181 protein-coding genes, 4 tRNA genes, 4 pseudogenes, 1 CRISPR repeat array and 4 riboswitches (2 of these 194 running past the window's edge) are annotated in these 230,686 nt (G+C 60.0%); of the genes and pseudogenes, 93 read left to right on the top strand and 96 right to left on the bottom strand.

Annotated features, from left to right (window positions below):
- From SFUM_RS15180 to SFUM_RS15150, 7 genes are all read left to right on the top strand, one after another.
- Positions 1 to 589 carry the 3' portion of a nucleotidyltransferase family protein gene (locus tag SFUM_RS15180; protein ID WP_011699766.1) on the top strand. Its footprint begins 119 nt before the window's first position, so only the last 589 of its 708 coding nucleotides appear in the window; its start codon lies beyond the left edge, outside the window; it ends in the stop codon at positions 587 to 589.
- Entirely contained in the window at positions 586 to 1,398 is an 813-nt protein-coding gene (locus SFUM_RS15175; RefSeq protein WP_011699765.1) for an ATP-grasp domain-containing protein, read from the top strand. Before SFUM_RS15180 ends, SFUM_RS15175 begins: the two co-directional genes overlap by 4 nt.
- 352 nt (positions 1,399 to 1,750) lie before the next feature.
- Positions 1,751 to 3,091: an aspartate aminotransferase family protein gene (locus SFUM_RS15170; RefSeq protein ID WP_150109531.1), complete on the top strand. Its 1,341-nt coding sequence runs from the start codon at positions 1,751 to 1,753 to the stop codon at positions 3,089 to 3,091.
- Positions 3,092 to 3,102: 11 nt separating this feature from the next.
- Positions 3,103 to 4,167, top strand: coding sequence for a Gfo/Idh/MocA family protein (locus tag SFUM_RS21945; RefSeq protein WP_011699763.1), 1,065 nt, complete (start codon positions 3,103 to 3,105; stop codon positions 4,165 to 4,167).
- A complete protein-coding gene (locus SFUM_RS15160) occupies positions 4,164 to 5,453 on the top strand; it encodes a CDP-alcohol phosphatidyltransferase family protein (RefSeq protein ID WP_011699762.1) in 1,290 nt (429 codons plus the stop codon). Before SFUM_RS21945 ends, SFUM_RS15160 begins: the two co-directional genes overlap by 4 nt.
- Positions 5,454 to 5,561: 108 nt before the next feature.
- Complete coding sequence (locus SFUM_RS15155) at positions 5,562 to 6,578, top strand: lysylphosphatidylglycerol synthase domain-containing protein (protein WP_011699761.1); 1,017 nt, start codon at positions 5,562 to 5,564, stop codon at positions 6,576 to 6,578.
- 388 nt (positions 6,579 to 6,966) lie between these two features.
- Complete coding sequence (locus SFUM_RS15150) at positions 6,967 to 7,941, top strand: radical SAM protein (protein ID WP_011699760.1); 975 nt, start codon at positions 6,967 to 6,969, stop codon at positions 7,939 to 7,941.
- 179 nt (positions 7,942 to 8,120) lie between these two features.
- Here SFUM_RS15150 and SFUM_RS15145 read toward each other — a convergent pair whose 3' ends face one another.
- Together SFUM_RS15145 and SFUM_RS23975 are read right to left on the bottom strand one after the other, a co-directional pair.
- Positions 8,121 to 9,353: a CDP-alcohol phosphatidyltransferase family protein gene (locus SFUM_RS15145; RefSeq protein WP_011699759.1), complete on the bottom strand. Its 1,233-nt coding sequence runs from the start codon at positions 9,351 to 9,353 to the stop codon at positions 8,121 to 8,123.
- Between the two features lie 711 nt (positions 9,354 to 10,064).
- Positions 10,065 to 10,196 (bottom strand): hypothetical protein, encoded by a 132-nt coding sequence (locus SFUM_RS23975; protein WP_279614587.1) that lies wholly within the window; start codon positions 10,194 to 10,196, stop codon positions 10,065 to 10,067.
- A gap of 137 nt (positions 10,197 to 10,333) precedes the next feature.
- Between SFUM_RS23975 and SFUM_RS23385 the strand changes: the two genes are divergently transcribed.
- From SFUM_RS23385 to SFUM_RS24220, 5 genes are all read left to right on the top strand, one after another.
- A complete protein-coding gene (locus SFUM_RS23385; protein WP_167321361.1) occupies positions 10,334 to 10,579 on the top strand; it encodes a hypothetical protein in 246 nt (81 codons plus the stop codon).
- 550 nt (positions 10,580 to 11,129) lie between these two features.
- The gene (locus SFUM_RS21940) at positions 11,130 to 16,244 is read left to right on the top strand and encodes a S8 family serine peptidase (protein ID WP_167321360.1); all 5,115 of its coding nucleotides are present in this window, start codon (positions 11,130 to 11,132) and stop codon (positions 16,242 to 16,244) included.
- A 40-nt stretch (positions 16,245 to 16,284) separates the two neighbouring features.
- Positions 16,285 to 18,906, top strand: a complete 2,622-nt coding sequence (locus SFUM_RS15135; protein WP_011699757.1) for a cohesin domain-containing protein — start codon at positions 16,285 to 16,287, stop codon at positions 18,904 to 18,906.
- 774 nt (positions 18,907 to 19,680) lie between these two features.
- The gene (locus SFUM_RS22970) at positions 19,681 to 20,211 is read left to right on the top strand and encodes a DUF8758 domain-containing protein (RefSeq protein WP_150109530.1); all 531 of its coding nucleotides are present in this window, start codon (positions 19,681 to 19,683) and stop codon (positions 20,209 to 20,211) included.
- Entirely contained in the window at positions 20,153 to 20,485 is a 333-nt protein-coding gene (locus tag SFUM_RS24220; protein ID WP_492226201.1) for a DUF8757 domain-containing protein, read from the top strand. The genes SFUM_RS22970 and SFUM_RS24220 overlap by 59 nt, the downstream gene beginning before the upstream one ends.
- On the opposite strand, the gene SFUM_RS22605 is transcribed toward SFUM_RS24220, so the two are convergent.
- Positions 20,482 to 20,916 (bottom strand): DUF488 domain-containing protein, encoded by a 435-nt coding sequence (locus SFUM_RS22605; protein WP_167321359.1) that lies wholly within the window; start codon positions 20,914 to 20,916, stop codon positions 20,482 to 20,484. The two genes, SFUM_RS24220 and SFUM_RS22605, sit on opposite strands and share 4 nt — an antisense overlap.
- A gap of 356 nt (positions 20,917 to 21,272) precedes the next feature.
- Between SFUM_RS22605 and SFUM_RS23970 the strand changes: the two genes are divergently transcribed.
- The 6 genes from SFUM_RS23970 to SFUM_RS15110 all read left to right on the top strand — a co-directional run bounded on the left by SFUM_RS23970 (position 21,273) and on the right by SFUM_RS15110 (position 28,804).
- Complete coding sequence (locus tag SFUM_RS23970; RefSeq protein WP_279614586.1) at positions 21,273 to 21,398, top strand: hypothetical protein; 126 nt, start codon at positions 21,273 to 21,275, stop codon at positions 21,396 to 21,398.
- A 587-nt stretch (positions 21,399 to 21,985) separates the two neighbouring features.
- On the top strand, positions 21,986 to 23,233 hold the full coding sequence (locus tag SFUM_RS15130; RefSeq protein WP_011699755.1) for a UDP-N-acetylglucosamine pyrophosphorylase: 1,248 nt from the start codon (positions 21,986 to 21,988) through the stop codon (positions 23,231 to 23,233).
- 43 nt (positions 23,234 to 23,276) lie between these two features.
- Positions 23,277 to 24,626, top strand: coding sequence for a phosphoglucosamine mutase (glmM, locus tag SFUM_RS15125; RefSeq protein WP_011699754.1), 1,350 nt, complete (start codon positions 23,277 to 23,279; stop codon positions 24,624 to 24,626).
- A gap of 94 nt (positions 24,627 to 24,720) precedes the next feature.
- The gene (locus SFUM_RS15120; protein WP_011699753.1) at positions 24,721 to 25,743 is read left to right on the top strand and encodes a sugar phosphate isomerase family; all 1,023 of its coding nucleotides are present in this window, start codon (positions 24,721 to 24,723) and stop codon (positions 25,741 to 25,743) included.
- Positions 25,744 to 25,853: 110 nt separating this feature from the next.
- Positions 25,854 to 26,759 carry a hypothetical protein gene (locus SFUM_RS15115; RefSeq protein WP_011699752.1) on the top strand — a complete coding sequence of 302 codons (906 nt, stop codon included), beginning with the start codon at positions 25,854 to 25,856 and terminating at the stop codon, positions 26,757 to 26,759.
- A gap of 85 nt (positions 26,760 to 26,844) precedes the next feature.
- A riboswitch (Fluoride riboswitch) is annotated at positions 26,845 to 26,911 on the top strand.
- Positions 26,912 to 26,986: 75 nt separating this feature from the next.
- Positions 26,987 to 28,804, top strand: a complete 1,818-nt coding sequence (locus SFUM_RS15110) for a dynamin family protein (protein WP_011699751.1) — start codon at positions 26,987 to 26,989, stop codon at positions 28,802 to 28,804.
- A 545-nt stretch (positions 28,805 to 29,349) separates the two neighbouring features.
- On the opposite strand, the gene SFUM_RS15105 is transcribed toward SFUM_RS15110, so the two are convergent.
- Positions 29,350 to 29,595, bottom strand: coding sequence for a hypothetical protein (locus SFUM_RS15105; RefSeq protein WP_011699750.1), 246 nt, complete (start codon positions 29,593 to 29,595; stop codon positions 29,350 to 29,352).
- Positions 29,596 to 30,120: 525 nt separating this feature from the next.
- Here SFUM_RS15105 and SFUM_RS15100 point away from each other — a divergent pair.
- From SFUM_RS15100 to phoU (SFUM_RS15075), 5 genes are all read left to right on the top strand, one after another.
- The gene (locus SFUM_RS15100; protein WP_011699749.1) at positions 30,121 to 31,152 is read left to right on the top strand and encodes a DctP family TRAP transporter solute-binding subunit; all 1,032 of its coding nucleotides are present in this window, start codon (positions 30,121 to 30,123) and stop codon (positions 31,150 to 31,152) included.
- A 267-nt stretch (positions 31,153 to 31,419) separates the two neighbouring features.
- Entirely contained in the window at positions 31,420 to 31,920 is a 501-nt protein-coding gene (locus SFUM_RS15090; RefSeq protein WP_011699748.1) for a TRAP transporter small permease, read from the top strand.
- On the top strand, positions 31,920 to 33,209 hold the full coding sequence (locus tag SFUM_RS15085) for a TRAP transporter large permease (protein WP_011699747.1): 1,290 nt from the start codon (positions 31,920 to 31,922) through the stop codon (positions 33,207 to 33,209). The genes SFUM_RS15090 and SFUM_RS15085 overlap by 1 nt, the downstream gene beginning before the upstream one ends.
- A 290-nt stretch (positions 33,210 to 33,499) precedes the next feature.
- A complete protein-coding gene (locus SFUM_RS15080; protein ID WP_011699746.1) occupies positions 33,500 to 33,973 on the top strand; it encodes an SRPBCC family protein in 474 nt (157 codons plus the stop codon).
- A 362-nt stretch (positions 33,974 to 34,335) separates the two neighbouring features.
- The gene (phoU, locus tag SFUM_RS15075; protein WP_011699731.1) at positions 34,336 to 34,992 is read left to right on the top strand and encodes a phosphate signaling complex protein PhoU; all 657 of its coding nucleotides are present in this window, start codon (positions 34,336 to 34,338) and stop codon (positions 34,990 to 34,992) included.
- Between the two features lie 138 nt (positions 34,993 to 35,130).
- Here the strand turns inward: phoU (SFUM_RS15075) and SFUM_RS15070 are convergent, their stop codons facing one another.
- The 4 genes from SFUM_RS15070 to SFUM_RS15055 form a co-directional block, all read right to left on the bottom strand.
- Positions 35,131 to 37,614 carry a glycosyltransferase gene (locus SFUM_RS15070; protein ID WP_011699745.1) on the bottom strand — a complete coding sequence of 828 codons (2,484 nt, stop codon included), beginning with the start codon at positions 37,612 to 37,614 and terminating at the stop codon, positions 35,131 to 35,133.
- 213 nt (positions 37,615 to 37,827) lie between these two features.
- Positions 37,828 to 38,511 (bottom strand): phosphatidylserine decarboxylase, encoded by a 684-nt coding sequence (locus tag SFUM_RS15065; protein WP_011699744.1) that lies wholly within the window; start codon positions 38,509 to 38,511, stop codon positions 37,828 to 37,830.
- Positions 38,508 to 39,194 carry a class I SAM-dependent methyltransferase gene (locus SFUM_RS15060; RefSeq protein ID WP_011699743.1) on the bottom strand — a complete coding sequence of 229 codons (687 nt, stop codon included), beginning with the start codon at positions 39,192 to 39,194 and terminating at the stop codon, positions 38,508 to 38,510. Before SFUM_RS15060 ends, SFUM_RS15065 begins: the two co-directional genes overlap by 4 nt.
- Positions 39,195 to 39,485: 291 nt before the next feature.
- Positions 39,486 to 39,812 carry a zinc ribbon domain-containing protein gene (locus SFUM_RS15055; RefSeq protein WP_011699742.1) on the bottom strand — a complete coding sequence of 109 codons (327 nt, stop codon included), beginning with the start codon at positions 39,810 to 39,812 and terminating at the stop codon, positions 39,486 to 39,488.
- A 546-nt stretch (positions 39,813 to 40,358) separates the two neighbouring features.
- Between SFUM_RS15055 and SFUM_RS15050 the strand changes: the two genes are divergently transcribed.
- The 5 genes from SFUM_RS15050 to phnW all read left to right on the top strand — a co-directional run bounded on the left by SFUM_RS15050 (position 40,359) and on the right by phnW (position 46,462).
- Positions 40,359 to 41,396, top strand: coding sequence for a putative 2-aminoethylphosphonate ABC transporter substrate-binding protein (locus SFUM_RS15050; RefSeq protein WP_011699741.1), 1,038 nt, complete (start codon positions 40,359 to 40,361; stop codon positions 41,394 to 41,396).
- A gap of 64 nt (positions 41,397 to 41,460) precedes the next feature.
- Positions 41,461 to 42,561 carry a putative 2-aminoethylphosphonate ABC transporter ATP-binding protein gene (locus SFUM_RS15045; RefSeq protein WP_011699740.1) on the top strand — a complete coding sequence of 367 codons (1,101 nt, stop codon included), beginning with the start codon at positions 41,461 to 41,463 and terminating at the stop codon, positions 42,559 to 42,561.
- Between the two features lie 47 nt (positions 42,562 to 42,608).
- Positions 42,609 to 44,369 (top strand): putative 2-aminoethylphosphonate ABC transporter permease subunit, encoded by a 1,761-nt coding sequence (locus SFUM_RS15040; RefSeq protein ID WP_011699739.1) that lies wholly within the window; start codon positions 42,609 to 42,611, stop codon positions 44,367 to 44,369.
- 29 nt (positions 44,370 to 44,398) lie between these two features.
- Entirely contained in the window at positions 44,399 to 45,232 is an 834-nt protein-coding gene (phnX, locus tag SFUM_RS15035) for a phosphonoacetaldehyde hydrolase (protein ID WP_011699738.1), read from the top strand.
- A gap of 114 nt (positions 45,233 to 45,346) precedes the next feature.
- On the top strand, positions 45,347 to 46,462 hold the full coding sequence (gene phnW, locus SFUM_RS15030; protein WP_011699737.1) for a 2-aminoethylphosphonate--pyruvate transaminase: 1,116 nt from the start codon (positions 45,347 to 45,349) through the stop codon (positions 46,460 to 46,462).
- A gap of 126 nt (positions 46,463 to 46,588) precedes the next feature.
- Here phnW and SFUM_RS15025 read toward each other — a convergent pair whose 3' ends face one another.
- Positions 46,589 to 47,077, bottom strand: coding sequence for a methylglyoxal synthase (locus SFUM_RS15025; protein WP_011699736.1), 489 nt, complete (start codon positions 47,075 to 47,077; stop codon positions 46,589 to 46,591).
- Positions 47,078 to 47,199: 122 nt separating this feature from the next.
- The gene (locus SFUM_RS21935; RefSeq protein WP_011699735.1) at positions 47,200 to 47,568 is read right to left on the bottom strand and encodes a TraR/DksA family transcriptional regulator; all 369 of its coding nucleotides are present in this window, start codon (positions 47,566 to 47,568) and stop codon (positions 47,200 to 47,202) included.
- A gap of 428 nt (positions 47,569 to 47,996) precedes the next feature.
- On the opposite strand from SFUM_RS21935, the gene SFUM_RS15015 reads away from it, so the two are divergent.
- The 4 genes from SFUM_RS15015 to phoU (SFUM_RS15000) all read left to right on the top strand — a co-directional run bounded on the left by SFUM_RS15015 (position 47,997) and on the right by phoU (SFUM_RS15000) (position 52,054).
- On the top strand, positions 47,997 to 48,680 hold the full coding sequence (locus SFUM_RS15015; protein WP_011699734.1) for a response regulator: 684 nt from the start codon (positions 47,997 to 47,999) through the stop codon (positions 48,678 to 48,680).
- 4 nt (positions 48,681 to 48,684) lie between these two features.
- Positions 48,685 to 50,532 (top strand): HAMP domain-containing sensor histidine kinase, encoded by a 1,848-nt coding sequence (locus SFUM_RS15010; RefSeq protein ID WP_011699733.1) that lies wholly within the window; start codon positions 48,685 to 48,687, stop codon positions 50,530 to 50,532.
- A 24-nt stretch (positions 50,533 to 50,556) separates the two neighbouring features.
- A complete protein-coding gene (gene pstB / locus SFUM_RS15005; protein ID WP_011699732.1) occupies positions 50,557 to 51,315 on the top strand; it encodes a phosphate ABC transporter ATP-binding protein PstB in 759 nt (252 codons plus the stop codon).
- Positions 51,316 to 51,397: 82 nt separating this feature from the next.
- Positions 51,398 to 52,054: a phosphate signaling complex protein PhoU gene (phoU, locus tag SFUM_RS15000; protein ID WP_011699731.1), complete on the top strand. Its 657-nt coding sequence runs from the start codon at positions 51,398 to 51,400 to the stop codon at positions 52,052 to 52,054.
- 41 nt (positions 52,055 to 52,095) lie between these two features.
- On the opposite strand, the gene pstA is transcribed toward phoU (SFUM_RS15000), so the two are convergent.
- From pstA to tsoR, 5 genes are all read right to left on the bottom strand, one after another.
- Positions 52,096 to 52,950 (bottom strand): phosphate ABC transporter permease PstA, encoded by an 855-nt coding sequence (pstA, locus tag SFUM_RS14995; protein WP_041442813.1) that lies wholly within the window; start codon positions 52,948 to 52,950, stop codon positions 52,096 to 52,098.
- A 157-nt stretch (positions 52,951 to 53,107) separates the two neighbouring features.
- Positions 53,108 to 54,001 (bottom strand): phosphate ABC transporter permease subunit PstC, encoded by an 894-nt coding sequence (pstC, locus tag SFUM_RS14990; RefSeq protein ID WP_011699729.1) that lies wholly within the window; start codon positions 53,999 to 54,001, stop codon positions 53,108 to 53,110.
- Between the two features lie 71 nt (positions 54,002 to 54,072).
- Positions 54,073 to 54,888, bottom strand: coding sequence for a phosphate ABC transporter substrate-binding protein (locus SFUM_RS14985; RefSeq protein WP_011699728.1), 816 nt, complete (start codon positions 54,886 to 54,888; stop codon positions 54,073 to 54,075).
- A gap of 284 nt (positions 54,889 to 55,172) precedes the next feature.
- Entirely contained in the window at positions 55,173 to 56,522 is a 1,350-nt protein-coding gene (locus tag SFUM_RS14980) for a protein-disulfide reductase DsbD family protein (RefSeq protein ID WP_011699727.1), read from the bottom strand.
- 191 nt (positions 56,523 to 56,713) lie between these two features.
- Entirely contained in the window at positions 56,714 to 57,019 is a 306-nt protein-coding gene (tsoR, locus tag SFUM_RS14975) for an ArsR/SmtB-type metalloregulator TsoR (RefSeq protein ID WP_041440685.1), read from the bottom strand.
- 650 nt (positions 57,020 to 57,669) lie between these two features.
- Between tsoR and SFUM_RS14965 the strand changes: the two genes are divergently transcribed.
- Positions 57,670 to 58,572 carry a pseudouridine synthase gene (locus tag SFUM_RS14965; protein ID WP_011699724.1) on the top strand — a complete coding sequence of 301 codons (903 nt, stop codon included), beginning with the start codon at positions 57,670 to 57,672 and terminating at the stop codon, positions 58,570 to 58,572.
- Between the two features lie 58 nt (positions 58,573 to 58,630).
- On the opposite strand, the gene SFUM_RS14960 is transcribed toward SFUM_RS14965, so the two are convergent.
- From SFUM_RS14960 to SFUM_RS14940, 5 genes are all read right to left on the bottom strand, one after another.
- Positions 58,631 to 58,978, bottom strand: coding sequence for a YajD family HNH nuclease (locus tag SFUM_RS14960; protein ID WP_011699723.1), 348 nt, complete (start codon positions 58,976 to 58,978; stop codon positions 58,631 to 58,633).
- A 97-nt stretch (positions 58,979 to 59,075) separates the two neighbouring features.
- Entirely contained in the window at positions 59,076 to 60,560 is a 1,485-nt protein-coding gene (locus SFUM_RS14955) for a spermine/spermidine synthase domain-containing protein (RefSeq protein WP_011699722.1), read from the bottom strand.
- 468 nt (positions 60,561 to 61,028) lie between these two features.
- A complete protein-coding gene (locus tag SFUM_RS14950) occupies positions 61,029 to 62,528 on the bottom strand; it encodes an L-lactate permease (protein ID WP_011699721.1) in 1,500 nt (499 codons plus the stop codon).
- 64 nt (positions 62,529 to 62,592) lie between these two features.
- Positions 62,593 to 63,189: a tetratricopeptide repeat protein gene (locus tag SFUM_RS14945; protein WP_244148066.1), complete on the bottom strand. Its 597-nt coding sequence runs from the start codon at positions 63,187 to 63,189 to the stop codon at positions 62,593 to 62,595.
- A 594-nt stretch (positions 63,190 to 63,783) separates the two neighbouring features.
- Positions 63,784 to 64,032 carry a hypothetical protein gene (locus SFUM_RS14940; RefSeq protein WP_011699719.1) on the bottom strand — a complete coding sequence of 83 codons (249 nt, stop codon included), beginning with the start codon at positions 64,030 to 64,032 and terminating at the stop codon, positions 63,784 to 63,786.
- Between the two features lie 631 nt (positions 64,033 to 64,663).
- On the opposite strand from SFUM_RS14940, the gene SFUM_RS14935 reads away from it, so the two are divergent.
- Positions 64,664 to 66,181, top strand: coding sequence for a right-handed parallel beta-helix repeat-containing protein (locus SFUM_RS14935; protein WP_167321357.1), 1,518 nt, complete (start codon positions 64,664 to 64,666; stop codon positions 66,179 to 66,181).
- 26 nt (positions 66,182 to 66,207) lie between these two features.
- Here SFUM_RS14935 and cooS read toward each other — a convergent pair whose 3' ends face one another.
- The 4 genes from cooS to SFUM_RS21930 form a co-directional block, all read right to left on the bottom strand.
- Positions 66,208 to 68,088 (bottom strand): anaerobic carbon-monoxide dehydrogenase catalytic subunit, encoded by a 1,881-nt coding sequence (cooS, locus tag SFUM_RS14930; protein WP_011699717.1) that lies wholly within the window; start codon positions 68,086 to 68,088, stop codon positions 66,208 to 66,210.
- A gap of 95 nt (positions 68,089 to 68,183) precedes the next feature.
- Positions 68,184 to 68,792, bottom strand: a complete 609-nt coding sequence (locus SFUM_RS14925; RefSeq protein WP_041440678.1) for a 4Fe-4S dicluster domain-containing protein — start codon at positions 68,790 to 68,792, stop codon at positions 68,184 to 68,186.
- Between the two features lie 70 nt (positions 68,793 to 68,862).
- Positions 68,863 to 70,092, bottom strand: a complete 1,230-nt coding sequence (locus SFUM_RS14920) for an NAD(P)/FAD-dependent oxidoreductase (protein ID WP_041440676.1) — start codon at positions 70,090 to 70,092, stop codon at positions 68,863 to 68,865.
- A gap of 221 nt (positions 70,093 to 70,313) precedes the next feature.
- The gene (locus SFUM_RS21930; RefSeq protein ID WP_150109528.1) at positions 70,314 to 71,594 is read right to left on the bottom strand and encodes a hypothetical protein; all 1,281 of its coding nucleotides are present in this window, start codon (positions 71,592 to 71,594) and stop codon (positions 70,314 to 70,316) included.
- A 390-nt stretch (positions 71,595 to 71,984) separates the two neighbouring features.
- Between SFUM_RS21930 and SFUM_RS14900 the strand changes: the two genes are divergently transcribed.
- Entirely contained in the window at positions 71,985 to 72,539 is a 555-nt protein-coding gene (locus SFUM_RS14900) for an isochorismatase family protein (RefSeq protein WP_011699713.1), read from the top strand.
- 96 nt (positions 72,540 to 72,635) lie between these two features.
- Here SFUM_RS14900 and SFUM_RS14895 read toward each other — a convergent pair whose 3' ends face one another.
- The gene (locus SFUM_RS14895; RefSeq protein ID WP_011699712.1) at positions 72,636 to 73,502 is read right to left on the bottom strand and encodes a universal stress protein; all 867 of its coding nucleotides are present in this window, start codon (positions 73,500 to 73,502) and stop codon (positions 72,636 to 72,638) included.
- A gap of 91 nt (positions 73,503 to 73,593) precedes the next feature.
- A complete protein-coding gene (locus SFUM_RS14890; RefSeq protein ID WP_041440669.1) occupies positions 73,594 to 74,214 on the bottom strand; it encodes a hypothetical protein in 621 nt (206 codons plus the stop codon).
- A gap of 434 nt (positions 74,215 to 74,648) precedes the next feature.
- Between SFUM_RS14890 and SFUM_RS23380 the strand changes: the two genes are divergently transcribed.
- The 4 genes from SFUM_RS23380 (at position 74,649) to SFUM_RS14870 (ending at position 81,298) form a co-directional block, all read left to right on the top strand.
- Positions 74,649 to 75,599 (top strand): YcbK family protein, encoded by a 951-nt coding sequence (locus SFUM_RS23380; protein WP_167321356.1) that lies wholly within the window; start codon positions 74,649 to 74,651, stop codon positions 75,597 to 75,599.
- Between the two features lie 160 nt (positions 75,600 to 75,759).
- A complete protein-coding gene (gene typA / locus SFUM_RS14880) occupies positions 75,760 to 77,544 on the top strand; it encodes a translational GTPase TypA (protein ID WP_011699710.1) in 1,785 nt (594 codons plus the stop codon).
- Positions 77,545 to 77,749: 205 nt separating this feature from the next.
- Positions 77,750 to 79,489 (top strand): hypothetical protein, encoded by a 1,740-nt coding sequence (locus tag SFUM_RS14875; RefSeq protein WP_011699709.1) that lies wholly within the window; start codon positions 77,750 to 77,752, stop codon positions 79,487 to 79,489.
- A 315-nt stretch (positions 79,490 to 79,804) separates the two neighbouring features.
- Positions 79,805 to 81,298, top strand: coding sequence for a sigma 54-interacting transcriptional regulator (locus SFUM_RS14870; RefSeq protein ID WP_041440667.1), 1,494 nt, complete (start codon positions 79,805 to 79,807; stop codon positions 81,296 to 81,298).
- Between the two features lie 181 nt (positions 81,299 to 81,479).
- On the opposite strand, the gene SFUM_RS14865 is transcribed toward SFUM_RS14870, so the two are convergent.
- Together SFUM_RS14865 and SFUM_RS14860 are read right to left on the bottom strand one after the other, a co-directional pair.
- Positions 81,480 to 83,939 carry a spermine/spermidine synthase domain-containing protein gene (locus tag SFUM_RS14865; protein WP_011699707.1) on the bottom strand — a complete coding sequence of 820 codons (2,460 nt, stop codon included), beginning with the start codon at positions 83,937 to 83,939 and terminating at the stop codon, positions 81,480 to 81,482.
- 1 nt (position 83,940) lies between these two features.
- A complete protein-coding gene (locus tag SFUM_RS14860) occupies positions 83,941 to 84,684 on the bottom strand; it encodes a protein-L-isoaspartate(D-aspartate) O-methyltransferase (protein WP_011699706.1) in 744 nt (247 codons plus the stop codon).
- A 688-nt stretch (positions 84,685 to 85,372) separates the two neighbouring features.
- Here SFUM_RS14860 and SFUM_RS14855 point away from each other — a divergent pair.
- Entirely contained in the window at positions 85,373 to 85,759 is a 387-nt protein-coding gene (locus SFUM_RS14855) for a polysaccharide biosynthesis C-terminal domain-containing protein (RefSeq protein WP_150109527.1), read from the top strand.
- A gap of 128 nt (positions 85,760 to 85,887) precedes the next feature.
- Here SFUM_RS14855 and SFUM_RS14850 read toward each other — a convergent pair whose 3' ends face one another.
- Positions 85,888 to 87,222, bottom strand: coding sequence for a putative sensor domain DACNV-containing protein (locus tag SFUM_RS14850; RefSeq protein ID WP_011699704.1), 1,335 nt, complete (start codon positions 87,220 to 87,222; stop codon positions 85,888 to 85,890).
- Positions 87,223 to 87,761: 539 nt separating this feature from the next.
- Between SFUM_RS14850 and SFUM_RS22600 the strand changes: the two are divergent.
- From SFUM_RS22600 to SFUM_RS14840, 3 genes and pseudogenes are all read left to right on the top strand, one after another.
- Positions 87,762 to 87,873, top strand: a pseudogene (locus SFUM_RS22600) (co-chaperone GroES); the annotation flags it as partial.
- 164 nt (positions 87,874 to 88,037) lie between these two features.
- A complete protein-coding gene (locus SFUM_RS14845; RefSeq protein WP_011699702.1) occupies positions 88,038 to 88,592 on the top strand; it encodes an Hsp20/alpha crystallin family protein in 555 nt (184 codons plus the stop codon).
- Positions 88,593 to 88,640: 48 nt separating this feature from the next.
- On the top strand, positions 88,641 to 88,832 hold the full coding sequence (locus SFUM_RS14840) for a hypothetical protein (RefSeq protein WP_041440665.1): 192 nt from the start codon (positions 88,641 to 88,643) through the stop codon (positions 88,830 to 88,832).
- A gap of 218 nt (positions 88,833 to 89,050) precedes the next feature.
- On the opposite strand, the gene SFUM_RS14835 is transcribed toward SFUM_RS14840, so the two are convergent.
- The 5 genes from SFUM_RS14835 to SFUM_RS14815 all read right to left on the bottom strand — a co-directional run bounded on the left by SFUM_RS14835 (position 89,051) and on the right by SFUM_RS14815 (position 100,733).
- Positions 89,051 to 91,123 carry a UvrD-helicase domain-containing protein gene (locus tag SFUM_RS14835; RefSeq protein ID WP_011699701.1) on the bottom strand — a complete coding sequence of 691 codons (2,073 nt, stop codon included), beginning with the start codon at positions 91,121 to 91,123 and terminating at the stop codon, positions 89,051 to 89,053.
- A 1-nt stretch (position 91,124) separates the two neighbouring features.
- Positions 91,125 to 93,632, bottom strand: coding sequence for a S8 family peptidase (locus SFUM_RS14830; protein WP_011699700.1), 2,508 nt, complete (start codon positions 93,630 to 93,632; stop codon positions 91,125 to 91,127).
- Positions 93,633 to 93,653: 21 nt separating this feature from the next.
- Positions 93,654 to 94,640: an AAA family ATPase gene (locus SFUM_RS14825; RefSeq protein WP_011699699.1), complete on the bottom strand. Its 987-nt coding sequence runs from the start codon at positions 94,638 to 94,640 to the stop codon at positions 93,654 to 93,656.
- 30 nt (positions 94,641 to 94,670) lie between these two features.
- Positions 94,671 to 97,487, bottom strand: a complete 2,817-nt coding sequence (locus SFUM_RS14820) for a site-specific DNA-methyltransferase (RefSeq protein WP_011699698.1) — start codon at positions 97,485 to 97,487, stop codon at positions 94,671 to 94,673.
- A gap of 189 nt (positions 97,488 to 97,676) precedes the next feature.
- Entirely contained in the window at positions 97,677 to 100,733 is a 3,057-nt protein-coding gene (locus tag SFUM_RS14815) for a BPTD_3080 family restriction endonuclease (RefSeq protein ID WP_011699697.1), read from the bottom strand.
- A gap of 212 nt (positions 100,734 to 100,945) precedes the next feature.
- Between SFUM_RS14815 and SFUM_RS24145 the strand changes: the two are divergent.
- A pseudogene (locus SFUM_RS24145) lies at positions 100,946 to 101,360 on the top strand (methyltransferase-A70 family protein); the annotation flags it as partial.
- A 140-nt stretch (positions 101,361 to 101,500) separates the two neighbouring features.
- On the opposite strand, the gene SFUM_RS14810 reads toward SFUM_RS24145, so the two are convergent.
- Positions 101,501 to 101,576, bottom strand: a tRNA-Arg gene (locus tag SFUM_RS14810).
- Between the two features lie 343 nt (positions 101,577 to 101,919).
- On the bottom strand, positions 101,920 to 102,384 hold the full coding sequence (locus SFUM_RS14805; protein ID WP_011699696.1) for an FKBP-type peptidyl-prolyl cis-trans isomerase: 465 nt from the start codon (positions 102,382 to 102,384) through the stop codon (positions 101,920 to 101,922).
- Positions 102,385 to 103,930: 1,546 nt separating this feature from the next.
- On the opposite strand from SFUM_RS14805, the gene SFUM_RS14795 reads away from it, so the two are divergent.
- Genes SFUM_RS14795 through SFUM_RS14785 form a run of 3 tightly spaced genes read left to right on the top strand, consistent with a single transcriptional unit; the run spans position 103,931 to position 106,695 of the window.
- A complete protein-coding gene (locus SFUM_RS14795; protein ID WP_011699695.1) occupies positions 103,931 to 104,878 on the top strand; it encodes a purine nucleoside phosphorylase YfiH/LACC1 family protein in 948 nt (315 codons plus the stop codon).
- Positions 104,879 to 104,884: 6 nt separating this feature from the next.
- Positions 104,885 to 105,757: a dihydroorotate dehydrogenase electron transfer subunit gene (locus SFUM_RS14790; protein ID WP_011699694.1), complete on the top strand. Its 873-nt coding sequence runs from the start codon at positions 104,885 to 104,887 to the stop codon at positions 105,755 to 105,757.
- Positions 105,703 to 106,695: a dihydroorotate dehydrogenase gene (locus SFUM_RS14785; protein ID WP_049766383.1), complete on the top strand. Its 993-nt coding sequence runs from the start codon at positions 105,703 to 105,705 to the stop codon at positions 106,693 to 106,695. Before SFUM_RS14790 ends, SFUM_RS14785 begins: the two co-directional genes overlap by 55 nt.
- A gap of 96 nt (positions 106,696 to 106,791) precedes the next feature.
- On the opposite strand, the gene SFUM_RS14780 is transcribed toward SFUM_RS14785, so the two are convergent.
- The gene (locus tag SFUM_RS14780; protein WP_011699692.1) at positions 106,792 to 107,370 is read right to left on the bottom strand and encodes a flavodoxin family protein; all 579 of its coding nucleotides are present in this window, start codon (positions 107,368 to 107,370) and stop codon (positions 106,792 to 106,794) included.
- A gap of 302 nt (positions 107,371 to 107,672) precedes the next feature.
- Between SFUM_RS14780 and SFUM_RS14775 the strand changes: the two genes are divergently transcribed.
- Positions 107,673 to 108,083 (top strand): HIT family protein, encoded by a 411-nt coding sequence (locus SFUM_RS14775; protein WP_011699691.1) that lies wholly within the window; start codon positions 107,673 to 107,675, stop codon positions 108,081 to 108,083.
- Between the two features lie 41 nt (positions 108,084 to 108,124).
- Positions 108,125 to 108,652: a CAP domain-containing protein gene (locus tag SFUM_RS14770; RefSeq protein ID WP_011699690.1), complete on the top strand. Its 528-nt coding sequence runs from the start codon at positions 108,125 to 108,127 to the stop codon at positions 108,650 to 108,652.
- 84 nt (positions 108,653 to 108,736) lie between these two features.
- Here SFUM_RS14770 and SFUM_RS14765 read toward each other — a convergent pair whose 3' ends face one another.
- The 4 genes from SFUM_RS14765 to SFUM_RS14750 all read right to left on the bottom strand — a co-directional run bounded on the left by SFUM_RS14765 (position 108,737) and on the right by SFUM_RS14750 (position 112,169).
- Entirely contained in the window at positions 108,737 to 109,378 is a 642-nt protein-coding gene (locus tag SFUM_RS14765) for a GntR family transcriptional regulator (protein WP_167321355.1), read from the bottom strand.
- 268 nt (positions 109,379 to 109,646) lie between these two features.
- A complete protein-coding gene (locus SFUM_RS14760) occupies positions 109,647 to 110,450 on the bottom strand; it encodes an alpha/beta hydrolase (protein WP_011699688.1) in 804 nt (267 codons plus the stop codon).
- 113 nt (positions 110,451 to 110,563) lie between these two features.
- Positions 110,564 to 111,508: a YbgA family protein gene (locus SFUM_RS14755; protein WP_011699687.1), complete on the bottom strand. Its 945-nt coding sequence runs from the start codon at positions 111,506 to 111,508 to the stop codon at positions 110,564 to 110,566.
- A 13-nt stretch (positions 111,509 to 111,521) separates the two neighbouring features.
- Positions 111,522 to 112,169, bottom strand: coding sequence for a DUF2284 domain-containing protein (locus SFUM_RS14750; RefSeq protein WP_011699686.1), 648 nt, complete (start codon positions 112,167 to 112,169; stop codon positions 111,522 to 111,524).
- Positions 112,170 to 112,510: 341 nt separating this feature from the next.
- Between SFUM_RS14750 and SFUM_RS14745 the strand changes: the two genes are divergently transcribed.
- Together SFUM_RS14745 and SFUM_RS14740 are read left to right on the top strand one after the other, a co-directional pair.
- The gene (locus SFUM_RS14745; protein WP_011699685.1) at positions 112,511 to 113,413 is read left to right on the top strand and encodes a hypothetical protein; all 903 of its coding nucleotides are present in this window, start codon (positions 112,511 to 112,513) and stop codon (positions 113,411 to 113,413) included.
- On the top strand, positions 113,410 to 113,784 hold the full coding sequence (locus tag SFUM_RS14740) for a hypothetical protein (protein WP_011699684.1): 375 nt from the start codon (positions 113,410 to 113,412) through the stop codon (positions 113,782 to 113,784). Before SFUM_RS14745 ends, SFUM_RS14740 begins: the two co-directional genes overlap by 4 nt.
- Before the next feature lie 13 nt (positions 113,785 to 113,797).
- On the opposite strand, the gene SFUM_RS14735 is transcribed toward SFUM_RS14740, so the two are convergent.
- The 4 genes from SFUM_RS14735 to SFUM_RS21920 form a co-directional block, all read right to left on the bottom strand.
- Positions 113,798 to 114,349, bottom strand: coding sequence for a hypothetical protein (locus SFUM_RS14735; RefSeq protein ID WP_011699683.1), 552 nt, complete (start codon positions 114,347 to 114,349; stop codon positions 113,798 to 113,800).
- Positions 114,350 to 115,051: 702 nt separating this feature from the next.
- A complete protein-coding gene (locus SFUM_RS14730) occupies positions 115,052 to 116,314 on the bottom strand; it encodes a TMEM43 family protein (RefSeq protein ID WP_011699682.1) in 1,263 nt (420 codons plus the stop codon).
- Between the two features lie 399 nt (positions 116,315 to 116,713).
- The gene (locus SFUM_RS14725) at positions 116,714 to 117,010 is read right to left on the bottom strand and encodes a hypothetical protein (RefSeq protein WP_011699681.1); all 297 of its coding nucleotides are present in this window, start codon (positions 117,008 to 117,010) and stop codon (positions 116,714 to 116,716) included.
- A 241-nt stretch (positions 117,011 to 117,251) separates the two neighbouring features.
- Positions 117,252 to 119,285, bottom strand: coding sequence for an MASE3 domain-containing protein (locus SFUM_RS21920; protein WP_167321354.1), 2,034 nt, complete (start codon positions 119,283 to 119,285; stop codon positions 117,252 to 117,254).
- Between the two features lie 311 nt (positions 119,286 to 119,596).
- On the opposite strand from SFUM_RS21920, the gene SFUM_RS14705 reads away from it, so the two are divergent.
- The 5 genes from SFUM_RS14705 to istB all read left to right on the top strand — a co-directional run bounded on the left by SFUM_RS14705 (position 119,597) and on the right by istB (position 124,053).
- The gene (locus SFUM_RS14705; protein ID WP_011699679.1) at positions 119,597 to 120,037 is read left to right on the top strand and encodes an acyl-CoA thioesterase; all 441 of its coding nucleotides are present in this window, start codon (positions 119,597 to 119,599) and stop codon (positions 120,035 to 120,037) included.
- A 322-nt stretch (positions 120,038 to 120,359) separates the two neighbouring features.
- Positions 120,360 to 120,581, top strand: coding sequence for a hypothetical protein (locus tag SFUM_RS14695; protein ID WP_041440652.1), 222 nt, complete (start codon positions 120,360 to 120,362; stop codon positions 120,579 to 120,581).
- A 94-nt stretch (positions 120,582 to 120,675) separates the two neighbouring features.
- Positions 120,676 to 121,440: an SAM-dependent methyltransferase gene (locus SFUM_RS14690; protein WP_011699677.1), complete on the top strand. Its 765-nt coding sequence runs from the start codon at positions 120,676 to 120,678 to the stop codon at positions 121,438 to 121,440.
- A 586-nt stretch (positions 121,441 to 122,026) separates the two neighbouring features.
- Entirely contained in the window at positions 122,027 to 123,277 is a 1,251-nt protein-coding gene (gene istA / locus SFUM_RS14685; RefSeq protein WP_041439521.1) for an IS21 family transposase, read from the top strand.
- The gene (gene istB, locus SFUM_RS14680; RefSeq protein WP_011697013.1) at positions 123,274 to 124,053 is read left to right on the top strand and encodes an IS21-like element helper ATPase IstB; all 780 of its coding nucleotides are present in this window, start codon (positions 123,274 to 123,276) and stop codon (positions 124,051 to 124,053) included. Before istA ends, istB begins: the two co-directional genes overlap by 4 nt.
- 306 nt (positions 124,054 to 124,359) lie before the next feature.
- Positions 124,360 to 129,211: a CRISPR direct-repeat array (repeat unit 29 nt; unit sequence CGGTTCATCCCCACCCGCGTGGGGAACAC).
- Positions 129,212 to 129,260: 49 nt separating this feature from the next.
- Here istB and cas2e read toward each other — a convergent pair.
- The 19 genes and pseudogenes from cas2e to SFUM_RS14585 form a co-directional block, all read right to left on the bottom strand.
- On the bottom strand, positions 129,261 to 129,623 hold the full coding sequence (gene cas2e / locus SFUM_RS14675) for a type I-E CRISPR-associated endoribonuclease Cas2e (RefSeq protein WP_011699676.1): 363 nt from the start codon (positions 129,621 to 129,623) through the stop codon (positions 129,261 to 129,263).
- On the bottom strand, positions 129,604 to 130,524 hold the full coding sequence (cas1e, locus tag SFUM_RS14670; protein ID WP_011699675.1) for a type I-E CRISPR-associated endonuclease Cas1e: 921 nt from the start codon (positions 130,522 to 130,524) through the stop codon (positions 129,604 to 129,606). The genes cas2e and cas1e overlap by 20 nt, the downstream gene beginning before the upstream one ends.
- A 2-nt stretch (positions 130,525 to 130,526) precedes the next feature.
- Positions 130,527 to 131,135, bottom strand: a complete 609-nt coding sequence (cas6e, locus tag SFUM_RS21915) for a type I-E CRISPR-associated protein Cas6/Cse3/CasE (protein ID WP_011699674.1) — start codon at positions 131,133 to 131,135, stop codon at positions 130,527 to 130,529.
- Positions 131,135 to 131,775, bottom strand: a pseudogene (cas5e, locus tag SFUM_RS14660) (type I-E CRISPR-associated protein Cas5/CasD). Before cas5e ends, cas6e begins: the two are co-directional and overlap by 1 nt.
- Before the next feature lie 35 nt (positions 131,776 to 131,810).
- Positions 131,811 to 132,965: a type I-E CRISPR-associated protein Cas7/Cse4/CasC gene (cas7e, locus tag SFUM_RS14655; protein ID WP_011699672.1), complete on the bottom strand. Its 1,155-nt coding sequence runs from the start codon at positions 132,963 to 132,965 to the stop codon at positions 131,811 to 131,813.
- Positions 132,966 to 132,999: 34 nt separating this feature from the next.
- Positions 133,000 to 133,479 carry a type I-E CRISPR-associated protein Cse2/CasB gene (gene casB, locus SFUM_RS14650; RefSeq protein ID WP_011699671.1) on the bottom strand — a complete coding sequence of 160 codons (480 nt, stop codon included), beginning with the start codon at positions 133,477 to 133,479 and terminating at the stop codon, positions 133,000 to 133,002.
- 3 nt (positions 133,480 to 133,482) lie between these two features.
- Positions 133,483 to 135,036, bottom strand: coding sequence for a type I-E CRISPR-associated protein Cse1/CasA (casA, locus tag SFUM_RS14645; RefSeq protein WP_011699670.1), 1,554 nt, complete (start codon positions 135,034 to 135,036; stop codon positions 133,483 to 133,485).
- Between the two features lie 17 nt (positions 135,037 to 135,053).
- On the bottom strand, positions 135,054 to 137,618 hold the full coding sequence (locus SFUM_RS14640; RefSeq protein WP_011699669.1) for a CRISPR-associated helicase/endonuclease Cas3: 2,565 nt from the start codon (positions 137,616 to 137,618) through the stop codon (positions 135,054 to 135,056).
- A 181-nt stretch (positions 137,619 to 137,799) separates the two neighbouring features.
- Positions 137,800 to 138,804: a helix-turn-helix transcriptional regulator gene (locus SFUM_RS14635; RefSeq protein ID WP_011699668.1), complete on the bottom strand. Its 1,005-nt coding sequence runs from the start codon at positions 138,802 to 138,804 to the stop codon at positions 137,800 to 137,802.
- A gap of 974 nt (positions 138,805 to 139,778) precedes the next feature.
- Positions 139,779 to 142,841: an AAA family ATPase gene (locus SFUM_RS14630; protein ID WP_011699667.1), complete on the bottom strand. Its 3,063-nt coding sequence runs from the start codon at positions 142,839 to 142,841 to the stop codon at positions 139,779 to 139,781.
- Positions 142,841 to 143,992, bottom strand: coding sequence for an exonuclease SbcCD subunit D (locus SFUM_RS14625; protein WP_011699666.1), 1,152 nt, complete (start codon positions 143,990 to 143,992; stop codon positions 142,841 to 142,843). The genes SFUM_RS14630 and SFUM_RS14625 overlap by 1 nt, the downstream gene beginning before the upstream one ends.
- Positions 143,993 to 144,029: 37 nt before the next feature.
- Positions 144,030 to 144,407: a NifB/NifX family molybdenum-iron cluster-binding protein gene (locus tag SFUM_RS14620; protein WP_011699665.1), complete on the bottom strand. Its 378-nt coding sequence runs from the start codon at positions 144,405 to 144,407 to the stop codon at positions 144,030 to 144,032.
- A gap of 298 nt (positions 144,408 to 144,705) precedes the next feature.
- A complete protein-coding gene (locus tag SFUM_RS14615) occupies positions 144,706 to 145,176 on the bottom strand; it encodes a DUF134 domain-containing protein (RefSeq protein WP_011699664.1) in 471 nt (156 codons plus the stop codon).
- A gap of 108 nt (positions 145,177 to 145,284) precedes the next feature.
- Positions 145,285 to 146,274 (bottom strand): hypothetical protein, encoded by a 990-nt coding sequence (locus SFUM_RS14610; RefSeq protein WP_011699663.1) that lies wholly within the window; start codon positions 146,272 to 146,274, stop codon positions 145,285 to 145,287.
- Positions 146,271 to 146,945, bottom strand: a complete 675-nt coding sequence (locus SFUM_RS14605) for an ABC transporter ATP-binding protein (protein ID WP_041440647.1) — start codon at positions 146,943 to 146,945, stop codon at positions 146,271 to 146,273. The genes SFUM_RS14610 and SFUM_RS14605 overlap by 4 nt, the downstream gene beginning before the upstream one ends.
- Positions 146,946 to 147,049: 104 nt before the next feature.
- Positions 147,050 to 147,514, bottom strand: coding sequence for a nitrous oxide reductase accessory protein NosL (locus tag SFUM_RS14600; protein WP_041440645.1), 465 nt, complete (start codon positions 147,512 to 147,514; stop codon positions 147,050 to 147,052).
- Between the two features lie 15 nt (positions 147,515 to 147,529).
- Positions 147,530 to 148,054, bottom strand: a complete 525-nt coding sequence (locus SFUM_RS14595; protein ID WP_011699660.1) for a nitrous oxide reductase accessory protein NosL — start codon at positions 148,052 to 148,054, stop codon at positions 147,530 to 147,532.
- A 42-nt stretch (positions 148,055 to 148,096) separates the two neighbouring features.
- Positions 148,097 to 149,230 (bottom strand): ABC transporter permease, encoded by a 1,134-nt coding sequence (locus SFUM_RS14590; protein WP_011699659.1) that lies wholly within the window; start codon positions 149,228 to 149,230, stop codon positions 148,097 to 148,099.
- Positions 149,214 to 149,525: a hypothetical protein gene (locus tag SFUM_RS14585; protein WP_041440642.1), complete on the bottom strand. Its 312-nt coding sequence runs from the start codon at positions 149,523 to 149,525 to the stop codon at positions 149,214 to 149,216. The genes SFUM_RS14590 and SFUM_RS14585 overlap by 17 nt, the downstream gene beginning before the upstream one ends.
- 961 nt (positions 149,526 to 150,486) lie before the next feature.
- On the opposite strand from SFUM_RS14585, the gene SFUM_RS14580 reads away from it, so the two are divergent.
- The 3 genes from SFUM_RS14580 to SFUM_RS14570 all read left to right on the top strand — a co-directional run bounded on the left by SFUM_RS14580 (position 150,487) and on the right by SFUM_RS14570 (position 155,886).
- Complete coding sequence (locus SFUM_RS14580; protein WP_011699656.1) at positions 150,487 to 151,821, top strand: efflux RND transporter periplasmic adaptor subunit; 1,335 nt, start codon at positions 150,487 to 150,489, stop codon at positions 151,819 to 151,821.
- Positions 151,822 to 151,966: 145 nt separating this feature from the next.
- On the top strand, positions 151,967 to 154,114 hold the full coding sequence (locus SFUM_RS14575; protein ID WP_011699655.1) for an ABC transporter permease: 2,148 nt from the start codon (positions 151,967 to 151,969) through the stop codon (positions 154,112 to 154,114).
- Positions 154,115 to 154,392: 278 nt separating this feature from the next.
- Entirely contained in the window at positions 154,393 to 155,886 is a 1,494-nt protein-coding gene (locus SFUM_RS14570; RefSeq protein ID WP_011699654.1) for an efflux transporter outer membrane subunit, read from the top strand.
- A gap of 156 nt (positions 155,887 to 156,042) precedes the next feature.
- On the opposite strand, the gene SFUM_RS14565 is transcribed toward SFUM_RS14570, so the two are convergent.
- The 3 genes from SFUM_RS14565 to SFUM_RS14555 all read right to left on the bottom strand — a co-directional run bounded on the left by SFUM_RS14565 (position 156,043) and on the right by SFUM_RS14555 (position 160,549).
- A complete protein-coding gene (locus SFUM_RS14565) occupies positions 156,043 to 157,182 on the bottom strand; it encodes a cysteine desulfurase family protein (RefSeq protein ID WP_011699653.1) in 1,140 nt (379 codons plus the stop codon).
- 344 nt (positions 157,183 to 157,526) lie between these two features.
- Positions 157,527 to 159,044 carry a PAS domain S-box protein gene (locus tag SFUM_RS14560; protein ID WP_011699652.1) on the bottom strand — a complete coding sequence of 506 codons (1,518 nt, stop codon included), beginning with the start codon at positions 159,042 to 159,044 and terminating at the stop codon, positions 157,527 to 157,529.
- 152 nt (positions 159,045 to 159,196) lie between these two features.
- Positions 159,197 to 160,549, bottom strand: a complete 1,353-nt coding sequence (locus SFUM_RS14555; RefSeq protein WP_011699651.1) for a sigma-54-dependent transcriptional regulator — start codon at positions 160,547 to 160,549, stop codon at positions 159,197 to 159,199.
- A gap of 677 nt (positions 160,550 to 161,226) precedes the next feature.
- On the opposite strand from SFUM_RS14555, the gene SFUM_RS14550 reads away from it, so the two are divergent.
- Entirely contained in the window at positions 161,227 to 162,129 is a 903-nt protein-coding gene (locus SFUM_RS14550) for a glycine cleavage system protein H (protein ID WP_011699650.1), read from the top strand.
- A 111-nt stretch (positions 162,130 to 162,240) separates the two neighbouring features.
- Here the strand turns inward: SFUM_RS14550 and SFUM_RS14545 are convergent, their stop codons facing one another.
- Positions 162,241 to 162,909 (bottom strand): archaemetzincin, encoded by a 669-nt coding sequence (locus tag SFUM_RS14545; RefSeq protein ID WP_011699649.1) that lies wholly within the window; start codon positions 162,907 to 162,909, stop codon positions 162,241 to 162,243.
- 320 nt (positions 162,910 to 163,229) lie between these two features.
- Here SFUM_RS14545 and SFUM_RS14540 point away from each other — a divergent pair, with 320 nt between their 5' ends.
- Positions 163,230 to 163,853 (top strand): UpxY family transcription antiterminator, encoded by a 624-nt coding sequence (locus tag SFUM_RS14540; RefSeq protein WP_011699648.1) that lies wholly within the window; start codon positions 163,230 to 163,232, stop codon positions 163,851 to 163,853.
- A gap of 299 nt (positions 163,854 to 164,152) precedes the next feature.
- The gene (locus SFUM_RS14535) at positions 164,153 to 166,261 is read left to right on the top strand and encodes an adenylate/guanylate cyclase domain-containing protein (RefSeq protein WP_011699647.1); all 2,109 of its coding nucleotides are present in this window, start codon (positions 164,153 to 164,155) and stop codon (positions 166,259 to 166,261) included.
- Between the two features lie 308 nt (positions 166,262 to 166,569).
- Here SFUM_RS14535 and SFUM_RS23375 read toward each other — a convergent pair whose 3' ends face one another.
- Positions 166,570 to 166,911: a hypothetical protein gene (locus tag SFUM_RS23375; RefSeq protein WP_167321294.1), complete on the bottom strand. Its 342-nt coding sequence runs from the start codon at positions 166,909 to 166,911 to the stop codon at positions 166,570 to 166,572.
- A 350-nt stretch (positions 166,912 to 167,261) separates the two neighbouring features.
- On the opposite strand from SFUM_RS23375, the gene SFUM_RS14530 reads away from it, so the two are divergent.
- Positions 167,262 to 168,125, top strand: coding sequence for a hypothetical protein (locus SFUM_RS14530; RefSeq protein WP_150109525.1), 864 nt, complete (start codon positions 167,262 to 167,264; stop codon positions 168,123 to 168,125).
- A 111-nt stretch (positions 168,126 to 168,236) separates the two neighbouring features.
- Here the strand turns inward: SFUM_RS14530 and SFUM_RS14525 are convergent, their stop codons facing one another.
- The 3 genes from SFUM_RS14525 to SFUM_RS14515 are packed head-to-tail and all read right to left on the bottom strand — an operon-like array spanning position 168,237 to position 170,729.
- Positions 168,237 to 169,166: an HNH endonuclease gene (locus SFUM_RS14525; protein ID WP_011699644.1), complete on the bottom strand. Its 930-nt coding sequence runs from the start codon at positions 169,164 to 169,166 to the stop codon at positions 168,237 to 168,239.
- Complete coding sequence (locus SFUM_RS14520; protein WP_041440637.1) at positions 169,141 to 169,569, bottom strand: very short patch repair endonuclease; 429 nt, start codon at positions 169,567 to 169,569, stop codon at positions 169,141 to 169,143. The genes SFUM_RS14525 and SFUM_RS14520 overlap by 26 nt, the downstream gene beginning before the upstream one ends.
- Positions 169,530 to 170,729, bottom strand: a complete 1,200-nt coding sequence (locus SFUM_RS14515; protein ID WP_011699642.1) for a DNA cytosine methyltransferase — start codon at positions 170,727 to 170,729, stop codon at positions 169,530 to 169,532. Before SFUM_RS14515 ends, SFUM_RS14520 begins: the two co-directional genes overlap by 40 nt.
- 713 nt (positions 170,730 to 171,442) lie before the next feature.
- Between SFUM_RS14515 and SFUM_RS14510 the strand changes: the two genes are divergently transcribed.
- Positions 171,443 to 172,756 carry an ATP-binding protein gene (locus SFUM_RS14510; RefSeq protein WP_011699641.1) on the top strand — a complete coding sequence of 438 codons (1,314 nt, stop codon included), beginning with the start codon at positions 171,443 to 171,445 and terminating at the stop codon, positions 172,754 to 172,756.
- 126 nt (positions 172,757 to 172,882) lie between these two features.
- On the opposite strand, the gene SFUM_RS14505 is transcribed toward SFUM_RS14510, so the two are convergent.
- From SFUM_RS14505 to tadA, 11 genes are all read right to left on the bottom strand, one after another.
- Positions 172,883 to 172,958: transfer RNA gene (locus SFUM_RS14505), tRNA-Asn, on the bottom strand.
- Between the two features lie 113 nt (positions 172,959 to 173,071).
- Positions 173,072 to 174,043, bottom strand: coding sequence for a pyruvate synthase subunit PorB (gene porB / locus SFUM_RS14500; RefSeq protein ID WP_011699640.1), 972 nt, complete (start codon positions 174,041 to 174,043; stop codon positions 173,072 to 173,074).
- Positions 174,044 to 175,225, bottom strand: coding sequence for a 2-ketoisovalerate ferredoxin oxidoreductase subunit alpha (gene porA, locus SFUM_RS14495; RefSeq protein WP_011699639.1), 1,182 nt, complete (start codon positions 175,223 to 175,225; stop codon positions 174,044 to 174,046).
- A gap of 1 nt (position 175,226) precedes the next feature.
- The gene (locus tag SFUM_RS14490) at positions 175,227 to 175,520 is read right to left on the bottom strand and encodes a 4Fe-4S binding protein (protein ID WP_011699638.1); all 294 of its coding nucleotides are present in this window, start codon (positions 175,518 to 175,520) and stop codon (positions 175,227 to 175,229) included.
- 3 nt (positions 175,521 to 175,523) lie between these two features.
- Entirely contained in the window at positions 175,524 to 176,075 is a 552-nt protein-coding gene (locus SFUM_RS14485; protein WP_011699637.1) for a 2-oxoacid:acceptor oxidoreductase family protein, read from the bottom strand.
- A gap of 379 nt (positions 176,076 to 176,454) precedes the next feature.
- Positions 176,455 to 177,060, bottom strand: coding sequence for a recombination mediator RecR (recR, locus tag SFUM_RS14480; protein ID WP_011699636.1), 606 nt, complete (start codon positions 177,058 to 177,060; stop codon positions 176,455 to 176,457).
- A gap of 385 nt (positions 177,061 to 177,445) precedes the next feature.
- Complete coding sequence (locus SFUM_RS14475) at positions 177,446 to 177,778, bottom strand: YbaB/EbfC family nucleoid-associated protein (RefSeq protein ID WP_011699635.1); 333 nt, start codon at positions 177,776 to 177,778, stop codon at positions 177,446 to 177,448.
- Between the two features lie 132 nt (positions 177,779 to 177,910).
- Positions 177,911 to 179,719, bottom strand: a complete 1,809-nt coding sequence (gene dnaX, locus SFUM_RS14470) for a DNA polymerase III subunit gamma/tau (RefSeq protein WP_011699634.1) — start codon at positions 179,717 to 179,719, stop codon at positions 177,911 to 177,913.
- 116 nt (positions 179,720 to 179,835) lie between these two features.
- Positions 179,836 to 179,928: transfer RNA gene (locus tag SFUM_RS14465), tRNA-Ser, on the bottom strand.
- 115 nt (positions 179,929 to 180,043) lie between these two features.
- Positions 180,044 to 180,139: transfer RNA gene (locus tag SFUM_RS14460), tRNA-Ser, on the bottom strand.
- Positions 180,140 to 180,145: 6 nt separating this feature from the next.
- Positions 180,146 to 180,622, bottom strand: a complete 477-nt coding sequence (tadA, locus tag SFUM_RS14455) for a tRNA adenosine(34) deaminase TadA (protein WP_011699633.1) — start codon at positions 180,620 to 180,622, stop codon at positions 180,146 to 180,148.
- 717 nt (positions 180,623 to 181,339) lie between these two features.
- On the opposite strand from tadA, the gene SFUM_RS14445 reads away from it, so the two are divergent.
- The 10 genes from SFUM_RS14445 (at position 181,340) to thiC (ending at position 196,425) form a co-directional block, all read left to right on the top strand.
- Positions 181,340 to 183,103, top strand: coding sequence for a L,D-transpeptidase family protein (locus SFUM_RS14445; RefSeq protein WP_011699631.1), 1,764 nt, complete (start codon positions 181,340 to 181,342; stop codon positions 183,101 to 183,103).
- Positions 183,104 to 183,630: 527 nt separating this feature from the next.
- On the top strand, positions 183,631 to 185,574 hold the full coding sequence (locus tag SFUM_RS21910; protein ID WP_011699630.1) for a penicillin-insensitive murein endopeptidase: 1,944 nt from the start codon (positions 183,631 to 183,633) through the stop codon (positions 185,572 to 185,574).
- Positions 185,575 to 185,867: 293 nt separating this feature from the next.
- Positions 185,868 to 187,958 carry an elongation factor G gene (gene fusA / locus SFUM_RS14435; protein ID WP_011699629.1) on the top strand — a complete coding sequence of 697 codons (2,091 nt, stop codon included), beginning with the start codon at positions 185,868 to 185,870 and terminating at the stop codon, positions 187,956 to 187,958.
- A gap of 141 nt (positions 187,959 to 188,099) precedes the next feature.
- Positions 188,100 to 188,804, top strand: coding sequence for an AAA family ATPase (locus tag SFUM_RS14430; RefSeq protein ID WP_041440630.1), 705 nt, complete (start codon positions 188,100 to 188,102; stop codon positions 188,802 to 188,804).
- A gap of 36 nt (positions 188,805 to 188,840) precedes the next feature.
- Complete coding sequence (locus SFUM_RS14425; protein ID WP_011699627.1) at positions 188,841 to 189,554, top strand: hypothetical protein; 714 nt, start codon at positions 188,841 to 188,843, stop codon at positions 189,552 to 189,554.
- Positions 189,555 to 189,654: 100 nt separating this feature from the next.
- The gene (locus SFUM_RS14420; RefSeq protein WP_011699626.1) at positions 189,655 to 190,101 is read left to right on the top strand and encodes a C-GCAxxG-C-C family protein; all 447 of its coding nucleotides are present in this window, start codon (positions 189,655 to 189,657) and stop codon (positions 190,099 to 190,101) included.
- A 481-nt stretch (positions 190,102 to 190,582) separates the two neighbouring features.
- Positions 190,583 to 190,807 (top strand): hypothetical protein, encoded by a 225-nt coding sequence (locus SFUM_RS14415; RefSeq protein ID WP_011699625.1) that lies wholly within the window; start codon positions 190,583 to 190,585, stop codon positions 190,805 to 190,807.
- Between the two features lie 499 nt (positions 190,808 to 191,306).
- The gene (locus tag SFUM_RS14410) at positions 191,307 to 191,636 is read left to right on the top strand and encodes a hypothetical protein (RefSeq protein ID WP_041440628.1); all 330 of its coding nucleotides are present in this window, start codon (positions 191,307 to 191,309) and stop codon (positions 191,634 to 191,636) included.
- A gap of 961 nt (positions 191,637 to 192,597) precedes the next feature.
- Positions 192,598 to 194,871, top strand: coding sequence for an NADP-dependent malic enzyme (locus SFUM_RS23960; RefSeq protein WP_011699622.1), 2,274 nt, complete (start codon positions 192,598 to 192,600; stop codon positions 194,869 to 194,871).
- Positions 194,872 to 194,947: 76 nt separating this feature from the next.
- Positions 194,948 to 195,045: riboswitch (TPP riboswitch) on the top strand.
- A gap of 90 nt (positions 195,046 to 195,135) precedes the next feature.
- Entirely contained in the window at positions 195,136 to 196,425 is a 1,290-nt protein-coding gene (gene thiC / locus SFUM_RS14395; protein WP_011699621.1) for a phosphomethylpyrimidine synthase ThiC, read from the top strand.
- A 172-nt stretch (positions 196,426 to 196,597) separates the two neighbouring features.
- Here thiC and SFUM_RS14390 read toward each other — a convergent pair whose 3' ends face one another.
- The 3 genes from SFUM_RS14390 to SFUM_RS14380 all read right to left on the bottom strand — a co-directional run bounded on the left by SFUM_RS14390 (position 196,598) and on the right by SFUM_RS14380 (position 198,721).
- A complete protein-coding gene (locus tag SFUM_RS14390) occupies positions 196,598 to 196,849 on the bottom strand; it encodes a hypothetical protein (protein WP_011699620.1) in 252 nt (83 codons plus the stop codon).
- Between the two features lie 120 nt (positions 196,850 to 196,969).
- The gene (locus SFUM_RS14385) at positions 196,970 to 197,542 is read right to left on the bottom strand and encodes a hypothetical protein (RefSeq protein ID WP_011699619.1); all 573 of its coding nucleotides are present in this window, start codon (positions 197,540 to 197,542) and stop codon (positions 196,970 to 196,972) included.
- 942 nt (positions 197,543 to 198,484) lie between these two features.
- A complete protein-coding gene (locus SFUM_RS14380; RefSeq protein WP_150109523.1) occupies positions 198,485 to 198,721 on the bottom strand; it encodes a DUF6812 domain-containing protein in 237 nt (78 codons plus the stop codon).
- A 415-nt stretch (positions 198,722 to 199,136) separates the two neighbouring features.
- Here SFUM_RS14380 and SFUM_RS14370 point away from each other — a divergent pair, with 415 nt between their 5' ends.
- From SFUM_RS14370 to SFUM_RS14360, 3 genes are read left to right on the top strand one after another with little or no spacing between them, the layout of a single operon-like run.
- Positions 199,137 to 200,687, top strand: a complete 1,551-nt coding sequence (locus SFUM_RS14370; protein WP_011699617.1) for a sigma-54-dependent Fis family transcriptional regulator — start codon at positions 199,137 to 199,139, stop codon at positions 200,685 to 200,687.
- Positions 200,688 to 200,742: 55 nt separating this feature from the next.
- Positions 200,743 to 201,255, top strand: a complete 513-nt coding sequence (locus tag SFUM_RS14365; RefSeq protein ID WP_011699616.1) for a hypothetical protein — start codon at positions 200,743 to 200,745, stop codon at positions 201,253 to 201,255.
- A gap of 3 nt (positions 201,256 to 201,258) precedes the next feature.
- Complete coding sequence (locus SFUM_RS14360; RefSeq protein ID WP_011699615.1) at positions 201,259 to 201,876, top strand: hypothetical protein; 618 nt, start codon at positions 201,259 to 201,261, stop codon at positions 201,874 to 201,876.
- Between the two features lie 57 nt (positions 201,877 to 201,933).
- On the opposite strand, the gene SFUM_RS14355 is transcribed toward SFUM_RS14360, so the two are convergent.
- On the bottom strand, positions 201,934 to 202,434 hold the full coding sequence (locus SFUM_RS14355; protein WP_041442772.1) for a cupin domain-containing protein: 501 nt from the start codon (positions 202,432 to 202,434) through the stop codon (positions 201,934 to 201,936).
- A gap of 270 nt (positions 202,435 to 202,704) precedes the next feature.
- Between SFUM_RS14355 and corA the strand changes: the two genes are divergently transcribed.
- Entirely contained in the window at positions 202,705 to 203,769 is a 1,065-nt protein-coding gene (corA, locus tag SFUM_RS14350; protein ID WP_011699613.1) for a magnesium/cobalt transporter CorA, read from the top strand.
- 124 nt (positions 203,770 to 203,893) lie between these two features.
- On the opposite strand, the gene SFUM_RS14345 is transcribed toward corA, so the two are convergent.
- From SFUM_RS14345 to SFUM_RS14320, 6 genes are all read right to left on the bottom strand, one after another.
- Entirely contained in the window at positions 203,894 to 204,313 is a 420-nt protein-coding gene (locus tag SFUM_RS14345; RefSeq protein WP_041440620.1) for a hypothetical protein, read from the bottom strand.
- Between the two features lie 170 nt (positions 204,314 to 204,483).
- Positions 204,484 to 205,059, bottom strand: a complete 576-nt coding sequence (gene pyrE / locus SFUM_RS14340) for an orotate phosphoribosyltransferase (protein ID WP_011699611.1) — start codon at positions 205,057 to 205,059, stop codon at positions 204,484 to 204,486.
- Between the two features lie 159 nt (positions 205,060 to 205,218).
- Positions 205,219 to 205,680 (bottom strand): hypothetical protein, encoded by a 462-nt coding sequence (locus tag SFUM_RS14335; RefSeq protein ID WP_011699610.1) that lies wholly within the window; start codon positions 205,678 to 205,680, stop codon positions 205,219 to 205,221.
- A 264-nt stretch (positions 205,681 to 205,944) separates the two neighbouring features.
- Entirely contained in the window at positions 205,945 to 207,345 is a 1,401-nt protein-coding gene (locus SFUM_RS14330) for a sigma-54-dependent transcriptional regulator (RefSeq protein WP_011699609.1), read from the bottom strand.
- The gene (locus SFUM_RS14325) at positions 207,342 to 208,865 is read right to left on the bottom strand and encodes a two-component system sensor histidine kinase NtrB (protein ID WP_011699608.1); all 1,524 of its coding nucleotides are present in this window, start codon (positions 208,863 to 208,865) and stop codon (positions 207,342 to 207,344) included. Before SFUM_RS14325 ends, SFUM_RS14330 begins: the two co-directional genes overlap by 4 nt.
- Positions 208,862 to 209,359 carry a hypothetical protein gene (locus tag SFUM_RS14320; RefSeq protein WP_011699607.1) on the bottom strand — a complete coding sequence of 166 codons (498 nt, stop codon included), beginning with the start codon at positions 209,357 to 209,359 and terminating at the stop codon, positions 208,862 to 208,864. Before SFUM_RS14320 ends, SFUM_RS14325 begins: the two co-directional genes overlap by 4 nt.
- 710 nt (positions 209,360 to 210,069) lie before the next feature.
- Here SFUM_RS14320 and SFUM_RS14310 point away from each other — a divergent pair.
- The 11 genes and pseudogenes from SFUM_RS14310 (at position 210,070) to SFUM_RS14255 (ending at position 222,611) form a co-directional block, all read left to right on the top strand.
- Positions 210,070 to 210,822 (top strand): ATP-binding protein, encoded by a 753-nt coding sequence (locus tag SFUM_RS14310; protein WP_011699606.1) that lies wholly within the window; start codon positions 210,070 to 210,072, stop codon positions 210,820 to 210,822.
- A gap of 195 nt (positions 210,823 to 211,017) precedes the next feature.
- Positions 211,018 to 211,596: pseudogene (locus SFUM_RS14305) on the top strand (IMP cyclohydrolase); the annotation flags it as partial.
- A 57-nt stretch (positions 211,597 to 211,653) separates the two neighbouring features.
- The gene (gene purD, locus SFUM_RS14300) at positions 211,654 to 212,949 is read left to right on the top strand and encodes a phosphoribosylamine--glycine ligase (protein WP_011699604.1); all 1,296 of its coding nucleotides are present in this window, start codon (positions 211,654 to 211,656) and stop codon (positions 212,947 to 212,949) included.
- Positions 212,950 to 212,976: 27 nt separating this feature from the next.
- Complete coding sequence (gene purE / locus SFUM_RS23575) at positions 212,977 to 213,519, top strand: 5-(carboxyamino)imidazole ribonucleotide mutase (RefSeq protein ID WP_011699603.1); 543 nt, start codon at positions 212,977 to 212,979, stop codon at positions 213,517 to 213,519.
- A gap of 31 nt (positions 213,520 to 213,550) precedes the next feature.
- Positions 213,551 to 214,210: an L-threonylcarbamoyladenylate synthase gene (locus SFUM_RS14290; protein ID WP_049766377.1), complete on the top strand. Its 660-nt coding sequence runs from the start codon at positions 213,551 to 213,553 to the stop codon at positions 214,208 to 214,210.
- A 40-nt stretch (positions 214,211 to 214,250) separates the two neighbouring features.
- Positions 214,251 to 216,416, top strand: a complete 2,166-nt coding sequence (locus SFUM_RS14285; protein WP_041440614.1) for a glycosyltransferase — start codon at positions 214,251 to 214,253, stop codon at positions 216,414 to 216,416.
- The gene (gene mraY / locus SFUM_RS14280; RefSeq protein ID WP_011699600.1) at positions 216,413 to 217,522 is read left to right on the top strand and encodes a phospho-N-acetylmuramoyl-pentapeptide-transferase; all 1,110 of its coding nucleotides are present in this window, start codon (positions 216,413 to 216,415) and stop codon (positions 217,520 to 217,522) included. Before SFUM_RS14285 ends, mraY begins: the two co-directional genes overlap by 4 nt.
- Before the next feature lie 229 nt (positions 217,523 to 217,751).
- Positions 217,752 to 218,252, top strand: coding sequence for a YidH family protein (locus tag SFUM_RS14270; protein WP_049766376.1), 501 nt, complete (start codon positions 217,752 to 217,754; stop codon positions 218,250 to 218,252).
- A 54-nt stretch (positions 218,253 to 218,306) separates the two neighbouring features.
- Positions 218,307 to 219,236: a ketopantoate reductase family protein gene (locus SFUM_RS14265; RefSeq protein WP_011699598.1), complete on the top strand. Its 930-nt coding sequence runs from the start codon at positions 218,307 to 218,309 to the stop codon at positions 219,234 to 219,236.
- A gap of 504 nt (positions 219,237 to 219,740) precedes the next feature.
- On the top strand, positions 219,741 to 220,805 hold the full coding sequence (locus SFUM_RS14260) for an energy-coupling factor ABC transporter permease (RefSeq protein WP_011699597.1): 1,065 nt from the start codon (positions 219,741 to 219,743) through the stop codon (positions 220,803 to 220,805).
- A 465-nt stretch (positions 220,806 to 221,270) separates the two neighbouring features.
- On the top strand, positions 221,271 to 222,611 hold the full coding sequence (locus SFUM_RS14255) for a carbohydrate porin (RefSeq protein ID WP_011699596.1): 1,341 nt from the start codon (positions 221,271 to 221,273) through the stop codon (positions 222,609 to 222,611).
- A 297-nt stretch (positions 222,612 to 222,908) separates the two neighbouring features.
- On the opposite strand, the gene SFUM_RS22780 is transcribed toward SFUM_RS14255, so the two are convergent.
- Positions 222,909 to 223,169 carry a hypothetical protein gene (locus tag SFUM_RS22780; RefSeq protein WP_086014331.1) on the bottom strand — a complete coding sequence of 87 codons (261 nt, stop codon included), beginning with the start codon at positions 223,167 to 223,169 and terminating at the stop codon, positions 222,909 to 222,911.
- Positions 223,170 to 223,706: 537 nt separating this feature from the next.
- Between SFUM_RS22780 and SFUM_RS14245 the strand changes: the two genes are divergently transcribed.
- Positions 223,707 to 224,012 carry a DUF8180 domain-containing protein gene (locus tag SFUM_RS14245; RefSeq protein ID WP_011699594.1) on the top strand — a complete coding sequence of 102 codons (306 nt, stop codon included), beginning with the start codon at positions 223,707 to 223,709 and terminating at the stop codon, positions 224,010 to 224,012.
- Here the strand turns inward: SFUM_RS14245 and rfaD are convergent.
- Both rfaD and SFUM_RS14235 read right to left on the bottom strand, forming a co-directional pair.
- A complete protein-coding gene (rfaD, locus tag SFUM_RS14240; RefSeq protein ID WP_011699593.1) occupies positions 223,981 to 225,039 on the bottom strand; it encodes an ADP-glyceromanno-heptose 6-epimerase in 1,059 nt (352 codons plus the stop codon). The two genes, SFUM_RS14245 and rfaD, sit on opposite strands and share 32 nt — an antisense overlap.
- A 273-nt stretch (positions 225,040 to 225,312) precedes the next feature.
- Positions 225,313 to 226,434, bottom strand: coding sequence for a helix-turn-helix domain-containing protein (locus SFUM_RS14235; protein ID WP_011699592.1), 1,122 nt, complete (start codon positions 226,432 to 226,434; stop codon positions 225,313 to 225,315).
- A gap of 578 nt (positions 226,435 to 227,012) precedes the next feature.
- A riboswitch (cobalamin riboswitch) is annotated at positions 227,013 to 227,210 on the top strand.
- Between the two features lie 212 nt (positions 227,211 to 227,422).
- On the opposite strand from SFUM_RS14235, the gene SFUM_RS14225 reads away from it, so the two are divergent.
- The 3 genes from SFUM_RS14225 to SFUM_RS14210 all read left to right on the top strand — a co-directional run.
- Complete coding sequence (locus SFUM_RS14225) at positions 227,423 to 227,761, top strand: hypothetical protein (protein ID WP_041440602.1); 339 nt, start codon at positions 227,423 to 227,425, stop codon at positions 227,759 to 227,761.
- 32 nt (positions 227,762 to 227,793) lie between these two features.
- Positions 227,794 to 228,675 carry a sirohydrochlorin cobaltochelatase gene (locus SFUM_RS14220; protein ID WP_041440599.1) on the top strand — a complete coding sequence of 294 codons (882 nt, stop codon included), beginning with the start codon at positions 227,794 to 227,796 and terminating at the stop codon, positions 228,673 to 228,675.
- A 156-nt stretch (positions 228,676 to 228,831) separates the two neighbouring features.
- Positions 228,832 to 229,003, top strand: a riboswitch (cobalamin riboswitch).
- Between the two features lie 34 nt (positions 229,004 to 229,037).
- Positions 229,038 to 230,686: the 5' portion of a TonB-dependent receptor plug domain-containing protein gene (locus tag SFUM_RS14210; RefSeq protein WP_011699589.1), read on the top strand. Its footprint extends 457 nt past the window's final position; the window shows 1,649 of its 2,106 coding nt (coding positions 1-1,649); it begins with the start codon at positions 229,038 to 229,040; its stop codon lies beyond the right edge, outside the window.

Raw genomic sequence — 230,686 nt, 5'->3', positions numbered from 1 at the left:
TGGCGCGCATATCCCCGTCAGTTCCATCGCCGTCATCGTCAACGACCTGGACCCCGCCGTGGCCGGCTACCTGCGTTCGATCCGCTCACCAGCCCCATTGGACCTCGTCGTCAAGACCACTCCCAGCTCCATGGAAAGTCTCTTTTGCCTGGCCCCTTTCCTGGACGATGAACCCTTTGTCCTGTTCACCGTGGACGTCGTGTTCGCGCAACAGACTCTGAAGGATTTCCTTCAGGCTGCCGAATCCATAAAAAGCTCCAGCGGGGTTTTGGCGCTCACGCGCTTCGTCGACGACGAAAAACCCCTGTGGGTGGCCGTCGACGGTTCCAACAGAATAACGGCCATGGGCGATGCCGCCAGGGGCAGTCCTTTTGTGACCGCGGGGTTCTATTATTTCACCCCCGAAATCTTCAATGAGATCGAAGCGGCGCGGAGGAGGAACTTGAATGCGCTGCGCGGCTTTCTCGGTCATCTGATCGACAGCGGATACCTGATGAGCGGCGTCCCGGTCTCCAAGACCGTCGATGTCGATTATCCCGAGGACATCGAAAAGGCCGAGGCCTTCTTGAAGGAAATCAACGAGGCATGAAACCTCCGTCGGTGCTTGGGATCTGCCGCGAGCGGGTCTTTTCACCCGGCAAGGTGGAAGATGACGCGGCCATCATGGAGTCGACCCTGGCGGAGTTGTCCCGCGCCGGATGGGAAGTCCGGGTGTTGCGGGCGGAGACGGTCGGCGATTCCACCCCGAGGCCTCAAAACGTGCTGAGCATGGCCCAGTCGGACCGGGTCCTGAATGTTCTGGCGGAGTGGAGCGGAAAGGGAACTCGTTTGGTCAACACGGTCTCTTCGGTGCGGAACTGTTACCGCAAACCGCTGACGCGCATCCTGTCGGAATCCGGGATTTGCATTCCGCCCAGCCGGATGGTCGCGTTGCGGGAAGCGAGAGAGCGGATCTCGCTACGGCCTTCGAACAGGCTCTGGCTGAAGCGCGGAGACGTTCATGCCGTCGAGGACGGCGACGTCGTTTCGGTGACGTGCCGGGAAGAGTTGGACCAGGCCCTGGAGCACTTTCAGCGCCGAGGCATCGCGGACATCCTGGTCCAGGACCACGTGCCGGGTCCCGTGGTCAAGTTCTACGGGGTGGGGCGCGCTGAATACTTCAGGGCATACCTGGCCTCGGGGGGTGAAGAGGTCACGGCCCGGGTGGCGGCGTTGCGAGCCGTTGCCGTGCGGGCAGCCGAGGCCGCCGGGTTGGAAGTGTACGGGGGAGATGCCGTTCTGGCGGAGGTTAACGGACCGGTTTTGATCGATCTGAACGATTGGCCGAGTTTTTCGCGCTGCCGTCAATCCGCGGCGGAAAGCATCGCCGCCTATGTCAAGAGGCCGTTGAAGGAATGAGCGAGGTGCTTTCCCGTCGTTTTCGGGAAAGGAGACAGGACCGGAACGCTCAAAACGATACATGAACGGCGTCATCGTTGTCCAGACGGGGGCGGAGGCCATGAAGAACCGGCCGGTTCCCGCCTTTCGCCGCGGTGACGCCCGGATTTTCCCGTGGAATCGCGAGCGGCGGCAATGAGGCGGATCGGTCAGGCCGAACACTGAGAGGTTTCCGGGAAGTAACCACGAGCATCGTGAAGTGAAGGGTGCCCTGGACGATCGGGGACCATTGCACAGGCGCGTATCGACCCGTGAATCGTGTATTCCCGTGCGACGAATTTCAAACTCCCATCATGAGGAAGCGAGAACTGCCATGCACTATCAAGGCGTAACGGAAAACAAAGGCCAGACGATTTCCTCGAAGCTCTGCGAGGAAGAACGGCGGTATATGGCTCCCGGACTGCAGGAGGTGAGCCAGCTTTCCAACCTGGCCGTCAGGAGGGCCAAAGGGTGCCGCCTGGAGGACATGGAGGGGAAATCCTACCTCGATTTCATGGCCGGTGTGGCGGTGTGCAGCCTCGGCCACTCGCACCCTTCCTACATTGCCGCCATCAAGGATCAACTGGAACGGGTTGCGGTCGGGAGCTTCACCACGGAAAACCGGGTGGCCCTGCTGAGCCTGATCGCTTCGTTGACCCCCGGTGAATTGAACAGAACCCAGTTGTACAGCGGTGGGGCGGAAGCGGTGGAGGCCGCGGTCCGGCTGGCGAAATCCTACACGAAGAAATTCGAAATCCTCAGTTTCTGGGGAGGGTTCCACGGGAAAACAGGAGGCGTCCTGGGGCTGATCGGGGATCCGTTCAAAAAGAATTGGGGGATTCTCCACCCCGGGCTTCACCTGGCCCCCTACGCCGACTGCTACCGCTGCCCGTTCAAGATGGAATATCCGGGTTGCGGGGTATTTTGCCTCGAATACGTGCGAAAGGTCATCGAGAACAATACGGCGGGCAGCCTTGCCGCCATCATCGTGGAGACCATCCAGGGTACCGCGGGAAACGTGATCCCGCCCCCGGAATTCCTGCCGGGCCTGCTCGAAATCGCTCATGAAAACGATGCCCTGCTCATCGCAGACGAAATGATCACCGGCTTCGGTCGCACCGGCGTGATGTTCGGTTCGAACCACACGAACATCATTCCCGACATCATGACCATCGGGAAGGGCATGGGGTGCGGGTTTCCGGTTTCAGGGCTGGTGTCCACGGACGAAATCACCGCGAGCACCCCGTTCTCCAAACCGAGTTCCTCCTCGAGCAGCTACGGAGGGAATCCGCTTGCCAGCACCGCGGCCCTGGCGACGATCCGGACCATACTGGACGAATCGCTGGTCGATAATTCCCGGGAGGTGGGAGAGCATCTGCTCCGCGGGCTTCAGGAATTGAGCGAGAAGTACGAATTCATCGGGGACGTTCGGGGGCGCGGTCTTTTGATCGGCGTGGAGCTGGTCAAGGATCGGAAGACCAAAGAGCCGCTCGAAAAGGTCGTCACGAAACGAATCTTTCTCGAAACCCTCAAGAGAGGGCTGGTTTGCATGAACTACAAACCGAATTTCCGTATCAATCCGCCCCTGGTGCTCAGCCGCGAGGAGGCTGACGAGGGCCTGGCGATCCTCGACGAGATCTTTGCTCATGTGGTCAAACACATTCCCTACAAGTAGGACCGAGAGGCATGAATGAGAGCGTCTGTGGTGTTCGCACCCCGCTTCGGGGGGCCATCATCGGTCTGGGCAACGTGGCGGTCCACGCGCATCTTCCCGTGTGGCTGAGGAACGGGAATTTCAACATCGAGGCGTTCGTGGAACCTTCTTCCGAGCGCATCGAGGTGGGGCGGACATTGCTTCCGGGAGCGCGTGCCTACCCCACAATGGATGCGCTGCTGGCGGACGGAGGGGTGGATTTCGTGGATATCTGCACCCCTCCCTGTTATCATGCCGAGCTCGCTTTGGCGGCATGCAGCGCGGGAATGCACGTGTTTTGCGAGAAACCCCTGACCATCTCTCCGGAACGGCTGGATGACATTCAAAAGGCGGCCGAACGCACGCAGCGGGTCGTTTTCACCGTCAACAACTGGAAATACGCACCCATCTGGGTCAAGCTGTGCGAGCTGATCGAGCACGGCCGGATCGGCACCGTGCGGTCCGTTGCTTTGGAAGTGCTCCGATTGCCCAATTCCGGGGGAGGCCTTTCGGACTGGCGTAAATGCGCGGAGGTGGCTCAGGGCGGAATCCTGATCGACCACGGCTGGCACAATCTCTACCTCATCTTCTCCCTGCTCAAGGAGTTTCCCCTGTCCATGGAGGTTTCCATGAAGTCCCCGGCGGAAAGCGGCTCCGGACTCGAAGAAACCGTGGATCTCACGATGCGGTTTCGCGAGGCGGAGGCCAGGCTGCATCTCACCTGGCAGGCATCCTGCCGCCGTAACCACGGGGTGGTCGTGGGTGAGCGGGGAAAGATTCTTGTCAATGACGACCATCTCGTGCTGCATTCCGCCGAATCCCCTCCCGTTCGCTTCGACTTTCCGGAAGCTCTTTCCAACGGCTCTCATCATGCGGCCTGGATGGGGCCCGTGGTGGAGAACTTCGGCCATGAAATCATGGAACACCGTCACCGGGGCACCAACCTCACTGAAGCCCGGTGGTGCGCCCGCCTCATCGACCTGGCATACCGTTCCAGCCGCGACGCTTCCGGCTTTACCACCGTCTGCAACGTTCCGCCGGACATTCGCACCCAATGAAGCCCGCTGAATTGACCGCTTTCGCGACAGCCCGCGTGGAAAGCCGCGCCCATCCCACTCGCGGCGGGAGTGTGCCGCGCCAGTGTGTCCTCGATGCCTCCGGAAGCGGCGCCTGGGAGAAAGTCGGCGGCATTTCGACGATCGCCAGAATGCTTTATCACCTGGATAAGCTGGGCATCGAGGAAGTCGTCGTCCTGCTGAGCTCCGAGCACGGGCTCAAGGGGCTCGAAAGATGGACGGGCGGGTTGAGGCTGCGACAAGCGGGCAAAGACGCTCATCTGAGCCTGGCGGGCAATCTCCTTTCCATGGCCCGGCTCGACCGGCGTTTTCTTTACCTTGACGCGGCTCACCTGGTGGACCCTCGTCTCATCAAAGCCCTGGCGGCCGCTTCGAAAACCACCCTCACCTTCATGGACCCACGGGACGCAAGAAACGGGACCGTTCGCGCCGGGTTGCTCCACGTCGACGATCTGCCGGCCTGGGCCGAGGAGGGGGATGCGGCGCTTGCCCGACGCTCCAAACCGCTTTTTCCTTCGAGTATCGATCCGTATTCGCCCGAGATCAGAGGCCCCCTGACACCCTATTTCCTGGAGGTGCGATCGAGGGAAGAGGCTCTCGAGGCGACCCGGCTGCTGATTCGATCCCAGCAGAAGCACGTTATGGACCTGCCCGCCGAGTTCATCGATCCGCCGTTTGAAAACGCGTTGACCTTCTGGCTGTGCAGGACTTCAATTTCGCCCGACATGGTCACGCTCATAGGAGGCGCGGTCGCTTTCTTCGTTGCCTGGTTGTTCTGGCACGGCTATTTTGTGGCTGGTGCCCTGCTCACCTTCGTCGTTGAAATCCTGGATGGAGTCGATGGAAAGCTCGCGCGAACCAAGCTTCAATTCTCGAGATTCGGGCGTCACGAGGATGTCTTCGACTATTTATGCGAAAACAGCTGGTACGTTGCACTGGGCGTGGGATTGAGCGCTTCGACCCCGGGCAATTGGCCTTTTTTTGCCGCCGCCCTGTTGATTTTCTCGGATACCGTCGATAACGTCCTCTACACCCTGGCCGGCAAGTGGCACGGGAAAAGCATCGACCTGTACCGGCCGTTCGACGCGGCTTTCCGGCGGATCGCCGGACGTCGGAACATCTACGGTTTTATGTTCATCGTCGGGTTCCTGGCGGGATTTCCGCTGCAAACCTTTATCCTGGCAGCGGTTTGGGCCGCCGTTACGGCGGCGATTCACCTGGTTCGATTGATCCAATTCGGCAGAGCCGTCGCGCGGGGTTGCGGATGAGAGCGACGGTCTTCTTCTCTCGCGGCCCCCGCGGCCTTCTCCGGAAACGCAAGAGACGTTTCCGGCTCGAGTTGCCGGCACTGCAACCCATTGCGGGAACCTGACCTGATGAAGCACTTTCACACGGGCAGCATCATCCTGGGGATTATCCTCCTGTGCGTTCTCACCTGGCAGATCGGGATCGGCGAGCTGTGGCACGAAATGGCCCTGCTCGGATGGGGACTGGTGCCGCTCATCGCCATCGAGGGGGTGGCCGATCTCTTCCACACCCTGGGCTGGCGCCATTGCCTGAAGGACGTCCACCGGTCCTTTCCCTTTTTCCGACTGTTCCGGATTCGACTGGCCGGCTATTCCATCAACTACCTCACACCGACCGCAAGCCTGGGCGGAGAGCTGACCAAAGGGACGCTCCTGACCGAGAACGGAAGCGGCGCAACGGCGGCCAGCGGCGTGATCATCGGCAAACTGGCGTACACCCTCGCGCAGCTCCTGTTCGTTGGAGTGGGCTCCATCGTCACGCTCTGGAATGTCGCTCTGCCCGCCGGCGTCTGGCCCGCGATGCTCGCCGGCAGCGCGTTGCTGGCGGTTGGGGTGATCGGGTTTCTGCTGGTCCAGAAATACGGAGCACTGGGTTATCTCGTGCAATGGGTCGCCAGGCGCAACTTTGGCGGAACTGTCCTGCACAAGGCCGCGGATCACGTTTCCGACGTGGACGTTGAGCTGCGGCGCTTCTACCGGGACCGTCCGTGGGAATTGCCGCTCGCCATGTTTTGGCATGCCGCGGGTTTCGCGTGCGGTATCGCGCAAAGCTGGTATTTCCTTTACCTGTTGACCGGTCATACTTCCCTGGCGGTGGCCGCGGGCATCTGGTTTTTGAGCAGCTGGTTCGATTTCCTGACCTTTGCCATTCCGCTGGGCATCGGGATTCAAGAGGCAACCAGGGTCATCGCCCTGAAGGCGCTCGGCTACGACCTGGTCATGGGACTTGCCTACGGGGTGACGCTTCGCCTGGAGCAAATCTTCTGGGCAGGATGCGGGTTGCTCTGCTACGCCACTCTACTCTCGAAAAAGCCGAAAAGCGAACCGGCGCACGCCAAGGCCGACGTTCAGTGCGACGTTTCGTGAATACCTCGACGGCGAAAATCGACTGATCGCGCCTCCGACAGAACCCCGCTCGCCGTTGCGGTGGCCCCGGCACCGGCGGCGCTGTCGGTCTTCCGCATTCCTCTCCCCAGAGCATCGATCGGACAGGTCCCGCCGAGGGAAATCGAGTTTGACAATTCCATGCCGGTTTATTATCAATAATTGAAAAAGCGAGAGCGAACCGGCTTCAGCGGTCCCAAGTTCGACAGTCTTGTCCGGACACCCTCAAATATCGCCCGTCAGAACCGGGTATCCTGTCAATTCTTCTCAAGGTCGATCGTTCAGCGCGGCGGCAGCCGGATGCGTTCCTTTCGAGACGATCGCGCATTCATGCCTTGAAACGGAGAATTGAAACCACGCAAGGAAAAATATGTCCCGCAAAATGAGTCGTTCGGAAATGCTCATCGGGGGTTGCAAGTACTTCAAGTACTTGACGAAAGGCGGCCTTTTCAATATCAACCTGGAGGTCACCAAGAGGTGCAATGCGCGCTGCAACTTCTGCGATTACTGGAAGGAAAAGCCGACCGGGGAGCTCGGGGATTATGTGGAGGTGGTGAGAAAGCTGGCTCCCCTCTCGGTCAGCCTCACCGGTGGGGAACCGCTCCTGAGAGCGGACCTTCCGGAGTTGATCGCATCGTTGCGCCGCAGTTTCGGATTCCTCTTCATATCCCTCATCACCAACGGCTCGCTGCTGACCAGGGAGAATGGCGTCGCGCTCTGGGAGGCCGGGCTCGACGAAATGTCCATTTCGTTGGACTATCTCGACGAGAGGCATGACGAAGGCCGCGGCATTCACGGCCTTGCCGGGCATATCCTGGCCCTGGCCCCCCGGCTCGGTTCCGCCGGCGTCAATCTCTGCTTCAACGTGGTCCTCAAGAGGGGAAACTACAGGGAGGTGCCGCGCCTGGTGCGCGAATGCGCCCGGATGGGGATCAAGGTTTCCTTGAGCACCTATAACTGCTGGCGCACCGACAACCTTGACCATATGATCGAACAGGCGGAGCTTCGCCGGCTGGAACAGGTCATCGGGGAGCTGAAAGTCCTCAAGAGGACCCTCGGCAACCTCACGACCAGTATCTTTTACCTGGACAGGATTCCGGAGTTTTTCGAGAAAAGGAGGATCCCGGGCTGTACCGCCGGCGTGAACTGGGTCCAGGTCACCCCCGACGGGATGATCAAGCGGTGCTCGGACCACCCTGCCGCCGCCCATTACACCGAATGGCACGGCAGGACGTTCGAACCGACCGACTGTGGCCGCTGCTGGTATTCCTGCCGCGGGGCGGCCCAGGAACCATGGTCCCTGCGGCATTTTGTGGAGATGTCCAGGGATGCGCTCACGGCATGAAGGCAATCCGGCGCGGCTTTCTTCCGCGGTCACGCCGCAATATGAAATGCCCGGTACCGTGACGAACGCCGGACTATGACAAGGAACGGCAATCCGTTGCCGTGTCCCTGGAGCCTTCCGTCATCCTGCCGCGCGCGGCCGGTGCCGGGGCCGTCCTTGCGGCGAACCGCCGACGCGGGTCACTGGGAGGAAGCCGGGTGCTTGATCGCGGCGGCGCGCGTGCGTCGCTCGCGAGAGCCGACGAAACACAAGACGATCGCGAACGCGTAGGACCCTAGCGCCGCGCCCAGCAGGAACCAGCTCAGCCGGCCGATCACGGCGAGGGCAAACACGAGATAGGCAAAGTCGCGATTGGTCACCAGGGCCATGATGCGCAACGTCTTGGGCGAACGGCTCAGGGTGTCGGCATCGAGCCGCAGGATGAACACGTAGACGGCGACCAGGCAGACGCAAAACCCTCCCAGGAGCACCCACAGATAACCGAGATATCCCGCATCGCCGGTGTCGTGGTACAGGCCGAAGGCGATCCCCACGAATATGGCCGCGTGCACGATGTTGTCGGTCACGATGTCCAGGTAATGCCCGAAGGTGCTCTCTTTCATTTTCAGGCGCGCAACCTCGCCGTCGACTCCATCCACGATCACACAGACCACGAACAGAAACGAACCGACGACCTTGACCCAGTAGCCCTGCAGGGAAAGGAGCAGTGCGCCGATCAGCCCCAGGGTCATGCCGATCAGCGTGATGTGGTTGGGCATTATGCCGGTATGGGCAAGCCTCCTGCTCACGAACTGGGAGATGTGCCGGTCAAAATACCGTGCCATCAGGCCGTCGTCGGCCTCGGTCTGGGCGCCCAGGGCCTTCACCAGCCGATCCTCCGACTTCCCTGCGTCGGTTTCCCGATCTTCGATGATGGAGGGGAGCCCGCCGAGGGCCGGAATCTCTTTAATGTCCTTCAGGACCGCGGGATCGAGGTCGCTGTTCGACCACAGAGAATCGACGATGGATACAAGATTGGCCTGGTCGGCGAGGTAGAGCCCGTCGTTTCTTCCGCGGGCCCCGGCGACTTCCATGCGGCAGGCGGTCGCTTCGCCGCAGGAGGCCAGGAAACGGGCGAGGGCGCTTCGGTCGGCGACAAGATTCGCCTTGAGCACCAACACCCTTTCTTCCGCGGGGATTCCGAGCTCTCGGACAACCCGCTCCAGGGACTCCCCATTCATAACCGGGTGGAAGCAGCGCTCGGGCACGAGGTCGGAGAGGACGGGGACAAAAGAGTTTACCCGGCCAACCATGTGAATGTGGGTGAATCCAATCCGAACCAGGTGTAGAGCCAGCCGCCGGGCCGCCGGGATGCCGAAAACCGGCGCCATGCCCTTGTCATCCGAAGCAAGAATAACTGCCGTTCTGACCATTTTTCGTTCCTTAAGTCGTGAGCTTACGTGACTGAGGCGCAAGCTGAGCGATTCCCGGGCTCGGAGCGCGGATTCGGCGGGCTTTGTCCCCGCCCTTTTCGAGCTCCCGGGCAACGACTTCGCCACGGGGCGGCCAGGAGTGCCCCACGCGAGCACGGGGACCGTTCACCCCTGATCGTCACACATGCCCAGGAAGCCGAGCACCCCACGCGGGCACGGGGATCGTCGGCATGAAGCCTGCCGATCGAGACAGCCCCTGCGAATCGTCGCCGGAAGACGAAACACCGGGGAGCCGTTGCATTGTGCCGCGCGACGACCGGGACTGCTTTGCCGGAGTCGCCGCATCGCCCCGGGAAGAACGAATGCACCGAGCCTCGACGGCGGATCTCCCCCCCCGGGCCGGTTGCCGGCCGCCTGATTTGAATCGCACCATACGTTTCGAACGGGGACTTGTCAATCACAAGAAGGCGCCCCTGCGGCTCCGCCGCCCCCCGGGAACGGGGCCGCGCCGCCCGGACCGTTTCCGAATTGCGGGCGGGCACCGCCCGGCGGTCCGGCCGATTCGCTCTGAGGTGCGTCCGACTGACAGGCACGACAGGATCGACTGTGCAACGCCAGATTTAATTTGCATTTGTATCCGGAACGACATAAGGAAAAAGGTGGAGACGATGAAAATGATCCTATCCATTCGATGATATCACGGCAGGAAGCTCATATCGGGCTGCTTTTCAGCCTGTGCCGCATCTCATGCGTTCTTTGAAGTGATTCAACCAGCGGCTTGCCGATCCAGGTCCGGTAGAACGGCGCGGCCTTGGCTCCACTGCAGTGTTGTATGTGGTGCATGATCCGCTTCGTCATCCGCTGCCGATTCTTCCGGATATCCCCCCCAAAAGTCGCGAATGTAAATACTGAGCCTAGTTTTGTTTTAATGGTGCCATGGGGTGGAGAGATCTATGTGAATAGAGGTCTTGGCCCGCCTTATGGCATTGAAGCAGGGCTTTGCGCCATTTCCGGAAGTTTTCGACCCCGCGCCGATTTTTGTGTTTCCATGGCATGAAGAGGCTGTGCCTGTCAAGGTACACGGGGCGATTCGTCTGTTTCTGACCAGCCGTCGTTCTTTCATGCCGGCGGCAACCCGTATGATCAAGGTAAAACGATTTCCATCAGTCGAATCAATGCCCGATGAGCTGCCGGCGGTGGCCCGCTCTCGGGCACAAACGGTATGACGTATCAGTGAAACGTAAGATCAGGAGGGTGTGGATGTCACGCGGATATCGCTCGACGCTGGGTACCCTGGTTGTGTTTTGTGCGATCTTGGCAATTGCCGCAACCATCCCGTCTGCCTGGGCGGGGAAGCAGAAGGCCGGCCGGGAGAAGAGTCCGAACGCGGAGTCTAAACAGGGTTCATCACCTGTCGGGGGGAGCGCGGTGTCCTCTCCCGCCGCAGCTTCCCCGGTTGCCTCCGGGCTGCGGGATGCCGTTCGGAAAGGCAAGCATCCCGCCCAGTTGGCCGGTCACACGGGCAATATCAAGCCGACCCGGAACGGGCCGCACAGGAACGACCCGGCGGAAGGCGTTCCGAAACACGCCTACTCGCCCTTCGATGAAAAGAACAAGCGCGAGCATCCGTGTCCGGCAGGCGGATGCGATTCGGCGCCCGATCATGTGCTGATCAAGATGGCCGCGAGTGCCAAACCGCCAAGGGACAACGTCAAGGGGGGGCTGAGCGAAAATGCGGCGTTGAACAGGACCCTCTCCGCGCACGGAGTCGAGAGAATGGAGCCGGTCTTCCGTAATGCGAGGGCGCCGAAGGCTGGAGAGAGGATACTGTCGTCCCTGGGGAAGAGTGTCCCCAAACCAGATCTCACAAAATGGTATCGCGCGCGGATATCGAAATCGAAAAAGAAAAAAGACATCCATGCGCTGGTGGACGCGCTGAGTGGGCAGCCGGGTGTCGAATATGTCGAGCCGGACTACTATCGACGTCCTGTCGGCGCCCCGATTAAGACTCCCGGCACGGGACACTCGAATCGCCTGTCCAGCCCGCCCGACGGTTCCACCGATCCGCTGTACGGCCAACAATGGCACCTGGATGCCGCGAACATTCCCCTGGCGTGGCAGTGGCTGGAAGATCAGGGGTTCAGCCCCGGCGGCAGCCGGGATATCGTCGTCGCGGTGATCGACACCGGTGTGGATTACAATCATCCCGACCTGGCGGCCAACATGTGGGTGAACAGCCGTGAGATCCCGGGGAACGGCATAGACGACGACGCAAACGGTTTCATTGACGATGTGCACGGTGTGAACGTCGTGAGCAACAGCTGGAATGAATCGGGCAATCCCCTGGACGATCACGGCCACGGCACCCACGTTGCCGGGATCATTGCCGCCCAGGGGAAAAACGGCCTGGGGGGCGTGGGGGTCGCCTATAACGTCCAGGTCATGGCTATCAAGGCGGCACAGTACTCTGGGGTGCTGGCCACGTCCGACATCGCCGAAGCCATTTATTACGCCGTTTCCCAGGGGGCGGACATCATCAACATGTCTTTCGGCGGGTACGCCCGTTCACAGGTCGAGGAAGATGCCCTGGCGGTGGCTTTTGAACAAGCGGTGCTGGTCGCCGCGGCGGGCAACGATGGAGCTATCAATCTGCCTTGCATTGGGGGGCGCGACATGTATCCGGCGGCCTACAACTGGGTGCTGGGGGTGATGGCTTCGACGCCGAGCGGACTAATCGCGAGCTTTTCCAACACGGATTGCGTTCCCCATGACTCGCACGAATACGAGCTCATGGCTCCCGGCGTCGACATATGGAGCACATTCCCCAACGAGCAGTATGCAGCCTGGGACGGCACATCCATGGCGGCCCCCGTGGTCTCGGGAATCGCGGCGCTCCTTCGCACCAAGTGGACGGACAAGGAACTCTACACCTCGCGTTTCATCATGGGCCAGATTGCGGCGAATGCCGGTCCCGTCGCCGACGCCCTCGCTTCGCTCACAGTCGCGCCGAAACCCGAGCTTTCCTACCTGGAGCACTGGCTCTTCGACACAACGTCGCAAAGCGCCGTCAATGACAACGATGGAATCGTGGATGCCGGGGAAACGGTCGACCTGGCCATCGTTATCCGCAACCACTGGGGAAAGGCCGACCCGGTGACCGTCAAGCTGGAAGCCTGGGCAGAGGGCGCGTTCCAGGCAGATCCCTACGTCACCATTCCCATAGACACGGTGGACTACGGGGCCGTCGGATCGTTCAACTGGGACGACAACGGACTCATATACGACGAGCAGGGAGTCATTGTGGGGGTCGCTCACCCTTTTCAATTCATCGTCTCGCAGGACTGCCCCAACGATCACGTCATCCCGTTCCGCCTCACCATTACGGCGCGCAACGGACTGGATCCGATGGACACGACCGTTTACACGACTGAATCGAGATTCTACCAGGTTGTCCAGCGCGGGCGGGAATTACCTCGGTACATCACCGAAGATACTGTCCTGACAAAAGACTATTTTTGGATCCTACCCGGTCAGACACGGGTCAACTCCGGTATTACGCTGACCATATCGGAGGGCGCCCAGATCCAGTGGGGCTCTCCGGCGCCTCAGGATCCATATGCTGAGCCAACCGGAGCCGACATAAGCGTCTATGGCAATCTGTTGATCAACGGCACTTATCATGAACCTGTTGAGCTCTTTCCACTCCGGATCAACCAATACAATCGTAAGGTGTCCATCAACACATTCGATCCCGGAACATTTAATGTCAAATACACAAGAGTGGATACACCTGAGTGGGGAATGAGTGGGGCAAAAAATGGGCCAAATTCAATTGATCACTGTATAATCTTTCAAGATGTAACAGCCCTTGGAGGTACAGGAATCACAATGCAAGGCCCTCCACGTTCTATAACTAATAGTATTATATACAGCTGGCCAGATCATAATTCGCTCATCCCAGGTACAGCAAATACTTGTCTTTTTGAGGCAAAAGGTGATAGCTGGGCATATCATATGTCTTATGGAAATGCACGATTATTGATTAATTCCACATTTATTCAAAATAATACTGAAAATCGTGTATGGGGTTTATATTGGTATGGATGCAATGAAGATTGTTATCAAACAGAATTGGAGGCAAGTGTTAATTCTAGACACATAAATAATGCATTCTTAAGTAAATATTGGGATCCTAATATAAATCATTGGATGAGAACTTCGTTTCAATTGGTTTCAGAAGACAAATTTGTGGCTATGGCCAACAACTACTGGGGCACTACATCAACAACACTTATTGATGCTGCAATTAAAGATCTTAACGATGTTTTTGGCATCGGGACTTTGGTTTATCAGCCTATCCTTACAACTCCTGCAACCACCACATATCCATTCGTCGTTGATATTACACTATCCACTGCCGGTAATCCCGATGCATCGGTAGTCGGTGCGGAGGCGGTTACCTTCAACGTCACGTTCAACCGTGATATGGACACTTCAGCCCAACCGCAGGTGTCATTCGGGCCCGATACGCCGTTGACCGACTATACCGTGCACCCTGTCAGCGGGGGCTGGACCGATCCGCGGACATGGGTCGGCACGTTCAATGTCACTCCGATCACGGGCGACGGCTACCAGCTCATACGCGTGGCCGGAGCCCGCGCCGCGGACGATCCGTGGCTGGTCACGGGCAACGACGCAGGCCGGTTCCGCTTCGAGATCATCACGTCCGGGATCGAATCGATGAACCTCCAGGCGACCGGCGGCGAGGGATACATCGACCTGGCGTGGACGCAGAACGACTTCGAGCTGCTCGCGGGATTCAACCTCTATAAATCCACCGCCGCGGACGGTTCCTACACGCGGCTGAACTCAATCATGCTCCCCTCCGGGCAGCGGGCCTTTCGCGACACCAATGTACAGCCCGGCCAGCCCGCTTTCTACAAGTTCACCGTGGTCAAGACGGACATGTCGGAGTCGAAATTCTCCAACGTGGCGACGGCAACCCCCATCGACACCATTCCACCGGTGATCAGCCACAGCCCGATCACCTCGGCCGAGCCCGGCCTGCCGGTCAGCCTTTTCGCCGACGTCACCGACAACGTCGGCGTGAGCGCGGTGACCTTGCACTTCCGCCCCATGGCCGGTTCGAGCTATTCCGCCAGGGCGATGATCAAGACCACCGGAAACCGTTACTCGGCGACGCTTGAAGGGACCCTTTTGACCCCGCCGGGGATCGAGTACTACATCTCGGCGACCGACGGCATCAGCACCGTGTATTCCGGGCGACCCGAATACCCTTACCAGGTCGGCGTGGTTGACCGTCCCGTGGTGACCGCGGTCAGCCCCGGCAACGGTCCGGATGCAGGCGGGACCCCGGTGACCGTCGCCGGCAGCAATTTCAAAGCGGGGTCGACGGTGACGTTCGGGGGCGCCGCGGCCGGGAATATCAGCGTGGTCAGCGGAAACCAGATCACCTGCGAAACGCCGCCTCACTTCCCGGAGCTCGTTGACGTGGCGGTGAGCAATCCGGATGGTCAGAGCGGCGTGCTTCTCCGCGGCTATACATACGCAAGCGAAGCCGCTTCGCTCAGCCTCCCGAACGTTGGCGGGGGGCAATATGCAATCGTCCAGGTTCCAATCAACGCCAGTGTCCAGGGGCTCGCCGCCGCCGACCTGAAGGTCACTTTCAACAACGGTGTGCTCCACGCACGAGGGGTGAGCAACGGCAGCCTGACACCCGGGTGGAGCGTCGCGGCCCACACGGGTACGCCGGGTGAAGTCCGGATTTCCATGGCGTCCCCGGGTGGAACCGTGGCCGGGTCCGGTGTATTGGTGAACATCGAATTCGAGGTAGTGGGTACGCCCGGCGGCGGTTCCGCTTTGCACCCGGTCGACGTCTCTCTCAACGATGGGGCCATTCCGGTTCAAACGGCGGACGGTTCGTTCACGGTGGATGCGGTCTACGGCATTTCCGGCACCGTGGTTTACTGGAAAGACGGGACCGGCATTCCGGGGACCTTGCTTACGGCGACGGGGGAGCGCGCCCATGAGGCGCTCAGCGGGTCCGGAGGCGAGTACGGCCTGTCGGGTCTGCCTGCGGGCGACTATTCGGTGAGCCCCGCCAAGTCGGACGACACGGACGGCATTTCCGCCTACGATGCGTCGCTGGTGCTGCAGCACGCCGTCGGCCTGATCAGCCTGACGGGTCACCAGTCGGTTGCCGCCGATGTGAACAAGACCGGTGCCATAACGGCAATGGATGCAACCTATATTTTGCAGAAGGCCGTGGGGCTGATTGCGCTGCCGTTTCCCGGGGCGGGTGTTGTCTGGGAGTTCAGTCCCCAGAGTCGAACGTATTCCAATCTCGGCGCCAATCTCACGGGGCAGAATTACACGGGCATTCTTATCGGCGACGTCAGCGGGAACTGGTCTTCCGGCGCCCAGGGGCAGTCGGTCGAAAGCGGTTCGGCTCCGGCTTTGACCCCAATGACCGCGCGGGCTCCTGTCCGGCCCGGTCTGGCTCTTTCAGGAAAAGCCCGCCTTTGGGTGGGCAGGGCGCTGTCGGATCCCTCGGGCGTGTTCGCGATTCCCTTGAAGGTGAAGGTCCAGAAAGGAGAAGTATTCTCCGGAATGCTCACGCTCCACTATTCGACGGACCGGTACGAGGCGGTTTCGGTGGGGGCGGGATCCGTTGCGCAAGGAGCGATGCTGGTATCCAATCTCTCCCGTCCGGGTCGGATCAGGATTGCCCTGGCCGCTCCCGCCGGGTTTGAGCAATCGGGAGATCTGGTCTGGATCAAATTGAAGAAGAAGCGAAAGGAAGTTGGGCCTCCCAAGGTCGTGATCAAGAGAGCCGTTTTGAACGACAATCATTTCGAAACGCTGTTCTAACGGAGCGGACGTGCCGCCTGAGTCACGAGGGGGGAGACCGATGAAATCCATTGGTGTTATTCTCGTCATGCTCTGCTGCTGGGGAGGCGTGCTGAGCGCACCGATCCCGGCCGAGGCAGGTGAGGGCATGTGCTTCAGCTTCCCCGATCTTCGGGACAGGCCCGGCGCCAGGCTGAGCATGTGGCTTCAGGCATCGAACATGGATGCCGCTCTGGCCGTTGAGGCAACCGTGACCTACCCTGCGGACAAGCTCACCGCCGTTTCGGTTGCGAAAACCGGCTTTTCCGGCGACATGACCCTGGTTTCGAACCTGAATACTCCCGGTGAAATTCGTATCGCGATGGCGGGCGCCGGCGGGATTTCCGGAAACGGAGAGCTGTTCGAGATCACGTTCGATGCGACGTCCGAAGCCGGAGCTCACGCCGCCGTGCAACTTCAGGGCATCATTGTGAATGAGGTTGCTCACCCTGACTGCATCACTCACGGTTCCATCACCACCACCACGCCCGCGGTGTCCATCGGGGCTCCTTCGGCATCTATGACCAGAGCTGGGCCGGTAAGCTTCACGATCAGCTATGCGGATGTCGATACGATCAGCTTGAACGCGGCCGATGTCACCCTCAACAGGACCGGCACCGCCGACGGCGCCGTCCAGGTTGCGGGAGAGGGCATGGAAAACCGGACGATCACGATTGCGAGCATCACCGGCGACGGCACCCTGGGAATCAGCCTCGAGGCGGGCACGGCAAGCGATTCCGCCGGGAACGCGGTGGCGGCTGCGGGACCGAGCGCGACCTTTGATGTCCACGATCTCATCTTCACGATTACGGCCAGTGCCGGAACGGGAGGGTCCATCTCGCCGTCGGGAGCCGTGAGCGTCGACTACGGGGCGGACAAGACATTTCAAATCACACCCGCGGCAAACTATGAAATCGCCGACGTGCTGGTGGACGGGGTGTCCGTGGGGGCCGTTTCGAGCTACGCCTTTCACGCTGTCGCGGCGGATCACACGATCGAGGCCGCATTTGCGCGGATCAGGTACACCATCGCCGCAAGCGCCGGCGCCCACGGAACGATCGCTCCATCGGGGTTCGTGACCGTGAACCAGGGTGCCGACAAGACGTTCTCCCTGAAGGCCGAGACCGGCTATCACGTGAAGGACGTCCTGGTGGATGGGGTTTCCAAGGGGGCCGTGGCGTCCTATACCTTCACCAACGTCATGTGCAACCACACGATCGAGGGCAGTTTCGAGTCGAATGTGGCCATAGTGGTCGACAGGACGACGATCGCGGTTCGCGAAGGAGAGTCGGCGCAATTTCAGGTGAAGCTCAGCGAGCGGCCGCTCTCGGACGTGGTGGTCTTCGTTGCATGGACCGGCGGCGACACCGACGTCAATGTTCTGAGTGGAAGCCGCCTCACCTTCACCCCCGTCAACTGGAACAGCTATCAGCCCGTGCGGCTCACGGCGGTCCCGGATGAGGACATGCTCGGCGGGTCGGCGGTGATTTGCCTGAGCGCCGATTATGTCGCCCCGATCAAGGTGAGGGTCAAGGAAGTCGACCTTTGCCAGTGCCCATCGCTGCTTGCGCTGTCAGACCTCAACGGCAACGGATACCCGGAAATCGCTGTGTTGAAGAGGAATCCCGTGGCAGGAACCAGCCGTGTTTACATCAAGGATTCGGGGACGGGAGCGCTGGTCCGAACGGTCACCTTCACTTCAGGTTATGCGCCAAGAGGGTTGGCTTTGATTGACGATCCTGCCGGGCGTGCGCTGGCCATGCTCCAGGTCAATCCCGAGACGGGCGTTGTTCGGGTTGAGGTGAGAGATGCTTACACCGGGAAGCGGATCAGAAACGTGCCGTTCGATAAGACCTATTCTCCGAAAGCACTGGCGGTGCTCCCCGATTTCAACGGCGACGGCGCCTCGGAATTGGCGGTTTTGTGCGTCAGTCCGGCTACCGGCGGCGTCAAGGCACAGGTAAGAGCTTGTCAAACCGGCTTGCTTTTAAAGGATGTCGCGTTCGCCAGGGGCTATACGCCAAAAGGATTCGTGCCGATGCCGGACCTCAACAAGAATACCGCTCCGGAACTGGTGTTCCTGGGAGCGAGCCAAGCCGGCGGGAATATCCTGGCGCAGGTGAAAGACTCCCGAACCGGTTCGTTGATCAAGTCGGTTTCTTTCAACAAGGCGTACGTGCCGCAGGCGCTCTCCTCGGTGCCGGATGTCAATTCGAACGGCGTTCCCGAGCTTGCCGTCATCGGAAGATCGAGTGCCGGGGCCGTTGTTGCCCAGCTCAAAGACCCCGTGACGGGAGCTCTCGTCAAGACGGTGAAGTTCAGCAAGTCGGGTTCGGCCATGGGCGTTGCGGTGGTCCCGGATGCGGGGCAGCCGGGCGGTTCGAGGCTCGCAACGCTGCGTTTCAACGGCCTCCCGGGAAAGATGACGGTTGAGGAACGCGATCCGCTGACGGGTGCTTTGATCCGGAACATCCCCTTTACCCATCCCACTTTTCCCCTGGCGGTGGCAGCGTTGCCCGAGGCCGACGGCAGCGACGGTCCGGGCATTGCGGTATTGGGCATCCACAAAGCTTCCGGCCGGATGAGGGTGGAGATACGGGATGCATTGACCGGTATTTCGCTCAGGAGGTTCCTCGTTCCCTAATCGTGCCGGGATTGAGCGGGCGGACGCCCGGTCCTTCATGTGAGAGAAAGCCGGCCTCAGCGCCCGCGAGAGGAAACCGGCTGCGGGCAGGGGATTTCCGCGGCGTGAAGGGTCGTCCCTGAACCGTTTCCGGTGCGGCGGCCGCCAGCAAGAGATCGAATCCCCCGCGCAAGACGGCTCAGTCGCCGTTCCCGCACCCCGAGTCTCACGAGGGGTGTTTCCATGTCCTTGTAGGACAACAGATCGGGCGGGAACGGGGGAACATGCCCATGCCGGGTTTGCTCCGTAATGAGTTGGCGACGGCGGATCAGGTTGAAAGAAGAGGGTTTGGAGCGTTTCTCCAGGCCCTTTTCCATTATGCGAGGCCAGTCCGGCCGAAAAAGCAAAGGGCGGTGCGGCCCGTCGGCCTCTGCCTCCGGAGCGCGTGAGTCCTGACGGGAAGCGCTTCTCTTTTATCCTGCCTTATACGAGATGTTTTCGAAGATGGAAAATGTCTATGTAGAAATCCTCAAGAGGCACCTCAAATGAGTGGCCTGAAGAACGGCTCTGGATGATTCTGAATTTTTAATTTGAAATTCACGATTTTGCGATTATTATTTATGCTATCTTAAGCCCGAATTCTTCATGTGTTCCTGAATCTGATGCCTCTTATGGCTTGGACAGAGTTGGATACAGGCATAATGGACAAAACTATACCATAAAAGTAATTGAATTAATCTCCTAGTTTGATGGAAGAATAGCAAATGTTTTACATAGACATGGGATGATTATGGAATGTGGAAAGATCGTGAATTTCTTATTTGTGCAAAAACTTATCCAGAATATAGTTCGAAACACCTTGAAACTGTCTGCACAGCAGCAATCTTAAAAGATACTAAAGAGTTTATTAGACTTTATCCACTTCCTTACCGGTACTTGGTTGGAGATCAACAGTTTACAAAGTATCAGTGGGTTAAGGCTACTATCAAGAAAAATATGCAAGATAATCGACCAGAAAGTTATAAGATTAAAGCAAGTTCAATTAGAGTAGGAAACATATTGCCTCCAGGTAGAGACTGGACGTCGCGCAACCTTTGGATCTTGGCAAATCCCAAACATGTTTTCTCCTCACTTGAAGCTCTTCAAAGCAGACAGATAGAAGATGGAACTTCTATTGGATTGATCAAGCCTAGAAACATAGATGATTTTCATATCGAACCAAAGACTAAAGCAGAAATAAAAGAGGAGGAAGAAAAAAAAGAAAAACATTCTGGCTCAGCGCTCGTTCCTGATTGTCAAGAAAGAGCTCGATCTTATACCATATAGATTCCTATTATCATTCAAGTGTCAATCAAATGATTGCGCAGGACACAATATAAGTATTTTGGATTGGGAAATTGGACAATTATATAGGAATTTAATTAATAAGGGGATGGATTGGAAACAGAAAATCGAATCCAAAGTCTATCAAATATGTGAAGCACATCGAGATTTATATCTATTTATGGGAAATATGGCAGCAAGGCGGAAAACATTTTGTATTCTTGGATTCTACTATCCACCAAATATATCGGGCCTACAACTTAACATGTACAATTAGATAGAAAAAACAGTTAAGCAGTTACCACTAATAATTTGTATTTCTTCAGCTAAAAGTGTTCGATGGCACTTTTCAGGATCTTTTTCGAAACACATTAGAGCAACTGTGGAAGTTTTCACTAATTCACATAAATAAAAAAGCAATTGTTGTTTAGCTTCCAAGATTCGTTTGTATTTTCTTGAAAAAATTTTCTCATCATTTGTTTGCTTAAACTTATCACGGACATCCTTCGGTGTTCCAAGCTCTTTAAAATGTATATACCCTATCCCTTTTTTTGCAAGCTCTTCACACAAAATCCTTTTCGAAAACCCTTGTTTCCTACTGATTGGATTGAATCGAATATCCGCAACAATTGAGATATTGTTTTTGCTTAGATTATTAATAAACTCTCGAATTGTCAACCCCTCATACCCTATAGTGTAAAGGTCCATATGTTCCCCAGCACTTCGTTTGACGTATGCCGAATTATACATTTTCGTTACTCGAATTTTCTAGTCCACTCATTCCAGCCTGTCAATTCAATTTTGCTCGATATAGGTCCTGCAGAGTTCCTCAGTCTTGATTCCCCTGCCCACCCCCTGTCCGCCGCATGGTACGGGACGGTATCGTGTTGCTTCAGATGTTGCCCCCCACGGAATTCCATTCCGACAGGGATTCCACCTTCAGGCGGAAACGACCGAGCGAACGGAGCGGAAATAGCAGAGAAGTTTGTGGGCCACGCAAATCGAGTTGGCTTCGATCGGTCAATTATGATATGTCACATGCTCGAATGGGTGCGCGATATAAGATGGAATCGCCAACGATCGGCGAAGGCTCCGGCGACGCCCGCGAGCAGGGTGAGCCGGGATGCCGGGGCAGTCCCGGCGACTGCATCGAGCGGGACGGCAACCGGTCCCAGGTCCCCATGACCTGAAGACGTACCGAACGACACTCAACGCCCATGAGGGGTCTCTTCCCTCCGGCCGTCTTTTCGGGTCGCTGTTGGCCCGGTATCTCAACAACGCTTACGGTCCAAATCATGGAACCCGGGATGCCGCTAGTCCGTCGGCGACTTCATGAGCGGAGTTGTCGCGGGCTTGCGAAATGAAGGGGCGGAAAGCCTCCCCCTGGAATTTTCCGCAACGTGGTGTTTGAGCGTGTGATACGGATTTACCTAGAAAATAGATTCCCGGGTGAGTCTGTTTTCATGCTTCGCGGGTGTCGCAGAGGGCATGGATAATTGCGTTCAAAATGATACTCTAAAAGCGTGGGGGACGTATCCCCCACACCCTCTCGCCGCTTCGCGGCTCCGTGTGGCGCTGCGGCGGCGGCCTTCGGCCAGTCGCCGACAGCGCCGAGCACTCGGCCTCACGCGCTTGCGCGTGTGGCTGAAACTTGGGGGGTGCGGGGGAATCATTCCCCCGCTCTTTTGTGCTTGAAAGATCCCTCTTGAACGCAACTTCGTGTGAATCGTCGCGCCGCGATTCATGCCATGGACCGGTCGTGTGAATGGAGGTGGTGATGGAGCTCAGGCCTGCGAGTCATCGGAAGATTTCGGACCTTATCGGTAAAGGAGTCGATATTCCCAATCCGCTGACACTCGATATCGGGGATGAAGTCCCGGTGGAGAACATTTCCGGCAAAGGCGTCAAGATCTACCCCGGATGCCGCATCTACGGCAAGTCCACTGTCATTGCGGAGGGAGCCCGGATCGGAGCGGAAGGTCCGGTGACCATCGACAATTGCCAGATCGGCCCCCAGGTCGAGCTCAAGGGCGGTTATTTCAAGGGGTCCGTCTTCCTTGAAAAAGCCAATATGGCTTTGGGAGCGCATGTCCGCGAGGGCTGCATTCTCGAGGAGGAGGCGAACGGCGCTCATTGCGTGGGCCTCAAACAGACCATCCTCTTTCCCTTCGTGACCCTCGGAAGCCTGATCAATTTCTGCGACTGCCTCATGGCGGGAGGGACGAGCCGCAAAGACCACAGCGAAGTCGGAAGCTCATACATTCACTTCAACTACACGCCGGATGGAAACAAAACGACCCCTTCGCTCATCGGGGACGTGCCGAGAGGGGTCATGTTGAATCAGCCCGCCATCTTTCTCGGGGGCCAGGGCGGGATGGTGGGGCCCCTGCGGTTGGGCTTCGGGAATGTGGCCGTGGCGGGGACGGTATTGCGCAAAGACACCCCGGAGGACCGAAAGATCATTACCGGCGAGACTTACGGAGCGGCCGTCCGGGACTACGAACCTCACGCCTACCGCCAACTCCCGCGTATCCTCAGAAACAACCTGATCTACCTGGCAAACCTCGCGGCGCTCGAATCCTGGTACGAGCACGCGCGCAAGCCGTTCTTCTCGACCATGGAGTTTGGCGACCTCCTCTACCGGGGTGTGCTCGACAAATTGGCGCTTGCCAGGAAGGAGCGCACCGGCAGGCTCATCGCGCTGGCCGAAAAAGTCCCCGGCACCCATGAGAAGTGCGGGTGCGGGGCGGGTCCGGCAAAGCAAGCCTGTGAATTGCACGACAACATCGGCAGAGTGTGCGGGCTTTTCAGCGAGAACCTCCGGGACGGCAAAGAAGCGGAGTTCCGGGACCGTTTTCTGGGCGCCTTCGAGAAATGTCGCCGGGACCTCGACGGGAACTATATCCAACACATAAAGGCCTTGCCCGCGGAGGTTTCGCAGGATGGAATCAGGTGGCTTCAGCGGATAGTCGACGACTTGTGCCGGAAGGCGGGGGCACTCCTTCCATCTTTCGGTCTTTTTTAAGAAATTCTAAGGGATTGCACCATTGACGAGCGGAGGATAAAGCATGGGTACTTTGTTCGGCACGGACGGCATCAGGGGGGTGGCAAACCGGTATCCGATGGATGCCCCGATGGCTTTCGCGGTCGGCCAGGCCGTCACCTACGTCCTGAAAAAGGAGAAACACCGTACGCGAATCATCATCGGAAAGGACACGCGCATATCGGGCTACATGCTCGAGAGCGCGCTCCTGGCAGGGATCACCTCCATGGGCGGGAACCCTTATCTCGTCGGCGTTCTGCCCACTCCGGGCATTGCGTTCATCACGGAGAGCATGCGCGCGGACGCCGGGATCGTCATCTCCGCCTCGCACAATCCCTATCAGGACAACGGCATCAAGATATTCGGCGGAAACGGGTTCAAGCTGTCCGATGAGCAGGAAGAGGTGATCGAAAACCTCGTCCTCGACGGAAAACTTGCCGACAAGGTTCCTCCCGTCGACCGCATGGGACAGGCGCATCGCATCGACGACGTGCTCGGCCGCTATATCGTGTTTCTGAAGAACACCTTTCCACGGGAGCTGTCCATGGAAGGGATGAAAATCGTCATGGATACCGCCAACGGCGCGACCTACAGGGTGGCTCCCGAGAGCTTCACGGAGCTCGGGGCCGATCTGGACGTGATCCACAACGCGCCCAACGGGATCAATATCAACGCCGCGTGCGGCTCGCAGCACACCGAGGATCTCAGGAAACGCGTGGTCGAGAAGGGGGCCGCCATAGGGCTCGCCTTCGACGGCGACGGCGACCGCCTGATCGCCGTGGATGAACAGGGCCGTGAAATCACCGGCGACCAGATACTGATCATCTGTGGAAAAATGCTCAAGGGAAAAGGCCGTCTCAAAAACGACCTGCTGGTGAGCACCGTCATGAGCAACCTCGGGCTGACCGTGGCCTGCAAGAAGTACGGGTTCAGGCAGCACGCCGCCAAGGTGGGAGATCGTTACGTGCTGGAAGACATGCAGCGGCTGGGCAGCGTTCTGGGAGGCGAGGAATCGGGCCACGTGATCTTCCTCGATCACCACACGACCGGTGACGGCATCCTGACGGCCATACAGCTCATCGCGGCCATGCTGGAATCCGGAAAACCCCTCTCGGAGCTCGCTCGGTTGATGGATGTTTTCCCGCAGAAGCTGATCAACATCGATGTGAAGAGTAAACCGGACATCTCGACGCTGCCGCAGGTGGTCCAGGCCGTCAAGGACGTGGAGTCGGCGCTGGGCGATCAGGGTCGCGTGCTGGTGCGCTATTCCGGCACCCAGAACATGTGCCGGGTGATGGTCGAGGGGCCGAGCGACGAAATCACCCTGAAGTATTGCCGGCAGATCGCCGATGTGGTGAAAGCCGCAATAGGGTAGGCAGGGGGGCGCATCCCCGGGGTTCGACCCCTTTATCGTGGATAAAACAGGAGCATCGCTCACCAGGAATTCATCCGACGCAGAGGAATCGCACATGGCGTTGAAAATATACGTGACAAGCGACTGGGACCAAATGAGCCAGGTGGCCGCCGATCTGATCGAAGCCGATATCAGGCGCAAGCAGGCCGTCAAGGATGAATACGTGCTCGGCCTCGCCACGGGGAATTCTCCCACCGGCGTTTACAAGCACCTCGCCAAGGCGTTCAATGCGGGACGGATCGGCTCCCGCGGAATTCGAACCTTCAACCTGGACGAATACGTGGGGCTCCCCGGCGAGAACGCGCAGCAGCGGGCCATGCACTGCGAGTCCTATTCCTATTTCATGATTGCGGAGTTTTTCGGTCTCCTCCAGGAGAAATTCAGCGAAACCAATGTGCCGTGGGGAACCCTGGTCGATCAGGAAAAGCTGGTCAAGGCCCTCGAGGAGCACCCGGACTGCTACGAATTGCAGGGTGCGGACAAGGGCAAGGCCGTTGTCATCCGGGATCGCGCTCAAGGGTATCTCAAAACGATCCGCGAAGAAATCCTCGATGCCTACTGGAAGAAGATCGACGCCTGCGGGGGGATCGACCTCCAGGTCATCGGGGTGGGTGGACGGGGCCATGTGGCGTTCCATGAAAGCGGCATTCCCTTCGACGGCAACAAGGTCATGCTGGTGAAGCTGGACGAGAACACCGTTTCCAACGCGGTGGAAGACGGACACTTCGACACCAGGGAGGAAAGCCCCTGGTATGCGGTTTCCATGGGCGCCGAACAGGTTTACAAGGCTCGAACGGTGGTGCTCGTGGCCAATGGAGCCCGGAAGACCGGCCCGGTGACCGAGGCGATCCTGGGAACGGCGACTTCGGACGTCCCCATCAGCTACGGGCAGAAGTACGCGGCTGAGGGCGGAAACATGGTCTACGTTCTCGACGAGATTGCCGCCGCTCAATTGCTCAAGGCGAAACCGGAACTGCAGGCGAAGGGATATGAGTTGGTCGATATGCGCGGCACTCCATACGAGACGGTCCAGTCTTTGACTTTCGCGCGCAATCCCGAGACCGGGCGCCTCGGATGATTTTCGACCCAATCCAACTGACGCGGGCGGCTTCGAGCCGCTCGTTTCTTTTGAGACCTTGTCCCCGGCGGGAATGAGCGACTTCCTCCGGCGTTCGATCGGATCAGGATATGGAAGATAAGCTTCTCCGACTCATCGAAGAAAAAGGCCCTCTCACGGGATCGGAAATACTCGAAACGCTGCGCGGGACGTCTCTTGCGCTCTGGAAGACCTGCTGCCTTTCGGCGCGGTTGCAGGTCCGTGTTCTGGGCTCCCGGTACCTGCGACTGGACAGGAGGGTCGAGGGCTTCGCAAGACTCTCGCCCTCGATTCTCAGGGAGTTCATGACCTACACCGTGGTGGGGCTTGCGGGGAACGCAGAGGCCCTGGATCGCAGGGCGGACGCGATCATCGGGCACATTCGGGAGGTGAGCCGCGCAAAGCTCGCCCTGGCCCAAAGAATTGTCGGCGATCTGCAAAACAGGCTCGCGGAACGTTGGCCGCGTGAGGGCCGGGTATGTTTCATCATCGCCGGAGACATCGTCTACGACATGGCTCATGATGTTCCACGTCCCGAGCAGAGCATCGGTGAAATGGTCAACGGCTCCGACATCGACCTGGTCGTGGTGTCGGACGACGGCATATCGGAGGGGTTTCTCAAGGAGCTCGACGCCGCGATTTACAAGGAGAAATATTACACCCTCATTGCACCCAGCGTCAGGGAGGAGATCGACTACGTCGTGAAGAACATGGAACGGGTCAGGGAGCAGATGCTCTTCGATACGTTCAAGAGGATGGTTGCCTGCAAAATACTCCAGGAGGGCATGCTGCTTGCGGGAAGCCGGCCCCTGTTTGATGAGATCAAAGGCATGCTGACCGCCCGGGGAGTCACGGCAAAGCTGAAGGAAATGGAGGCCGAGGCCGGGACGTTCAGGCGGAACGCGCGGGAATATCTCCTGAATACCGATTCATCCCGCATTTCGAGAGACGACCTGAATCTTTTCTACACCACCGAGGAGTCCGAGGAATTCGAATGAACCTCCGGGCAGCGCTTACCGCCGCCCGGGTCAAACCGCCGGTCGCCAGGCTTGACGTATGGTGTGCCCGCTGGTATTTATAACCTTGAATTGCGGCGATGAAGTTCGCCCTGAACCGCCCCGGGCCAGGGGATGATGACTTCTACTTCGAATCATGGAGTGGAAGTCTTTTTTTTTAACTTGCCGCCGGTTCCCGAGATTTCAGCTCAACACAGGGGAGGCACACGATGTTCGACTATGCCCGGATGCGCGATGATCTTTGTGAAGTGGCCGAACGCCTGGACAGCGCGGTGCGTGAAGAGACGGTGCGGCACCTCGACGCCCTGAGAGCGAAGCTCCGGGAGGAGGCGTTCAACCTGGTAGTCCTCGGCCAGTTCAAGCGAGGGAAATCCACGTTCATCAACGCGCTGCTCGGCGCGAACATCCTTCCCACCGCCATTGTGCCCCTCACTTCCGTCGTGACCATCCTACGATTCGGCCCGGAGCTCAAGGTGGAAGTCCGTTTTCTCAATGAGAGCCGGGTGGAAATCAATCTATCGGAGCTTCCCGCCCACATTACCGAACGCGAAGACCCGGAAAACCGCAAAGGCGTGAAAGAGGTCACCGTTTACTATCCCTCCGAGTACCTGAGAGGAGGAGTCCGCATCATCGACACTCCGGGAGCGGGTTCGGTCTACGCCCACAACACCGACGTGGCCTACAATTTCCTGCCCCAGGTGGATGCGGGAGTCTTTGTCGTATCCGCCGACCCGCCCCTGTCCGGCAGTGAACACCGGTTTCTCAAAGACGTGCGCGGCTATGTCGACAAGCTTTTCTTCGTGTTGAACAAGATCGACCAGGTGAGCGAGGATGAGCGCAAGGAGGCTTTGGACTTCACCGTCCGTATCCTCGAGGACGATATCGGAGAAGGGAAAGTGAAGATCTACCCGGTCTCGGCCCGCTGGGCGCTGGAAGGCAAGAAAACGGGCGACGGCGGCCTGCTTGAAAGGAGCCTTCTCCCCTATTTCGAGAAACAGTTGCAGGAGTTTCTGGTTCATGAAAAGGGGCGGGTCCTTTTGCAGTCCGCGGTCAACACCCTGATGAAGCTGATGTCCGATGAAACCATCTCGTTTCAGCTCGAACAGGAAGCCATCAAGCTGCCCCTGCAGCAGCTCACGGGGAAGATCAATCAGTTCGAAACCGAAATGCGAACGATCGAGAAAGACCGGGAAAACAACCGCTACCTCTTGAAAGGCGGCCTCGGCAGGATTGTCTCCGGTCTGGACGAAAGAATCGCCGAGTTCAGGAAAGAACAGGTTCCCGCGCTGCAGACCAGGATGGAGAAGGAATATGAACGGCTCGCGAACGGCCGGACCGGCGGTTTGCGCGACAACCTCGAGAAGGCCGTTTTTGAAGATATCCGTGCGACCTTCAACGGCTGGCGCGGGCAACTCACCGAGAATCTTTCCCTGCAGCTGGAGGCGGCGCACCGGGAATTCGCCTCCCGCGTCAACGAGCTTATCGAACGCATTCTGACGCTCACGAGCAGCATCTTTGAGCTGAAGCTGCAACCGTTCACTTCCGTCGAGGGCCTGAGCAGGAAGAGCGATTTCTACTTTCTTCTGAAAGACGATCCGGTGGGGCTCGAGCTGATACAGATCGCCGTGACCTCGGCATTGCCCGGGTTCGTCGCAAAAAAGCTGATCTTCAAGAACATGAGGACGGCGGTGGCGGAACTCGTGGACAGGCATTGCGGGAGAGTGCGCTACGACCTGGTCAACCGGATGACTCAAGCCGTCAAGGATTTCGAGAATGCCTTGAATTCAAAGCTCGACTCCACGCTCGAAGGAATCCGCATCTCGTTTCAAAAGGCCCTGGCACTGCACGAGAGCGGCAAAACCAACGCGGACAAGAGCCTTGGCGATCTTTCCAGGAAGCTGGACTCGCTTTCGGGGATTCAGGATGCGCTTCGGTCCTATTCGATGGTGTTGGACGGAGGGGACAAGGCTGATGTGTTTTCGTCTCGCCGGGAATCATCGGGAAGGGGCATGTCAAACCCGGGTTGAGCGACTCAGAGGCTCAAAGCGCTGATTCGGGCGGGTCCAAAGCCCGTTCCTCGCCCGAAAGGCCGACCAACCTGTCGGTCGGCCGGGGTGTGTCCACACCTGCGGTGAATCGTGTGCCTCCCGCCCTGTGCACCGGATCGCTCCATTCATACGAAGTTGCGTGCAAGATGGATCTTTCAAGCACAAAAGCGCGGGGGAATGACTCCCCCGCACCCCCCAAGTTTCGGCCACACGCGCAAGCGCGTGAGGCCGAGTGCTCGGCGCTGGCGGCGACTGGCCGAAGGCCGCCGCCGCAGCGCCACACGGAGCCGCGAAGCGGCGAGGGGGTGTGGGGGATACGTCCCCCACGCTTTTAGAGTATCATTTTGAACGCAATTATCCATGCCCCCTGCGACACCCGCGAAGCATGAAAACAGACTCCCGAGGGAGTCTATTTTCTAGGTAAATCCGTATCAGGTAAAGGCCGGTCGGCTTGATGCCGGACGGCCGCTTGCCAAAGCGCGACGGGGTAACCCGCATGCAAGCACCGGCAGACGCTTCGTCGACTATATGGTCGGCAGCTTTCCGCTGCGCTCGTACGTTTTCCAGTCTTTCCTGCTGATCAGCCGAACCTTCCCTTCGCGGCACTGCGGACACCCCTGGTACTGGCCGTCCCTGGATTGCCGCCACATGGTGTAGAGCATGCCCGGCAGGATGAAACAGCACCAGAGGGTGATTTCGAGCTTTCGGGAACCCTTGGCGATGGCCGCGCTCTCTCCGACGTAATTGCATGACGGGCAGACAATCTTCATGTTGCTCCTTTTATCGTTAAGAGAAATCGACCGCTCCCTATAAATCTTTTTCCCCGCGTTGGCAACTTTTTTGTGTGTTTTTTTTGTGTGCTTCTCCTGGGCGCTCCGCCCATGAAGAACGGCCGGCGCGCATCTTTGGAGCCGACCCGTTCGGGGAACCCCCCGGCGCGGGTTCGGTGCGGCGCGTAGGGAAGAAACGGGCCGGCGGAAAACAAACGGATGGAAAACGCCGCCGGTCGCGAGTCCCGGGGAGAAGCCGGAGCCTTGACGAAGGCAGGGGGAGACGCCGGGCATCGCTCGCGCAATGCCGCTCCTCCCGGGAATGCGGGAGTTGTTGAGCGCCCGGGACCGGGCGGCGTCTCTGCCGCGCGAGGAGCAATGCCCCGCCGGATTTCCCCGTCCACAAAACGCTTGACAGTGTCGGACCCCTCTAATATCGTTTTTCGTTGTCTGATCACAATATTGTTTAATTCCCTTTTCTTAGGCGAACTTCACATAAACCGGCGTTGATTGGAGGAGACAGTTATGAAAAGAGTGTTGGGGGTACTTTTCGTTCTCGTGGCCATCGTGGCCTTCGGCTTTGCCCAGGCGGTTCAGGCGGCGGATTACAAGGCGGAATACAAGCTTTCCACGGTCCTGGGCAAGCCTTTTCCGTGGGGGGTGGCCGGCGAGCGCTGGGTCGAGCTGATCAAGGAAAAGACGAACGGCCGGATCAACGTCAAGTTGTATCCGGGCACCAGCCTGGTGGGCGGGGACCAGACCAAGGAGTTCACCGCCATCCGGCAGGGAGCCATCGACCTGGCCATCGGTTCCACCATCAACTGGTCGCCCCAGGTGCAACAGCTGAATATCTTTGCCATGCCGTTCCTGATGCCGGACTACAAGGCCATCGACGCCCTCACCGGAGGGGAGGTCGGCAAGGAGTTGTTCAAGATCCTGGAAGGCAAGGACGTGGTTCCGCTGGCGTGGGGTGAGAACGGATTCCGGGAGCTCAGCAACTCCAAGGTTTCCATCCGCAAGCCTTCGGACCTCAAGGGCCTGAAGATCAGGGTGGTCGGCTCGCCGCTCTTCCTGGAAACGTTTACCGCCCTCGGCGCCAACCCCACGCAGATGAGCTGGGCCGATGCGGTGCCCGCCCTTTCCAGCGGCGCCGTGGACGGGCAGGAAAACCCCCTGACGGTTTACATGGCGGCGAAGCTTCACAGTGCCGCGAACCAGAAAAACCTCACCCTTTGGGGGTACGTGGCCGATCCGCTGATTTTCGTCGTGAACAAGGAAGTGTGGAACAGTTGGACGCCGGAGGACCGGAAGGCCGTGAGTGAGGCCGCGCTGCAGGCGGGCAGGGAAAACATCGAGCTGGCGCGCAAGGGGCTGGTGGCCCCCGACGAGAGCCTGACCAGGGAGATCGAGGGGCTCGGCGTCACGGTGGTCAAGCTGACGGAGGCCGAAAAGGCGGAATTCAGGAAGGCCACCCGGGACGTTTACGACAAATGGGCCAAGCAGATCGGTGCGGAATTGGTCAAGAAAGCCGAGGCGGCCATAGCGGGCCGCAAGTAGTCGTGCGTCGTTGTCCATGCGCGCGCGTCCGGGCGGGCATGGACGTCGTGTTGTCGCGTGATTGTCACGAAGGACGCGTGCAAGAAGAGATGGAGCGCCGCTCTTCCTCCGGGCCCTTCGCAGTGCATTTTGCTGCACGGGATGAATTCAGGCCGCTTTCTGATCGGCTCGAAGGCGTGCATCCGCCGCAAGCTCCGGTGCACGCCTTTCCCGTTCGTTGATGCGCTCCTGTTTCCCCACCCCTGATGCCGGAGAGAGAGAAGAACCATGGAATGCAACCCTCCCGGGGACATGAACCGGCCCCGCACAAAAATCCCACTCAAAATTGAAGAAAACGTCGCGGGAATCATCCTGGGGCTCCTGGCGTTCATTACGTTCGCGAACGTCGTGGTGCGCTACCTGACCAACTTCTCGTTCGCTTTCACGGAGGAGTTTTCCATCTTCCTCATGGTGGCCATGGCCCTGCTGGGGAGCTCCAGCCTGATGGCCAAGAGCGGGCACCTCAACATCACGTACTTCGTGGACTTCCTGTCTCCCGGCAAGCGCAGGGCGGTCGTCATGGGCGCCACTGCCGTGACGGCTTTCACCTTCTTGCTTCTGGCGATCCTGGGGGGGCGAATGGCCTGGGATGAATACCGGTTCGAAGTGACGTCGCCGGGGTTGGGGATTCCCACATGGGTCTACACCATGTGGCTTCCGATACTTTCCGCGGCGATCACCGGGCGCGCCATAGGCGTGATCATTCGTCTCCGGAGGGAGAAAAGCTGATGTCGGCGTTCATTCTCTTCGGGGCTTTCCTGTTTCTGTTGTTTTGCAGCGTGCCCATCGCCGCTTCACTGGGGCTTGCGGGGATCTTTGCCATCGCGGAGGCGAAGCTCGGAATCATGGCGGTTCCGACCAACGTGTACACGGGAATCGCCAAGTACCCGCTCCTGGCGGTGCCCATGTTCGTGCTGGCGGGAGCGATTTTCGACCGGTCGGGCGTCGCGGAGAGGCTCCTGCGCTTCGCGAGGTCCATCATCGGCCATGGCCGGGGGTCGCTTGCGGTCATCACGATCTTTGTCGCCATGATCATCGGCGGCATTTCGGGTTCCGGGCCGGCCTGCACGGCCGCGGTGGGAGGCGTGATGCTCGCCGCCATGATGCGCGAGGGGTACCCTCCGGCATTCGCCGCCTCCGTTACTGCAGCCGCGGGCTCCACGGACATCCTCATTCCGCCGTCCGTGGCTTTCATCATTTACAGCGTGCTGGTCCCCTCCGCCACCGTACCCGCACTGTTCGTGGGCGGGGTCGTGCCGGGAGTGCTCGCCTGCGTCATGCTCGTTATCCCGGCGCTCTTTCTCAGCATTCGCCATGATTTCGGAGGCCGGGAGACGGACGAGGCAAGGCCCGAGGTCTGGAAGTCCCTCAAGGAGGCCTTCTGGGCGCTCATGGCTCCGATCGTCATCCTGGGCGGCATGCGGACGGGATGGTTCACTCCGACGGAGGCGGCCGTGGTGGCCGTGGTCTACGGGTTGGTCATCGGCGCCTTCGTTTATCGCACCCTGACGCTGCGCGACATCCATGAGCTCCTCATCGAATCCGCCGAAACGTCGGCGGTGATCCTGATCGTCGTCGGCCTGGCCGGTGTTTTCGCCTGGGCCGCGAGCACCATCGGCATCGTCGACCCCATTTCGAAGTGGCTGGTCAATCTTGGGGGAGGCAGCGAGACCGCCGTCATCGTGATTCTCATGGTGTTCCTGACGATTGTGGGGATGTTCCTGGACGGGATTTCCATCTTTCTTATCTTCTGTCCCATCCTGGTTCCCGTCGCTCAGGGCTTCCACTGGGACCTGGTGTGGTTCGGCGTGCTGATGACTTACGTCATCGCGATAGGACAATTCACTCCACCCATGGCCGTCAACCTCATGGTGAGCTGCAAATTGACCGGCGCCCGCATGGAGGATACCGTGCCGTGGGTCGTCTGGCTTCTGCTGTTCATGTTCGCGGGGCTGCTGCTCCTGATCGTCTTCCCCCAGACGGTGCTCTGGCTGCCCAACGTCCTTGGTTTTTCATGAATCCGGAGGAGCCCCGGCGGGGCCGACGCATCCAGCGGCCAAATCGGCGGAGCGCATCGAGAATGGTGCGTCTGCCGGAGGCGGACGGCCTGGCATGTCGCGGACCGGTCGAAGCGCCGGCCACGCGCTTTCCTCCCTGCGTCTCGCCGACCGGTGCCCGGTTTTGCGTGGGCTCATGGTGCCGCGTTGCCTCGCGAAGGTGCATGACCTGTTGAATTCGATACACCGGCATACTATACTGCGGCGTGTTGTCCTCGACCCGTCACGGGAAAAAGCGGATAGGAGACGCCATGAAAGGATTTGCGGGCAAGCGGACGGTAAGAAGCTACACCATGCACATCGAGGCACCGCCGGATGCCGTGTTTCCTCTTCTTTGTCCGACGAAGGAATACGAGTGGATCGACCGTTGGGAATGCAAAATGGTTTACTCGGATTCCGGTTTTGCGGACCTGGATTGCATCTTCGAAACGAATTTCCCGGGCGAAGGTCCTGATATCTGGGTGATCAGCCGATACGAACCGCCGGCGGAAATTCAGTTCATCCGGGTCAATGATTCGAGGGCGATGCGGTTTTCCATCAGCCTCGACGACGGCGGGGCCGGGACAACCAGGGCGATCTGGAAACAGGTCCTCACCGGCCTGACCCCGGAGGGAAACAAGCTGGTGGAGGCGCTGTCCGATGAACAGTACGCCACCGAAATGAAGACGCTCGAACTTAAGTTGAACCACTTCCTGAGGACGGGGAACATGCTGCCCTGGGGCTGATCGCTTCCGGAGCGTTGCGGCCCGCGGGTCGACCGGTCTGCAGGCCCGTTTGGCTTCGAAGCGGGGACGATCGGTTCCCGTTTCGGCGGGCCGGTCTGCCGAAGACCATGCCGGGGGGCGGCGGCGAAGCGGAGATCTCTTCGCCCGCCTGTCGTCCGAAACTTCGCCGGTTCCTTCTCGCCGCGCCTTACGATTGCTCTCTTTCTCGCCATCCCATTTCCCGCAGCGTATCGATTGCCGTTTCACCTTTTTAAAGACAGGCCGAGGCATATCCGCGATTTCGCCGAACGGGTGAGCGGCGGCATTCGGCATCCGGACCCGGCGGGGTCCGGGAGATACATTCCACCGGGAGAGTGAAGGATATGGAAAGTCGATTCCTCAAGGAACTGGACCGGCTCCGGATGATCATCCTGGAGATGGCCGCGCGGACCGAAACGGCATTGGAGAAGTCCGCAAAGGCTTTTTTCGAGCGGGATGTGGAACTGGCCGAGGAGGTGATCCGCGGCGACGACGCGATCAACCGGCTGGAAGTCGACGTGGACCGGCTCAGCCTTCGCCTGCTCGCCCTGGAGCAGCCCATGGCGCGGGATCTTCGCTTCATCGTGGGTTGCATGCGGATTGCCGTCGAACTGGAGCGCATCGCGGACCTGGCCGTCAACGTGGCGCGCAGGGGGGTGTTCATGAGCCGCCGGCCGCCGCTGCCTCCCAACGCGTCCCTGGAGCAGTTGGCCACCACGGCGCTGGACATGCTGCGCACGGTCATCGACTCGTTCGTCAGGCAGAACGCGGATGAAGCCCGCGAAGTCTGCCAGATGGACGATACGGCCGACGATCTGAACGTGAAGGTCCTCAAGAGCCTGCTGGACCACATGGTAAAGGAGGCCCCGGCGGTGGAGCGCTCGGTTCAGACCATCATCGTTTCGAGGTGCCTCGAGCGGGTGGCCGATCAGACCACCAACATCGCCGAGAGCGTCATTTTCATGGTCCTGGGAGTGAACATCAAGCATCACTGCGAATAGAGCGCCCGCCGGAAAGCTATACCGCCCGGGCTTCGGCCGCTGCCATCCCTTCTTCTCCGGAGCGTTGCCCGGAGGGCCCGGGCGCCGGCGTCGTCTCGATCATTCTTCGAAAGGCCTTCGCACGGGCCCCCCGTCCCTTCATATCGCCCGGTCCAGGGCGGTCTCTGTCCCCTTCGGCCGATTTTGATACATCTGCCAGCCCGCGTGGAACGCTTCCTCGGATGATCGCCCTTCCACATAGAGCCGGGCATTCTTCCCCATTTCCTTCAGGCGGCGAGGGTCCTGGACGAGGTCCCGGAGCGTTTCGAACAGGTGCAACGCACTGTTTCCCCTGACGACGACACCCGTCTTGCCCGGAAGCAGGTTCTCCTGTGGTCCGCCCGAATCCGTCACCACAACCGGCAGACCGGAGGCCTGGGCTTCGAGAACGACGTTGCCGAAGGTATCCGTCCTACTGGGGAAGACGAAGAGGTCGGAGGACGCGTACACCGTGGCCAGATCCTCGCCTTCCAGGGTGCCGGTGAAGGTGCAGGGCAGGTCCTTCAGGCGCTCGCGCATCTCCCCCAAGTAGGGCCCGTCGCCCGTGAGGATAAGATGGACCCGCGCCCCCGCCGTCTTGACCAGAAAACGGTATGCGTCCTCGAGGACCGGAAGGTCTTTTTCCTTGGAGATTCTTCCCACATAGAGCAGCCGAACTGCACGACCGTCGATACGATAGCGTTCCTCGAGGAATCGGCTGCGCTTGGAGGGATGGAATCGCCGTGTGTCGATTCCGCGTGCGGAAACACGGATTTTTCCCGGGGCGATGCCCTTCTGCGCCAGTTCGTCCGCGGTGCTGCGCGAAGGCACGAAAATTTCGTCCATCTGGTCGTAGTACCAGAGCGTGTAGCGCCAAGTCAGCTCTTCTATGGCGGGGTCGTTTGTCAAATACTGAGCGTATTGGGGCAGGGCCGTATGGTAAGTGCCGTAGATGGGAAGAGCGAGGATGCGGGCGATGGCCAGTGCGGCAAGGCCGATGGGGCCGGGAGTCGCGGCGTGGATGTGCGTGAATTCATTTTCGTAGCAATAGCTCAGCATTTCCAGGAATGGAGGGTAACAGAGCTTCTGTTCGGGGTATTCGGGCAGTTCATGGAATCCGACCGGTCTGAAGTTCCGGACACCCGGCAGTCCGGATTGGTCCCTCATGTCACAGGTGATGATGACCAGTTCCTTCCCGTTCTTGATCGCCATGCTGATTTGCTGCCGCAGGGTGGACGCGACGCCGTTGATTTCATAGAAGGTGTCGGTGAAATGCGCGATCTTCAACCTGCCGGGTTCGGCACGGAGTTGCCCCTTGCTCCCGAACCATTCGCCCGCCTCGAGACTGAACGCCTTCTGCCTGCTGAACATCGAATACGCCAGGAAGTAAGGAGCCATCAGCGTATACAGCCCACCGGCCGAACCGAGCGAGTGAAAGACGTTGAAGACGTTGGCTCCGGCCAGATGATCCAGGAGATGGTCGGCAGAGTGCAACAGCACCTTGTTGGAAACTCGGTTCACGAATTCAAACCATTTCTGCTCGAGGCCCGGCTGTTCCGAATCCCCGCTTTCCGCGGCGCGCAGCAACTCCGGGCTGTCTCGAAGAGACGTCAAGGCCTCGTGGCGAAGGAGCTCACGGATGCCGGCCGACGCTCCGTTCCCACTCCGATGATGTCTGCGGCTGTTCCAGAACGCGTGCAATCTCGACAGCACGCCCGGCTCCTCGACCTTGCCGGGCTTGAGAAACCGGTCGAGAACCCGCAGCAGCTCGTCGCGGTCGGCGTACTTTTCGAGTCCGAGCTTCTGCTTGTAAAATTGGTAGGCGATTGCATAGATGTTGCGGGCGAAGGACTTGGGATCGGAGCCTTCCCCCACCACTCGGGGACTTTCGCGCAGCTCCCGCAGAAAGGTTGCGACACTGTGAGTCCCCTGAACTTCCGTGTAGGTGCTCGCTATGTTGAGCGAGCTGTGGTCGTCCGAGCCCCCGACGAGTATCTTCTTCCACGGATCGGGGAAATGCGGCTCGATGCCGTGCTTTTCCACGAGTCCTTCGATCGTCCCGGGCTCGAGGCTGGACAGAATCAGCCGCAGGCATTGATTTTGCGTCAGGCTCCTGCTTCCGTTCAACTCGAAATTCCGGAAAAGCAGAAGCGCCTTTTCGAAGTGGGCCTTCGTCAGCTTGTCGTTGAGTGCAAACAACGGATGGGCCAGGACGTGGTAAATGCCTTTGCCGTTCAGGTACGCGACGAGATCGTACACACTCTCCCTCGCTTTCCGGATCTCCGCGTGGTTCTGTTCGTCGATTCCGTAAACGAGCACGTGAACCTTGCACCCGTCTTCCGGAAAGTAGGAGGTTACTTCCTCGCTGACGAAGGTACCGGGCAGGTGGGCGATTTCAAGGCACCCGGCAATGGTGTTGTGGTCGGTTATGGTGACCAGCGACATGCCCTTGCGCCTGGCGAGGCCGTAGAGCTCCGCCGGGTCGGCAAAGCTCTCGGGACAGCCGATCTTCTGCAATACCCATTGAGACGGCCGTATGGAGAATTTGGAGTGAAGATGAAGATCAACCCTCGTGGTTTCGGACTCCGTGCTTTCCATGGTCATATCTGCTCCTGTTGTTTGATTCACTCTGTGTGCCGACGGTTCCGCACACGGACGAAGAGGTCGTCCAGGCGGGATCCCCGGCCGGTGAGGATGGGTCATGAAGTGTGTGAGAGGTACGAGGACACGGGCGTGAGGCAGTGCCAACGCCCGAGGTCCGAAACAGCGGTTTTCGAGGTTTTGGACGAGGCATCGGAAGGAGGGTCATGACTTCCTTCATTCCACGAGGACCGTCCGCCCGGCGCGGACCTTGTCTCCAATCCGGACGGACGGCCGCATGCCGTCGAGGCAGGGCACCACGACGTCCACCTGGGAGCCTACTCGAATCATTCCGAAAATATCCCCCTTTTTCACGCTCATCCCCTCCCGGTAATAGCTTTCGATGCAATGGACCGTTCTCCCCGCGATCTGGACGACGTAGCAGGAGATGGTGACTCCTTTGTATTTTCCATCGATCCTGGTCACCGTCCGTTCGTTTTGGATGATGTGCCGGCTGTCCCGGTAGTAAGGAGCGATTCGGAACAGCGTGCGCCAGTGCATGGCGCGCATGTTTAGATTCCCGCCGCTCGATGGGTACCGGCTGATGCTCTCGACGGTTCCCGACAGGGGGGCCCGATTGTAATGCACGTTGAACGGGCTCATGAAAATGCCGATGAGAATCCTGTTCCTGCCGAGATCCTCCCGCGTGATGTCCGCAAGCCTGGCGACCAGGCCGTGTTTGATGCTGAACACCTCCCGGCCTTCTTTCACCTTCTCGACGTAGACCACCGTTCCGTCGGCCGGGCTCACAAGGTTGTCACCGGGGGGGACGGATCGGGGCGGGTTCCTGAAAAACCAGATGAACCGCCAGTACAGGAAGGCGAGGACGGCCAGCAGGGCTATTGCTGGGACGGCAATCATTCCATGTACTTCCATGCATTGTCCTGAGCGACCCGAACGAGCGCCACTCCGGAATCAAAAGGAAAATCGATCAGATCGAATAATTCCTTGTTGTTCCTCAACACGTTGAGCCATCGTTTGACGCCGGCGTGGCGGATCATCTCGCGCACATAGATGTTGGAGTCGTGCAGAAAGACGTAGGAGTTCTTCTTCGAATGCTTGAGAACGTTTATAAAATCGTTCCGGGCATCCCGAAAGGAATGATTGCCGTCGATGAACGCGACGTCGATGGGCGGCAGATCGAAATGCTTGAACCGCGCAAAGAAAACTTCACTGATCATTCTGTGGTGCGAGACAATGGTCTCGAGACCGAAACCGGCAAAATGTTCCTCAACCTTGCGGGGATCGTTCCATTTGGCCATGCCGCCCACGGTTTTGAACGGGCCGTTGCGCAGGAGGGAATACGAAGGGTCCACGAAACTCAGCCGGCCCGTCTTGTTGTCCTTCAGCCCCAGCCCCAGGCAGACGACGCTGAAACCGAACCCCGAGCCGATCACGACGATGTGTTTCGGCCTCAAGGCTCTCACCAGGCCGTAATAGATGAATCCGAAACCGAGATTCAGCTCCATCGCGTCTTCGTGGTGACCGAAGGGCCTGGCATTGCGAAGGATGTTGTCCAGCATGCATTCATTCAGAGTGAACATTTGCTTCGGTTGCCTCCGTGATTCGTAACATGGATACCCGGTGAATTTGACGATTTGATTGCGTTCTCTTGTCAATCATATGGAATTTGAATGGATTCGCGTTCATTGCGGTCTGATTAGCGGGGCGCGCGTGTTCCGGCGCTGAAAAGCGGAAAGACGACGCAGCTGACGGATCGCTCTCTCCTTCGCTTCTCACGGGGCAACTTTCGATTCCGCGGGAAGGGAGCGCTCCGTATTCAAGTGGGTGGGCACAGACGTGGCGGCTCCCCGGAAGCGCGTGAAGACGAGCGGCTATTGGACCCATTTCCCCAACTTCAGGTAGCTGTGGCAGGACGGGTATCTCGAACACCTGAACCGGATCCCCTTCGGATATCCGTGGTGCGGCTGCATTGGACTGCCGCACTCCGGGCATTGAGGTTCCGGCGACTTCAGTTGCGCCACCGTCCAAACGACGAATTGCACTCCGCAGACGACGCACAGGAACCTCTGCCGAGCTTCCCCGGAGAGGCAGAACGGGTACAGTGAATGGGAATAGCAGACGGGACAGGTGTTCCGAAATCCCTGCCGCTCTTCGACAGTGCCTGCCGGCGAATCGGTGTCTTCGATAACAGCGTTCATGGAACGGCGTGCCTCTTCTGATGGTTGTTCGGTTCAATGGCGGACCGTTGTTGATATCCACCCGCAAGGTCGGCGGCCCGCGGGGAATCCCCCTGTTCCCTTCCGGTGGGAGGGGGCTGAGAGCGCCCGCATTTCCCACGGGACCGGGGGGAGGAGGATGCGGCGTTGGGTTCCCCGGATCACGTAAGGGAGCGGGAGACAGCGGGCTTCTCCTTTGGCGGAAGGGTCGAGGGATTTGCGGCCTGCCCCGCGACGCCGACCTGCGCACACGATCGTATAGGCGGTTCGTTACGGAGAGGTTGCCGCCATGTAACCATTGGGTGAATTTTGTGGGGCGGGGTGAAAATGCGCGGGATTATTGGCAGGACTCGACGCATGACGAAACGGACGTCGGAGATGTGGAAGCGCGGGTGAATTTCCCGGTCGATTGCAAACTGTCACGTGAGGGTCATGAAACCGTAACGGGCAAAGTCTACCCTGCCATCGAAGCCTTAAGACGATTGGAGATCGAATTTCCGGAAAAGCCAGAATCCCAAGGAGGAAACCATGCCCGGCTATGGAAAACACGTCAGACTCATCGCTGCAACGCTTGCGGTATTTGCCGCCGCGCTCGTCGCTCCATTTGCGCACGCCGAAGACCTCGTCGTCTACACGGCCCTTGAAGACGACGAATACCCTGCATACCTGGAACTCTTCAAGAAGGCGCATCCGGATGTTAACGTGAAAATCGTCAGGGATTCCACCGGTATTGTCACAGCCAAACTGATGGCCGAAAAAGACAATCCTCAGGCGGACGTGATCTGGGGCGTGGCGGCCACGAGCCTCCTGGTCTGCGATGCGGCGGGGATGCTGCAAGGATACGCCCCCGGGGATGTCGATAAAGTGAATCCGAGTATGAAAGACTCATCCGCACCTCCCCGCTGGGTTGGGATAAAGGCATGGGAAACGGGCTTTTGCGTGAATACCGTGGAAGCGAAATCGCAGAATCTGCCGATTCCGAAATCCCTCGCCGACCTGGCAAAGCCCTTGTACAAAGGTAAAATCGTCATGCCCAACCCGGCGTCTTCCGGCACGGGTTTCCTTACCGTCTCGGCGATTCTGCAGATGATGGGCGAGAGGCAGGGCTGGGAATACCTGGACAAATTGCACGAGAACATCGCGCAATACACGCATTCCGGTTCCAAGCCCTGCAAGATGGCCGGGGCGGGTGAGTACCCCATCGGTATTTCGTTCGGCTACCGCGGCATCATCCAAAAGAAAAAGGGTGAACCTGTTGAAACGGTCTTCCCGAGCGAAGGCTGCGGCTGGGACGTCGAAGCCAACGCTCTCGTGAAAAAGACTCCGGTCAAGGAATCCGCGAAGAAATTCCTGGATTGGGCTCTGAGCCCTGAAGTGATGAAGATGTACGCCAGGGTCTATCCCGTTACGGCATATCCGACCGGGGAGCCGGTTCCCGAGGGATATCCGTCCGATCCGTTCAAGCAGCTTGTGAAAAACGACCTTGCGTGGGCGGCGAAAAATCGAGACGCCATACTGACGGAATGGACCAGGCGATACGACGGCAAAAGCGAAGCCCGAAAGTAACGTCGTCTCGGCGACGGATGGGATCGGTCCGGAGAGTGTCCTCGGACCGGCCGGAGGTGAGCAGATGATCATGAATGAGCCGGTGGCGGGAAGCCGCTACCTTGAGCTGCGAAATGTGACGATGAGCTTCAACCGTTTCACGGCGCTCGAGGACGTCTCGTTCGACGCCGAAGCCGGTGAGTTCCTGTCGATTCTCGGACCCAGCGGCTGCGGCAAAACCACTTTGCTGAGGGTGGCGGCCGGGCTGGAAAAGCCGGATCGGGGCACCGTCGTCATTGCGGGCAGGGACGTTTCCGGACTCCCGGTCTCGAAGCGCAACGTGGGCATCGTATTTCAATCCTACGCGCTTTTCCCGAACCTGACCGCGGAGCAGAACATCGCGTACGGTTTGACTCCGCGGTTTTGCGACAGGGATCGCGTGAGAAGGCGAGTGACGGAGCTGCTCGACATGGTAGGTCTCGTCGGCTCGGGGCACAAGTACCCCGCGCAGCTTTCCGGGGGCCAGCAGCAGAGGGTTGCGCTGGCGCGGGCCATCGCCGGAGCCCCCGCGCTGCTGCTCCTGGACGAACCGCTGTCGGCGCTCGATGCGAAGGTGCGTTCCCGGCTTCGCGCGGAGATCAGGCAGCTGCAGAAGCACCTGGGCATCACAACGCTCATGGTCACCCACGACCAGGAGGAAGCGCTGGCCATGGCGGACAGAATCCTGGTGATGGACCAGGGGCGCCTTCTGCAGACCGGAACTCCCGACGAGGTGTACGACCTGCCGGCCAGCCCTTTCGTGGCCTCGTTCATCGGGTCGATGAACTTTATCCGCGACCTCGTCAAGGAGGCGCCGGGGATCTTCCGGAAAGGAGATCTCAGCCTGGCGGCCGACGATTCGGGATTGGTTCCTCAAGGGACACGGGCCATCCTCGCAGTAAGGCCGGAAGACATCGTCCTCAACGGGAGCGGCGGTTCCCGGGAAAACGCTCTGCCGGCGCTTGTCCGGGGAATGGAATATCGTGGGGCCAGCTACCGGGTCACTTTGAGCCTCGGGGTCGAGGGAGGATGTTCCACCCTGGAAGCGGATGTCCCCACCCGGAAAATCAGGCGCCTGGGGATCCATGAAAACATGCCCGTCAACATCGGTATTCCGGTGGATCGGCTGATCGCTTACGTGGCTTGAAGATGCTGCGGGAATGCTCTGCTTGTCCGACTTCCGAGGACCCGTGTATGCCGGAGACAGACGCCAGAGCCGGCGTGGCCGGAGGAAAGACCGGCGTGCTACGGTTTGCGGACGGTCCTGCCCTGCTTCGAGGAATGCTCGTCCTGGCCGTCTGCGCCTGGCTCACCCTGGCGGTTGTCTGGCCGGTGTTTCTCCTGCTCGGAAGGAGTCTGTACGACCATGCGGGCAACTTCGCTGGCCTGAGGAATTTCGTTCACTACTTCGGCACGCCGGCGCTTGCCGCTTCGCTTTACAACAGCCTCTTCGTATCCGTCGCGACTACGCTCATATCGGGGGGCCTCGGCCTGGCCTACGCCTTCGCCCTGACGAGAACCCGCATGCCCGCAAAAGGCTTTTTCCTGGGCATGGCCATGACGCCGCTCTTTTCGCCCACGCTGCTCAACGGCATCGCCCTGGTCTACCTGTTCGGAAAGAAGGGGATCGTGACGGGGGGATTCTTCGGGCTCCTCCCCGGCATCGACATCGACCTCTACGGTCCCGTGGGGATCGTCATCGCGGAAGTGCTCTATACTTTTCCCCAGGCAGTGCTCATCCTGTCCGTCGCGCTTCGCCTGGCGGATGCGCGCCTCTACGAAGCCTCCGCCTGCCTGGGAGCCTCGAGGGTCAAGACCTTTCTGACGATCACCATCCCCGGGATACGCTATGGGTGCATCAGCACCCTCTTCGTTTCCTTTATCCTCGCGTTTACCGATTTCGGCGCCCCCAAGGTCATCGGCGGACAATACAACGTCCTTGCAACGGACATCTACAAGCAGGTCATCGGCCGGCACGATTTCACCATGGGCGCCGTGGTGGGTTCGGTTCTGCTGATACCGACCGTATTGGCGTTCATTGCCGACCGCCTGTGCCGGCACAAACAGTGTTCCGCGATCACTTCGCGCTCCGTGCCCCTCACGCCCGATCCAAACCCTCTTGTGGATACCCTCTCCACGCTGTTCTGCGGTTCCATCGCGCTTTTCATTGCCGGGTTCTACCTCACGGCGCTGCTTGCTTCGCTCGTGAAAGCCTGGCCGTATCAGCTCACGCTCGGGCTCTGGAACTACGACTTCGACCGGGTGGCGGGGGGCGGATACGCGGCGCTCGGGAACAGCATACGCATGAGCCTTTATTCCGCCGCGGCCGGAGCGGCGGTCACCTTCGGATCGGCATATCTCATCGAAAAAACCAACGGGATGCGATTTGTCAGACACGTCGCCTACCTGTTCTGCATGCTGCCGCTCGCTTTGCCCGGCATGGTGATCGGGTTGGGCTACATCCTGTTTTTCAACTCCCCCACCCTCGGTTTCTTCGGAGTAGGCATACCCAATCCGTTCAATTTCCTGTACGGGACGATGGCGCTACCGGTTCTCAGCAATATCGTCCACTTTCACACGGTGAGCTTTCTGACCGCCACTGCGGCGCTCAAACAACTGGACAAGGAATTCGAAACGGTGTCGGAGTCGCTGGGCGTTCCCTTTTACCGGACATTCCTGAGGGTGACCGTGCCGGTGTGCCTCCCCGCCCTTCTCGAGATCGTCATCTACACCTTCGTCAATTCCATGGCCACCGTGTCGGCGGTGATTTTTCTCTACACACCCGATGTTCCCCTGGCTTCAGTGGCCGTCGCAAACATGGATGACGCAGGCGACACGGCCTCCGCCGCGGCAATGTCGATGCTCATCGTGGGCATAAGCATTCTCGCCCGGGGCGGGCACAAACTCCTTGAGACGGCCGTGGAACGGAAGACTCAAGCGTGGATCGCGCACTGACGCATATCCTGGAGCAAAGGAGAGAAACGATGGAGATCTTTGTCAGGAACAAACCTTACACGGGCCCGGTCAAGGCCGTGGTCCTGGATTGGGCCGGAACGACGGTGGATTTCGGCTGCATGGCGCCGGTGACGGCGTTCATCGAGGCTTTTGCCCTGCGCGGCGTGGAGATCTCCGCCTCCGAGGTGCGGGGCCCCATGGGGCTGATGAAAATGGACCATGTGCGTGCTCTGTGCGGCCTTCCTTCGGTGTCGGAACGGTGGCGGGAGTTGTTCGGGCGCATTCCGAACGAAGACGACGTTCGCCTGGTATACGGGGACACGGTCCCGTTGATGGTGTTGAGCGTTGCCGACCACGCGGAGCTCATCCCCGGGCTTCTGCCGGCCATCGGGTATTTCAGGGGGAACGGCATCAAGATCGGCACCTCAACCGGTTACACCACGCCGATGATGGAGGTTCTCCTTCCCCGCGCCGAGAAGAGGGGATATCGGCCCGATTCGGTGGTGTGCTCCTCGGATGTTCCCAGGGGCCGGCCGTTTCCCTTCATGTGCTACCGGAATGCGATCGATCTCGAGGTTTATCCCCTGGAGGCCGTGGTCAAGATCGGGGATACGGTGAGCGACATCCGGGAAGGTCTGAACGCCGGCATGTGGACCATCGGGGTCTCCAAGTCGGGAAGCGACCTGGGGCTTACCGAAGCCGAGTTGGACGCGCTCCCGGCCGACGACCTGAGAAACAGGCTGGCCCTTGTCGAGTCGCGTTTCCTGGAGGCCGGGGCTCATTTCGTTGTGGAGCACATCGGACGCTGCCCGGAAATTATCGAGGAAATCAACGATTTATTGTCTCAGGGCGAAGTTCCCTGAGGCCGTTGGATGCCCGCGAGTCGCTCATCGGGCACGAAATCCGGAACCTGTACCGGTTCGGCGCAGTCCGAAGAACGCCTCGCATAACCGGTCTGAACTCGAGGGAGAGAATTCATGGCTCCACGGTCTTTTCCCGAAAACCCGTACATCCTTCTCACCCCCGGCCCGCTGTCGACATCTCCGACGGTCAAGGCCGTGATGATGAGGGATTGGTGCACCTGGGACCGGGATTACAACGCTATTGTGCAGGACATTCGAGAGCGCCTTGTTGCCCTGGCGACGGCCGGAGCCGGCTACACATCCGTTCTCATGCAGGGCAGCGGCACTTTTGCGGTTGAAGCCGCCCTCGGTACGGCGCTCCCGCATGACGGCAAGCTGCTGGTGATCTCAAACGGGCATTACGGGGATCGCATGGCTTTGATTGCCGGATACCTCGGGATGCGCTCCGCGAAGCTCGACTTCGGCGAAACAGGTCGTCCGGATCCGGACAGGGTGAGGGACACCATCGAATCCGATCCCGCGATCACTCATGTTGCCGTGGTGCACTGTGAAACCACGACGGGGATGCTCAACCCCGTCGAGGAAATCGGCCGGGCGGTCAAGTCCCTCGGCAGGGTCTTCATCGTGGACGCGATGAGCAGCTTCGGGGGGATACCCATGGATATCGCGACTCTGGGCGCCGACTTTCTCATTTCCAGCGCCAACAAGTGCATCCAGGGGGTTCCCGGGTTCGGCTTCGTGATCGCGCGCCGCTCGGAACTCGAACAATGCGCGGGGCGCTCACGCTCTTTGAGCCTGGACCTCTTCCAGCAATGGAAGGAAATGGAAACGAAGGGGGGAAAATGGCGTTTCACCTCGCCCACGCACGTCGTGAGAGCCTTCGCACAGGCACTGAACGAACTGGACGACGAGGGGGGCGTGGCGTGCCGCAACGCACGCTACCGGGAGAACCGGCGTATACTGACCGCGGGCATGCGGGCTCTGGGATTTGAGTGTCTGCTGCCCGAAGCCCTGCAGTCTCCGATCATCACCTCCTTCCTCACCCCGGGCCGCCCCGGCTTCAACTTCAACAGCCTGTATCAAGAGCTGAAGTCCAGGGGATTCGTGATCTATCCGGGCAAGGTGTCGGAGGCGGACACCTTCCGCATCGGGACAATAGGGCACGTTTTTCCCGAGGACATGCACCGCCTGGTCAAAGCGGCTAAGGACGCCATGCACCGTTTCGGATGACGCCTCAGCGGGACATTGGCGAAGTGTTCCTCTCCCCCGACGGTGAAGGAATTGGCCCCGACTGTCTTCAAAAGCGGCGCGGATGCCCCCGTTGCTCTCCCGGGGCGCGGGCCGGTCATCGACGTCTCAGCGCCATCCGCATCCGCCGGGCTCCCGGTGGTGTTCCGCGTAATCGATCGAAACGGCGCAATACGCTTCCCTCATCAACGGCGAAGAGATCAGGAAGTCGGCGGTGGAGCGGTTGCAGGCGATGGGAATATTGTAGACGACCGCAATCCTCAGCAGCGCCTTCACATCGACGTCATGGGGGTGCGGCTGCATCGGGTCCCAGAAGAAGATCATGAAATCGATGCGTCCCTCGGCGATCAACGCTCCCAACTGCTGATCTCCACCCAGCGGGCCGGACTTCAGCTTGACGACCTCGAAGCGCTCGGGGTCACCGCCCTGTTCCTCCAATTTGATTCGGATGGCGTTTTCAACCATCCTTCCGGTGGTCCCCGTGGCGATGATCCGGTGTTCGATCAGGGTTCCCCAGTTCCATTGCACCCACTCGATCAGGTCTCCCTTGCGATTGTCGTGAGCCACCAGAGCTACGTTTTTGAAGCGTTGCACCATATTCCTCCTCGTATGGGTTGACGTCTTCCGGATCATTCCCACGGCGGCGCAACCCGCTCCGGGAATCCCGGCCATTCCGATTTCCCCCGGCTTTCCTCCTGAGTGAACGGGGCGGCCCGCATTCAGGCGGCTTTGAATCGAGCCTTCCGCTCCGCCGCCTTCTTGCACTTGATGCACTGAGTGGCCGACGGATGTGCCTTCAGCCGGTTCAGTTCGATGTCCTTGCCGCATTCTTCGCAAACGCCGAAATCACCCGTCCTGATGCGTTGCAGACCGTTGAGAATTTCCTGGACCAGCCGCTCGTTGCGGCAATGCATGTGCAGCAGGAATTCCTGCTCGGTTCTTATGGAGGTTCGGTCCACCTCGTCCATGGGGTCGTGAACGGTTCCCATGCCGGCCATCTTGAGCAACCTTCCGCGCATGGCCGGGAAAACCTCCATCAGGCGCTTGATCAGAATATCGTGGAAGTACACCGACAACTCTTTGTCCATGATCCTCGCTCCCTCCTGAATCGGTGTCGATTCAAGGAATTTCCGTAAGCTGTTTCTCCGGTTGCCGCTCCAGGGACTACCATCGGAGAAGGCGCGGAGAATCCCGCCTTCCGCCAGGCCATGCTTCGGGAGATTGTTCTTCCCGAAAGTCACGACCCCGCGCGCCCGCTTCCGGCGGAAGGGAATTTGGGCGGGCAACCGTCTTTGTGGTGAGATTGTAGAATCCCATTGTTACGCCGTCGTGTCGGACGTGCGGAAAATGAGTGAACCGGGCGGGCGGAACCGGGAGGAGGATCGGGCATGAGGCGATTGCCGCTGCGAAGGCCGCGCCGGTGTAATGGCGAATGTCACACGGTTGTAACAAAAGGGTCATCTTGACGTCATAAATGCATGATTAATTTGAGTCGACTCGAACGTGGAGGGTCCCGATGCCCAAGGCACGCATCCTTATCGTGGAGGACGATTCGGACATCCTTCATCTGCTGGCATACAACATCGAGGCTGCAGGCTTCGACGTGGTGAAGGCGATGGACGGGAATACCGCCCTGGAAATGGTGAGGCGGCATCCGCCCGATCTCGTCGTTCTGGACCTGATGATTCCCGGCATCGACGGATTCGAGGTCTGCAAGGAACTGAAGCGGGGCGCGGAAACCAGGGGCATCCCCGTGATCATGCTCACGGCGCGGGGCGAGGAAGTGGACCGCATTGTCGGGCTGGAGCTCGGAGCGGACGATTACGTGGTGAAGCCCTTCAGCCCCCGCGAATTGATCCTGCGGATTCGGGCGATTCTGCGCCGGTCTGCGACGGACGCCACAGAGGAAAGAATCTGGCGCTCCGAAGGCCTGAGCGTGGATTTCGAAGGCCACAAGCTCACCGTGGACGGTGCGGAAACACCGCTCACGGCCACGGAATTCAAGCTTCTGGCCGAATTCGTCCGCACTCCCGGGAAGGTATTGACAAGAGACCAACTGCTTGACCGGGTATGGGCATATCAGTTCGAGGGCTATGCCCGGACGGTCGATACTCATGTGCGGCGCTTGCGCCGGAAACTCGGCCCCCATGCGGACCGGGTGGAAACCGTGCGCGGCGTCGGATACCGTTTTCGAGGCTGAACCGATGCAACGCAATTATACCTGGAGAACCCGCGTCCTGCTCTCCTTCTGGATGGTGCTGCTGTTGGCGCTGCTGCTGCCGCCCTGGTACTACTTTCGCATTCTGACCCGGGAGACGATGGACGAGACCACGAAGGCGGCCATTCAACAGCTCGGCCTCGCCCGGTGGTTCCTGGACCGAGAAAAGGAAATCCGGACCGTGGAGGACCTGCAGGACCGGATCGTCGAAATCGGCGGACAGCTTGGACTGCGGCTCACCTACGTTGCCGAGGGGGGCAGAGTCATCGCGGATTCGGTGGTGCCCCGCGCGGACATTCCCAATATGGACAACCATGCCGGCCGCCCGGAGATCATCGAGGCCCGCGACCGGGAGGTGGCGGTCGTCACGCGGTTCAGCCGGACGACTCAAACCGAGCTGCTGCATGTCGCAAGGACCGTCGAGGGAAGGGGAACGATTCCCCCCGGAGTCCTGCGCCTGGCCACCCCACTGTCCAAAATCAGAGAACCTTTGGACCGGCTGAAAAACAGCCTCCTCCTGTTCCTTGCTCTGGTTTCCATCGCGACCGCCGGGTTGAGTTACTTCCTGGTCCGTCGATTGAACGAGCCGCTCAGGGCCATGATCCATACCGCGGAAGCCATCGCCACTAAGGATTACAGAACGCGCATTCATTCCAGTCCGGGCCAGGAATTCTATCCCCTCACCCAGTCCATCAACCGGATGGCGGAAAGTATCGAGAATCACGTAAGAACCATCACGGAGCAAAAGCAGCAGCTGGAAGCGGTATTCGACGCAATGCAGGAAGGGGTGATGGTGCTCGATACGCGGGGAAGGATCCGAACCACCAACCGGAGCTTTTCCGGGCTGGTGCCCGGCGATTCCGCCGTTGCGGGTCGCCGTCCCCTGGAAGTCATCGTCAACGTGGAGTTGCAGGAATCATGCGATCGTATCATGGCCTCGACGTCGGATTCGGAGGGTGCGCCCTTCAGCCTGCAGATCACCCTCGGACAGGAGCGCACCTATGACGTGAACATCGTCGGGATAGCGGACAGCCAGACGGGTGCCGGAGCGGTCGTCGTGTTCCACGATATCAGCGAGCTGAAACGGCTGGAAAAGGTCCGGCAGGATTTCGTGGCGAACGTCTCCCACGAACTGAGAACTCCGCTGACTTCCATCAAGGGCTACACGGAAACCCTCCTCGCCGAAGACCGGGTCGATCCGCACATGCTTTCCTCCTTTCTGCAGATCGTTTTGAAAAACACGAACCACGTGGTCAAGATAGTGGAGGACCTGCTCCAGCTTGCCCGGCTCGAGGCACAGCAAAAGCCCCCCAACGCGGTTCCCGTAAATGCGGCGAACGCATTGACGGCCGCATGGAAGGCGTGTGCGCACCAGGCCGAAAGCAAACGAGTGCGACTCGAAAGCACCCTGCCGGAAGGCGGGGTCTGGGTGTGTGCCGATTTCGACCAACTGGTGCAGGTCTTTCGCAACCTGTTGGAGAATGCCATTCGGTACAGCCCCGAAGGGGAGGCTGTCACGGTTTCGCATGAAGCCCGCCGGGAGAAGGTGACCCTCATGGTTCGAGATGAAGGACCGGGGATTCCCGGAGCGCATCAGCAGCGGATTTTCGAACGCTTCTACCGGGTCGAAAAGCACCGGAGCGACAACTGGGGAAGCACGGGATTGGGATTGGCCATCTGCCGGCACATCCTTCGCAACCTCGGAGGCCGAATCCGCGTGCAGAGCCCCAATACCGGCGGCACCACGGGAACCGCTTTTCTTTTCACGCTTCCCGCAGTGCCGCTCGGAGCCGAGGAACCGGGAACGCAAAACGATCCAGCCGTCACGACATGACCGTGACAATAGAGAGCAAGGCACATGAGCATGCTGAAGATGGCCTCAACGAAACTGAATTTCTTTTACGGCGGTTTTCAGGCGCTGAGCGACATCTCGCTCGAGTTCGAGCGGAACCGGGTCACCGCCCTCATCGGGCCTTCCGGGTGCGGCAAGAGCACTTTTCTTCGGTGTCTCAACCGCATGAACGACCTGATCCCCGGGACCCGTGTCGAGGGAACGATCCTTCTTGACGGTGAAGACATCTACGCATCGGAAATGGATGTGGTGACGCTGCGTCGTCGCGTGGGAATGGTGTTCCAGAAACCCAACCCGTTCCCCAAGACCGTTTTCGAAAACGTCGCCTATGGTCTGCGGGTGAACGCCGTCAGGGATGAAACGTTCATCGCGGAACGGGTGGAGAAGAGCCTTCGCCGGGCCGCCCTGTGGGAGGAGGTCAAGGAGCGGCTGCACCAATCCGCGCTCGGCCTGTCCGGCGGACAGCAGCAGCGGCTGTGCATCGCCCGGGCATTGGCCGTGGAACCCGAGGTCCTGCTCATGGACGAACCCGCTTCCGCCCTCGATCCCATTGCCACTCAAAAGATAGAGGAATTGATCCAGGAACTGAAGAAGAACTACACGATCATCATCGTGACGCACAACATGCAGCAGGCGGCGCGGGTTTCGGACGTAACGGCCTTCTTCTACATGGGGGCGCTGATCGAGGTGAACACCACAGAAACGTTGTTCACCCGGCCCAAATATCGCCAGACGGAAGACTACGTCACGGGCCGCTTCGGTTGAGATTGTTTCCCGAAGGCTCCGTCACGGCAGGACCGGACCCGGCGGGGTCCGGGAGGGACATTTCACCGGGAGAGTGAAGGATATGGAAAGTCGATTCCTCAAGGAATTGGACCGGCTCCGGATGATCATCCTGGAGATGGCCGCGCGGACCGAAACGGCATTGGAGAAGTCCGCAAAGGCTTTTTTCGAGCGGGATGTGGAACTGGCCGAGGAGGTGATCCGCGGCGACGACGCGATCAACCGGCTGGAAGTCGACGTGGACCGGCTCAGCCTTCGCCTGCTCGCCCTGGAGCAGCCCATGGCGCGGGATCTTCGCTTCATCGTGGGTTGCATGCGGATTGCCGTCGAACTGGAGCGCATCGCGGACCTGGCCGTCAACGTGGCGCGCAGGGGGGTGTTCATGAGCCGCCGGCCGCCGCTGCCTCCCAACGCGTCCCTGGAGCAGTTGGCCACCACGGCGCTGGACATGCTGCGCACGGTCATCGACTCGTTCGTCAGGCAGAACGCGGATGAAGCCCGCGAAGTCTGCCAGATGGACGATACGGCCGACGACCTGAACGTGAAGGTCCTCAAGAGCCTGCTGGACCACATGGTGAAGGAGGCCCCGGCGGTGGAGCGCTCGGTTCAGACCATCATCGTTTCGAGGTGCCTCGAGCGGGTGGCCGATCAGACCACCAACATCGCCGAGAGCGTCATCTTCATGGTCCTGGGAGTGAACATCAAGCATCACTGCGAATAGAGCGCCCGCCACGCAGCAGTCCCGAGTAACCTTGCCCGTTCTTATCCTTTTCTTTGCAGCCTTGCCCGGCAGACGATGGCGACCAGGTTCATTCCGAAAACCAGCGCGATGAGGACCAGTGCCGTGCCGTATTGAAGGGGCCGCGTGACCTCGATCTGGGTTCCCGCGGTGGCCAGGACATATATGTGGTAGGGCAGAGCCATTACCGGGTCGAACAGGGAAGCGGGCAGATGCGGCGTGAAGAACACGGCGGCGGTGAACATGATGGCGGCGGTCTCGCCGGCGGCCCGGCTGATGCCGAGGATCGAACCGGTCAGCATGCCGGGGAACGCGGCGGGAAGCACTACGCGCAGGATGGTCTGCCACTTGGTCGCGCCGAGAGCCAGGGACGCTTCCCGGTAAGTTGCGGGCACCGATCGCAGCGCTTCCTCCGCCGTCCCGATGATGACCGGCAGAATCAGAACCCCAAGGGTCAGCACTCCCGACAGGATGCTCACACCCAGCTTGCACCAGGTGACAAAAAAGGCCAGACCGAACAACCCGAACACGACGGATGGAACTCCGGCCAGGTTGTTGATGCCCAGGCGGATGACGCGCAACGCCGGACCCGGACGCGCGTATTCGTGCAGGAAGATGGCCGATGCAACCCCCCAGGGAAAGGCCACCAGCATGGACCCGAAACCCAGCAGAAAGGTGCCGGCGATACAGGGGAAAATACCGCCCCTGGTCATGGAATCCAGCGGCGGCTGACTCAGGAACGTCCAGTCGACGGCACGCCACCCGTTGTAAACCAGAAAGGAAATGATAATGAAAAGGGCCAGTCCGTTGATCAGGGCCGCACCGCGCAAAACGCCGAAGACCGCCTTCTGAAGCAGGTGCCGGGTCCGTATGGACATGCGGGAGCGCACTTCGATGGAGGGGCCGGTGGCGCCGGGCGATCCCCGGGCATCGGACGGCCGGGGGGGCGAAGGGACGACGGGCCGGGCCGAGGAGCTCCGGTTTGCGCCCGGAAGCCGGGCAGTGATCGATTCCATGCAGGATTTCCTTTCCCTTCTACAACGTGGCGGCACCCACCTGTTTGTGCTTTTGCGCGATAGCGTCCGCCACGAGGTTGAAGAGCATCGTGAAGATGAAGAGAGCGATGCCGATGGCGAAAAGAGCGTGGTAATGGTCGCTCCCGAAAGGGGCTTCGGCCATTTCCGCGGCGATGCTCGCAGGCATCGGCCTCACCGGGTTGAATATGGAACCGGGGATCATGGCCGCTCCACCCGCAACCATGAGCACCACCATGGTTTCCCCGATGGCCCGGGACATTCCGAGGATGACGGCGGTGCTGATGCCCGAAAGCGAGGCGGGCACAATGACCCTGAGGATGGTTTCCATGTGAGTTGCACCCAGCGCCAGGGACGCCTCCTTGAGGTCCTTGGGCACGCTGTGGACGGCGTCTTCCGAGATGCTGCAGATCGTGGGGACCGACATGAAGGCGAGCATCAGGGATGCGTTGAAGAGATTCAAGCCGGTGGCGATATCGAAAGTGTCCTGCAGGAACGGGGCGACGACCACCATCCCGAAAAAGCCGATCACTACCGACGGCAGAGCCGCCAGGAGCTCGAAAACGGGTTTGGCGATTTCCCGGACCCGCGCCGAAGCGATTTCAGCCAGGTAGACGGCGGTCATGACCCCGAGCGGGATGGCGATGAGCGCCGAAAGGCTCGTCACCGCCAAAGACGCGACCAGCAGGGGTAAGATACCGAAGTCGGGCGGAGAGGACGTCGGATACCATTCCCGTCCGAAAAGAAACCCCGTCAGGGACACCTTTCCCAGGATGGGGGCGCCTTCCACGAAGAGGAAGAGCACTATCGTGGAAAGCACCAGGATGGAAATCGATGCGGTGAGAAGAAAGATCAGGCGGATCAACCGCTCTCTGGTTTGACGCTTTGCGATCATCGGTACAGTCCCTCAAACCTTCTCCCGCCTGTCGCGGTGAAAGGCTGCCGTGCGCCGGACCATGCCCTCGGCTAATACAGGGGGACGAAACCGGCTTCTTTCACGATTTTCTGCCCCTTGAGCGGGTGCAGCACGTAGTTGATCAGCTTGAGGGCGTCGCCGGTCGGCCAGCCGCGGGTGAACATGTACAGCGCGCGCGAAATGGGGAACCTGCCGTTCAGCGTGGTCTCCTCGTTGCCCGGAACGCCGTTCACCGTGAGTCCCTTGACGCTCTTGTCCAGGTACCCGATCCCCACATAGCCGATGGCGTTCTTGTTCTTCGATACGGCCTGAACGATGGCGCCGTTGGAAGCCTGAAGGAGAGCGCCGGGGAAAACACGCTCCTTTTTCATGACCTTCTCTTCCCATACTTCATAGGTGCCGGACGATGTGTCGCGGGAGATGACCACGATTTCGCCGGCCGCTCCGCCCAACTCCTTCCAGTTCCTGATCTTGCCCATGTAAATGTCCTTGAGCTGATCCATCTTGATGTCCGTCAGGCTATTGGCCGGGTTCACCACCGGGACGATGCAATCGTGGGCGACGGCAAAAGGGACCGGATAGGCGCCTTTCTGGACGGCGAGCTTGACCTCTTCATCCTTGATGAAGCGGGAGCTGTCGGCGATGTCGGCGAGGCCGTCGATGAGTGCCTTGATCCCATTCCCGGAGCCGCCCCCGGAAACGGAAATGGCGACGTCGGGAAACTCCTTCATAAAAGCTTCCGCAACCTTCTGAGCGATGGGCAGCACCGTGGTCGAGCCGTCCACCTTGAGCGAACCCGCGCGGGCTCCGGTTGCGATCAGGCAGACAAGGAGCAGCACAGCCGGAATCAGCCATTTCGATTTCATAACGATAGTCCTCCATCTGAATTGAGATTTCCGTTGTCCGTTCAAACAAACCGCACACTTTCGCCGGAACCGGTCCGACGCGTGTTCCGGCTCTGATCATAGGCAGGGAATGTTACGGGGATGTTACAGGTCTGTAGAGATTGGGTGAAAGCGGTCGTTCGCGGTCCGATCGGCAGGCCGGGGATAGGGTATACCGGCGCAAAGGGGTGCCCGTCCGGCGGGGAATGTGGAAGGCCGGCGACAAAAAAGGTGCGGGACCTTCCACACGGGGTTCCGTTCCTTTCTCAGCTCCCCGCCTTTGCGAGCGCGTCCATGAGGCCGAGAAAACGTTCGGGAGGGATGTAGCCGACCACGCGCAAATCCTTGCGCTCGCGCCCTGCCGCGTCCAGGAAGACGACGGTCGGGACGCCCCGGATTCCGTACTGCTGCATAAGCCGCCGATGCAGAGGATCCCCTCCGGCGGTGAGATCCACCTTGAGCATGGCGAAGCCGTTCCGGGCGCGTTCCACCACGGAAGAATCGCTGAAGGTGAATCGCTCGAGTTCCCTGCACGGCATGCACCAGGCGGCGTAGAAGTCGATGACGACAGGCCTTTTCAGCCTCTGTGCCTCCTGTAGATTCTCCTCGGAATAGGGTTTCCATTCCACGCCCGCGCCGCGCATCGTCCCCGAAGCCGCCAGGAACGCGGCCAGCGCAAAACATATCAGGCCCGTGGCGGCTTTCGTCCGGAGGAAGGCCTGCGAGTCGTCCATGGTTCGGTCGACCCATCCCAGGTGCACCCCGGCGGCCACGGCCACTGCCGCGAGCAGCCAGGTTTCAGCGAAAACCGGAAGAACAGGGCTCACAAGGTGAGCGGCCATGCCGATCAGCACCCAGCCCATGAGCTTTCTCACCCAGACCATCCATCCGCCCGAGCGGGGCAGCCGGTCGAGATACCCCGAAAACACGGCCAGGACGAACAGAGGGCACCCCAGGCCGAGGCTCAACGTGAAGAAAACGAGAAAACCGAACAAGGGGCTTCCGATACCGGCCACCCAGGTGATGAGACCCAACACGAACGGGCCGATACACGGAGCGGTGACGATCCCCAGGGTCAAACCCATGAACACGCTGCCGAAGTACCCCGGATAGGGCTTCGCCGCCGCTTGCGTGAGGCCGGCCGGCAACCGGAGCTCCCAAAAACCGAAGAGGCTCGTCGCAAAGACGACGAGAATGACGGCGACGGCCGAGAGCACCAGGGGGTTCTGCAACAGGCCGCCCATGAGCCCGCCGGTCAGGGCCGCGACGACACCCAGCAGGGAATTCGTGACCGCCAGGCCGGCCACGTAGCACAAACCGTGCGCGACGACCGATCCCGGGGCGGTGCCGGCCCCCGTCGCCCTCCCGCCGAAATACGAGACGGTGATGGGAATCAGCGGATAAACACAAGGGGTGAGATTGAGGGCCATGCCGCCGGCGAAGATCCCCAGAAGCGTCCATATCATGGTCCAGCCCTGGAGTGGGGTGGCGGGGCCGTTCGGCGCGTCCACCGAGGGAACGTCCACCGGGGAGACCGCACATCCGGTGAGCCACAGCGCGCCTGCGGCGGCGGCGGCCGCCGACAGCGTCACGATCAGCCACTTCCGACTTCGCATGTTGAGCCCTTATCAGCGTGAGCGGGCCGGACTTCCGGTGGAAGCCTGCCCTCCCGTTCCACCTTCAAAATGAAACACACTCCACTTTCCCGGGGAACGCACCGAAATTCCGGGGCGGTCGAGCCGCCTCCGGGACCGTTTCGTCAAGCATCTTCAAGAAGCTGTCCATGATGATCGACCCCTTGCGCAGGTCAGAACGTATTCCTGTTCGAAAGCGAATCTTTGGCAATCGCGCCCAGCATCCTGACGACGTCGAGGGTTCTCGGATCGCTCAACTCATAGTAGACGAACGCTCCGTTGCGCTCGATCTTGACGAGCAGGGTGCGTCTCAGCTCGCGAAGATGGTGGGAAACGAGCGGCTGCGACAAACTCAGTTCTTTGGCGATGCCGCCGACCGATTGCTTTCCCCTGCTGATGCAATCCAGAATGCGCAGCCGGTTTTCATCGGAGAGGCTCTTGGCCAGATCGGCCGCCGACTGCAGGTGTTCGCGCTGCAAAGCCGGTCCTTTCCGAGCGACTCGACCGCGAGATAGACCGCCGATTCCCATGGCCTTATCGGTGGGTGTACGTTTTGCACCGTCGGATTGCGACATCGCTTCGGCTCTCCCTTTCGTTCCGGAGTGGATGGCTGCCCGGTGCACGGGCGGGCCGCGCCCTGCCGGCCGCTCCACGGCCGATCTTCGACTCCTGTGAAATGCCCGCCTTCCCGCGTTTCCTCGCTTGAATCAGTACATAAACAATTATTTATATAACAGGGGCGCCCGTCAACTCATTTTTTTGGTCCCGGCAGGCCCGCATCCCGCGCCGTTCGTGCCGGGCTGCACCGGAAACGCTTTGAAACGTCGTTTCGCGCGGCAGCTGGGTAGCGATTCGCCTTTTGGCTGGATTTTGTCCCCAAGGAGGTGATAGGCTTCGCTCCGGCGATGTACCGTGAATGCGTTGAACACCAGGCGGCGAGGACGGGGTTCGACGCGGCCCGGTTTCGGGAATCGCGCAAGGGACGCGCGGAACGTCCCGGGATTGCTTCTTCACCCGGGAGCGACATTGCCGGCGCGGTGCGAAGGGAGTGCATGCAGCAGGGGGAACGGCCCAACGGTCGTGAACGTGGAAATCCAAACGGGCGGCATTTCGGAGGAAGGCTCAAGGCTTGGGATTGAACCAGGGGTACGAATACCGGGAGCGGATCGACGCGCGAGGGGCCGGTCTTACGGTCCGGGAGTACCTGGCCGCCGCATACCGCCATTCCTCGGAGGCGGAATGGATGGCTCGGCTGGAGAACGGTGAAGTCTGCCTGGATGGCCGGCGGGCACGAGGGAGCGTCGTTCTGAAACCGGGCCAGTGGCTGGCCTGGCGGCGTCCGCCCTGGGAAGAGCCGGACGTGCCGCTCGCATATGCCGTCCTGCACGCCGATGAGGACCTCCTGGCGGTCGCGAAGCCTCGGGGTCTTCCCACGGTCCCCGCGGGCGGCTTTCTCGATAACACGCTCCTCGCCCTGGTCAGGCGGGCCTGTCCCGAAGCCACTCCCGTGCATCGCCTGGGGCGTGGAACATCGGGAATCGTGCTGCTGGCGCGCACGGCGCGTGCCCGGTCGGTTCTCGCAGCGGCCCTGCGACGCAACGAAGTGACCAGAACCTATCGCGCTCTGGCCGGCGGCGTACCTGGCCGGGATGCGTTCACGGTCGGGTCTCCCATCGGTCCCGTGCCGCATCCGCTCCTTGGAAGCGTGCATGCCGCCAACCCCTCCGGCCGACCTGCGCTCAGCCTGGTCGAGGTCCTGGAGCGACGAACGGGCTGCTCCGTGGTCGGCGTCCGCATCAAAACGGGAAGACCTCACCAGATACGGATTCATCTTGCGTGCGCGGGACATCCGCTGGTCGGAGACCCGCTTTATGCTCCGGGGGGAATGATCGTGGAAGGGGGATGTGCGCTCCCGGGAGATCCGGGATACCTGCTTCACGCGGAGAGCCTGCGCCTGCTTCATCCCGCAACGGGAGAGCCCTTCGAATTATGGTGCCGGCCTCCGCCCGAGCTCCGGCTTCGGTCGGAATAATGCTTGAATCGTGAACGGCCGCCTGGCGGCAGCTTCGGGCGCCCGCCGAATCCCGCCTTCATTTCTTCCGTTTCAGCAGTGCCTCGAGTCCGGCGAACGGCTTGAACGTGGACGCAGGTTCGCGTTCTTCGCCCGCGATCGGCTCGTCATACCATTCTCCGTCCTGGCCGCGGGAGTGTTCGTTGTCGTGGCAGTACAGGCACAACAGCTCCCAGTTGCTGCCGTCCGGAGGATTGTTGTGATGATTGTGGTCCTTGTGGTGGACCGTGAGCTCCCGGAGCCTTTTCCCCGAGAATTCGCGGCCGCACCGGGCGCAAATCCAGGGGAGGATCTTCAGAGCCCGTTCCCGATAGGATTTTTCTCGAAGCGCACGATCGCGCCGGGCTTCTTCATCCTTTCCGTCCATTTGCATTCCTTCCATTCGCCGGCTTTCCGACGGGGTGACGGCGAGCCTTTTCGATTCCGGTCTCTTCCAAAGTAATACACCCGGAACACGCCGTCCGCTAGTCGAGCGCTTTTCCGTGATCCTCCTGATATTCCGCCAACTGCTGGACCTCCTCGTCCGAATACACCGGCTCCTCCGCCGAGAGACCATCCCGGACCGCCTCATAGTTGCCGGCCGCCACGCCCTGGAATTCTTCCTGGGCGAGGTACAGGCAGCCTTTCCGCAACCAGCTGTTGATGCGCGGATTGATGTTCCTGTAAACGTGCTTGAACGACAACCGGGTTGTGTTCCAGGACGTTCCTTTTCCCAGGAGCAGGACCACGCCGCCCGGCCTGGTGATGCGCTTGAGCTGATCGAAGAACTCCAGAGTGAAGAACCCGATGGCATAAGGGTCTTCAATGGAATGGTCCAGGGCGATGATGTCATACCGCTCTTTGGTGAACCTCACGAACCCGCGGAAATCATCAACGATGAAATTGCTCTTCTTCGATTGTGAGGCCAGCTCGTATTCGCGGGGGAAGAACATCTCCGCCGCCTCGATCACGGGCATGCAGTTCTCGACGATGTCCAACTTTCCGACCATGGGGGACCTTAGATAGGCGGCCGCCGTCACCCCGCTGCCGTAGCCCAGCAGGAGCACGTTGGACACGCGGTTCACGATGCCCAGGCTGGTCTGCGCCCATTGTTCGTGGATGAGCCGGTCGATGGGAAGATTGTAGCTCTGGTGGATGTTGTTGACTTTGAGGTCGATGGGCGGCTCGTCGAGTCGGAAGTCTCCGTCGCTGCCGCCGAGGACGAGATGCTTGGTCCTGGCGTCAGCCTCGTTGAGTTTCCAGACTTCCACGATGCCGAATTCACTGTCCTTGCTGAAGACGATACTCTCGGAAGGGAACAGCACATCGGCAAAGTCGAGGTGGATCGCTGCCACCGCCAAAACAACCACAGCCGCCGTGACGAACTTCCGCATCATGCTCATCAACGGATACATCGTGTACAGCGCCACGCCGGCGAACAGCACGGCACAGATGTAGGCCGATCGAATACCCCACAGGGGAACGAGCACGATGCCGTGGGCGAGTCCTCCGATGACGCTGCCGAGGGTGCTGAAAGCATAGATGTAAGTGATGTATTTCTCGCCTCGCCAGTGCATGATCTTGACACTGATGGCATAGGCCAGTCCTGACAGGAGCGACGGGGCGAAAACGGACACGATGAAGTAAAACCGCACCAGATTCTGATGGTGCGAATGATAGATAAAGTATTTTTTCGAAAGGAAGAACAGGATGATGAACAGGATGCTGAGCAGTTGAATGAAGGCGAACCTGCGCCGGGCATCGTTTTCATCCCTGACGCCGAGCTTCCGCCAGGTGCCGAGGTAGGCGCCGAACGCCAGTCCGACCAGGAACACGGAAATGATGATGGCGTTAGACACCGCCGTCGATCCGAAGATGTAAATGAACTCACGCAACAGCGAAAGCTCCAAAAGAAGAGAGACGATTCCAGCCGCGAAAATCGAAATGAAAATCAATCCAATGTCCTTCATCGCTTACTCCCGGGCAAAAGCGTGAGTGTCAAGCCGTAGTGCGTTCGAAGCGGCCGTCCCAGGGTGCATGAAGCCCCCCTGGCGTTCCACTGCCGACGACGACGAAATGGCGCCCATCCACGCACTTCAGGGCAGTAAGAGTCGAGCCCGATGCCTTCGGGCACCCTCACGACGCTCCGTTAAGGAGTTCCGGCGCCTCTTCGTCATTCACGCGAAAGCGGGAATTCGGCTCTCGCAAAGCATCCTGGTCCCCGACTTTCGACGGGGTGACGTTGGGGGGGGATCTTTCGACACACATTTAGCATAGCATTTGTGTCGTTTTCCCGCAATGCCTGTCCCGCGCGGGTTTTCAGGCAAATGAAACGTCGGGGTTCGACCGAAGCGCGTAACCCGATTGCCGAAATGCCGTCGATCGGGCTGCCGGAAATGGAGTCCTGCCCACAGGCGCATCGGGCGGGCGGGCGTGTCTCAGCCGAGCATGACCATGAGCAGCGCCCCGATCGCCAGGCTCAGTAGGATTCCCAGGGGAATGGTCCGGCGGAGGATCTCCGCTTCCCTGCCGATGGCGCCGCACATGGAAGCGGCCAGGGCAACCTTCATGGGAGAAGACAGGGAGCCGACGGCACTTCCCACCGCCATGCCCGCGGCGAGAAGAGACGGCGGCACATGGAGGAGTTGGGCGGTGGTGACGTGGAGCTTCCCGAACAGCACGATGGATGCCGTTCCGTAGCCGGTCAGGAATGTGCCCGCCCAGCCGACCAGGGGGGCGAACAACGGGTAGAGCCTGCCGGATATCCCGACCAGCCCGTGGGCCAGGGTGTGGGGGATGCTGCACGAGGGGTCCGATTCCGCAAAACCCGGGTGATAACCCGAAAAGGAGATGATCTGGCCGGCCATGCCGAAGAGCGCCATGGCAAGGACCGGCCGCCATGCCCGTACATTGGCGTCGGCAAAGTTCCTCCAGACCCTGCAGCGGTCGCGGACGATCCACGCCGCAAGAAGGTAGGACAGAATGATGTAGGTGTACGCGGAGGCCAACGGACGAAAATGGATGTCGTGGCCCGGCACGATGGCGACCGTCCCGGGCCAGGTTTCCATGGCCGCGCGCTTGACGGGTTCGATGAGGTTGACGGAGAAAAGACAGACCACCAGGAAAAGCAGCGGAGCAATGTCCGCGAGAAGTTTCGGCGGCAGGTGCCGGCGGCGCAACCCCGGGAGGCTCAGACCGAAAATGACGACAAGCCCTCCGGCCAGGCCGGCCACCGCTCCTCCAACATAACGGGCGGCAAGCACCGTTCCGCCCCCCGCCAGCAAGGCCACGACCGTGAGGAGCGGAAAAAGGGAGCCCCATTCCCTGCCCCGCCCCAGCAGCCATGGCATCGCGTAAATGATGAGCGCCGTCGCGAACGCGGAAAGCAGCGCGACATCCCGGGTCAGCAGATCCATTTCCAGCCCGGTCACGAAAAGCAATACGGTGAGGATGGCCCCGCCCAGCTCGAGGATCATGAGGCCGGCGTAGCCCGCAACCGAAAGAGCCGCGGCACCTGTTGAGGGAAGGCCCGCCGTGAGCAGCATCGGAGCAACTATCGGTTCCGCCACGATCCCCGCGCCTTCCGTGAGGTTCCCGACGCCCACCGCGATCAGTAGGACATTCTGCCACCAGTTGCTCGTGATGCTCGAGAACCACCCCACGACGCGGGACAGAGAACCGGTTTCCAGAAGCAGTCCGCAGAGCAGCATTCCGGAATGAATGACCAGCAGCAGGGGCAGATTGGTCAGCAGACCGTCCAGTCCCGCCAGCAGGACGACGACCGGCGAGGTCTTGAACCAGACGAGCACCAGCCCGATCGTGTACGCGGTCCCCCAGACGGCCAGCTCCAGTGCCTGGCGTTTGAAGCCCAGGGCCAGTGCCATGATGAGAAGAATGGGGGTCCAGGACATGAAGAAATCGAAGGGATCGATCGCCATCCGTCAGTCCGAGCCTGAACAAGTCGCGTGGCAAAAGCGGGCACTGTCGCGCCCGGAATTCGTATCACCTGGCCGCCGGAGGTTTCCCGGCAGCACTGTGTTCACCGCCGATACCACCGGACTCCGGTTTCAGTTCCGCTCCGTATTCCTTGAGCAAACGCAACGCTTCCCGGCAATCGTCCCGGAGGCCGGCAGGGCAGACGGAATGACAGGAGGATGCAAGCACCAGTTGCAGTTCCAGTAGGGCCTCTTCGGTTTTCCCGAGCTTATAGAGTGTCTCGGCCAGGAACAGATGGTTGGTGCTGTTCTTGGGAGCGATCCTGACCGCGGTGCGAAGGTGTTCGAGCGATTTCTCCATGTTGCCCTCTGAAAGCGGCCAACACGGCGCCTGGCACCTCACGCGTCCCAGCACCCGGTGAGGTCCGCCCTGGTCGTAGGCCTCGTCCAGGTCAAGCGCGACCTCCATCTTGTCGACGATGACCGGCACAAGGCGGAGCCCCCGGCCGGCTCCTCCGATTTCAGCCAGTCCGGCAAGATTCATCCCCAGCCAGTAATGGCCCTCCACCTTCGTCGGGTGTTCCCTGGAGAGAATCTCCGCGTAATAACGACCTTTCTGAAAATACCGCTCGCTTTCGCTCTTCTCACCAAACTCCCCCAGCATGAAACACAGCCGGGCCAATTCGGTCAGTGTGGCGTCGCTATGTTCTCCGGTCCACTGTAACGTACTTTCGTGACTCAGTATCTTACGGCCAATTTCGGCAGGATCAAACCGGTCTTCCGAAATCAAGGCCGAGACGCCCGGCGGCTTCTTTTTGACGATCGAAGGGCACCCGGTCGTGCCTGGTGGGGATGCCGGGGACTTTGCACAGAGGTTCTGCAGGCACGGAGCGCAGCTGCAAAGCATAATGGAAAGCACGATGCATGCAAGAGTTTTTGACAGAGCCGCAGACCTCATTTTGCGTCCCCTGTGGAAACCTCGGCACCTGTCGTCTTTTCGGCGACAATGTCCGGCCCGCGCCGCCGCGGGGTCGTTGACCAAGAACCTGGTTTGTCATCCGGAATCGCAGGAAGTGAGAGTAGAGAGCACGGCAGCTCCGGAACACAAAGCCGGGTGAAAACGCTCACCGGGATTTCTCATTCCGGGCGCAACACCCGCTCATTACCCTGATGATTATTTTATAGCGCCTTGCTTACCGTGAGGCAATGGCCGACAAACAAGGATGGCGACATTTCGAGAGGCGGGCTCGCAAGATTTCTATTTGAAATAAGGGCAGTCAAAATCGTTCGGAGCAGCTTCGGCCGCCGTTCCACAAAGCCCGCAATGCGTCTTCGGTTCGGCCGCCCGGCAATCCGCGGGCGCGTCTTCGGATTGGCGGAGCTCCAGACCGGAGGACTGGTCTTCATCGATGCCTTCAAAAGCCCCAATCAACCCCTCGGGGCCGTCGCCCGCTCCGGCGGGAGACCGGCTGCCCGCGCTTTCCTCCGATCCTCTTCGAAATCCCACGGCCTCCTCCGTTCCATCAGTGCACGCAAATCAAACAGCGACTGTCTTGGGGGTACAATTGCCGAATGTCCCTGACCGAAAAACCGTGCCGGCCAAGTGTCGGCTCCGGGTCCGCTCATTTCGGGAATCGCTCACATACCGGGCCGCAATCGAGTCTCTCACGCACCGGGAAATGGTGTCGTGCCGGGCATATTGCGTTCCGAATCCTTCATACCTGGGCGGCGACATTTCGCAATGCACGACGTCGGACTGCTCGGAAGCATCTTGGACGAAATGAACCGGGCGGTCAAAGATTTTCGATGCTCAGCCCGATTCGCAAAGTTCGCATGAAATAATTCTTGATTCCGCGATGGGCTCCGGATAACCATGGAGCCAAGGCGCCGCGGGCGGGGGGACCGGCGTGGATGCGCCTGACCGTTTTTCGGCACATCATAAAAAAACAAAGTCGCGCGGCCTCGGGTCGCGCGGCCGCGGAACTGAATTTCCTGGATCAAGGGTACCCGCGGGGAATGATACTTTGTGTGAAAATACCCTCGGCCCGGACCATTTTCACGCTTCGTCGTGAGCCCCCGGATCATGGAAAATGTGAAAAGTGTAGGTTTGACCCCGGATGTGGAAAGGAGAAACGCACGTGCGAACGGTTTTCAAAGTGCGAACCGCAGCGTGCCTTTCGGCCGCGATCGCGCTGCTGTTGTCGGTGATCGGCGCTGCGCCGGTCTTTTCCGCAACATACTACGTGGCCGTGACGGGCAGCGACGGCAACCCGGGCACCCGTGCTCGACCCTGGCGCACCGTACAGAAGGCGGCCAGGACCGTTCCGCCGGGCAGCGTGGTCTACGTGCGCGCGGGCGTGTATCACGAACGTGTCGAGGTTTCGGTTTCCGGCACGGCCGACGGCGGCGGCATCACCTTCCGGAACTATCCTCATGAGACCGCGGTCCTCGACGGGACCGGCTTGGTCGTGCCTCTCGCAGAGAACGGAATGTTCTTTATCGATGACCGCGATTATATCACCGTAAAAGGTTTCGAGATCCGCAACTACCGAACGTCGAGGAAGGATGCGGTGCCGGCGGGCGTGCACGTTCGCGGCGCCTCTCATCACATCAGGATTCTCAACAACCGGATTCACCACATCGAACACAACGGGACCCTGGAGACCGGCACGGACGCGTTTGGAATTGCCGTATTCGGCACGAGGGGGGCCCAGTCCGTCAACAATCTCGTCATCGACGGAAACGAGCTGTATGCCCTCAAGCTCGGATCGAGCGAATCACTGGTCGTGAACGGCAACGTGGAACATTTCCGGATCACCAACAATGTCGTGCATGACAACAACAACATCGGCATAGTGGCCATCGGGTTCGAGGGGGTCTCCCCCTCTGAAGCCACCGACCAGGCACGAGACGGCGTGATTGCGAACAACACCGTGTACCGGATCGATTCCTACGGCAACCCGGCCTACGGAGACGATCGCAGCGCCGACGGCATTTACGTGGACGGCGGGCGCAACATCGTTATCGAACGCAATATCGTGCACCACTGCAACATCGGGATCGAGCTGGCCAGCGAGCATTTCGGAAAGGCCACCCGCTACGTCACGGTTCGGAACAATTTCGTCTACCTCAACGACATCACCGGCATATCGATGGGCGGGTACGATACGCGACGCGGGAGCGCCGAGCACTGCACCGTCGTAAACAACACTCTGTTCCGCAACGACCGGCTCCAATGGGGCAACGGCGAATTGTGTCTCCAGTACAAGACCCGCAACAACGTGATCGAGAACAACATTTTCCACGCCAATGCGCAGAGCGTGCTCATCAGCAACGCGTTCTCGGACAATAGCGGCAATGTAGTGGATTATAATGTTTTCTATGCCCCGGACGGTCCGGCGGAAAGCGTGTGGCAGTGGAAGAAAGTCGACTATACAGGTTTCGCGGCATACCGCACCGCCACCGGCAACGATCTTCACTCCCGTTTCGTAAACCCCCGCCTGGTCGGCACAAGCCTGCCCGACCTGCATCTTCGAGCGACGTCACCCGCCGTCGACGCGGGCCGGAACCTCGCCGTGGCCGGGACGAAGGACATCGACGGACAACCACGGATTCACAACCACTCCATCGACATCGGCGCCGACGAGGTCCAATAGGCGGCCGACGGCGCCATAGGCTCTCCTTACACCTTCTGCGCGGGCAGGCCGAGGCCCCGCCGCTTTTCTTCGATATGGCGCCGAATCGCAAGCGCCGCCTTTTCCGGGTCGGGCTCCACGCTGAAGGTCGCTCCAACAACGTCCTGAAGCCCTTCGGTCAGCAATTTGACGACGTTCATGCTGCCGGTGACGGGAGGCATCGGCCCCAGCACCGTGTAAACGCCGGATGCCACGAAGTAGGCGCCGATGGCCACGGCTTTTTCCGAATACCATTCGGGTGCCGCCCCGGCGATGGGGAGATCGCTGATGTCGGTCCCCAGGGCGTTGGCCAGGGCGGAAGCGAGCACCAGGATGCGCACGTTGTCCACGCAGCTTCCCATGTGGAGAACGGGCGGAATTCCCAGGGCGGAGCAGATGCCCCGCAACCCCGGTCCCGCCATTTGCGCGGCGTCGGAGGCTTTGAAGCCGGCCTTGGCGGTGGCCACCGCGGCACACCCCGTATCGACGACCAGGATGTCGTTTTCGATCAGTCTCTTGGCCAGGGTAACATGCCCGAAGTCCTGGCGGATGCGCGGATTGTTGCACCCCACGATGCCGACCGCTCCGCGGATCGTTCCGGACTTGAGGGCATCGATGAGCGGCTGCGGAGTCCCGCCCAGTGCGCCCAGGATGGTCTCCACGGAGAACCCCCCGACGGCGTTCACGGGTTCCACCGGAATGTAGACCTCACCGCGGTTGGTGAAGTTTTCGATGGCCTCTTTCACCAGTGCCCGAGCCTCTTCGGCAGCGTTGTCGGGGTGGAATTCGCGGTGTTCCATTCCCGGGAATCGGGCCTTGTCGCTGGTGCTCACCATGCGCGTGTGGTAGCAGGCGGCCACCGTTCCCAGGGAAGGCATTATGCACTGGTAGTCGACGATCATCATGTCGACCGCTCCGGTGGTGAGCACCAGTTCGGTGGTCAGGTGATTTCCCGCCATCGCCACCCCGCTGCGCATCAGCAGTTCATTTCCGGTACAGCACACCCCGGCCAGGTTGATGCCGGCGGCTCCTTTTGAGGCGGCCAGTTGAAGCAGGTCTTCGGACCGGCAGGCGAGGAGGACCATTTCCGATACCACCGGGTTGTGCCCGTGCACGATGATGTTCACCTGGTCTTTCTTGAGGACTCCGACGTTGACCGCGGTGGTGGCCGGTTTGGGAGTGCCGAAAAGGATATCGGACAATTCGGTTGCGATCATCGATCCGCCCCAGCCGTCCGACAGAGCGTTGCGCAGCGCCTGCAGCAGCAGGCTCTGCCAGTTGTTGTCCACTCCCATGTGAGTCCGGTGCATCATTTCCGCCGTTTCCCGGTCGATCCCCCTGGGGGCGATGCCGAGCTTGTCCCAGACCTGGCGACGCTTGGCCGGCGCTCTGCGCAGAAGCGTCAGCGCCTTCTTTCGCGTTCCGAAATCTTCCTGCATGGCGTAGGCAAGCTGCTCGGCGATCTTGAGATCGTCCTTTCCGTCCGAAGAGATTCCGTATTCGGAGGCAACCCGCTTCAATTTCTCCGCATCCCGGATCCGGTAGCCGGCCGCCTTGCCCTTCGCAACTTCATCGAGCACTTCGATGAGGTCCCGTCCGTGATCGGAATGCGATGCGGCCCCCGCCGCAATCATGCGGCACAGGTTGCGGGCGACGATGATGTCGGCATCCGCCCCGCACACCCCCTTTTGCGGTCCCTCGCCGAAGGGATCGATGCGGCAGGGCCCCATGACGCAGATCCGACAGCTCAACCCCATTTCGCAGTAACCGCACTGGGGAAGCTGGTTTTCGAAACGGTCCCAGACGGTTTCAACCCGGTCTTTTTCAGCCTTCTCCAAGAGCAGCTGTCCATCTCGAGTGATGGTCCGCCCGGCATATGTATCGTTCATGGGTACCCCCTTCACAGGCGTTTACGGCTTGCGCCGCCGGTCCGTAACGGTGTCTGGCCGGACCGCGTTGGGCAAGCTGGGTTTGCGGGTCGGTCTCACGGTCGGCCGACGTGGAGTTCTTTCCTCTTGTGGCCGATGAGCAGCGCAAAGCGGGCGAAACCGGCCGGCAACTCGGCCTGGGACACTCCGAGGGAGACGCTTCGAGCCACCTCGTCCGTCTTGCGCTTCAACGCCTCCCCCGGTTCCTCGAAGGTCAGCGCGTTCACCTTGCACACCTCGACGCAGGCCGGGATCAGGCCTTGCTCCTGCCGTTCGAAACAGTTGTCGCACTTGACGGCCACCACTTTGCCGGGAGGGGCATGGCAGTCTTCGTGGTAACGGATCACCCCGAACGGACAGGCCATCGCGCAGGATGCGCAGTTGATGCACTTGTCCGGGTCGATGAGGACCGTATCCAGTTCCTCATCCCTAAAGATGGCCCCCGGAAGGCAGGCCAGAAGACATGGAGCCGGGTCGCAGTGGCGGCAGCGGTTCGGAAACCCCTCTTGGTACAGCCCCGCGCCGACGTGAATCCGGGGTTTCGGCACAGGCGATTCCAGGATCGCGGCGAAGAGGTTCCGGCTCCTGGAATGTGCGGTCGCGCACGCGGGCATGCATTGCATGCACCCCACGCATCGTTCCGGGTGTACGATGACTTTTTTCATGATGCATCCTCGATTCTTCGGATACCAACACGCGATGGTTCCCCGTGGAGAACGGTTTCGATCACGGTCGTCAAATGAACAGCCGGCGGCAGTTGAATCCGGGCGCCAGCATCTTTTCTCCGGGGATTCGCACCGCGATGCAACCCTGTATCAGGGCGACCAGGACGCCTCCCTGCTCGATGTCGTTGACCAGGGTCATGCCGACCAGCCGGTCCTCGTGAAAAACCAGCTTGCGGTAGGACCTGCGGCGGCGGTCGATGGCACTGACGATCTTATAACGGTCGTCTTCGGGGGGATTGACGATCCCCGCCGTCATGACGTCCAGACCGAAAATCCGGATGACGTTGCGGCTCAGGCTACCCTTGTAGGCCACCGTGCGCCCCGCCATGTTCATCCCGGCGATGCGGCCCTGGGCGACGGCTTCGGGCCAGATGGCGTTGACCCAGCGGCTGTTTCGGGCAATATCCATGGATTCCGCCACGTCGCCGGCGGCATAGATATCCGGGGCCGTCGTCCGGAGCTGCTCATCGACCAGGATGCCCAGGTCCACGGCGATCTTGTCGCGCGGGACGAAGCTCAGGGCGGGAAGAACCCCCTTGCCGACGACCACCATATCGCACGGGATTTCCGTCCCGTCCGACAGGTGAGCCCGCCGCACCGCCCCGTTTCCGTCGAATGCGGCGACGTCGGTTTCCACCCGCACTTCCAGCCCGCGCGACACCAGCTCTTTCAGGATCATTCGTCCGGCATGGGAATCCACCTGCTGGGAGAGCGGGTATCCGGAGCGGATCAGCATGGTCACCTCGACGCCGCGGCGCAGCAGACCGTAGGCCGCCTTGAAACCGACCAGGCCGCCTCCCAGGATGAGCGCCCTGCGGACTTGGGGCAGCGCCTGGAGCATGCCGCGAACGTGCTCTTGAGTGCGCATGAAGAAGATGTTCCCGAGGTGCCGGTTCTCGGCCCTGATCGGCCTCGGGTCCGCGCCTGTGGCAAGCAGCAGACGATCGAAGGGAATCGGCCGTTCACCCCCGATACGCACGGACTTCCCCTCCACGTCGATGGCGCTCACTCGATGACTCAGAACGGGACTGATTCCGGCCCGCTCGTAAAAGTCGGCGTCACGGATGGGCAACCGTTCACCGGTGATGGAACCCTCCAGGACCATGCTGATCATGGGGCGGCAGTAGGGCGGAGCGGTCTCGTCGCCGATCATGACGATGTCCGCATCGGGGGTCATGCTCCGGATCGTTTCGGCGGCGCTGATTCCTGCAATGCCGTTGCCGATGATCACGTGTTTCATGGCATTCTCCTGCGGGGGAGAACAAAGAAACCGCATCGAAAAAGGGAAAAGGGAGCTTTCTGCAAACCTGTCACATGGTCGAAGCATAAAATACGAGATGAGAACCTGTCAAGCAGGTGCGCGGACGGCGACGGAATTTCTGCCGGGCGGGAGGAGGCGCCGGATAGGATGTCTTGCGCGGAGCCCCGTTCCGGGGTCTACGCCGCCGGCGCGCAGGGCGTTCACCATTGGCCGCCGATGAGGGTTTTCCTGATCAGGGCGTAAAGATAGGTCATTTCTTCTTCAGGCAGTCCTTCGCCGAACCGGACCGAGGCATTGTCCCCGCAAGCCGTGATTCCCCGGGAACCGGCGCGTTTCATCAACCACAGGACACTGTCGGGCACCGGGCGGCCGTCGGACAGTCTGGGCACGCCGGTGTCCGGCAATTCCTGCCTCGGAACCCCGCCCGGCAGCTTGATGGTGTCCAGCATGTTCTTCATGGTTGGCATCTCCAGTTCCTGCAGCTCGTCCGAAGGGATTTCCGTGAGCTTGACCTTGCGTCCGATCCGCTCCCGCACGCGCAGAAAAGCGGGCGTCACGGTGACGACGGTTCGGTTCCTCGAAGCCGGGAACACTTTGCCGACCACGGACCACAACGGCCCCAGGATGAACACCACGAGGAATACGCCCATGAGCGCGTAGCGAATCGCGGGGGGTGCGGGGAGCCTTGTGAACGGCAGAAAGAAATACAGCCCGAATCCGACGAAGAGCGCCGCCCCAACCAGGTGCAGCAGCCTGGAGAGCCCGGAGGTCTGCACGGGGATCTCCAGGATCAGTCCGTCGCCGGTTTCCCTGATGATCGTTTTCATCTGGAACGGAGGATCGGGCAGGCGCGAAGTGTCCTCCTTCAGCCGCCGGGCCCGATCGCGAAGGGATTCGTACAGCTTGTCCGGATCCCGGAGGACTTTGACGCCACTCGATGAATCCTCCAGGGGCAGGGACAGGAATGCGGCTATTTCCTTGGCGGCGCGGCGCGCCTCGTGGTAATCGGTGGGGGAGCAGACAGCCACCGGTTTGACGAGGTCCCCTTCCAACCGGACGGGGTAGGTATCCGGAGAGTCGCTGTCACCGGAATCCTTGGTGAGAGTGACCCGGCGGACGTCGCCCAGGGAATGCTCCGTGCGCTTCATGGGGACCAGAAGTCCATGCCAGCGGATGATGAGCCCGTTGCGCCGGTCCAGGATCATGCCCGTCCTGCCGAAGACGAGCACGGCCCCCACCGCGGTAAACGTTCCTCCGAAGACGATGTAAACAAACCACGGGATGGCTTCGAAATTCTCCACCGGGATGATGCGCAACGGAGTCTGCAGGACGAAAAGACCCGCCAGCAGAAACGGCAGGCCGAAAATGGAGAGGCATCCCCCGCCGCTGCGGGTTTCCACCAGGTCCGGATCGTGGGTCGGTACGAAACGCGACCCGAACCCCTTCGGTCTCGGACCGCTCCAATCAACGGTTCTCGACATCGATTCACTCCAAGGTTTCGCCTTCAAATCTTCGGTGTATTCCCATCCTCTGTCCAATGCGAAGGACATCCCGATTTCCCGGTCCGGGAAGATCCCGACCTGTATTGAGGCGGATCGCCCGGTGAAATCGAGGAATCCATCCCGCCCGCACTGTATTTCGAATATCGGCCGTTATCAATCCTTTCCTGAAGGAATCGGACCCGGCTGTGCCCGTGCGCGGGGCTTCACTTCTTCCCGGGCGCTCATCGGTTTTTTGATGCAAGGTCGCAATCGACTGCGGATGGGAGGCGGGGATCTGTTATACAATGGAGTGGAGACAGGTTCGATTGCAGAGCGCGCGGGCCCGGGGTATCCGCGGAGTCCACGGTCTGCACGACAAAGGGGGAAGTCATGCGTCATGAAGTCATCGCCGATGCGGAAGACAGCCTGCTCCTGATCATCGACGTTCAGGAGGCAATGGTGAAGGTCGTGGAACGAATGAAGCCGACGGTCGACAGGGTGAACCAGTTGATCGAGTCCGCTCGAATACTGGACGTGCCGATCGTGGTCACCGAACAATACCGGAAGGGACTCGGAACCACCGTCGCGCAGGTGAAAATCGACCTGGACGCCAATCCCGCTTTCCACAAGGAGCATTTCAGCGCCTGTCTCGAGGACGGTTTCCTCGAGACCGTTCGCGGGTTCGGGCGACGCAAAATCGTGGTCGCCGGCATGGAAACCCATGTCTGTGTGCTTCAGACGGCGCTGGATCTCATCGCATCCGGCTACCAGGTGCATCTGGTGAGAAACGCCGTGACTTCCAGGTTCAATGAGGATTGGGAGACGGCCGTGGAGCTCCTTCGGGATGCGGGCGCGGTGATCACCACCGCGGAAATCGTCATCTTCCAGTGGGCGCGGCGCGCCAATACCGAGCGATTCAGAAGGCTCCTGCCCATCGTGAAGTAAAACCGGGAAAAGAACGCGCGTTGCGCTCCCGGGACAAGGAGAGCGGCGCCTCACGGCGCATCAACCGGGAGAAACGCGGCCCGTCGCCCCGGGCGATCACCTGCTCACCCACAACGCGGGTTTGTTCAGCATCTCGAGCAGCTCCATCCCCTTGGAGCTCATGAACCCGCGCTCGGCCGCGTTCTCATCGGCGGTTCCATGCCGTCCGACGGCCACGACCGCGTAAGCGTTCGCGGCTGCTTCCCGCCAGATCGCCTTCCCCGCGTCCCGGGCGCGGATCACCAGGCTCCTGATTCGATGTTCCGGGATGCCGCTCCCGCGAAGCCGCTCCCTGGACGATTCCATGATTTCCTTCACGTTCCGACCGGTTCCCTCGTCGACGTGCAGCAGCGTGATCCGGTGCCGCACCTCTTTTTCCAGCATCGAGACCACATGATCGACGATCCTCTGGCTGGCGTCCGACCCGTCGACGCACAGCAGCACATTCTCGAGTTCCCTGGCGGGGCGCTTGCAGATCCAGAGCGGGATGTCCACCTCGAGCTCCATCATTTCACGGGAAAAGCTGGGATAGAACACCCGCTCGAAGATCGAATGCCCGCGCCGGCCCAGAACGACGGCATGGCATTTCCCGCGCCTGGCTTCGCCCAGAATGTCTTCGATCATTCCGTAGTGCTTGAGAATCAACCGGCTCTCGATCTGGCTGTCGAAGAAACCTTCGTGCAAGAGGATCCTGCGGCTCATCTCCAGTGCTTCACGGCCTTTCTTGTCGTAGATCTCCGAGAGCATTTCATCGATGCGGTGCAGGAGCATGCTCTCCCGGGCGTCCATCGATTCGAACCGCGGAGCGACGTGCAGGAGGGTCAGTCTCAGGTCCGCCTTCGACTTGAAAAAGGAGCCGACGAAACGCACTCCGTACAGGGAATCCTTGTCGTCACCGACTGTGATCAGAAGTCTTCTTTCCATGATCGCCTCTCTTGGTGCGGGAACGATGGAATTCCCGCGGGAGGTTTGCCGGATTCTCGTTTCGCGCGGTCGGTCAGCGGCGCGTCCGGTTTCACCGGGTGCGCTGCGCCTGCAGCTTCGAAAGGTATTGCATTTCCGGAAACAATTCCCGGTCATGCTTCTTGACGAAAGCCCTCAGGTTTTCGGAGGTGTCTTTGATCCTTACGGAAGACGACAGGCGACGCTTGGTGATCTCGCCCTTGATTTCCCCCGACGCGATGCCTTTCTCGACGGCGTCCAATTCGACGATGCAAATCCCGAGGCCCTTTTCATCGACGACGTACTTGACGAACAGGTACCCGTCGGCATCCTCCTCCTCGGGTTTCGCCCACTTGAGACTCAGGTAGGAGGCTCCGTCGATGCCGGTGTTGTGGCCGTTCAGTTCGGAATATTCCAATTCGCCATCGCTTCTCATATCCACCATCACGACGTTCAGCAAACCGGACTTGGCGTTGAACCCGAAATGAATGAACACCGATTCCTTTTCATCCTTCGAATACCAGGTGCCAAAAAGCCGATTGTCGAGGCTCTCCTGCCCGGGGGCCGAGAGCGGATGATCGGAATATGGGACACAGCCGAAAAGCATCGCCAGACCGAAGACGATCGGGAGAACCAGCAGGCCCGCCGCCCTGCCGCTGCCAAGCCTCTGATGAATACCGCGCAATACGCTCATACGAATACTCCCTGCTTCCGGAAAACGTCTCAATCGCCGTTCCGGGAGAAACCGGAGAATCTGCCCCCTGCCGGAAAAAGGGGGGCGCGCCGTTCCCCTCGTCCCGCGGGAAGAGCGCGCGGGGCAGTCCCCGGAGAAGGCTGGCGCATGTCAATTTTCCCCTCAAGGGCGGAGCCACGGGACATTTCGCGAGCACACCGACGGGCTTCCCGTTCAAACGCCAATCAATGCGAGCTGCATGGACTTCATTGCTCCAGATGCCATCCATTGTGGATGAAGACCCGTCGTATGGCAAGCGGAATGTCGAAGGATCCCGGCGGAGTATCGGAGGGCTTTTCATTCGTTTCGCTCAGCCGTCGTTGACGGCTTTCCGCAGGTGTGCTATCTGGAAATCCTTGAAAGAAACCGATTGTGGAAGGAAATTCGTGTTCGCCATGATGATGAGTAAGGGAAGCCCATTCGTTCTGCCGGCCATTCTGTTCTTCCTGGTGCTCGCGGCATTTCCGGTGCGCGCCGCCGACAGGGAGGCCGGCCGGTTTTTTCTCATGGGCGACGGCAAGCTGCACATAAAGAACATGCATACGGGGAGGGAAGCTTCGGTCTCGCTTCTCATGCCCGACGGTTCCCTGGATGAGAAAGGGTTCGACAGGGTTGACGAAGTCTTTGGATTTCCAACCGCGGAAAAGGGTGAGCACATCTCGCCGCGGCTGATCTTCATGCTCGACTACTTCTCCGACCTGGCGGCTCCGGGCAAGACGATCCGAATGGTGTCGGCCTATCGCAGCCCCGATTACAATTCATCTCTACGGAACGCGGGTGGAAACGTCGCGCGCACCAGCCTGCACATCGACGGCATGGCGCTCGATTTCAATATCCCCGGGGTCGACGGCAAAGCGCTGTGGCAAATCATCAAGGAGAAGAACTGTTGCGGGGTCGGGCATTACGGAGGTGCGAACATTCACCTCGATTCGGCGCGGCCGAGGTTCTGGGAAGCGGCGACGTCGAAGGTTCGGACGGGGGAAAGCGATTATAACCGGCGCATGTATCTTTCGACGGATTATGACCGCTACGGGAGCGGGGAGAAGGTCCGGCTTTTCCTGGCCGCGGTGAGCGATTTCGGGTTCGGGGTGAAGCGCCAGGCGGTCATCGTGGACAATTCGCCGGAGCACCGCACCGTCGCGACGGCCCCGATCGGCCTGTCCGGAAGCGGCGACTGTTTGCGCATCGGCAACCGCAAGGCATCGCGGTTCATCACTCTTTCCCTGCCGCCCGAACTGCGTCCGGGCAGATACAGGATCAGGATCGGCTTTTGCGAAAAGCCGTTCGAGCAGATGCCCGACGAGACGCTGTCGAACGAGATCGAGATTCTCGGACGGATGCCCTGAAACCGGCCTTACCCCGGTCTTTTTGCACTCCCACCTTGACTTTCACTCCCTGAATGGGCGAGTATCACGCGCTTTTGTCGAGCCTCTTGTTGCGGCGGCCGAGCTTTTTCGTCGCGAAACGGAACGGCCCGACCGGCACCCTCTCTCGAGAAGGATGGATATGCAGACTCGCAAAGATTTGAGAAACCTGGCCATTATCGCCCACGTCGATCACGGCAAGACCACGCTCGTGGATGCCATGCTGTGGCAGAGCGGCGTGTTCCGGGAAAACGAACAGGTGGCCGAACGCGTCATGGACAGCCTGGATCTCGAACGGGAGAAGGGCATCACCATAATGGCCAAGAACACGGCGATCACCTACCGCGGCACGAAAATCAACATCGTGGATACTCCCGGTCATGCCGACTTCGGGGGAGAGGTGGAACGCACGCTCAACATGGTGGACGGCGTCATGCTCCTGGTCGATGCCACGGAAGGCCCGCTCCCGCAGACGCGTTTCGTGCTCGGCAAGGCGCTTGCCCGGGGATTGCCGCCCATCGTGGTGATCAACAAGATCGACCGGCCGGATCGCCGCATCAACGAGGTGCTCGACGAAATCTACGACCTCTTCATCGACCTGGACGCCACGGAGGAGCAACTGGATTTTCCCGTGCTCTATACCAATGCCAGGGCCGGTGTCGCGCTCACGGGTCCGGACGGCCGGGGTCGGGACCTCGTGCCCCTGTTCGAAGCCATCCTGGAGCACATTCCCGCACCGACCTGCGATCCCGAAGCCCCCCTGCAGTTCCTCGTCACGACTCTGCAACATAGCGACTACGTGGGACGGATCGGCGTCGGCAAGGTGGTGAACGGCGTTTTGCGCCGCAATCGGGAAGTGGCGCTCCTTAAGCCGGACTCCCCCCCGCTCGGGGCTTCGCTCAGCCAGGTCTACACCTATGAGGGGCTCAACCGGGTGGAACGGGAAGAGGTCCCCGCGGGAGACATCGCAGCGGTGGCCGGGGTGGACGACATTTTCATCGGAGACACCCTGGGCGATCTCGCCGAGCCGCGTCCCCTTCCGGTGATCACCGTAGAGGAGCCGACCATCTCCATGGTGTTTTCCGTCAACACGTCTCCGCTTGCGGGCAGGGACGGCAAATTCCTGACCTCGCGGCACATCAAGGAACGCCTGGACAAGGAGCTGCTCTACAACGTCAGCATCCGGGTGGAGCAGGCGGAAAACCGGGATTCCTACCGGGTGAACGCCCGCGGAGAGCTGCAGCTGGCCGTCCTGGTGGAAACCATGCGCCGGGAAGGCTTCGAGCTGTCGCTCTCCAAACCGAAGGTCATCACCCGGGACGTGAAAGGACGGCTCTCCGAACCCATGGAACTGGCCGTGGTGGACGTCCCGGAGAAATTCGTCGGGATCGTCACGGAGATGCTCAGCTCGAGACGCGGGAAGATGACCCGGATGATCAACAACGGTTTCGGCCGCGTGCGTCTCGAATTCGAAATCGCATCACGAGGGCTGATCGGCTTCCGCAGCCGCTTCCTCACCGAAACCCGCGGCACGGGCATCCTGAACGCGCTGCTCGTCGGGTATATGCCCCATGCCGGGGAAATCGCCGGCCGCCCGAACGGCGTCCTGGTCTCCGACCGCGACGGCAGGGCGGTGACATACGCCATTCACCATCTGCAGCCGCGCGGCACCATTTTCGTCAATCCCGGAGAGCCGGTCTACGCCGGGATGATCGTCGGCGAGAATTCCCGTTCCGAAGACATACGGGTCAACATCACCAAGGAAAAGAAGCTCACCAATATCCGCGCGGCAGGTTCCGATGAGGCCCTGCATCTCATTCCACCACGCCGGTTTACCCTCGAGCAGGCGATGGAATACATCAGCGACGACGAACTGGTCGAGGTGACTCCCGGGGCCATTCGGCTTCGAAAAATGGAAAGAAGGTAGCGCCGGCCCGCATGCGGGTCTCTTCGCCCCCAACTCCACCCGGCCATCGCAGTCGGCGAAAGTCCGCGCATCGTTTCCGCATGAAACCCGGACGAATATGTTCTTGCACTCCCATGTTTGGATCTGCTACTGAAAAGCCTTCCGGAATCGAATTCCCATAGCCCGTTCGAAATCCCATCACCTCTTCCAAGAGAAGGAGGCCGCCGTGAAGGCAAACGGAACAGGAACCGTGGTGCTCGGTCTTGCGGTTTTCATGCTGCTCGGCTTTTTGTCTGCCGGAGGCGCCCGTGCGCAGAGTCCGGACGTCAAGGCGATGCTGACGCAGGCCAACAAGGAGCTTCGGCAGGCTGAAAAAGACATGTTCGCCGGGAAATCCGACCAGTCCATCGCTGCCCTTGAAAGCATCGGGCAGTTGATCGCTAGGCTGAAAGCCGCGGATGCGGACAACCCCGGGGTGAAGGCCGCGGAGAACGGCTATTCGAAGCTGGTCAAGGACCTGGAACGGCGCACGGGCAAGGATCTTGGAGGCGGAACGTTGACGGCGGCCGGGTCGAGCACGCCGACCGTGCTGCCGGACAAACCGACCCCCAAAGCCATGCCCGCCGAGGGAACGGCCCCTCCCGCCGCGGCGTCCTCATCGGAAAAACCCGCGTCAGTCGCGGATTCCGGCAAAGCCGTGGAGCCGGCGGCCGGTGAGAAGAGCAAGGACACCGCCGCTTCCTCGGCCAAGGTCCCCTATGAGGCGCGCAAGCCGCTTGCGGATGCGACCCAGCGGCTGGCGAGCCTGGAAAAGAACCTCGGCGACCTGGCCGATCCCGGCTATTCCGGCGACAAGGATCAACTGGTCAAGCGGGTGGAGGAAAAGCTTGCCGAGATCAGGGGATTGCTCGATGAGGCCAGGAAGCTGGCCGCCCAGAAGGGCGTTGCCTCGCACCCCGAATTCGACCGGTTGGAGGCGGAATTGACGTCCGCGGGCGGAAAAGCCGCGCAGGCCAGGGGCGGATATGAGAAGCAGAAGGCGGAGGCAAGCGCCAGGGCCGGGGAAGTGGATGCCGACGTGGCGGCCCTCAAGTCCGAGCTCGACGGGGTGAGCCCGGTTTTCCAGGCGGCGAACGGAGCCGCCATATACTACAACGATCTGAAACCCGTGGAGGAGTTGATCACGCGGATCGAGAGCTTCGAACGCAACGAGCTTCCCGGAATCCGGCAAAAGTTGGAGGCATTTGCCCGGAAGTACGGTTCCACGGCCGAAGCGATCGACACGAAAGCCCAATCCGGCGGTTATTCCGGCCAGCAGCGGGCGAGTTACCCCTACACCGAGTTGGCCAAAGGAATCGAAAACGTCGGGAAGACGCGGACTGCAATGGCGGAAAGCCTGGTGGACAAGGCGAGAGCGCAGCTTGACGGCATGGCTAAGGCTCACGATTTTTCCATGGCGGAGCAACTCGCCGGAGTCAAAGCGTGGATCGCGACAGCCGCCCGGTATCAGTCGGACAACCCCGCGGTCGTGCAGGCCCGGGCCGTCATCGATCAGCAGATCGCCCAGGCGATGCAGGACTTCAACGCAAGAATCGACAAGCGCACATGGCCCGGTCAAGCCGCCAATGCGCCGGCCGATGCCGACGGGCTCCGCAAGGCGGCCCTGGAATGGTTTAAGAACAGCGCCGACTGGGGCAGGCGCGAGAAGGATCCCCGCCGCCCGCTGGCAGTGGTGGTCACCGGTCCGTGGTCGATCCAGGAGAGAAACATCGTCGGGGAACCCACCATGTATGGGCTGCCCGTTCTGTTGGCGGTCGAAGTGGATTCCGACAAGGATCTCAAGGTGGCCCGGGTTTTTGCCCTGACCATGCGAACCGCCGAGAGGGTGGGGGTCAAAATGGAGCCCCCCTTCGACCACGTCACGGTCGGCGACAGCTATTTCATACGTTCGTCGGCGATAAAGTAGCCGTCGCGCAATGCCGCGGGGTCCCCGGTCTTGCGAAACCGGGGGGATAGGCCTTCCCCCGGGCGCCTGGCCGCAAGGTGCCTGCGTTCAGAAGATGTCCAACCGGTCCCGGCGCATTTTGCTTGAAAATAACCGGGTCCGGCGCATCTTCACGGTTTGTCGAGAGTCCCCGGCTTAGGGCGGTTTGCATGCCGTTTCCATATGCGCCGGAATATCACGTCATTCCAAAGTGACGGGCAGGATGGGGCACGGCCGCGCCACGGGGTGTCAGCCGATTGATTGACATCCAATGCACGGCTCATATACACTGGCTGCATGAATCGGGGACACAAACTCTCAGCCCGGGATCGGCGGTTTTTCGAGCTGGTTTCGCGGGCGACCTTCTGCAACCCGTTCAGCGACCGCAGGACGGAGCTCGACCTCCGCATCGCGGACTGTTCACCGGCCACGCCTTACGAAGAGCGGATCGACCGGGTGATCGCGAACGTGGCGGAGGAAGTGCGGAAGCTCGAACGCGCGGACCGTGCGGATCTGCGTTTCTACAGAGGGGAGGACCGCTATGTCGTGCAGAACGCCTTCCTCTTCGATGTCTATCACCGTGTTTCGGATCGGTTGGACGAGCTCATCCTGCGCGAAATCGCATCGGGGCACGAGAGGCGCCCCCTGCCGTTCGCCCGCGATACGCTCGCCACGTTGACCGGCCGCGGGTTCAGCGTTCCCGAGGCACATCGTTTCTTCGCCATGTTCTACCAGGTGCGCCGGGCCTTCTATTTCATCAACCACGGCCTGGTCGGCGCAAGCCCTTCCATGAAGCAGCTTCGTCTGCACCTGTGGGACGATATCTTCACGCACGACATCCGCTGGTATGAGAAATACCTGTGGAATCGGATGGAAGACTTTTCCACGCTGCTCCTGGGTGAGACCGGCACGGGAAAGGGAACCGCGGCCGCGGCCATCGGCCGTTCGGGGTTCATCCCGTATGATGTCGGTAAGGGTTGTTTCACCGAGAGTTTCACGCAGAACTTCATTTCCATCAACCTGTCGCAGTACCCGGAAGCGCTCATCGAATCGGAGCTGTTCGGTCATCGCAAAGGCGCGTTCACCGGGGCCATCGAGCATCACCAGGGCATATTCGCCCGGTGCAGTGCGCACGGTTCCATTTTTCTGGACGAGATCGGGGACGTTTCCATTCCGGTCCAGGTGAAGCTGCTCCAGGTCCTTCAGGACCGGACCTTTTCGCCCGTGGGAAGTCATGAGAAGCTGCGCTTCAACGGCCGGGTCATCGCGGCGACCAACAAGCCCCTGGACGATCTTCGCCGCCGGGGACTCTTCCGGGACGATCTCTTTTACCGCCTCTGTTCGGACATGATCGTCGTTCCTCCGCTTCGGCAGCGCCTGGGAGAAGATCCGGCCGAGCTCGACGTCATGGTGGCCCACGTGATCCGGCGTATCGTGGGGGAAGCGTCGAGGGAACTGGCCGTGATGGTGCGGGAGGCGATCGGCGCCAACCTTGGAGCGCATTACGCCTGGCCGGGAAACGTGCGCGAGCTGGAACAGGCGGTGCGCGGCATTTTGCTGACAAGCCGCTATCATGGCGACCGCGGGGTTGCGGCAACCGCTCCCGAAGCCGAGCTCATCAGCGGGATAAGGGACGGGGTGCTGACCGCGCATGAGCTCGTGGCATCCTATTGCGCCCTGCTCTACGACCGTTTCGGCACATATGAGGAAGTGGCGCGGAGGACCGGCCTCGACCGCCGCACCGTAAAGAAACACGTCCAGGAACGGCGGGGGGCGGAGCGGGCCTGCTGACGGGCGCATCGGAACGTAGCAAGGGGCGGGGTTTATCCCCGCCCGCGTCGCCTCCCGCTGTGCATGTGCTGTATAATCTTGAACACACCTCGGTATAAAGGGACGCTTTCATTCGACGGGCCGCCCGGGAATCGAACCTCCGCGCGCGGCGCGCCGGGCCATACGCCCGGTTTCCGACACGTCATTCACGCACGTTCGCGGCGGGGTTTCGATGTGGAAGCCCCCGGGCGCTCATCGCCGCCACTCCGTACAGCGCCGCCGCAAAGATCACGACGGCGTTGAACCCCAGGTGGATGGCCAGGAGGGAAGCCAGCACCGTGGCGAGGACCGAGGTGCAGCCGTTGATTGCCCACGCCCATGGGATGCAGGCCGGTTGGGACTCGCCAAGCATCTTGAGCCCGAGAGGAAACGGCATTCCCATCGGGAAGGCGAGGAGGGCGATGAGGACCAGGGACACGACGATCCGAACCGGGTCCCCCGCGCTCGCCAACCGGCCAAAAAGCCCGGGGATGAAGATCACGTAGAGAACCGACAGGATCACGACGACCGCCGCGGCAACCAGGATGGTCACGACATTCCCGTTGGGCCCATTCGGCGTCATGGCCCTGCTCAGCACCGCCACGCAGCGGCTACCCAGGCCGGCAAAGACCAGGAAACCGGCGATGACGACCGATGCGGCATAGATGGGGTGGCCCAGAAAAAGGATGAGCTTCTGAATGAAAGCCATCTCCATGAACAGGAACGCGAACCCGAGCGCCGAGAAGTAAACGGCGATGCGGCCTCCGTTCATTCCCGCCGATCTTTCGCGCTCCAGGAAAAAGAGCGGAACCAGGATCAAGGCAAGACTCAGCGCCACGGCCTGGATCAGCGTCATCACCAGCACGGGGTAGCCCCATTCCATGAGCGGCAGCCCTCCCCGGCCCCTCGCTGAAAGGATCTCGGGCAGCGTTCTCCACTTGAAAAAATGGAGGAAATAGGGGCGATCGTCCGTGGCGGGCTCGATGGCGAACTTGTACCGTTCCATGAATTCCTTGCGCCGCTCTCCGATAAGCGCCTGAGCGCCTTCCGACAGGTACGGTTCATCGAGAACGTTGAACCGGTTGGTTTCCCCGGGTTCCAGGCCCGGGCGGAAGTCGATGTCGAACGCGCGCTCGGCGCAGAAGCCCCTGATCCGTTCCAGGTCTTTCCCCGAGAGTTCCCCTTTCTTGACAAGAAGTGTGGTCGTGCTCCAGCTGCGGATGAGAGCCATTTGCCCCTGCGGGCTTGCGACGCTCGACCGTTCCAGCGCCTGCACGGCCGTGGCGAAAAGCTTCAGGCTGTCCCGGGGCGGCACCTTGAGCCAGCGCGTGACGGCAAGACAGCCGCCCGGTGCAAGGCGGCGGTAGGCATCGGTCAGAGCCTCCACCGTATACAGATAGGATTCGCTCAGGGCGTGTCCCCCCGTGGCCGAAGCCGTGAACGAATCGAGGAGGGAGACCTGGATCAGGTCGAAGGTCGTATCCGTCCTGGAAAGGAAGCTCCTGGCGTCGGCGGCATGGAGCCTCACCTTTTCGTCGCCGTAGAGCCGGCCCGAGTATTCGCCGAACGTATCCCCGACCAGGGAAATCACGTTGGCGTCGAGCTCTACGGCATCAACGGTCCGGGCCCCGTTGAGCCTTGCCGTGAGCACGTCCATTCCTCCTCCCGCCCCGAGCACCAGGACCCGCGGGTTCTTCAGCAGATGAAACGGCAACGCGGAGGTCAGGCAGTCCAGGAACGCGAGGGAAGTGGGGTTGCCGTCGAAGCGGGTGATGGGGCTCATGGAGTCTCCGTCCACGAAGATCCCGAGCTGCGCGGGAGGCTCCGCCGTGCAGTGCAGGCTCATTCCGGGCGCGTGGCGGAAAGGGATGACCGGGCTTTCCACGACGGCCAGCCAGCCGAGAGGGCTTGTGCGCTCGGCGACGATCCGGGCGCCCGGAGACAGCAGGGCCGCGCTCAGGCCCTTGTAGGGGGAAACGTTGGGGAATGCCCCGCCCTGCGGCCAGATCAGGGGGAAAACCGCGCCGCACAGGATCGTGAAGATTCCCGCCATACGGAATCGCCGCCCCCTCTCGTTCAGGAGGACGAGGCCCGCCGCCGCGAATCCCGCCATCGAAAGAATCGGCGGACATTCCCAGGGCGGGAGGACAAAAAGGAGGAGGACGATTCCGAGAGCGCCCAGACCGGCTCCCAGGAGATCGAAGAAGTAGACGCGATGGATGTTCTCCTTGAACCGGGCGAGAGCCAGGGAGAGGCAGTTGCCTCCGAAAAAGAAGGGCAAAATGAGGATGAGATAAGTCTGGAACAGGTAAAGCCACTGGCGCGGATCCCATAGGATCTCGAGGGGATTGAGGGGAACGAGTCGGGCCGCCCCGACGGTGGTCGGGAGCGCCAGGCCGAACAGGATGGCGTTGAGGCAGAACACGCGGTGAAACCGCGGGATCAGCCATTTCTGAAACAGGGTGTTGAAGGTTCCGGCGGCCCCGAGTCCCAGGAGGGCGAGGCTGATGATCATACCTGCGAAGTGGTGCCACTGGGCGATGCTGAGGAGGCGCATGAGAAGGATTTCATGGCCGAGGAGGGCCATGGAGATCAAGGAAACCGCAAGCCCGACGGCAATCATGTCAGTGCCCGCCGGTCAAAGGGACGAAAGCCACGGGAAGGATCTGACGCGTCCGGGTCCGCCCCTGCTCGTCCTTTTCCACGAGCATCAACTGCTGCACGAAGAAGGGGCCGCCGACGGGGATGATCATTCTCCCCCCCGGTTTGAGCTGATCGAGGAGAGGCGGCGGGATGTGACCGGCGGCGGCCGTGACGACGATCCCGTCAAAGGGGGCGTGCTCTTTCCATCCATGGTAGCCGTCGCCGGTCCTGACCCGCACGTTGTCGTACCCCAGCCGCTTGAGCCGCTCCGCGGCGGTTTCGGCCAGTGCCTCGATGATCTCGATGGAGTAGACGCTCCGCACGAATTCGGCCAGAATGGCCGCCTGGTATCCCGATCCCGTTCCGACCTCGAGCACCGTGCTCTCGCTCCCGACCTTGAGAAGGTCGGTCATGACGGCCACGATGTAAGGCTGCGAGATGGTCTGCCCGTAGCCGATGGGAAGGGGACGGTTTTCGTAGGCGTAAGCCCGCTCGGCCGCGGGAACGAATTCATGCCGGGGAACTCGGGCCATGATCTCCATGACTCGGGGATCGAGCGCCGTCTTGCCGATACGCTCGCTGGTCCGGCGGGCGTCCTCCTCGATCTCCCGGACCATTTTCGCGCGGGCCGCGCCGTAGGGATCGTCCGCGGCCCCGACCGCCCCGCCTGCAGCCATGGACAGCAAAAGGATCACGAGGAATGCGCCTGTCGATTTTCGGCTCATGAGGCTCTCTCCTTCACCCATGAAAAAACTTGCGATCCCCGGGAACAACGGGTTCATCCCGTCACCGGCCACCTGAGCGTCGGCAGGGAGTTCGTCGCCTGAGCACGCAGGGCTGATACCTTTTCTGAGCCGGGAAAACGGCTGGAATCCTCCGGCCCGGATCGTCCCGGAATAAAGGAAACGGTCCTCGGCCCCTTGAAAGAACCTGCTCGCGCAGGCATGCAGGACTCCGTTTCCCGGAGGTCGCACGATATTCCGCAGGCAATGATCCGCGTTCGGAGCGATTCGAAATCAGGAGATTCGGCTTCAGGACGAGAATGTCATGGAATCCGCCGGCGGCAATGACCGCATGGTCCGCATGTTTTGCATTGCTTTTCTATTCTGATGCATTTGCGCGAGATGTCAACAAGATGACCGGCGGGCGGATCGACCGCATCTCGATGCCGATTGACACCTGCGTTCAACCCTTGCTAAATCCTTATTGTCCGAGCGGTCGCCGGTTTCGTGCGTGAGGTTTTCCCGCCTGCCTGGTCACGGCCTGTCGGGCGATCCAAGCCGCGAAGGAACCTCCGGAGCGGATCCGACCGAACGCCGGGCGGGGGAGCGAAATGAGGAAAAGCCGGTGGAACGAGGAATTGCGCGACTCGATGGGGCGAATGCGAGGGTGGTGATGAGGGGGAACAAACCTATGAAAAGCGTCGTCGAGTGGATTTCTCCCAAGCAGGATGAGCGTGGAAGCGTATGGGAACCTCTAAGTGCGGAACGCTTGCAGGACCAGCGGAACGTCCACATCGTCATGACCGAGCCGGGAAAAATCCGCGGCAACCACTTTCACAGGGAGGGCGTGGAGACCATCGCGGTCTACGGGCCTGCCCTGGTTCGCATCCGCGAAGGCGAATCGATTGCGGATATCGTCATTCCGGACGGCAGAGTCCTGCGCCTGATCATTCCCCCGGGGGTCTCCCATGCGATCAAGAATACGGGCGTTCGGCCGAACCTGCTGGTCGCGTTCAACACCACCCGGCATGACCCGCAAGTCCCCGACACCGTAAGGGACATCCTTCTGCGGGACTGAATCGGACTTGGATCGAACCGGGGCAAGGCCGGCACGCCCGATGTCCGGGGCTGTCCGGAGCGGCGTCGGGACGGCGGGGGGCGGGCTCGTTCCCGGAGTTCACCGATATCCCGCGGGGTTGCATGCTTTCAGAAATCGAACGTGCTCAGAGTCGCCTGGTCCCAGTAGACCACCATATCCTCCTTCCACACGATGACGCGCACAATCCCATCCTGAGAAACCACGACGGCAACCGCATCGCGGAACTCGTGGCAGAGGCGGTAGGCGGACCGGTGCCGGGTGCCCACGCCCCGGGTCGATTCCACCCGCCTTTGTTCTCCCTCTGCATCCAGGGCCTGTGCAACGGTTTCCACCCTGCTCGACCTGCTGAGGATTTCCCCGCCGAAACCCAGCAACTCGAGGCTCTTGGTCATGACCACCGCGCCGTCTATTCTCGTGAGATCGGCGACGAGGTGGGCCGCCTCGAAAATCGCCTCATCCAGTCGTTCGATGGCAACACTGGTGCTCGCCACGTATTCGTTCCATCCCACCGGGCGATGCATGAACCCCTGTTTTCCGCATTCCTCCGCCAGGGTGTTCATGATCTGCAGATAAAGCGTTCCGATGCGGTAACGCGGTTCCTCCTCGGCAAATTTGTACTTGATGTCGATGCAGCGGTTATCCGAAGTGAGCTCCGCCGCCCGCTCCTGCGGGACGAGGATGATCGTTCCGCCATGGCGAAAGCTGCGCACTATGCTCACGATGCGCCGGTAGACCTGCTGGGTGAGGATCCTGATGAAAGATTCATCCAGGGCCGCCCAGGAGTTTGCAGCGCGCTCGCGGGCCTCCCGGTGCAGCCTGATCAGTGTGTTTCCCGAAGGCGTGAAGCTTGCCGGCAGCCAGTGTGAGCCCAGGATGTCTCCCTTCGGCAGGGAGATCAGCCCTGAATTCAGGGCGGCGACCATCTCCCCCCCTCTACAGACGGCGAGGCGGCCCGGCCCCGTTACCCGAATGACCGGCGCGGGCGGCAGAAACCCGGTGGTCTTCCTTCCTCCATAGACCGCCTGCATCCACCGCGGCCCCGAATTGACGATCCCCCAAACCCGAAGCCCCTCCATGGGATGCAGGTTCACTCCGATCAGCGAGCGATGGAAATCGGCGGCGGGTGAAAGCCGCCTCAATTCATCTTCATTGAAGGGGCGCGGCTCGCCGAATGCAACGCGGTGCAGCCCTTCGGGAGGGCCCTGCCGCGCATCGAGGCGATCCGGGTCTTTGAAGAGAAGACGGAATGTGACGGGCCTCCCTTCCTCCACCATCAAGCTCGCCTGGTAGCAGGTGGACAGGAGCACCTCGAGCACGGACGGTTCGGGCAAGGGATCGCAGACCGTGCCGCTCGGCGGCCTTTCACCGTCCATGGCGGCAGGAGGAGCATTCCACTGCCGGCTGACGATCGACGCCAGGTCTTTCGGGTAAGAATGCTTCATGGCGCACACTCCGGCGTCCTGTTGTTTTCCCCTTTCGAGCCGGTTCCCCGGATGCGGGCCGGAACGATCGCCCGCATGATCGGCTTCACCGAGGACGAGGCAGGAACGGCCTCAACGGTCGGCACTTTGCCTCCGGGTCGGCAAGGCCCGGTTTTTTTGATTTTTCGGTGCGTGGCCCGGGATTGCGCGTCTTCGTCTCTGCAACAGTTCTTCGCAAGTCGTCTTCTTTGATTCCAGTTTAACATGCGGATCGGTTTTGCGCGCACAAATCGCTCTGGAAGACCCGTCTATTGGAAATCACTCTGCAAATTGACTCTGTGCGACATGCCGTAAAATTTTTCGAACGCCCATTGACAATCGGGAAGACCGGATTAACAAATATTTTGTCAGCACTCACTATTGTCGAGTGCTAAAGTTCTCGTTGGAAGGGTTTTTACCCGTGCCGTGTTCATGCATGGCGGCATGAATCTTGATTCGAAACTTCAAGGAGCGATGGTATAAAGCTCAAGCCCCTGCATGATCGGATTGTTGTCAGGCGCATGGGCGGAGGAGGAGAAAACCGCCGGAGGGATCATCATCCCGGACATGGCCAAGGAGAAACCCCAGCAGGGCAGAATGGTCGCGGTCGGGGAAGGCGTTTTCAGGGACAATCGCATTTTCGGTTTCAACGCCTGGACCGATTCCTGCGGGGATCTCGTGGGTGAGGGAGTCATCGACCCGAGCAGAGCGGTGCGCCTTGCCCTACAGAATGCGTCGAGCGTGCCGCGCGGGTGCTCAAACCGCCCGATGCCGGTCTTGGAAAGGAGGAATATGCCATGGATTTCAAAAAGCTGGCACCCTGGAACTGGTTCAAAAAGGAAGAGGAGCAGCAGTCCGCAAACCTTCCCGTGCAGCGCTACGACCAGCCGCGCCACGACAACCCCGTCGCGCGGTTTCACCAGGAAATCGACCGGATGTTCGACCATTTCTTCCGAGGGTTCGGTTTTCCGTCGATGGGGGTGGGCAGGGAAATCGCTCCGATGTCGGGCACCGAGTGGCTGAAGCCCATGCTGGATATTGCCGCCGGCGACAAGGAGTACACGATCACCGTCGAGCTGCCGGGGGTGGACGAAAAGGACGTTCAGCTGGAGCTGCAGGAGGATACCCTGATCATCAAGGGTGAGAAAAGGCAGGAGAAGGAAGAAAAGGATAAGAATTACTACCGGATGGAGCGCTCCTACGGCTCCTTCCAGAGGGTACTGTCCCTGCCCGAAGATGCGGAGCAGGAGGGCATCAACGCCGCCTACAAACACGGTATCCTGACGATCACCATTCCCAGGAAGGCCCGGGCGGTCGCGAAGCCGAAGCAGGTCGTGATCAACAGGCAATGAGAATCCGTGGGTTGCAGGGATCACTCATCGGGAAAGGAGGATGGGACCATGGATATCGATCGCGCATTGAGGGTTTTCAGGCTGTATTGCATGCATTATGAGCAGGATCCCAAACAGGCCGAGACGCTGCTTCTGACCGGCGAGGAAAAGCAGGCGATCCTGGAATTGAAGAACCTGATCGAGGAATACGGGAGGCTTTTTGAAGCGGACAAAGCCGCGCGGACGGACAAGGCCGCATGATGACGTGAAATTCACTTCGACGGGGAGGGGCCGCGGAGAACAAGGCCCCTGCCCACAAGCTTTCCCGCACGATCCCCCGACATTCGCCCCGGCGGAGAGGCGTCCCCTCTCCGCCCGCCCGAGGGGGGCAGGCTACCTTCCTCAGGGACCGTCCCGGATAAGGGCCACCATTATTGCTATAAGCTTGTCCACGCTTCGGAGATCGCATTTTGCCCACATCACATCCGCAGATCATCGAGGAACTCCGAAGCAGGGTCGACACCGGTTACAAGCAGATGGTCCCTTGCACGGGTACAGGCGACATAGAGCAGGTGGCGTTCGGTGTTGTATACCTCGTCCAGGTCGGAGTCGTCCGAAACCGCTTCGATCCGTTCCTGCAGAGGAATGACCTCGTCGTCACAGGCCATCACGGCGACTGCCCGAAACTCCAGGCCTTTGGCAAGATGCATGGTGCTGATGGAGACGTAACCACTGCTCGAGTCCACGCTATCGTCCAGTACCCTGACCGGAAGTCCTGCGGCTTTGGCTGCCGCGCGGGCTCGATCCAGTTCGGCAGCGGAACGAAAGAAAACTCCCACTTCGTGAGGCCGCAATCCTTGGTCCATAAGTCCGGAGAGCCACCTTCCGACAGCCTCGATTTCCTCATCCGGTGTGTCGAGAATCATGAGCTTGGGTTTTGGCCCATTGAAAATCGAGATTGTACCGCGTCGCTCTTCGGAATTTCCGTCAACATCGGATAATTCCGGGGCAAGCAGGCGGTCAGCCTGCATTCTGATCTGGTGTGAAGTCCGGTAATTGATTCGAAGCGTGTGGGATCGACCACGAATGTCGACGCCGAGAGCCTTCCAGGAGAATGGCTGCTGAAAAATCCGTTGGCCGAGGTCGCCTGCGAAGAACAGGTGATGCGGGTGCGTGGCGGTGAGAGCAGCGAGAAATCGGAGCTGAGATATTCCGACATCTTGTGCCTCATCCACGACCACATAATCGAACGGCGGCCGTCCGGTCTCGGCGAGCTGCGAGGCCAGGCGACTGAAAAGATAAGACTCGGTCACCATGCCCCGATTCTCCAAGCTGGACCAGACGTGGTCGAAAATGGACCAGAGCACTGCACGTTGCTTCTCTTGAAGGCGTGTCTTTCGACCCAGCCGCCTGACGTCGCGATAGGCTTCCCAAGTTTTCAGTTGCCAGGCATCCACAACCTGCGCCCATTCCATCATCAGGAAATGGCGGCTGAACCTGTGGCCGTCGACCGCCCCGGCAGCCTCGTCGAGAGCCTGCCGGATCGCTTCCCGGGAAGCGATCCGGGGACGGCCGAAGTTCAATTCATAAAGCCGCCTGCCTATCGCGCCCATGGCGTGCACTTCCAGGCGTTCGCCAATCCGCGGTTCATTGCTGATCAATCGTCTGAGCTTAGTGCGCAGTGCATTCGCCAGGGTCTCGGAAAACGTCGTGAGCAGCACCCGCGCATCGGGGTGGATACGGGCAAGATGAACGGCCCGGTGGAGCGCAACGATGGTCTTTCCCGTACCTGCGGAGCCCGAGACCCGGGCAGGGCCGCTGAATTGTCTCTCCACCAGCTGACGTTGCGCGGGATGGAGAAAAACCGTCCACTTCTCCCAGGCATAGTCTAGGGCGCGTTCCAGCGCTTCAACGTCATGCATCACGCGGAACCGGCGCTGTGCATCGGGGTGGTCGAACGGATCCTTGCCGTGTGCTGTAGGTTGTGTGATCTGCGGATGCACCCCGGTGGCCAGATCCAGCAGCGCCTCGGCCGCTTCGCTCGGAAGATGGTCGGCCAGCTCCAACACGGTATCCTCATTGGCTTTGCGCACATCATCCAACCACTCGATGGGCACACCGTAACTCAATAGATCTTCTTCGGGGACGTCGGCAAACAGGGGTGGCTTGGCATGATCCCTCTCCCCCACTTCGACGTATTTGGAAACCGTGATCTCCCTGACCGTCTCTCGGACCTCAACCAATTGTGCGGCGCCGGTCTTGGGATGCGTTTCCAACTTGCGCCGCTCGGCCCAATCGTAGGCGGTGTCATGGTGGTCGACGTAACACAGGAGCAGGCTCGCGTCCGTCTTGTGCACAATGATTCGAATGTCGCCGCTGACCCGCACCGACCAGAAGTTGGGGTCTCGCGCCTTGTCCAGCTTGTGGAAATGCATTCCAGGTTTGCCAAGGTTCATTTGCAGGTCGAAGGCCGTGGTCTTCACCGCCTTCTGTTCGTGCCCCGTAAGCCTGCTGAGGCTGTCGGTGAATGTGTCGGCAATGCGGAATTCCATATCAGTGTTCCACCGCCACGGGCGTGGTGATCAGATTGGCAACGGCGTTATAGAGGTCTACCTCGATTTCCGGCGCGCGAATGGACACGACCAGAGAATAGCGCGCTGCCGTGTCATATCGTTCCATTCGTGTGTGGGTCTTCCACCATCCCACCGCCGGATAGACTGCCAGGATTCCTCGACTGGCGAGATCGGCGGCGCTGCCTTGCCAGATGTCTGAGTGCAGTGATCCCTTGTGCCGATTTTGTATACCTATCACCCACCCAGGATCGTCACCCCTGCTACGCGTACCCTCCTCTTCGTTGCGTGCGGCAGCATTGATCCGCGCTCGGAAATCGTCCTCCGACTCCGATGGGCGCTTTACATCGAAGCGCAGTCCGTGAGATTCATACCGGTAGCGTGAACGGAAACCTCTCTCCGACGGGTTGGGTTCTATGAAATAGGACAGCGTTACGCGCATTTCCACCCGTGCTTCACCCAGTTCTTCGAGTTCAACCAGCGGCCAGGGCAGTCGGTGTAGGTGCATATCCTTCAGGGCTGGCTGCTTATGGGCTTCACGCTTGAATGGATACAGGTGTTCCTCCACCACCATGGTGAGGGAATTCGAAAGACTCCACAGGGCACGATCCAGATCCGGTACACCGAAACCACAGTGACGGACCAGATTTTCGAAATCTTTCTTTGATGGCTTTTCGCGTGCCGGCAGAAACATGGACCGCATTGTATCCGTCCATTCTGCGGAATGGACCATTAAGGCACGTATAGATTCCGGCCAAAGCTCCGGATAGACCGACATCAATCGCGCCGCCATTCCGCCGGCAAGCGCCGTTGCCGCACTGGTGGCGTTCGTTGTGGTGAACAATCGCCGGCTCGGCACATGGTATGAGGTAAGGAGGCTCAGACTGGGCAACCAAACGGCGCCAAAAGCATCTTTGGCCGCATTGCCGCCCTCGAACACCACATCCGGCTTCAGAGGCCAACGTGGCTGCCAGGTGAGAGACGTTGTACTGAAGGGACTCAGTCCGCCAACCGGTGCAATAGACTGATAGTCGCCGGCGTCCGGTTCGGTTATATGGATAAGATCGGTGCAGGCACCGACAGTCAAGGCGTTCCAGGCCTGACCGGGATCATGAATGCCATCGGTCTCGTTGCTGTAGGGGTACTCGACCCAGGCGTTCGGGTCATCGATGTTCCCGGCGGATACTATCAGCAGCCTCGGGGTTCCCCCGTATTCCTCCGCATCGGCCGCCAAACGATCGATTGCGGCTGACCACGCCGAAGGACGGCCGTGATCGCGGTAGTCTTTAGCAGTTACTGCCATGCTAAACACCCGGCGGCGGTGCGGCGACGTGATCTCTGGCCGGGCAACCGCCTCCGTCGTCAAGTAACCGTGGTGTCGGGCATCTCCCGCATTAGCCCCATCCAGCGGCAGCAACTTGACCGATTCCAGGCGATGACCGATCTCGATAGGGGCACCCGAATCAAGGGACTCCGCAAGATTTCCGGCCAGGGCGAGTCCTGCCATGGCCGTGCCGTGCCCGTATGTGTCGTCCGTTCCCCACGCGGGTTCCACAGTGTGTAAATCCCGATCGGCAAGCGCCGGTGCGATCAAAGGGTGTCCATTGTTGACGCCGGTGTCAAGCAAACACACATGGGGAACAGCTTCGTCCGGTCGGGTAAACCGGGTACGGCCAAGCAACTCCTCTAACCATTCCGGCTGCTCTTGCGGCGGCAGGGCATGGAAGAACTCAGCCGTCTCCTTGGCCCTCCTGAGTTCGGCAATGCTGTTGATTGTCATCATGGAACGTCGCATCTGGCTGGCGGAGGCATGTGCCAATAACACCGTCCGTTCCGGGAACTCCAGTTCGCCAGGAGCCACTTGCAGATCCTGTGCTTCGGCCAGGCTACGGAAATTGGCTACGGTGCCGGCGCGATCACCGCAAACCGGTAGCCAGACCTCCCACCAGAAGGTTTCGTCATCCGTGGCCGGGAAGACCTGCAAGTCATCCGTCCAGAGGGCACGCAGGCTTGCGGCACGAATTTGCTGAATCGCATTGATCAGGGTTTTATGGTCCCGAGCGCGCCCCGCTTTATCGCGCTTTTCTTCAAGATAGTCCCGAATCAGACCTTCAAAATGTTCCAGCTTCCCATCCGGGACAAAGACGGTCGCGTACGTGCGCTGATCCTGATGGCGAACGTTCTGCAATTCGATTCCGGAACGTTCCCGCGCCAAACTTTCAAAAGCCAGATCGATGTCCGGAAAGCTTTCGAACTCCACCTGCAATCCGAATCCGCCATCGAGTCCGACCTCTTCCTGAGCCTCCCGAGCGGCCAGCATCTCCGGCTTCAGTGCTTCGACCTGACCAAGCAGCGCCGCACCGTGTCGTTGACGGTCACGCTCAGGAACCTTCCCCTGTTCAATTATCCGCTGCGGTCGGCTGAACCGCTCGGGTTCGGCAATGCTTCCCAGGATGAAGTGCCGTTTCTTTCTCTCGTTGCGTTCCATCATGCCAAGAAGGTGCCTTCCCTGCTATGAGCTTTTTTTGAGCCTGCCCGCAACGACCTGGCGTTCTGACAACATGAGGCGGATGTCGGGCTCAGTGACGAATTCCCGCTTAAGGATCAACGCCTCCTTGAGCGCTTCTTCTGCAGCCCGAGTGACTTCTGCATAGCTCAGGCCCGTCGCGGTCTTCGCCAATCTTTTCCAGGAAATACCTTTTGCGGCAAAACCCGCCAACCGCGTCTTGAGCAGCGCTGCGATCTGCATTACATCAGGCAGTTCGTAGTGCAGCACATCGTCAAAACGACGGAATAGAGCGTGGTCCAGGATTTCCGGATGATTTGTCGCCGCAACGATGAGGCTGTGGGAGTAATCTTGCTCGATCATTTGCAGGAAGCTATTGAGCACCCGTCGGATTTCGCCGACATCATTGGACAATCCCCGATGGGAGCCGATTGCGTCAAACTCGTCAAAAAAGTAGACGCCGCGAGTTTGGCTGGTGGCATCGAAGACCTGCCGCAGTTTGGCTGCCGTCTCCCCCATAAACTTGGTGATCAACCCGTCCAGGCGGACCAGGAGCAGCGGGACACCCAACTCGCCGGCGAGAACCGAGGCAGTGAGGGTCTTGCCGGTGCCCGGAGCCCCCACCAAAAGGAGTTTGCGACGCGGCGAAAGCCCATGCGCCAGTATTTGGCCGGCGTGACGCTGTTCTCGAATAACCCGCTGTAGCTCCTGCTCCAAAATTGGGTCGAGGACCATGTCCCCCAGCCTTGCCTTGGGGTACGAAACCGTCAGCAGCCCAACCAACTCTCCCTTTGGCCGGCTGATGGGCACAGGCGGCACTACGCTTCGACGGTGCTTGGCCTCATCGACAAGCGTCCGCAGCTCTTCGGCCAGCTTGCCATGGCCCAGTTTTGCCTCATGGGCGGCGACCTGCATGACCACCGAGAAGAAGCGCTGATCATCACCCTCCAGGTGTGACTTGAGCAGGGCCTTCAACTGTTCAGCACTTGCCATGGCCGAGCCTCCTTTGTTGGATGAATTCTATCATACCCGAAATACCTTCATCACCTCGTCGCCGAGATGGTTGATTACTTTCACTGCGATGCGGCCGGACTTGGGTTTGTCGAACGGGCGCGAGGTGTCGCTGCGGAGCGACTCCCAGGCCTCTTCATTGATTTCGGCCCTGAGGGTCGTCTTGAGCGACTTGTACGGATCGTTCGCTCTAAGGAAATAGGCGTGGCGGACGAAGAAGCTCTCCTCGTTGTAATCGGTGTCGATGAACCAGCAGGCGATGCCCTCGGCGCCGTCGCTGCGGACTTCGCCGGTGTTGGGATGGAACACGTCCACTCCGTTGATCTTCACGCGAATTTGTCCGTTTTCCGCGTCGAGAATGTCGATGTCCGGCTCGCCGAAGATGACGAACAGGTTGCCCTTGCCGGTGTTCTTGAGATCGTCGGCCATGTGCAGGTCGGCGTTCATCCTCGCCTTGAGCACCGGGATGCGGCCGAGTTTGTCGAAATCCGCCGAATGGGCATCGTAGTTGAAGGCGCACGTGATGAGCGCATCGAAGTCGGCGTCGCCCGCCTCGCGGGCGGCGGCCACAAGGTCCGGACGGGAGACGGTGCCGAACTCCGGGCCGATGAATATCGCGGCCCGCTTTTCCGTTCCGGACGCTTCGTCGCCTTCGACGTACCGCCCTTCGGCGCAGACGAAGTGACCCGGCCAGGGCGTGATGGACGTGAAGTCGATCTTGTCTTCCTTGTGGGCCTGCTGCACTCCGGCGGCCTTGAGGTTTTCGAGGATCATGCGCGTGAAATCGTTTTCCTCGACGCCGCCGTTCTGCGATTTTCGGGCGCCGTCGATCAGTTCGTCGTCTGCGTCGACGGTCAGCACCCGATGGGGGGAAAGACTTTCAACCGTGAACGGGCCCGAGACGCGAACCTTCTTTTTGTCTTCGTACGGCTTGTCGTAAAGATATTCGAAGTCGGCATTGGCTGCGATGGACGCGTCGATTTCCTTCTGTCGGGCGATGCGCTGCCTCCACCATTCCGCATGGAGCTTTCCTGCTTCCTCCGTCCATTTGTCGTCAGCATCTCGCGGAATTTCCCATTCCTCCCATTTCTTGCCAAGGATCTTGTTGAGCTTGTCGCGGAGTGGTTCCATCGTCTCCTGGAACTTCTCCCAGACCACGTCGATTTCAGTGTTGTTGGCAATGGATTTGAGAGTGATGTGCGGCACGCGCTCGTAGACGAATCCCTGCCGGATATTCCCATGAGTTGGTGTTTCGGAAGGAGCCGATTGTGTGACCTCGGCTTCTTTGAGTTGTCCGTCTTTACTATCGGCCAGCAGGTAATAGGAATAGCGTGCCCCCATGATGCGGGCGCGAGCCAGCGCAAGAGCCACACGGGAGGTATCAATGGTGATCCATCGTCGGCCCCATTGTTCGGCCACATAAGCGGTTGTCCCCGAGCCGCAGGTCGGGTCGAGGACAAGGTCGCCGGGATCGGTGGACATCAATAGACAGCGCTGAACAGCCTTGATGCCACTTTGGACAGCATAAATCTTTTCTTCCGTGAAACTTCCTGTACTAGTGTCACCCCAGTCGTTGTTGATCGGTGCCACTGCGAAGTCCGAAAGGCGCCGAACATAACGGAGAGCGATCCCCCCGATAGTGAGTCGTGATCCACGCTTGAGGCGTTCAAGCCCCTGCATGTTTGTCTTCCATCCACCCTTGGCAGGCTTGAATTCTCTCCCTTGAAATGGTACGCCCCTTTGTGTGCTTTCGACGCCCGTCTGAGAAGTCAGGTTATCCGATGCAACCAGATGCCAACCGTTCCCTTTGTAGTCACGTTCGTAATTCTCCTTTGACCGCAGTGCTTTTACATCCGCACCATCCGGACTCTGAACTCTGTTGTAGGACGCGGCACCAATACCCCCAGTTTCCTTCTCAAAGTACAGTTGACGGTATTTGACGTCTCTCTTTTTTCTTGCAAACCAAACGATATAATCTTTGACGGAAGCAAGGACGTCAGTCCCGATTGCCGGGCTTCCCGCGCCTGTCGTTTTTTTGTACCCGATTAAACTGCAAAAATTCTCTTCTCCAAACACCTCATCCATCAGCGCTCGGATGCGATGAACATTCTCGTCGCCGATTTGCACGAAAATCGAACCCGTGTCCGCGAGCAAATCCCTCGCCACCGTCAACCTATCCCTCAGATAGGTCAGATAAGAGTGAATCCCATCCCGCCACGTATCCCGAAAGGCCCTCACCTGCTCGGGTTCGCGGGTGATGTGTTCCGTGTTGCCGTCCTTCACGTCGCGGCTGGTCGTCGACCACTGGAAATTGGAGTTGAACTTGATGCCGTACGGCGGGTCGATGTAGATGCACTGCACCTTTCCGCGCAGACCTTCGCGCTCGACCAGGGAAGCCATCACCTGGAGGCTGTCGCCAAGGATCATCCGATTGGACCAATTGGCTTCGTGCCGGTAGAATTCGGTCCGGGCGCTCTCGCTCGGCAGGCCGTTGAAGTCGGCAAACAGGTTGATCTGGCGCGGTTGGCCGGGCACTATCTGTTTCTCTGTCTGACGGACCAGGTCGTCGATCAGTACTTTGGGATGGAGCTTCTCCTGAATGTACAGCGGCGGGGCCTGGACCACCAAATCCGACCAGTCCCGGTCGTCCTTGCCTCGCCAGACGAGCTGAGGGTCGAGGTCCCGGTTGCGGCGCTCGTAGGCGACGCGAATCGGTGTCTGCTCTTCCTTGAACATCACCGACTGATACTCGGCCGTAGGGATGTTCCTGCGCGACGCATGGTCGTGCGTGATGGTCTCAACGGATTTCCTGATTGGTTCTTTCGCCATGCTCTCCCATCCCGTGTTGTCGCATTGACCCTCGGGTTCGTTTGCCTTGCGCCGCTCCTGATCAACGGATGGCGCGTTTGGCCCCTTTACGGCCCCTTGGCCCCGGAGGCCTTCAAGCTGGACGAATCCCTTCGAGCTCCTTCAGAAAACTGCCTCTAGACACTCCGGGTCGGCTGGACGTCACGATGTTTACTCTTTCGTGGAAACCGTGACGGATTCCACCATCTTGTGGAACTCGGCTTCGACCTTCGCTTTGAAATCGGCCTCCATACCCCAGACTTCAGTGAACTCGGCGAATGCCCAGCGGCCATACTGGCCGTTGTTGTTCACCCCGGGCACCCAATAGGTTTCCATGGTTGTCTTCTTGTCCTTGGCATCCTCCCGCCGGTATCCCTTGATTTCGACGACCAGGTGCAAGGCGTCCTCGTGACCGTCGTCGACCAAAACGATGAAATCCGGCAGATAGGTGCGGGTCTCCGAACCATAACGATACGGGACCTCCAGTCCGAGGTTATGGTTCTTGACGTAGGCCTTGACCCGTGGATGGGATTCGGCCACGCGGCAGAACTCGGCCTCCCAGTCGCTGTCGAGAATGACCCAGTTGACATGACATCGACGGGCGTCGGTCTCCCAGCGGTCCTTCTTGGAAGTGTTGAAATTCACGTGCATGGTGGAGCCGGTGGGGTTGTATGGATCGAGCACGGCTTTGACGGGCCTTTCGCCGATCAGAGACCGGGTGATCCCCGCGGTGATGCGCTCGCAGGCCATGTCGGCCAACTCCTGGTAGATGAGCAGGGCGGGGTAGGTGTCGCCCTTGCAGACCAGGAAACCGTCCAGCCACTGCCTGGTGATCCGCTTGAGCTGTCCGAACAGGTGGAGCTTTGGTTCTTCGCCCGGATCGCGCCACTTGGTGTAGAGCAACCGTTTGGCAACGTGAAACAGCAATGTCGAGCGCCGCATGTCTTCGAGGTGCTTGAGGTTGAGGTCGACATCCTCGCCGATGATCCCCTGATTCTTTGTGATCGACGGTCCGACGAGGTCCGGGGTGAGCACCAGCATGGAGTCTTCGTTGAATTCGGCGGTGAGCCGCTCTTCCGGCAGCTCGACCCGGTAGCCCGCGACGCGCGGGAACCGGATTTCGAGATGGTCGCGGTCGGGGCGGACGGCCTTGACCTGAATAGTTTCGCGGGGTGGCTGGGGGGGCGCGACGACCGGCTTTGCAGTGAAGTCGAAAGGAATTCCCAGAACATCGGCATATTCGACGTTGAAAAGGCCTTCTTCATTGAGGTCGTATGACTGCCGACGCAACGCCCGGCCGATGACCTGCTCGCACAGGAGCTGCGTTCCGAACGCGCGTACTCCCAGAACGTGCGTGACCGTGTTGGCGTCCCAGCCTTCCGTCAGCATGGAAACCGATACGACGCAACGGAGCGAGTCCCCGAGCCGGCCTTCCTTGCCGACGGTGTTCATGACTTCCCGAAGCAACTCCTGGTCGGTGATGTTCTCGGCCTGTCGGCGGTCACCGGTGCGCTCGATGATTTCCCGGCGGAAACGGTCGATTGCGTCGGAAGCCATGGTGCGGAAATTCTTGTCCAACGCATCGCCGGATTCGAGTTGTTCGCTGTCGATCAGCAGCGTGTGCGGCCGGGCGAACTGATCGCCTTGTTCGCCAAAATTCCGGAACAGCTCAAATCGTCCGTTCTCCAGCGTTGTCGTCTGGTCCTCGTTCACCCGGTGGAATCCCGAAATATAGTCGTAAACCAGCTTGGACGTGGAGGTGTTGTTGCAGATCACGATGAAGCAGGGCGGAACGTGAATACCCTCCTTCTTCCACAGGGCATAGGTCTTTTCGTAGTGCCCGTAGAGGGCCTCCAGGGCCGTTTGGAGCTCTACCGGCAAGCTGAGCGGGTCGAGGGCCTTGGACTTGCCTCGGCCTTTCCTGGGCATCCGCTTTCCGATATGCTCCCAGAGGTTGCGGAATTTGGGCATGTCTCCGCCGGGAATGTTGTCCGCGACCGGCACGCGCGGCAGTTTGACGATCCCGCATTCGATGGCGTCCATGAGGGAAAAATCGCTCATCGTCCATGGGAACAGTGTCCCCTCGGCGTAACCGGAACCGCGAAGGAAGAACGGCGTCGCCGAAAGGTCGATGATGCGCGTCGCACCGAGCTTGCGGTTGACGATTTCCAGGCCGGTTATCCAAAGGCGCGCGGCTTCGTTGTTCCTTTCCGCTTCGGACTTGTCGTCGCCCTTGAGTTCGCCTTCATCGTCTTCGCCGGGCTTTTCCCGGTAGCAGTGATGCGCTTCGTCGTTCAATACCATGATGTGCTTGGTGCCCATGAGGCCGGGCATCACGCGCTGCAGCATCTGCCCTTCGGTTTCCAGGGTGTCCAGCGGCTCCCCCCGTCCCTGGAGAAGGGACCGGCCGCCTTTTGAAAGCTCCGTGCGTTCGCGCAGTTTGAAGGCGTGATAGTTCGTGATGATGATCTTTGCCCGTTCGAGGTCGGCGAGCATGTCATTGGGCACCAACTCGCGGCTTGCGTAGTAGCTGTCCGGATCGTTGGGCTGGAGCACGCGTAGCCGGTCCCGGATGGTCAGGCCCGGAGTGACGACCAGAAAGCCGCGAGTAAAGTTCTTGCTGGTGGGCCGGCGGACCGCGTTGATGGTCTGCCAGGCGATGAGCATGGCCATGACGGTGGTTTTGCCCGCTCCGGTGGCCAGTTTCAGTGCCAGGCGCAGGAGTTCCGGGTTAGCGTCATGGTTTGAGTTGGCAAGGTGTTCAAGGAAAAATTTCCCTTCCTTACCCCGTTTAGGGGCGACCTCGGTGAGCCAGATGACAGTCTCCACAGCCTCCACCTGGCAAAAGAACGGACGGATGTCGTTGAACCGGTGATGCCGCCAGTGTTGAAGAAGGCGGGCGGTTTCGGGGGTGACCTGCCAGTCGTTCGGGTTGGGCCAGCTTCGCCACCGGTCTACAAGAGGGCGAAGCCGCCTGATGATCGAAGTGGGGTCATACTGTTGGTCTTGAGTGGAGAGACCCTTTCCCTCGTCATAGACCATCCTGAGCTGTTGTGCAGGACCGTCTTTGCGCTTCCTGGGCTTGGGTATCGGCGTGATGAATTTCGCCGGGCGGCGCGCTTCAATGATTCGTTGTGTCGGTTGACCTTGCTCGTCAAGTTCCCAGTGCCGCGAAGGGTATTCGTACGGAGAGTTGAGAATCGGCTTCTCGAAGAATCGATTGTCCATGTCGAACCTTACTCTTGAGGGCCACCGTTGCGCACGGCATTCGGCTGTATGAGTGAAGCCGTTACAGAACCATTTCATTGATGCGGGAGATTATTGACACAATGGGGAGCTGAACGCAAGGGAAACGGGGGGCGTTTCATCGGTTGAACTGAGAACAAGAACGGGGGGTTCTTCAGCCCCAGTAGCTGATAATCTTCAGGCGGGAGGATCAAACGAAGTTGTTTCTTTTCGGAATACATGGGCGCCTGAGAACGCTTGCTCCTGGGCGACGGCAAGTCAACATTATCAAATCTCGGAAGCAAGAGCACTCGAGAAGGCCCGATGAACTGTATGGACTCATTGAAGCTTGTAGTCCGGGACCATGAATTGGAATTGTTTGCCGGAGGACAACGAAGGCGCTGGTCTCAGTGGAGAAACGAGGTGGGGAGCTATGTGCCCACTTGGCCATTCTATTCGAACCATAGTCAAGCCACTCTCGTCTTGGATGCGCTTTCGGACGGCAAAACAGGTGCCCCGGACTCTGAAGCACGCGCACCCGGTCGATTGCAGCCACGGTCGCACATGAAAAGCCGATTCTCGGCTTGGGTGTGGGGGATGGCTCAAGAGTGTCGGGAGAATACGGGATGACGAGCGAGTCAGGCACCTTGTTCGGAGACCATGATTTCATGCCCATTTTTCAGTGAGAATGTTGGGGATGCTGTTGGGGAAGGGGCACAATAACCGGGGATATTATATATTGAATAACTTCTGGATGCCTGATTTTTATTTGGAGGGCGACTCGGGGATCGAACCCGAGACCTTTGGTTCCGGAGACCAACGCTCTATCCACTGAGCTAGTCGCCCTCTTCGCGGGACGCTTTGGAATACTGCCTGCGCGGCATGGTTTGCGTAACACAGGAACGCGGAGCTTGTCAACCGCCATCGATTCCACACCGCCATCGATTCGACACGCGATCCGTTCGACTTGCCTCCATCCAAAGACTGCCGCCGGGCAATGCCTCGTCCCTGAAAGGGAGTTCCCGGGCCGGACAGTCCATGGAAAGGCGTACGGCCGACATTCACGCCTCGCCTCCCGGGAATGACGATTCGTGTCGGAATACCCCCGGCCGGCGCATCTTTATCGTCCGTTGTCAGACCCCGGCTCATGGAAATATGTGAAAAGTGTAGGTTTGACCCCGGCTTTTTGCTACGGCTTGGCGCAGGAAGGGGCCATTTCGTTCTTCTTCGCTTCGCGCACGTCCTTGATCAGGATGTCGAATTCGGCGCACGTGCCGGCCCTCGGGTCGTTGAAATCCGCCACGACGACGTCGTCGCGCAGTTCCTTCACCATGAACTGGACCAGGCATTTCTTGCGGATCTGCCGGTACATCCTGCCCGGCTTGAGGCGCTCTTCCTTGTAGTCTTCCCTGGGAAGCTCCCGCACCAGGCTCTCGTCGTAGACGCCGAACACCTGCTCGGGCGGAACGCACGCCTTCACGCGGTCGCCCGGCTTTTTGTCGACGATGGCCGCCTCCACCGCCGGGTATTGAGCGTCCACGCCGTACACGAAGCTGCACGTCTGCGGATCGGTTTCGGTGGTTTCCCCGGCCGGTGTGATCGTGCGGATCCGGTATTCGATCGTGACCATCTTGCATTCCTTGACTGATTCCATGATACCGCCTGCTCCTTTACTGTCTGTCGAATTCACCGGCCGCCGGTTCTTGCGCCGAGGTCGCGCGGCGTCGGCCGGTCGCTGAATATTCCATATAACCGGGCGGAAAACCGATGTCCCTCGAAATGTTGCGATCGTTCACCCGAAGGGTTGATACGCCCATTGCGGGACTTCGTAATGAACCGATGTCCGGCAAGATATTCCGTCATCCCGTCCGTCCAGAGAGCTTCCAGCCTATGGATGCATTTCGTCCCGCATGCGTCCCCCACCCCCGGCTTCCACCCGAACCGCTTTCGCGCGGCCCCCGCGACGGCCGGTCCGCTCAACCGTCCGATCGTCTCATTTCGTGTGAGAAGGCACCCCTCATCTCCACGAGAACCGGGGGCGGGAATGTCCCCAAACACCTGGCTTCCGGCCTTATGGGTGAAAAGACCTCGGTCCGATCGTGGGCACGGTGGGACCGTGCCCACCTTACAGCCTTCCGGCCGCGCTTGCCCGAGACAACCCATGGCAGCTTATAACCCGGTGGAATCTTGCCGCCCCCTGGATCCTTCATGCCTTTCGTGAACATACCTCCGGCCGGCACTTATTCATCCTCGGTTGTGAGCCTGCGGCTCACGGCCTATTGGGTAAAAATACTCTCGGCCGTCAATTTTCATGCCTCGCCGTACCCCAGGGGTTCGTGAACGTTCACGCGAAAACAAAAACTAATGGCCCGGAGGTTTTTGTCAATATAACTTGCCCTCAACCCACCAGTTGGTTTAATTGAAGTCGTCGATCGCCGACGTGCGTCATGCAAACATGAACCATCGCAGGCGGTTGGAGCATGGCTTACGGGTGCCGTCTCCGCAGGCGCGGTGAGCCGGAAAATGCGCCGATGTGAAGATGACCCGCGGCACGCGCCGCCACGGCATGCGCGGCGGGCCGGTCGCCGTCGGGATGCCGGACTCCCGCTTCCGGTGAAACAACCGGGCAGGGGCCGGCCTCAACGGTTCGACAGCCTGGCATGCCTGGAATCGGCCGGTCTCGACCCGTGACCCGAGGCCCCGGGCTGCAGGCCGCAGACCCCGAACCCTTATACGAAGTTGCGTTCATAAGAGATGAATCTTTCAAGCACAAAAGCGCGGGGGAATGATTCCCCCGCACCCCCCAAGTTTCGGCCTCACGCGCAAGCGCGTGAGGCCGAAACTTGGGGGGTGCGGGGGATACGTCCCCCGCGCTTTTAGAGTATCATTTTGACCGCAAATCCGTATTAGAGCCCCGTAGCCTGAACGCCGGCGTCTGCAGCTGCGGAGTGAGGTGATCGGGTGAGAACACCGAAGTCCCGGAACCTGGAGCCCAAGAACTGAGGCCTGGGCCCTGAAGCGCCAAGAGCGAGCCTGAAAGCTGAACCATGGGCTCAGTATGCCGTGCTCCGGACCCGGAAGCCGCGAACTTGATACCCCGAGCCCGCACAGCGCGCCAAGCCTGGCGAGCCGCGGGAAGAAGCGGGGGAACCGGCAGGCCCGAGCCCGGGAACCACGAATTACGAACCGCGAGCCGAACGATGATCCTGCAACGAAGCGAAGGGAAGCCTCCTTACTACCGATTCGACCTTCTCTCCCGGGTTCCCGGCCTGGTGCACGGAGTGTTCACCCGCCACGGCGGGGTGAGCCGCCCGCCCTATGCGACGCTCAACGTCGGCTGGAGCAACGGCGACGCACGCGAGGCCGTGCGCGAAAACCTGGACCGTGTTCGGGACGCCGTGGGCGTCGACGTCCTCGTATCCGGGCGGCAGTTTCACGGCGATACCATTCACCTGGTGGACGAGGAGGCGCTCGCGCGGGCGCTCGCATCGTGCCGGCCGCGGCAGGAAACGGCTTCCGCCGCTTCGCCCGGCAATGGAGCGGTTTCCGCGTCCGCACCCGAGCGATCCCGCCTCCGGGAATCGGATTTTCCGGCCGTCGGCACCGATGCCTCCGACTCGCCCGCGGCCTCCGCGGTTCTCCCGCCCGTGCTGGTCATGCCGCCCGGCGACGCCCTGGTCACGACGCTTCGAGGCGTCGGGCTCCTCATCAAGGTCGCGGACTGCCAGTCGATCTTCCTGGTCGACCCGGTACGCAAGGCCATCGCCAACGTCCATTCCGGGTGGCGCGGCAGCGTCTGCGGCATCGCCGGCAAGACGGTCCGGTTCATGCGCGACCGGTTCGGCTCCCGCCCGCGGGACATTCTGGCCACGGTCGGCCCGTCGCTCGGTCCCTGCTGCGGGGAATTTCGCAACTACCGGGATGAGCTCCCCGAATCCTTCCATTCCTTCCAGGTGCGCCCGGAATACTTCGACTTCTGGGCCATCACGCGCCGGCAGTTGCTGGACGAGGGACTGCGCGACGAACACGTGGAAGCGGCCGGAATCTGCACCGTGTGCGAGACCGGCGAATTCTTCTCCTACCGCGGCGAACGCGACACCGGCCGACTGGCCGCGGTCATCGGCTGGAAAAGCGACACGGAGGACTGATCCCTCATGCCCAAGTTTCAGGAAAACGCGCTCATCCTGGATCACCGGGAGGTGGCCGACCGCACCTGGCTGATGCGGCTCATGTCCCCGAAAATCGCCCTCGAGGCCCGCGCCGGCCAGTTCGTAATGGTCCGGGTCCGAGACGGAATCGATCCGTTGCTGCGGCGCCCGCTTTCGTTTCACCGGACTTTTCCCGAGGAAGGCTGCATCGAGCTGCTCTATCGGGTCGTGGGAAAAGGAACTCTGCTCCTGTCAAAGACCGTGCCGGGCATGAACCTCGATCTCCTCGGACCGCTCGGGAACGGCTTCGATCTCCCCGCCCCGGACGCCCGCGGACCGATCGCGCTCATCGCGGGGGGCATCGGCATCGCGCCGCTCTTCGATCTCATGGAACGCATCGCGCTTTCCAACCCCGCCTTCGATCCCCAACAGATGAACCTGTTTTACGGAACGCGGACCGTGGCGGAGCTCCTCGCCCTGTCGTACTTCGGAGCGCTGGGCGTTCGCGTCCACTGGAGCACCGACGACGGCAGCTTCGGCCACAAAGGGCACGTGACCCGGATGTTCGCCCAATTCGCCGAGGATTCGGCCTTCCGGCCCGAATCGCTCTACGCCTGCGGGCCGCTCGAAATGCAGTTTCACGTGGCCCGCTGGGCGCTGGCTCACGACGTCCCGGCGCAGCTTTCCCTGGAATCCCTGATGGCGTGCGGGCTGGGCGCCTGCCTCGGGTGCGCGCTCCCGGCCGCGTCCCCGGACGACCCCGCCGCCGACGGCTACGTTCACGTTTGCATGGATGGACCCATTTTTCCCGCAGGAGCCGTTCAATGGCAGAAACTACAGGTACACCGGCCGCCGCCCCCGATCTTTCTGTCCGACTAGGGCCGCTGCGGCTGGCCAACCCGGTACTGGTGGCTTCGGGCACCTTCGGCTACGGCGAGGAATACGCGGACTTTCTCGACCCGGGCCGCCTCGGGGCCGTCATCGTCAAGGGCATATCCCTGTTGCCCCGCCCCGGCAACCCGCCTCCGCGGCTGGTCGAGACCCCCGCCGGGATGATCAATGCCATCGGGCTCGAAAACGTCGGCGTGGACCGCTTCATCGACGTCAAGCTCCCGCTGCTCCGCCAACGGCGGGCGACGGTCATCGTCAACATCTTCGGCAATACCGTGGATGAATATGCCGGGCTGGCCTCGAAACTGGACGGAGAGGACGGCGTCGCGGCGCTCGAGATCAACATCAGTTGCCCGAACGTGAAGCAGGGAGGCATGGTCTTCGGCACCGACCCGGCCACGGCCGCAGCCGTCGTCGGAGCGGTCCGCGCGCGCACCGCGCTCCCGCTCATCACCAAGCTGACGCCCAACGTCACGCGCATCGGCGAAATCGCGCGGGCCGCGGTCGACGCGGGCACCGACGCGATCTCGTGCATCAATACCGTCGCCGCCATGGCCGTGGACATCTTCTCGCGACGCCCGAAGCTCGCCAACGTTTTCGGCGGGCTCTCCGGCCCCGCCGTCAAACCCATCGCCCTGCGCTGCACCTATGAAGTGCTGCAGGCGGTGAAGTGCCCGGTGATCGGAGTGGGCGGGATCGGGACGGCGACGGACGCCCTGGAATTCATGCTGCTCGGGGCCAGAGCGGTTCAGGTTGGGACGGCCAATTTCGTGAACCCGGGAGTATCCGTGGAGATTCTCGAAGGGATCGAGCGATTCCTGCGTTTCCAGGGGCTGGACCGCATCGAGGACTTCATCGGCACGCTGGACACCGAATGCCTCTTTCCGTTCGCCGAGGATGCCTGCGGGGTCCTGGACCTTTCCTGACCGCCCGCCGAAAAAGCCTGGACAAAGCTCTTTTCGCCTTATTCCCACCCCCTGAACCGCAGCCGCGTCGCAGCTCAGCCCGGGGGGGGGACGGGATCAACCGCCCGTGAAGCTCTTGCCCGTTCGCAGGCAGTCGTCCAGGGCGGTTGGGTGCTGCCCGATGTCGCCCTTGTGTTCGATGCGGGGATAGCAGAGCTCGCCCGCATAGGTCATGCCCAGGGCATCGAAAAAGTATTTCGCGGTGAGGATCGCGCATTCGAACATCCGCTTGCCGCCGGTGGCCCCGGCGCTCAGCAGGAAACCCCTGCGGGACGGATCGGGGGAGGCGTCCCCGCCTTCGCGGCGGGCGATTTCACGCTTCATGTAAAGGGCCTGGGAGCGGTCGATGAGCAGCTTGAGCTGGGCGGTGACGCCGTAGAAGAAGATGGGGGAGGCGATGACGATCCGGGATGCCGCTTCGAGAAGAGGATACACCCCTGCCATGTCGTCCTGCTGGACGCAGACCCCGGTTTCGTCGCATTTACCGCATTCGATGCAGCCGTGGATCCGCATATTGCGCACGTAAAGGCGCCGCACTTCGGGGTGCGACGAAGACGCGCCCTCCAGGAACGCATCCAGCAGAAGATCCGTGTTGCCCCGGGGACGGGGCGATCCGTAAATGCCGAGCACCAGCATGATGTTGTTCCCGTGCGTTGGGGCCCTTTCGGGCCGAGTGAAGTGAGGATCGGTCCCGGCGGCAGCCGCCGCCGTCCAGGCCCGACCGAGGGCGTGTCAAGGCCCCCGGTCCCGTGACCGCCTTTTTGGGCGCGCGCCGTCCGAGCGTTCTTTACATGGAACCGTATCTTTGCTATTTTAAGCACGATCATGTTCCTCCTCAATCGAACGATCCGGCTGGAATGTGGGGATTTCCCTTTGCTCAACCGGGGTCGCCCCCGGGGTTTCACCGCTCGACATGCGCATCGTTGGAGGACACTCTCATGTTGGATTGCATATTCTGCCAGATCATCCAGGGACAACTGCCCTGCGCGAGGATTTACGAAGACGATCGCGTGTTGAGCTTTCTCGACATCAACCCGGTCGCCCGCGGTCATGCGCTCGTCGTTCCCAAGCGGCACTACAGCACCCTCTTTCACATCCCTCCCGAAGACCTGGAAGCGTGCATCGTGGCTGCAAAAAGAGTCGGGGCCGCCGTTTTCAAGGGGGTTGGGGCCTCGGGGCTCAACGTGCTTCAGAACAACTACCGCGCCGCCGGACAGTTGATCGACCACTTTCATCTTCACCTCATTCCGCGGCACGCTCACGACGGTTTTTTCACTGCGTGGCCGGGCAAGCCCTATCCGACCGGCGAACTGGACAGGATCCTGCGAAAGATCCTGCCGGAGGTGTGAACGCGAGCGGGGCCGGGCTTTGCGGATGACGGAGCGGGAAGATGAAACAGGTTTTGAGTGCCTTTCTCGTGCTGTGGTTTTTGATCTCGGTGTCGCACGCCTATGACGCTGCCCGCCGGCAGCCTCCCCCCCCTCCTCCCAGGAAACTCATGGAAGGTGCCGTCGTCCCGAGCCGCGAAGAGCGGCAGAAGGCCAGGCGCCTATACCAGCTGGCGCGGCAGGAAAACCGGCAGCTGCGTTGGGACGAATGCCTGGCGGGCCAGGCGTTCAAGCGCGCCAAATACATCGTTTACCAGATGGACAAGCATCTCGGGGATGAGAGGTTCTTTGCGCACACGGACCCGAGGAGCGAGGGAAACCCCGCGTGGAGTTACGTCTATACCTGTTACAAAGGCCGGGAACGGTGCGCCGGGGAGAATCTAGCCCAGGGCGACAATACCGCCGAGATCACCCACCGGAACTTGATGAACAGTCCCACGCATCGTGAGAACATCAAAAATATCGAGTATAATCGCGTGGGTATCGCTTGTTATAATTATATATGCGTGGAGCTTTTCGCCGGCGTTTAGCGCCACGTCACCAGTAACCCCGGGGTGTGAAGCCCGACCGGGCATTGCGGCGCCGGCTCTTTCCTCGCGATTTCACCCGCCGTTTCACTCGGGGATCAACTTGATCAGCAGTTCCCTGGCCCCTCGAATGTGTTCCCGCCCGATACGCCTGGCTGCCTCGAGGTCTTTGCTCTTGATGGCGCCGTAGAGCCGCTCGTGTTCGTCCTTGAAACGGTCGAATCGATCCGGGCTCGGCGTCAGGAAGACGGCCTTGAACATGAAATGAACGCTCTCGTAATACTGCCTGACCATTTGGACGAAAAAGGGATTCTTGCCCATACCGGCGATCTGAACGTGGAAGTCGACGTCGAGGGCCAGCCTCTTCTGATTGAATGTGTCGTTGCGATATTTACGGTAGGCAACCAGCTTTCTCTTGAGAAGGGCAAGATCTCTCTTGTCGTGATTGGCGATTGCATATTCGATGGCGATGTCTTCCAGTTTTTCCCTGAGATCGTAAATGTATTCGGCTTCCCGGCGGTTGACGTAGCGAATGTGATAACCGCGATTCTTTTCAGACACAACGAGATGTTCGTTTTCGAGCATCATCAGGCCGTTGATGATCGGCGTCTTGCTCATGCCGAGGCGTTGTTCCAGATCTCTGTAAACGAGCTTCTGTCCGGGAAAGAGATGCCGCTCCAGGATCATTTCCTTGATGGCCCTGTAAGCCTCCTGATTCTTTGATTTCACATTGCTTTTGTCTCCGGCCTGGACCATGCAAACCTCTCGAGCGAAAGGCGGTTTCGTCCCGCGCGGCCGGGCTTGACCGCGGATGTGCCGAAGGCCGGAATAACCGCCGTATGTGTACATTCTCCCGTGGAAGACCAAGAAAGTAGTCTTGTAGATGGTATGTCAATTCAGGCAGCTTCGATCTTATTGACGATGAAATGGCCCGTCAAGAAAAAACAATCCGCGCGTCCGGGAATAAGCCGGCCCGGAAAGACTTTCCCCGCCTTTCTCAACGGGCTTTGAGACCCTCGGTGAAAGCCCGGATCGCCGCCATGTACTCCGTCAGCCCCAGCGCGAAAATGTCGTTGTGGTTGGCTCGCGGGATTTTGAGAAAGAACTTCCCTTCGGCGGGGGAGGCTTCGAACAGTGCCTGCCCGTCGCTGAACGGGATGATGTGATCGCGCTCCGCGTGAATGATCAGGGTCGGTTTGTTGAAGGCCCGGATCTTGTCCACGTTCCGGAAGCCTTCTTCCTCTTTGAATCCGATGGCACGGGCGTCCACGCCCATCAACTCCAGCAGAGGGCCGGCGTAGGCGAAACCGCTTTCGATGATGAGCCCGTCGATTGCATCCTTATGAGCGGCGGCGAGCTCGAGGGCCGAAGCGCTGCCCAGCGAGCGCCCCATAATCACCAGGGGACCCGTGTAGCCGTCGTCTTTGAGCCGGTTTCGGACGAATTCGAAAATCACGTGGCAGTCTTTCATCATGGCCGACACGGTGGGGCTCCCCGTGGAGCGGCCGTAGCCGCGGTAGTCCACGGGCAGAAAATTGACGTTCATCCGGTTGTAGAGTGCGGCGAGGTCGTCGTAGTCCGCGACGATTTCACCGTTGCCGTGGAAAAACAGGATGTTCAGAGCCGCTTTCCCGGCTGCGTGGAAGCGGGCGCCCACGGCCACGTCCCGCTCCACGGGTATCAGGATGTCTTCTGACGATGAAAACGATTTTTCCATCTGCCATTCACGCCTGGGGTAAAAAAGGTGATTCACCACTTCCGGTCGATCCAGGACCGCGTAGTCGATGCTGGGAACGTTCATGGAAGCCTCTCCGTAAATTGAAGGTTGCCGATGTGCCGTCGCGCGCTCCGTCCTTTTCGTGAAACACGGTGAGCGCAACCGGCCGGGACCGCGCCGCAGGAATGTCCTCCCGCTCAGACGTGATTGCGCAACTGCAATTCGATCGGGTGCGGGTTGAGATAATACTGGCCTTTGAGATACGGCTGATCGTATTTGCGAACGTAGTGACCGATGAGCGTCACCGGCACGATCAGCGGCACGAATCCGTCGTGGTAGCGGTCGATGATTTCCAGCAGTTCCTGCTTTTCGTCTTGCGACAATTCCTTCTTGAAGTAGCCCATGATGTGCTGCAGGACGTTGGTGTTCTTCTTCGCGGTGGCCTTGAGCTTGAGGGCTTCCATGAGCAACCGGTGATACTCGGCGCGCAATTGGGCGGAGGGCACCTTCTTGCCCTCCGCGACCAACTTTCCCATGGCACTCAAATGCTTCGGACTGTGAGCCATGAGCTGGAGCTTATGACGGGAGTGGAAATCGACGAGGTCGCCGGCTTTTGTGCCCTGGTTCATAACCTCGCGCCATCTCCTGGCGATGAAAATGCGTTCGATGAAGTTCTCCCGCAGCACGGGATCGTGCAGCCTTCCCTCGTCTTCCACGGGAACCAGAGGAAAGCGTTTCATGAAAAGGCCGGCGAAGATCCCGGACGCATTCCGTTTCGGCATGCCGTCCTTGAATATCTTCACCCTTTCCATGCCGCTGCTCGGAGAATTGCTCTTGAAAACGAAGCCGCACAGATCTTGAAGCGCCGGTTCTTCCAGGCGGCGGCGGGCCCATTCGACCATCATGGCGGTCATGTCCCGCCCGGTGCGCGTGGTGATCAGGCGTGGAGCCTCCGGATCGCCCTCGAGGTGCATGGATTCCCTGGGCACGGACATGCCGCATTCCACTTCCGGGCATACGGGCACGTACTGAACGTAGCGGCCGAGCGTGTCCCTCAGGAAACGATCGAGCTTGTGGCCGCCGTCGTATCTGACCGGTTCTCCCAGCAGACACGCGCTGATTCCGAGTTTTATGCTCTCCATGGTTTCGGGCCCTTCATTGAACGATGACGATGCCTGCCAGAACCCCCTTCGGGATGTCTTCCGGCTTCGCGCCGCTCCCGATGGGGTAGATGTCCCACCCCGCGGAAGCCACCATCTTGTAGACGTCGATGCCCACGGCTTCCATGGACGGCCGCGCGAGAAGCGAAAACCTGCAGCGCCGTCCCTGCATGGCCGGGCAGTCCTCGTGCCGGCCGCAGTACGTGTGACGGCACGACCCGGCGGCAAACCCGAACGCCAGGTAGTGACCGTCATAGAATGCCGCGGATTCGACTTCGCTGACGATTTTGAAAACCAGCTGGTATGCCTCGACCCTCTCCGTGATCGTGCTCTTGTCCCTGACGATCACCTCCGGGGGGACATCCAGAGTGAAGAATACCGCCCACTTGTACCTGGTCAGGATCTCCCTCAATTCGGCCGGCTGAAGCGTGTTGGGCGGGCAATGCGCACTCGCGCCGTAACCGAAACATCGCGGAATCCTGCACTTGAGGGTTACCCGTTCGTCGACCGGAATGGCTTCGGCCCTCACCACGATGGCCCTCGATGCACCCAGCTCGACGGCCCTGCCCCGATATCGCTCGAGGTCCTCCTTCAGCTTGCCTTCATTCATGTCAACGGTTATTTTCCTGACATTATGCTCCATTGCGTCTCTCCACGAGTGTCGTTTCTCGAAGCATGACGGGTGCGTGCAACGGCGGGCGAATCGGAGCGAATACATCGCGGTCGTTCCACGCGGGATTGAAATCAAATATAACCGTTATAAAATAATAGATCCCGAAAAAGGTGCAAACGGATGCAAGGTTGTTCGAGGGTTTGGTGATTTGCAGGAATCGAACGAGTTTTTGCTGATCCGCGTAGACATTTTCCAGGGTCCGAAAGTCTTTTCATTCGAGGGAACAAGCTATTGGCCCGGTTTTCGGAACGGATATCGTCACCGTCCCGGGCGGTGGGATTGCAGCGGGTTTTTCACTGAAGAGGTTTCACATGAGAAGTCGAGCGGCATTGGTGATTCTTGGATGTGTTCTGATAGCGTTGAGCGTGGCCGGGATCCTGCTGGTACAGGCCGAGCAGGAACGGCAGCAGCAGGCATTCAAGACCAAGGTGGCGATGGAGGCGGCCAAGGCCGAGGGCGAACGCAAGCGGGCGGAAGAGCTCGGACAGTTGGTCGAGATCGAACGCCGGAAGGTTGACGACGCCAATGTCAGGCTGGCCGCCGAGCAGCAGAAGCGCCGTGAAGAGGAATCGAGCCGCCGGAGGACGGAGGAAAACCGCCTGGCCGCCCAGAGGAAGGAATCCGAGCAGGGCCAGTCGCAGGCGAAACCGGACGGACGGGCAAAAGCCGGCAAGGATACATCCCGCGGTCAAGACAAGCCCTCCGTGGGGCAGACCTCCCGTGGAGGCCGGGCCCGGGCCTCGAAAGAGGCTGTATCCGCCGCTCGGCACAAGCCCGGGGCAGGCAGGGCCGTTACCATCCGATTCAAATACGATCCTTCCTCTTCCAGAGAAATGCCGGTTGCGCGCGTGCACCTTGGAGACCGGGTGAAAGTGAAGGTAAAGCGCGTGGCCGGAGCCGACCAAAAGCTTTTCATCGGCCTGACATCGCCGAGTTGGCGCGGCCGGGGAATGCGCGGGGGAGCACCGCTGGTGGCCACGACCATCAGGGATTCCGACGAGTTCAAGGTTGCCCCGGCCTATGGCGTCATGCGTGACCTGGCGGGTGCCATCGATACGGAAGCCGGGGCCGTTTTGAACATCGGTGCCGGCAGCCCCGGCCGCGCGGCCCGCGGTCGAGGTCCGTTCCACGGGCCGAGGAGGGGCTACTACGAGGTCGAAATAAGCATCGTTGCCGAAAACCGGTGGGACATTAAGCCGAGGAGCCTGCTGTGAACAGTATTGTCTTCGTGTACGTCATTCTCGGACTTGTATCGGCGGTCGGGCTTGTCCTGGTGATCTGCGGCCTTTTCCGCACGCCGCGGAAGACGGGGCCGTCCGGCGAGCTGTGCGGCCCTGAGCCGTTCACGACGATCGTGCCGGTGGACGAGCCGGGAAAAATCGCCGTCCCCGCGGGCGAAGAGGACGACGTCGGGACCTTTTCGCACAAGAGCCTCTTCGATCCCGACAGGCACGTCACGGAAATGGTGCGCGCCCAAGACGACAAGGAACCGCAGCTGTCGTCGCCGAAAAGGCCCCGCTTCGACCGCATGAAAAGGGTGCTCGGACTGTCCGGGAGAAAAAGATCCTCGCGCGGTCTCGAATAAACCGCCCCGGGCCCTACTGGAAATGGGAGAAAGCGCCGAAGATACCGCGGGCGGCGACAAGACCGTCCTTGACCTCCTGGGACGGGATGTCGATTTCAACGAGGACTTCGCCGTTGATCGTGACGGAGAGCCTGCCGGTGAGGACCTTGCTCTCCAGGGGCATTTTCTGAAAGAAGACTCGGACCGTATCCGCCGTCTTCAGTGCCTGAACGGGTGTTCCAAGGCCCGCATCGGCTGCGTTCATGCCGAGCTTCGCCCCGTAGATCACCCGGCCGCTGCCCGATTGCCTTGCCGAAGACGACACGGAGGACATCCTGAGAAGAATCTCCCCCTCACGGCTGAAGTCCGCCGTGGCGCCCTTGTCGAGGTATTCCGTGTTGATCTTGGCATCCGATTCGACCGCAATTTCCAACACGGCGGTCGCCGTCTTCACCGATTGCCGAAACGGAGCGACCGCCTCCATCCTGGCGGTGAAGTAATAGGTGCCGATCGATCCCGTCACCACCAGCGCAGCCCCCAAAAATACGACCGCGTAACAAACACTTCTCCAAAAACCGGGATCCATGTCGCCACACCTCGCTCTGAACCCTGATTGGAACGATTTCCCGGATGACGCGGCAAACCGCGAGTGGCCGCCGCCGTCGATCATCGGGCTCTGATTCTAGATGCGCAGAGGAACTTGTCAAAGAAAAAGTTTGCGGTGCGCGGAGCGATGGAGGCGTCTACGCCGTGAAACGGGCGAAATCCCTATGCGTCTGCGCGTCGCAGGCGAAAAGATGTCCGGGCAAATGTGTGAATACTTTCACAAGACATGAGTTCCAAGGCGACTGGGTGCCCCTTGAAAACCACTCGTCGAGTGGAATCGCTCCCCTCTGGACGACATTGCTTTGAAAACACTAAAAATCATTCTTAGAAGCAGATTTTTACCACTGGACAACAAGGAAAAACGGAAGAGAGAGTTCCCCTCTCTGGGGCCCCCCCGACCCCAGAGAGGGGGAGACTATGGAGGTGAAGTTATGCACATTGTGGACAATAGTACAAAAGACTCGGCATGTCAACAAATAATGCACAAGGTTAAAACTTTTTTAAGGATGTCCCTGGAACGGCTCCACGTCAGAGTCTGCGCCCGGCTCCATCATCCCCGGGAAGGCCTTCCTATGTTTCTTCCCCAAATTTCATGTGATTTTTCCGGTTCGACCCGGAACACGGCCATACCCCTCGAATCATACGGCCGCTTTTCCAAAAAGCACGGTCCCGGCGGCGATGATCACGCCGCGGCGCCTTGCTGCGCGATCTTGCCGCGTCGCGGAAGGAATCGCATCCCGAAAAGCAAGCCCACCGCGACGGCAATGAGCAGCACCGCCAGGAGCGGACGGTAGAACATCCATGCGATGGCGATGGTGACAAGCGCCAGGATGAGACCGAGCACCAGGGAGACCACGAATATCCCGGCGGCCACAAGCCCCTGGATGCCTTGCACGAGGCTCCCCAGCACGAAAATGTTGCCCAGAAAACTGAAAGCGTCCAGCAGCACCACAAACGGGTTCAGGACCAGGAGCAGCCCGATGAAAACCACCAGAAATCCCACACCTCTCAAAATCCAGCTGAGGGTTTTGTTTTCGTCCACGGCGTGGGCGAACATCGTTTCGGGGCTCTGGGCTCCCGCGGCGACCAGCTCGATCTCTCTCCCGTTTTTCGTGATGTAGGGTTCGAAGGTGTTGCCCCATTGCTTCGCGATCACGCTGACGGTTCCGGGCTTCTTGATCCGGAACCTGACCTTGACGTCGCCCACGGCCGGTTCCTGGAGGTTTTGACCGATGTACCAGGCGCCCTCGTGCACTCTCGCCTTTCCCTGGAGCGAGGCAGGCACCGTCGCCGGGGAATCCGGAACGGGGAGATCCTCCTCCCCCGGGATCTTCGCGACCAAAGTGGGCGGCAGCGTGAACGCTCCAAAACGCGTCCGGGCATCGAAAACCTTCTCCCGGTACGGCATGGCGGCCGGGTTCGAATGGTTTTCCTGTTTCTTGAAGCGGGACGAATCGATGCGAGAGCTCGACCACACTTTCCGGTAGGAATAGGTCGTGCGCTTGGTCGTGCTGCCGTCGGAGTTCTTCTGGCTTTCCGATTTTTCGTCTTCCTTCCACTGGTACATCTCGACACTGCGTTTGAGCCGGAGCGCCCTGGCCGAGATTCCGAATTCGGGATCGGCCAGAGTCGCGTCGGCGTCGGCCTGCCCCGTCATGTGCACCAGTTTCCCCTGGTTGACCGCGTTGACGGTTTCGGGGCCGGCGGGCACCACCGCCGCCGCGCCTTCTTCAAGGGCGCGATGCGTTTTGACCGTTCGTCCCTCGTTCCAGAAAAGCAGAACGATCCCGGCAATCACCAGGATCAGGCCGAAAAACAACCCGCCAAACGAGCTTCCGATCTTGCTCGGCAGAGACTGCCTGGTGACTTCCGTGTACGTGTCGCCTCCGGAAAACCCGCCGCCGGGTCCCTGCGTTACTTCAGTGATGCTGTCTTCGTCAGCCATTTGCCCGCCTCCGAAAGGAAAGACCGTTTGCCTGAGCCCCTGAAACCGCGTCCGAGAACAGGTCCGCTCGACCACATCATGCCAGAGAGTTCATCGGCATGGAGAGTGATTCTCCAAAGCATTATTTGTGCGGCGACGGGAATATGGGGACCGGCGCAGTGATGGCTGGAGCCCCCGCCGCGGTGAGGATTGCCGCGGGCAACAATACCACACCGCGTCGGGAAAGGTGTAGACGATTGTTTACAAAAGCGCGGGGGGGGGGAGGCGCCCCCCCCCGGAAACAAAACATCCCCTCGCCCTCCCTTGCGCGCAAAGGAGGGAAGAAGGGGATTTGCTGCAGTCTCTTCGCCGCCCGGCCGGCGGCCGTATCCTTACGGCCCGTTGCGCGGCATCCCTTCATCAGTGCTTGGGATGGTACACCGCCGGTCCGAGCTCATCGAAAGCAAAGCTATGGAACACATGGTGCCCGTCGATGTCCATCACGCGCAGATCGTCCGACTGTGACAGATCACCGAGGATCACCGAAAAACGGGTTCCGTACTGTTTCTTGACCTTCTCCACCGAGACTTCGTGAGCGATGAACTTGGCGATTCCCCGCGCGTTCAGCCTCTCGATGAACCCCGCGTCCTCCAGGGATTCAAAGGTGGTGAGGACAAGGATCGGACCGCTTCCCGTAAAAATCATTGCCGCTTTCATCAGTTTCCCTCCCTTTCAGTGCCCTGGCGCCTCGACGGCACCACACCGCCCCCCGATCGGGGCACTCTGCCTCCGTTCTCTGGGAAAACCTCGGTTCGAAGTGCATTGGAAGGGGAATGTGACGAATATGCCCGCTGTTGGCACGAGAAAGGAACTTGATCTTCGTCTATGAAAAAAAACTAATGACGGCGACCGGACCTGTCAATCCGAAGCGCTGACGCCGCCGGCCGCTTCCCGCGATTCACGGGGCGGAGCGGACCGACCTGGCGGGAAGGGTCACGATGAAGGTGGAGCCCCGCCCGGGCGTGCTGTTTGCCGTGAGGGTGCCGCCATGCCGTTCCATGATCTTTCTGCAGATGGCCAGGCCCATTCCCGTGCCTTCATAGGCGTCCCGCCCGTGCAGACGCTGAAAAGGCGCGAAGATGCGGTCGAGATATTTCTCATCGAACCCGATACCGTTGTCCTCCACCAGGACCTGATACCACGAAGGTCCGCCCGATCCGGTCCCGCCCGGCGTCGGGGCGGCCTTCTTCCCGCGGATCCCGACGAAGGGCGCTTCCGTTCCATGGTACTTCAAGGCGTTGGAGATGAGGTTCTGAAAAAGCTGGCGCATTTGGTTCGAATCCGCCTGGATGATCGGCAGCCGCTCGACTTCGATGCGCACGCCGTTCTCCGCGATGGAGGTCTCCAGGTCGCTCAAAATTTCCTTGATCAGAACGTTCAGGTCCACGGTGGAGAAAGTCTCCGCCTTCGTGGTCACGCGCGAATAGTTGAGGAGCGATTCGATCAGGTTCTGCATGCGGAACGCCGCCTTGCGCATCCGGGCCAGGTAATCGCGGCCGTCCTCGTCGAGCCGCTCGCCGAACCGGCTGTGCAATCGGTCGCCGAACGCCATGACCTTGCGCAACGGCTCCTTCAGATCGTGGGAAGCGATGAAGGCGAATTCCTGCAATTCCCTGTTGCTCCGTTCGAGCTCTTCCTCGATGCGTCTGCGCGCCGAGATGTCGTTGCCGATACACAGGATCTCCGCGATGCGGCCGTTCCCGTCGCGAATCGCCTTGTTCGTCCAGGCCACCCACACCCGCTCGCCGTTTCTGCGCATGTTTTCATATTCGTTGCTCGAATACACTTCCGGGTCGGACAACATGCGGCGCATCATCGAGGCGAGGTCTCGACCGGAGGTCTCCGTTTCCGGCACGATCGTTCCCACGGCCTGCCTGCCGAGGATTTCGCCTTCGCGGAAACCGAAAAAGTTCTGGGCGAATTCATTGAAGAAGAGAATCTTCCCCTGTGCGTCCAGGCGCAGGATAATGCTGTTGGCATGCTCCACGAGCTCCCGGTACTTGAGCTCGCTTCGGCGCAGGGCCGCCTCGGCCTGCTTGCGCTCAACAACTTCCGATGCCAGCGCCTCATTGGCTTCACTGAGCTCGGCGGTGCGGGCGCGCACTTTGTTTTCGAGCTGGTCGTTGGCGGCGCGCAGGGCCGCTTCACCGAGTTTCAGATCCCGAAACAGCAGGTTGTAGGGTTTCACGAGGCCGGTCTCGACAATGGCCTTGTAGGTCAGCGTAAACGAGATGATCTTGAAGAAGTGACCGGTCAGGTTGGAAAGGTCGTAGACGCCGACGTAGAAGGTGAAGGCCAGCTCGCAGACAATGGCCGCAGCGATGGACCCCACGAGCAGCCGCAGGACTCCGGGGTCGAAAAACCGCCGCTGTCGCAGCAGCAGCACGATGGCCGCGGCCAGGGTGAGGCAGATGATGTATTCGCTCGCCTTCTTGAACGGCGTCAGGCCAACCCCCTCGACGTAGCATACGGGGAAGACGTTCGCGGGAAAGATGGCGAACAGCAGGATTCCCGTGGCGGCGAGGAACCATCCGAAGACGCGCCCCGCGTCGATCCGCCTGGTCATCAGAGTCGGCGCGACGAGCAGGGCGATGCTTTCCATGTAGCGGGAGGCGATCCACAATTGCGTGGGAGTGTCGGCCGAATCGCCCGGGAACACTCCCATGCCCTTGTAGGAGAGCATGTGCAGCGTGTCCAGCGTGCCCACGAACAGATAGGCGATGCCGATAAGGAGAAGATAGCCGTTGTTCAGGAAATGGCGGGAGTTCCAGGCGACGACGAAAATCGAGCAGGCGATCACGACACTGAACATTTCCGCCAGGCTGTGAAACAGCAGGTAATTGAACCGGCTCACCACAAACAGCGCCGCAAGGATCAGCAGGCTTGCGACCACCGCTGCGAGCCTTCGTTGCCGTACGAATTGTCCTTCCATGCGAGCCTGTCGAGCGTCAACGGGGTTCATGAAAAAAGCCGGATGCCGGGGCCTCCGCCCGCCCGTGTCCGCCGGACACGCCGGCACGTCCAGGCCGTTTCGATCGTGCGGTTGCACCTGGGCCGTGCGACCCCTGCGTCCACCGCGCATGCCGGCACGGCGGGTCGGGCACTTCGGGGCAGCCTAACACAGGTTGAATCTCATTTCAATGAATGGTATCGATGGGATGGCGGCGTGCGTGCGTTCCCCGGGCGGCCGGGGGAAGGTGCCGGCATCGTCGATCACATCATCTGCGAAAGAGGAAGCATCGAATGGAAGCCTTGCTGAAGGATTTTCCCGTGGTTGCGGAGATTGAGACGGCGTGGGGTGAAATGGACGCCATGCGGCACCTGAACAACGTGGTGTATTTCCGGTACTTCGAGACCGCCCGGGTCCGGTACGCCGAGCGGGCGGGGATGTGGGACCACATGGAGAAGACCGGCATCGGGCCGATCCTCCACTCCACCCGCTGCCGCTACAAGATCCCGCTCACCTATCCCGACACGGTTTACGTGGGAACCCGCGTGGTCAAAATGGAAAAGGACCGGGTGGTCATGGACTACACCCTGGTGAGCGGCCGTCTGCGGAAGGTCGCGGCCACGGGAGAAGCGGTGATCGTCTCCATCGACTACCGGAGCGGCAGGAAGGTTCCCCTCCCCGAGGAATGGCGCCGCCGCATCCTCGAAATCGAAGGCCCCGCCCTGCCGGGTTGAGAAGCGGGAGGGGGGCGGCGCGCGATCGAGAACGGACGACGCGAAAAACCGGCGCTGCCCCGCGCCGGGGTGGAATTGAACGCCGTCCCGGTGCTCAACGTCTTTCGACATCAAAGATCAGTTCGGACGACGCTCTCCCGCACGACTTCGCCGACTGTGCGCATGCCCCGGGGTCATGTCCGCCCTTTTTCGTCCCGAGGGGCTGGAGCAGGTTGCGGACCTGCCTGACGTCGACTCGAATCCCGGCCGTCGCCGGCGGATGCCCTTTGACTTTTCCGGCGGACATGCGTAGGCTGCGGCCATGATATGCGACGACCGACACATGGAACTTGCCCGGAAAACCGGGCCCCCCGACCCGGGATACAACGCCGCGATCGGCAACGGGATCGTTGCGCTCATGGACGCATGGCGTTACGAGGATGTTGCAGCGCGCCTGCACGAGCTCACCAACCCGAGCATGCGCAACGATCTTGAAAACATGATGGCGTTCGGTCTCCGCTGCTGTTTCTTGCCGCGCCCCGATGAAGTTTTCAAGAAGACTTGAAGCGTGTCACTCGGGCTCCATCAACCGGAGCAGACCCGTCCTCGGCTCCAAATCCAAATGCGACCGGACCGGCATTGATAAAGGAGGTATACGCATGGACATGTGGAAGTTCTTTAACATCACGCATCGGGAGCACATTATCTGCAATCCGATGAATCTTGAGAAACTCGAGCAGCTTATTGCGCTTCTGCCTCTGAAACCTGGGGCACGCGTGCTTGATATCGCCACGGGAAAGGGCGAGTTTCTCATCAGGCTTGCAGAGCGGTACCGACAAATGACGGGGACAGGAGTTGATTTGTCTCCCCACTGCATTGCCGATGCCTGCACGAAGCATCAAGAGCGTGTTCCGGATGCCCGACTCCAATTCTTGGAGCTGGACGGCGCCAAGTATGTCCCCGAAACCATGGAGAGCTTTGATCTGATAGCCTGCATCGGTGCGAGTTGGATTTACGGCGGGCATCGAGGGACGTTGAACGCGCTGCGGAAGATGGCAGCCCCGGAAAGTTGGATCGTTGTGGGAGAGCCGTACTGGCGGCATGAACCGGAAGGAGAGTATTTGGAAGCGATCGGAGTGGCACGGAACGACTTCGGAACACATTATCAGAATGTGGAGGTCGGGCGAGAGTGCGGATTGGAGGCGGTCTACACACTCGTAAGCAGCCAGGATGACTGGGATAGATATGAAGGGTTGCAGTGGTATGCTGCGGAAACCTGGGCGAGTGATCATCGGGACGATCCGGATGTGGAGACCGTGCTGAAGCGAGTGCATGAGAGTAAGAGAGCGTATCTGAGGTGGGGACGAGAAGCGCTGGGGTGGGCGATTTATGTGTTCAGAAAGGGGGGTGCGGCACATTTCTAGTTGGCTGACGCGCCTTGCTTGGCATGCCCATGACGAGCCGGATGAGAAAAGAGGCGTTACCGCCTCCGAACAAGCCGTTCCACCGGATCGGCGGGAAAAGGCGTCCGTTTCCCGGTGAACTTCACCTTGTACCCCATGAACTCAACCGAGCTGAAGTTCCCCCGCATCAAAAAAGTATTTAAGTAATTTAAATATGTTACATCATCACGAACACGTTGTGGCACTACCGGATCATTTTTTCGAGTGATTGGAGCTCGCGAATGGTCGGAGGAAGCGCCACCCCGACTGCCTGAAAGATTTTGCCGCAGGTTCCCCGGCACTGGCTGCGTACGGCAAGTCGTTTGCCGTTCGGGTCAAGGATTGTGACCTGCAAGGCATCGAACACTCAAGCCTGTAAGGACGGCTCATCCCCACCCGCGTGGGGAACACCTCTTGCTCATCAAAAACAGGTATTCATGTGTCAGCACGAATGCAAAAATTACCCCCTATACGAATTGAAAATTTACCCCCCTGAACTCAAAAGGGGGTAACGATGCGAAGAAAAACGTTACGTTTCCTCTCAAGGAAAGCCTTGGGAGGAAGACACATGGTCAAGCGCGAACTTTGGTATGAGGTCCAGAGCCGGTTCAAGTTGAAGGAATCGAAGAAATCGATTGCCCGATCCCTGGAATTGAGTGTGCAAACGGTCCGAAGCGTTCTCAAGCAGAAGGCGGCTCCGAGCTACCGCCGGGGGCCGGGGAAGCGCACGCTGTTGTCCCCTTTCGAGGACCACATCCACAGGCGACTGGCGGCACTCGGCTACTGCTCCCGGGCGATTTACGAAGAGCTGGTGGAACAGGGGTACACCGGTTGTTACGACACGGTAAGACGCTTTGTTCAGCCTTTGCGCAAGGAAGCGCAGACAAAAGCCACGATGCGTTTTGAAACCCCGCCCGGACGGCAGGCGCAGGTGGACTGGGGGCAATGTTGGACCCTCATTTCGGGTAAGAGAATCAAGGTCCATCTGTTCGTCATGACCCTTGGCTACAGCCGGCGTCTTTTTGCGAAGGCGACCTGGGATGAGAGGCTTGCAACGTTTTTGGCTTGTCACGAGGAAGCGTTCGAGCACTTTGGGGGCGCCGCCCATGAGCTCGTCTACGATAACGCCAAAACGGTCGTGGTCTCGCGCGACGTCGAGGGACGAAACGTGAAGTGGAATGCGACCTTCTGGGACTTCAGCACCTACTACGGTTTCCGGGCCTGGGCCCATCGCCCCTACCGGGCTCAAACCAAGGGCAAGGTGGAATCGGGCGTGCGCTATGTCAAGCGTTTCGTGAGAGGCAAGGCCTTCGAATCCATGGCTCATCTGAACACGCTCCTTGGCCGGTGGCTGGCAACGGTTGCCGATCTGAGGATTCACGGCACAACCCATCAGCGTCCCATCGATCTTTTCGAGCAGGAACGGACTTTGCTCCTGCCCACCGGGGCCAAGCCCCCTTACCAGGTCCGGGAACGTGCCGTGCGCTATGTGGCCCGGGACTGCATGGTAAGCTTTGAAACCAACCGCTATTCGGTGCCGCTGCGGTTTGTGGGAAAACCGGTCGAGGTTCAGTGCGCAAACGATCGCATTCTGATTTTCCACGAGGGGAGTCTCATCGTGAGCCATCCTTGTTGCACGGGCAAACACCAGTCCCTGGTGGACCGGGAGCACTACACCGGGATCTTCTACGGCATCGAGCTTCCCTCGGTGCGCATGCTCGCCTTCGACCACGCTCTTCCCCTTTGCAGCCGGGAGGAGGTGGAAGTTCGAGACCTTGCCTTCTACGAGCGCCTCGCGCAGGAAGGAGGTGCCTCATGAGCAGCACGCAACTCGTTCGCATTCAGGAACGCCTCAAGCATCTCAAACTCTACCGGATCAACGAACAACTCGAGAGTCGGCTGGAAGAAGCTTCCCGGGGCAACGTGAGTTACGGCGACTTTCTCGATCAACTCCTCGACGAGGAGGTTTCGGCCAAGAAGGAGAAGAACATTTCCATGCGGACCTCGATGGCCCGGTTCCCCTTCGTCAAGACCCTGGAGAGCTTCGACTTCGCCTTCCAACCCTCCATCGACAAGAAACGGATCAATGAACTGGCCGCCTGTCGTTTCATTGCCAACGGCGAAAACGTCATCCTGCTGGGACCGCCGGGCGTGGGCAAAACTCACCTGGCCGTGGCCCTCGGGATCAAGGCGGTGACCGAGGGATACCGTACCCATTTCACCCAGGCGATGCCCCTGGTCGCCTCCCTGACCAAGGCCTATGCGGAAAACCGCATCGAGGAGCGGCTCAAATTCTACTGCCAACCCAAACTGCTCATCATCGACGAAATCGGCTATATCCCCATTGACCGGCATGGAGCCCATCTGTTCTTTCAGCTCATTTCTCGGCGCTATGAGCGCGGCGCGCTGATCGTCACCTCCAATCGCAGCTTCGGCCAGTGGAATGAAATCTTCGGCGACACGGTGATCGCCACCGCCATCCTGGACCGCATCCTGCATCATTCCACAACGGTCAACATCAAAGGCAACTCGTACCGGCTCAAAGAAAAGGTCAAAGCCGGACTTCTTCAAAGCCCCGAACTGGAGCAAACGTGACACGGGCTGCGCCGAGCGCCTCGACTCACGCGGAACCTCCGACTCGCTCCGCGGCTGCGCTGCCGTCGTCTTGCGGGATCGAAGCGGCACTCCCGCAGGAGGGCCACTTTCTCGATCCCGGACGCCGCCGCGCCTCCGCTTCCCTCAAGTCGGTTTCCACGCTGCGTCGGCGCTCCGCTCCGCCCTTCATTTCTCAACCAAAATCAAAGGGGCCTGTTCCCAAAGTCAGTCACCAAAACCGAGGGGGGGGTAAAAATTCAATTCGTAAAAAGGGTAAATTTTCAATTCGTATTGACATTCATGGGCCGGTTCATCCCCACCCGCGTGGGGAACACCTCGTAGGTGATGACGCGAGGGTCATCGATGTGCGGTTCATCCCCACCCGCGTGGGGAACACGGTTATCCCTTTCTCGGACGTCCGCGCCGGGGCGGTTCATCCCCACCCGCGTGGGGAACACTCGACGGTCAGGTACTTTTCGGTGACAAGTCCCGGTTCATCCCCACCCGCGTGGGGAACACTGGTCCGGAAGTGGTCCGGTCTCGATTATTTTCGGTTCATCCCCACCCGCGTGGGGAACACTTTCCCCTGGACGTGCTGGGTGCATGTTTCACACGGTTCATCCCCACCCGCGTGGGGAACACCCGGAGATACTCGAGAATGGCGTTTTCGATCTCGGTTCATCCCCACCCGCGTGGGGAACACCGAAGCGATTTTGACGCTGGGCGGATATGATGCGGTTCATCCCCACCCGCGTGGGGAACACAGCAGCGCATACGATAGGACAGCAGCGGCTCTCGGTTCATCCCCACCCGCGTGGGGAACACGTCCCGGAACGAATCCGGGGACAAAACCAACCCGGTTCATCCCCACCCGCGTGGGGAACACGTCCCGGAACGAATCCGGGGACAAAACCAACCCGGTTCATCCCCACCCGCGTGGGGAACACTTCGCCTCCAAATCGCTCAGTTGCTGCTTTTTCGGTTCATCCCCACCCGCGTGGGGAACACGCCTGGAGGGCATGGCGCAAAAAGCGGCGCAACGGTTCATCCCCACCCGCGTGGGGAACACTACGGCACGTGGCCTGGGAGCTCGCCGGGCCGCGGTTCATCCCCACCCGCGTGGGGAACACCCGGAATCCCTGGACTTGATCGGCCACGGGGTCGGTTCATCCCCACCCGCGTGGGGAACACCGGGAGCACTGCCGGGACGAATGCGATATCCCCGGTTCATCCCCACCCGCGTGGGGAACACGCCCTTCCAGGGTTTCCGCCAGGGAATGACGCCGGTTCATCCCCACCCGCGTGGGGAACACAGCAATTTCTCGCGTCCAGTCCAGAGGACGCACGGTTCATCCCCACCCGCGTGGGGAACACAGTTCCGAGGGGAAGGTGCTCCGGGAGAGCGGCGGTTCATCCCCACCCGCGTGGGGAACACTTCATTGGGTTTGCCATCCACCACGTCCGAGCCGGTTCATCCCCACCCGCGTGGGGAACACCCGGAATCCCTGCACCTGGTCGGCCACGGGGTCGGTTCATCCCCACCCGCGTGGGGAACACACTTCGTACTGCTCACGCATGGTGCCGGTGAGCGGTTCATCCCCACCCGCGTGGGGAACACATTTCAATCCAAGATATTCAATGATTGCCTTTCGGTTCATCCCCACCCGCGTGGGGAACACTGAGACCTGCTCCTCAAAATAGGCGTCGATGGCGGTTCATCCCCACCCGCGTGGGGAACACTTGCCGCCGGTTACCGGGTCCGCCGTGCAATCCGGTTCATCCCCACCCGCGTGGGGAACACGGGTCACCTTCGCCCAGGACGCCCCCTCAAACCCGGTTCATCCCCACCCGCGTGGGGAACACCACGCGATCAGCCATTGTCCACCTCCTCTGCGCGGTTCATCCCCACCCGCGTGGGGAACACTGCAGTGCCACGAGGTCGCGCACGTATTCGGGCGGTTCATCCCCACCCGCGTGGGGAACACCCGCTCCTGGTAGATCTGGATGCCAGCCATGACGGTTCATCCCCACCCGCGTGGGGAACACAGATGGATCTGAAGTCGAGGAACTATACAGTCCGGTTCATCCCCACCCGCGTGGGGAACACAGATGGATCTGAAGTCGAGGAACTATACAGTCCGGTTCATCCCCACCCGCGTGGGGAACACAAGAGAAGAATGATTATTAGCGACGTAATGGACGGTTCATCCCCACCCGCGTGGGGAACACCCGGCGACGCCAATTTGAACCCCGACGGCATCCGGTTCATCCCCACCCGCGTGGGGAACACTCTTGTTCCGCAGGTCGTCACATCGCGGATTACGGTTCATCCCCACCCGCGTGGGGAACACTACCCGACAATCCGCCCCTGGTGATAGACGGGCGGTTCATCCCCACCCGCGTGGGGAACACTCAAGCCGACCAGGGCTATCTATTTTACTCGTCGGTTCATCCCCACCCGCGTGGGGAACACCACTTCTCCTCCAGGTAGTGCTGATAGGACAGCGGTTCATCCCCACCCGCGTGGGGAACACCCCGAAGCAGCAGACCATATATACCAAGGCGTCGGTTCATCCCCACCCGCGTGGGGAACACTTGTGGTGGCGGTTGGGGTGGCAGCGAACAATCGGTTCATCCCCACCCGCGTGGGGAACACCCCGAAGCAGCAGACCATATATACCAAGGCGTCGGTTCATCCCCACCCGCGTGGGGAACACTTGTGGTGGCGGTTGGGGTGGCAGCGAACAATCGGTTCATCCCCACCCGCGTGGGGAACACCCATCATAACAGCACATCTGGGTTGTTTGTTCCGGTTCATCCCCACCCGCGTGGGGAACACTCGGAATTATTGATTCATCCCCGGAACGGCAACGGTTCATCCCCACCCGCGTGGGGAACACCGAAAGCCACTCAACGGAATGTTTTGGATGAACGGTTCATCCCCACCCGCGTGGGGAACACTGCCGGGGTTGCTTCCAGGCCAAATCGCTCGACGGTTCATCCCCACCCGCGTGGGGAACACTGCTCGGCCTGGTCTCTGATTGCGCGCAGGAGCGGTTCATCCCCACCCGCGTGGGGAACACACCCACAACCCCGGGTTCCCCTGGGACGTGGTCGGTTCATCCCCACCCGCGTGGGGAACACCACGGTAAGGACTTTCCCCGTGAATTGATGATCGGTTCATCCCCACCCGCGTGGGGAACACACCGGCGATCTTTGCCTCCATATCGCCAAGCACGGTTCATCCCCACCCGCGTGGGGAACACGCATATCTCGGAACGGTGCGGATGAAATCCGGCGGTTCATCCCCACCCGCGTGGGGAACACTTCGCCCACAGGTCATAGGGCACACGGTCTTTCGGTTCATCCCCACCCGCGTGGGGAACACGATCCTCCTACTGTTGGTTTTTGTAGTTCGCCCGGTTCATCCCCACCCGCGTGGGGAACACAGCGCCTGCCCGTAGGCAATGAAATAACACTGCGGTTCATCCCCACCCGCGTGGGGAACACACCGGCGATCTTTGCCTCCATATCGCCAAGCACGGTTCATCCCCACCCGCGTGGGGAACACACCGAAGGGGATATTGTTGGCTGGCCGACCGTCGGTTCATCCCCACCCGCGTGGGGAACACAGCCGCAGCTTCGGATTCAATGGAATGACGAACGGTTCATCCCCACCCGCGTGGGGAACACGTTTCCCGGAGAAGAGACAGTGGACAGCCCAACGGTTCATCCCCACCCGCGTGGGGAACACCTTCTTAGTTGTGCCCCTTGCCGGGGCGTTCTCGGTTCATCCCCACCCGCGTGGGGAACACACATCCACGTCGTTAATACGGTCGTAGCCATACGGTTCATCCCCACCCGCGTGGGGAACACCTGGGTGCCCTTCCTGATGGGGCATCCTGTCCCGGTTCATCCCCACCCGCGTGGGGAACACTCGTGGCGTTCCGTTGCGCCGGGCCGGGGAGCCGGTTCATCCCCACCCGCGTGGGGAACACTCGTGTTCGGCGTCAAACCATGGCTGAGGGATCGGTTCATCCCCACCCGCGTGGGGAACACGTACCGCCACCACGAGGGACGTTCTCAAGGATCGGTTCATCCCCACCCGCGTGGGGAACACCCGGGAAGATTTTCCGTGCCCCGGACGGCCGCCGGTTCATCCCCACCCGCGTGGGGAACACCCGGAAACTGGCCGGGGTGTCTGGGAGGTTCCCGGTTCATCCCCACCCGCGTGGGGAACACGATAGAATCAAAAAGATGCGGTTCACATTGGCTGGTTCATCCCCACCCGCGTGGGGAACACCCGGCAGAAGGTTCTGCTCTTCATCCTGTCCACGGTTCATCCCCACCCGCGTGGGGAACACCCTCGCTGGTTGATACCTGCGTGCTCATCGGACGGTTCATCCCCACCCGCGTGGGGAACACTCCTCGATTTTCGCGGGGTCCGGGGAATAGCTCGGTTCATCCCCACCCGCGTGGGGAACACCGTGGAAAATATTTGCTCAACTGGTTAAACTGCGGTTCATCCCCACCCGCGTGGGGAACACCTCGCAAGGCAACTCGAATATGCCGAACGAAACGGTTCATCCCCACCCGCGTGGGGAACACTTTACCGTCGTCGCCCACTTCAGCCTCCACAACGGTTCATCCCCACCCGCGTGGGGAACACACCGGACCAGACCACACCCCACCGAACCAGACCGGTTCATCCCCACCCGCGTGGGGAACACTTGAGTGGACATAGCCATGGACCGACAGGAAGCGGTTCATCCCCACCCGCGTGGGGAACACTGAGACATTCAAGCTAAAGGGGTGTGAGTCGTCGGTTCATCCCCACCCGCGTGGGGAACACGCACTTCCGATGCGGCCCGGATGAGCTCCGGCCGGTTCATCCCCACCCGCGTGGGGAACACGACGTCAGCGTCATTAATCCGGTCGTAGCCGTACGGTTCATCCCCACCCGCGTGGGGAACACTCTCACTTGCTCCCCCCCTTGCGTTGATATGCCGGTTCATCCCCACCCGCGTGGGGAACACTCACTTTCAATGAGGAGATAAACGCGAATGGCCGGTTCATCCCCACCCGCGTGGGGAACACGAGGACGTTGACAAGTGGATGGCAGGAAGGAACGGTTCATCCCCACCCGCGTGGGGAACACACTTCTTCCAACACTTTGATATGACGTTTATTTTCGAGCACGCAGACACTTACCAGCTGTCGTTGCCATTTGGATGGCCTTCGCTGAGCTCGCGATTTGTGGCAGAAATGGCACATTTTTGTTCCTCTGTCTCATTTGACGGAAGGAATGAGACAAGCTTTATCCCTTCCAGTTCGCATGGCACGCGTCTGTTCTGCCCGAAGGTCAAGAAGTCGAAACCGCTCTCGCTGTTCGTGCTCCAAGCCATAACAGCGTTTCCTTCGGTTATTCCGAGCTCGACCTGCTTCCAGATCATCTCTCTCACACGCCTGGAGTAGTCTCCAACATACACTCCCGCACGGATTTCGAGCAGCCAGACGGCCAATCTTCCCCGCAAACGTGCAGGAGCGTTTTCAACCACGATGACCAGCATCGCCTGATTGCTCCTTGTTCGGGATAGCCGGCGGTACGGAATCTTCCGGCGGATCGGGGCGATTCAGCCCGCCTGCGTTCAAAATGGTTTCAATGGTGGGGATGATGCGCGTAAGAAGCTGGCTTTTCCTGAAAGCGTCTCGACATGCAATGCGAACCGCTCTCTCCGGTTCGCCCGACCTTTGGGCCGCAACTTTGAATGCAACGGGCACGACCGTCTCGAATTTGAAGATGTCCGCAATATCATAGACGAAGGAAAGCGGCTTTCCCGTATGAATGAAGCCCACCGCCGGGGCGTACCCTGCCGCCAGGACGGCCGCCTCCGCCACTCCGTAGAGACAAGCCGTGGCAGCGCTCAGGCAACGGTTGGCCGTGTCCCCGCTGCCCCACTCATCGGGATCGTATTTCCTGCCATGCCACGGTACCCCGTACTGCTTGGCGAAAAGCTTATAGAGATTCTTCACACGGCTCCCTTCGATGGCCCTCAGTTGCTCGATGCTCCGGTGTGCAGGCGGTTCCTCGCCAAACCTCACGGCATACATTTTTCTGACGACTTTCAGACGCGCCGTATCATCAAGCGCGAGCCGCGCCTGGTAGAGCAGACGGTCGGCGCGTGCGCCGCCCGGCTGTCCGGAGGCATAGAGCCGGACCCCCGCCTCTCCCACCCAGATGAGAAGGCATCCCACCCTTGAGGCAAGCACCGCTGCAGCGTGGGAAACCCGTGTTCCGGGCTCGAGCATGAGGCAGGCAACGCCTCCGACCGGGATATGGGTTCTTACGCCGTTCTTGTCCACAACCACGAAGGCTCCGTCCAAAACGTCCAGGTTGCCTTTTTCAAGAAAGAGGACAGAAACACGAGCCTTTATGGGAATCGGCCTGAGGGGCGGCAACTGCGACTGCATGATCACACTCTCGCAAGAGAAAGAAGTCCGCAACCGAAGGCCTTGGCAGGGCCTATGCCACAGCAGAGAGCGTTTTGCACCAGATGTGGCTCCGACACGGTGAGAATGCCTTCGAAACGTGCGGTCTTGATGTTGATACGCTGAGGGTGGCCGCTCCCTTCCTTGTGCCCCGTCACGTAACCTTCATCAAGGGCAAGGACTGAGCGAAATTGCAGGCCGAGTGCCGGCTCTTTCCTTCGAAGCCACTCTTCCAGCGTTTCGTCCCGGATTAGACCGTAGCGCTTTCCATTACGCTTGACGGCAGGATTGGCCCGCAGGCGGAAACGGTACGAGTGCCCTGCACGAAGGGCAGGGGAGAATACTTTCGTGCGCATGTCGATGACGCATGGGTGGCGTTCGGTGAAAAGCTCCCAACTCGGGGAGCCATCGCTTTGCACCATGATTCTGACGATCCGGTCGTCGTTCTCCGGCTCTACCCTGAACAGAACCCGGAGCCCATCTCCGCATCGTGTGAAGCCCGACATGATTCCCTTGTGAAGCAGGTAGATATCCGACAGAAGTCGCATTGTGCCCCGGTGAAGCCGGTCCAGGCTCAGAAGCGATAGGTACATTATTGCCCTCCTTTGCCGGTCCATCGAAAAACATCCAGGTACTCGGTAACGACAAACCTGTCGTGAAAAACGCGCTGTCCGAGTGCGAAGCTCATTGGTTGATCCCGCCTGATTTCATGGGTAGGGGAAGCCGATTCCAGGACAAACCGGGTCCGTTCGACCCGACGGCCGCTCTCGACTCTTTTTCGTCGTGCTGCAAGCTCTTCGACGGAAATGAGAGGGGTGAAACTGGCAAGAGCGCTCATCAGCTCTGCGCCTTCGAGGAGTCCGTTCTTGATGTATGGCGGTATCGAAGGCACGTAAGACTTCCGACCCAAAAAGACGGGCCACCTGGGATGTGCCAATGAGGCATGGAGACGGTGGAGGAGCATGAAGTCGCCCTCCAATCCGACCAGGAATGCAGCGTCGGAAAGGAAGTAACGGTTTGAGACGAGGTCTCCCACGGAGCCTCCGCCGGCGACAATGACATTCTGGGCTGTCTGGAAGTCCTTTCGCAGCAGACCCTCCCTGTCGACTCTGACACCCATTCTCAGCGCGGCAAGGTCCCCGCGGCGCAGAGCAGGCCGACCACCCCGCTCTTGCTCGGCTCCCGCTCCGTGTCGCGCTCCTGGAAGCGGCTGCGTGTCCCCCATGCCTGCATCGGCCCGACGCAAGCCATAAGCAGCGTGCCTTTCATCATGAGCCCTCCCCGGCAACGCAAGCCTTGAGCGCATCAAGCATTTTCCGGAGGCTTCCGCCGTCGTCACGGTGCAGGTTGAACGAAGCGTCACAAACAATTCCCTCGGTGCCATAAACAGCCTTGAGTCGCTCGAAATATCTTTCCAGCGCGTCAATGGAAGCCTCCTCAAGAGACTTATCCAGCGATGGTCGAACCGGCTTTTGGAACGCATTGGCAAGGGACCACGGGAACCCGTCCCGTCGCACGATAACCCGCGCATACCCGGCTGGGTTTTGTGCGGCCATGCTGTTCTGCTTTCCGGTCGGCACCGATTTGACGGAGGCTTCCACATATCCGAGAAGAGCGGCTGTTGTAAGGTCGTTATTGAAGCCGAGGTTTTCCGCGAGCTTCGACACGTTGACGTTCGAGTACCGATAGAAACAGGAGCTGTTGAACTCGACAACCCCGATCATGTCCGATCCCGTCTCCTCTCCAGGCAAAAGGTCGTCCACCGCCGTGAAGTAGTCCATTTCCATTTCAACTTTGTTCGTGGAGACCGCGTGTGCCACCTGACATGCGGCATCGACATTCATGTTCTTGTTGTCGGCGATCATTCGGCCAAAGAGAGCAATGTCGGCGGCATAGCTCCGAGCTTCCTTCCTCCTTTTTCCCACGATGCCTTTCAGTTCTTCCTGAAACTCTTTGAGAGACTCCTGGCCGGTGCCCTTTTTCTTCTTCTTGTCCTGCTCGGGCTCTATGGCAAGGAGGGCATCCCACGAATCTACGGCAAGCCGGGCAAGTTGCGCAGCCTCGTTCTCTCCCAGGTAGAGGAGATATTCGGTCTTTTCTTCATCTTTCAGCTTTAGCCCGAGAAGCTCAATCACTGTCTCTGCAACCTTTTCTGTCTCCACTATCTCGGGCTTTCCGTATTTTTTGGCAAACAGATCCATGAGCCTGGATTTGATCCGCTTGGTCCTGACGCCGGTATCTCCTCCGGCATGGACGACAGCTTGCGAAAACGAACGGTGGCTTCGCACCACTCGCTTGATGCACTGGCTGGAAATGCGGGCGCGGCGATAGCCGCCGAATTCGCAATCCTTGGGAGAGTTTGTGTCGTCACGGTTCAGATTGGAGGGTGCAAAATTTTGAATGATGTGAATATCGACAAACATGTCAGTTTTCTCCTTTCTCCTGGGTGGCAGGGCGCTACTTCTGGAAACCCCAGAAATCTCTTGCCCACTGAAGTTGGACGAACCTGTCCCTATGCTCCCAGTACCTGAGGTCGCTCAGCAAACGGTGGTAATTGACGGCCACTCCCTTGCTCCGGGCAAGGGAAATCGCATGGCGAAGGTATTTGCCCACATCCTCGATGTCCGCGGACAGCAATTGAACGAATCGCTTTTCGATGCTGTCGCTCTCCGTTTTTCCCAGTATGGCCTTGAAAACGCCGCCCATACTTCGCTCGATCGGGGCCGGGTCAGGATGGGATGCGAACAGGGATGCCACGAGGAAGTAGTGCTCCCGCACCCTTCGGTCGTCAGGCATGAACGGCACGACGAAGGGGTACATCTCCGGAGTTCCCATCTTCTTGCCGAGCCCTCGGCGAAGCTTTGCCAGAGCAGCTCTGTCATTTTCGTCGCGCAGCCGTTCAAGATAGGCGACAAAAGGATTTTCTCCGCTTTTCACAGGTTAACCTCCTTTCCTTGAGAGAGTCTTTGACAGTGTGGCCAACCTTGCGACCAATTGACCGTGTGCTTCGGTCCAAGCGCGAAATTTCTTGGCCGAGTCCGCGTACCGCTGCTTCAGACACGCTTCAAAGGCCTCCAAAGCAGCTCTTTCTATGTTGCGCTCCCACGCGACAAGCGCTTTGTCCTGGTTCTCGATTTCCAAAAGAAAAGCGTTGAAATGGCTCTCGAGCCGGTCCCAGAAGAGCCGAGAAGCGCCCGTGGCATTCAATTTCTCTGTAACGTCCCTGGAGTTCCTGGGCAAATATTTGTCCATATAAGTCCTGATTGCGTTTCTTAAGATCGTATGTGCTTTTTCCGACAGATCCATTGCTTCACGAAGGCAGGCCACAAGGTCAGGATCCGAGAGCAGGGCGGTCGGGATATTCAGTGTTTCCTTGCGCCATGCGAGCGGGTTTGCCTGGTCGTTTGCGAGGCCATACGTGCAACACCTGTATTTTGAAGGCAAAGCGACAATGCGGCGTAACGCAATGTCGCCGACCAAGCGAAATGCGTCCGGCCGACGATCCCCCTCTCGTTTCCCCGTGTCGAACGAAAAGAGCGAGATACTGTCTCTCCAGACCAAACGAGCCGGTTGCATCTGGACGGGGAGCCATTTGCCCTCCTTATTCTTGCGCTTTATGAAACCTGGGTTGTCAACGTCCTGGAATGCTTCACCCTGTGCGATATGCACGTGCCTTATGCAAGGTCCGTCGAGGCCTGGTTCAGGGACAAGAAGAATGTGGCGGCATTTGCAGGTGAGATAATCCAGGTATCCACGGGGTGTTCGAACGCCCGTTTCGCCGTGATCGTGTCGTTCCCACACAGGACAGTCATCGCGGCTCGAGTGGATGGGCAAATTGTCAGTGTAGAGAAGAAGGTTTAACAACAGTGATTCAAAGAGACTCTGTCCCTGAAGGGCAGCAAATATTCCACCCACCATCACTGAGTCAGAGAAACTCTCCTGGTAGCCAAAGAGGTTGGTCGTCTTCTTATTAAGACCCCTCAGAGAGTACATCTGGGCGGCTATTAGAGCCAACACGGCCTCTTCGGGCGAAAGACATCCACGGTCTTCGTCCATGCTGTGGTCGAAGATGGTTTTGTTGTTGCCGCTTGCGCGTTCGAGCATGATGCCGGCTATAACCGCGGGAGCCTCAGCTCCCTTGGCATCCCGGATCGCAAGCCCCGGCGTCTGGTAAAACGGCTCCTCTTTGGAGAATAGATCGAAGCGGTGACTCCATTTTTCAAAATACGCATCGATACGCCCACCAGGCAGTTTTGTTGCCTGGTAGAGTGCCCTCCATTCGCCGGTGCCCTTCGGGCCTTCAACGATGCGATGCACCGCGGCGAGCAGCACGCGAAAAAGGGCTGTTTCAGCCAGCGGGCTCTGCAGTTCGATTCCGCGAAGCTCATGAGCCCGGGAAAGCACTTCGTGGAGCCCCAGGGTCCGCCTTCGGCCGGACAGCTCCACACAGGAGATCCACGGCCGGTCGATCAGGTTGAACGAAAAAGCACTCATACAAGTCTCCTCCTGTTCTAACGGGCAAAGCGCAAACCGAATTCGTCGTCATAGCTGAGATCGGGTCTCTCCACGGACTTCCCGCCTGAAACGAAAAGCGGCCGGCAGTGGCGAAGCAATGGCGAGTCCGCCCACTCCCCGGGTGGTTCCTTGGCCAGAAAATGCTTTACGATTGCCGTGTTATCCGTTGCGACAGTCGATGAGAAGAGCTTGCGTTCCTCAGCTTTGTCAGCGACCGTGAGACATCGTCCGTTTTCGACGACCACAAGCATGACATTGGGTCTGGTCAGACGGGTGACGATCGCACAGTCGTCGTCATTGTCCATCGATATTTGTCCCAGGTAGTCCGGGTCCCGAAGACATGCCTTCGCCTCTATGAGCGCGCTGCAGGCGGCAAAGAACGTCTGCGAGGTCTCATCCCCGAGGCGCTTTGCCTCCCATCCGCGCATGGGACCCAGAAGATGTTCCGGTACCTCGGGCGGGAAATCATCTCCGTAGACGCATTCGATCAGCGCACTTACGCCGGTGGGGATTGATACCTCAAGATGGCTCAAGTCCTCCTCGGCAGAAAAGAGGAGTGCTGTTTTTAGAAGAATATCCGGTGTATAGACATATTCGCTGCCGCCGAAATCAGGGAGACGAGACCGAAACTCGGGCATGAGCACCCATAAATTCCTCGGGCGGAGAAGCTGAGGTCGTGCACGCTCGTGGCGGTGGAGGCGGCCGGCACGCTGGAGCAAAAGGTCGATGGGGGCAAGGTCGGTGATCATCAGGTCGAAATCCACATCGAGGCTCTGTTCGATAACCTGAGTGGCTATGACGATCCCGCGATGCGGCCTTTTTCCGTCACTCGCGTAGCGCGACAGGATGTCGTGCTCGATCCGGAGCTTTCTTTCCAACGTAAACCTCGAGTGGAAGAGAAGCACTTCATCGGCGGGGAAGTGGTGCCGCAGCAATTCATGCAGATCTTGCGCCTCTCCCACCGTGTTCATGATGCAAGCGGCACAGCCACCGTCAGCGAGCTTTTCCAGGAGCAGTGACAGGATGCGGGCAGGTTTGTCCGTGGACTCGGCAATCACCGGTTCCACATAGATTGTGTCCGGCTTCAGCCCCTCGATGGGATGCGCCGCGAATGCACCCGAAATGTCGACGCCCGTTACGCATGGATAACGGATGTCGTCCGGAACTTCGACCTCCGGTCGAAAGGCTTGAATCAGCTTCTTGCGCCGCGCCTTGGGAAGAGTCGCCGACAGGAGCACGACAGAAGTGTGGCAGTGGGCCAGCCAGCCAATGAGTCGGTAGATCTCCTCGACCATGTATGCATCGTAGGCGTGTACCTCGTCGAGGACAAGGAGCTTGCCGGCAAGGCCGAAAAGCCGTACGAAAAAGTGCCTCACCTTGAGGGCCGCAAGAAGCGCCTGGTCCAGAGTTCCGACTCCGTGGGCCGCAAGCAGTCCCCGTTTTCGGGCTGTGAACCAGGAGGAGGCGGATACGTCCCCAGGTTCCGCATTGAGGCTGGAGATGCGCAGCCTCTCGTAGTCCTGATTCAGATCGGCGTTGGTATGGAGCAGATGAAGCTCGGTTCCGGTCTCAAGACCAAGCCTCGTCAAGAATCTTGCCGTGCGGGGCAGCATGGCGTTTCCGGTGGCTTGAGTAGGCAAGGCGTAGTACATGCCGCGCAGCCCGGCTTCACACGAGAGGTGAGCATAGACTGCTTGTGCGGCTTCGGTCTTGCCGCTTCCCATGGGGCTCTCAATCACGACGAGCATCGGGTGGTGCAATTCGTTCACCGTCTGGAGTGTTACGGTCTGGCTGGGATTGGGGCTCGTGAAATCGAAAAGCTGGTGAAATTCCGTTGCTGCGGGAGAAGAGACGTCAAAACGAAGCCTGCTTACAAGCTCTCTTGCTTTTTGTGTGCGATCGGCCACATACTCCCGGAGGTCGGGCCGTGGGCAGGTCAGGTAAGGAAAATTCTCCTCCGCGGATGAAAGCCAGTCGGAAACGCTCACAAGACCTGCGAGAATAACGAGTGCGGGGGTGGAAGGAAAGCCCAGACCAGTCAAGCTCTTGTCCCAGAACAGGCGGGAGAGAAATTCGAGCGCAGCCCGCCTCGCCTTAATCCACTTGCCCGCACCGACCTTTTGAGCCTCTTGTCCCGTAAAGACTCCATGGTGTGCGGCAAGAGCCCGCGATAGCGCGATTGCCAGGCTGTCTTCGCACTGCAGACAGTCGATCAGAAGGTCAGGCAGGGTCTCCAGGGTGGACAAGGTGTGCCTGTCCTCATCAGCTCGGGAAAACACGTAGCCCTCAAGCTTCAAGGGTGCGCTGAGATCCGGCCGCTTAGCCTGAAATCCCGGGCTGATCTTTCCTATGTCGTGCAACGCCGCCAGAAATGCCGCAAGTTGAGGCAATGCATCCGTTGTGATCCCGAATTCATCGGCCAGCTTGGATATGAATCCATGAGGCTGGACCATGAGCAATTCGCACGCGACGATTCCCGTATCCAGCATGTGACAGACGGCTGGGTGCACGACATTGCCCGAGGTCTTGCCCCAGAACCGAAAAACGTCTTCTTCCGTCATCTTGTACCTTCTCAGAAGTTGTTTTCCGCCGGGTAATTTTTTCTTTCCCGTGACGCCTATGCAAAATTGGATGTTGGAGACCAGCTTGCCCGATACTGCAGCTTCACACTGTCGGCTGGAAGGTGAAGGCATGTCCGTTTCAGTCCGGCAGCCTCTTTTTTCTCCTGGACCTGAGGCCGAATCACGATTGTCCGTAAAGCCCGGCGGCCCTTTGGTGTTCTTCCGCGACGATCTCGCGGAGAGACTCGGGCGTGACCACCTCCACCCGGCTTCCGTAGTACAGCACCCAATTCACAAACTCCGGAGTGACCGGCAGGTGAAGCCGGAACAAAACGTGCCCGTCCGGTTCGACTTCCACGCGCTGGCTCTTGTGCCAATGCTCTTCGCTGACCCAGCGCCCCGCCTCCGGGGTGAAACGCAACGCCACATCCACGGGGGCCTGCGCGCCTCCGCGCATCATCCCCCAGGACATGCCCAGGTAGTCGTCCACGCTGAAATCGCGCGGGATCGAGTAGCGGTGTTCCAGCAGCTCCGCCTCGGATATCCGGTCCACCTTGAAGACCAGGACGGCCTCCCGCAGCTCACACCGGGCGATGAGGTGCCACGAACGCACATAGGACAGAAGGTGATAAGGGCACACCACGCGCTCGTTTCGCTCACCCCCGCGGGACGCCGTCTCGTAGACGATGCGCACTTTCCTCCCTTCGATGAGAGCCAGGTTCAGGAGCCTCAACATCTCCTGGCGGTGTTCGCGCCCGGTTCTCATGCCCGGGGCTCCGGCCGCGGCCCGCAAATGAGGGGCGAATTCCGCCGGGAACAGCGATTCCAGCCGGGCGATGGCCGCCGCAAGATCCGAGGAACTGATTCCGGCGAGCCGCCGAGCGGCCTGAACCGCCAGCAGGAGGGCCAGGGCCTCGGAAAAGCTGTACCTCACGGGCGGCAAGGAGGGGGTCTCCTCGAAGTAGTACCCTTCGGGCGAATGCGCCAGGAGCAGCCTGAGCCCGTGGCGGATGATTTCCAGGTCTTTCTGTATCATCCGCTCACTGACCTCGAACCGCGATGACAGGTCGCGGCGGAGGTAGCGGCGGGGATTGACCAGGATCATCCGGGTCAACTCGAGGATCCTCGAGATGCGCTTTGTCTCTTCGAGATTCCGGTGACGCGTTTGCGTAAATCGAGCCTTCATCCTTCGTCCCCTGCGCAAATTCCCTGCGGCTGATCTTGCCGTTAGAGTAAAGACCGCATGGGAACAGTCCGGTTCCCGCTACAAAAAAGCTTAAAATTTACAGACTCAAGAAAACAAACCTATCAGCAAGCACAAACGTCCGCTAACCATTCCTGGTCAGCATAGGGATGTCTGTCCCCAGTGAACGGAAAACCTTGCCTCTCATATTGATCGAACACGGGCTGCTCTCTGCATCACCAGCCGACATAGAGCATCGAATGTGGAATAGTGCGACTCTCGATTGGAAGCGGTTTACAATGAATGAAGCCATAGGCTGTACACGTTGGATGGAATTATCTTAAAGCGGTCAGCGAATACCACATGAAAATCATTGCCGACCGGCAATCAAATGGAGAATATTGATGAAATGGTATCACGTATTGAAGCAAAAATGTCAAGTATTATGGAGTGAACAAAGGTGAGCGTGACGACAAGGCGGATAAACTTGACTCGGTGTCGATCGAACAAGCGCGCATCGCCGCAACAATATAGCTTCCGGTTCGGAAGAGCTTGAACGGACCGGCGGCTTCCGGTTTGTGTCGCGATGACGGTTAACGCTTTTCTTCGCATTCCGGGGCAGGTCTAGATCCGGAAGGGTGAGGCGCGCCCGGCGGGCGTTCCCCCCGTGACGTATTGCATTCCGACGCAACCGGGTTTTCGGTCCACGCGCAGGCGCGAGAGTTTAGTGCGAGTCTTTGGACTTTGTACTGAAGCGTTTTCGGTCCACGCGCAGGCGCGAGAGACTTCCCGCGCGGCTCTTCGTGGACGTTGGGGAGCTTTCGGTCCACGCGCAGGCGCGAGAGACCAGGTTGCGTTCAAGCTGAGTGCATTGGGCGGGAGGGCATAAAGCCCTCCCCTTGTATATCTGACAGGCACATCGGTACGTAAGGGCGCGCTTTATCCCCGCCCGCGTCTTTCCCGAACATTCTCCGGCATCAGAGAACGAACCGCGCATCGCTGCCCCTGATGCCCGGGATGACTTCCAGCCGCGCGTCGACGCGTTCCCGGAGTTCCGGCACGTGCGAAATGATTCCCACCAGCCGGTTGCCCTCCTGAAGATCGACGAGCGTCTGAAAGGCGAGGTCCAGGGATTCCTGGTCGAGGCTGCCGAAGCCCTCGTCCACGAAGATGGTTTCCAGCCGGATTCCCCCGGCGTAGGCCCGGACGACGTCGGCCAGGCCCAGGGCCATGGCGAGGGAGGAGAGGAAGCTTTCGCCGCCGGAGAGCGTGTTCACCGGCCGGGTGGTTCCCGTGTAGGTGTCGTAGACCGCCAGGTCCAGGCCGGCGGCGGCCCGCTGGTCGCCTCTCTCGCGGGAGCGCTGCAGATCGAAGCGCCCCCGGCTCATCCGGCGCAGGCGGCGGGAGGCCGCATCGAGCACGTCGTCGAGCAGGGCGGCCAGCACGAAGCGCTGGAACGTCAGCCCCGGCGCGTTCTTGCCGTTGGCCACCTCGGAGATCCGGCCGACGATGCCGTAGCGGTTCTGCGCCGCTTCCATCTCCCCGGCCAGCTTGTGAAGGTCCGCGTTCCATCGGGCGAGTTGATCGGACTGGGCGCGGAGCGCCCCGTGCCGCGCGATCGCCGAACGGAGCGCCTCCGAGGCTTCGCGCGCCTTCCGTTCCAGTTCCTCCAGAACCGGGGTTTCCAGCCCCTGCGCCGCAGCCACGGCGCGATCGAGCCGCTCCCGGGCCGCCCGGTGACGCCCGTGAAAATCCGCAATCTCACGCTCCATGCGGTCGACGTCCTTGCGGTCCAGCTTCGCCGCCCGGTAGTCCTCAACGCTTGAAAATCCCTCCTCCGCAAGCCGCAGACGGAGCTCCTCCCGGCAGCTTCCGGCCCGCTCTTTTGCGGATTCGAGGGCCTCGACCGCGTTCCGGAGCGTTTCTTCGCAGGCGGCGGCCCGCGCCGCCGCGGCTTCCTGACGCGCTCTCGCCGCTTCCTGTGCGTCAAGCAGTGACCGCAGCCGCTTCTGAGCCGTCGAAATCGCGCGCTCAAGCGCCTTCAGGTCCCGCAGCCGATCGGGCACCTTTCCCTCCCGCTCGGCCATGACGGCCGCCTGGCCGTCCATTCGCCGCACCGCCGCGCGCAGTCCGTTTTCAAGCCGGCGCAACCGCTTTTCGTTCCCTGCCGTCCGTTCCTCGACGGCCTTCAGCGCCACGGCCCGGTCCGTCACCTGCGCCCGGGCGGCCACGGCGGTCCTGAACCTCGCCCACGCGTCCCTCAACCGGGTTTTCAGGTCCCGGAATCCCTCCGCGGGAACCTCCCCGGCTTCGGCCCGGAGGTTCGCGGCAGCACTCTGCAGCGCAGCGACCTCCAGGTTGGCGCGTTCCGATTCCAACCGGGCCTTTTCGTATCTCGATTCAAGCTCCCTGGCGTGGGTTCTCGCCTTCTTGTGAGCGGCTTCGGTGGGCAGTTCACCCCCGTGGCGGGCCGGCGAAGGATGATCGGTCGCGCCGCACACCGGGCACGGGAGGCCGTCCGCGAGTCGTCCGGCCAGAATCGCCGCCTGCCCCTCCAACCATTCCCTTTCCATGCCGTCCAGCGCCGTTCTGGCGTCGGTCAGGACGGCGAGTGCCGTGCCCGCCGCCGCCTCGGTCTTTTTTCGGTGGGCGAGCGCCAGGGCCAAGTGCTTTTCGGAGGTCTTCAAGCGGATGGTCGCCCGGTAGGACGCGGCGGCCTGGCGCACCTCGAGGCGATAACGCTCGGCGTGCACGGCCTGCGCCTCGGTCTCCTCCAGCGCGGCCCCGGCCTCGGCCATCTCGATCCGGCAGCGTTCGAGGGCCGCCGCTCTGAGCCCCCGAAGCCTCTCGACCCTTTCGACCCTGGCCTTCATTCCGCCCAGGTCCGATCGGGCGGCTTCCAGTTCCCTGACCTGGTCGATCATGGCGGTGAGTTGCACCACGTCGCGCCGAGCCGCCTCGCGTTCGCCTTCGCGCTCCCGCTCTCCGGCCAGCGCCGCTTCCGCCGCCTGCCTGGCTGCCCGGGCCTTCTCGATCTCGATCTCGGCCGTTCGGACCCGGACGGAAGCGTCCCCGAATTCCTTTTCCCGCGCCGCCAGGTTGGCTTCGACGCCGCGCAGCCCGGCGGCTTTTCTCGCCCGATCGAGCTTCACCCGGCGATCCTCTATTTCGGGTTTCCGTTTTTCCAGCGCCGCGAATTCGGCCTGTGCCCGCGCGGCTTCGTCGAGGATGCGCCGAATTTCGCGGCCCTTGTTCACCGCTTCGTTTGCCAGGGCTTCGCTTTTCTTGAGCGCCTCGACCTGCCCGCCGAGCGCTTCGAGCCGCGCGGCAAACCCCTCCATTGCTTCCGCCAGCTGCCGTTCGGATTCGACGGCGGCCTGTTCGAGGATCAGCCGTCGTCTCTTGCCGAGGTCTTCCAGGGCGTGCTGGATTTCCCTGGCCGCCTCCTTCACGGCTTCCTCGATGCGCCGGTATATTTCGGTCTGAAACAGGACTTCAAGGATCGCCTGGCGTTCGCGGGAATCCGCGGTCAGGAACTTGCGGAACTGCCCCTGGGGGAGCATCACGACCTGCCGGAACTGGCTGCTCTTGAACCCCAGAAGTTGCTCCATCCGATCGGTGACCCGGGTCCACTGGCCCGCCAGCAGCGCCCCTTCCCGCGACTCGTCGACAAGCCCGGTGCGGTCGTGCAAAACGGCGGCCGGGCGCTGCACGACGGTTCCCTCGCCTCGCGCCCTGGGCCTCTCCTGCTCGGGGCTGCGGGTGATGCGGTAGACGGCCTCGCCCAGCGAGAAGTCGAAGGTCACCCGGGTCGGGGTGGACGCCCTCGCATAGTCGCTCCTGAGATGACGGACGTCCCGTTCCCCGCCCGACGTTTCCCCGTAGAGCGCAAAACAGACGGCATCCAAAAGGGTGGATTTCCCGGATCCGGTCGGTCCGTGGATCAGGAAGAAGGAACGGTCTCCCAGCACGCGGAAATCGAAAACCTGCTCTGAGGCATAGGGCCCGAAGGCGCTCAGGGTGAGCTTGAGCGGGCGCATCAGTCGGCCTCCCGTTCGGCTCGGCGCAGATTCTCCACGATTTCCGCATAGGCCTCCGCCTGCTCCGGGGTGAGCTCGTCGCCCGTCACCTGCGAAAAGAACGCCCGGAAGAGCTCGAGGTCGCTCAGTCGGCGGTGGTCCCGGGCGGCGCCCCCGGTTTCGCCGGCGGCTGCAAGGTGCGACCGCTCGATGTGCAGCAGGTTGGGGTAGATCTCGGAAAGCCTCCCGTGGGCGTCCAGGATCGGTTCCTTGTCCGTCAGGACGGCCATGATGTAATCTTCCCGGGATTCCGCGGCCCGGGGCCCCGCCAGAAGCTCCCGGAACGCGCCCCGGATGCACCGGACCTCGTGACTTGGCGCGAGCGGGATGCGCTCGACGGCGCATCGGCCCGCGGCATCCAGTTCCACGAGGTTGACCGACTTGGTCTGCCCGGCCTCCGCAAAGGAATAGCACAGGAGCGAGCCCGCGTACTGGACGTGATCGGCCCCGGCCCGTTGCGGACGGTGAAGATGTCCCAGCGCCGCGTAGTGAAATCCCTCGAAATGCTCCACCCCGACGGCGGCCGCGCCGCCCACCGACAGGGAGCGTTCCGATTCGCTTTCGATTCCTCCGGCGACAAAGGCGTGAGCGACCAGAACGGCGCGGCTTCCGGCGGGAAGGCGGCGCCTTGCCGATTCGATCTGAGCGGCCATGGCCGAATCGTGGTCCACGACGTCCTTGCGGTCCAGCCGTTCCCGCACCAGGGCCGGCTCGGCGTAAGGCAGGGAACAAAAGGAGACCGGCCCGTGACGGTCGTCGATGACGACGGGCGTCGCATCGGGGGCGGGCGTTCCGGCCAGGTGGAGGCACTGGGCGGCCAGGACCTTGGAACCGAAGCTCAGCCGTTCGGGACTGTCGTGATTGCCCGCGATCAGGATGACGGGAATCCGAAGGCCAAGGACAAGCCGGGAAAGGGTGTCGTCGAGCAGGGCCACGGCGTCGGGAGGAGGCACCGCGCGGTCGTACACATCGCCGGACACAAGCACCACATCGGGTTTGCTTTCCGACGCAAGCCGCACCAACCGGTCCAGAACGAAGGCCTGGTCCGCCGTCAGGTGCACTCCGTGGAATATCCTGCCCAGGTGCCAGTCCGCGGTGTGCAATATGCGCATGGTGATCGTCCTCCCCGGCGAGGCCGCCGCCTGCGTCTCAGTGGGCGCAGCCGCCGCCGGAATGCCCGGCGCAGGTGTGCTCGGGCTGGAACTGCGGCAGGCTCCGGTTGTTCAACAGCTCGACGTTCTCTCCAACCGTTCCCTCCACGGCTCTAAAGACGACGATCCCGTCGGCCCGCAGCTTCATCAACGCCCCCATGCCGATACCGCCCACGACGATGGCGTCGACGCGGCGTCCACCCAGGGCCTTGAACGGCTGGCACATGCCGTGAGCGTGGTGCAGGTCCCCGTTTGCGATCTCCTCGACGCTCCCGGTGCCGGTGTCCACGATGACAAAGCCCGGAGCCGATCCGAAGTGTCCGTAAACCATGCTGTCCATTCCCTGGAGCGTTTCGGTCGGAAAACAAATCTTCATGCTGAATGTCTCCTCGTTGAGTGATGTCCTCACGGTCTGCCCGTGAGACAGCATTAAAGCCCGTGCAAAACCCGCGGTCAATCCCCTCCCGTCAACCGCCCGCGTAGTAAATCCATTGCGGAGCCGAATCCGACGATTTCCCCGCGAGTACAGCCCCTCATCGCCGGTTTCCCGGGAACCCGCGGCGCGGCAGGAACCTGCGAGCTCCCGCCGAGTAAAGCTCGGCCAAAATACTGCAATTGTAACGGGAGCGCTCCCTGCTCAAGACGGTTTGCCGGGTTGCGGCTTCACCGGATGCTCAGGTTGCCTTCCGCTCGCGGGGACAGCATTCGCGGCCGGATGCCGCGGTCTCCAATGAGGCGCCGCAACGAAAAAGATTTCTGCCCCGGCAGGCCGGGCATTCCGCCGGCGAATCCGTCTCGGAAGGCATGTCCCAGGTGTGCCGGCAGAGCCGGCACATGTAGCTCCTTGAGGGCGCGATACCCGTCCCGCCGCCACCCCCGATGGACAGCGCCAGGCCTTCCACCAGGACCCGGGCGATCTTGGCTCTGGCCGCCCCGACGATCCTCCCGAAGGTCTGTCGCGAGACGCCCATCCTTTCGGCGGCTTCCTCCTGGTAGAGTCCCTCGAAATCGGCCAGCCGGACCGCTTCGAACTCGTCTTCCGAAAGGACGACCCGGCTCGGGGCCGGCCCCGTTGTTCCCGCGGGTGTGAACGCCCTGCAGGGCGGCTCTCCGGTGATTGTGCGGCAGCACTTGGGTCTTGGCACGCTGCGTCCTCCGTCGATCCAATTATGAGCATATGCTCATAATAAGTCAACAGGATTTGCGTTGTGCACGCGTGCGGGCATGAAAGGCCTGTGTTGAGCCCGGAAGGCTCATTTGAGGTTGGAAAACACGATACCCCACGTCACGATGGCCAGGGACACCAGCCATGCGCCCAGGGATGTCCACGTAAGTCGCCGCAGGAGGCGAGGCAGGATTTCCCGCAGGCTCGCGACCTCGCGGAATGGCATGAGCGCGCCGACTCCCAGCCCGGCGACGCCTCCCGCCAGGAACGCCGAGTAGAGCGGGTACCCGATGTATCGGTATTCGCCGTGCAGAATGCAAAACGGGCAGTGATGCGTGGGAAGTTCGTAGAAGTAAGGAGATATGAAGGTGATGAGCGCGAGAATGGACACGACGAACGTTATTCCGGAGGTCAGGGCGAACGCGTAAGCGCCTTTTTCCTTGAAAAGAAAGCAGAGCCCGGATGCAAACGTGGAGATGACGGCTGCGCCGTAAGCGATTTCAACCGGCAGTTCGGGAAGCGACAGAACCCCGGCGGCGATGGTTTCCGACCCGGACGTGAAGAGCGAACCGCAGCACGAGGTGATGATGTCCGGATCGAGGCCGAGAAAATAGGCCGTCTGCACAACGGTTTCGACGGCCACCGAAAGGGTGACGATCAGCAGGAGCGCGTATTTCCTCTTGATCAGGGGGTAGTCGTATCCGCTGTTGTCCGCGTGGTTGACGATCAGCCAAAGACCGCACAGCAAGGCATTCACGACTTTGAACACAAGGGTCGGATATCCCCAGTCGTTGACCTTCAGGGTCCCCGCCGCGCACATTGCGCCGACGAACATCGTGGCGAGATGATCGGCGGCGGTGAGGAACAGAAAGAGGGAAAGCAGTTGAAATCCGAGAGCATAAGCCATGACAGTGGAGATGAGGTACGTCCTGCGTTCCATTTCGAGCTGCACTTCGCTGCCGCTCGTGATGTCCCAGTTTCTGAGGATGCGGACCCCGAAAAAGGCGGAGTAGACGAGCATGGCGCAGGTCAGCATGGAGCCCGCCAGCAGGGCGAGGATGGTCGGGTGAAAAATCATGGGCTCACGACTTTCCCGTCTCTCATTTCCACCACCCGGTCAACGATCGCCGAGTCGTACACGATCGGATCGTGACTGGCGATGAGGATGGTTTTGCCGCGCTGCCTGAGGAGGCCCATCATTTCCATGAATTCCCTGGACAGCCGGGTGTCGAGGTGTGCGGTGGGTTCGTCGGCGATGATCACCGCGGGGTCGTTCATGAGCGCACGCGCGATGGCCGCGCGCTGCGCTTCCCCGCCCGAGAGCCACTCCACTTTCGAAGCCGCCTTGGCCGACAGGTTGAAAAGATCGAGCACGTCCAGCGCTCGCTTTCCGAGGACGCAGGACTTCTCGCCCGTCGGATAGGCCGGAAGCATCACATTCTCGCGGACGGTTATTCCCTTGATGAGATTGAACTGCTGAAAAATGAAACCGAAGGTCTTGCGCCGGATCTCGGTGAGAAATCGCTCCGGGAGGCTCGTTATTTCCCTGTCCAGGAGCATGATCCGGCCCGAGGTCGGGCGCGCCATGCACCCCATCATGCTCAACAGGGTGGTCTTGCCCGAACCGCTCGGTCCCCTCAGCGCGGTCACCCTGCAGGAATCCAACGACAGGCTCACACCGTCCACGGCGGTGAACTCGTTGGGTTTGCCGATATTAAAGACTTTGCGCACCTGGTCGAGTCGAATCACGGTGTTTGTCCGGAGGCGTGAGCCTCGACAATGAGCGGGAACGACCCACGGGCTGCCGGGGAGGGACATGGTCGATCCCGCGAAATCCCCGGGAGCCCGCGGCGTCAATCCTGGTTCTTGACCATTTCGGGGGTAATGTCGGTGAACCGCACGAGAGTCTTCCCCGCGTGGTCCCGCATGAATTCGTTCGCGTCCTCTTCGTTGGCGAAGGGAATGAACTCCCTTCCCATGGGACCGTAGACGTTGCTGCCCACCACAAACAGGGCCTTGCGGCCGTCTGTCGCCCGCATGGAATAGTAGTCGGTGACGTAAATCGATTCGATGTCCGATGCCTTCTTCGACGGATTGTATTTCGCAAGGTCAAAATAGTATTTGAGCATGTCCTTTGCCCCGTCGAAAAATGCACGCGACCCGTCCTTGAACACGATCTCCGCCACGAAATCGGGGTACTTCGCCACGAACATGCCGCAGACCGGACACTTGTCCCTGCTCGAGGGCATCACGAAATCACCCGCGGCAGCCTGCAGGGACGCCAACAGGATCGCCAGCGATATCAAGGCATATTTCATCGTTCACTCTGTTTTTCAGGGCTTTTGTTCGGGCTGCATCTTCTGCTTCATCATCTTTCGCTTCTCACGGATCATTTTCGTGTCCGTGTACATATCCCGGAAGGACGCTTCCATCGCCATATCGAAGGATGCCTCGGTTCCTCCGCTCTCCTTGGCGAATTTCGCAGCATCCTCTTTGTTCGCGAACGCCCACTTGGCCTGTTTGGTCATGACGCCGGGCTTGTCTCCGCCAATCACCCACGCGGCGCTCTCAGCATCGATAAGCTTCTTCGTGCCGTAGTCTCCCACCCGGATGAGTTTCGGTGTCTTGTCGATGTTCACGGCCAGGTCGATGGCCGTGCAATGGATACTGCACGTCCCGGTGACGGTGCCGTCTTCGTATTCGACGAGCATCCTGCTGTGCGCGAACTTCTGCCGGTCCATCCCGCAGTATTTGCAGCTCGCGTGTTTTGCGATGTCGTCATCCATTTGCGCCGGGACGGGGGTTCCGGACAAAAGAACCAATAACGCCAATAATCCGATAAGCATCTTCACCTTCATCACAGCCTCCTTTTGGGTTTGCCGATTCGGGGGATTCCCCCGCTACCTCATGGCCAGATCGGGATCGATCGTCGCCGCCCTCCAGGAGGGCACGACGGTTGTTACCGTATATGGGACGACCGTCAGGAAGAACAGGGTGGCCGCCTGGTAAAAGTCGACGAAGGGCGCGAGCTTGAATTCGGGATAGAGTACGGACCAGCCTTTGAGAATGGGTTCGAGGAGCGCGGACGAACCGAGAAAGACGTGCAGATACGCAAGGAGAATCCCGACAAAGAACGATGAAAGGGAGATGACCATGCCTTCCCAGAACTTCATGAGCAGGATGTCCGAAGTCTCCCATCCGATGCCCTTGAGGATTCCGATCTCTCTTTTTTCTTCCGCGCTCAGCCCGGTCGCCTTGTCCCAGGCGAGGATGACAAAGGCCAGCACGGCCCCGGAGAGAATCATGAAAGCCAGGCCCGCGCGCCAGTGAAAGACGGCGTCGTAGGTCCGCAGAATCTCGTCCCGCAATATCGGTCGCGTGTTCGGAAGGATCTGAGCAATCTTGCCCGCGACGGTTGTGGTTTCTTTCCGGTTGGCCACTTCCACAATCAGATCCGTGGCGTATTGTCCCGATACTCCGAAGAAGCTACGGAAGTCGTCTTCCGAAAGCAGGATCAAATCCGATGAAAGGAGGTCGGACTCCGAAGAAAAAATCCCCCTGATCCGGAAGATGACGGGCTCTCCGTCGGATGCCAGCAAGGTCAGCACGTCGCCTTCGCGGACGGACCGCCCACGCGCGACCCCGCTTCCGATGGAGACCTCGCCCGGCTTGAAGGAGTGATCCCGCGGCACCATGAATGTATAGTTCGCATCGGTGGCGGGGTCGAAATAATATCCCCAAAGGCGGCCCCTCACGCCGGTTACGCCCCGGATGCGCTCGATTTTCCCGGCGTAGTCGAGGGGGATCGGATCATGCCTGCCCGCGACCAGTTTCTGGACCAGAATCTGAGGCGTATCCCGCAAAACGAGGGAGGCTTCCTTCCTTATTGCCTGAGTGAAAAGGAGTATCGATCCCAAGCTGAACACGACCAGCGTATAAATCAGTGCCAGGGCGACGTTTTTTCCTTTTCTCCGCAACAGGGAGGACAAGGTGAAATCGAGGAGATTCCGCTGCCTTTCAATCCAGTGCCGCATCGTTTGTTTTCCTCATTCTCTGAGGAGGGCCGATGAGGGAGCCCGTCGGAAAATGTTCCAGGGACACCGGGTGGTCCTGAAACGGGGCGTGCCGGTCAGCCTGGGTGGGATGCCTCGTGTAGCGCGCCTCGGTGAACAGGCACAGATCGGTCAACTCCAGCGCCCGGACCAGTCGCGCTCGCGATTCAATCCGTTCGAGAGCCGCGCTTCTTCCTGCATGGGAGTGAAACCACACCAGGCAGGACAACGCTGCATTGACACCCATGAAGGCCAGGAAAATATCGGATTTGCGCATCGATTATCCGTTCGGGTACAGAATCCATACAATAGTGGCTACGGCGAGCTTCACTGCCGGCGCGGAGCGGGACTCCGTTACTCGCCGTCGATTTCCGAAACGGTATTCAACTGAGACGAGGCTTGGTTCACAAAATGGGCACGCTCTCATGAGTTGTCAACTGGATAACAATTCCTTGCCTCTTCAAAAATAATAGGGTCCAAAGGGTATTCCAGGGTGGGACACAGCATTTTCATGCCGTAAATCGGTTCAATGCGATGGTGGAGAGTGAGCACGGGACCATGGCCCCCACATCCCGGGCGGTCATTCGACGAATGACGGCACGGCCTGTTGTCGTTTCCTCCAACAGCCCTGAGCCGGGAGCTCACAGCAAAAGCTGAACGTGTGCCGGCCCGAGGTATATCTTTGCAGGAATGGAAAACCAGGAGCCTGAAGGCTGCCCGGTGTCCGGTTTGCACCGGTGTGACGGCCGCGCTTTCCCGCGAGGGAGGGGACCGGGCCGCCTGTCCGATGCCGGGAAACGCCTCGGAGAGGGCGCGGGGCCTTTGCTTGCCGTCGCTTTGAGGATAGACTTATATTCCGGGATGTCGTTCCGTCCCGGCATCGCAAGCGTGTCCCGGTTCGGTGTCTTTCGGAGATAACCTTTGCCGGCCAATCAGGAAACACACCGGATTCCAGCCTTGGTGGAGAACAAAGGTGCATGGGGGCGAGCCCTTCGAGGAGTCTCTCCCTCGGGATGCCGAGGTTGTGCAGCGCCGACGGATTTGTTTTGCAAAATATTCGGGGATAAATGTAACCTTGAGCGGCAATGGACGGACTTACCAATTGTGAGTTTTGGCCGCTCGGGGGTTTGCGGGCTTATCGAAGCCGGTAGTCGTCGGCGTGTTCCGGCAAACCGGCGTTCCCGGCTGCGGGGGCCGGCGGTGCAAGTTGACGCCTGGAGGGAAGAGGGAACTTCGAGATGAGACGTTACGTCAAGCGGGGTGTTCTCGGATTGATCGTACTGGCCGTCGTGGGTTACCTGGCATCATGGCTCGCGCAGGGCAACGACGCACAGTCGGTCCAGTACCGAACGGTCGCCTTGAAGCGGGGCGACCTGGTGGCGACCATCAGCGCGACGGGCACGGTGGAACCGGAAGAAGTGGTGAACGTGGGAGCGCAGGTGGCGGGGAGAATCCTGGAATTCGGACAGGACGGTTCAGGCAAGACCATCGACTACGGCTCGATCGTCGAGCAGGGGATGGTTCTGGCTCGAATCGACAGCTCCCTATACGCCGCCGACGTCGCCACGACCAAGGCACAGGTCGAGCAGTCCAAGGCGGCGGTGATCCGGGCCGAGGCCGACCTCGTGCAGATGCAGGCCAAGCTCTTCCAGGCGGAACGCGACTGGAACCGGGCGAAGAAACTGGGGCCTTCCGAGGCGTTGTCGCAGAGTGATTTCGATGCCGCCCAGTCGGCCTATGAGGTTGCCAAGGCCAATGTGGGAGTGGCCAAGGCTTCAATCCTGCAGGCGCAGAATGCAGTTTCCCAGGCCCAGGCCGTCATGACGAAAGCGCAGCAGAACCTGGACTACTGTACGATCCGGTCTCCCGTCCGGGGAGTGATCATCGACCGCCGGGTCAACATCGGCCAGACGGTCGTTTCGAGCCTCAATGCCCCCAGCCTGTTCCTGATCGCAAAGGATCTCAAGCGATTGCAGGTCTGGGTTGCGGTGAACGAGGCGGACATCGGGAACATCGTTCCCGGCCAGGCGGTCGTCTTCACGGTGGACGCCTACCCCGGCCAGGTGTTTCAGGGTGAGGTGGGCAAGGTGCGGTTGAACGCCGCAATGACCCAGAACGTGGTCACTTACACGGTGGAGGTCCTCACGGACAATTCCGACGGCCGACTGCTGCCGTACCTGACCGCAAACGTGAAATTCATGCTGAGCCGGCGCGACAACGTGCTGATGGTGCCCAATGCGGCCCTGAGGTGGAGCAAGGAGCCCGATCAGGCGGCTCAAGCGGATCGGCCGGGCCGGCAGGGACAGGACCGGCAGGGAAGCGGGGCCGGCGGGGCCGCGGCGCAGACCGAAAAGGACCGGGAAGAGGAGCGGCGCGGCACGATCTGGGTCCTGGCGAACGGATCGGTGAAGCCGATCCCGGTGCGCGTGGGTGTGACCGACGGGACAAGCACGGAAGTCGAAGGCAACGGACTCAAGGAAGGAATGCAGGTTGTGACGGGAGAGCAACCCAGGGAGACGCCGGGCGGCTCGACGCCCGCCAGCCCGTTTACGCCGAAGCTGTTCCGAAGATAACCCCCGGCCGCGGGTTATCCGTGTTTCCCCTGCATTCATTGAAAAATATGGGGGAAGGGAATCGGCGTGACTGCCGCTGGAGCGTGCCGCCCGGCGTGATCGAACCATTCGGCGACGAGGGTTCGAGCTTCCGGAAAGAAACGAAATGGACCTCATCGAACTGCAAGACATTCGCAAAACATACCGCCTGGGCGAAATCGACGTGCCCGTGCTGCGGGGCATCTCGCTCAAGGTTTCCCCCGGGGATTTCGTCGCGCTCATGGGCACTTCGGGATCGGGCAAGACCACCCTCATGAACATCCTGGGATGCCTCGATCGTCCCACATCCGGCCACTACCGGTTCGACGGACAGGACGTGGTGGATCTGACGCCCGACCAGCGCGCCGCGCTGCGAAACCGGAAAATCGGTTTCGTGTTTCAGAATTTCAACCTGTTGCCGCGGATGAGCGCGGTCGAGAATGTGATGATGCCTCTTTCGTATGCGGGCGGAGGCGTCTCGGATCAGAATGGCCGCGAACGGGCCGGGGCATTGTTGACGCGCATGGGGCTCGGTGAACATCTCGACAACGAGCCGTCGCAGCTGTCCGGGGGACAGCAGCAGCGCGTGGCCATCGCGCGGGCGCTCATCAATAACCCGTCCCTGCTGTTTGCCGACGAACCCACCGGCAACCTCGATTCCGCCACCAGCGAGGAAGTCCTGCGCGTATTCCAGCGACTGAACGAAGAAGAGGGGGTCACCATCATCCTGGTGACGCATGACCCGAGCGTCGCCCAATGCGCAAGGCGCATCGTGCGCATCCGAGACGGCGTGATAGAGCCGGAATCCGGGGCCGTCGGGGACATGCCCCAGGTATCGAAGGCGGCCCCGGCGCAGTCGAAACCGGTGCATTCCGCCATGCGGAGAGGGGACCTGGACAAATTCCGCCGGTCCCTGCACACGGCCCTGAGCAGTCTGCGCCGCAACGTGCTCCGCGCGGCCCTGACCACTCTCGGCATCATTATCGGCGTCGCGGCGGTCATCGCCATGATGGAGATCGGACGCGGGTCGTCCACGGCCATACAGAGAACCATCGCCAGTATGGGGGCGCACACCCTGGCGCTTCTGCCCGGCACGGCGGCGAGCGGAGGGGTGAGCTTCGGGGGCGGCAGCGTCATGACCATGACCCCCCAGGACAGCGAGGCAATCGTGAACGAATGCCCGGCCGTGCTTGCCGCCGCGCCGATTGTGAGGGCGCGGACGCAGGTGGTGCACGGGTCCCGGAACTGGGTGCCCGCCGGCATTTACGGCACGACTCCGACCTTCCTGGAAATTCGTGAATGGCCTCTGGCCGAGGGCGATGTGTTCACCGAGCGCGACGTCCGCAACGCCAGCAAGGTGTGCGTTCTCGGCCAGAGACTGGTGGACGAATTGTTCCAGGGGGAAAATCCCATCGGCCTGGAGGTGCGGATAAAGAACGTCGCCTTCAAGGTGATCGGCGTGCTCAGCCCGAAGGGGGCCAACATGATGGGCATGGACCAGGACGACCTCCTGCTGGCGCCGTGGACCGCCATCAAGTATCGCGTGACCGGCTCGAGCCTGGCCAACGTCAACCAGAGCGCCGCCTCGACCTCCTCCGCCTCGATTACGGACCAGGTCAACTCGCTCAGCAACCTGTACCCCACCGAGAAGGTGGTGCTCTATCCCGAAATTTCCACGACCCAGGCCTTCGACACGCCTCTGCCGGTGCGCTTCACCAACGTCGATCAGATCCTTGTCGGAATCCGGTCGACGAGCGGGACCCGGGCCGCCATTCGCCAGATCGGCGAGGTGCTCAGGGAGCGGCACCGGCTCCGCCCCGGCGAGCCGGACGATTTCAGCGTCCGGGACATGACGGAGATGACCAAGACCCTGGCTTCGACGGCCACCATGATGACCAAGCTGCTTCTTGCCGTCGCGCTCATCTCCCTCATTGTCGGCGGGGTGGGAATCATGAACATCATGATGGTCTCGGTGACCGAGAGAACGCGCGAGATCGGCCTGCGGATGGCCGTCGGAGCGCGGGCAAAGAATATTTTGCAGCAGTTCCTGTTCGAGGCGGTTCTGTTGTGCTTTCTTGGCGGCGCCGTCGGCATTCTCGTGGGGCGGGGCATATCCCACCTGGTGACGGTGCTGCTGAACTGGCCCACGGAACTGTCCCTGGATGCCATACTCGCCGCCGTCGGCGTTTCCGCCACCGTGGGCATCGTCTTCGGCTACTATCCGGCCTGGAAGGCTTCCAGGCTGGATCCCATCGTGGCCCTGCGCTACGAGTGATCGTGCCGGAGGCGTGATTCATTCCGGGCCGCGTTGAACGCGGCGGCGGATTGCCGCTTCGAGCGGAGCGGGACGTCCGGCCCCCGCGCAGGCGACGGTTGTGCGCCGGCGTCGCGGATAACGACAGTTGACCGCAACCTCCGGGGAATGTCCAGTGCCGCCGTCTTGAACCCGGTTGCCCATGGCGCCGGCCTCACATGCGAAGCATGAAAACAGGCTCACCCGGGAGTCTGTTTTCCAGGTAACCTGGTGTGAAATCGGGAGGGGGGAAGATCCGCATGCCATCTCTTGCGAATCGCATTCGGAGCCGGTCGGTGATCACGCGCTTGGCACCGCTGCTGTTGCCGGCGGTTTGGTTCCTGCTTGCGGGCTGCATGGTGGGGCCCGATTTTCACCGGCCCAAAAGCGATCCGCCCGGCGCGTACACGGGAGTGACCGCCGGCGCGACGCGTGAGCCGAGCGTCACGACCGGGGAGCCGGCGCGGCTGATCGACTGGTGGAAAGCGTTCGACGATCCGGTGCTCACCTCGCTCATCGAGCGGGCCATCACCGCGAACCTCGATGTTCGCCAGGCTCAGGCCCGCATCCGGCAGGCCAGGGCCACACGCGGCGTGGCGGCTTCCGGACTGTTTCCGGAAATCGATGCAGGCGCCTCCTACAATTACAGCCGCGGCAGTCCCGGAACCGTGTCTTCCTCCGGCGGAGGGACCACCGCCGCAGGTGCGGCCGCTACCCCGCGCGAATTGTTCCAGGTGGGGTTCGACGCCTCCTGGGAACTCGATTTCTTCGGCGGCACTCGACGAAATATCGAGGCATCCGACGCCGACCTCAAGGCCGCCGTGGAGGACCGCCGGGATGTGCTGGTGTCGATGGCGGCCGAGGTCGGGACCGAATACGTTACCCTTCGCGGGCTTCAGGCCCAGTTGCTCATCGCCCGGAAAAACCTCGCGTCGCAGAAGCACACCGCCGGCATCACCAGGAAGCGCTGGCAGGCGGGTTTCGTGAGCGCCCTGGACGTAGCCAACGCGGATGCGCAGGCGTCGACGACGGAAGCGCAGATCCCGATCCTCGAATCCTCGATACGGGCGACGATCTACAGCCTGGGCCTGCTGCTGGCGCAACCGCCCGCCGCCCTTCTCGACGAGCTTTCGGACGACGGGCCGATTCCGCCCATTCCGCCGGAGGTGCCCGTCGGGTTGCCCTCGGATCTCATCCGCAGGCGCCCCGACATCCGAAGAACCGAAGCCCAGGTCCATGCCGCCACGGCCCGCATCGGAGTCGCCACCGCCGACCTGTTCCCGAAATTCGCCCTCACCGGTTCGATGGGGCTCATGAGCGCGGACCTCAACACCCTGGCGAACCTGAGCAACCGTTTCTGGTCGCTCGGTCCCACCGTGTCGTGGCCGATTTTCACCGCCGGCCGGATCCAGTGCAATATCGAAGTGCAAAACGCCGTGCAGGAACAAACCTTGCTCGCCTACGACAAGACCATCCTCACCGCGCTCAAGGACGTGGAGACCGCCCTGACCGCCTACGCCAAGGAACAGGAGCACAACCGGTCCCTGACGGAGGCCGTGGCCCACAACCGAAAGGCCGTGGACTTGTCCATGCGGCTGTATCTCGTGGGAAAAATCGACTTCCTCAACGTTCTCAACGCCCAGCGGTCCCTCTACCTGACCGAGGAGGGACTGGCGCTGAGCAACCGTACGCTGACCACCAACCTGATCGCGCTCTACAAGGCCCTTGGCGGCGGATGGGAGCGTGAATCGTAGCGGTGCGCACGGGGGGAGCGGGATTATGGTCGTGGATGCCTGCGACCTGGGTTTCCGGGATATCATGGCCTGCCCGCCGGCGGTGCCCGGTAAATCAGGACCACCAATTCTCACCCCGATCGACCTGCTGAAGCCCGCCGACGGTGCAGTGGGAAATCAGGAAGTCGACGCTTCGACCGCGGCGGCGATGTATTCGACCGCCCGATCGATCTCCTCGGCGGTCGTGGCCCGCCCCACGGAAAACCTGATCGTCCCCGCGGCATATTCGGGCGGTATGTCCATCGCGTTAAGGACGGCGGACACCACCACGCCGTCGCTGTGGCAGGCGGCCCCCGCGGAGGCCGCAACATTTTCGAGCCGCGAGAGCACGAGATCGGCCTTGAGCCCCCTGAAGCCCGCGCTCGATGTGTTCGGCAGCCGCAAGGAGGGGTGGCCGTTGATTCTCAGGCCGCTAAACCGGACGCGGAGCCCGTTTTCCAGCCTGTCGCGCATCTTCCGCAGATGCTCCCCAAAGCTTTCGATGTTCCGATGAACCATGGCGCAGGCCTCCCCCAGGCCCACGATATGGATCACGTTTTCCGTTCCGGCGCGCCGGTTCAGCTCGTGGCCCGCCCCGTGGACGAATTTCTCGAGGGTGAGCCCGGATCGGACATAGAGCGCACCGACGCCTTTCGGCGCGTAGAGCTTGTGGCCGGCCACGGAAAGAAGATCCACCCCGAGCTCATCCACCCGGACCGGTATCTTTCCGATGGACTGGGCGGCATCGGTGTGCATGGGCACGCCGTGGCGACGCGCGATGGCGGCGATCTCCGCGATGGGTTCGATGGTCCCCACCTCGTTGTTGGCGTGCATGACGGTGACGAGGATCGTCTCGGGCGTGATGGCCTCTTCCGCCCGGCGCGGGTCCACGAGACCGTGACGGTCGACCGGGAGGCGGGTCACCCGGAAACCGAGCGACTCCAGGTAATCGCACACCTCGAGAACGGCCGGGTGCTCGATAACCGAGGTGATGATGTGATTGCCCCTGGCGCGGTTGGCGAAGGCGATGCCCTTTATGGCGTGGTTGTTGGATTCGGTGCCCCCGCTGGTGAAGACGATCTCTTCCGGGGCGCAATGGAGCATTTCGGCGATCTGCCCCCGCGCCTTCTGCACCGCGTTCCAGGCCGTCACCCCGTACGCGTGCCGGCTCGACGGGTTGCCGAAATGTTCGTGGATGTACGGCAGCATGGCGCGGGCGACTGCCGGATCGATGGGTGTCGTGGCGTTGTAGTCGAGGTATATCGGCTTCAAATTCATGCTCCCCGGGGTTCGTTCGGTGTTCGCTGAACTACAACATCGAGCCGGCGGCTTGTCAAGGGGCGAAACCGCCGGGGTGATCCACTGATACGAACCAGCGTTCACGGTAAGACGATAACATTCACGGGACGGCATAAAGCCCTTCCCTTGCGGCGTCCGTCGGCTCACCCCTGCGGACGGTCTCTGCGGCGCAGGGACACGGCGTGACACGCCCTCCGCCCAGCCCGGCGAACGGGTGCGGTGTAATCTTACCGTGAACGCGGCTCAATATGAAAGGCCGCGATCGAAAAAAGGGCCTCCCTTCCCGATGCAGGCATTTCGTTGCCTGCCGCGACACTCGATCGTCACGAAGGCTCGCATCGGCCGGCATGATCTTCATCGGCGGTCACAAAAAGGGGAAATTCCACCAAAAAGGTGGTTCCGCTGCGGCCCGTTTCTTTCACCCGGATGTTGCCCCCATTTTCCGTGACGATCTTCTGGGCTGTGCTCAGTCCCAGCCCCGTGCCCTTTCCCGGTTTCTTGGTGGTGAAGAATGGATCGAAAATGACGGAGAGCTTATCGGCCGGAATCCCGCCGCCTGTGTCGGAGACCTCGAGGCAGGCCTTCTTCGCCGATTTATCCCGAAAGGTGCGAAGAGTGAGCGTGCCTCTACGGTCCATGGCATCCAGGGCGTTCATGACAAGATTGACGATCACCTGACTCAGCTGGTCCCTGTCGCCCCTGATCAACATCATTTCCCTGGAGAGCTCCTTGACGACGCGAATGTGCATGAAGGCTTTCCTATCCCTGATGAGATTGAGGCTGTGCTCGAGGAGCGTGTGGATGTGGAGGACCTCGGTACCGGGATTTGCCTGCCTGCTGTAGGCCAGCAGATTTGTGACGATCTTGCCGCATCGTTTGGCGTCTTCGAAGATTGCCGCGAGGTTCTCACGCCTGGGATCATCCTTTTCGAGGGTGTCCAGCACGAGCTTGGAGAAGAAGATGATCCCGGTCAGCGGATTGTTGATCTCGTGGGCCACGCCTGCCGCGAGTTGCCCCAGGGAGGCCATTTTCTCCGCCCGGGCAATACGGAGAAGCATCTGTTCCATTTGTTTTTCGTGCTGCAACTTTTCTCTCAGGTCGTTGAACACGGACATGGTGCCCACTTCCTTGTCGCCCTCGTAGATGATCGCGGCGCTCAGCTCCACCGGTACATCTTCACCCCTGGCATTGACCATGCTGATCCTGGTGCAATTGAGCTTGCCTTTGCCTCCGATTCGCTCATCTCTGAGGATTTTCATAACCTTCTTCGCCTCCCCCGGAGGGTAGAGATCCTCGGCCGTGACTTTTCCCCGGGCTTCCTTAAGAGAGTACCCGGTGAGCTCTTCGGCGGCGGGGTTCATCATTAGAATTCTGCCTTTCCGGTCCGCGGCGATCATTGCACAGGTTGAGCTTAGGATGATCTTCTGCGTGAATTCCCTCGCATCGGAGAGCTCCCGCTCCAAGGTCTTGACCGGCGTCATGTCATGAATGCACTCCACGACGTACCTCACCTCACCGGTTTCATCCACGATGGGAGAGAAGACACGATTGTCCCATTTTTCCTCACCTTCACCGGTTGCGACAATCTTGACGGCGGAATGTCCCTGGCGGTCTTCCAACGTCCTGGCAAGAGCGCAGGTTTCGTGAGGACACGGCTCTCTCAGGTGATAAAAGAAATCGTGACACGTTTTCCCGACGACTTGCGCTTTACTGACACGGAACCTTTCCAGGAAGCGCGCATTTGCATCCACTATGATCTTGTTTGGCTTCAAAATCAGGGTGGGCACGGAAAGCGAGTCGAAAACCTTTGTTTTCAGATTGGCTTCGTCCATGATGTCCATCCGCTTGTTTTCCGCGAGCTCCGCCTCCTCCCCGTTCGCACGCCATGGAAATGCCCACCCACGAAAACCGCCCTTCGACGGAAGCGCCCCGTGGCAGGCAAAAAGCTCGGGGACAACGAGAGCGCGTCCGCCACTTCGGCCCCGGAAAGCAATCAGCCCTGACCTGCCGGAGGACGAATGTCGAATTTCCTTATCTTGCTGTGCAGAGTAACCCTGCTGATTTCCAGGATTGCCGCAGCCTTGGAAATGTTCCATCCACAGAAGCTCAGGATACGTTCAAGGTGCTGCTTCTCGTTTTCTCTCAAGGATTGGGGGAACGGCTGGGCGGGAGACCGACAAAGAAATGCGAAATCATCCCTGGTCAGGTAGCGCTCTTTTGCCAGTACCACCGCACGTTCTATGGCGTTTTCGAGCTCTCGAACATTCCCCGGCCACGGATAGCTCTTGAGAAATTCGATCCCCTGCTGCCGAATGCCGACAACCGGCTTGTTGGTTTCCTTGCCGATACGCTCCAGGAAGCATTGCGCCAATACGGGAATGTCATCGATTCTGGCGTGGAGGGGCGGGATTTCCACTTCGATCACGTTGAGCCTGTAATAGAAGTCCTGTCTGAAGGCGCCGCGCTCGATTTCCATTGCCAGGTCCTTGTGGGTGGCGCAGATCAGGCGAAAGTCAACCGAGATTTCCGATATTCCCCCTACACGAGTAAAGGCTTTTTCCTCAAGGACACGCAGAAGATCGATCTGCATTTTCAACGGGATTTCTCCGACCTCATCGAGAAAAAGGGTCCCTCCGGAGGCCATCTCCAAACGTCCCTTCTTGGCTCTTCCGGCCCCGGTGAACGCACGGCTTTCGTGACCGAACAGTTCGCTCTCAAGAAGCGTCTCCGCGAAAGCCCCGCAGTTTATCGGGACAAAGGGCCCCCCCCGGCGTTCGCTCATCGCATGGATGGCCTTTGCCACCATTTCCTTTCCCGTTCCGGTTTCGCCCCGCAGCAGAATAGGGGAATCGACTTGTGCCACCTGTTCGATCAGTGCAAACAATTGCTGCATGCAATTCGACACGCCGATCAACTCCCGGCAGTGCATGCCGCTCGATATGTGTTCGCGCAGCATGGCGTTTTCGTCGACGATTTTCTTCTGCTGCAGGAGTCTTTCCAGATGACAGCACAATTCGTCGGGGTCGAAAGGCTTCATGAGATAATCGGAAGCTCCGCGTTTCATGGCGTCAACCGCGGTTTCCACCGACCCGTAAGCCGTGATCATCACCACCAGGGTGTACGGGCAGTCCGCCTTAATGCGGTCGAGGACTTCGAAGCCGCTCACATCGGGCATCTTGATGTCGAGGAATACCAAATCGTAGTCCTTCCCGGCGACCATCTCCAGGGCACTTCGCCCCCCATCCGCCGAATCCGCTTCATAGCCCGACTTCCTGAACCATTCCACGAGAGATTCGCGCACAATCTTCTCATCGTCGACGACAAGTACCTTCAGTCTTCCTGTCATGGACCACCTCTCCGCGGCTTGTTGGAAAAACGAGGGGAATCAGGCCATGGTGGCCGGTGAGCATTCCACCCGTCCGGTCTTCGAAATCGCTCCGGAGGGCTCTCCCGAAAACGCGAACCGACCGGCACACGCTCTGATTTCGATGCAAAACCGATACCTGACGACGACTTTCCCGGCCCCGCGCGACGCTCCCTGCCGCGCAGTGAACCGGCAAGCGCCCTTGCAGCCTTGGGCCCGTGGCTCGCGGCGATCTCATCCGGACCGTCAGGGCTCGACCACTGTACAGTTTCTTAACACCTGCAGGAAATATTTTAACACTCCGAGGAGCCGGGAAAAGAGCGAAACGAGGGGCGCCGACGGCAAACGGGATGAAGAGTCTTGACACGCTTCAGCGTCCGTCGGGCTCCCGGACACCCCTGTGCCGGTTGATGCCCCGGAAGGGAAAATCGATGCTCGACCCCCTTCCTCCATTGAACCCGTGAACGCTTGTGGGCTCGATCCGGCTGAAGATGTCCGACCGGCTGCTGCGGGTTGGGGAGGTCTCTCCCGTCCGCGCTCAGTGACGGATGGCATGGAGCTTGTATGAGCATTCAAACGGCACGGAACGATCAACCGTAAGGTTTCTGAGAAGGACTTTATTGCCCTGACGGCAGTTTCCGACAGGAAGGAGGCTCATTATGGAACCCAAAAGCAGCGGCGACCGTGGAGTGCGTATTTTCTCAATCACGGAAAACCAGTGCATCTGGATGAAGGCCGGTATCGTCAATTATAAGCTGTGCCAGAATGCTTATGATTGCACGAGCTGTCCGTTTGACAAAGCCATGAGCAGGAAAGTGGTCGAGAAGCCGACCGCCCTGGTGAGCTGGCAGGACATCAAACGGCGAAAGCCCTTTTTCGAGAGAGAATGCCGTCACATGCTGACCGGCCGCGTCCAGTTCAAGTTCTGCGCAAACAATTACCAGTGCAAGGTCTGCGAATTCGATCAGTTCCTGGACGAGCAGGACCTGGCGACCGCAACATCTCCGGTCCGAACGGACAAGGTCTCGGGGTTCGCGCTGGCGAGCGGCTACTACTACCACGAGGGGCACAGTTGGGCGCGCATCGAACACGGGGGATTCGTGCGCCTGGGTATCGATGATTTTGCGCTGAGGCTGCTTGGGAGCCCGACCGGCATCAGCCTCCCGAAAATCGGTACACGCTTGAAACGGGGCGAGAACGGATGGTCCATCCGCAGGGAGGAGCATTACGCATCGGTGCTCTCGCCCATGGACGGCACCGTGATGGCGACCAATCAAAGTGCCTCGAAGCAGCCCGGACTCTCTAAAAAGGATCCCTACGGCGAGGGTTGGCTGATCGTGGTTGACCCACAAGGTGGCCTCAGGAAACAGACGAAGCACCTTCTGTTTGAAAAAAGGGCGGTCGCATGGCTCGATGCCGAAGCAAAGAAGCTGGAAGAGATGGTCATGTCGGTTTACGGAGTTCCTCTTGCCGCCACGGGCGGCGAGATCGTCGAGGACATTTTCGGCAACCTGTCCCATCTCCGGTGGGATGACCTCGTGCGCGAGTTCCTACGCACGTGAGCTCGGATGAGAGCACTCCCGCGCATGCGGCGATCGAACTCGCCGCCCCCGTCTTCGTCGATGCCCCGGCGGAGGAGATTCCGCCGGGGCCCGAACAAGCCACTGCCCGTGTTACCCAAGGCGTTTCCTCAGCGTGCGGTGAAGGGCAAAACCGCACCGCCTGCAAAAGGAGATGTCCAGCGCATCCAGGTCCTGGACTTTGGGGCTGAATCGCATGAGACACTTCGGCGCTTCACAATGATACAGGGACAGAGTATGCGCGATCTCGTGCAAAGCGATCTTCACCAGGCGTTCATAGTAGACGTCCGCCGGAGCGGGAAACCCATCCGGTCCATCCGTTAGCCGGAAACCGGATACGATGGCTCTTTTTTGTCCCATTTCCGCCTCCCCGAACACGTAGGTCAGTATCGGCGTGCAAAGATCCACGTCTGTGACCGTGAGAACGCAACGTTGATGTGGAAAGGGCAATTGAGCGAGCCGCTTCAGGATCAGGCCCGCATCGTACTGACTCCGATGGGGTTGAAAGGCCTCTTCGGGGATCGCCATGGGCGCAAGCAGCTCAACCGGAAGATTCATCACGGCCTGGATGTTGGCTGCTATGACTCGGAGTTCCGCAGCCGAAACACGTCCCATGGCGATCAATCCGGCGGAGGGCTCGTTTCTGCGTATCGGTTTTCGTGAAAGCATGTGGGTTGCAGTGAAAAACAGGCTCGGTTGTTTGCGGTATTGCAGGCCATATTCCGAGAAATCACGTCGAATGACCTCCAGGGACACCTCCACACGACTCTTCCCCGGATAGGCGGCTTCTCTCCGGAATCCACGCTCGCCACTATTATCGATCCCGAAAGGCCGTATTGCAAGTGCCGGGCGGGGTCTCACCCTTGCAACAAGTCAATTTCCGCCTTCGATCACCGCCCTCGGCGCCGGAGCCTGCCGGGCGATTGCGGAAACCTTCAACCACGGGAACGATCTACCAATGGTAGATTCGCTGCGCGGCAAATCCGCGCGCAGCCTCAAGAATCAGAATAGCATTCTTCTTGCATAAGCATCGCCCAGAAGGAACGAGTTCGCATCCCCGGACCCAGGAGGCGGTGTTCAGCATGAAAAGCATCGAGTGTGAACCTATGGCTGACGAGGCTGATTTCCTTCCCGCAAGCATGCGCGGTCCGTTGTTCTATCCGAAACTGAGCGGCCGCAGCAAAGCCTGGTTCGCACTTTACGTCCAGGTCAAACACGAAAAGGACATCATCCGAAGGCTTGAACAAAAGGACGTCGATTGTTTCCTGCCGTTGATGGAGTGCTGGAGCAAGCGTCGGGACAGGCGAAAGAGGATAACGGTGCCGCTTTTCCCAGGCTACGTGTTCGTGTACACCGTCCTCGACAACTACACCAACGTGGACATTCTGAAAACTCCCGGTGCAGTGAACATTGTGAGAAACTCCGAGGGGCCTTTGCCCATACCTTCATACCAAATTCGGAACCTGCGGACCATTCTGGGCGCCTCCCAATCCATCGAGCTGCATCCGTACCTCAAAGAAGGAGAGTGCGTCCGTGTCGTTCGGGGTCCTTTGAACGGCTGCGTGGGAATCCTGAAGAGGCATTCCCCGAAGCAGGGGAGACTGGTGGTGAGAGTGGATTGCATCCAACGGTCGGTGAGCGTCGAGCTTGACGTCGAGGATGTGGAACCGGCTGAGCCGCTCCGGGAAAAAAGGACTCTCTCCTGATCCTCCGGGCCCGCATCGGGGAGCGCCACCCGGCAGAGGAGCTTGCCGTCCTGCGTCGTTTCCCCGCTTCGACGTTGTCGAAGCGATATTCCAACGTCCCTTGAACGTGACTCGGTGCAAGCCGCCGAAGTTCCTCCGTTGACCTTTTTCTTGTGTTTTTTGTCGGTAGAGCCGATGATTCCATGGGCTCTCGGTGAGTCTCAAGGCCGTTCCGGGCAGGTTCGGACTCCGGAATGCGCGGGGGGCTGCGCTGATGGGCAGGTGGGCGCTTGGTTCGGCTTTTCTGACAGGAGAAGGTGATGTCAACGGAAGGTCCCCAAAGAAGAGCATCCGTTTACATAAGTCATAGCTATTACATAAGAATTGCAAGCGCATTCATAGGACTGCTGGCCATTACTGTGCTTGTCGTACTTTATCATATTCAAAACAGTGATAATAGAATAATATCAAATTTCAAAAATGATCTGATAAGTCATGTATCGAATCTTGTTATTGAAAAATCTACAAATTATTTTCTCCCAGCATCTATACTTGTTAATATGAGCTCAAGTCTATGTAATATTGGAGCGTTATCATGCAATGACTTCGATCAGATTGAATTATATACGCTTGGAGCTCTTAAATATTATAAACAGATATCTATGTTTTATCTTGCGGATGAACGTGGAAGCTACATACGTGCATGGTCTCTTCCGGACAACACCATGGAAGGTAGAATAATCAAGCCCTATACCATGCCTCCAACCGACACTCTCAAATACTGGGATTCCGAATTCAAACTGACGAAGACCGTGGTATCCAACAATATCGAATATGATCCAAGGGTGAGGCCTTGGTACGTTGGAGCTAAACAGGCAAGGGGATGTTACTGGACCGATCTGTACATCCTCTTCAGGAACAAGAAACCGGCGATCACGTGCTCCTGCCCCGTCATCGCTTCCGATGGGCGCATCGGGGGCGTGTGGGCGATCGATATCGAGCTCGATGAAATTTCCACTTTTCTCAAGAGCCTGAAAATCGGCAAGAGCGGAATCGCATTCATCATAAACGAGAAAAACGAAGTCGTGGCCTACCCGGAGATGTCCCGGTTCATCAGGGAGGAGAACGGGACGGTGCGGCCGGTTCGTGTCGAAGAACTGGGCGTTGAGTCCGTGAGTACGGCGTTTCGCGAATACGCGGCGACCGGCGGGCGGAAATTGAATTTTGAGAGTGGAGGCGTGCGGTACTTCGCCTCTATTTCGGATTTTCCGAAGTCCTTCCCCGTGACGTGGAAGATTGCACTGATCGTCCCCGAGAGAGATTTCGTGGCGGGTGCCATGGAGGAGATGCACCGGATTCTGCTGGTCTGCGCGGCGATCCTGGCGATTGCGGTAATCCTGGCGGCTTTCATCGCCCGGGGCATCACCCGTCCCATCAGGCTCCTGGCGGAAGAGACCGGAAGAATAAAAGATCTTCATCTTGAGGACAGAGGCGCGATAACCTCCTACATCAAAGAAATCCAGCTGATGAGCAGTGCCGTTTCCGCCATGAAAAAGGGGCTTCAAGCCTTCAGGAGGTATGTGCCCGCGGAGCTGGTGCGCCAGTTGATCAAGACGGGCAAGGAGGCGCGCATTGGCGGCCAGAAGGAAGAGCTCACCGTGATGTTCTCCGATATCAAGGGCTTCACCACTATCGCGGAGCGAACGAACCCGGAAGATCTCATTCATCAGCTGTCGGAGTACTTCGATGAGCTTACGAGAATCCTGAGCGACAACAGGGGCACGGTGGACAAATACATCGGGGACGGCATCCTGGCGTTCTGGGGAGCTCCCATCCAGGACGACGAGCACGCGGTCAATGCCTGCAGGGCGGGGCTTGCCTGTCGCGACAGGATCGCCGAGCTCAACAGGAATTGGCAAAGCGAAGGCAAGTCTCCCTTCATCACCAGGATCGGCATCAGCACCGGTGAAACGCTGGTCGGAAACGTGGGGTCGAGCGAACGGATGAACTACACCGTCATGGGCGACAACGTCAATCTGGCCAGCCGCCTCGAAGGGGCGAACAAGCTGTACGGCACTCAGGTCATCGTCGATCGCAGAACGTGCGAATCGGCCTCCGACGAATTTCTCTTCAGACTGCTGGGCAGGGCCGCGCTGAGAGGCAGGAGCGGGGAAACGACCATCTACGAGTTGGTGGGGAAAACAACCGGTAATGAAGCGGAGGCGAACGCCGCGCTCTGCACGGCGTTCACCAGGGGGGTCGAAGCCTACCTTGCAAGGGAATGGGACAAGGCTTTCGCCATTTTCAGCGATTTGTCGGCGCGCCTCCCCGAGGATGCCCCCACCGGTTTTTACCTCGAACGCTGCCGCCAATACAGGGATGATCCTCCGGGAGAGGACTCGCGGGGCGTGGAGAAACTGAGGTCTTGACGCCTTCGCGGCGGGAGCGCCTTATGCCCTCTCGCAAGAAATTATCATCGCGAGCGCACGTTCGTGTGAGATCATCGCGGCTCACGGCCTTCCGGGCCGCATACGTCGCGATTTCGAGGACGTCGCTTGAGGCTCCGGCCTTTTTCGGCGACGGCAACCTCGCGTTATGATTGGAGGATTGCATTCCAATGGGGTTGCGTCCCGAACGCAGATCCGTATCATGCGAGCATCAGGGAACGGGTGACGGCGGCGTTGCGCCTTGCCCACCCCGCCGGGCACCGGGCAGAGACACGCCGGCCGGGGTCGGTTCACTTCCTGCTCCGGCGAACATTTTCAAAACCTTCGCCGCCATTGAAACGGATTCGCCGAATCGAGCATCTCCTGATTGACGTCACGCGAATATAGTCGTATTTTATGAGCGTTAACTCATGATTGCGAATAGCTTTATGCTTGATTTGCCCTTTTCGGAAGCGTGCGTCGATATCAATCGTCCCATGTTCGAAACGGTTCAGGGGATGATGCTGGGCTGTGGAGAGACTGTTGAACCGGTGATTGAGGAGGTTCGACAGATGAGGAGAGTGGGCAAATAGTAAAACAACAATCAAAGGAGGACGCACTATGATCAGGTCATTTTGTCTCGCATTATTCATCGTATTCCTGGGTATCTCTCTGAGCGGTTGCACGTGTCTCGGGATCAAGGGGGGTTGGTTCAAATGCGGAAAAGAGGAGGTGGTTGAGGCGCCCCCTCCGGCTCCGCCGCCAGTAGTGGCTAAACCCGCGCCCCCTCCGCCGCCGCCTCCACCGCCCAAACCGGCGCGCAACTAACACTATTCAGCCGCCCTGCCTTGCCTGTGGTCATACGGCGAGGCAGGGCCATCCACGATGTTGCCGGACGAGAGAAACACGCCGATTTCGCGGGGACGATCACGTGATCCAAAAAGAAGAAGTATCAGGCCGCGCCTTTTTTGCATCATTGCGGCGCGCGAAGTGCTCGAGAAGCATGCGCTCACTCGCAGCCGGCCTGGTGAAAGGTCTTTGCGTCGGGCTGACGGCCGTCGCCTTTTTCCCTCACCAGGTTGCCGCCGCGGACAAGGCCGTGCAAATCTTTAGCCCGGCTTCCCCATTGTCCGCGCATCAAACCGCGGCACCCGGCTTGGCTTCCGGTGCGTCGCCGGACGGTGACGTGTCGTCTCACCCGAAGCGGGCGAACTTCGGACAGGAGCCTAAATCCCGGGACGCCGGGAAAGTGGCGGATTGGGTTGTCGATTCAGGCGACAATTCCGGCATGCCGTTTCTGATCCTGGACAAGGTGGACGCCAAGGTCTTCGTGTTCGACACCGATGGAACACTGCGCGGCGCGGCCCCTGCTTTGCTCGGCCGAGGGAAGGGGGATGACGCCGTTCCGGGCGTCGGCGACCGGAAAATGTCCGAGATTCGCCCCAAGGACCGCACCACGCCGGCGGGGCGTTTCGTGGCCTTGCTGGGCGTTAATCATAACGGCACCGATGTCCTCTGGGTGGACTACGACGGCGCCGTCGCCCTGCACCGGGTGGTTACGCATAACCCCAAAGAACGCCGACTGGAGCGCCTGGCCACTTCAACCCCGCTCGACAACCGCATTTCCTATGGCTGCATCAATGTTCCGGCGAAGTTCTACGATGATGTCGTGAAGCCGCTTTTCACCGGGACCTATGGTGTTGTCTACATCTTGCCCGAAACCAGGTCGTGCAGCGAAACCTTCAGGGCCTTCTATGACGTCGATGTGCGGCGGGGAACAGGCGCCACCGCGAAACTCGACGAAGCAACGGAGGCGGGCCTGCAGCAGCAGGACAAGAAGGTTGGCGGCAAGAAGGCTCGACCCTGAAGAAAACCCGAGGCGATGGAATTGGGGATTGCCCCAACTGCCTCGCCGGTCTCGACCCCACCCCGCGGGAATCCGCCCTCGCATAGGCGTCCATAGCGTAAGACGATTGGGTCATTTTCTGTGGACCGCATCATGACAGATATTGCAGAGGGTGATGAGGTTTTCCGGTGTATTCTCCCCTCCCCTCCCATGGGGATCGACATGATGAGCTTCCAGATGCCTCGGGTCGGAAGGATTCCATCTCTCATGACTCCACCCGCAGCGCAGGCACTTGTGTGCATCCCTTTGAAGGACTTGGCGGCGCACTTGGTCGGGAATTACCCGGTCGTGTTCGGGGGCCTGCCTTGTGGTTGCCAGGAAATACGCGCCAATAGGCAATTCGGGCATACCTGTCATTTTGGTCAGTACTTGCCAGCCCAATTCGGTGCGTAGTTCTCGGACTCTGCGCGCCCACTCGGTACGGTTGTTTGCCACATAACGCAGTTCCTCTCCCGTAATCTTTTTGCCGACGTTCTTGATCAGGTATTCCAGAATCTTGTCCCTGACCGACGACTTCCGTCGCCGTATCTCATTGGCTGTGTTCCATCGGAAAGCGGCATCCCTATCTTGTTGGTCGTCCAGCAGGATATACTCGCTGGGCCTCATTGCCGACAAATCAACATCCGAGAAAGGAAGTTCCTCCTCCCGGATTATTTCCTTTGCCGTCACCCCACTGACAATGGCCCATCCGAACTGAACGCGCAATTCACGAACACGCCGAGCCCATTCACCTATCGCAGCGATAACCATTAGTTCATTGCCGCTGATGATGGTGCGGGGATATTTTTGGAGATAGAAAAGTATACGATCTCGGGCACTTACTGCAAACCGCCTGTCAATAAGCGAGGACCCAAGGGACCGTAGCGCAGTATTTGCCGGGACCAATGCCAGAACCTTTTTGCGCAAGTCTTCGGACTGCAATTCACGCTCAAAGTTGGACAGCAAATCTTTCAGTTGCCTTAGCAAGGCAACCGGGTCATTTTTCTTCGGATGCCGGGTCATCCAGGAACTCCCTCAATCTTTTCTCAAGGAATTCTGTGTTCTTGATCTCGCACGACCAAATCGTCAATGCCTGCCAACCAAGCTCGACGAGGGCTTTCCGGTTGTTGCGGTCGCGTTCGACCGTCTTTGCGATCTTCGCCGTCCAGAACTGCACATTGGAGGACGGCGGCTTCGACCTTTTGCAGCCTTGATGACCATGCCAGAAACATCCGTGAACGAAGATCGCCTTCTTGTGCTTTGGAAGAACGATGTCAGGCTTGCCCGGCAACTTCGAACAGTGCAGTCTGAAGCGGAAGCCCATTGAATGAAGTCGTCTCCTGACTTCCAATTCGGGTTTTGTGTTGGTCCCGTGTATTCGGGACATTATCCAGCTGCGCTGCTTCTCGCTGAAGACGTCGGCCATTCCTTTTCCTTTGAGGCAAGGAGCAGAGCATAGACACAGTCGGCGAGCCGAGCCGCCAAAACAGGGGGTACTGCATTGCCGATTTGTCTGGCAACTTCGATCTTGGGTCCAAGGAATCGAAAGTCATCAGGGAATGATTGTATCCGCGCAGCTTCCCGGTGAGTAATCGGACGATGTTCCTCCGGATGCAGGTACCGGCCTTTTTCCGGCTTGAAAAACTCCGTGCGGACTGTTACTCCCGGCCGGTCCCACCAGAGCCGTCCGAAAAGATCGGTGCCACCGGTGGTCTTTTTTATCCAGCATTCCGGCGTCAGATCCGGTGCGCGTTTCTGGAGGTCGAAACGATTCATGCCTTCTTCAGGGATTGCCATGTAGCGTTTCAGACTCTTTGGAGTGGGAGTCCTTCCAAAATGAAGATCGTATGGCGGCGGCTCTTCCCTTATCTCAGTCCCTTCAGGAGGGCTCAAATCGCTTATCGCCTCCCTCAAGGTCTTGTACGGTCCAGGATCGGCTATGTAAGGCACCTCTTTTTCAGCAAAGATACGGCGATTGTTCAAGTCCGTGGGGTAGTTTGTCCTTTTCGGTGGAAAGACTTTCTTGGGGTCGGTGAACAGGCAACCAATAATGAAAGCCCGCCAGCGAATCTGAGGGACTCCGTAGTCTGCCGCACACAATCTGGCCGACGCCGTACTAAAGCCCATTTCCCGGGCCACGGTCAGAATTTCCTGGTGTTCAGCCGATCCGATGAGTTGCGGTACATTCTCCATTACGAAAATGGAAGCCCCCGACCTCCTGACTACCTCCATAAAGGGTCGCCAGAGTTGCTTGCGGTCATCGCCATCGCGTAGCTTGTTCAACAGGCTGAATCCCTGGCATGGAGGGCCGCCGATGACCACCTCCGCTCTGGGGGGGGCAGCGGCAGGGTCGCGAAGAAGATCGACAATGTCGCCCGGGACACAATGAGTACCGAAGTTGGAGTTGTAGGTCTGCACGGCATACATATTAAAATCGTTTGCCCAGACAGGCTGAAAAAAATGTCCCATGCGGGAGGTGAAACCAAGCGTCATTCCCCCGGCTCCTGAGAACAAATCGATTAGCCGAGGTCGCCAAGTCGGGTCCAGCTCTCCCTGAATCCGCATTCGGAAGACTTCTTCATCCATGCTTGGAGCACTGATTAACAATTGTGGTTCTTTAGCTTGAAACGACATGGTCATTCTCCCCATTATCGCTTCCAGTGTAGGCGGAGGACGCTGGATAGTCAACGGACAAGGGCGCAGTTCCGACGAGTTTTGAGTCGAGGCCATTGAAACCGGAACGAGGGGTTGTCGCGCTTAAACCCTGCCGGCCGGCGAGAACCGCAGCCGTCGGTGCGCAGCCTACCCGGAAGAAGTGCCGACCCAAGCCAGGCCGGAAGATCGTTTCCGTTTGTCCGGACGGGTCTTTTCTTCCCGGCGCCAACCCAACAGCGTCCGGTCGCTCCGGCTGAAAGATCGGCTCCGTTTGTGCGGAAGAGGGCAGGCCGCAGCGCCGGCAGGAGGGACGGGCTCCACGGCCGTCGGTCCGCATCGGGGGTGTCTGAACACGCGATCCGGATGCCGGGTTGTCGGGCGTTGTCGGATTGTCTCGTGTTTCCACCGGGGTCTTCGCGGCTTCTTGCCCTTGTGGACACGTCGTCCGCGTTCTGTGGCGGGGAAAGCCCGAACCTGGGGTTTCTTTAGAGGAGGCGGGGAAGGAACGTCGGTGGGCGGGTTATTGGGGCCGGGAAAGCTAAGGTCGTATCCGGGAATATTTCTTGACGATTATAGCCATAACCGGCTATATTTATCTCCAGATATGACAGAAATTGAGAAATGCAATGACCAGGAGTGATCCCATGGTAGAGACGATCAAGTCCATCATCCTGGACTTCCAGGAATCCCGGATGGAAACCGGGGTGCCCCGTCGCCTGCATATCGAGACGGTTCACGGCAAAGCCGCCGTCTTTATCGGAGTGCGCCGGAGCGGCAAGTCGACCTACCTGTTTCAGGTTATCCAGCGGCTGTTGGACCGTGGGGTCCCCCGGCAGAACATCCTGTACCTGAACTTTTTCGACGACCGCCTCCACAACCTCCGACAGCACAACTTCGGCCTGATCGCCGAGGCCTATTACTCCATCTACCCGGAGAAAAAAAACGCCGAGACGGTCTACTGCTTTTTCGACGAGATTCAGGCCGCCCCCGGCTGGGAGCCCTTCGTCGACCGCCTGATGCGCACGGAAAAATGCGAGGTGTATCTGAGCGTTTCGTCGGCCAGGAAGCTGTCGAAAGAAATAGCGACGCAGATGCGCGGACGGGCGCTTTCATGGGAGATATTCCCGTTCTCGTTCAGGGAATTTCTGGACTATAAGGGAATCGAGAGCGAGGGCGCTCTGTCCACAAAGAAACGGCTCCTGGTTCAGAAGTCCTTCACGGAATACTGGGAGACCGGGGGGTTTCCCGAGGTCGCCGGTCTTGGCCGGAACCTGCGGATCAAGACCCACCAGGAGTACTTTCACACCATCCTGTTTCGGGATTTGGTCGAGCGCCACGATATTTCACACCCGAAGGCTGTGACCGATCTGGCGCACTGGCTGGCGGACAATACGGCCTCGCTTTACTCCATCAACAGCCTCACGGGCTATCTCAAGTCGCTGGGCCACAAGGCTCCGAAGTCCGCTGTGTCGGACTACCTGGAATGGTTCGAGGACGCCTATTTCCTGTTCACCGCGCGCATATTCGACCCGTCTCTCGCCCGCAGCAACACCAATCCGAAAAAGGTTTACTGCATCGATCACGCACTGGTCACTTCGGTGTCATCCGGAATTCTGGTCAACTCCGGTCATCTCCTGGAGAACCTCGTCTTCACGGCGCTCCGGCGACTCCACCCGGAAATCCGCTACTACAGGACCAAGACCGGCCGGGAGGTCGACTTCATCGTCTCGATGCGCGGCGGAACGCGGCTGCTGGTCCAGGTGTGCGAATCTTTGGCGGAGCCAAGAACGCGGAAACGGGAAACCGCGGCCTTGAGTGAGGCGATGGCCGAACTGGGCCTGAAAGCCGGAACCATCGTGACCCGAAACGAGGACGAGCGGATCGAGACCGGTGGCGGAAACATCGAAGTGGTCCCGGCATGGCGGTTCCTCCTTGAACTGCCGGAATCCACGGAATAGCCGAGGGAGATTCCTGACTTCATCGCTCCCGGCCGGTGAGTACGGCGGAAACGACGAGACCCCGCGGGGATCACCCCACGGGGTCTTGCGCTAAATAACAGCCGCTGAAATCAGCGGGTGGATTTTTGGCTCCCCGGGACGGACTCGAACCGCCAACCTAGTGGTTAACAGCCACCCGCTCTGCCGATTGAGCTACCGGGGATCAAAAAGGGAAACGAGGAGCATCTTGTAACAGAGTACTCCTCGCTTGTCAACACCAACTCCGAATTTAACCGGCCCCGGATGCGCTATTCACGCCCGATACCGGTGTTCGGGCTATTCCTTTTCTTTCTTTTCCTTGACTTCCACGACACACTTGGCCACCAGTCTGTCGTATTCGGCGTCGGTCCGGGCCTGAATCTGCTGAACGTCGGCCTCGGTCAGGTGGCGGAAACGGCGCTGCGGCTTGAAGTATTCGGCCACCGGCTTCGGCTTCGCCACTTTGCGCGACAGGTAGTACACGCCGTCGATCACTTCGTACAAGGGGAAGACCTTGGACTGGACCGCCAGCCTGGCCATTTCCACGCTCTCCTCGATCCCGCAACGCCATCCGGTGGGGCAGGGCGAATAGATGTGGATGTAGGCCGGTCCGGGAACCAGGGATGCCTTCTTGACCTTGTTCATGAGATCCACCGGGAACGCGGGACACGCCGTGGCGACGTAAGGCGTTCCGTGAGCCACCGCGATTTCCGGAAGGTTCTTCTTCTGGGTGGACTGTCCCTTGCTCTTCTTCCCCGGAGGCGACGTGGTGGTCTGCGCGCCGAAGGGAGTCGAGGAGGATCTTTGAACACCCGTGTTCATGTAGGCTTCGTTGTCAAAGCACATGTAGATGAAGTTGTGGCCGCGCTCGAGGGCGCCGCTCAACGCCTGCATACCGATGTCCGCCGTGGCGCCGTCGCCGCCGTACGCTACGAATACGGTGTCGGGCGACTTGATGATGTTCTTACGGTTCATCGCCTTGTACGCGGACTCCACACCGCTGACCACCGCCGCCGCATTCTCGAAGGCGACGTGAATCCAGGGCACCCTCCACGCGGTCTGCGGGAAGGGCGAGGTGATGATTTCCATGCACCCCGTGGCGCTGCAAACGACAACGTTAGTGCCCAGTGCCTTCATAGCCTGCCGCAAAGCCAGTACTTCCCCACAGCCCTGGCATGCTCTGTGACCGGGCGACACAGGTTCTACCTCCGGCATGTTCTTGAGGTTGAACCCCTTGAAATTTTTGAGAGCTTCAGCTGCGATTCCCATTTATTCCCTCACATTGATGAATTCGTAGGCTAAGGGCACGCCACCGTCTTTGGACGCGGCAACCTTGTCGACCATTTCCATGAAGTTCTGATCCGTCGTGTCTCTGCCGCCGAGGCCGGCCAGGAAATTGCCGATCTTCGGATAGTGCTTGCGGTCGTAGAGAATGGACTTGATTTCCAGGCACACCGGGCCGGAGACGTAGCCACCCGTAAAAGAGGTGACCCTGTCCAGAATGACCAGGTTCTTGGCGCCCTTGATGGCCGCAAACAATTCATCGGCGGGGAACGGCCGGAACACCCGGATGCGGGCCACGCCGACCTTCTTCCCCTTGTCCCTCATCATGTCGACGGCGGTCATCGCGGTCTGGGAAAGGCTGCCCATGGTGATGATGATGGTCTCGGCATCTTCGGTCTTGTAGGTTTCAACCAGGTTGTATTTCCGACCGAACTGCTTGCCGAATTCGTTGAAGATCTTCACGATCTGGGCCTTGGAGCTCTTCAGCGCCTCGTCCTGGGCCTTCCGCGCCTCGGTGTACACGTCGGGCATGCCGACCGGACCCATGGTGATCGGGTTGGCGGGATCCAGCCGCAGCTGAGGCTTGTACGCAGGCAGGAACTTTTTCACGTCCTTCTTGTCGGGCATCACGATCGGCTCGATCATGTGACTCAGGGTGAACCCGTCCAGGTTAACCTGCACCGGCAGCAGGATATTGGGATCCTCGGCGATGCGGAAAGCGGCGATCGTAAGGTCCACCGTTTCCTGGCCGTTCTCCCCGATGACCTGGATCCAGCCCGAATCCCTGGCGTACATCAAGTCGCCGTGGTCGTTCCAGATGTTGATCGGAGCGCTGATGGCGCGGTTGGCGACCGCCATGACGATGGGAAGACGAAGGGCGGAGGCGATGTAGCAAAGCTCCGACATCAGGGCATAACCCTGCGAGCAGGTGGACGTGAAGGTGCGCGCTCCGGCCGCGGACGAACCGATGCAGGCGCTCATGGCGCTGTGCTCGGATTCCACGGGAACGAACTCGGCATCCAGATGACCTTCGGCAACCAGCTCCGACAGGTGTTCGACAATGTGGGTCTGCGGCGTGATCGGGTATGCGGCGACGACGTCGACATCACACAGTCCTACCGCATCCGCAGCTGCAATTGAAACTTCTACACCAATCTTCTTGGACATGTTAGTCGACCTCCTGATGCATGGTGATCGCATCTACAGGACACTCTTTGGCGCAAATGCCACACCCCTTGCAGTAGTAATAATTCTGCACGTAGTAGCCTTCCGCGTCCTTGCTGTAAACCATATCCGGGCAGAAAATGTAGCACTGGCCGCATTTCGTGCACTTTTTCCGGTCGGTTTCGGGCCTCATGGATCGCCAATCGCCGGTCTTCAGATCCGCGGCGCACCCGGGCTTGGTGATGGCCATCCCCAGATTCAGACTTTTCCAGCTCACAATACCGGTTTCTTTAGCCACGGCTTAACCCTCCACCTTGGTTTCTTCGAAGGCGCGGTTGCACGACGCAATGTTCTTTGCGGCGATACCGCCAAAACGATGTTCGATGGGACCAGCCAACGCCTTCAGGGGGAGCAGATCGGGAACCGCCTTGATGAGCGCCCCCAGCATCGTTGTGTTGGTGATGGTCACACGCATGGTGTCCATGGCGATCTTGCTGGCGTCGACCGTAGCCAGCTTCGCCTTGATGCCGGTCTCCTTGCGGACATCCGCCGCGCTCTTCGCCGTGTTGACGATGACGATTCCCCCCTTCTTGAGCCCCGCCTCCACGTTGACCAGCTTCAGCAGGGTGGGATCCAGCACCACCACGTAATTCGGCTCGTAGACTTTTTCGCGGGTTACGATCGGCTTGTCGCTCACCCGCACAAAAGCCATCACGGGGGCGCCGCGCCGTTCCGGACCAAAGCTCGGGAAAGCCTGCGCGTATTTCCCCTCTTCGATAGCAGCCAGGGCCGCCAGTTCAGCAGAGGTCACGGCCCCTTGGCCTCCGCGTCCATGAATACGAATCTCAATCATGTTCTCTCTCCACAGTAACGTTGCAAGTCAAAGCGCTCACCTCAGGTAGCCCTCACACAACACCGAGCAATCTACGGCGAACCAACACATACCTTTATAAGGTATGTTTCTTACCAGCTTTGTGAAAAAAAAGTCAAGGCATTTTTCGACTCTTTTCGCCAAATTTCACTTCTTGAATTGCAAATCTATGCATTTCGATGGGCATGCGGGAAGGGGTCAAACCTTGGATAACACTGGGCAAACAGACCGGCGGCACCACTCGTCGCAAGGGAATACGGTCCCCATTCTTCTCCGTCCGGCTTTTCCGGGCACAAATGAACAACCGGATTCACAATCGGACACCGCGGAAGATTCACTTAGTGAAAAGATGAACATAGCCTCAGAACGCCTGCCGCCCCTTCAGAGCCCGTTCCAGGGTGAACCGGTCGGTGTACTTGAGGTCGCCCCCCATGGGAATGCCGTAGGCAATCCGGGATACCCGCACGTTGCGATCCTTCAGGAGTTTCAGCAGGTAATGCGCGGTCGCTTCCCCTTCACTGCTAGGGTTCGTGGCGATGATCACTTCCCGCGCACCCTCCCGATCGATGCGCTCGAGCAGCTCCCGGATACGCAGGTCGTCGGGCCCCACCGCGTCCAGCGGCGCAAGCACGCCCTGCAGGACATGGTAGCGTCCCCGGTATGCCCCGGACTGTTCGATCGCCAGCAGGTCCGCGGTGGTTTCCACCACGCAGATCTCCCCGGTGTCCCGGGCAGGATCCGCACAAATGGAACACTCCTCGGCATCCGTGAAGTGAAAACACCGGGAACACGTCCGGATCCGACTTCTCAGCTCCCGGATCGCGTCCGCCAGGCTTTCGGCATCGGTCCTCGACATTTTGAGCAGATGCATGGCGATCCGGGTGGCGCTCTTTTCTCCCAATCCCGGCAGCTTGCTCAGCCTCCTGATGAGGTCGTTCATAATGGGGGGGTAGCCGCTCGAAACCATATGGACTCCGGGGTCAAACCTACACTTTTCACAAACGGCCATGAGCCGGGAACTCGCAACGAAACACATCAATCGTCCGGGCCGAGGGGATTTTCATGCAAAGACCAGCGACGGGCAAACCGCGCCAAAGCCGGAACCCCGCGAATAATCGGGCGCCCCGCCGAGAAGGATCATGAGCGTCATCATCGTCTATTCCGCGAAGGCCGGGACCCCGGCCCCCCCCCGACTCACGGTCTTCTCCGTTCCCCGCCGCGACGCCCGCTTTCTTCGCAACGGACTGAAATCCGGCATATTCCCGGCTGGTTGGAAGGATAGCCGCCGAGTGAAACCGAGTCGGAACATCATTGCGCATTCCAACGACACGCCGGCAGCCCGGCACACCGAATCAGAACAACCCGGGAATCTTCAGGCCCGGGATGTTCAAGCCGCCCGCGATCTTGCCCATTTCCTGAGCGGCCATTTCCTGGGACTTGCGCAATCCGTCGTTCACCGCGGCGACAATCAGGTCCTGCAACATTTCTATATCTTCCGGGTCGACCACCTGGCGATCGACCTTCACGCTCAGCACTTCCTGCCGGCCGTTCACGACCACAGCGACCATGCCCCCTCCGGCCGAAGCCTCCACGGTCTTGAGAGCCAGCTCTTCCTGCATCCTGGCCATCTTGTCCTGCAAGGCCTTGACCTGCTGCATGGGGTTGAATCCTCTGCTCATGACCATCCTTCCTCTCGTTGAATGAAATCGACGAAATTCCCGCGAGGAAATTCCCTTGTCGTCAGTGGAAAAACGCAGGCCTCATCCCCGCCCGGGGGAGAACCCACAAAGCCATCCGGCCCGCAAATCACCGCGGCATCATTCCCCGGCCTTCGACCGGCTTGAGCGCGGCTCGCCACGCTCCGTTTTCGGACGCCGGATGTCCACCAGTTCTCCCCCGAGGATTTCCAGCGCCTGCAGGACCACCGGGTGTTCCATGACCAGCCGTTTGGACAAGGCCTTTTTCTTCTTTTCCCTTTGAGTGTCCCCGCGGCCGGTCCCTTCCGGCTTTTTCCGGATCGTCCACGCACAACGTCTTCGAAAGAACGCCTCGGCGGCGTCCCCGATCCTGGCGACGGTTTGAGGCTCCCGGAGCTGTTCCTCGAAGACCTCGACGACTTCCAGCTCCACCGAGTCCGCGGCGGCCGATCCGATCCGGCTGCGCGCCAGTTTCGCCGCCAGGATCGGTTCCTTGAGCTCAAGCCACTTGAGAAATGCCGGCCACCGGCCGCTCAAGTCCTCCAACGGCACGGCCTCCCCTTCGATCCGCGGCAGGTCGGGGATGGTTTCGCCTCCGGTCGCCGGTTCGGGCACGATCGGATCGGGTGCATCACGCCCGGTGCCGGCGCTCGAGTGCGAAGCCCCGGTCCCGGGCGGGGGGGGCTCTCTCATCGGAGGCGGCGCGGCCCGGGCCGCCTCCCGCGCGGGAGGCCGCGTGTCGCGGACCGCCGCCGAGCTCCCGCCCCCTCCGGTGGTTGCACCCTTCAAGCCCTGTTCCAGCGCGGAAATCTTGTCGAGCACCCCCTGCAGTGACTCGAGGCGCGGCAGCCTGGCCAGGCGCAGCAACAGCATCTCGAGCGCTATCCGGGGGATGGTGGATCGGCGGATCTCCTCTTCGCTTTTCAGCACGGTCTGGAAATAGAGATACAAAGATTCGGGCGTCGTCTTGCCGGCCGCCTCGGCCAGCAGTTGCTTCTCATCCGAGGGCAGGTCCAGCCGCCGCGAGTCGCCCTCCCCGAAGGCAACCACGAGCAGATTGCGAAAGTAATCGCACAGCTGCCGGCAGAACCTCCTGATGTCCATGCCGCGCCGGTAGATGTCCTCCACCACGTCGAGACAGGTCCGCACGTCCCCCTCGAGCACCGCCGTCCCGGTCCTGTGGATGCTCCGCCGGTCGATGACCCCCAGGACGTCCAGGACCTCCTCGTCGCTCAAGCCGTCCCTGCTGAAGGACAGCATCTGTTCGAGCAGGCTCTGGGCGTCCCGCATGCTGCCGTCTGCCTCCCGGGCGATGGCGTACAATACGCCTTCGGACAGCGCGACGTCCTCCTGCGCGGCGATGTGCCTCAGGTGATCCACCAGCATGTGAGAGGGAATGCGACGGAAGTCGAACCGCTGACAGCGGCTCAGGATGGTCGCGGGAATCTTGTGCGGTTCGGTGGTGGCGAAGATGAAGACCACGTGCTCGGGAGGCTCCTCGAGCGTCTTCAGAAGCGCATTGAAGGCCTCCGTGGTGAGCATGTGCACTTCGTCGATGATGTACACCTTGTAGCGACTCTTCGCGGGCCGGTAGCGCACGGTTTCCCGAAGCTCCCGGACGCTGTCGATGCCGCGGTTGGACGCGCCGTCGATCTCGAGCACGTCGACCGCGTTTCCCTGGCGGATTTCGGTGCAGTTGGAACAGACGTTGCACGGCGTGGGCGTGACCCCCGTTTCGCAATTGAGCGCCTTGGCCAGAATGCGGGCGATGGAGGTCTTGCCGACGCCGCGAGCCCCGGTGAACAGGTATGAATGGGCGATGCGGCTGGAGCGGATCGCGTTCTGCAAAGTCCGGGTGACATGAGGCTGGCCGACCACTTCCTCAAAAGTCTGCGGTCGCCATTTTCGTGCAATCACGAGGTAGGACATGGGGTCTTGGCGGTCCCGCGCCACACAATCGGACGCAAAAGGGGTGCACTCTCAGGGACCCGGCTCCGGGTCTCCCGGGCAATCCCCCGCCCGGGAGCGGCAATTCCGGAATATGGTGGCGGAGAGAGAGGGATTCGAACCCTCGGTACACCTTTTGGGCGTACACACGATTTCCAGTCGTGCTCCTTCAGCCTCTCGGACATCTCTCCCGAATAATCTCTTCATTCTTCATGATGACCCCCCGGGAACCGGGAGCCATTCACTTTGGCCCCTCTTTGCGCGCGGGGGGGGCTCATCGCCGCCGCCCGGGCGGCGGTTCGACAATGGCGGAGAGGGTGGGATTCGAACCCACGTGCCCTGCTCTTCACAGGACAAGTCGATTTCGAGTCGACCCCGTTACGGCCACTTCGGTACCTCTCCATTCGTTCAGGGCTTTCCTTCCAGGCGTCGGTCGAGGAAGAATTTTTTCAATAATTCCGAACACTCGGCCATCCGAATACCGCCTATCACTTCGACATAATGATTGAAAGCGTCCACCTTTGTCAAGTCCACAACGCTCCCGGCCGCACCGGACTTCGGATCCGGGGCGCCGAACACCAAAGTCCGCACCCTTGCCTGCAGCAGCGCCCCGACGCACATGGCACAAGGCTCCAGGGTCACGTACAGCACGCTCCCCGGCAAACGGTAGTTGCCCGCCGCGGCGGCCGCTTCTCGCAGCACCAGGATTTCGGCGTGCGCCGTGGGATCGCACAGCGCGATGGGCCTGTTGTGCCCCCGCGCGAGGACTTCCCCGCCGGGGCCGGCCAGAACCGCACCCACCGGCACTTCCGACTCTTCCCGGCCGGCGAGCGCCTCTTCCAGGGCAATCCCCATGAAATAGTCGTGGTCCGTCAACGGAGCCATAGGTTTTTCCTTAAAAGGGGACTTGCAAATAGCATATTTCTGTTATAGTGGAAAGGATTAATTATTTCTTGACAAGTGGGTGCCGATCGATTGTTTCAGTGGGGAGGGTTCAAGCTTCAGGCGTAGTCCGGGGATGCGCCGGATGGACCGCAACACGCGCGGGCCGGGGCATGTATTGACGCGAGGCACGCACTCGGGAAGGTTGCGGAGCGCGATGCAGCGCAGCCTCCCTCGGGGGCTTCCAATCTGATTTCGGTGCAGGAGAGAGGCACGGACCGTCCGAGAGGCGGTTTTTTCGAAACGGACCGGGCAGGGCCCAACGCGTTGCGCCAATGTCCGTTTCCGCCCGCTCTGCAAAAAATGTGAAGCCGCAAGGTGTTTTGGTCGATGATCGAATTGGAGGTTGACGCCGGGAGGTGTCATGGGAAGCAGTGAGCGGAAGGAGGAAGGGTGTTTCGTACCGGTGGCCGGGCTGAAACTGGTCTTCGAACCGGCAAAGCGTTCGCTTGCGGCGCCGGGAAAGCATCCTTGCCCGGATTGCCACTTTTGCCAGCAGTGCGGTGACGACCGTTGCCACATCTGCCGGGGGAAAGAGGGCGCAACATCGATACGCCGGGCTTCGGCATCGAATCCTTCCTCTCGGAACCGGCTCCACGAAAAGGTCGACGCGCAAGCGTGCACGGTGGAACCCTTAAACATAGCGGACAGTGAACAGTCATGAGTACTCCATCCATTCAGAGACCTCGCGTTCTATCGGTTCTTCTTGTGCTCCTGTTTTTGTGCTGCGGGTCCCAGTGTTATGCGGTTCCAAGTGAAGCGGTGAGCCGGCAGGAACACGGCGCCGCCCCACCAGGAGGTTCCGCTGCGGAGGGGGCGCTTTCGCCTCGGTGGCGGTCCGCGATATGGGAGACCATACCGCCGGAATGGCTGGGCTCGCCCACTCCGAACACCATCCTGCAAGCCTACCAGGAGAATGGGTGGACGCCTTTCTTTATAACCTCCACGTTCGAGCTCGCCCAGGGCGCGCATGCGCTTCTCCGGCGGGCGGGGGAGGCGGAGAAGGAGGCCCTGGACCCTAAGCCGCTCCGCATCGAGGAAGTCCGGCAGCACGTGAAGCACCTCGAGCAGGCGCGCGATTCCGCCAGCGCGCTGCTCCCCAACCTGTCCGACTCGATCGCCGATCTGTCCGTCCCGTCCGGCGACCAGCCCGCGGCGCCCGGCAGCCCCGGGATCCAGCCGGTCAATCCCGCGGTGGTGAAGGCGAGAGAAGAGAGGTATAGGAATCTCTTCCGCGTTGCCGTCGAAGCGGATGTCAAACTGGCGGAACTGCTGGTGCGCTTCTCCGGCCAGATGGACCCGTTCTCCGGAGAAGATCAGGTCAAGGCGCTCTCGGGCCGGATTCCGATGAGCGATTACCTGAAGCGCCTGGAACCCAGGTCGCCTCATTACCGCCCGCTGCTGAACGCTCTCGCAAGGTACCGTGACCTGGCCGCCAACACCACGCAGCAGCAGGTCCGGGCCCCCTCGACAATGAGACCCGGCGAGTCCGGCAACGCGGTGCGCGATCTGCAGAAGAGGCTGCGGCAAGAGGATTTCTACCGGGGTGAGATCACGGGGACCTTCGACGCCGCCACTCAGCAGGCGGTGAAGCGTTTCCAGGCAGCGCACCAGATCGAGCCCGACGGAGCGGTGGGGCAGCGGACCCGCGAATGGCTCAACATGCCTTTCAAACAAAAGGCCGAGATGATCGCTCACGGGATCAATCTCCTCCGCCAGAGCCAGACCCGTCGGAGCGACAGGTACGTGCGCATCAATATTCCCCAGTTCGCCCTGGAATATTACAAAGACGGGCAATCACTGTCGAGCCACCGCGTGATCGTGGGCAAGGCGTCGGGCAAGAAGGTCAAGGTGCTGGGCAAATGGATGAGGGAAAACCAGACTCCGACGCTCACGAGCAACATCGAGCAGGTGATCATCAATCCGCGCTGGTACGTTTCGGACCGTATTCGCCTGGAGCTGGACGCCCAGGCAGGTTCCGACCCGCAGTATTTCGCCAGGCACGGCTACGTTCAAATGGCGTCCCTGTACCCGTGGGGACAACCGCGGCTGTTCCAGAAACCGGGTCCCAAGAACCCGCTGGGACAGATCAAGTTCGAATTCCCCAACCCGTACGCCGTCTACCTGCACGACACCAACCAGAAGTCCCTGTTCCAGAGGACGCGCAGAGACTTTTCGCACGGGTGCATCCGGGTGGAAAAGGCCAAACATCTGGCCCATTTGCTCTTGAAGGACGACCAGAATCCCCTGGCCGACAAGACGGAGCCCTACCTGTCCTCGGACCGCCAGCTTTTCATCAAGCTTGCCACGCCCGTTCCGATCATTATCGAATACCTTCCCGTTTCATGCAACGAAGACGGTCAGGTGATTTTCTTCGGGGATCCTTACGGATGGCTCGCCGAAAACGCCAACGCCAAGGGCTGACCGGTGACACGCTCCCGCAAGGCCGCCCGGAGCGCGCTCTCGGCGGCCATCCATTTTAGTCCATACTATCAATATCATAGCAAAGCTTCATGCTGGGGCTTCAACCCGTCACCACTCGCTATTTGTCGCCAAGTGTTTCGCATTGAATGATTTGTTTTCCTTTGCATCCCTCATTCATGATTGTCACAAAACCTGAGTATTCCTCACATGTCGTGCTTGCGTGAGGAGGATTCAAGAGATTTCTTGACAATGCCGATGGAGTTTTGGAATCGGGTTTCGTCGAATTGATAGGGTTCCATCAATGCCGTTCATCGACCATTCTACCGCCCACGCGGTGCGTTTATTTTTTTGGTGTGTTCATTCAAGTAGTTAGACCCCGAATCAACGGCAGACTGGCTCGGGGAGCGAAAAAAACGTTTGACAGAGCGCCTCTTTCTGGGCTAGGGAGAACCATCTCATCTCTGAGACCTGACGTGACGGCTCAGTCGTTGGTATCGATCGAATGAGATGAAACGAGGAGGGGAACAATGCGGCGATTTAATGCTGGCCCGTGGTTGAATATTTTTCTGTTTTTTCTGCTCGCTCTCCTGCTTTCCAGTGCGGGTTTTGTTCAGCAAACCGAGGCGGTTACGGCTTCCTACGGCCAACCCTACAACGGCCGCCTGGTCAACGGCATTCCATTTCCGACTCAGTTTCCCGGCTACCAACTGCGGGAAGAGGAGCGTACCTACACCACCCCTGAAATCGTCGGCGCAATGCTGGATGCCGTCGAAGGCGTGAGAACGCGGTTTCCGGAGACGTGCGACCTTTACATCGGCGATTTTTCGTACAAGTACGGTGGCGGGTCGATGAATCACCGTTCCCATCAGAACGGCCGGGACGTCGATGTCGGAATGTATGCCAAGGGCAACCGGAAGCTGGACCAGTTCGTGTCGATGAACGAGGAGAACCTGGACGTCCCCAAGACGTGGTGTCTCGTTGAAGGCATCATTCGATCGCAGCGGGTGCAGTATATCTTTCTGGATCGCAGGGTCCAGAGGCTTCTGTATGATTATGCGGTCAGCCAGGGAGCCGACGCCGCCTACCTCGACCACGTGTTCGGAAACGTCCGAGGATCGCTCATTCAGCACGTTGGAAACCACCACGATCATATTCACGTTCGCTTTTTCACTCCCTGGTCCACGCTGGCCGCTCACGTGGGAGAGGAAGAGACCCAGAAGCGGACTGTCATCGAGATGGCGCAGCAGTCCTACCTGCCCAAGCAGGTCAATTATTACGTGAAGGGTAACGAGCGGAGCCTGGACGCCCTGGCGCGAAGCTTCGGCGTGACTTCCCGGGACCTGTGTCGCTGGAACCGCATCTCCGGCAGCAGCGCGCTGACTCCAGGGAGCTGTCTGGTATTCTACAAGCGCAGCTTCGAAGTGGATTCCGTGCATCTGGCCCAATCGCTCCAGCCCGGGTTCGTGGCGGAGACTCCGCCCATTCAGTACGCCTCCCTGCGCCGCAGCGCGGACGTGCTATCGGACGTGTCCACTCCCGAAAGGGAAGAAATATCCTCTGCTCCCTCCCGGTCGAGCCTGACCCGCACAAGAAGACATGAAGCCCCCTCCACCCCGTCCTACACGCTCTACAGGGTTCAGAAGGGGGATACCATCGATAAAATCGCCCGGAAGAACAAGATCGACGTGAGGACGCTGTGCCGGATGAACGGCATGAAGAAGCCGGGGGCCTTGAAACCCGGCCACACGATCAAGCTGGCCATGGCAAAGTCGTCCTCGGCGCAGGATGCTGTTGTATCGGACGCCTCTCCCGGCGCTCCGAGTTCCCGGTCATCCAGGAATATTTCCCTTTCATCCGACAACGCAACCTGTTCGACCGCCGCCACTTATACCGTGGGCAAGGGTGAGACCCTCCAGAAGATCTCCCGCAAGACCGGCATCGGCATCGATGCGCTTTGCCAGATGAACGGCCTCAAGAAGGGGACGGCTCTAAAGCCGGGGCAAAAGATCAAGCTCGCTCAGACGACCGCCAAGACCTGCCCGACCCGCTTTTCTCCTGCCTCGTCGTCCAAATCCCAGAGCACCGGCAAGAACCATGCGGCCGCCGGGGAGCAGTCCCGGGGCAAGACCGGCGCAAGCTCCAAGGACGTCAAGGCGACCTCCAAGTCAACCAAGGCTTCCAAGGAAACCAAGTCCGTGAAGGGAAGCTCGAAAGAGAAGGCTTCCGCAAAGTCCGCTTCCGCGGCCGCCACGAAGAACGGAAAGGCTCAGGTCAAGGCCGCCGCCCCCGCGGGCATCAAGAATGCCAAGGATGCCAAGGCAAAGGCTTCCTCTTCGCAGAGCAAAGACACCAAGATTCAGACCAAGGCCGGGCTGAGCGGCAAGGATTCCAAGGCTGAGCCGAAGAAGCAGGGCACGTCGAAGGCTCCCGCCTCTGCTAAAGGCAAGGCGGACAAGCTGGCCAGGAAATAGTTCGGGCCGGCCTCCGGGCTTCGGCTTCAAGAGTCCCAAGACGCGATTCGTCAGATCCCCCTCCCTGGAGGGGGATTTTTTTGTGCGGCACGCCAGGCCTTGCACGCCGTGAATCGATGCGCTCTTTCCGGGAAGTGTATTTTTCCCTTTGCTTTTTTTTTCTCAGTTCGTTATAGTGGGTAGCTTCGAGCGGGCACACTGCAGGGTGCCCGCTTTCTTTTTCCGATTTGTCACTCCGACTATCGGATTGTCGCGACCCGGGTATGTTTGAAAGGAACTCTTAAGGAAAAGTCATGTTCAACGGCGATCTGACCAAACTGCGCAACATCGGAATCAGCGCTCACATCGATTCGGGCAAGACGACTCTGACCGAGCGCATCCTTTTCTATACCCAGCGCATCCATGCCATCCACGACGTGAAGGGCAAGGACGGCGTGGGTGCCACCATGGACTTCATGGAACTCGAGAAGGAACGCGGCATCACCATCCAGTCAGCAGCCACCCACTGCACATGGAACGGCCATTCCATCAACATCATCGATACTCCCGGTCACGTCGACTTCACCATCGAAGTGGAGCGGGCCCTGCGCGTGCTTGACGGCGCTGTTCTCGTCCTCTGCGCGGTGGGCGGCGTGCAGTCGCAGTCGGTGACGGTGGACCGTCAGATGGTCCGCTACAAGGTGCCCAGATTGGCCTTCATCAACAAGTGCGACCGCACCGGGGCCGATCCCTTCCGAGTCACCCGCCAGCTCAAGGAAAAGCTGAACCACAACGCTGTGCTCCTGCAGATTCCCCTCGGCCTGGAGAACGAGCACCGCGGCATCATCGACCTGATCACCATGAAGGCCGTCAGCTTCGAGGGGCCCAGCGGAGAGAACCTGGTGGAATCCGAGATCCCCGCCGATCTGATCGATCTGGCCCGCGAGAAGCGCGAGGAGTTGCTCGACGCGGCGTCCATGTTTTCCGACGACTTGACCGCAGCCATCCTTGACGACAAGGTCACCGAGGAATTGATCCACGACGCCGTCCGCGCGGGAACCCTGTCCCTTCAGCTCACGCCCGTGCTCGTGGGGTCGGCTTACAAGAACAAGGGCGTTCAGTTGTTGCTGGACGCCGTCGTCCGTTATCTTCCGAACCCTATGGAAACCACGAACGACGCTTTCGATCTCGACCGGGATGAGGCGCCGGTTGTGCTCCGGAACGCCCCGGATCAGCCCATGATCATGCTCGCCTTCAAGCTCGAGGTGAGCCGCTACGGCCAGCTCACCTATGTTCGCATCTACCAGGGGAGGCTCACCAAGGGGGATACCATCGTCAACATGCGCACCGGCAAGAGATCCAAGGTCGGGCGGCTGATCCGCATGCATGCCGACGAGATGGAAGACATCGAGAGCGCCGTGTCCGGAAACATCGTGGCGCTGTTCGGGATCGACTGCGCCTCCGGTGACACCTTTACGGACGGCCGGGTGCGATACGCCATGACGTCCATACACGTCCCCGCTCCGGTCATTTCGCTCGCCATCAAGCCCAGGGACAAGAAGGCCGAGATGAACATGAGCAAGGCCCTGGCCCGGTTCACAAAGGAAGATCCCACGTTTCGCACCTACCTGGACGATGAAACGAACGAGACGATCGTGTGCGGCATGGGGGAACTGCATCTTGACGTTTACGTGGAACGGATGCGCCGGGAGTACCAGGCGGAGGTCGAGACTGGAATGCCCAAGGTGGCCTACCGCGAGACCGTCACCCACCGGGCCGAATTCAACCACACGCACAAGAAGCAGACGGGCGGTGCCGGGCAGTACGGGCGGGTGGCCGGTTTTCTCGAACCTTACGCCGAAGGGGACTTCAACTTCGTGAACAACATTTCGGGAGGCGCCATCCCGACGGAGTACATCCCTTCGTGCGAGAAGGGGTTCCAGGCCTGCCTCGTCAGGGGTGGCTTCGCCGGATTCCCGGTAGTCGGGGTGCAGGTCACCATCAACGACGGGGCCGCGCATTCGGTGGACTCATCGGACATGGCATTCCAGCAGGCGGCCGTCGGCGCCTTCCGGGAAGCTTACGCCAGGGCGAATCCGATCATCCTGGAGCCGATCATGCGCGTGGTCGTGGAGACCCCTTCCGAATATCAGGGTGCGGTGCTCGGGACACTGAACCAGCGCCGCGGCATGATCGTCAGCACCTCGGAGGATGGAGTCTTCTCGTCCATTGAATCGGAAGTCCCGCTCGCGGAAATGTTCGGGTATTCGACGGTGCTTCGCTCTTCCACGCAGGGGAAGGCCGAATTCACCATGGAATTTGCTCGATATAATCCCGTCCCGAAGAGCATTGCCGAGGAAATCGCCCGGAAACAGAAGGAAGAAGAGAAGACCCGGAAGAAATAGCGGCAGGATGCGGCGCAGAAATTTCTTCCCGCTCCGGCACCTTGGTGTATGATGAACTGGCGCGCAACCGGCGCCCGTCCTCAAGGAAGAGCACCAAAGGCGATCGTCGGGAGCGCTCACTTTTCTAAGGAGAATATTCGGATGCTTACCGAACAGTCCATGAATCAGGATTCGACCCTGCTGGTCGACATGGCGTTGCGGAACCCTCTCAGGCCTGGAGAAATCGGTGTACTGCTGGCCCGCGCGGGGGCGGGCAAGACGGCCTGCCTCACTCACATCGCTCTCGAGCATTTGCTGCGCGGCCGGCCGGTTCTCCATGTCTGTATCGATATCATGCCCGACAAGATCAAGCAGTGGTACCTGGAAGTGATACGGAACGCCCTGGCCGCGAAACCTCCGGCAGCTCTTGCCCGGTTGCAGCAAAAAATCGAACCCCACAGGTTCATCCTCTCCTACCTCAACCGCACGTTCAGTCCCGGGAAGCTCGAGCAGAGCCTCAAGAACCTGACGGAGCAGGCCAAGTTCAACCCTGCCGTGGTGGTCCTCGACGGGCTCGATTTCGAAAACACCGACCGGAAGGTCCTGGCGGAGATCAAGGACCTTGCCAAACGATACGGCGTGGCCGTCTGGATGTCCGCCAGAACCCACCGCCACATTTCCCGGGTGAATGAGCGCGGAGTCCCTTACCCGTGCGACACGACCGACGATCTGTTCGAATCCATCGTGCTGCTCGAACCGGGCACCGAGGCGATTCGAATCATGATTCTGAAACGTGACAACCGGTATTGCAGCGAATCTCCCGAAGTCACTCTCAACCCCCGGACGCACCTTCTGCAGAAGGGCTAGCGGGGGCAAACCGGCGTTTTTTCCGGGGTGCGTCCCATGGAAGACGACCTGATTGCCAGCCTGACTCGTCAGGTAAAAGAAGAAGTCATTGAAAATTACGTGAGGGAGAGGCGCCTCGTCGATCTCCAGATCGAGGACATCGACGAACAAGCCCGGGAGGCGCGGTTGCGGGCCGAAGTGACCGGCTGGCGCCTGACCCGCCTGTCCCACCTGATGCTGGAAAACGACATGAGGCAGAAGCTGGCCGAGTTGCTCAAGGTGCCCGACCCGTCGTTCTGGGCCGCCTACCTTCGGCGCAAGCTTCCCCGCACCCTTCCGATCCTGCGCGTCGGCGGTTTGACGCAAAAGACCAGGTTTCGCAAGCTGGTCCTCGAAGCCTATGGACGCTTTCACCTCTGGATGCAAAAGTATTGCGCGGCATACGATCAGTTGGCCGGCAATGTGCGGGCGGTGAACGTCAACATCGACGTTTTTCAGAAGAATTTCGATGTGCTGGCCATTCTCGCATTCCTGAGAAGCCTGGACATGCAGGCCATCGAGATGAAAAAGGTCCTCGGCCAGAATTTCACGTCCCTGGAGTTGGCCTCCCTGGACCAGAAGCTCTATCTGAAACCTGTGTCCTTCGAGAAGCTCGACGTCCCCGCACCACTGACGCTGCCGGGAAAGGAAGCCATGGCCTCAGCCATCTCCGCCCTGGCCGTCGACGTCTACGAGAGGTACCAGGTACGGGCCAGGAATTGCATGCTCTAAATCCGACGGCAAACGGGTTCTCCGATGCCGCGGGTCTTCCCGGCTGGAAAGCTTCGCTCATTCGAACGCACAGTGGCACCCGGACTCCGAGGAACTCCCCATGAACCACGAAATCGAGAAAGCCCTTTCCCGCTTCAACGAAGGCTTCAACTGCGCCCAGGCGCTGCTGGCCGCTTTCGCACCCCGATTCGGAATATCCGAGGAAGACGCATTGAAACTCGCCGCTCCATTCGGCGGTGGGATGGCCCGCATGGGCGAAGTCTGCGGTGCGGTCTCCGGCGCCATGATGGCGCTCGGCCTCCGACACGGCTATTGCCGCCGGGGAGACAAGAGAGCCAAGGAGGCATGCTACCGCACGGCCAACCGGTTTGCGGACGCCTTCCGCGCCCGCTGCGGCTCCATCATGTGCCGCGATCTGCTCGGTTGCGATATCTCGACTCCGCAGGGCATGGCCGAAGCCAGAGAAAAACGCCTGATCATCACGGTTTGCGCCGTCGCGGTTCGCGAAGCGGCGGAGATCGTTTCGGAACTCCTCGGGCAGGACTGATTCCTCCGTGCAATTCCAGTGGAACGCGCCTTTTCGGCCTTGGCGTCGGTGGGGGCATGATCCGCTCCACCTCTGCGTGCGAGCAACCGGACCACAACACCACGCCCGATTCTCTTCCCGCCAACCATCCGTTCCCCGGCTCCTTCTTCAACTCATGGAAGCCTTCCGGACGGCCGCATGAGAGATTCCCCCTCCGATGACAAGAATTGTAACCCGTGTGTGCAAAATTTGTAACATCGGCTCAAACGTTGCCGCGCAAACACCGCGGAATGGCTCTTGGCGGGGCGTCCGCTCGTGGCATGCCTTTTGCTCTTGTATCTGTCGCGGTAGTCTCCTTTTCCAGCGGCAGGCAGGATTCGATACCCGCGCGGGAGTGCGTTGAGCGATGAAGGCAGGAACCCCGGCATGGAGCCGGACGACCCGCAGCGTGTGTCGGCGCCCTTTGCCGTCGGGGCCGGAACAGGCTCCATGAGGACGTGGCATGAAGTACCAGTGCATACGATGCAGTTTGACCTGGGGTGAGGGAGAACCGGAACGTGACGGGTACTCCCACGGGCTGTGCGGCACATGCCTCAAGGATGCCCTGACGCCCATTTACCGGAAGCGGCAGGCAAAGGAAGGCAACTTCGACTGCTTCGGCAAGGCCGCCGACTTCTGCGATCAGTTCACGTGCAAGTACCGGGAGCTCTGCCTCAAGAGCATGTAGCTCAAGGCTCTCCATGCACGATCGATGAGACCTCGGGACATGAAGCCCTGATCGGCCTTCACGGCTGCGAGGGAACTCGCGCGTCGCATCGGCTCGGCCCGGGCCGCCCGTTTCGGGTCCTGCCGCCCTTGTGCCGCAATCACTCGAACCCATTCCCGCCTTGCGCAACTCCTGTTCGACTCTCGTCCGGCCTCCGTCCTGTTCGCCTTCAATGGGAAGATCGCGGAATAAGGGATCGGCGGAAGGCGAGTCCGAGGAGGGTAAGCCCCGTTCCTTCCATGGCTCGTTGAATTCCGGGGCAGGGCACGCCCTCGCTCAATGTTACCGCATCGAAAGCAAGCCGGCATCAAACCGCGGAAATCGGAGCATGCGTGTCCATGGCATTCCGCCGGTGCAGGCATTATCTTTGGATCACGGGAGATTCCCTCAGGAAAACGGGCATTCGCCCGATGGATTCAACGATGAACGGTGCGCGGCATCATGGAAGGGAGTAAGGGCAATGGAAAACGAATTGAAGATGGCTTCGGTCGACTGCGATTGCTGTCGATTGCCGGAGAGCGAATATGAGGAAGAGTACGGGTGCGCTCAGCGCAAGGCCGTTTTCACGGTACGCGAGCAGGCCGTGCTGAGAAGGATCCGCGAGGCACATGAGCGGGCGAGGGCCCTCAAGGAGCGCCTGCGTCATTTCGCCGCCGAGGGTGCGCCCGACGAAAGAGCGAGAACTGAAGCGGAAAAGGAACTGACGAGGCTCCGTGAGCTCAGGGCGGAGCTCGAGTTGGAGCGCATCGCCGCGGCGGATGAACGGATGCGCCTTCTGGGACACGCTTGACGGACGGAAGCCGGCAGCGGCGGTACCATCGTCCGAACTCTTTGCAACCCGGTGGAAAGATTGTCCACCGGGTTTCTCATTTTGAACTGCGGCAGCGCGAACCCGCATTGGCGTTTAAATGCGCCGTGGGAGGTCTGCGGCGCATATCCCCACGATCCCCTCTTCGGCGACCTTGAACGCGAATCGCCAATGAGCAATCGAATCGCTTCCCCCCGACACTTCGCCCCCCGGTCGGAATCGACGACAGAGAAAGGGTGTCAAAACCCTTGGGAAATGTTATCTAGTTGCGTGGCGATGAGATGAAACGATCGTGGCCCGGCGGGCGCGGTCTACCGTGCGGTTCATGGGGCTTTTCGAGACCATGGGCGGGCGCATGCGGCAACTTGTGGAAACATGGATGAGCCCATCGACGGCATCATGTCCGAGGGAACGCGGCGAATGCGGGCAATATGCGCGAGGACGGTGTGCGACTTGCGCCGTGTCGCGGGTCCGGCCCGTGCCATGAAGAAGTTCCCCGGAGCGCCGGTACCAAGTGAAAATTGGTTCCCCGATGTTGGACGTTTTTTCCCACGGACCTCTCTCACGATCGCGATTCCCGCGAAACCGCAGGCTTGTTTCAAGTATATGAATCCCGCGGCGAACGGTTCGGAGGACCGGCCCCTTCCGCGGGGCCGCGAGCCAAAGGAGGCGGGGTTTGTCCGTCGAGCCGCCGGGAAAGCGGCTCGCGCATGGTCGGCGCAAGACGGAGCCGTGTGTTCGTGCGGGCGCCCGAGGCCGGGAAACCTGTCCGTGTGGACATGGCGTGGTTTCCGCACGTTCAACTCGCATCCGGAGCCGCCGAAGACCCTGCGGCGTGCAAGGGCACCGGCCGCAATGCCCGTGCAGATAACGAACTCCCCGGCGATCCGGAGACATTTACAAGCCGGATGAACCACAATTTTTCTTTCCAGGAGCTGTTGAAATGATTCGAAGATTGGATGCACTGGAGTATCACCGCCAGGAAAGACCCGGCAAGATCGAAGTCAAGTCGACGAAGCCCTGCATCACCCAGAGAGACCTGTCCATGGCCTACACACCGGGGGTTGCGGAACCTTGTCTCGAAATCGAGAAGAGTCCCGAAAAGGCGTTCGAATACACCGCCAAGGGAAACCTGGTCGGGGTGGTGACCAACGGCACGGCGGTACTCGGCCTCGGCGACATCGGACCGCTTGCGGGCAAGCCGGTGATGGAAGGCAAGGCCGTCCTGTTCAAGCGCTTCGCCGACATCGACGTGTTCGACATCGAGCTCGACACGAACGATCCGGACGAGATCATCAGGACCGTGAAGCTGCTCGAGCCGACTTTCGGCGGGATCAACCTCGAGGACATCAAATCGCCGGAGTGTTTTTACATTGAAGAGCGACTGCGGGAGATAATGAAAATCCCCGTATTCCACGACGACCAGCACGGTACGGCCATCATTTCCGGCGCGGCGCTGCTCAATGCGCTCAGACTTCAGGACAAGAGGATCGAGGACGTTAAGATCGTCTTTTCGGGGGCCGGAGCGGCCGGAATCGCCTGCGCGGAGCTCTACATCAGGCTGGGGGCAAAAAGAGAGAATGTCTTCCTGGTGGATTCCAAGGGACTGGTTTACAAGGGCCGCAAGGAGGGCATGAACCTCTACAAGGCTCGGCTGGCCAACGGAAACGAACCGCGGACCCTGGCCGAGGCGATCAGGGGCGCGGACGTGTTCGCGGGCGTCTCCCGCGCGGGGCTGGTGACCAGGGAAATGGTCAAGAGCATGGCCGACAACCCGATCGTTTTCGCCATGGCCAACCCGGAACCGGAGATCATGTACGACGAGGCCGTCAGCGTTCGCGACGATCTCATCATGGCCACCGGGAGATCCGATTTCCCCAACCAAGTGAACAACGTACTGGGCTTTCCGTTCATCTTTCGCGGGGCGTTGGACGTGGGGGCAACCGCCATCAACGACGAGATGAAGATCGCCGCGGTGAACGCTCTGGCCGCTCTGGCCATGGAGGACGTTCCGGATTCGGTGTTGAAGGCCTACGGCAACCAGCCCATCGAATTCGGGCCCAACTACATCATCCCCAAGCCATTCGATCCCCGGGTACTGATCTGGGAGGCTGCGGCGGTGGCCAAGGCCGCAGTCGATTCGGGAGTTGCCAGGCGGCCGATCAACAACTGGGACGCCTATCGTGACAGCCTCGAAAGCCGTCTGGGGCGTTCGCAGGAAATCATGCGCCGAGTCATCCACAAAGCCAAGCGCAATCCGAAGCGGATCGTGTTCCTCGAAGGAAAAGATCCCAAGATCCTGCGCGCCTGTCAGGTGATTCTCGATGAAGGCATCGCCAGGCCCATCCTCCTGGGTGACTGCCAGGTCATCAAGGATCGGATCGCGGAGCTTCACCTGGACCTGGAGGGTGCCGACATTGTGGATCCCCGAAACTTCGAGCGCATTGAAGCCTACGTGGAGACATTCTATAAGATGAGGTCCCGCAAGGGGATCACCCGGGAGGAAGCAAGGTACATTCTGCGCAACAATCCCAACTATTTCGGAGCCATGATGGTCAAGATGTGCGATGCCGAGGGTCTGGTGGGCGGGGTCAACAAACATTATCCCGACACTATCCGGCCCGCTCTCCAGGTGCTCCCCCTGGAAGAAACCACTTCCGTCATCGCCGGCGTCTACATGATGGTCTTCCCGAAGGAAGTGATGTTTTTCGCGGACACCACCGTGAATATCGATCCAACCGCGGAACAGCTGGCGGAAATCGCCATCATGGCGGCGGAAACCGCCAAGAGACTGGACATCGAACCGCGCATTGCCATGCTCTCATTCAGCAACTTCGGCAGCACTCGCCATCCGCGCTCCGACAAGGTGGCACTCGCGACAAGGATTGTCAAACAGCGCAGGCCGGACCTGCTCATCGACGGCGAGATGCAGGCGGACACGGCGGTGATGCCGGAGATCCTCAACGGGGTCTACGATTTCAACACATTGCGCAAGAAAGCCAACGTCCTGATCTTCCCGTCGCTGGAGGCCGGGAACATCGCCTTCAAGTTGATGGAACGCCTCGGGGGCGCCAAGGCAATCGGTCCGATCCTTATGGGGACCAGTGAAGCCATTCACGTTCTGCAACGCAACTGCGATCTCGAGGACATCGTGAACACGACGTCCCTGGCCGTCATCGACGCCCAGGATCACCACAAATGTGAGCTGTCCGACTGAAAACAGGGGGCCAAAAGCATTGATTTTTTCCTTCAGGTTGGATAATCTGATTAGTGATCGAATACACAAATAGGTTCAACAGCCGGGGGGGTGCTCTCCAAAGGGAGAGCTGAGATGATACCCTTGGAACCTGATCCAGATCATACTGGCGGAGGAATCGGCGAACGGGATACATCCAAGTATCCCGGAAGGCCGTTTTCTCGAACGGCCTTTTTGTTTCTGGGCGGAATCCTGATCGATCTCAGCTTCACGACGCCTCTCTTCATGACAACGGAGGAGGACACAGTGCCTACACAATTGGATCATGCAAAAGCAGGTACCGTCACTGAGGAAATGAAACAGGCGGTGAACGAAGAGCCCATCACGGCCGAGCAACTGCGTCAGTCGATGGCGGAGGGGCATGCCGTTTTACCCAGGAATCACAATCATCCTTACCCGATTGTGCGCGCCATCGGTCGCGGACTGAAGACCAAGGTGAATGCCAACCTGGGCACCAGCAATGAATGCGCCAGTCTTGAAATGGAGCGGGAGAAGCTGGACGCGGCCCTTCGGGCGAAAACCGATTCCATCATGGATCTTTCCACCGGAGGCGACCTGGCCGCGTTTCGCCGGTTCTTCCTCGAAAACTCTCCCGTGATGGTCGGTTCGGTACCCATTTACTACCTCGCCGCGGAGATGATGGCAAAGCACGAATCGCTGGAAAAAATGGACGGTGACCTGCTGCTTCGCAGCATCGAGCAACAGTGCAGTGAGGGGCTCGACTACATCACGGTGCATTGCGGGGTTACACTGGATTCCGTGAGAAAACTCGAGGCTTACGAGCGGGTAATGCCCTGCGTGAGCCGCGGGGGCTCCATTCACATGCACTGGATGCGCCGGAACAAGAAGGAGAATCCGCTCTACGAGCATTTCGACGACCTTCTGGAGATCGCTCACAAACACGACGTCACCCTGAGCCTCGGAGACGGGTTCCGGCCGGGCACCGTGGTGGACGCCACCGACGGCGCTCAACTCGAGGAACTGATGATCCTCGGCGAACTGGCCAGGCGGGCATATCGGCGCGGCGTGCAGGTGATGATAGAAGGCCCGGGACATGTCCCCCTGCCCCAGATCCAGGCCAACATGCAAATCCAGAAGCGGCTCTGCAACGGCGCGCCATTCTATATTCTGGGACCTCTCCCGACGGACATCGCGGCGGGCTACGACCACATCACGGCAGCCATCGGCGGGGCCATCGCCGGGGCTGCGGGGGCGGACTACCTCTGTTACGTCACGCCCGCGGAGCATCTCGGGCTGCCCAACGCGGACGACGTCTACCAGGGAGTCATGGCCTGCCGGATCGCCGGGCACATTGCGGATATCGCCAAGGGGTTGCCCGGCGCTATCGAGGCGGACCGCCGCATGTCCATCGCGCGCCAGAAACTCGATTGGGATGGGATCGTCAAGGAAGCGCTCGACCCGGACCTGGTCAAGAAACGCCTCCAGGTGACCCAGGACCGTGAAGCCTGTACCATGTGCGGCAAGCTGTGCGCAGTGAAGATCAGCCGCCAGTAACCCGCTTGTTCGAGCGCGATTTCCGGCGGGCGCGTCCCACCGGGCGCACCACCAAACAAAAAGGCCCCCGGGCACTGAGTGCGCGGGGGCCTTTTCAGCCGTTGTGTCCCGGAGTTTCCTCCGGAAGGTGTCTCAAAGAGGCGGTGTTTTACAGCTCATCGACCAGTACCTATTAAGCCTTGGTTTCAGCGGGCTTGGTGACCTTCTTCTTGCCCTTGGTGCTTTTCTTCGCGGTCTTTTTCTTGGTGGTCTTCTTCTTGGTCGCTTTCTTCTTGGTGGCCTTCTTCTTGGTCGTCTTCTTCTCGGCCTTGGCCTGTTCCGTCGCGGTCCCTGTCGGCTCCTTGGTCGCGGCGCCGACGGGGGCCACCATCATCGTTGCCCCAAAGAGGATTGCCGTCAATACAGATACAATCTTGCCTTTCATATTAAACTCCTTTCCTCCTCAAAAAAATCCTCCTCAAAAAGACCGCCTCTCTGAGAAAAGGATCTCGCACGCATCCATTCTATGTACAATTCATTAAATGTACAAGAAATTTGGTGGTCATTATCGCTTTGCCGATTTTTTTTTGGCAGCGCTTTTTTTCGTTTTGTCGAGCGACTTCTTGTGCCCTCTTCCGCTCCCCGTTCCCTTGGAAACGGATTTCGCTTTCGAGGACTTCCATTCTGCGCGTCCTTTGGACGACTTGCTGCCGTAGCGGCTCTTGCCGGAGGCTTTACCGGCATACCGACTCTTGCCGGAGGCCTTGCTGCCGTAACGGCGGCTGTCCTTCCTCGAGGACACGGACGTACGTTTGCTCTTCTTCCTCGAGTACTTGGAACCGTGGCGCGTACCCCTCTTCTTGGAATACTTGGAACCACGGCGCGTACTCCTCTTCTTGGAGTACTTCGAGCTGCGGCGCTCCCGCTCCGGCCCGAAGGTGGGTTTCCCGTCCGGGTTGGGTTTTCTGGCGGCCGGGTTGTGCTCGTTTTTCATGATCTGCCGCCATTGCTCCTGTAGTTCCTGGAGCGGCTCTCCCGTTTGCTGTCCCTGGGTCTGTTGAGCCGGCGGCGCTGAAGGGAAAATGGACGATGCCGCAAACACTGCGGAGAAACAATACACCAGCGCCCGTTTACGCATGAGTTCAGAACTCCTTGTGTCCTAAGTCGGCACTTTCACAGAGTCCATAAACAAAAATCCACTGATTTGTGTGAAAGCGATTGCCTTTTTCTGGGAGTGCCCTTTTCTAGCACAAATCGGCTCGCAATAAAACTCAGAAATCCGCTTCCGCCGGTGCGGAACCGCAGTCCCACCCATTCGATGGCCTTCGGTCCGGAAGTGTTCCGCGGTGTCCAAGGCTGCCGTCGAGCCCGTCGCGATGCATGCCGTCGCAGAGGGTGATGTGTGGCCCATTCCTCCGGACGGGTGCGTGGTCGACGGAGCGCAGCGACCGGAGCGGCCTCGATGTGAAAAACCGCACGATTGGGGCCCGCGATCTCGGCCCCGTCCTTTTCATTTTCTACACCGCAGACCCGATCTCCCTACCGCTCAATTACCGTTTCCCTACCTGGAAAATACATGATTCACCCTATTCCGCAACGATCAGAAACTGCTATTTTAGCAGCCAGAGCAGGCTGGAGCCTGCAATCTTGATAGACCTTCCTTCACGCTTGCGCAAAGTTTCCTTTTCGGGGAGCCAGGTTCTCACGAGCCTGGCTCGTTTTTTTTGTACTCGGATAAGATGTACTCGGATAAGATGGGCAGGGCGCGTTGAACGGGAGGGAATCGATCATGAGGCAGGCCCACGGGGGCTGCGCAGCCCCTTCACCCGGGAGGCGTCATTGCACGGCAGGATTGCCGCCCGCTCGGGGTGAGCGATCAAGGCGGGGAGGGCCGCCCTTCGAGCGCTGCGTCCAGGATCGAAGGTGCTCCGGTCTGCGGTGCCGTCAAAGCATCGAGACGCCGGGAAGGCCCACCCTGGAGGAGCCTGTGATTTGCGGCTTTCCACGAGCGGTTACGGCGTCGGGGATCGCCCGGCGACCGTCAGCGCCATGGTTGCGGCGGTTTCGAAAGAGCCAGTGTTTACATTTCGGAAGTGAGGGGCTGGCCGTCTTCCACCGGTCTCGCCCAAACGATTTGCTGTTTGTTGACGAAGACCACGCTGCTTTCCTTCCCTCCCTCGGTCACGTCGAAAAGAACGATGAAGAGATTGTCCTGCCTGTTCAAGAAATCGGACAAGCGCCGGGTATTTCCTATGTTGATTTTGCCTGCGATCACGGTCCCATCGCATAGGCCGATGGAGACCGTTCTGGCGTTCATCTCCCGCATATCCGCACCTTCCGTTGTGCCTGGTCCAAAGCTTTCTGTCGCTCGCCCGGCGAAGCCATATCCTCGGCGGGTCTTCCCTGTTTCTGCCCGGCCGCAAGCTCTTGCAAGGCCGATTCCAAGTATTTCATTCTGAATACTAATTCGTGTTCTGTTACCATATTCTTGAGTCCCATCATAGCGATATTTGGAGCCGTTTCATGGGGCGGAACGGTTGGGGCGGCCGCCGGATGCATCCTGCGACCGCCATCGACGATGAACCGGATGACCGGCGAGGGCGGTAAACCACTTTCCCCCTTGACCTTCTGCGTCGAGTCCTGCGAGGATTAATCTCCGATGGATATTCGGGAGCCCGAGCGGCGCCCGGCGAAGGAGTGCTCCCCGGGACGACGGAACTCGAGAGAAAAGCATGAGCCAGACCATCACTCCATTCAATTTCTACAGGACCGTATCCGAGGAGCTCGACCCTGAGCGGTTGCAGCGCAAGTTCCTTTCGGCCCTGCTCGATCTTCAGAATGTGGAGAGAGGTTCCATCTGGGTCCGGCGCGGCGACGGATACCAGTGCGTCGAAGCCGTGGGAAGCCAGAGTGAAAGCATCAAGGGAATCGCGATCAGCGCCAGGCGACCGAGCATTGTGGGCTGGGTCATCAAACACGGCAGCATGACCGTCGCCGAACCCGGCAAGGATGACCGGCACTTCAAGGAGGTTGAAGACAATATCGCCGTGAAGAGCAGGCTCATTCTGTGCTTTCCCCTCTTTCTCAAGAGCGGAGAAGTTTACGGCGCGGTGCAGTTGATCGACACCAGCGCTGGGGGCAATCGCCTCAATTTGAATCAGGATTACCTGGAGCTGCTCCAGCACCTGGTCGATATCGGCGCCATGGCCCTGAGCAATTCCCTCGTGTATTCGGACCAGGTGAGGGAAAACGAGAAGCTCAAACAGACGCTTGAAGCGCTTCGCAGCCAGGAGATCGCCCTGGGCCGGAGCCCGGCATTCATCAAGGTGATGAAACTGGCGGAGGATTATGCCCGGACGGATTTCCCGGTGCTGATCACCGGAGAGAGCGGGACCGGCAAGGAACTCATCGCGCGGGAGATCCACCGGCTCAGTCGCCGCCAGGGCAATCCTTTCCTGGTGCAAAACTGCAGCGCCATACCCGATACCCTCCTGGAAAGCGAACTGTTCGGGTACGAAAAGGGCGCCTTCACCGGCGCCGTCAAGAGCAAGACCGGCATTTTCGAGGCGGCCGACGGGGGCACCATATTTCTGGACGAAATCGGCGATATGCCTCTGGCGCTCCAGGCGAGGATACTGAGGGTGGTTCAGTACAATGAGATCAAACCCCTGGGGGAAAACCGCCCCCGGAGTGTGAACGTGAGGATCATTTCCGCGACGAACAAAGACCTGAATGGCGCCATTGCCGGGGGGACGTTCAGGGAAGATCTCTTCTACCGGCTGAACGTGCTGCCGATCCACATCCCGCCGTTGCGGGAAAGACGTGAGGACATTCCCCTGTTGCTCGATCATTTCCTCGCCAGGGAGGCGCTGAGGCTGGGAGTCCCGGCCAGGAGACTCTCTCCCGGGGCACTTGAGTATGTCTGCGGTTACCCCTGGCAGGGAAACATCCGGGAGCTCGAAAACTTCGTGAGACATATCATCGTGGTATCGACCGGCGAAACCATCAGCCGGGAGGAACTGGCTCTGCACTTCCCGTCCGTTGCTCCCTCTTCCGTCGAATCCTCCCGGCCCGCTCAGTCCGTCGCCCCGGTGAGCACAGGCAAGGGTTCTCCACCCGCCTCCTTTTCCTTCGAGGGTTACAGCTGGGAAGAGCTTGAAAGGGCCTACATCCTGTACCTGCTCGAAAAGAACAGGTGGCACATCACCCGAGCCGCGCGGGAAGCGGGGGTTAACCGGTCCACCTTCGATTCGAGGATGAAAAGGCTGTCCATTCGCAAATAGTTGACGGTCCGAGCGCAGATTGACGGGCACGCTGACCCCACAAGGACTCTTCAGGATGACCGAAAGCACCGCAACACCTTCCGCCCACTCGATCGCGGGAAAAATCACCGCTGCCCGCGAGCTGTTCGCGTCCCACGGTGAACGGCTGCTGCGGGACAAGGCTGTCGCGGCGGGTCTGGTCGGCCTCGAGGCGGCGATCGCCGAATGCCGCCGGGCCATGTTCGATTCCGGTATCGTCGCGGCCTGCCGGGAATGCGAGGAGGAAGAGGGCGGCAGCTGCTGCGGAGCGGGGATAGAAAACCGGTATGGCCCCACCCTGCTCCTGGTCAACCTGCTGCTCGGGTGTTCGCTGTCCTCGAAGCGAATGAGTCCCAACAGCTGTTATTTTCTGGGTGAAACGGGCTGTGTCCTCAAAGTCCGGCACATCCTCTGCCTCAATTACCTGTGCCGGAAAATTCGGGACCTGGTCGCCCATGAGGACCTTGTAGCCCTGCAGACGGTCATGGGCCGTGAAATGGACGCCGTTTTCGCGGTGCATGAAACGGTCAGGGCATTCGTGAGCCGCTGAAAGATGGAAAAGAGCATCACTGGAAGAGTGCTGGCAACGATTGCCGGTTTTTACGACGAGCGCAGGTACGGGTACGAAGGCTTCGAGGGTTATCGCAAATCGACGGATCTCTTCAAGCTGGCGGAGTGTGCCGCAGCCATGAGAGCCTCCGGTTACATCGGCCCGGAGCGAACCGTCTTCGCCGATCTTGGCTGCGCCGACGGCAGGGTGAACGTGTTGATGAGCTATTTCGTCAAGACATCCATCGGCATCGAAATCGATCCCGAGATCCTTTCCGAGTACCCCCAGCGGAAGGAAGATGTTGAAACCCTGCTGCGGGAGGCTCAACTGCCGCTTCCCCCGCCCAACATCTTCCTCCTGTCCGGAAGCTCGCTCGAACCGGACACTTACCGACGGGTCTTCGAGGCCACCGGGGTCCGATTCTCGGATATCGATCTCTTCTACACCTACATCACGCTGCACGATGTATTCGCCGGAAAGATCGAGAACGAGGCCCGCCCCGGGGCACTCTACCTTGTCTACGGTTTCGGCAGAATTCTTCCCCGCTACGAGCGCCTCGAACTGCTGGTGCCCGATCCGGGCGGGCAGGGAATCGCGGCGCTGTATGTCAAACGGGATTGAAGATCGGTCCGGCACGCGGCACCGGTCGGGGCGGAACCATTGCCCGGGCGATGCTCGTCAGCGGGTCAGCCTTTCAATGATGAATCGATGCTCCGGAAAGAGCTCCACCAGTTCCCGCCGGTTGCCCAGTTTGAAGTCCTCATATTCGAAACCGGGTGCGACCGTGCATCCCGCCAGCGTGAATGAGCCGGAATCGTCCACGATGGCCCCGAACCAATGGCCATGCCTGATGAACACCTGGAACGATTGTCCTTTTTCAGGATCATTGCCGAGCTTTTTCTGCAGCAGGTTGCCTCTCTCGTCGATAATGAACAGGGTCAGGGAGCTGCCGGCGTAATAGTGCCATACCTCGTCCGACTTCAAGCGGTGGAGACACGAAAAGTCATTGCTCTCGAGCAGGTAATAGATGAACGAGGCGAATGCCCTCGGCCCTCCGTACCTGTCCGGCAGTCCGGCGCCTTGAATCATTTCGGCGGATTTGAACGTCTGGACGAAATAACCTCCCTCGGGGTGCACCGAGAGACCGAGCTTCTTGATCCAGTAAGCGGCATCCTTCACTTCAAAAACCCTTTCCGTGCCGCGGTTCGGCAAGTCGAACCGCGAATCGACCCGAGTCCACGCCAGTTTCGTCATTATATACGAGACGGCAATCTCCGCCGCAAGGTTCCAGGCTGTGAGATGGGGCCAAGAGCGGCGAGGTTTTCACACACACCGAGCTTCTGTAAATGAAAACGGCCGAATCGGCAATTCTCATCGCCGCTGAAATCTGCTAGTTTCAGCGCATCAGGTGATTTTTCCCCGGGAACCGGTTGTGAGGAGGAAAACGCGATGCCGAGAAGCTACACCAGGAGATCGAAAAAGACGGGCCTTGCTCCCGGGTCCGCGGTCCACGTCGGCGCGAAAAGGTCCGAACTCGTGCGCATCTCCGTGATTCAATACACCGAGGATACGTTCGTCGAGAAGACGGTCGCATCGGCGGTGGACTGCCATGCCCTCGAAACGGCTTCGGCAATGACGTGGATCGACGTCAACGGCATTCACGACGTCGATCTCATCGAAAAGATGGGGAACCTTTACCAGTTGCACCCCCTCACCACGGAAGACATCGTCAACACCGAACAACGGCCGAAGATGGAAGACTACGGGGACTATCTGTACATCGTTCTCAAAACGCTCGGCCACGTGAAAGGAGCGGGAAATCTCGACTCGGCCCAGGTGAGCCTGATACTCAAACGCGACCTCGTGATATCCTTTCAGGAAGCGGAATCGGATGTGTTCGATTCCTTGCGGGAAAGGCTCCGAAAAGGAAAAGGACGCGTCCGTAAAATGGGCAGTGACTACCTTGCCTACGGCTTGATGGACTGTGTCGTCGACAGGTACTTCACCGTGGCCGAAGCGCTGAGCGACAGGATCGAAGAGGTGCAGGAAGAGCTGGTCCGGCAGCCCAGCCGGGGCACTCTCCAGGACATTTACCGTATCCGGCACGAACTTGTCCTGCTGCGCAAATTCGTCTGGCCGCTGAGGGACTTTCTGAGCGGCATGTGGAGAGGCGAGACCAGGCTCATCGAGGAGCAGACCCGGATCTATCTTCGTGACGTGTACGACCACGCGGTGCAGATTATCGAGACCACCGAAACGCTCAGGGAAACCCTTTCCGGGATGATCGACATCTATCTTTCGAGCGTGAGCAACCGAATGAACGAAATCATGAAGGTGCTCACCATAATCGCCACGATTTTCATTCCTCTCACGTTCATTACCGGTTTCTACGGCATGAACTTTGACAAACTGCCTGGAAAAGATTCCCTGGAGGGATTCTTCGCGACCGTTGTCGTCATGCTTTCCGTGGCGATCGGCATGCTTTGCTTTTTCCGGAGCAAGAAGTGGTTTTAGAAAGCGGGTCCCGTCGGGAGTGGAAAAACAGGGAAGCCGCAACGTTTTTCATTGCGGCTTTCGAATTCGGACCGGGTCGTCACTGACCGGCGCGGCAAAACGCCGCCTCTCAGGCTCCCGTTTTTCAATTGTTCTCGAGAGCCATTGCCCTTGCCGTGGTTTCAGTTCTTTCCACAAACTCAGCCTCGCTTATCTTTCCCGTCACGAAATCGCTCCAATCACCGAAATCACTGAAGAAACACTTCTTCAACCCGGTATCGCTGCAGGCCCGCCGATAGATTTCGTTTGCGCGCCTGGCCTTTTCCCTTTTCTCCCGTTCTTCCCGGGAAAACTTCGGCTCCTCCTTTTCCGTCCTGAGGTATTTCCCAAAACTCTCGGCGTAGACGCTCCTGCCGGCCGCATCGTTCAGCTGCCCGATTTCGCGGTTCGGAAAGCCCACGCCGGAGGGATGCCCTTGCCCTTCAAGCGCCCGGGATCGAGCAGGGCTCCCTTTCTTCATGAAAACAGCCTCGAAATCTTTCGCGCTGCAAGTATTCTCGTTCATTCGGCCCCTCCATATTCGACACGGTGCTTCACCGTGATTTACCCCGTTTTTGAGACATCCATCTCTGTCCATCGGGATGTCCCCCTTTCCTGCATCAAGATAACCATTGCGCAGGCCTGATTCAAAGAATAAGGTCCTTTTACGGGTTGGATTTGGAGGAACCTTGAGGACTATTGATTCTTTTTCCTGCTGAACCGCTCGAAAATCTCGTCCCTGGTGACCAGTGCTTCAAGCTCCGGGACTTCCTTCAGGATGTTCTGCCTGCCGTCCATCTCCTGCCGGTCCACCAGAACGACCGCCTTGACAACCTGGAGCCCGGCGCTGCGGCAGGCGGCAACGGCTTGCAGGGTGGATCCCCCGGTGGTGATCACATCGTCGAGCACCACGACCCGGTTCCCCGCCTTGACCTTTCCTTCGATGAGGCTCGCCGTTCCGTGGTCTTTGGCTTTCTTCCGCACAACGAAGCACTGGATGGGATCTTTTTCCAGCCACGATGTGTAGGCCGTCGCATTCGCCATGGGATCCGCTCCCAGGGTGAGGCCTCCGACGGCGTCGATCTTCAGGTCGCGCACCGCCCGGTAGATGAGGTTTCCGATCAGGACCTGGCCCTCGGGGTCGAGAGTGACCGATTTACAGTTGAAGTAGAACTTGCTTAGCCCCCCGTGAACCAGCTTGAAGGCGGGCGTATCCGAGTAGCGAAAGGCGTGCTGTAGTATGAGCTCCATCAAGCGTTCTTTCATTGTCATCGTTTTCGATCCTTTTCGTGGTCGGCGCCCTGTGCAGGTGCCATGCGACAGCCCCTGCCCGCCGCTTGGAATCCAATCCGCGGACAACGGCGGCGCGGAAATCCCTTCCCATGCCGAATTCCCGGAGCAGGCCTTAAAGCCGGGCAGTTCCAATTCCTCTCAACTCCAGGTCAGCATCCTGATCAAACGCGCCCAGAAACCTTCGCTTCGTTTGGCATCGGCCAGCCGCCGCGCGCACTCCTCCTGTTCGCCGGCCAGCCGTTCCGCCCACAGGCCCTGTTCCGCGGCGAGCCGTCTTTCAAACAGCTCGCGCTCCCGGGTGATCCTCGCCTCCAGGTCCTTTTCCAGGAAACGGCATTTTTCTTCAAGCGCGTTGGAACGGGCTTCCATTTCCTTTTCGCAAAGCTTCTTCTGGTAGTACAGGTCTCTCTTCAGACGCTCGATCTCCAGGTCTTTTTGCAGCAGTTCCAGCTCTTTCTGACGCAGTTCCTGGAAGTAACGTCGACTGTCTTCAAGAAGACCACGACCGTCCGCCACATGTCGCTCCACCGCCTCCAGCCGTTCCAGTAACAGGTTGAGGGTCTCTTCGGGAATGGGCATGTTCGGTCTCTCATCTGCCATGGAAGCTCAATCCTTCCTTTCGGGAGGGCGTCCGCCCTCCTTGTCGATCCCGCACAGGCAAGCTCCCGCGGGAACCTTCTCCTTCCATGTCGTCCTCCGGTCAATAATCAATCGACAGCCGTCCGGAATCCCACCGTCCCCGATGAAGTGGCCTCCGGCGGCCCGCGCGGACAAAATCGGCCTTGGTCCCGTATCGGGGCTTCCCGGCCCCCGCGACACGAGATCGAGCCGCGGCGGCGCGTCACGGGGTTTTCCCGGCGGCTCTCAGTTTGTCCTGTAGGCATCCGACCGGATGCCGTAGCGGCGCAGAAGCTGCTGCAGCGCCTGGCGTTCCAGGCCGCAGAGCTTCGCAGCATGGCTGACATTGCCCCGGGTGGCCGTCAAAACGCCTCCGAAGTATTCGGCGTGGAAACCTCTCAGAGCTTCCTCCTTTGCATCTTTGTACGGCACGTTCGTCGACGGGGCATCCTTTCCGGGTATCCGCCCTTTTACCGGGCGATGAAACCCGACGTCCTCGGGGAGAATTTCATCCCGAGGGGCGAACAGGAGGCCTCGAACAATGACGTTTTCCAGCTCGCGGACATTTCCCGGCCAGGGCGCCCGCAGGAAGATCTCCGTCAGTTCGGGAGCGACGGATTTCCGGGGCCGGTTCAGGGCGGCACAGTGCTTTTCGATCAGGTGGTTCACCAGGAGAGGGATGTCTTCGGGACGCTCCCGAAGCGAAGGCATCACGATCGGCAGCACGTTGAGGCGGTAGAACAGGTCCTCGCGGAATTCCCCGCGTCGAATCCTATCCCCCAGGTCCCGGTTGGTGGATGCGACGACCCGGACGTCCACCGAAACGGACTTCGTGTCACCGAGCGGTTTGATCACCTTCTCCTGCAGGACTCTCAGGAGCTTGGCCTGGATGTTCGGGCTGATGTCGCCGATTTCGTCGAGGAATATGGTTCCTTTGTGGGCTTCCTGGAAGAGGCCCGTCCGGTTTTGCGTGGCATGGGTGAAAGCCCCTTTCCGGTAGCCGAACAGTTCGCTTTCGAGAATGTTTTCCGGAATGGCCGGGCAGTTCACCGCCACGAAGGGGTTGGATCGTCGTTGGCTCAGAGCGTGTATGGCTCGGCAGGCAAGATCCTTGCCGGTTCCCGATTCCCCTGTGATAAGAACCGTCAGGTCGGTCTTTGCGACCATCTGGATCGCTTCGTAGACACGCTGCATTCGAGCGCTTTTCCCCACGAGGTTCTGGAACGCCTCGTGCATCTGAACGTGTCTTTGCAGGTTGAGATTCTCGCGAAGCAGCCGGCTCCGCTCGAGTGCCTTGTTGAGGCTGAGCACAAGCGTTTCGTGGTCGAACGGTTTGGTGATGAAGTCATACGCGCCCATGCGGATGGCCTGGACGGCCAGCTCGATGCACCCGTGAGCGGTCATCATCACCACCGTCAGCCAGGGATAGCCGGCGCGGACCTGTTCCAGGAGCTCGAGCCCGTTCATTTCAGGCATCTTCATGTCCACCAGGAGGAGATCCACGGGTTCCCGTTCCAGCACATTCAAGGCTTCCCCGCCCGATGACGCGACTTTCACCTCGCAGCCCAAATCCGGCTCCAGGCTCCGTTTGAGCAGCTGGAGAAGGTCTTCCTCGTCATCCACGATCAGCAGAGTCTCTTTTGTCATGCCCCGTTCGGCTCCTTCCCGGCAACGGGCAAAATCAGCGTGAAAGTCGCGCCGCAGGCCGGTTCGCTTTCCACCCGAATTTCACCGCCATGGTCCTGGACGATCCCGTAGCTCACCGACAATCCGAGGCCCGTGCCTTCCCCCGTTCCCTTCGTGGTGAAGAAGGGGTCGAAGATTCGCGGCAAACTCTGCGGAGCGATGCCGCAGCCGTCATCGGTCACTTGAATCGAGACGGCCCGGCCCTCCCGGTCATAGCGGGTCACCAGTCTGATCCTTCCCTTTTTCTTGCCGATGGCCTGTTTGGCGTTCATCAGCAGGTTCATGAGCACCTGTTTGATTTTCTCCCGATCCATGCTCAGCATGGGGACGGACGGATCGAATTCCTGTTCGATCCCGATTCCATCCAGTTCGAAATGATGCCTCAGCACATTGAGCGTCTCCTCGATGACGACATTTACGCTCGCCTCTCCTTTTGTCGTCTTGGTGCTCCTGGCGAAACTGAGCAGATCTCCGACAATTCTCTTGCAGGTGCGCGCGTGTTTTTCGACGATGCGGTAGTCCTCGTACCGCTGCGTCCCCTGCGGTTCATTTCGCAGCAGGAGCTGCGTGTATCCCAGAATGACGCTCAACGGGTTGTTGATCTCATGGGCGATGCCGGCGGCCAACTGGCCGACAGAAGCCAGCTTGTCCGCCTGGAGGAGTTGCTGCTCCATGGTCTTGCGCTGGGAGATGTCTTTCACCAGCAAGTGAATCGCATCGAACCTCCCCTCCGCATAATTCTCCGTGGCACAGCTCAAAAGTACGCTGAATGCCGAGTGATCCGGCTTCCTGAAAAGCAGCTCGGTGTCCGGCACGTATCCTCTCGCTATCAACTCGTTCTCGAGCCGGTCCCAGTCCGCCGGGTTATGGAGGAAATCCTTGAGGAAAACCATTCCCGAAAGCGTGTCTTCAATGGAAACGCCCAGCATTTCGGCGCCGGCGGGATTGAGGTCCAATATTCTGCCCTGAGGCGAAACCAGCATGATCATGTCCCGCGAGACCTCGAAAATCCTGCGGTACTTCCGTTCCGACAAAGCCAGTTCCCGGGTCCTCTCGGCGATCAGACCTTCCAGGTTGCGGTTGACGAACAGCACTTTTTCGTGCGCTTCGACGAGGGCTTGCTTGTCTCCCAGGATTTCCTGGTAGATCTTCCAGCTTCGTTCGAAAAAAAGCGTAATGGACGCCACCACCATGAACGTGATCGAGTTGACGGCACCGCTGAAAGGCTTGAGTGATTCCCAGGCGGAACCCAGACCGGCGCCGAGCAGAATGCGTTTGAGTATGTGCCCGACGGAACGGGACACCGCAAAGGCGGCAAGGGCGTAGCTCAGCCACAGCAGGTAGGTCCAGACGACGTTGTTCCGGTCCTGGTCCTTCAGTCTCCCGGCCAGGACGACGCACATGAAGGAAAAAACGATCATAAGGGCCGAGCCGGCCAGGTCGACGATCCAGATCGGAAAAAGAGGCAGGCTCATGGTCATTTCGGCACTTCCTCGACCCGCGCCGTCCGTGCCTTGTGCAGCAAGTCGCGCAAGCCCAGGTAAAGAAACAGAATGGCGGGCACGCAGACGAGATGATCCATCTTGCCGATGTAGTAAAGGACCGTCGGAAACTTCAAACCCTGGACCGGGGTGATTTCGCCGTGCCAGGAGCCGGCGTTGATGGTCTGGAACAAATCGTGGCGACCGTCCAGGTAGTGAACCACCACGGCCTCGACATTCCAGAGAATAAAGAACAGGGCGGAGTACTGGATGAAACGCCAACCTTTCTCACTCACGAGACGGTGTGTCCTCAACCAGTAGATGAGGATCCCCATGGAAGCGGTGAAAAAAAGATGGCCCAGTTGATGTGCGTAAAGCCCTTCCGCGGCGGGGTGAACCTGGAAGGCCTCCGCCCTGCCCGCAACCCCCAAAAGGAAGGAGGCCACGAGCGCCGGGATCAGCGTCCGGTGAAAACCAACGGGCGATTCATCCATTGAAACCGGAATCCTCCTGTCATTGGTGTAAGCTTTCGGACCGGGCTCCAACGGCCGGTGGTCGCATCGAGGGTGGAGTCCGGCCAAGAGGCCCCGCGGGCAACGCGCATCCCTGTGTTGATAAGGCTTTATAAAGCTTTGAGATTGTGTTATCAACCTGCTTCTAGTTGAGAACACGGCTTTTATCCTTCCACCCTGCGACGGGACAAATGAGCAGCGTACTGATGCGAATCAGCCTGGTCACCTCGGCGGGAACCTTCGGAACCCCGGTCGGCTCACGTGCGGCGTGGACCCTGGAATGCCCCGGCATTTCCCGGAAAATGGACGTTGCTTTCGCACCCTCCCGGAGTATATTCTTCTCGCATAACCGGTTGGTCCGGGGAGCCCCTCGGGAAGTGCGTTTTTCAGAGCCCTTCCGGAGAAGCGGTTTCCGGACAGGGGTATTCAGTCGCCGCATCCTGTTGGGTGCTGTTCCCGCATGGTTCCAACTCCTCTGCGTGTTCCTCTTTTTCCAGGGACTGGGAGCGACGGGGCTTGCTCCTGGCAAGCAGCCCCCCTGTTCGTATTTTTTTTTTGCATGGCGGTCTGGGGTTTTTTTACCGCATTTTGGCTTTATGTGATAAAGGGAGACTCCTGAAAAAGCGGCTCCCCTTGCTTCGTCGTCTCTTGATTGCGGCCGCACGCCTCCACGTGCGCCGGGAGGGATTGAATTGGGCTTTACCATAGCTCTGGGCGGAAAGGGTGGTTCCGGCAAGACCACCGTTGCCGGACTCCTGATTCACCACATGATCCGAAAAGGCATGAAACCGGTCCTGGCCATCGACGCGGACCCGAACGCCAACCTCAATGACGTTCTTGGGGTGATGCTGAACGGAACGCTTTCGGATGCCCGGGAAATGATGAAGAAAGACGTTCCTCCGGGAATGACCAAAGACGTTTTCATGGAAATGAAAATGGAACAGGCCCTGGTGGAAGGGGACGGGTTCGATCTGATCGCCATGGGCATGCCCGAAGGGCCGGGATGTTACTGCGCCGCGAACAACCTTTTGAGCCAGTTGATCGACCGCCTGATCGGCAATTACGACTATCTCGTGGTGGATAACGAAGCGGGCATGGAACATTTCAGCCGACTGACCCAGAAGGATATCGACCTGCTCGTCCTGGTTTCCGACCCGAGCCGGCGAGGCTTGACGGCCGCGTGCCGGATTGCGGCCCTGGTGCGCGTCCTCCCCATGAAGGTGAAAGAAATCCTGCTTGTGGTCAACCGACTGGAAAAGGAGCCGCCGTCCTGGCCCGCGGAAGTCGTTGAAACCTTCGGCCCGGAACGTATCGCGAGCCTGCCTTCAGACCCTCTTCTGGCCGACTTCGACATGCAGGGGAAGCCCGCGGTCACTCTGCCGGAAGATGCCCCCATCGTGAAGGCGACCGCTCGTCTTTTCGAGCAGTTGACCGGGCTTTGTTAGAAATGGTCTTTCGCTGGTATCCGGCCGCAAAGGCCGAACGATCTTGATTGGAGATTGTCCATCCGGCCCGACCGTAGCGCAGGGGCGGGACCGTGCCGGGAGTTGCGGCTCCGAGCGTTCCCGTTGCGCATTGATGGGGGGGTCGGGATGGACGCCTGCATTTGGGAGCATCATTTTGCACTGTGGAGGTAAGCTATGTTTCCTGTACGTCGAGCGCTGGTCAGCGTGACGGACAAGTCCGGCCTGGTGGACTTTGCCAAGGGATTGAGCGAATTGAAAGTACGGATGCTGTCCACGGGTGGGACGGCACGCACGCTTCGGGAGGGCGGAATCGCAATCACGGAGGTGTCGGATTACACGGGCTTTCCGGAAATGCTCGACGGCCGCGTGAAGACCCTCCACCCCAAGATTCACGGGGGAATCCTCGGCATCCGCGACAATGAAGCCCACGTCAAGACCATGGCCGCTCACGGCATCGAGCCCATCGATATGGTCGTGGTAAACCTCTACGCTTTTGCCAAGACCGTGGCCCGCCCCGGCTGCACTCTCGAGGAGGCCATCGAGAACATCGACATCGGCGGTCCCACCCTTATTCGAGCCGCGGCGAAAAACAACCGGCACGTGGCGATCGTCACCGATCCCGGTGACTACCCCGACATTCTCAGGGAGCTCAGGGAAAGGAAAGGGTTCATTTCCCGGGAAACCAGCCTCCGCCTGGCGTGCAAAGCCTTTTGCACCACTCACACCTATGACGGTAACATCTGCGAATATCTCATGCAGATCGCTTGAACCGACGAGAGGCCCAAAACCACTGATGGAGCGAGACCCTTCATGAGAGTGCTGGTGATTGGCAGCGGCGGAAGAGATCATGCGATTGCCTGGAAGTTCGCGCAGAGCCCGCGAGTCAAACAGGTTTTCGTCGCGCACGGGAATGCCGGTATCGCCGGGATCGCCACGTGCGTGAATGCAAAAACCATCGAAGAGATGGCCGATTTTGCCGAAAAGGAACGGATCGACCTGACTTTCGTGGGACCCGAGAAGCCCTTGTCCGAAGGCATCGTGGATCTGTTCGAGAGCCGGGGCATGAAGATCATCGGCCCCTGCAGGAAGGCGAGCCGGCTCGAATCGAGCAAATGCGATACGAAGGTTCTGCTCGAACAACTCGGCATCCCCGTTCCGGAATTCGCCGTCTTCGCCGACGCCAATGAGGCAAGAGGCCACGTTCGCAAGACCGGGTATCCGGTGGTGGTGAAGGCGGACGGGCTCGCCGCAGGAAAGGGCGCCTTGGTCTGCGATACGGTGGAGGACGCCGAGGAAGCCATCCGCCTGATCATGGAAGAGCGCATCTTCGGCGATGCCGGAGCCCGGGTCGATATCGAGCGGCGCCTTTACGGGAGGGAGCTTTCGTTCTTCTGCTTCACGGACGGCTACACCCTTCTGCCCATGGTCGCGGCCCAGGATTACAAGCGAGCTCGGGACAACGACGAAGGGAAGAACACCGGCGGCATGGGGGCCTATTCGCCGCACCCATGGCTGGACGAGCACTTGGTCGAGACCATCATGAGCAGGGTTGCGGAACCGCTCATCAAAGGAATTCGGGAACGACACGGCATCGTTTATCGGGGAATCCTCTATCTCGGGCTCATGCTCACCGGCGAAGGGAAGAATGTTACGCCGCACGTCCTGGAAATCAACATCCGCCTGGGAGATCCTGAAGCCCAGGTCATCTTGCCGCGTCTCGAGACGGATCTCGTCGACGTGTGCGAAGCCATCCTCGAAGGCCGCCTCGATCGGATAAAGCCCGTCTGGGACGATCACTACCGGCTCTGCCTGATTGCAACCAGCGGGCGCACGAAGGGCAAGAAGGGCTGGTACAAGGGCTACCCGGACCGCTACAAAATAGGGCTGCCCATACACGGTGTGGAAGACGTCGCCCCCGGGTGCCTGGTCTTCCACTCCGGCACGGAGCGCGACGGATCGGGACAGTTGATCACCACGGGAGGGCGGGTCCTGTGCATCATCAGCAAAGGAAAGACCCTCTCCGAAGCGCGGGAAATCGCCTTGAACGAAATGCGGAAAGTCTCCTTCGAGGGACTTTATTATCGGAGCGATATCGGCAGGGAATAATCCCGTTCCATGGCCGTGGAGGAACCTATGACCGGAAGAGCCGGCAATCCCAGAGTCGGAATCCTGATGGGGAGCGAGTCCGATCTTTCCGTGATGGAAAGCGCTTTCCGTATCCTGGACGACTTCGAAGTCCCCTACGAAGTGCGCATTCTTTCCGCCCACCGCTCACCGGATGAAACCGCCCGGTATGCCGACAGCGCCGGGCAGCGCGGCGTGCAGGTCCTGATCGCGGGCGCGGGATGGGCTGCTCACCTGGCCGGCGTGGTGGCGTCCCGAACCACTTTGCCGGTGATTGGAGTCCCCATCGATTCTTCGCCCCTGCAGGGTATGGACGCTCTTCTGGCAACCGTCCAGATGCCGCCGGGGATACCCGTTGCGACCATGTGCATCGGCAGAGGGGGTGCGCTCAATGCGGCCCTTTTCGCCTTGCAGATCCTGGCGCTCAACGATCGAACCCTCGACGGGAAGCTCAAGGCTTACCGCGTGCGGATGACGGAGGAGGTCCTGGGAGACAGGAATTCGAAACTCACTGAATACCTGGCCAATCGAAAGCAGGAAGGAACCGCCTGAAAGGTTCCGGAATTTGACTGGAAACACCGGAATGGAGCCGTTACTCACCGGGGCGGACACCCTCATCTGGAGGGTCGGAACGAATCGCTCCGAAACCGAGGTCGTCGAAGCGGCCACTTCCCTGCTCACCCGCGGAGGAATTGTGGTCTATCCGACGGAGACCTTTTACGGCCTGGGTGGGAATCCGTTATCACCCGCGACCGTGGCCGCAATATTCGCCATCAAGAAGAGGGAACGGGAAAAGGCCCTTCCGTTGATTGCATCCGGCATTCAGGCTGTTAGGGAATGGGTCGAGGAATTTCCGGCCCTGGCGGAGAGACTCGCCGCCGCTTTCTGGCCCGGGCCGCTGACCCTGATCCTGAGGGCGGTGCATCGCCTGCCGCCCCAGGTCCATGCTTCCACGGGAAAGATCGCAATCCGGGTTTCCTCTCACCCCGTTGCCAGAGCGCTCGCAGCTTCACTCGGAGGACTGATCGTCTCGACCAGCGCAAACTTCACGGGACAGCGGGCGTGCAGAACTCTCGCGGAAATACCGATTGAATTGGTGAGGCAGGTCGACGGCGTGATCGACGCCGGCCGTCTGCCGGGGAGCCTTCCTTCCACCATCGTCGACGTGACCGGCGGATCCCCCTTGCTGGTGCGTGAAGGATGTGTTCCTTTCATGGAGATTGAACGCGCCGCGGCGCTTTGAATAACCGTTTTTCGTCGCATCCGTGCGGAATGGAACGACCGTGGTCACAGTGTTTGTCATCGTTGGATGCTGCGTCGCACTTGCGGCGCTCCTGGCCGTTATGTCCGCCAGGTGGCGCCGGCTGGCCTCCCGCGAGAGCAGGGTGCTGCTCTCCGGGGGCGGCACCGGCGGACACGTCAACCCCGCCCTGGCGATTGCCGAGGAGATCGGGAACAGGGATCCGAACACGCGCTTTCTTTATGTCGGCGTTCGCGGGAAGGCGGAAACCGTCATTGTAAAGCGCGTGGGCTATCCGCTGGTATTCGTGTCAACCGAAGGGTTCCCGGGTTTCAGGCCTTCATTGCGTTCGTTGCGTTTTTTCTGCAGGCTCAGCCTCGGAGTTCTCCAGTCCTTTTTCATTCTCTTCCGGTTTGCGCCGAAGTGGGTGATTGCCACGGGAGGCTACGTCAGCGCCCCGGTCATTGTCGCCGCTCTTGTCCTGCGGGCGTTCAGACTGGCTCCGACCCGGGTGTACCTGCACGAACAGAACAGCATTCCCGGCCAGCTCAACGCCGTGCTGGGACGGTGGGTCGACCGGGTGCTCCTGACCTTTCCGCAGACCCTCTCCTTTTTCCCGAAAAACGGCGTGGTGGTGGGATATCCGATACGGCATTCCATTTCGCCCAAGGTTCGGGAAGAAGCACTGGGCAATCTGAGTTTCACAGTCCCCGAAGGCAAACGGGTGGTCTTCGCTTTCGGCGGTTCCCAAGGGGCCAGGACCATCAACCGTTCGTTGATCGATGCCCTCCGTTATCTCCTTCCCCATCGTGAACGGCTCTTCATCATCCATGGAACGGGTCTGGCCCGAACCCGGGACTACGACGCCGCAAAGGACACGGAAGACCGTCTCAACGCGCTCCTCTCCGAAGAGGAGAGAGGGTTGCTCGAGGGGTTTTACACCAGGCAGGACTACTTTCACAATATCGCCGACGTCTATTCCATCAGCGATCTGATCGTCTGCCGGAGCGGTGCGGGCAGCCTCAACGAAATATCCCGGATGGGAAAGCCGGCGCTGCTCATTCCCAAAGCCAACCTGCCCGGCGATCACCAGGTGATGAACGCGCGCACAATGAAGCATGCGGGGGCCGCCGAGATGCTGTTCGAAGACACGGTCATGGAGGACGGGAACCTCATCGAGAAACTCGACGGCAGGGTCCTTGCGGAAAAGATCCTCCGCCTCCTGAACGATTCAGAACGGCTGGAGGCCATGGCGGTCAGGACCGGGCACTTCCTTAGGCGTCACGCCACGCAGCGGATCATGAGCGAGCTTTATGGAGACCTGAGCTACAACAACGGCGCCGGTTCCGAATCGGTACCGTTCAAGCCGCTCCTGGGCAATCAGCGCGTCCTGCAACTCCTCGGCAGGACCTACGCCGGGGCCGACGGCAAGTACGATCCGCTCGCTGCCGTGGGGGACGAAGACGACCTGGTGTACTACCGGCACAGGGCCGCGGCCCTGCTCAGCAACAGGGCCTGGCAGGATCGCAACCTGGGCGTCAAATTGATCGGGCTGACCCTGTACCGGGAGAAGATACCGACGCTTCTGGACATGCTGGCCGACAGGACCCCGGCATCCCGAATGAAACGACTGTTCGGAGGGGACTACGAGCAGGTCGGCTTCATCCGGAGAAACATCGTGCAGGCGCTTCAAGTACTGGACCAGTTCGATCCGGAGATCGAACGGCATCTTCTGCAGGCAATGAAGGACCCCTATTTCGAAGTACGCAGCCAGGCGTGCATCGCCGCCGCCCACTTCGGCAAACACCTCGTCGGCAAGGAGACCTGGCTGGATGCGCTGCTCGAAGCCCTGCACGACAACTGTTTCGAAGTCGTCACGGAAGCTGCGAAAGCCCTGGGGGAGGTGGGGGTCGACCACCGAGCCTCCGATGTGCTGCTCAGGCTGAGGGAATCGCACTACTGGCAGGTTCGGGACGCCGCGCTCAAAGGGCTCAAACGCCTCCTCGACCGGGGAATCGTCAGCCCGTCCGTGTCGCTCATGAGCGACATGTCGTCTTTCATTTTGACGGCCACTGACTTTCGGCCGCATTTCACGATCAAGGAAACCTACAAAACGGTCCGGAATTGCTGCAACGAGAGGCTTGCCGGGCCGTCCCCGGTCTCCGCGGAAACGTCCTCCAAGGAGGCCAAAAGGGAACGGCAGTCATGATCTATCACCTGTGCAACTTTCTGATTCCGTTGTCCGATTTCTTCTCCTTCTGCCGGCTGGTGAACTATATCAGCTTTCGGGCGATTGTCGCGGCGCTGACCTCGGTGATTTTCATCTTCCTGTTCAGCCGTCGTTTCATCCTGTTCGTACATCGGCGCTGTCTCCTGGACCAGGTCCGGGAAACGGGAGTCCACTCCGCCTTCGACAAGAGCGGCACGCCGACCATGGGCGGCGTGCTCATCATCGGGGCCGTTCTCTTTTCAATGATCGTCTGGGGAAGCTGGGACAGTCCCTTCCTGCTCGCTTCCGTCGGTGGAATGCTCTGGTTCGGCATTCTGGGTTTCTGCGACGATTTTTCGAAGGTGAAGATGAGAAGCGGAGACAAAGGCCTGTCGGAGCGCGCCAAGCTCATCTTGCAGGGATTGTTCGCCGCGGCGTTCGCCTGGTTTTGCGTCGGACCGCTCGCGCCCCTCGGCCCCAAGCTGGCCACGAGCCTTTATGTTCCCTTTTACAAGTATCCCCTGATGGACCTGGGGCCCTACCTTTACGGCATCTTCATCTTTTTGTTCGTGATTTTTGTATCCAATGCGGTCAACATAACCGACGGCCTCGACGGACTCGCCATCACGCCGGCTCTTTTCGTGGCGGCCGTGCTCGGTATTTTCGCCTATGTCGAGGGCAACCGGATCTATTCGGCATACCTGTACTATCCGTACCTGAGAGGAGCGGGAGAGCTGACCGTGTTCGGAGCCGCTTTTGTTGGAGCCGGCCTGGGGTTTCTTTGGTATAATGCCTATCCGGCACAGATTTTCATGGGGGATACCGGTTCGCTGGCAATCGGGGGCACCATGGCGGTCATGTCGGTTCTGCTGAAACAGGAAATGCTGTTCCCTTTGCTCGGAGGGCTCTTCATCGCGGAAGCCCTCACCAGCCAGATCCAGGACAAGATCGGGGTGCGATGGGTGGGGCGCCGGATCTTTTTCCGCGCGCCGCTGCATCACGATCTGCAACATAAAGGCATCGCCGAGACGAAAGTGGTGATTCGCCTTTGGATTGTGGCCGGAATCCTCGCGCTCATCTCACTCGCCACGTTGAAACTCCGCTGAGACCGCACTAACGCCGATCGTTCACCTGCTGAGTCGAGGGGGGGACTTCGCCGGTTCCGTCGAGCGACCGCGGCGCGGTGCCTTACCCGGTGTCCGTTCCGGGGTTCCGACCGCATGCTCTCCCGTTTTGGACGGAATTGAAACGGCAAGAAGCGTCGAGCTTCATTGAAACAACCGGGGCGGGATTTGCGATCCGGCCCGAGAAACAGCCAGGGAAAAGGAAACCGGCATGATCCTCAAAATCATCGGACGTCTCGGGGAATACGTCCGGAATCGCTGCGCATCGCTCAGGTCTTTTGTTCTCACGCGGCACAATCATGAGACGGAAGGCGGGTTTCCCGCCGGTCCCCCGTTTACGGACAAGAACACGTTTTATGCCTGGCAGCGCAACCACATGGCAAACGAGCGCACGTTTCTGTCCTGGTGCCGCACCGGCCTGTCGCTGATTGCCTTCGGCTTCGTCATCGAACGCTTCGACATCCTGATCCGGGAAATGCAGATCTTCGTATCCCGTCCGGGCTTGAGGCCCGGAGGCACACGATACATCGGCCTGACGGCATTCACCCTGGGCGCCGTCATCGTTTTGCTTGCGGGGTGGCGCTTTTTCTACATTCGAAGGCACATCAACCGTGGTGAGGCCGAGTTTTCCGTTCTTCCCGACATCTTCCTGATGGCTGCCGTGTTCGCAACCGTGGTGGCAACTTTCGTGTTCTTCGCCTTCGCCTTCTGAGGGTGAAGGTCCATGAAGCCGGGAACTCTCTGAGGATATACAAGGGGGAGATTCATGCACATTCTGATCCTGGGAGCAGGGGCGATGGGGAGCCTGCTGGGGGCGCGCCTGTCGGGAACCTCGGCGACGGTGAGCCTTCTCAGCACGAACCGGGAACACATCCGGGCCGTGAGCGGGGACGGTCTGGTCATAGAGGAGCTGGACGGCTCCATTGTCCCGTACCGGTTGTCCGCATTCCACAGCCCTCGAGACGTTCCCGGAACGGCCGACCTGGTGATCGTGATGGTCAAGAGCTATGCGACTCGGGACGCGGTCGGAAGCATAACGGACTGCTGCGGCGCTTCGACCGTCTTTCTCACTCTTCAGAACGGGATCGGCAACTGGGAGAATATTGCGGCCGTCGTCGACCGCAAAAAGGTCCTGGTCGGAAGCACCGCCCAGGGGTCCACCCTGGTCCGGCCGGGAAGAATCCGCCACGGAGGAAACGGGGCCACGTTCATCGGAGAAATCGGAGTGCCCGCCTCCGAACGGGTCCGGGAGATCGTGGAGCTGTTCCGCTCGGCGGGTCTCGTGACGGAACCCAGCGATCACGTCGAGCGATTGATCTGGGAAAAGCTCATGGTCAACGCCGGAATCAACGCCATCACCGCCCTGACCGGAATCCGCAACGGGGTCATCGCCGACTTTGCGTCGGCATCCTCCATCTGCCGGGCAGCCGTCGAAGAGGCCCTGCCCGTGGCTCGCGCCAAAGGATTCGAGATGGGACCGGAGACCGTCGACCGCGTCCTCTCGGTGGCCCGGGCCACAGCCATCAACCGCTCTTCCATGGGACAGGACGTCGACCGGAAAAAGCGCACGGAGATCGACGCCATCAACGGGGCCATCGTCGCATTCGGGGAGCAGTGCGGTATTCCCACCCCTGTCAACCGTACCCTGACGGGGTTGGTCAAGACGCTGGAAGCGAGCTACCTCGGCAAATCTTGAGGGTGATGGGGGCACAGCCCAAGGATTCCTTGGAAAACGGTTCCTTTGAAAACCGCTTGACTTGGAGTGTCGTGCCGCGTATTCTCCGATAAAACGGGCAAGAAGCCCGGTGGTTCGAAACTGATTTGCATACGTGAATTCAAGCTGAGCCAAGAAGGCCGGAGCAAACCCCGAAGGGGTTGCCCCGGCTTTTGTTGTTTCAGGGTTCGGTTCCCCGCCCGCGGTTCCGATTGAAATTGTGCCGCCCGTTCGGTCGCCTGTGCCGGAAGACGTTTCACACCCGTCGGCGATCAACCGGTCGTCAATGCGAGTGCCGGCGAGGAACCGTGAGCGGTCCCGTTTCAGCATGCCCTGCATCGTGTAGAACGACACCGCGCCGCGGTTTTGAGCACAACACCGCGAAGCCCGCTCCGATGATCGGGAGCGACCGGCGGACGGGCGCATGGGGTGCGGTTTCGGTTGTCCATCCGGAACGGCGATGTGCGGGTTGAGGGAGGTTTTTTCATGCACATGGCGGATGCGTTGATTTCTCCGGCTGTCGGCGGCGCGATGTGGATCGCCTCGGCGGGTCTCACCGTCTATAGCGCAAGAAAGCTCAAGGAAGACATCCACGAGAACAGGGTCCCTCTCATGGGAGTCCTCGGGGCTTTCGTTTTCGCCGCCCAGATGATCAACTTCACAATTCCGGCCACCGGTTCCAGCGGCCATCTGGGAGGCGGCATGATCCTGGCGATCCTGCTCGGACCGTACGCAGCCTTTCTCTCCATGGCGTCCATACTCACCGTTCAGGCCTTGTTTTTCGCAGACGGCGGCCTGCTCGCCCTGGGATGCAACATATTCAATCTCGGCTTCTTCCCCTGTTTCATCGCCTACCCTCTCATTTACAGGAAGATCGCCGGAGCGGAGCCGACTCAGCGCCGCATCCTTGCAGGGACACTTCTTTCCGCCGTGATCGGGCTCCAGTTGGGAGCCTTGGGAGTGGTTCTCGAAACGCTGTTTTCCGGGGTCTCGGAATTGCCGTTCGGCACGTTCCTGCTCCTGATGCAGCCCATCCATCTCGCCATAGGAATCGTTGAGGGGTTTGTAACCGCGGCCGTCGTCACCTTCGTGTGGAAGGCACGTCCCGAAATCCTGCAATTGAGCGCATCTTCCCCCGCGCCGGCAGGCAGGTCCTTCAGGGGAGTCCTCGCGACTCTGATCGCGCTCACCGTCCTGACGGGCGGCATCCTCTCCTGGTTTGCTTCAGCCAATCCGGACGGATTGGAATGGGCCATGTTCCGCACCGCGGGCAAGGAAGAGCTCGAGGCCCCTCAGGGAGGAGTACACTCGCTGCTGGCCGGCCTCCAGGAGCGGACTTCTTTCCTGCCCGACTACGGCTTCGCGAAACCGGAAAAGACGGAGCCGTCAAAGGAAGGCAGCGGAGAGGCTCACGGAACACCAGCAGAGGAGGAACCCTGGCCCGCCGTCAGTGCCGGGACCTCCTTTTCCGGCCTCATTGGAGGAGCTCTGACCATGCTCCTGGCCGGTTTGATCGGATTCATCCTTAGAAGATTCCAACCGAGGGGCTGAATATCGTTTGGCGGTTTGCTCGAGAGCGGTCCCAGGGTCACCGTCGCGAACGGCCATAAGCAGCAGAGGCACGACGAGGCACGCGAATCTTCCTCCTTGTCATTGCGTGAGCCATCTCGCCCGTTCCCTTGTCCATACGCGCAAGGACGCCTGGCGGGAAATCTCCCGCCTCCGGGACGACTTGGTCCGCTTGGGGGACATGACTGCTTCGCCGCCTGGAGCGTGTTTCCGCCTTTTGGACAGGTTTCAACGGACGGCAAGAATGCCGTCTCCGCCCTCGGCGGGTCCGGTTCGTCTTTCGGCGGATCTTTCTCCCTTCCGTTATTTAAAGCCACGAAGGCTTCGAAATCGTCAGAGACTTCGTGGCTTGTTTTGTTGGCGCCTCAATGTCGGTATCGCGCTTCGGGCACTATCGACGGGGCATGAGACTTTTCTCTTCCAGTTTCCAGGGGGCGTGCGGTGCTGATGAGGACATTCATCCTGTTGGTGGCTGCGGTGTTTCTGTCCGTTTTGGCCGGCAATGCATTCGGCGTTGAACATGCGGAAGGGAGCGGGTTTGAATCGCCTCCCGGGAAGGTCGGCGCTTCCGACGCGGATGGGAAGCGGACCGAAAAGACTCAACCGGGACCGGGTGAAGGCGCATCGGAAGCACAGGAATCAAAGACCGAAGAGAGGAGGCCCCACCTGCCCGAAATCAAGGAGGAGGTCGAGGAAAAAAAGACCTTTGAAATCCATGGCGGGCTGGTGGGTTTCTACCAGGGCGCGGCGGCGGGCAGAATCGGAGGCCGGGAGATCGACCCGGACAGTTCGTCGGGTTTCGGCGTCGCCGCGGATCTCCAGGTGACCTACAGGCCGCCCGTTCCGGTTTTTGAAAACGGTCGATTTTTCATGCGGGTGCACGCCGGCACGCAGAAGGGAGCGGACAAGAACCTGGAGGACAACCTCTTCGCCAATTTGAACACCATAGCGGACAACAGCAATGAACTCCAACGGCCGTTCGACAAGGTGTTCTGGCTGCCCGAAGCGTACTACGCCCATGAGTTTGCCGGCGGCAAGCTCACCGTGGTCGCGGGCAAGACCGAACCGGTGGTGTTTGTAGACAACAACGCGTTTGCCAACAATCCGAATTCCCAGTTCGTCGGGAAACCCTTCGTCAACAATCCCGTGTTCAACAGCGAGGATGAATTCGCCCCCCTGGCGGCGGTCACGTACACGCCGGTCGAGAGTATATCCGTTACGGCCCTCGGAGTGGCGTCGAGTCATCCGAATGCACCCTGGGAAAGAGATCAGAAAAGCATCTACTCGCGCATCTTCGATCAGCCGCTCGTTGCGGCTCAACTGGCCTATTCACCCAAGTTCGGAGAGTTGCAGGGCAACTACAGGGTCTATTACTGGAACGCCGGTTATCATCACGAAAATTCGGCGGGGGACACCAGCCCGGATGGCTGGGGGGTGGGAGTCAGTTGTGACCAGCAGCTCACCGAATGGCTGGGCCTTTTTGCCAGGCTGGCCTACAGCAGCCGGGACGCTTACGATACGGACTGGTTCTGGTCGGCCGGAGCAAATCTCAAGGGGATCGTTCCGTCCAGAGACAAAGACGAACTGGGCATAGGCATTGCGGGATTGAAGGGGGTGGTCGCTCCCCACAACGACGGCACCGAGCTCCACGCCGAATTGTACTACAGGATTTACTTCAACGAATATTTCGCCCTCACTCCGGACGTTCAGTACGTTGCCAATCCCCTGGGCGACAGCCGCAACGACGGTGTGTTCGCCGGGATGCTGCGCCTGGAGTATTCGTTCTAGGTCCAACGGCGACTGGCGTTCAAGACTGCAAACGACGGGATCGGCGGGCGGTGAGGCGGACGGGGACAAACCCGGTCTCCGCGACTCGCGCAATTCCAGGGCAGGACCTGATGCGCCCTTGCCCGACGTTGCCGTTCCGAGCACAAACCGGCATGGGCGGAACCGATCGATCCTGTTTGCCGGAGGGATGCGCAGACACGATCCGCGCATGGCTGCGGGAAATATAAGAAGAGGCGAACAACCCGAGGGATCGCCCGCCTCCTTCGCTACAGACTCAAGGATGGATCGACCCGGCCCCTAGTGGGCATGTTCATGAGGTTGGGCCTCGTGAAGGGGATGATCGTGATCGTGCGCCCCGTGTTCGCCGGGGTGGTCATGATCGTGGGCATGAGGCGCACCGCCGTGCACATGCTCGTGACTGTGTTCGTGGAGATGTTCATGGGCATGAGCGTGCGTGTGCTCATGGCTGTGCTTCCCGTCCCCGTGCGAATGTTCGTGAGTGTGGACATGCTTGTGATCGTGGGCGTGCAGATGCTTGTGCTCGTGTTTTCCTTCCATGTCAAGTCCTCCTATTCTTTAGGTTATCGAACCCTTCGTGGGCTCATTGATAAACAGAGTAAACCGGGATCGGCTCGATGTCAACGGGCGGCAAATCACCAAGCCGGGTCCGCAACGCGAGTCTTCTTATGCTCCGCTCGGGACGACTGCGTATTGACGAGCGATCCACCCTTCTGATACATTGTGACGCAATCATCCCCGTGGGCATCCAATTCCTTCACAGCGGAAAGAAACCGCATACTCCCGATTCCCCGCGACTCGGCACTCAATGCAGTCAGGAAGGCAATTGCGGTTGGACGCGCCTGTCCTGGCCCATCGCTTTTTGTGCCGCGCGCAACCGGTCGCGTGCGAAGGATTTTCTTTCGCGCGTCCGGCGTTGCAGGGGACAGGAACCGTATGCAGCGGAGGCATCGGGATCGGCGTAATACCCCACCGGCCGCGACACATTCGGGAAGGAATCGAGTGTGAAATTGCCGGTCCGACGGCCGACCGATCGGTGAAAACACGTTTGTGAACGGGTGACAGGAGGAAGCGTTCATGCATCATCAACACTCATCGTCTCATGGACACCATGACGACCATCACCACGATTCCCCGGATCATCATGACCACGATGCTCCGGGAGACGGTGTGTCCTCCCTCTCGGCCAGGGACAAGCTCTTCATAAGGCTCGAGCACTTTGCCCGGCACATCCGCGAGCACGCCGAGTCGTGCAGAATCCTGGCCGACGAGGCAACGGAACTCCGTTTCCACGAGACGGCCCGACTTCTCGGAGCGGCGGCGGACGGCATCGAGAGGCAGAACGAAAACCTCATGGCGGCACTTTCACACCTGGATCGTTGATTCCCGCATCGGCGCCCCGTGATTCCACCGCACGAACATTCCGGCTCGCGGAGCACAGATAACGATCCTGTGCCTGCAGATGATTCGCCACGTAATCATGCACCGCCTCCTCCATCGAACGGAACGTCAACGGACAGCCGGTTGCCCTCAGGGAAGCCATGCTTGCACGGGTGTGATACTGGTATGTTTCCCGGATGGGCTCCGGCATGGGGATGTATTCGATTTCGGGCCGGCACCGCAGGGCAGCGAAGACCGCCTTGGCCAAGTCGTTCCAGGTCCGTGCCCGGCCCGTTCCCAGGTTGAAGAGACCGTTCACGTCCCCGTGGGTCAACAGCCACCACATCACATCGATGCAGTCCTTCACGTATATGAAATCCCGCGACTGCTCGCCGTGCGCGCACTCAACCCGGTGTGACCGGAATAGCCGCACCCGCCCGGTTTCCGCGATCTGACGACACGCCTTGAACACTACGCTCGCCATGTCCCCCTTATGGTATTCGTTTGGACCGAATACATTGAAGAATTTCAGGCCGACGATCTTTCCGAGCAGGCCGGTGCGCTCGGCGTGGAGGTCGAAAGCATGTTTCGAATACCCGTACATATTCATGGGACGCAGCCTGATGAGGTCGGTTCGATCGGAGAAACCCGCTTCTCCGTTTCCGTAGGTCGCGGCACTGCTTGCGTAAAGGAATCGCCGCTTCCGTTGGACCGCCCACTGCGCGAGCGTCCGGGTGAAGCGGGTGTTGTTTTCCATGAGGTAATCGGCATCCCGTTCCGCGGTGGACGAACAGGCTCCCATGTGGACGACGGCCTCGGGAGAGAAGGAAAGCGTGCCGGCATCGATTCGCCGGAGGAATTCGCTCTTGTGGAGATAATCCGAGAAGCGCAGCCCCGCAAGGTTCCGCCATTTCTCTCCGGTTCCCAGCGAGTCCACCACAAGGATGTCGTCAACGCCTTCCCGGTTGAGTTTCCAGATGAAGGCGCTGCCGATGAAGCCGGCCCCGCCGGTAACGATTACCCTTTTCATGAACACCGCTCTCCATGCCGAAGAATGGAACGCCTCCACAAGTCACGATCCATGCATTGTCGTGCCTGGAAATCCTACCTTGGCCGCGGAACATCCCGGGAAGCCTCCAGGGCGGCTCCCGTGCCGTCCGATGAAGCAGTCTCGCCGGCATGCGCCCGTTTCGACCGCTTCCGTTACGGAAGCCCCCATCCGAAAATGAAGAGCAGCGCGCCGCAAACCGGGGCCGGCGGAGCTCGGCCGGATCGGTGGAGTCCCGCGTCGGGGCCTGCACGTTCAAACAGGGAGATGGACTGGAAAAATCGGGGAAAAATTGACGTCCTCGACGTACTCGCCAAGCCGCTCGATGAATTCCTCCTTTGATCTGACGCGAACGGAGCGAAGGAATGTGCGCGTCATTCTGGTCAGGAGCACATCCACCAGGTTCAGCCACGAGTCATCCTTGTGAACGCGAATGAACTCGAAGCGTCCGGGATGGGGTACGAGCTCCTTCATGAGCGCCCTGGACAGGCTGAAGCGGTTGCCCAGCAAGATACCGATCGTCCAGTTCAAAGGGTAATGACAGGCCGCGGTCTCCAGGAAATCGACAAACCTCCCGTCACGATCCTTTTCGCTGACCTGGGCAATCACCCGGCCATCACAGATATCGATGCCGATCCCCAGGCTCATTGTACAGAATCGCCCGGTTTCGCACTCCTTCACCCGGAGCGGGTCGACGCCCGGATAAGTGGCCAGGTCGGCCGTGAAGGCTTCGCCCGGTCGAACATCGAGCCGTCCCTCAGGGCAGAGCGGAGCTCCGGCCCGCCTGAAGCCCGTTCTCGCGCCAGGCCCCCGCAAGAGTTCGATCTCCTTAAAGACCGTGAACACGTAAGCCGTTTTCCTCCCGAATCGGAGAATTCGTTTGTCAAGGAAGGATATGGCCTCGCGGAGAGCGTGAGGAGACTCTTTGACGATTTTCCGGATGGTCGCTTTCCCGACACCCTGGAGTGAAAAGTGGCCCGTTTCCACCGCATGTTCCCGAACGTAAGCGGTCAGTTGCTCCATGGTCCAGGTCTCCGACTCGTATCCGTACTCCGAGGGACTGGAGGCGGCAAGATGCGCGACCCATGCCTTGTCCTCGACGGTCACGGCCGGAGGGCGTCCGGGCCGGGCCAGGTCGCAGATCCCGGTCTCGATGCCGCCGCAGAGCGTCTTGTCGATGCAAAGCTGGACCGTCGGGCGCGTCACACCTTCCGCGCGTGCAATCTCGCTGATGCTCTCTCCACGTGCATACCTGAGAAGGATTCTCGCGCGCAAAGCGTTGGCGGCACGATGGTGACGTGCAGCCCCAACCGTCTCCAGCCTTCGGATTTGTGTCTCGCTCAGAGCCAATGCATCCCGTTTGCGTGTCGCCGCCATTTGAACTTCTCCCCGCAATGTCTGCCCATGTCGACAGCACAAGATTCCGGCGTGAAAACCACATCGCCTCTTCCAAGAAATGCTCCCGGGGAACCACCGATTGCCGCGAATTCCGACCTGCCCGCCGGCGCGAGCCTCCCCCTCTCAAAGCAGGGTGGTTCTACGCGTCGGCACAAGATGTCCTCTTCCGGGCAAGTCCAACCCGCCGGGCGCACCAAAAACAAAAAGACCAGCATCACTGCTGGCCTTCATGACCGCGATAAGAACCCGAATTGTTCGTTCGTCGAATGGGCCGCTTCCTTTTCACGTCCCGATGAACGGGCCGCGGAAGCTTCTGCTTCCATTTCGCTTAAAGGCTAGCCCGAAGAATCGCCGATGTCAACGCTTATGTGGACACGCTATGTGGATTCCTCGGCAGGCCGAGTTCCATCCAGCCGAAGAGCATTTTCAGGGCATTCGGCCCGTGCCGCTGCAAGGCGTTTCCTCATGTTCCACGCGGGCGGTTTCCGGGCCGTCGAGACAGCAAGACTGAAGCGTGTGATTTTTTTTCTTGACAAAACCCGGCGGACCGGCCGATTATTTTTGCCGCGATAACAGGTGCATGGATCAGGCGCCGTGGAGCTTAAAAGGGAATCCCGTGAGAATCGGGAACGGTCCCGCCGCTGTGAACGGGGACGAAATCCGATAAGACCACTGCCTTGGGGGGCCGAGGCGGGAAGGTTCGGAGAGTAGAACGATCCGTAAGTCAGAAGACCTGCCTGATGCCATTTCGGTGAATCGGTGCGTGGAGATGTCCGATTGACCGCCGGAGGGTGAAGCGAACCAGGGTGCAATCCTTAGAGCTGAAAGCTCTAGGGATTTTTTTTTGGCCCCAATGCGATTCTGCGGCGGAACCATTGGACCCCTCGAGTTTCCCATGGACCCTTTTTCCGCCGGCCCGGGAGGTGGACAGTCCTCGAAGGTGCGGCCTGGACAAGGGAGGTGTCCGATGCAAAAGGGTGTGATTTTCTGTGTCTCGCTGGGGAAGGAAGAACAGACGATGTTGGGACAGTCGGATTTGGCGAGAATGGTCCGATCCTTGAACGCCTCTGCCGTCTATGTGGCAACGTCGGAAGAGGAAGTTGTTCATGGATGGTCGTACCTGATCGCCGCCGGCATGCACCGGATTTCCTGCGCAACGACCGCGTACGATCCGGCGATGGGCAAGTTCGAAATTCACGAGACCCCATTGCGACTCTGGACGGGGAGCATGGAGCGGCTGTTTCCAATGGACGGGGAAGATCGGGGAGTGAACGGAATTCATGCACGCGGCGCCGAGCTCTCTTGACGGCAAGCCTGCGGCAGATGGAGGGAAAAGGGATGAACAGACGGTTTAATGTGGTTTTTGGCCTGATGGTCTTTGCCGTGTTGCTCGCTTCGCACAGTTTTGCGGCACACGGTGAAAAGCAGGCCGACAAGAAAGCAATCCTGATTGTGGCCTTCGGGACCACGGTTCCCGAAGCGCAGAAGGTCTTCGACGGAATCGATCAACGGGTGAGAAAAGAATTCAGGAATACGGAGATCCGTTGGGGATACACATCGAGCATCGTCCGCGCCAAGCTCGCCAGGCAAGGGAAGGTTCTGGACTCTCCCGAAGTGGCCCTGGCAAAACTCATGGACGAACACTACACCCATGTTGCGATCCTTTCGCTGCACACCATCCCGGGTGAGGAATTCCATGACCTGTATCGGAATTCCCGCCTGTTCGAACAGATGGCGGGAGGTTTCAAGAAAGTGGCGGTCGCTCCTCCGCTCCTCTCTTCCCACGACGACATGGTTCGTGTGGCAAAGGCCGTGATCGGGCATGTCCCCCGGGAAAGAAAACCCGAAGAAACGGTTCTCCTCATGGGACACGGCTCTGAAAAGCATCCGGCCGACGCCCTATACTCCGCGCTGAACCAGGCTTTCACTGAGCTCGATCCCAACGTGCGCCTGGCCACCGTTTCCGGCTATCCGTCCCTGCAGGATGTGATGCCGAAGATCGCGAAAAGCAAGAGCGGGAAAGTGTACCTGATGCCGTTCATGCTGGTCGCCGGAGATCACGCCATGAACGACATGGCCGGCGATGAACCGGACAGCTGGAAATCGATTCTCAAAGGCAAAGGCCATCATTGCGAGATCGTCATGAAGGGTACGGGAGAGTATCCCGAGATCGTGGACGTGTGGATGGATCATTTGCGCGCCGTCTACACTGGGCTTTGATTCCAGGGTTCAAAACCGCACGGAAGAACCGTGCCGAGCGATGGGAGGCCGGCCTTCATTGACGCAGCTCGACGATCCTCGCAAGCGCTCGGAACAGCAACCCCGGGATCACGACTTGATGCAGAACGTGAACAAGGAGCTCACCAGCCGACAGGTACGTAAAATGACGCATCGCTTCAGCGGAAGGGAGTGCAAGTCTTCCGCCGCCCCGCGACTGTAATCGGGACGAAAACCGCGGAATGCCACTGGGAGGCACGAAGCTTGCCGGGAAGGCGCGGTGAGTAGGATGAACGAGAGCCAGGAGACCTGAGCGATGCAGGAATTTCACTCATATTCCCGAGGGGGAGATAGGAGTCTGCACGATGAAGCATGCCGTATGTACATGGGCTCTCGCCGGATTGACGTTTCTTGTCCTTTTCACCGCCACCGCTGAAGAATCGCTTTCCCAAACTCCACGAACCGCCGTGTCTCAAGCGGAAATGCAGCCTGGAAGCACATCCGCAACCGATGACGCCAATCAAACCCGACTCGAGGAGCTCGTGGTCACGGCAACCCGGCTGCCCATCCCGGCAAAGGACCTTCCCGTTCCCGTCCAGGTGATTTCCAGAAAACAGATCGCGGAATCCCATGCCGATGATCTCTCCGAGCTCCTCACCGAATTTCTTCCCGAGCATTTCCAGAAATACCCCGGCGCACTCTCATCCGTGAGCATCCGGGGCTTCCGGACAGACACCACGGGCACGGACATCAAGGGGCACGTACTGCTGCTCATCGACGGACACCGGGCAGGAACGGGAAACATCGCGGTCATTCCGGTGGAAAACGTCGAACGGATAGAGATCGTGCGGGGCCCGGGGTCCGTCGTCTACGGTTCGGCGGCGATGGGCGGCGTGGTGAACGTCATCACGCGCAAAGGCAAGGGAGAACCCACCGGAAACGGGGCATTCGAGTTTGGAAGCGCGGAATACGTGAAAGGTCGCGCCGGTTTTTCGGGTGGTTTCTTCGACAACCGCCTCGGAGTTTCCGTCACGGGACGGACCATCTCCAGGGGCGATTACGACAGGGGAAACGGGAACACGGTCGTCAACACCGGGTACAACGATCAGGCCTATTCAGCCAGCCTGTTTGCCGCCCCACATCCGGACCACACCCTTTTCGCGGTGGGAAACTACTTCGAGGCCTGGGATGTGGGGACTCCGAATCCGGACTACTCTTCACCCAATCGCATAGACAACAAGGACATCGAACGGGGTTACGGGTCGGTGGACTACGACGGCGCTCTTCCGGACTGGGGAATGAACTGGCACTTGAGCTACTACAACGTTTTCGACAGCAACAGGTGGAACTACCCGGCCCTGACCTACGGCTACTCATCGGCGACCACCGAAACCAGGACTCAGGGAGTCCGCAGCCAGTTCAGTCTGCCCACTTTCTCCGCAGGCCGGCTGCTGCTGGGCTTCGATTGGGACGGAATCGACGTCAACTCGTTCACGAAGCCGGCCGGCTCTCCATGGAGTCCGGACAGCCGGTACGACAACTACGCGTTTTTTGCGGAGGAGAAAATCAACTGGAACAAATTCACCTTTCTTGCGGGGGTCCGCTATGACATCTTCCAGGAAGACCTCCTTCCCACCGAAGGACTGCAGGTGAATCCGACGAGCGAACAGTTCGGCCATGTGAGCTGGCGCACCGGGCTCACGTACGCTTTTCTCGACTGGCTGACCGCTCGCGGGGCCGTCGGAACCGCCTTCCGCATCCCCGCCGCGGACGAGCTCGCGGGACGGTACCAGGCCGGCACGTGGATGAAAATCGTCGGGAACCCCGACCTGGAACCCGAATCGACCATCACCTACGAAGCGGGGCTCGACTTTGACTACGCGGGCTGGAAGGGGGGAATCGGCTTTTTTTACACCGACTACACCGACAGGATCTCGGGCGGGTTTCCGGCCTGCGTCGACGGCGACTGCACCTGGACAACCTACAAGAACGTTGAAGGTGCCGTCTTTTCCGC

It is taken from the genome of Syntrophobacter fumaroxidans MPOB, assembly GCF_000014965.1.
GTDB lineage: Bacteria > Desulfobacterota > Syntrophobacteria > Syntrophobacterales > Syntrophobacteraceae > Syntrophobacter > Syntrophobacter fumaroxidans.
The sequence above is the reverse complement of the archived record's forward strand: the minus strand, read 5'-3'. Positions and strand labels throughout refer to the sequence as shown.

Bases quoted from the DNA above. Each gene is read 5' to 3' on its own strand.
- SFUM_RS15175 (WP_011699765.1), top strand. From the start codon at position 586: ATGAAACCTCCGTCGGTGCTTGGGATCTGCCGCGAGCGGGTCTTTTCA.
- SFUM_RS15170 (WP_150109531.1), top strand. From the start codon at position 1,751: ATGCACTATCAAGGCGTAACGGAAAACAAAGGCCAGACGATTTCCTCG.
- SFUM_RS21945 (WP_011699763.1), top strand. From the start codon at position 3,103: ATGAATGAGAGCGTCTGTGGTGTTCGCACCCCGCTTCGGGGGGCCATC.
- SFUM_RS15160 (WP_011699762.1), top strand. From the start codon at position 4,164: ATGAAGCCCGCTGAATTGACCGCTTTCGCGACAGCCCGCGTGGAAAGC.
- SFUM_RS15155 (WP_011699761.1), top strand. From the start codon at position 5,562: ATGAAGCACTTTCACACGGGCAGCATCATCCTGGGGATTATCCTCCTG.
- SFUM_RS15150 (WP_011699760.1), top strand. From the start codon at position 6,967: ATGTCCCGCAAAATGAGTCGTTCGGAAATGCTCATCGGGGGTTGCAAG.
- SFUM_RS15145 (WP_011699759.1), bottom strand. From the start codon at position 9,353: ATGGTCAGAACGGCAGTTATTCTTGCTTCGGATGACAAGGGCATGGCG.
- SFUM_RS23975 (WP_279614587.1), bottom strand. From the start codon at position 10,196: ATGCACCACATACAACACTGCAGTGGAGCCAAGGCCGCGCCGTTCTAC.
- SFUM_RS23385 (WP_167321361.1), top strand. From the start codon at position 10,334: ATGGCATTGAAGCAGGGCTTTGCGCCATTTCCGGAAGTTTTCGACCCC.
- SFUM_RS21940 (WP_167321360.1), top strand. From the start codon at position 11,130: ATGGAGCCGGTCTTCCGTAATGCGAGGGCGCCGAAGGCTGGAGAGAGG.
- SFUM_RS15135 (WP_011699757.1), top strand. From the start codon at position 16,285: ATGAAATCCATTGGTGTTATTCTCGTCATGCTCTGCTGCTGGGGAGGC.
- SFUM_RS22970 (WP_150109530.1), top strand. From the start codon at position 19,681: ATGTGGAAAGATCGTGAATTTCTTATTTGTGCAAAAACTTATCCAGAA.
- SFUM_RS22605 (WP_167321359.1), bottom strand. From the start codon at position 20,916: ATGGACCTTTACACTATAGGGTATGAGGGGTTGACAATTCGAGAGTTT.
- SFUM_RS23970 (WP_279614586.1), top strand. From the start codon at position 21,273: ATGGAATCGCCAACGATCGGCGAAGGCTCCGGCGACGCCCGCGAGCAG.
- SFUM_RS15130 (WP_011699755.1), top strand. From the start codon at position 21,986: ATGGAGCTCAGGCCTGCGAGTCATCGGAAGATTTCGGACCTTATCGGT.
- glmM (WP_011699754.1), top strand. From the start codon at position 23,277: ATGGGTACTTTGTTCGGCACGGACGGCATCAGGGGGGTGGCAAACCGG.
- SFUM_RS15120 (WP_011699753.1), top strand. From the start codon at position 24,721: ATGGCGTTGAAAATATACGTGACAAGCGACTGGGACCAAATGAGCCAG.
- SFUM_RS15115 (WP_011699752.1), top strand. From the start codon at position 25,854: ATGGAAGATAAGCTTCTCCGACTCATCGAAGAAAAAGGCCCTCTCACG.
- SFUM_RS15110 (WP_011699751.1), top strand. From the start codon at position 26,987: ATGTTCGACTATGCCCGGATGCGCGATGATCTTTGTGAAGTGGCCGAA.
- SFUM_RS15105 (WP_011699750.1), bottom strand. From the start codon at position 29,595: ATGAAGATTGTCTGCCCGTCATGCAATTACGTCGGAGAGAGCGCGGCC.
- SFUM_RS15100 (WP_011699749.1), top strand. From the start codon at position 30,121: ATGAAAAGAGTGTTGGGGGTACTTTTCGTTCTCGTGGCCATCGTGGCC.
- SFUM_RS15090 (WP_011699748.1), top strand. From the start codon at position 31,420: ATGGAATGCAACCCTCCCGGGGACATGAACCGGCCCCGCACAAAAATC.
- SFUM_RS15085 (WP_011699747.1), top strand. From the start codon at position 31,920: ATGTCGGCGTTCATTCTCTTCGGGGCTTTCCTGTTTCTGTTGTTTTGC.
- SFUM_RS15080 (WP_011699746.1), top strand. From the start codon at position 33,500: ATGAAAGGATTTGCGGGCAAGCGGACGGTAAGAAGCTACACCATGCAC.
- phoU (WP_011699731.1), top strand. From the start codon at position 34,336: ATGGAAAGTCGATTCCTCAAGGAACTGGACCGGCTCCGGATGATCATC.
- SFUM_RS15070 (WP_011699745.1), bottom strand. From the start codon at position 37,614: ATGACCATGGAAAGCACGGAGTCCGAAACCACGAGGGTTGATCTTCAT.
- SFUM_RS15065 (WP_011699744.1), bottom strand. From the start codon at position 38,511: ATGATTGCCGTCCCAGCAATAGCCCTGCTGGCCGTCCTCGCCTTCCTG.
- SFUM_RS15060 (WP_011699743.1), bottom strand. From the start codon at position 39,194: ATGTTCACTCTGAATGAATGCATGCTGGACAACATCCTTCGCAATGCC.
- SFUM_RS15055 (WP_011699742.1), bottom strand. From the start codon at position 39,812: ATGAACGCTGTTATCGAAGACACCGATTCGCCGGCAGGCACTGTCGAA.
- SFUM_RS15050 (WP_011699741.1), top strand. From the start codon at position 40,359: ATGCCCGGCTATGGAAAACACGTCAGACTCATCGCTGCAACGCTTGCG.
- SFUM_RS15045 (WP_011699740.1), top strand. From the start codon at position 41,461: ATGATCATGAATGAGCCGGTGGCGGGAAGCCGCTACCTTGAGCTGCGA.
- SFUM_RS15040 (WP_011699739.1), top strand. From the start codon at position 42,609: ATGCCGGAGACAGACGCCAGAGCCGGCGTGGCCGGAGGAAAGACCGGC.
- phnX (WP_011699738.1), top strand. From the start codon at position 44,399: ATGGAGATCTTTGTCAGGAACAAACCTTACACGGGCCCGGTCAAGGCC.
- phnW (WP_011699737.1), top strand. From the start codon at position 45,347: ATGGCTCCACGGTCTTTTCCCGAAAACCCGTACATCCTTCTCACCCCC.
- SFUM_RS15025 (WP_011699736.1), bottom strand. From the start codon at position 47,077: ATGGTGCAACGCTTCAAAAACGTAGCTCTGGTGGCTCACGACAATCGC.
- SFUM_RS21935 (WP_011699735.1), bottom strand. From the start codon at position 47,568: ATGGACAAAGAGTTGTCGGTGTACTTCCACGATATTCTGATCAAGCGC.
- SFUM_RS15015 (WP_011699734.1), top strand. From the start codon at position 47,997: ATGCCCAAGGCACGCATCCTTATCGTGGAGGACGATTCGGACATCCTT.
- SFUM_RS15010 (WP_011699733.1), top strand. From the start codon at position 48,685: ATGCAACGCAATTATACCTGGAGAACCCGCGTCCTGCTCTCCTTCTGG.
- pstB (WP_011699732.1), top strand. From the start codon at position 50,557: ATGAGCATGCTGAAGATGGCCTCAACGAAACTGAATTTCTTTTACGGC.
- phoU (WP_011699731.1), top strand. From the start codon at position 51,398: ATGGAAAGTCGATTCCTCAAGGAATTGGACCGGCTCCGGATGATCATC.
- pstA (WP_041442813.1), bottom strand. From the start codon at position 52,950: ATGTCCATACGGACCCGGCACCTGCTTCAGAAGGCGGTCTTCGGCGTT.
- pstC (WP_011699729.1), bottom strand. From the start codon at position 54,001: ATGATCGCAAAGCGTCAAACCAGAGAGCGGTTGATCCGCCTGATCTTT.
- SFUM_RS14985 (WP_011699728.1), bottom strand. From the start codon at position 54,888: ATGAAATCGAAATGGCTGATTCCGGCTGTGCTGCTCCTTGTCTGCCTG.
- SFUM_RS14980 (WP_011699727.1), bottom strand. From the start codon at position 56,522: ATGCGAAGTCGGAAGTGGCTGATCGTGACGCTGTCGGCGGCCGCCGCC.
- SFUM_RS14960 (WP_011699723.1), bottom strand. From the start codon at position 58,978: ATGGACGGAAAGGATGAAGAAGCCCGGCGCGATCGTGCGCTTCGAGAA.
- SFUM_RS14955 (WP_011699722.1), bottom strand. From the start codon at position 60,560: ATGAAGGACATTGGATTGATTTTCATTTCGATTTTCGCGGCTGGAATC.
- SFUM_RS14950 (WP_011699721.1), bottom strand. From the start codon at position 62,528: ATGGCGATCGATCCCTTCGATTTCTTCATGTCCTGGACCCCCATTCTT.
- SFUM_RS14945 (WP_244148066.1), bottom strand. From the start codon at position 63,189: ATGCTGGGGGAGTTTGGTGAGAAGAGCGAAAGCGAGCGGTATTTTCAG.
- cooS (WP_011699717.1), bottom strand. From the start codon at position 68,088: ATGAACGATACATATGCCGGGCGGACCATCACTCGAGATGGACAGCTG.
- SFUM_RS14925 (WP_041440678.1), bottom strand. From the start codon at position 68,792: ATGAAAAAAGTCATCGTACACCCGGAACGATGCGTGGGGTGCATGCAA.
- SFUM_RS14920 (WP_041440676.1), bottom strand. From the start codon at position 70,092: ATGAAACACGTGATCATCGGCAACGGCATTGCAGGAATCAGCGCCGCC.
- SFUM_RS21930 (WP_150109528.1), bottom strand. From the start codon at position 71,594: ATGTCGAGAACCGTTGATTGGAGCGGTCCGAGACCGAAGGGGTTCGGG.
- SFUM_RS14900 (WP_011699713.1), top strand. From the start codon at position 71,985: ATGCGTCATGAAGTCATCGCCGATGCGGAAGACAGCCTGCTCCTGATC.
- SFUM_RS14895 (WP_011699712.1), bottom strand. From the start codon at position 73,502: ATGGAAAGAAGACTTCTGATCACAGTCGGTGACGACAAGGATTCCCTG.
- SFUM_RS14890 (WP_041440669.1), bottom strand. From the start codon at position 74,214: ATGAGCGTATTGCGCGGTATTCATCAGAGGCTTGGCAGCGGCAGGGCG.
- SFUM_RS23380 (WP_167321356.1), top strand. From the start codon at position 74,649: ATGATGATGAGTAAGGGAAGCCCATTCGTTCTGCCGGCCATTCTGTTC.
- typA (WP_011699710.1), top strand. From the start codon at position 75,760: ATGCAGACTCGCAAAGATTTGAGAAACCTGGCCATTATCGCCCACGTC.
- SFUM_RS14870 (WP_041440667.1), top strand. From the start codon at position 79,805: ATGAATCGGGGACACAAACTCTCAGCCCGGGATCGGCGGTTTTTCGAG.
- SFUM_RS14865 (WP_011699707.1), bottom strand. From the start codon at position 83,939: ATGATTGCCGTCGGGCTTGCGGTTTCCTTGATCTCCATGGCCCTCCTC.
- SFUM_RS14860 (WP_011699706.1), bottom strand. From the start codon at position 84,684: ATGAGCCGAAAATCGACAGGCGCATTCCTCGTGATCCTTTTGCTGTCC.
- SFUM_RS14855 (WP_150109527.1), top strand. From the start codon at position 85,373: ATGAAAAGCGTCGTCGAGTGGATTTCTCCCAAGCAGGATGAGCGTGGA.
- SFUM_RS14850 (WP_011699704.1), bottom strand. From the start codon at position 87,222: ATGAAGCATTCTTACCCGAAAGACCTGGCGTCGATCGTCAGCCGGCAG.
- SFUM_RS14845 (WP_011699702.1), top strand. From the start codon at position 88,038: ATGGATTTCAAAAAGCTGGCACCCTGGAACTGGTTCAAAAAGGAAGAG.
- SFUM_RS14840 (WP_041440665.1), top strand. From the start codon at position 88,641: ATGGATATCGATCGCGCATTGAGGGTTTTCAGGCTGTATTGCATGCAT.
- SFUM_RS14835 (WP_011699701.1), bottom strand. From the start codon at position 91,123: ATGGAATTCCGCATTGCCGACACATTCACCGACAGCCTCAGCAGGCTT.
- SFUM_RS14830 (WP_011699700.1), bottom strand. From the start codon at position 93,632: ATGATGGAACGCAACGAGAGAAAGAAACGGCACTTCATCCTGGGAAGC.
- SFUM_RS14825 (WP_011699699.1), bottom strand. From the start codon at position 94,640: ATGGCAAGTGCTGAACAGTTGAAGGCCCTGCTCAAGTCACACCTGGAG.
- SFUM_RS14820 (WP_011699698.1), bottom strand. From the start codon at position 97,487: ATGGCGAAAGAACCAATCAGGAAATCCGTTGAGACCATCACGCACGAC.
- SFUM_RS14815 (WP_011699697.1), bottom strand. From the start codon at position 100,733: ATGGACAATCGATTCTTCGAGAAGCCGATTCTCAACTCTCCGTACGAA.
- SFUM_RS14805 (WP_011699696.1), bottom strand. From the start codon at position 102,384: ATGGAATCAGTCAAGGAATGCAAGATGGTCACGATCGAATACCGGATC.
- SFUM_RS14795 (WP_011699695.1), top strand. From the start codon at position 103,931: ATGATCCTGCAACGAAGCGAAGGGAAGCCTCCTTACTACCGATTCGAC.
- SFUM_RS14790 (WP_011699694.1), top strand. From the start codon at position 104,885: ATGCCCAAGTTTCAGGAAAACGCGCTCATCCTGGATCACCGGGAGGTG.
- SFUM_RS14785 (WP_049766383.1), top strand. From the start codon at position 105,703: ATGGCAGAAACTACAGGTACACCGGCCGCCGCCCCCGATCTTTCTGTC.
- SFUM_RS14780 (WP_011699692.1), bottom strand. From the start codon at position 107,370: ATGCTGGTGCTCGGCATTTACGGATCGCCCCGTCCCCGGGGCAACACG.
- SFUM_RS14775 (WP_011699691.1), top strand. From the start codon at position 107,673: ATGTTGGATTGCATATTCTGCCAGATCATCCAGGGACAACTGCCCTGC.
- SFUM_RS14770 (WP_011699690.1), top strand. From the start codon at position 108,125: ATGAAACAGGTTTTGAGTGCCTTTCTCGTGCTGTGGTTTTTGATCTCG.
- SFUM_RS14760 (WP_011699688.1), bottom strand. From the start codon at position 110,450: ATGAACGTTCCCAGCATCGACTACGCGGTCCTGGATCGACCGGAAGTG.
- SFUM_RS14755 (WP_011699687.1), bottom strand. From the start codon at position 111,508: ATGGAGAGCATAAAACTCGGAATCAGCGCGTGTCTGCTGGGAGAACCG.
- SFUM_RS14750 (WP_011699686.1), bottom strand. From the start codon at position 112,169: ATGGAGCATAATGTCAGGAAAATAACCGTTGACATGAATGAAGGCAAG.
- SFUM_RS14745 (WP_011699685.1), top strand. From the start codon at position 112,511: ATGAGAAGTCGAGCGGCATTGGTGATTCTTGGATGTGTTCTGATAGCG.
- SFUM_RS14735 (WP_011699683.1), bottom strand. From the start codon at position 114,349: ATGGATCCCGGTTTTTGGAGAAGTGTTTGTTACGCGGTCGTATTTTTG.
- SFUM_RS14730 (WP_011699682.1), bottom strand. From the start codon at position 116,314: ATGGCTGACGAAGACAGCATCACTGAAGTAACGCAGGGACCCGGCGGC.
- SFUM_RS14725 (WP_011699681.1), bottom strand. From the start codon at position 117,010: ATGAAAGCGGCAATGATTTTTACGGGAAGCGGTCCGATCCTTGTCCTC.
- SFUM_RS21920 (WP_167321354.1), bottom strand. From the start codon at position 119,285: ATGGAAGGACAATTCGTACGGCAACGAAGGCTCGCAGCGGTGGTCGCA.
- SFUM_RS14705 (WP_011699679.1), top strand. From the start codon at position 119,597: ATGGAAGCCTTGCTGAAGGATTTTCCCGTGGTTGCGGAGATTGAGACG.
- SFUM_RS14695 (WP_041440652.1), top strand. From the start codon at position 120,360: ATGGAACTTGCCCGGAAAACCGGGCCCCCCGACCCGGGATACAACGCC.
- SFUM_RS14690 (WP_011699677.1), top strand. From the start codon at position 120,676: ATGGACATGTGGAAGTTCTTTAACATCACGCATCGGGAGCACATTATC.
- istA (WP_041439521.1), top strand. From the start codon at position 122,027: ATGGTCAAGCGCGAACTTTGGTATGAGGTCCAGAGCCGGTTCAAGTTG.
- istB (WP_011697013.1), top strand. From the start codon at position 123,274: ATGAGCAGCACGCAACTCGTTCGCATTCAGGAACGCCTCAAGCATCTC.
- cas2e (WP_011699676.1), bottom strand. From the start codon at position 129,623: ATGCTGGTCATCGTGGTTGAAAACGCTCCTGCACGTTTGCGGGGAAGA.
- cas1e (WP_011699675.1), bottom strand. From the start codon at position 130,524: ATGCAGTCGCAGTTGCCGCCCCTCAGGCCGATTCCCATAAAGGCTCGT.
- cas6e (WP_011699674.1), bottom strand. From the start codon at position 131,135: ATGTACCTATCGCTTCTGAGCCTGGACCGGCTTCACCGGGGCACAATG.
- cas7e (WP_011699672.1), bottom strand. From the start codon at position 132,965: ATGTTTGTCGATATTCACATCATTCAAAATTTTGCACCCTCCAATCTG.
- casA (WP_011699670.1), bottom strand. From the start codon at position 135,036: ATGAGTGCTTTTTCGTTCAACCTGATCGACCGGCCGTGGATCTCCTGT.
- SFUM_RS14640 (WP_011699669.1), bottom strand. From the start codon at position 137,618: ATGACGGAAGAAGACGTTTTTCGGTTCTGGGGCAAGACCTCGGGCAAT.
- SFUM_RS14635 (WP_011699668.1), bottom strand. From the start codon at position 138,804: ATGAAGGCTCGATTTACGCAAACGCGTCACCGGAATCTCGAAGAGACA.
- SFUM_RS14630 (WP_011699667.1), bottom strand. From the start codon at position 142,841: ATGCGCCCGCTCAAGCTCACCCTGAGCGCCTTCGGGCCCTATGCCTCA.
- SFUM_RS14625 (WP_011699666.1), bottom strand. From the start codon at position 143,992: ATGCGCATATTGCACACCGCGGACTGGCACCTGGGCAGGATATTCCAC.
- SFUM_RS14620 (WP_011699665.1), bottom strand. From the start codon at position 144,407: ATGAAGATTTGTTTTCCGACCGAAACGCTCCAGGGAATGGACAGCATG.
- SFUM_RS14610 (WP_011699663.1), bottom strand. From the start codon at position 146,274: ATGATTTTTCACCCGACCATCCTCGCCCTGCTGGCGGGCTCCATGCTG.
- SFUM_RS14600 (WP_041440645.1), bottom strand. From the start codon at position 147,514: ATGAAATATGCCTTGATATCGCTGGCGATCCTGTTGGCGTCCCTGCAG.
- SFUM_RS14595 (WP_011699660.1), bottom strand. From the start codon at position 148,054: ATGAAGGTGAAGATGCTTATCGGATTATTGGCGTTATTGGTTCTTTTG.
- SFUM_RS14590 (WP_011699659.1), bottom strand. From the start codon at position 149,230: ATGCGGCACTGGATTGAAAGGCAGCGGAATCTCCTCGATTTCACCTTG.
- SFUM_RS14585 (WP_041440642.1), bottom strand. From the start codon at position 149,525: ATGCGCAAATCCGATATTTTCCTGGCCTTCATGGGTGTCAATGCAGCG.
- SFUM_RS14580 (WP_011699656.1), top strand. From the start codon at position 150,487: ATGAGACGTTACGTCAAGCGGGGTGTTCTCGGATTGATCGTACTGGCC.
- SFUM_RS14575 (WP_011699655.1), top strand. From the start codon at position 151,967: ATGGACCTCATCGAACTGCAAGACATTCGCAAAACATACCGCCTGGGC.
- SFUM_RS14570 (WP_011699654.1), top strand. From the start codon at position 154,393: ATGCCATCTCTTGCGAATCGCATTCGGAGCCGGTCGGTGATCACGCGC.
- SFUM_RS14565 (WP_011699653.1), bottom strand. From the start codon at position 157,182: ATGAATTTGAAGCCGATATACCTCGACTACAACGCCACGACACCCATC.
- SFUM_RS14560 (WP_011699652.1), bottom strand. From the start codon at position 159,044: ATGGACATCATGGACGAAGCCAATCTGAAAACAAAGGTTTTCGACTCG.
- SFUM_RS14555 (WP_011699651.1), bottom strand. From the start codon at position 160,549: ATGACAGGAAGACTGAAGGTACTTGTCGTCGACGATGAGAAGATTGTG.
- SFUM_RS14550 (WP_011699650.1), top strand. From the start codon at position 161,227: ATGGAACCCAAAAGCAGCGGCGACCGTGGAGTGCGTATTTTCTCAATC.
- SFUM_RS14540 (WP_011699648.1), top strand. From the start codon at position 163,230: ATGAAAAGCATCGAGTGTGAACCTATGGCTGACGAGGCTGATTTCCTT.
- SFUM_RS14535 (WP_011699647.1), top strand. From the start codon at position 164,153: ATGTCAACGGAAGGTCCCCAAAGAAGAGCATCCGTTTACATAAGTCAT.
- SFUM_RS23375 (WP_167321294.1), bottom strand. From the start codon at position 166,911: ATGAATAATGCGAGACAAAATGACCTGATCATAGTGCGTCCTCCTTTG.
- SFUM_RS14530 (WP_150109525.1), top strand. From the start codon at position 167,262: ATGCGCTCACTCGCAGCCGGCCTGGTGAAAGGTCTTTGCGTCGGGCTG.
- SFUM_RS14525 (WP_011699644.1), bottom strand. From the start codon at position 169,166: ATGACCCGGCATCCGAAGAAAAATGACCCGGTTGCCTTGCTAAGGCAA.
- SFUM_RS14520 (WP_041440637.1), bottom strand. From the start codon at position 169,569: ATGGCCGACGTCTTCAGCGAGAAGCAGCGCAGCTGGATAATGTCCCGA.
- SFUM_RS14515 (WP_011699642.1), bottom strand. From the start codon at position 170,729: ATGGATGAAGAAGTCTTCCGAATGCGGATTCAGGGAGAGCTGGACCCG.
- SFUM_RS14510 (WP_011699641.1), top strand. From the start codon at position 171,443: ATGGTAGAGACGATCAAGTCCATCATCCTGGACTTCCAGGAATCCCGG.
- porB (WP_011699640.1), bottom strand. From the start codon at position 174,043: ATGGGAATCGCAGCTGAAGCTCTCAAAAATTTCAAGGGGTTCAACCTC.
- porA (WP_011699639.1), bottom strand. From the start codon at position 175,225: ATGTCCAAGAAGATTGGTGTAGAAGTTTCAATTGCAGCTGCGGATGCG.
- SFUM_RS14485 (WP_011699637.1), bottom strand. From the start codon at position 176,075: ATGATTGAGATTCGTATTCATGGACGCGGAGGCCAAGGGGCCGTGACC.
- recR (WP_011699636.1), bottom strand. From the start codon at position 177,060: ATGGTTTCGAGCGGCTACCCCCCCATTATGAACGACCTCATCAGGAGG.
- SFUM_RS14475 (WP_011699635.1), bottom strand. From the start codon at position 177,778: ATGGTCATGAGCAGAGGATTCAACCCCATGCAGCAGGTCAAGGCCTTG.
- dnaX (WP_011699634.1), bottom strand. From the start codon at position 179,719: ATGTCCTACCTCGTGATTGCACGAAAATGGCGACCGCAGACTTTTGAG.
- tadA (WP_011699633.1), bottom strand. From the start codon at position 180,622: ATGGCTCCGTTGACGGACCACGACTATTTCATGGGGATTGCCCTGGAA.
- SFUM_RS14445 (WP_011699631.1), top strand. From the start codon at position 181,340: ATGAGTACTCCATCCATTCAGAGACCTCGCGTTCTATCGGTTCTTCTT.
- SFUM_RS21910 (WP_011699630.1), top strand. From the start codon at position 183,631: ATGCGGCGATTTAATGCTGGCCCGTGGTTGAATATTTTTCTGTTTTTT.
- fusA (WP_011699629.1), top strand. From the start codon at position 185,868: ATGTTCAACGGCGATCTGACCAAACTGCGCAACATCGGAATCAGCGCT.
- SFUM_RS14430 (WP_041440630.1), top strand. From the start codon at position 188,100: ATGCTTACCGAACAGTCCATGAATCAGGATTCGACCCTGCTGGTCGAC.
- SFUM_RS14425 (WP_011699627.1), top strand. From the start codon at position 188,841: ATGGAAGACGACCTGATTGCCAGCCTGACTCGTCAGGTAAAAGAAGAA.
- SFUM_RS14420 (WP_011699626.1), top strand. From the start codon at position 189,655: ATGAACCACGAAATCGAGAAAGCCCTTTCCCGCTTCAACGAAGGCTTC.
- SFUM_RS14415 (WP_011699625.1), top strand. From the start codon at position 190,583: ATGAAGTACCAGTGCATACGATGCAGTTTGACCTGGGGTGAGGGAGAA.
- SFUM_RS14410 (WP_041440628.1), top strand. From the start codon at position 191,307: ATGGAAAACGAATTGAAGATGGCTTCGGTCGACTGCGATTGCTGTCGA.
- SFUM_RS23960 (WP_011699622.1), top strand. From the start codon at position 192,598: ATGATTCGAAGATTGGATGCACTGGAGTATCACCGCCAGGAAAGACCC.
- thiC (WP_011699621.1), top strand. From the start codon at position 195,136: ATGACAACGGAGGAGGACACAGTGCCTACACAATTGGATCATGCAAAA.
- SFUM_RS14390 (WP_011699620.1), bottom strand. From the start codon at position 196,849: ATGAAAGGCAAGATTGTATCTGTATTGACGGCAATCCTCTTTGGGGCA.
- SFUM_RS14385 (WP_011699619.1), bottom strand. From the start codon at position 197,542: ATGCGTAAACGGGCGCTGGTGTATTGTTTCTCCGCAGTGTTTGCGGCA.
- SFUM_RS14380 (WP_150109523.1), bottom strand. From the start codon at position 198,721: ATGAACGCCAGAACGGTCTCCATCGGCCTATGCGATGGGACCGTGATC.
- SFUM_RS14370 (WP_011699617.1), top strand. From the start codon at position 199,137: ATGAGCCAGACCATCACTCCATTCAATTTCTACAGGACCGTATCCGAG.
- SFUM_RS14365 (WP_011699616.1), top strand. From the start codon at position 200,743: ATGACCGAAAGCACCGCAACACCTTCCGCCCACTCGATCGCGGGAAAA.
- SFUM_RS14360 (WP_011699615.1), top strand. From the start codon at position 201,259: ATGGAAAAGAGCATCACTGGAAGAGTGCTGGCAACGATTGCCGGTTTT.
- corA (WP_011699613.1), top strand. From the start codon at position 202,705: ATGCCGAGAAGCTACACCAGGAGATCGAAAAAGACGGGCCTTGCTCCC.
- SFUM_RS14345 (WP_041440620.1), bottom strand. From the start codon at position 204,313: ATGAACGAGAATACTTGCAGCGCGAAAGATTTCGAGGCTGTTTTCATG.
- pyrE (WP_011699611.1), bottom strand. From the start codon at position 205,059: ATGACAATGAAAGAACGCTTGATGGAGCTCATACTACAGCACGCCTTT.
- SFUM_RS14335 (WP_011699610.1), bottom strand. From the start codon at position 205,680: ATGGCAGATGAGAGACCGAACATGCCCATTCCCGAAGAGACCCTCAAC.
- SFUM_RS14330 (WP_011699609.1), bottom strand. From the start codon at position 207,345: ATGACAAAAGAGACTCTGCTGATCGTGGATGACGAGGAAGACCTTCTC.
- SFUM_RS14325 (WP_011699608.1), bottom strand. From the start codon at position 208,865: ATGACCATGAGCCTGCCTCTTTTTCCGATCTGGATCGTCGACCTGGCC.
- SFUM_RS14320 (WP_011699607.1), bottom strand. From the start codon at position 209,359: ATGGATGAATCGCCCGTTGGTTTTCACCGGACGCTGATCCCGGCGCTC.
- purD (WP_011699604.1), top strand. From the start codon at position 211,654: ATGAGAGTGCTGGTGATTGGCAGCGGCGGAAGAGATCATGCGATTGCC.
- purE (WP_011699603.1), top strand. From the start codon at position 212,977: ATGACCGGAAGAGCCGGCAATCCCAGAGTCGGAATCCTGATGGGGAGC.
- SFUM_RS14290 (WP_049766377.1), top strand. From the start codon at position 213,551: ATGGAGCCGTTACTCACCGGGGCGGACACCCTCATCTGGAGGGTCGGA.
- mraY (WP_011699600.1), top strand. From the start codon at position 216,413: ATGATCTATCACCTGTGCAACTTTCTGATTCCGTTGTCCGATTTCTTC.
- SFUM_RS14270 (WP_049766376.1), top strand. From the start codon at position 217,752: ATGATCCTCAAAATCATCGGACGTCTCGGGGAATACGTCCGGAATCGC.
- SFUM_RS14265 (WP_011699598.1), top strand. From the start codon at position 218,307: ATGCACATTCTGATCCTGGGAGCAGGGGCGATGGGGAGCCTGCTGGGG.
- SFUM_RS14260 (WP_011699597.1), top strand. From the start codon at position 219,741: ATGCACATGGCGGATGCGTTGATTTCTCCGGCTGTCGGCGGCGCGATG.
- SFUM_RS14255 (WP_011699596.1), top strand. From the start codon at position 221,271: ATGAGGACATTCATCCTGTTGGTGGCTGCGGTGTTTCTGTCCGTTTTG.
- SFUM_RS22780 (WP_086014331.1), bottom strand. From the start codon at position 223,169: ATGGAAGGAAAACACGAGCACAAGCATCTGCACGCCCACGATCACAAG.
- SFUM_RS14245 (WP_011699594.1), top strand. From the start codon at position 223,707: ATGCATCATCAACACTCATCGTCTCATGGACACCATGACGACCATCAC.
- rfaD (WP_011699593.1), bottom strand. From the start codon at position 225,039: ATGAAAAGGGTAATCGTTACCGGCGGGGCCGGCTTCATCGGCAGCGCC.
- SFUM_RS14235 (WP_011699592.1), bottom strand. From the start codon at position 226,434: ATGGCGGCGACACGCAAACGGGATGCATTGGCTCTGAGCGAGACACAA.
- SFUM_RS14225 (WP_041440602.1), top strand. From the start codon at position 227,423: ATGCAAAAGGGTGTGATTTTCTGTGTCTCGCTGGGGAAGGAAGAACAG.
- SFUM_RS14220 (WP_041440599.1), top strand. From the start codon at position 227,794: ATGAACAGACGGTTTAATGTGGTTTTTGGCCTGATGGTCTTTGCCGTG.